At 69.9% G+C, this 186,460-nt stretch carries 175 protein-coding genes, 6 tRNA genes and 6 pseudogenes; 105 read left to right on the forward strand and 82 right to left on the reverse strand.

Annotated features, from left to right (window positions below; all coding sequences use genetic code 11):
- Positions 1 to 138: 138 nt before the first annotated feature.
- From NQU54_RS11810 to NQU54_RS11825, 4 genes are all read left to right on the forward strand, one after another.
- Positions 139 to 858: a TIGR02391 family protein gene (locus NQU54_RS11810; protein WP_210565695.1), complete on the forward strand. Its 720-nt coding sequence runs from the start codon at positions 139 to 141 to the stop codon at positions 856 to 858.
- A gap of 504 nt (positions 859 to 1,362) precedes the next feature.
- A tRNA-Phe gene (locus NQU54_RS11815) sits at positions 1,363 to 1,423 on the forward strand.
- Between the two features lie 285 nt (positions 1,424 to 1,708).
- On the forward strand, positions 1,709 to 2,923 hold the full coding sequence (locus NQU54_RS11820; protein WP_257631014.1) for an MFS transporter: 1,215 nt from the start codon (positions 1,709 to 1,711) through the stop codon (positions 2,921 to 2,923).
- 224 nt (positions 2,924 to 3,147) lie between these two features.
- Positions 3,148 to 4,239 carry a DUF1152 domain-containing protein gene (locus tag NQU54_RS11825; protein WP_257631015.1) on the forward strand — a complete coding sequence of 364 codons (1,092 nt, stop codon included), beginning with the start codon at positions 3,148 to 3,150 and terminating at the stop codon, positions 4,237 to 4,239.
- Positions 4,240 to 4,424: 185 nt separating this feature from the next.
- Here the strand turns inward: NQU54_RS11825 and NQU54_RS11830 are convergent, their stop codons facing one another.
- Positions 4,425 to 5,426 carry an ABC-2 transporter permease gene (locus tag NQU54_RS11830; RefSeq protein ID WP_257631016.1) on the reverse strand — a complete coding sequence of 334 codons (1,002 nt, stop codon included), beginning with the start codon at positions 5,424 to 5,426 and terminating at the stop codon, positions 4,425 to 4,427.
- A gap of 211 nt (positions 5,427 to 5,637) precedes the next feature.
- On the opposite strand from NQU54_RS11830, the gene hrpA reads away from it, so the two are divergent.
- The 3 genes from hrpA to NQU54_RS11845 all read left to right on the forward strand — a co-directional run bounded on the left by hrpA (position 5,638) and on the right by NQU54_RS11845 (position 10,184).
- Positions 5,638 to 9,636, forward strand: a complete 3,999-nt coding sequence (gene hrpA / locus NQU54_RS11835; RefSeq protein WP_257631017.1) for an ATP-dependent RNA helicase HrpA — start codon at positions 5,638 to 5,640, stop codon at positions 9,634 to 9,636.
- Positions 9,637 to 9,774: 138 nt separating this feature from the next.
- Positions 9,775 to 9,849, forward strand: a tRNA-Asp gene (locus tag NQU54_RS11840).
- A 119-nt stretch (positions 9,850 to 9,968) separates the two neighbouring features.
- Positions 9,969 to 10,184, forward strand: coding sequence for a DUF6274 family protein (locus NQU54_RS11845; RefSeq protein WP_257631018.1), 216 nt, complete (start codon positions 9,969 to 9,971; stop codon positions 10,182 to 10,184).
- A gap of 450 nt (positions 10,185 to 10,634) precedes the next feature.
- Here the strand turns inward: NQU54_RS11845 and bldC are convergent, their stop codons facing one another.
- Entirely contained in the window at positions 10,635 to 10,841 is a 207-nt protein-coding gene (gene bldC, locus NQU54_RS11850) for a developmental transcriptional regulator BldC (RefSeq protein WP_020869672.1), read from the reverse strand.
- Positions 10,842 to 11,340: 499 nt separating this feature from the next.
- Positions 11,341 to 12,177 carry a DUF8083 family protein gene (locus NQU54_RS11855; RefSeq protein WP_069872806.1) on the reverse strand — a complete coding sequence of 279 codons (837 nt, stop codon included), beginning with the start codon at positions 12,175 to 12,177 and terminating at the stop codon, positions 11,341 to 11,343.
- Between the two features lie 176 nt (positions 12,178 to 12,353).
- Between NQU54_RS11855 and NQU54_RS11860 the strand changes: the two genes are divergently transcribed.
- Positions 12,354 to 13,508 carry a Leu/Phe/Val dehydrogenase gene (locus tag NQU54_RS11860; RefSeq protein ID WP_069872804.1) on the forward strand — a complete coding sequence of 385 codons (1,155 nt, stop codon included), beginning with the start codon at positions 12,354 to 12,356 and terminating at the stop codon, positions 13,506 to 13,508.
- Positions 13,509 to 13,923: 415 nt separating this feature from the next.
- Positions 13,924 to 14,178, forward strand: coding sequence for a DUF3073 domain-containing protein (locus tag NQU54_RS11865; RefSeq protein ID WP_069872802.1), 255 nt, complete (start codon positions 13,924 to 13,926; stop codon positions 14,176 to 14,178).
- Positions 14,179 to 14,282: 104 nt separating this feature from the next.
- Here NQU54_RS11865 and purM read toward each other — a convergent pair whose 3' ends face one another.
- From purM to NQU54_RS11880, 3 genes are all read right to left on the reverse strand, one after another.
- Positions 14,283 to 15,356 (reverse strand): phosphoribosylformylglycinamidine cyclo-ligase, encoded by a 1,074-nt coding sequence (purM, locus tag NQU54_RS11870; RefSeq protein WP_257631019.1) that lies wholly within the window; start codon positions 15,354 to 15,356, stop codon positions 14,283 to 14,285.
- 41 nt (positions 15,357 to 15,397) lie between these two features.
- On the reverse strand, positions 15,398 to 16,957 hold the full coding sequence (gene purF / locus NQU54_RS11875) for an amidophosphoribosyltransferase (RefSeq protein ID WP_069872799.1): 1,560 nt from the start codon (positions 16,955 to 16,957) through the stop codon (positions 15,398 to 15,400).
- Between the two features lie 190 nt (positions 16,958 to 17,147).
- Positions 17,148 to 17,936, reverse strand: coding sequence for a maleylpyruvate isomerase family mycothiol-dependent enzyme (locus NQU54_RS11880; protein ID WP_257631020.1), 789 nt, complete (start codon positions 17,934 to 17,936; stop codon positions 17,148 to 17,150).
- Between the two features lie 274 nt (positions 17,937 to 18,210).
- Here NQU54_RS11880 and NQU54_RS11885 point away from each other — a divergent pair, with 274 nt between their 5' ends.
- On the forward strand, positions 18,211 to 18,609 hold the full coding sequence (locus NQU54_RS11885; RefSeq protein ID WP_257631021.1) for a nuclear transport factor 2 family protein: 399 nt from the start codon (positions 18,211 to 18,213) through the stop codon (positions 18,607 to 18,609).
- 79 nt (positions 18,610 to 18,688) lie between these two features.
- Here the strand turns inward: NQU54_RS11885 and purL are convergent, their stop codons facing one another.
- From purL to purS, 3 genes are read right to left on the reverse strand one after another with little or no spacing between them, the layout of a single operon-like run.
- Complete coding sequence (gene purL / locus NQU54_RS11890; RefSeq protein WP_257631022.1) at positions 18,689 to 20,938, reverse strand: phosphoribosylformylglycinamidine synthase subunit PurL; 2,250 nt, start codon at positions 20,936 to 20,938, stop codon at positions 18,689 to 18,691.
- Positions 20,935 to 21,615 (reverse strand): phosphoribosylformylglycinamidine synthase subunit PurQ, encoded by a 681-nt coding sequence (gene purQ, locus NQU54_RS11895; protein WP_069872788.1) that lies wholly within the window; start codon positions 21,613 to 21,615, stop codon positions 20,935 to 20,937. The genes purL and purQ overlap by 4 nt, the downstream gene beginning before the upstream one ends.
- Positions 21,612 to 21,896 (reverse strand): phosphoribosylformylglycinamidine synthase subunit PurS, encoded by a 285-nt coding sequence (gene purS, locus NQU54_RS11900; protein ID WP_069872786.1) that lies wholly within the window; start codon positions 21,894 to 21,896, stop codon positions 21,612 to 21,614. Before purS ends, purQ begins: the two co-directional genes overlap by 4 nt.
- 301 nt (positions 21,897 to 22,197) lie before the next feature.
- Here purS and NQU54_RS11905 point away from each other — a divergent pair, with 301 nt between their 5' ends.
- From NQU54_RS11905 to NQU54_RS11925, 5 genes are all read left to right on the forward strand, one after another.
- Positions 22,198 to 22,515, forward strand: coding sequence for a histone-like nucleoid-structuring protein Lsr2 (locus NQU54_RS11905; RefSeq protein WP_069872784.1), 318 nt, complete (start codon positions 22,198 to 22,200; stop codon positions 22,513 to 22,515).
- Positions 22,516 to 22,619: 104 nt separating this feature from the next.
- Positions 22,620 to 22,691 (forward strand) — tRNA-Gly (locus NQU54_RS11910).
- A gap of 81 nt (positions 22,692 to 22,772) precedes the next feature.
- A tRNA-Gly gene (locus tag NQU54_RS11915) sits at positions 22,773 to 22,848 on the forward strand.
- A 244-nt stretch (positions 22,849 to 23,092) separates the two neighbouring features.
- Positions 23,093 to 23,698: a response regulator transcription factor gene (locus NQU54_RS11920; protein WP_069872891.1), complete on the forward strand. Its 606-nt coding sequence runs from the start codon at positions 23,093 to 23,095 to the stop codon at positions 23,696 to 23,698.
- A 105-nt stretch (positions 23,699 to 23,803) separates the two neighbouring features.
- Positions 23,804 to 23,876: transfer RNA gene (locus NQU54_RS11925), tRNA-Gly, on the forward strand.
- Between the two features lie 56 nt (positions 23,877 to 23,932).
- On the opposite strand, the gene NQU54_RS11930 is transcribed toward NQU54_RS11925, so the two are convergent.
- Positions 23,933 to 24,853: a phosphoribosylaminoimidazolesuccinocarboxamide synthase gene (locus NQU54_RS11930; RefSeq protein ID WP_257631023.1), complete on the reverse strand. Its 921-nt coding sequence runs from the start codon at positions 24,851 to 24,853 to the stop codon at positions 23,933 to 23,935.
- A 209-nt stretch (positions 24,854 to 25,062) separates the two neighbouring features.
- Here NQU54_RS11930 and NQU54_RS11935 point away from each other — a divergent pair, with 209 nt between their 5' ends.
- Positions 25,063 to 26,517: a phytoene desaturase family protein gene (locus NQU54_RS11935; protein ID WP_257631024.1), complete on the forward strand. Its 1,455-nt coding sequence runs from the start codon at positions 25,063 to 25,065 to the stop codon at positions 26,515 to 26,517.
- A 31-nt stretch (positions 26,518 to 26,548) separates the two neighbouring features.
- On the opposite strand, the gene NQU54_RS11940 is transcribed toward NQU54_RS11935, so the two are convergent.
- From NQU54_RS11940 to purD, 3 genes are all read right to left on the reverse strand, one after another.
- Positions 26,549 to 28,048: a N,N-dimethylformamidase beta subunit family domain-containing protein gene (locus NQU54_RS11940; protein WP_257631025.1), complete on the reverse strand. Its 1,500-nt coding sequence runs from the start codon at positions 28,046 to 28,048 to the stop codon at positions 26,549 to 26,551.
- 300 nt (positions 28,049 to 28,348) lie between these two features.
- On the reverse strand, positions 28,349 to 30,250 hold the full coding sequence (locus NQU54_RS11945; RefSeq protein ID WP_257631026.1) for a hypothetical protein: 1,902 nt from the start codon (positions 30,248 to 30,250) through the stop codon (positions 28,349 to 28,351).
- A gap of 385 nt (positions 30,251 to 30,635) precedes the next feature.
- Positions 30,636 to 31,901 carry a phosphoribosylamine--glycine ligase gene (purD, locus tag NQU54_RS11950; protein WP_257631027.1) on the reverse strand — a complete coding sequence of 422 codons (1,266 nt, stop codon included), beginning with the start codon at positions 31,899 to 31,901 and terminating at the stop codon, positions 30,636 to 30,638.
- A gap of 1,336 nt (positions 31,902 to 33,237) precedes the next feature.
- Between purD and NQU54_RS11955 the strand changes: the two genes are divergently transcribed.
- Positions 33,238 to 33,972 carry an SLATT domain-containing protein gene (locus tag NQU54_RS11955; RefSeq protein WP_069872770.1) on the forward strand — a complete coding sequence of 245 codons (735 nt, stop codon included), beginning with the start codon at positions 33,238 to 33,240 and terminating at the stop codon, positions 33,970 to 33,972.
- Between the two features lie 193 nt (positions 33,973 to 34,165).
- On the opposite strand, the gene NQU54_RS11960 is transcribed toward NQU54_RS11955, so the two are convergent.
- From NQU54_RS11960 to NQU54_RS11970, 3 genes are all read right to left on the reverse strand, one after another.
- A complete protein-coding gene (locus tag NQU54_RS11960; protein ID WP_257631028.1) occupies positions 34,166 to 34,816 on the reverse strand; it encodes a putative DNA-mimic protein in 651 nt (216 codons plus the stop codon).
- 211 nt (positions 34,817 to 35,027) lie between these two features.
- Positions 35,028 to 35,753, reverse strand: coding sequence for a GntR family transcriptional regulator (locus tag NQU54_RS11965; RefSeq protein ID WP_257631029.1), 726 nt, complete (start codon positions 35,751 to 35,753; stop codon positions 35,028 to 35,030).
- 199 nt (positions 35,754 to 35,952) lie between these two features.
- Positions 35,953 to 37,314, reverse strand: a complete 1,362-nt coding sequence (locus NQU54_RS11970; protein ID WP_257631030.1) for an aspartate aminotransferase family protein — start codon at positions 37,312 to 37,314, stop codon at positions 35,953 to 35,955.
- A 306-nt stretch (positions 37,315 to 37,620) separates the two neighbouring features.
- On the opposite strand from NQU54_RS11970, the pseudogene NQU54_RS50520 reads away from it, so the two are divergent.
- Together NQU54_RS50520 and NQU54_RS11980 are read left to right on the forward strand one after the other, a co-directional pair.
- Positions 37,621 to 38,988 (forward strand): annotated as a pseudogene (locus tag NQU54_RS50520) (serine/threonine-protein kinase); the annotation flags it as partial.
- A gap of 1,944 nt (positions 38,989 to 40,932) precedes the next feature.
- Entirely contained in the window at positions 40,933 to 42,738 is a 1,806-nt protein-coding gene (locus tag NQU54_RS11980; RefSeq protein WP_257631031.1) for a protein kinase domain-containing protein, read from the forward strand.
- Between the two features lie 113 nt (positions 42,739 to 42,851).
- Here NQU54_RS11980 and NQU54_RS11985 read toward each other — a convergent pair whose 3' ends face one another.
- Positions 42,852 to 44,135 carry an adenylosuccinate synthase gene (locus NQU54_RS11985; protein WP_257631032.1) on the reverse strand — a complete coding sequence of 428 codons (1,284 nt, stop codon included), beginning with the start codon at positions 44,133 to 44,135 and terminating at the stop codon, positions 42,852 to 42,854.
- Between the two features lie 214 nt (positions 44,136 to 44,349).
- Between NQU54_RS11985 and NQU54_RS11990 the strand changes: the two genes are divergently transcribed.
- Both NQU54_RS11990 and NQU54_RS11995 read left to right on the forward strand, forming a co-directional pair.
- A complete protein-coding gene (locus tag NQU54_RS11990; protein WP_257631141.1) occupies positions 44,350 to 45,360 on the forward strand; it encodes a hypothetical protein in 1,011 nt (336 codons plus the stop codon).
- A gap of 325 nt (positions 45,361 to 45,685) precedes the next feature.
- Positions 45,686 to 45,805 carry a hypothetical protein gene (locus NQU54_RS11995; protein WP_372505853.1) on the forward strand — a complete coding sequence of 40 codons (120 nt, stop codon included), beginning with the start codon at positions 45,686 to 45,688 and terminating at the stop codon, positions 45,803 to 45,805.
- On the opposite strand, the gene NQU54_RS12000 is transcribed toward NQU54_RS11995, so the two are convergent.
- The gene (locus tag NQU54_RS12000; protein WP_372505854.1) at positions 45,754 to 46,290 is read right to left on the reverse strand and encodes a GbsR/MarR family transcriptional regulator; all 537 of its coding nucleotides are present in this window, start codon (positions 46,288 to 46,290) and stop codon (positions 45,754 to 45,756) included. The genes NQU54_RS11995 and NQU54_RS12000 overlap by 52 nt on opposite strands.
- Positions 46,291 to 46,382: 92 nt before the next feature.
- Here NQU54_RS12000 and NQU54_RS12005 point away from each other — a divergent pair, with 92 nt between their 5' ends.
- A complete protein-coding gene (locus tag NQU54_RS12005; protein WP_079258411.1) occupies positions 46,383 to 47,300 on the forward strand; it encodes an ABC transporter ATP-binding protein in 918 nt (305 codons plus the stop codon).
- Positions 47,297 to 48,949 carry an ABC transporter permease gene (locus NQU54_RS12010; protein WP_257631033.1) on the forward strand — a complete coding sequence of 551 codons (1,653 nt, stop codon included), beginning with the start codon at positions 47,297 to 47,299 and terminating at the stop codon, positions 48,947 to 48,949. Before NQU54_RS12005 ends, NQU54_RS12010 begins: the two co-directional genes overlap by 4 nt.
- A gap of 140 nt (positions 48,950 to 49,089) precedes the next feature.
- Here the strand turns inward: NQU54_RS12010 and NQU54_RS12015 are convergent, their stop codons facing one another.
- The 15 genes from NQU54_RS12015 to NQU54_RS12085 form a co-directional block, all read right to left on the reverse strand.
- On the reverse strand, positions 49,090 to 50,313 hold the full coding sequence (locus NQU54_RS12015) for a cytochrome P450 (RefSeq protein WP_257631034.1): 1,224 nt from the start codon (positions 50,311 to 50,313) through the stop codon (positions 49,090 to 49,092).
- Positions 50,314 to 50,340: 27 nt separating this feature from the next.
- A complete protein-coding gene (locus tag NQU54_RS12020; protein ID WP_257631035.1) occupies positions 50,341 to 51,066 on the reverse strand; it encodes a response regulator in 726 nt (241 codons plus the stop codon).
- Entirely contained in the window at positions 51,063 to 52,550 is a 1,488-nt protein-coding gene (locus tag NQU54_RS12025; RefSeq protein WP_257631036.1) for a sensor histidine kinase, read from the reverse strand. Before NQU54_RS12025 ends, NQU54_RS12020 begins: the two co-directional genes overlap by 4 nt.
- Positions 52,551 to 53,046: 496 nt before the next feature.
- On the reverse strand, positions 53,047 to 54,225 hold the full coding sequence (locus tag NQU54_RS12030) for an alpha/beta hydrolase family protein (RefSeq protein ID WP_257631037.1): 1,179 nt from the start codon (positions 54,223 to 54,225) through the stop codon (positions 53,047 to 53,049).
- 3 nt (positions 54,226 to 54,228) lie between these two features.
- Positions 54,229 to 55,641: a kynureninase gene (gene kynU / locus NQU54_RS12035; protein ID WP_257631038.1), complete on the reverse strand. Its 1,413-nt coding sequence runs from the start codon at positions 55,639 to 55,641 to the stop codon at positions 54,229 to 54,231.
- Positions 55,634 to 56,491, reverse strand: coding sequence for a tryptophan 2,3-dioxygenase family protein (locus tag NQU54_RS12040; RefSeq protein ID WP_257631039.1), 858 nt, complete (start codon positions 56,489 to 56,491; stop codon positions 55,634 to 55,636). The genes kynU and NQU54_RS12040 overlap by 8 nt, the downstream gene beginning before the upstream one ends.
- A gap of 284 nt (positions 56,492 to 56,775) precedes the next feature.
- Positions 56,776 to 57,189 (reverse strand): DUF3151 domain-containing protein, encoded by a 414-nt coding sequence (locus NQU54_RS12045; protein ID WP_069872736.1) that lies wholly within the window; start codon positions 57,187 to 57,189, stop codon positions 56,776 to 56,778.
- A gap of 163 nt (positions 57,190 to 57,352) precedes the next feature.
- Entirely contained in the window at positions 57,353 to 59,014 is a 1,662-nt protein-coding gene (locus tag NQU54_RS12050) for a DHA2 family efflux MFS transporter permease subunit (RefSeq protein WP_257631040.1), read from the reverse strand.
- Positions 59,015 to 59,267: 253 nt separating this feature from the next.
- Positions 59,268 to 60,290 (reverse strand): class II fructose-bisphosphate aldolase, encoded by a 1,023-nt coding sequence (gene fbaA / locus NQU54_RS12055; protein ID WP_167502553.1) that lies wholly within the window; start codon positions 60,288 to 60,290, stop codon positions 59,268 to 59,270.
- 235 nt (positions 60,291 to 60,525) lie between these two features.
- Entirely contained in the window at positions 60,526 to 61,071 is a 546-nt protein-coding gene (gene pyrE / locus NQU54_RS12060; RefSeq protein ID WP_069872729.1) for an orotate phosphoribosyltransferase, read from the reverse strand.
- A 103-nt stretch (positions 61,072 to 61,174) separates the two neighbouring features.
- Entirely contained in the window at positions 61,175 to 61,990 is an 816-nt protein-coding gene (locus NQU54_RS12065; RefSeq protein ID WP_257631041.1) for an aldose epimerase family protein, read from the reverse strand.
- Positions 61,991 to 62,015: 25 nt separating this feature from the next.
- The gene (locus NQU54_RS12070) at positions 62,016 to 62,909 is read right to left on the reverse strand and encodes an SRPBCC domain-containing protein (protein WP_257631042.1); all 894 of its coding nucleotides are present in this window, start codon (positions 62,907 to 62,909) and stop codon (positions 62,016 to 62,018) included.
- Positions 62,910 to 63,370: 461 nt separating this feature from the next.
- The gene (locus tag NQU54_RS12075) at positions 63,371 to 64,945 is read right to left on the reverse strand and encodes a polyamine aminopropyltransferase (protein ID WP_257631144.1); all 1,575 of its coding nucleotides are present in this window, start codon (positions 64,943 to 64,945) and stop codon (positions 63,371 to 63,373) included.
- A gap of 120 nt (positions 64,946 to 65,065) precedes the next feature.
- Entirely contained in the window at positions 65,066 to 65,704 is a 639-nt protein-coding gene (locus tag NQU54_RS12080; RefSeq protein ID WP_257631043.1) for a DUF2617 family protein, read from the reverse strand.
- Between the two features lie 320 nt (positions 65,705 to 66,024).
- Positions 66,025 to 66,318 carry a hypothetical protein gene (locus NQU54_RS12085; protein ID WP_162502112.1) on the reverse strand — a complete coding sequence of 98 codons (294 nt, stop codon included), beginning with the start codon at positions 66,316 to 66,318 and terminating at the stop codon, positions 66,025 to 66,027.
- Positions 66,319 to 66,478: 160 nt separating this feature from the next.
- Here NQU54_RS12085 and NQU54_RS12090 point away from each other — a divergent pair, with 160 nt between their 5' ends.
- A complete protein-coding gene (locus NQU54_RS12090) occupies positions 66,479 to 66,844 on the forward strand; it encodes a VOC family protein (RefSeq protein ID WP_257631044.1) in 366 nt (121 codons plus the stop codon).
- 16 nt (positions 66,845 to 66,860) lie between these two features.
- Here the strand turns inward: NQU54_RS12090 and NQU54_RS12095 are convergent, their stop codons facing one another.
- Positions 66,861 to 67,805, reverse strand: coding sequence for a DUF5996 family protein (locus NQU54_RS12095; RefSeq protein ID WP_257631045.1), 945 nt, complete (start codon positions 67,803 to 67,805; stop codon positions 66,861 to 66,863).
- Between the two features lie 183 nt (positions 67,806 to 67,988).
- Here NQU54_RS12095 and NQU54_RS12100 point away from each other — a divergent pair, with 183 nt between their 5' ends.
- The 4 genes from NQU54_RS12100 (at position 67,989) to NQU54_RS12115 (ending at position 71,289) form a co-directional block, all read left to right on the forward strand.
- Positions 67,989 to 68,237 (forward strand): type II toxin-antitoxin system CcdA family antitoxin, encoded by a 249-nt coding sequence (locus tag NQU54_RS12100; protein ID WP_102935284.1) that lies wholly within the window; start codon positions 67,989 to 67,991, stop codon positions 68,235 to 68,237.
- Positions 68,234 to 68,635, forward strand: coding sequence for a PIN domain-containing protein (locus NQU54_RS12105; RefSeq protein ID WP_257631046.1), 402 nt, complete (start codon positions 68,234 to 68,236; stop codon positions 68,633 to 68,635). The genes NQU54_RS12100 and NQU54_RS12105 overlap by 4 nt, the downstream gene beginning before the upstream one ends.
- Positions 68,636 to 68,756: 121 nt before the next feature.
- Positions 68,757 to 69,929, forward strand: coding sequence for a pyridoxal phosphate-dependent aminotransferase (locus tag NQU54_RS12110; protein ID WP_257631047.1), 1,173 nt, complete (start codon positions 68,757 to 68,759; stop codon positions 69,927 to 69,929).
- 160 nt (positions 69,930 to 70,089) lie between these two features.
- On the forward strand, positions 70,090 to 71,289 hold the full coding sequence (locus tag NQU54_RS12115) for a putative hexosyltransferase (protein WP_257631048.1): 1,200 nt from the start codon (positions 70,090 to 70,092) through the stop codon (positions 71,287 to 71,289).
- A 105-nt stretch (positions 71,290 to 71,394) separates the two neighbouring features.
- Here the strand turns inward: NQU54_RS12115 and NQU54_RS12120 are convergent, their stop codons facing one another.
- On the reverse strand, positions 71,395 to 71,931 hold the full coding sequence (locus NQU54_RS12120; protein WP_069872709.1) for a YbjN domain-containing protein: 537 nt from the start codon (positions 71,929 to 71,931) through the stop codon (positions 71,395 to 71,397).
- Positions 71,932 to 72,072: 141 nt separating this feature from the next.
- A complete protein-coding gene (gene clpB / locus NQU54_RS12125; RefSeq protein WP_257631049.1) occupies positions 72,073 to 74,664 on the reverse strand; it encodes an ATP-dependent chaperone ClpB in 2,592 nt (863 codons plus the stop codon).
- Positions 74,665 to 74,781: 117 nt separating this feature from the next.
- Between clpB and NQU54_RS12130 the strand changes: the two genes are divergently transcribed.
- The gene (locus tag NQU54_RS12130; protein ID WP_093703372.1) at positions 74,782 to 75,186 is read left to right on the forward strand and encodes a pyridoxamine 5'-phosphate oxidase family protein; all 405 of its coding nucleotides are present in this window, start codon (positions 74,782 to 74,784) and stop codon (positions 75,184 to 75,186) included.
- Between the two features lie 68 nt (positions 75,187 to 75,254).
- Here NQU54_RS12130 and proP read toward each other — a convergent pair whose 3' ends face one another.
- From proP to dnaK, 6 genes are all read right to left on the reverse strand, one after another.
- Positions 75,255 to 76,793, reverse strand: a complete 1,539-nt coding sequence (gene proP, locus NQU54_RS12135) for a glycine betaine/L-proline transporter ProP (RefSeq protein WP_257631145.1) — start codon at positions 76,791 to 76,793, stop codon at positions 75,255 to 75,257.
- A 129-nt stretch (positions 76,794 to 76,922) separates the two neighbouring features.
- Positions 76,923 to 77,294 (reverse strand): cupin domain-containing protein, encoded by a 372-nt coding sequence (locus NQU54_RS12140; protein WP_257631050.1) that lies wholly within the window; start codon positions 77,292 to 77,294, stop codon positions 76,923 to 76,925.
- A gap of 190 nt (positions 77,295 to 77,484) precedes the next feature.
- Entirely contained in the window at positions 77,485 to 77,958 is a 474-nt protein-coding gene (locus NQU54_RS12145) for a heat shock protein transcriptional repressor HspR (RefSeq protein ID WP_102935280.1), read from the reverse strand.
- Position 77,959: 1 nt separating this feature from the next.
- Positions 77,960 to 79,150: a molecular chaperone DnaJ gene (dnaJ, locus tag NQU54_RS12150; RefSeq protein WP_167502532.1), complete on the reverse strand. Its 1,191-nt coding sequence runs from the start codon at positions 79,148 to 79,150 to the stop codon at positions 77,960 to 77,962.
- 45 nt (positions 79,151 to 79,195) lie between these two features.
- Entirely contained in the window at positions 79,196 to 79,855 is a 660-nt protein-coding gene (grpE, locus tag NQU54_RS12155; protein WP_257631051.1) for a nucleotide exchange factor GrpE, read from the reverse strand.
- Positions 79,852 to 81,720, reverse strand: a complete 1,869-nt coding sequence (gene dnaK / locus NQU54_RS12160) for a molecular chaperone DnaK (protein WP_167502531.1) — start codon at positions 81,718 to 81,720, stop codon at positions 79,852 to 79,854. Before dnaK ends, grpE begins: the two co-directional genes overlap by 4 nt.
- Before the next feature lie 271 nt (positions 81,721 to 81,991).
- On the opposite strand from dnaK, the gene NQU54_RS12165 reads away from it, so the two are divergent.
- Complete coding sequence (locus tag NQU54_RS12165; protein WP_257631052.1) at positions 81,992 to 84,307, forward strand: (Fe-S)-binding protein; 2,316 nt, start codon at positions 81,992 to 81,994, stop codon at positions 84,305 to 84,307.
- A 172-nt stretch (positions 84,308 to 84,479) separates the two neighbouring features.
- Here NQU54_RS12165 and NQU54_RS12170 read toward each other — a convergent pair whose 3' ends face one another.
- Positions 84,480 to 87,197 carry a SpoIIE family protein phosphatase gene (locus tag NQU54_RS12170; RefSeq protein WP_372505855.1) on the reverse strand — a complete coding sequence of 906 codons (2,718 nt, stop codon included), beginning with the start codon at positions 87,195 to 87,197 and terminating at the stop codon, positions 84,480 to 84,482.
- A gap of 1,263 nt (positions 87,198 to 88,460) precedes the next feature.
- On the opposite strand from NQU54_RS12170, the gene NQU54_RS12175 reads away from it, so the two are divergent.
- From NQU54_RS12175 to NQU54_RS12185, 3 genes are all read left to right on the forward strand, one after another.
- Positions 88,461 to 90,002 carry an FG-GAP repeat domain-containing protein gene (locus NQU54_RS12175; RefSeq protein WP_257631053.1) on the forward strand — a complete coding sequence of 514 codons (1,542 nt, stop codon included), beginning with the start codon at positions 88,461 to 88,463 and terminating at the stop codon, positions 90,000 to 90,002.
- A gap of 164 nt (positions 90,003 to 90,166) precedes the next feature.
- Positions 90,167 to 91,117: a Yip1 family protein gene (locus tag NQU54_RS12180; RefSeq protein ID WP_257631054.1), complete on the forward strand. Its 951-nt coding sequence runs from the start codon at positions 90,167 to 90,169 to the stop codon at positions 91,115 to 91,117.
- A gap of 265 nt (positions 91,118 to 91,382) precedes the next feature.
- Positions 91,383 to 92,816 carry a recombinase family protein gene (locus NQU54_RS12185; RefSeq protein ID WP_257631055.1) on the forward strand — a complete coding sequence of 478 codons (1,434 nt, stop codon included), beginning with the start codon at positions 91,383 to 91,385 and terminating at the stop codon, positions 92,814 to 92,816.
- Positions 92,817 to 93,016: 200 nt separating this feature from the next.
- Here the strand turns inward: NQU54_RS12185 and NQU54_RS12190 are convergent, their stop codons facing one another.
- The 5 genes from NQU54_RS12190 to NQU54_RS12210 form a co-directional block, all read right to left on the reverse strand.
- Positions 93,017 to 94,468, reverse strand: a complete 1,452-nt coding sequence (locus NQU54_RS12190) for a replication initiator (RefSeq protein ID WP_257631056.1) — start codon at positions 94,466 to 94,468, stop codon at positions 93,017 to 93,019.
- Positions 94,469 to 94,601: 133 nt separating this feature from the next.
- Positions 94,602 to 95,294: a DUF2637 domain-containing protein gene (locus NQU54_RS12195; RefSeq protein ID WP_257631057.1), complete on the reverse strand. Its 693-nt coding sequence runs from the start codon at positions 95,292 to 95,294 to the stop codon at positions 94,602 to 94,604.
- A 43-nt stretch (positions 95,295 to 95,337) separates the two neighbouring features.
- Entirely contained in the window at positions 95,338 to 96,735 is a 1,398-nt protein-coding gene (locus NQU54_RS12200; protein ID WP_257631058.1) for an FtsK/SpoIIIE domain-containing protein, read from the reverse strand.
- Positions 96,732 to 96,938, reverse strand: a complete 207-nt coding sequence (locus NQU54_RS12205; protein ID WP_257631059.1) for a hypothetical protein — start codon at positions 96,936 to 96,938, stop codon at positions 96,732 to 96,734. Before NQU54_RS12205 ends, NQU54_RS12200 begins: the two co-directional genes overlap by 4 nt.
- A complete protein-coding gene (locus NQU54_RS12210; protein ID WP_257631060.1) occupies positions 96,935 to 97,267 on the reverse strand; it encodes an SCO3933 family regulatory protein in 333 nt (110 codons plus the stop codon). The genes NQU54_RS12205 and NQU54_RS12210 overlap by 4 nt, the downstream gene beginning before the upstream one ends.
- A 187-nt stretch (positions 97,268 to 97,454) precedes the next feature.
- On the opposite strand from NQU54_RS12210, the gene NQU54_RS12215 reads away from it, so the two are divergent.
- Complete coding sequence (locus NQU54_RS12215; protein WP_257631061.1) at positions 97,455 to 97,865, forward strand: GntR family transcriptional regulator; 411 nt, start codon at positions 97,455 to 97,457, stop codon at positions 97,863 to 97,865.
- A gap of 1,452 nt (positions 97,866 to 99,317) precedes the next feature.
- Here NQU54_RS12215 and NQU54_RS12220 read toward each other — a convergent pair.
- Positions 99,318 to 99,797 carry an ATP-binding protein gene (locus tag NQU54_RS12220; protein WP_257631062.1) on the reverse strand — a complete coding sequence of 160 codons (480 nt, stop codon included), beginning with the start codon at positions 99,795 to 99,797 and terminating at the stop codon, positions 99,318 to 99,320.
- 129 nt (positions 99,798 to 99,926) lie between these two features.
- On the opposite strand from NQU54_RS12220, the gene NQU54_RS12225 reads away from it, so the two are divergent.
- On the forward strand, positions 99,927 to 101,255 hold the full coding sequence (locus NQU54_RS12225) for an NsdA family TPR-like regulatory protein (RefSeq protein ID WP_257631063.1): 1,329 nt from the start codon (positions 99,927 to 99,929) through the stop codon (positions 101,253 to 101,255).
- 3 nt (positions 101,256 to 101,258) lie between these two features.
- Here NQU54_RS12225 and NQU54_RS12230 read toward each other — a convergent pair whose 3' ends face one another.
- On the reverse strand, positions 101,259 to 101,792 hold the full coding sequence (locus NQU54_RS12230) for an NUDIX domain-containing protein (RefSeq protein ID WP_257631064.1): 534 nt from the start codon (positions 101,790 to 101,792) through the stop codon (positions 101,259 to 101,261).
- Between the two features lie 229 nt (positions 101,793 to 102,021).
- Positions 102,022 to 102,300: pseudogene (locus NQU54_RS12235) on the reverse strand (phosphoribosyltransferase); the annotation flags it as partial.
- 33 nt (positions 102,301 to 102,333) lie between these two features.
- Between NQU54_RS12235 and NQU54_RS12240 the strand changes: the two are divergent.
- On the forward strand, positions 102,334 to 104,082 hold the full coding sequence (locus NQU54_RS12240; protein WP_257631147.1) for a recombinase family protein: 1,749 nt from the start codon (positions 102,334 to 102,336) through the stop codon (positions 104,080 to 104,082).
- A gap of 387 nt (positions 104,083 to 104,469) precedes the next feature.
- On the opposite strand, the gene NQU54_RS12245 is transcribed toward NQU54_RS12240, so the two are convergent.
- Positions 104,470 to 104,913 carry a hypothetical protein gene (locus NQU54_RS12245; RefSeq protein ID WP_086883246.1) on the reverse strand — a complete coding sequence of 148 codons (444 nt, stop codon included), beginning with the start codon at positions 104,911 to 104,913 and terminating at the stop codon, positions 104,470 to 104,472.
- 204 nt (positions 104,914 to 105,117) lie between these two features.
- Between NQU54_RS12245 and NQU54_RS12250 the strand changes: the two genes are divergently transcribed.
- The 14 genes from NQU54_RS12250 (at position 105,118) to NQU54_RS12315 (ending at position 116,169) form a co-directional block, all read left to right on the forward strand.
- Complete coding sequence (locus tag NQU54_RS12250) at positions 105,118 to 105,258, forward strand: hypothetical protein (RefSeq protein WP_167442596.1); 141 nt, start codon at positions 105,118 to 105,120, stop codon at positions 105,256 to 105,258.
- Positions 105,259 to 105,274: 16 nt separating this feature from the next.
- Entirely contained in the window at positions 105,275 to 105,553 is a 279-nt protein-coding gene (locus NQU54_RS12255) for a hypothetical protein (RefSeq protein ID WP_086883245.1), read from the forward strand.
- Positions 105,554 to 105,579: 26 nt separating this feature from the next.
- Positions 105,580 to 106,608: a YqaJ viral recombinase family nuclease gene (locus NQU54_RS12260; RefSeq protein ID WP_257631065.1), complete on the forward strand. Its 1,029-nt coding sequence runs from the start codon at positions 105,580 to 105,582 to the stop codon at positions 106,606 to 106,608.
- Complete coding sequence (locus NQU54_RS12265) at positions 106,605 to 107,510, forward strand: recombinase RecT (RefSeq protein WP_257631066.1); 906 nt, start codon at positions 106,605 to 106,607, stop codon at positions 107,508 to 107,510. Before NQU54_RS12260 ends, NQU54_RS12265 begins: the two co-directional genes overlap by 4 nt.
- A gap of 183 nt (positions 107,511 to 107,693) precedes the next feature.
- A complete protein-coding gene (locus NQU54_RS12270) occupies positions 107,694 to 108,500 on the forward strand; it encodes a hypothetical protein (RefSeq protein ID WP_257631067.1) in 807 nt (268 codons plus the stop codon).
- Positions 108,497 to 109,300, forward strand: coding sequence for a zinc finger domain-containing protein (locus NQU54_RS12275; protein WP_257631068.1), 804 nt, complete (start codon positions 108,497 to 108,499; stop codon positions 109,298 to 109,300). Before NQU54_RS12270 ends, NQU54_RS12275 begins: the two co-directional genes overlap by 4 nt.
- Positions 109,297 to 109,545, forward strand: coding sequence for a hypothetical protein (locus NQU54_RS12280; RefSeq protein ID WP_257631069.1), 249 nt, complete (start codon positions 109,297 to 109,299; stop codon positions 109,543 to 109,545). The genes NQU54_RS12275 and NQU54_RS12280 overlap by 4 nt, the downstream gene beginning before the upstream one ends.
- A complete protein-coding gene (locus tag NQU54_RS12285; protein WP_257631070.1) occupies positions 109,542 to 109,973 on the forward strand; it encodes a hypothetical protein in 432 nt (143 codons plus the stop codon). The genes NQU54_RS12280 and NQU54_RS12285 overlap by 4 nt, the downstream gene beginning before the upstream one ends.
- Before the next feature lie 26 nt (positions 109,974 to 109,999).
- Positions 110,000 to 110,791, forward strand: coding sequence for a hypothetical protein (locus tag NQU54_RS12290; RefSeq protein ID WP_257631071.1), 792 nt, complete (start codon positions 110,000 to 110,002; stop codon positions 110,789 to 110,791).
- A gap of 410 nt (positions 110,792 to 111,201) precedes the next feature.
- Positions 111,202 to 111,846 (forward strand): DUF5710 domain-containing protein, encoded by a 645-nt coding sequence (locus tag NQU54_RS12295; RefSeq protein ID WP_257631072.1) that lies wholly within the window; start codon positions 111,202 to 111,204, stop codon positions 111,844 to 111,846.
- A gap of 886 nt (positions 111,847 to 112,732) precedes the next feature.
- Positions 112,733 to 113,365: a hypothetical protein gene (locus NQU54_RS12300; protein WP_257631073.1), complete on the forward strand. Its 633-nt coding sequence runs from the start codon at positions 112,733 to 112,735 to the stop codon at positions 113,363 to 113,365.
- Positions 113,366 to 113,426: 61 nt separating this feature from the next.
- Positions 113,427 to 113,801, forward strand: coding sequence for a serine integrase family protein (locus NQU54_RS12305; protein WP_257631074.1), 375 nt, complete (start codon positions 113,427 to 113,429; stop codon positions 113,799 to 113,801).
- A 668-nt stretch (positions 113,802 to 114,469) separates the two neighbouring features.
- Complete coding sequence (locus NQU54_RS12310) at positions 114,470 to 114,916, forward strand: helix-turn-helix domain-containing protein (protein ID WP_257631075.1); 447 nt, start codon at positions 114,470 to 114,472, stop codon at positions 114,914 to 114,916.
- Between the two features lie 2 nt (positions 114,917 to 114,918).
- Positions 114,919 to 116,169, forward strand: coding sequence for a PBSX family phage terminase large subunit (locus NQU54_RS12315; RefSeq protein ID WP_257631076.1), 1,251 nt, complete (start codon positions 114,919 to 114,921; stop codon positions 116,167 to 116,169).
- On the opposite strand, the gene NQU54_RS12320 is transcribed toward NQU54_RS12315, so the two are convergent.
- The gene (locus NQU54_RS12320; protein WP_257631077.1) at positions 116,147 to 116,632 is read right to left on the reverse strand and encodes a hypothetical protein; all 486 of its coding nucleotides are present in this window, start codon (positions 116,630 to 116,632) and stop codon (positions 116,147 to 116,149) included. The genes NQU54_RS12315 and NQU54_RS12320 overlap by 23 nt on opposite strands.
- A gap of 36 nt (positions 116,633 to 116,668) precedes the next feature.
- Between NQU54_RS12320 and NQU54_RS12325 the strand changes: the two genes are divergently transcribed.
- The 10 genes from NQU54_RS12325 to NQU54_RS12365 all read left to right on the forward strand — a co-directional run bounded on the left by NQU54_RS12325 (position 116,669) and on the right by NQU54_RS12365 (position 124,111).
- Complete coding sequence (locus NQU54_RS12325; RefSeq protein WP_257631078.1) at positions 116,669 to 118,147, forward strand: phage portal protein; 1,479 nt, start codon at positions 116,669 to 116,671, stop codon at positions 118,145 to 118,147.
- A 19-nt stretch (positions 118,148 to 118,166) separates the two neighbouring features.
- Complete coding sequence (locus tag NQU54_RS12330) at positions 118,167 to 120,383, forward strand: phage minor capsid protein (protein ID WP_257631079.1); 2,217 nt, start codon at positions 118,167 to 118,169, stop codon at positions 120,381 to 120,383.
- Positions 120,384 to 120,397: 14 nt separating this feature from the next.
- The gene (locus tag NQU54_RS49220) at positions 120,398 to 120,565 is read left to right on the forward strand and encodes an Rmf/CrpP fold protein (protein ID WP_308408482.1); all 168 of its coding nucleotides are present in this window, start codon (positions 120,398 to 120,400) and stop codon (positions 120,563 to 120,565) included.
- Between the two features lie 130 nt (positions 120,566 to 120,695).
- Positions 120,696 to 121,253: a hypothetical protein gene (locus NQU54_RS12335; RefSeq protein ID WP_257631080.1), complete on the forward strand. Its 558-nt coding sequence runs from the start codon at positions 120,696 to 120,698 to the stop codon at positions 121,251 to 121,253.
- 119 nt (positions 121,254 to 121,372) lie between these two features.
- Complete coding sequence (locus NQU54_RS12340; protein WP_257631081.1) at positions 121,373 to 122,029, forward strand: hypothetical protein; 657 nt, start codon at positions 121,373 to 121,375, stop codon at positions 122,027 to 122,029.
- Between the two features lie 15 nt (positions 122,030 to 122,044).
- Entirely contained in the window at positions 122,045 to 122,902 is an 858-nt protein-coding gene (locus NQU54_RS12345) for a N4-gp56 family major capsid protein (protein ID WP_020870280.1), read from the forward strand.
- Positions 122,899 to 123,048: a hypothetical protein gene (locus tag NQU54_RS12350; RefSeq protein ID WP_257631082.1), complete on the forward strand. Its 150-nt coding sequence runs from the start codon at positions 122,899 to 122,901 to the stop codon at positions 123,046 to 123,048. The genes NQU54_RS12345 and NQU54_RS12350 overlap by 4 nt, the downstream gene beginning before the upstream one ends.
- 3 nt (positions 123,049 to 123,051) lie before the next feature.
- Positions 123,052 to 123,441: a head-tail connector protein gene (locus NQU54_RS12355; RefSeq protein WP_257631083.1), complete on the forward strand. Its 390-nt coding sequence runs from the start codon at positions 123,052 to 123,054 to the stop codon at positions 123,439 to 123,441.
- The gene (locus tag NQU54_RS12360) at positions 123,438 to 123,758 is read left to right on the forward strand and encodes a hypothetical protein (RefSeq protein ID WP_308408483.1); all 321 of its coding nucleotides are present in this window, start codon (positions 123,438 to 123,440) and stop codon (positions 123,756 to 123,758) included. Before NQU54_RS12355 ends, NQU54_RS12360 begins: the two co-directional genes overlap by 4 nt.
- A complete protein-coding gene (locus NQU54_RS12365; protein WP_257631084.1) occupies positions 123,755 to 124,111 on the forward strand; it encodes a hypothetical protein in 357 nt (118 codons plus the stop codon). The genes NQU54_RS12360 and NQU54_RS12365 overlap by 4 nt, the downstream gene beginning before the upstream one ends.
- On the opposite strand, the gene NQU54_RS50025 is transcribed toward NQU54_RS12365, so the two are convergent.
- Positions 124,108 to 124,617 (reverse strand): HNH endonuclease, encoded by a 510-nt coding sequence (locus tag NQU54_RS50025; RefSeq protein WP_372505856.1) that lies wholly within the window; start codon positions 124,615 to 124,617, stop codon positions 124,108 to 124,110. The genes NQU54_RS12365 and NQU54_RS50025 overlap by 4 nt on opposite strands.
- A 33-nt stretch (positions 124,618 to 124,650) precedes the next feature.
- On the opposite strand from NQU54_RS50025, the gene NQU54_RS12370 reads away from it, so the two are divergent.
- The 13 genes from NQU54_RS12370 (at position 124,651) to NQU54_RS12430 (ending at position 135,804) form a co-directional block, all read left to right on the forward strand.
- A complete protein-coding gene (locus NQU54_RS12370; RefSeq protein WP_257631085.1) occupies positions 124,651 to 125,067 on the forward strand; it encodes a minor capsid protein in 417 nt (138 codons plus the stop codon).
- A gap of 12 nt (positions 125,068 to 125,079) precedes the next feature.
- Positions 125,080 to 125,547, forward strand: coding sequence for a phage tail tube protein (locus tag NQU54_RS12375; protein ID WP_257631086.1), 468 nt, complete (start codon positions 125,080 to 125,082; stop codon positions 125,545 to 125,547).
- A complete protein-coding gene (locus NQU54_RS12380; RefSeq protein WP_257631087.1) occupies positions 125,544 to 126,023 on the forward strand; it encodes a hypothetical protein in 480 nt (159 codons plus the stop codon). The genes NQU54_RS12375 and NQU54_RS12380 overlap by 4 nt, the downstream gene beginning before the upstream one ends.
- A 68-nt stretch (positions 126,024 to 126,091) precedes the next feature.
- Entirely contained in the window at positions 126,092 to 126,229 is a 138-nt protein-coding gene (locus tag NQU54_RS12385) for a hypothetical protein (protein WP_257631088.1), read from the forward strand.
- A 25-nt stretch (positions 126,230 to 126,254) separates the two neighbouring features.
- The gene (locus NQU54_RS12390; RefSeq protein WP_257631089.1) at positions 126,255 to 128,666 is read left to right on the forward strand and encodes a phage tail tape measure protein; all 2,412 of its coding nucleotides are present in this window, start codon (positions 126,255 to 126,257) and stop codon (positions 128,664 to 128,666) included.
- 3 nt (positions 128,667 to 128,669) lie between these two features.
- Entirely contained in the window at positions 128,670 to 129,602 is a 933-nt protein-coding gene (locus tag NQU54_RS12395) for a phage distal tail protein (protein ID WP_257631090.1), read from the forward strand.
- Between the two features lie 15 nt (positions 129,603 to 129,617).
- Positions 129,618 to 130,622 (forward strand): hypothetical protein, encoded by a 1,005-nt coding sequence (locus tag NQU54_RS12400; RefSeq protein WP_257631091.1) that lies wholly within the window; start codon positions 129,618 to 129,620, stop codon positions 130,620 to 130,622.
- Positions 130,615 to 131,739 carry a hypothetical protein gene (locus NQU54_RS12405; RefSeq protein ID WP_257631092.1) on the forward strand — a complete coding sequence of 375 codons (1,125 nt, stop codon included), beginning with the start codon at positions 130,615 to 130,617 and terminating at the stop codon, positions 131,737 to 131,739. The genes NQU54_RS12400 and NQU54_RS12405 overlap by 8 nt, the downstream gene beginning before the upstream one ends.
- Positions 131,740 to 132,723, forward strand: a complete 984-nt coding sequence (locus tag NQU54_RS12410) for a hypothetical protein (RefSeq protein ID WP_257631093.1) — start codon at positions 131,740 to 131,742, stop codon at positions 132,721 to 132,723.
- A gap of 13 nt (positions 132,724 to 132,736) precedes the next feature.
- Positions 132,737 to 134,320 (forward strand): collagen-like triple helix repeat-containing protein, encoded by a 1,584-nt coding sequence (locus NQU54_RS12415; protein ID WP_257631094.1) that lies wholly within the window; start codon positions 132,737 to 132,739, stop codon positions 134,318 to 134,320.
- Between the two features lie 66 nt (positions 134,321 to 134,386).
- Complete coding sequence (locus tag NQU54_RS12420; protein WP_257631095.1) at positions 134,387 to 135,217, forward strand: GH25 family lysozyme; 831 nt, start codon at positions 134,387 to 134,389, stop codon at positions 135,215 to 135,217.
- A 27-nt stretch (positions 135,218 to 135,244) separates the two neighbouring features.
- Positions 135,245 to 135,478, forward strand: a complete 234-nt coding sequence (locus tag NQU54_RS12425) for a hypothetical protein (protein ID WP_257631096.1) — start codon at positions 135,245 to 135,247, stop codon at positions 135,476 to 135,478.
- Entirely contained in the window at positions 135,475 to 135,804 is a 330-nt protein-coding gene (locus NQU54_RS12430; protein ID WP_086882431.1) for a hypothetical protein, read from the forward strand. The genes NQU54_RS12425 and NQU54_RS12430 overlap by 4 nt, the downstream gene beginning before the upstream one ends.
- Before the next feature lie 459 nt (positions 135,805 to 136,263).
- Here NQU54_RS12430 and NQU54_RS12435 read toward each other — a convergent pair whose 3' ends face one another.
- The gene (locus tag NQU54_RS12435) at positions 136,264 to 136,455 is read right to left on the reverse strand and encodes a hypothetical protein (protein ID WP_257631097.1); all 192 of its coding nucleotides are present in this window, start codon (positions 136,453 to 136,455) and stop codon (positions 136,264 to 136,266) included.
- Positions 136,452 to 136,895, reverse strand: coding sequence for an ATP-binding protein (locus NQU54_RS12440; protein WP_257631098.1), 444 nt, complete (start codon positions 136,893 to 136,895; stop codon positions 136,452 to 136,454). Before NQU54_RS12440 ends, NQU54_RS12435 begins: the two co-directional genes overlap by 4 nt.
- A 250-nt stretch (positions 136,896 to 137,145) precedes the next feature.
- On the opposite strand from NQU54_RS12440, the gene NQU54_RS12445 reads away from it, so the two are divergent.
- From NQU54_RS12445 to NQU54_RS12475, 7 genes are all read left to right on the forward strand, one after another.
- A complete protein-coding gene (locus NQU54_RS12445; RefSeq protein WP_257631099.1) occupies positions 137,146 to 138,000 on the forward strand; it encodes a helix-turn-helix domain-containing protein in 855 nt (284 codons plus the stop codon).
- Positions 138,001 to 138,010: 10 nt separating this feature from the next.
- Complete coding sequence (locus tag NQU54_RS12450) at positions 138,011 to 138,211, forward strand: DUF397 domain-containing protein (RefSeq protein ID WP_257631100.1); 201 nt, start codon at positions 138,011 to 138,013, stop codon at positions 138,209 to 138,211.
- Between the two features lie 387 nt (positions 138,212 to 138,598).
- Positions 138,599 to 139,420, forward strand: coding sequence for a DNA glycosylase family protein (locus NQU54_RS12455; RefSeq protein WP_257631101.1), 822 nt, complete (start codon positions 138,599 to 138,601; stop codon positions 139,418 to 139,420).
- A complete protein-coding gene (locus tag NQU54_RS12460; RefSeq protein ID WP_257631102.1) occupies positions 139,389 to 140,504 on the forward strand; it encodes a radical SAM protein in 1,116 nt (371 codons plus the stop codon). Before NQU54_RS12455 ends, NQU54_RS12460 begins: the two co-directional genes overlap by 32 nt.
- A 14-nt stretch (positions 140,505 to 140,518) precedes the next feature.
- Positions 140,519 to 140,719 carry a hypothetical protein gene (locus NQU54_RS12465; RefSeq protein ID WP_257631103.1) on the forward strand — a complete coding sequence of 67 codons (201 nt, stop codon included), beginning with the start codon at positions 140,519 to 140,521 and terminating at the stop codon, positions 140,717 to 140,719.
- Positions 140,720 to 140,799: 80 nt separating this feature from the next.
- On the forward strand, positions 140,800 to 141,600 hold the full coding sequence (locus tag NQU54_RS12470) for an aminoglycoside phosphotransferase (RefSeq protein ID WP_257631149.1): 801 nt from the start codon (positions 140,800 to 140,802) through the stop codon (positions 141,598 to 141,600).
- 11 nt (positions 141,601 to 141,611) lie between these two features.
- The gene (locus tag NQU54_RS12475) at positions 141,612 to 142,055 is read left to right on the forward strand and encodes a hypothetical protein (RefSeq protein WP_257631104.1); all 444 of its coding nucleotides are present in this window, start codon (positions 141,612 to 141,614) and stop codon (positions 142,053 to 142,055) included.
- Between the two features lie 62 nt (positions 142,056 to 142,117).
- Here NQU54_RS12475 and NQU54_RS12480 read toward each other — a convergent pair whose 3' ends face one another.
- The 3 genes from NQU54_RS12480 to dcd are packed head-to-tail and all read right to left on the reverse strand — an operon-like array spanning position 142,118 to position 143,628.
- Positions 142,118 to 142,615: a phosphoribosyltransferase gene (locus NQU54_RS12480; protein ID WP_257631105.1), complete on the reverse strand. Its 498-nt coding sequence runs from the start codon at positions 142,613 to 142,615 to the stop codon at positions 142,118 to 142,120.
- Between the two features lie 27 nt (positions 142,616 to 142,642).
- The gene (locus tag NQU54_RS12485) at positions 142,643 to 143,047 is read right to left on the reverse strand and encodes a phosphoribosyltransferase (protein ID WP_257631106.1); all 405 of its coding nucleotides are present in this window, start codon (positions 143,045 to 143,047) and stop codon (positions 142,643 to 142,645) included.
- Between the two features lie 5 nt (positions 143,048 to 143,052).
- Positions 143,053 to 143,628 carry a dCTP deaminase gene (dcd, locus tag NQU54_RS12490; protein WP_020869751.1) on the reverse strand — a complete coding sequence of 192 codons (576 nt, stop codon included), beginning with the start codon at positions 143,626 to 143,628 and terminating at the stop codon, positions 143,053 to 143,055.
- Between the two features lie 579 nt (positions 143,629 to 144,207).
- Between dcd and NQU54_RS12495 the strand changes: the two genes are divergently transcribed.
- The 5 genes from NQU54_RS12495 to NQU54_RS12515 all read left to right on the forward strand — a co-directional run bounded on the left by NQU54_RS12495 (position 144,208) and on the right by NQU54_RS12515 (position 147,031).
- Positions 144,208 to 144,281 (forward strand) — tRNA-Gly (locus NQU54_RS12495).
- A 177-nt stretch (positions 144,282 to 144,458) separates the two neighbouring features.
- Positions 144,459 to 144,788: a hypothetical protein gene (locus tag NQU54_RS12500; protein WP_257631107.1), complete on the forward strand. Its 330-nt coding sequence runs from the start codon at positions 144,459 to 144,461 to the stop codon at positions 144,786 to 144,788.
- Entirely contained in the window at positions 144,788 to 145,429 is a 642-nt protein-coding gene (locus NQU54_RS12505) for a nucleotidyl transferase AbiEii/AbiGii toxin family protein (RefSeq protein ID WP_257631108.1), read from the forward strand. Before NQU54_RS12500 ends, NQU54_RS12505 begins: the two co-directional genes overlap by 1 nt.
- 82 nt (positions 145,430 to 145,511) lie before the next feature.
- The gene (locus NQU54_RS12510) at positions 145,512 to 146,117 is read left to right on the forward strand and encodes a hypothetical protein (protein ID WP_257631109.1); all 606 of its coding nucleotides are present in this window, start codon (positions 145,512 to 145,514) and stop codon (positions 146,115 to 146,117) included.
- 560 nt (positions 146,118 to 146,677) lie between these two features.
- On the forward strand, positions 146,678 to 147,031 hold the full coding sequence (locus NQU54_RS12515) for a DUF6247 family protein (RefSeq protein ID WP_257631110.1): 354 nt from the start codon (positions 146,678 to 146,680) through the stop codon (positions 147,029 to 147,031).
- Positions 147,032 to 147,229: 198 nt separating this feature from the next.
- Here NQU54_RS12515 and NQU54_RS12520 read toward each other — a convergent pair whose 3' ends face one another.
- The 3 genes and pseudogenes from NQU54_RS12520 to NQU54_RS12530 all read right to left on the reverse strand — a co-directional run.
- A complete protein-coding gene (locus tag NQU54_RS12520) occupies positions 147,230 to 147,784 on the reverse strand; it encodes a hypothetical protein (protein ID WP_146055594.1) in 555 nt (184 codons plus the stop codon).
- Entirely contained in the window at positions 147,777 to 149,636 is a 1,860-nt protein-coding gene (locus NQU54_RS12525) for an alpha/beta hydrolase (RefSeq protein ID WP_257631111.1), read from the reverse strand. Before NQU54_RS12525 ends, NQU54_RS12520 begins: the two co-directional genes overlap by 8 nt.
- A gap of 296 nt (positions 149,637 to 149,932) precedes the next feature.
- A pseudogene (locus NQU54_RS12530) lies at positions 149,933 to 150,338 on the reverse strand (tyrosine-type recombinase/integrase); the annotation flags it as partial.
- An 81-nt stretch (positions 150,339 to 150,419) separates the two neighbouring features.
- Between NQU54_RS12530 and NQU54_RS12535 the strand changes: the two are divergent.
- The 4 genes and pseudogenes from NQU54_RS12535 to NQU54_RS12550 all read left to right on the forward strand — a co-directional run.
- Positions 150,420 to 150,590, forward strand: a pseudogene (locus NQU54_RS12535) (D-alanine--D-alanine ligase family protein); the annotation flags it as partial.
- Between the two features lie 91 nt (positions 150,591 to 150,681).
- Positions 150,682 to 151,002, forward strand: coding sequence for a D-alanine--D-alanine ligase family protein (locus tag NQU54_RS12540; RefSeq protein WP_257631112.1), 321 nt, complete (start codon positions 150,682 to 150,684; stop codon positions 151,000 to 151,002).
- A 36-nt stretch (positions 151,003 to 151,038) separates the two neighbouring features.
- Entirely contained in the window at positions 151,039 to 151,566 is a 528-nt protein-coding gene (locus NQU54_RS12545; RefSeq protein ID WP_257631113.1) for a cysteine peptidase family C39 domain-containing protein, read from the forward strand.
- Between the two features lie 843 nt (positions 151,567 to 152,409).
- Positions 152,410 to 152,850: a DUF742 domain-containing protein gene (locus NQU54_RS12550; RefSeq protein WP_257631114.1), complete on the forward strand. Its 441-nt coding sequence runs from the start codon at positions 152,410 to 152,412 to the stop codon at positions 152,848 to 152,850.
- Positions 152,851 to 152,938: 88 nt separating this feature from the next.
- On the opposite strand, the gene NQU54_RS12555 is transcribed toward NQU54_RS12550, so the two are convergent.
- Genes NQU54_RS12555 through NQU54_RS12565 form a run of 3 tightly spaced genes read right to left on the reverse strand, consistent with a single transcriptional unit; the run spans position 152,939 to position 154,550 of the window.
- Positions 152,939 to 153,337, reverse strand: a complete 399-nt coding sequence (locus tag NQU54_RS12555; RefSeq protein WP_257631115.1) for an Asp23/Gls24 family envelope stress response protein — start codon at positions 153,335 to 153,337, stop codon at positions 152,939 to 152,941.
- Positions 153,334 to 153,993, reverse strand: a complete 660-nt coding sequence (locus tag NQU54_RS12560; RefSeq protein ID WP_257631116.1) for an Asp23/Gls24 family envelope stress response protein — start codon at positions 153,991 to 153,993, stop codon at positions 153,334 to 153,336. The genes NQU54_RS12555 and NQU54_RS12560 overlap by 4 nt, the downstream gene beginning before the upstream one ends.
- Positions 153,984 to 154,550: an RNA polymerase sigma factor gene (locus NQU54_RS12565; protein ID WP_093463396.1), complete on the reverse strand. Its 567-nt coding sequence runs from the start codon at positions 154,548 to 154,550 to the stop codon at positions 153,984 to 153,986. The genes NQU54_RS12560 and NQU54_RS12565 overlap by 10 nt, the downstream gene beginning before the upstream one ends.
- Positions 154,551 to 154,854: 304 nt before the next feature.
- Here NQU54_RS12565 and NQU54_RS12570 point away from each other — a divergent pair, with 304 nt between their 5' ends.
- The 5 genes from NQU54_RS12570 (at position 154,855) to NQU54_RS12590 (ending at position 157,462) form a co-directional block, all read left to right on the forward strand.
- Positions 154,855 to 155,340, forward strand: coding sequence for an Asp23/Gls24 family envelope stress response protein (locus NQU54_RS12570; protein ID WP_102935266.1), 486 nt, complete (start codon positions 154,855 to 154,857; stop codon positions 155,338 to 155,340).
- 80 nt (positions 155,341 to 155,420) lie between these two features.
- Positions 155,421 to 155,675, forward strand: a complete 255-nt coding sequence (locus tag NQU54_RS12575) for a hypothetical protein (RefSeq protein WP_102935265.1) — start codon at positions 155,421 to 155,423, stop codon at positions 155,673 to 155,675.
- 113 nt (positions 155,676 to 155,788) lie between these two features.
- On the forward strand, positions 155,789 to 156,091 hold the full coding sequence (locus NQU54_RS12580; RefSeq protein ID WP_180990682.1) for an Asp23/Gls24 family envelope stress response protein: 303 nt from the start codon (positions 155,789 to 155,791) through the stop codon (positions 156,089 to 156,091).
- A gap of 31 nt (positions 156,092 to 156,122) precedes the next feature.
- Positions 156,123 to 156,821, forward strand: coding sequence for a DUF6286 domain-containing protein (locus tag NQU54_RS12585; RefSeq protein WP_257631117.1), 699 nt, complete (start codon positions 156,123 to 156,125; stop codon positions 156,819 to 156,821).
- Positions 156,822 to 156,862: 41 nt separating this feature from the next.
- Complete coding sequence (locus NQU54_RS12590) at positions 156,863 to 157,462, forward strand: alkaline shock response membrane anchor protein AmaP (protein WP_257631118.1); 600 nt, start codon at positions 156,863 to 156,865, stop codon at positions 157,460 to 157,462.
- Positions 157,463 to 157,590: 128 nt separating this feature from the next.
- On the opposite strand, the gene NQU54_RS12595 is transcribed toward NQU54_RS12590, so the two are convergent.
- Complete coding sequence (locus NQU54_RS12595; protein ID WP_257631119.1) at positions 157,591 to 158,124, reverse strand: DUF5994 family protein; 534 nt, start codon at positions 158,122 to 158,124, stop codon at positions 157,591 to 157,593.
- 277 nt (positions 158,125 to 158,401) lie between these two features.
- Between NQU54_RS12595 and NQU54_RS12600 the strand changes: the two are divergent.
- Positions 158,402 to 158,848, forward strand: a pseudogene (locus NQU54_RS12600) (DUF5994 family protein); the annotation flags it as partial.
- Between the two features lie 97 nt (positions 158,849 to 158,945).
- Positions 158,946 to 159,206, forward strand: a complete 261-nt coding sequence (locus NQU54_RS12605; RefSeq protein WP_102935619.1) for a hypothetical protein — start codon at positions 158,946 to 158,948, stop codon at positions 159,204 to 159,206.
- Between the two features lie 29 nt (positions 159,207 to 159,235).
- On the opposite strand, the gene NQU54_RS12610 is transcribed toward NQU54_RS12605, so the two are convergent.
- The gene (locus tag NQU54_RS12610) at positions 159,236 to 160,381 is read right to left on the reverse strand and encodes a fatty acid desaturase family protein (RefSeq protein WP_257631120.1); all 1,146 of its coding nucleotides are present in this window, start codon (positions 160,379 to 160,381) and stop codon (positions 159,236 to 159,238) included.
- Positions 160,382 to 161,107: 726 nt separating this feature from the next.
- On the opposite strand from NQU54_RS12610, the gene NQU54_RS12615 reads away from it, so the two are divergent.
- The 4 genes from NQU54_RS12615 (at position 161,108) to NQU54_RS12630 (ending at position 164,974) form a co-directional block, all read left to right on the forward strand.
- A complete protein-coding gene (locus NQU54_RS12615) occupies positions 161,108 to 161,377 on the forward strand; it encodes a hypothetical protein (RefSeq protein ID WP_102935260.1) in 270 nt (89 codons plus the stop codon).
- A gap of 187 nt (positions 161,378 to 161,564) precedes the next feature.
- Entirely contained in the window at positions 161,565 to 162,803 is a 1,239-nt protein-coding gene (locus tag NQU54_RS12620; protein ID WP_257631121.1) for a PP2C family protein-serine/threonine phosphatase, read from the forward strand.
- A gap of 499 nt (positions 162,804 to 163,302) precedes the next feature.
- Positions 163,303 to 163,566, forward strand: coding sequence for a hypothetical protein (locus NQU54_RS12625; protein ID WP_257631122.1), 264 nt, complete (start codon positions 163,303 to 163,305; stop codon positions 163,564 to 163,566).
- Between the two features lie 400 nt (positions 163,567 to 163,966).
- The gene (locus tag NQU54_RS12630; protein ID WP_257631123.1) at positions 163,967 to 164,974 is read left to right on the forward strand and encodes a LysR family transcriptional regulator; all 1,008 of its coding nucleotides are present in this window, start codon (positions 163,967 to 163,969) and stop codon (positions 164,972 to 164,974) included.
- On the opposite strand, the gene NQU54_RS12635 is transcribed toward NQU54_RS12630, so the two are convergent.
- The 13 genes and pseudogenes from NQU54_RS12635 to NQU54_RS12695 form a co-directional block, all read right to left on the reverse strand.
- Positions 164,961 to 165,893, reverse strand: a complete 933-nt coding sequence (locus NQU54_RS12635) for a fumarylacetoacetate hydrolase family protein (RefSeq protein WP_257631124.1) — start codon at positions 165,891 to 165,893, stop codon at positions 164,961 to 164,963. The two genes, NQU54_RS12630 and NQU54_RS12635, sit on opposite strands and share 14 nt — an antisense overlap.
- A gap of 36 nt (positions 165,894 to 165,929) precedes the next feature.
- The gene (locus NQU54_RS12640) at positions 165,930 to 166,460 is read right to left on the reverse strand and encodes a VOC family protein (protein WP_099014401.1); all 531 of its coding nucleotides are present in this window, start codon (positions 166,458 to 166,460) and stop codon (positions 165,930 to 165,932) included.
- A gap of 63 nt (positions 166,461 to 166,523) precedes the next feature.
- Positions 166,524 to 167,729, reverse strand: a complete 1,206-nt coding sequence (locus NQU54_RS12645) for an NAD(P)/FAD-dependent oxidoreductase (RefSeq protein WP_257631125.1) — start codon at positions 167,727 to 167,729, stop codon at positions 166,524 to 166,526.
- Between the two features lie 3 nt (positions 167,730 to 167,732).
- Positions 167,733 to 168,002: a ferredoxin gene (locus tag NQU54_RS12650; protein WP_257631126.1), complete on the reverse strand. Its 270-nt coding sequence runs from the start codon at positions 168,000 to 168,002 to the stop codon at positions 167,733 to 167,735.
- Positions 168,003 to 168,254: 252 nt separating this feature from the next.
- A complete protein-coding gene (locus NQU54_RS12655; protein ID WP_257631127.1) occupies positions 168,255 to 168,950 on the reverse strand; it encodes a DUF4232 domain-containing protein in 696 nt (231 codons plus the stop codon).
- 494 nt (positions 168,951 to 169,444) lie between these two features.
- On the reverse strand, positions 169,445 to 170,272 hold the full coding sequence (locus NQU54_RS12660) for an alpha/beta fold hydrolase (protein WP_257631128.1): 828 nt from the start codon (positions 170,270 to 170,272) through the stop codon (positions 169,445 to 169,447).
- 126 nt (positions 170,273 to 170,398) lie between these two features.
- Positions 170,399 to 171,262: a cation diffusion facilitator family transporter gene (locus NQU54_RS12665; protein WP_257631129.1), complete on the reverse strand. Its 864-nt coding sequence runs from the start codon at positions 171,260 to 171,262 to the stop codon at positions 170,399 to 170,401.
- A complete protein-coding gene (locus tag NQU54_RS12670) occupies positions 171,262 to 171,597 on the reverse strand; it encodes an ArsR/SmtB family transcription factor (protein WP_257631130.1) in 336 nt (111 codons plus the stop codon). The genes NQU54_RS12665 and NQU54_RS12670 overlap by 1 nt, the downstream gene beginning before the upstream one ends.
- Before the next feature lie 105 nt (positions 171,598 to 171,702).
- Positions 171,703 to 173,016 (reverse strand): MFS transporter, encoded by a 1,314-nt coding sequence (locus tag NQU54_RS12675; RefSeq protein WP_257631131.1) that lies wholly within the window; start codon positions 173,014 to 173,016, stop codon positions 171,703 to 171,705.
- Positions 173,013 to 173,927 (reverse strand): annotated as a pseudogene (locus tag NQU54_RS12680) (PLP-dependent cysteine synthase family protein); the annotation flags it as partial. The pseudogene NQU54_RS12680 and the gene NQU54_RS12675, both read right to left, overlap by 4 nt.
- Before the next feature lie 30 nt (positions 173,928 to 173,957).
- Complete coding sequence (locus tag NQU54_RS12685) at positions 173,958 to 174,959, reverse strand: MerR family transcriptional regulator (protein WP_257631132.1); 1,002 nt, start codon at positions 174,957 to 174,959, stop codon at positions 173,958 to 173,960.
- 135 nt (positions 174,960 to 175,094) lie between these two features.
- A complete protein-coding gene (locus tag NQU54_RS12690) occupies positions 175,095 to 175,562 on the reverse strand; it encodes a GNAT family N-acetyltransferase (protein ID WP_257631133.1) in 468 nt (155 codons plus the stop codon).
- A gap of 117 nt (positions 175,563 to 175,679) precedes the next feature.
- The gene (locus NQU54_RS12695; protein WP_257631134.1) at positions 175,680 to 176,405 is read right to left on the reverse strand and encodes a DUF899 domain-containing protein; all 726 of its coding nucleotides are present in this window, start codon (positions 176,403 to 176,405) and stop codon (positions 175,680 to 175,682) included.
- Positions 176,406 to 176,660: 255 nt separating this feature from the next.
- On the opposite strand from NQU54_RS12695, the gene xynA reads away from it, so the two are divergent.
- From xynA to NQU54_RS12710, 3 genes are all read left to right on the forward strand, one after another.
- On the forward strand, positions 176,661 to 177,254 hold the full coding sequence (gene xynA, locus NQU54_RS12700; RefSeq protein WP_257631135.1) for an endo-1,4-beta-xylanase XynA: 594 nt from the start codon (positions 176,661 to 176,663) through the stop codon (positions 177,252 to 177,254).
- 243 nt (positions 177,255 to 177,497) lie between these two features.
- The gene (locus tag NQU54_RS12705) at positions 177,498 to 178,724 is read left to right on the forward strand and encodes a hypothetical protein (protein WP_257631150.1); all 1,227 of its coding nucleotides are present in this window, start codon (positions 177,498 to 177,500) and stop codon (positions 178,722 to 178,724) included.
- A 95-nt stretch (positions 178,725 to 178,819) separates the two neighbouring features.
- The gene (locus tag NQU54_RS12710) at positions 178,820 to 179,236 is read left to right on the forward strand and encodes a hypothetical protein (protein WP_257631136.1); all 417 of its coding nucleotides are present in this window, start codon (positions 178,820 to 178,822) and stop codon (positions 179,234 to 179,236) included.
- Here NQU54_RS12710 and NQU54_RS12715 read toward each other — a convergent pair.
- A complete protein-coding gene (locus NQU54_RS12715; protein WP_257631137.1) occupies positions 179,211 to 181,334 on the reverse strand; it encodes a tetratricopeptide repeat protein in 2,124 nt (707 codons plus the stop codon). The two genes, NQU54_RS12710 and NQU54_RS12715, sit on opposite strands and share 26 nt — an antisense overlap.
- 192 nt (positions 181,335 to 181,526) lie before the next feature.
- Between NQU54_RS12715 and NQU54_RS12720 the strand changes: the two genes are divergently transcribed.
- Together NQU54_RS12720 and NQU54_RS12725 are read left to right on the forward strand one after the other, a co-directional pair.
- Positions 181,527 to 184,730 carry an AfsR/SARP family transcriptional regulator gene (locus NQU54_RS12720; protein WP_257631138.1) on the forward strand — a complete coding sequence of 1,068 codons (3,204 nt, stop codon included), beginning with the start codon at positions 181,527 to 181,529 and terminating at the stop codon, positions 184,728 to 184,730.
- Between the two features lie 410 nt (positions 184,731 to 185,140).
- Positions 185,141 to 185,695, forward strand: coding sequence for an NUDIX hydrolase (locus NQU54_RS12725; RefSeq protein ID WP_257631139.1), 555 nt, complete (start codon positions 185,141 to 185,143; stop codon positions 185,693 to 185,695).
- Here NQU54_RS12725 and NQU54_RS12730 read toward each other — a convergent pair whose 3' ends face one another.
- Entirely contained in the window at positions 185,696 to 186,133 is a 438-nt protein-coding gene (locus tag NQU54_RS12730) for a nuclear transport factor 2 family protein (protein ID WP_257631140.1), read from the reverse strand.
- Positions 186,134 to 186,460: the final 327 nt, after the last annotated feature.

Here is a 186,460-nt window from a genome sequence, read left to right on the forward strand (position 1 = left end):
ACCCTTAGCGGGTACGCCAAGAGCTGCCCGATCCGCTTGCAAGCTCCAGCCCCAGACCGACCGCGAACCGCCACCTACAGGTTCATACGAAGTAGAAACTCCCTGACACTGCCAGCAACAATAGGTCAGTATGGAGGTATGACCAGGATTGCAGACGCCGAGTGGGCTATCTGTCAGCTCGACCGATTCATTGAACTCACAACCCTTCGAGGAGTGGACAGGTTATTTGGGATTCGAGAAAGGCGGCGCAAGGATGAGATCCTAGAGCTTTACTACATCGTCGAGAAAATCTTCAGTCACGTTGACCCGAGATGGCAAAGCAAACGAAGCATTCATCTCGATCGCCGCTGGGAACCGGACCGAGAGATGGCTATTCAGATTCGCACCCGCATCCTCAAGGAGGAAGACACCAAGGAGAAGCTGGGCGACAATTCCCCCCGCCTTAGCGCTGGATCACTCCATCCTTGGGTTTGGGATGGAGCAAGATCACTCTGGCAGAGTGGACATTTCCGAGAGGCTGTTACCGCGGCAGCGAAGCAAGTAAATGCAGAGGCGCAGAATAAGCTAGGCCGTCGGGATGTATCGGAGACAGCACTATTCAACTCGGCGTTCTCTACTGATGGCCCCAAACCTGGCCAGCCGCGCCTCCGGTTGGCTGCTGATGATGGAAGTGACACCTTTCGCAGTATTCAGAGAGGGGCACGGTCCTTTGCCGAGGGATGCTACGCGGGAATCCGGAACCCTAATAGCCATGAAGTCATGCTTGGCGATATACCCGAACATGAGGCGCTAGAGCACCTTGCTGCTTTCAGCATTCTGGCCCGCTGGATTGACAATTCATCCGTTAAATTTTCCTAAAGCCACCAAAAAGAGTTCTCGGAGGTACTGAACGACCGGTGATTCCACGCTCGGACCCTCGACCAGGTTCAACAGGGACGAGGCGCCTGTTTTCGGTACAGCACCGAATTACCGCCATTGGGACCCTCGCCGTCGCAGTTTCCGTCTCATTCAGCCCCGTTCACGGCCGTTCAGACGAGACCTGGAGCCGTCCCCGATTCGGTCACCAGCCACTCATGACCTCAGATGAACAGATCCGCACAAGCCCCATCACCCCGCCAGCAGACTTGGAACGCGTGCGCACGTGTCGGCTGTACAGCAGCGAAGTACAGCAACCATCGCGACAGCAGCCGACCACCACCAATCCCAGCCGACTGCCCGACCAGCGCAGCAGACCTCACTGACCGCCCATCCCGTAGTTCGGGACGAAGAGATCGTCTGACGCCAGCCGTGACGCCAACGGCCGCGTACGCCGACGCCAGCAGCGGACGTCAGCGGACCGCCGAGCCAGGCGAGACGGGCCCTGGCGGCCACCGCACCCCGCCTGAAAAGCGGAAGGTCGCCGGTTCGACCCCGGCCCCAGCCACCGCAGCCCTGAACTGGGCAAAGCCCCCTCCCGGTCCGTCCGGCAGGGGGCTTCTTCGTTGCCTGTGACGTCCGCTGATCAGATGTAGGCGCGGATGGCGAAGACGCCGATCTCCTTCTTGCCCGGCGGGCAGTGCACCGTGCGGCGCTGGACGTTCGGGACGGGGTCACGTCTCAGTGAGCGGAACGTCGGCATTCCCGCCACGAGAGCCAGCGGCGAACAATCCCCCAACACACCCGAGCCGCGGGTCTTGATCCCGTTCGAGGCGGCCATTGGAGAGCCGACATGGCAGACGTGAATGGCACCCCGCGCGACGTACGCAAGGCAGCTGTCGCAAGTTTGTTCGGTAGTGCATTGGAGTGGTACGACTTCTTCCTCTACGGCACGGCCGCCGCGCTCGTGTTCAACACCCTGTTCTTCCCGACCTTCGATCCGCTGGTGGGGACGATCGCCGCCTTCGGCACCAACGCGGTGGGGTTCCTCGCCCGGCCGTTGGGCGGCATCGTCTTCGGGCACTTCGGTGACCGGGTCGGTCGTAAGTCGATGCTGGTGACGACGCTTGTGATCATGGGCGTCGCGACCTGTCTGATCGGGCTGCTGTCCACCTATGGCGCCATCGAGGCCTGGGCGCCGATGCTGCTGGTGTCGCTGCGGATCGTGCAGGGCATCGCCGTGGGCGGTGAGTGGGGCGGCGGGGTGCTGATCGTCAGTGAACACGCGCCGAGTCACCGCCGCGGCTTCTACTCGGCCTGGAGCCAGACCGGCGTGGGACTCGGATTCGTCCTCTCCGCCTCGGCCTACGCGCTGGCCCAGGCGGTGACCACCAAGGAGTCGTCCCTCGCCTGGGGATGGCGCGTTCCGTTCGTGGTCGGCATCCTGCTCACCGCCGTCGGACTGCTGATCCGGCTCCGGATCATGGAGACGCCCGCGTTCCGGGAGAGGACATCGGAGCAGGAGAGGTCAGGGCCGCCGCTTCTCGATGTCATCCGCACCCACCCGAAGTCGATCCTGATCGCCTTCGGCGCGCGGGTCGCCGAGACCGGTGCGAGCTATCTCTTCCTCACCCTCAGCCTCTCCTACGCGGCCGAGGTCGGGGTGGGCAAGGGGGTGGTACTGACCGCGCTCGTGGTGGGGATGCTGTTCGAGTCGTTCGCGATGCCCCTGTTCGGGGCGCTCTCCGATCGCATCGGACGGCGCCCGGGGTATATCGGGGGCGCGATCGCGGTGATCGTCTGGGCCTATCCGTTCTTCGCGATGTTCGACTCGCGCAATCCGGTGCTGATCTCCGTGGCACTCTTCGTGGCCGTCGTGATCGGCCACGAAGCGATGATCGGCACCCAGCCGGCGTTCTTCACCGAGCTCTTCGCCAGCCGGGTGGCCTACGGCGGGCTCGCCCTGGGGCATGAGCTCGCGTCGATGATCGTCGGCGGGTTCTCGCCCATCGTCGCCACGCGCTGCTCGCCTGGGCGGGCGCGTCCTGGCCGGTCGCGCTGTTCATGATCGGTATGGGCATCGCCACCGTAATCGCCGTGGCGGCCGCTCCCGAGACCAACCCGCGCGTCCGCGAGGAACGCGAGGCTCCGGAGGAAGCCGAGGTGGAATCCCAGGCCGTCTGATGGGGGCCCGTCCCTCCCGGCGAGCCGGTTCCTCGCGGAGGGCTCACCGCGCGCCGACGGCGGCCTCCCGTCCGACGGTATCGGCCGTTCGCGCCGTACGCTGGGCGGATGACGCGGCTGATCGTGGCGGGCGGAGGTGGCGGGGACGCCGTTGCCGCCACGGTGATCGACCGGGCCCTGTACGGGGGCGGGACGGCGGACGACCGGGCGGTGGTCCTGACCTATGCCTGGGACCGGCTGCTCGTCGACCCCGTCCCCGGGCCCCGGCGAGCGGCCGACTTCACCGGGCTGCGGGCGCTGACGCCGAGCGTGTACGCCGTGCCCGAGGACGCGGGACCGGTGGCGCCGGCCGGGTCCACGCTGCCCCGGCTGGCCGCCGAGCTGCCGCACACCTTCGCCCTGCTCGACCCCCACCACGGCGTGGCGGGCATGGTCCGGCAGCTGGAGGAGCTGATCGAGCACCTGGCCCCGGCATCGATCGACCTGCTGGACGTGGGCGGGGACATCCTCGCGCGAGGGGATGAGCCGACGCTGCGAAGTCCGCTCGGGGACGCGCTCTCGCTCGCCGCCTGTGCGCAGGTGAACGCGGAGATTCGGCTGCTGGTCGCCGGTCCTGGGCTGGACGGGGAGATTCCGGTGGCGGTGCTGCGCGAACGGCTGGCGGCGGTGGTCCATACGCTGACCGCCGAGGACGTCGCGCCCATCGGCCCCGTCATGGAGTGGCATCCGTCGGAGGCCACCGGGATGCTCACGGCCACGGCGCGGGGGGTGCGCGGGCTGTGCGAGGTACGGGACGCGGGGCTCACCATTCCCCTGACGGACAACGCACCCGTGGTCCATCAGGCGGATCTCGACGCCGCCTTCCGCCGGAACCGGCTCGCCCAGGCCGTCGCCGACACGACCGGCCTCGCCGAGGCGGAGCGGCACTGCCGCGACATCTGCGGATGCTCGGAGATCGACTACGAGCGGGAGAAGGCCGCGCGGCTCGGGGCGGCGCCCGAGGGGCCGTTCCGGCCCAGGGCCGTACTCGCCGGGGTCGCCCGCTTCGCGGAGGAGGCCCGCGCCCGCGGGGTCAGCCACACCACGTTCCGCCGGCTCACCGAGGCCCTCGGGCTGAACGGTGTCCAACGCGCGGATCTGCGGGCCTTGCTGATCGGGACTCAGCCCGAGCGGTACGACGCCCCGCTGTGGCGGCTGTGATCCTCCGGATGGGCTATAGTTGATCTCGTAACGCCGCCCCGGAGGGCGGGAGTTGATGCGTCGGTCGTCTAAGGAAAGATACTCGTCTCCAAACGAGGGATGTAGGTGCAAGGCCTGCTCGGCGCTCTGTAGGAGAGTCCCTCCCCTGATCATCAGGGGAGGGACTTTTTTCGTATATCTCCCCGTCAGCACCGTGTCGGCGTCGCCCTCGGCGGTCGTCCGCCCGGGTGGCGGTGGCGCCAGGTCCAGAAGACCACCGCGGACACCAGGCACCAGCACACCAGCACCAGGAAGGGAAAGGCGTGCTGGTGGGCGTGGAAGTAGATCGCGGTGTGCTGGGCGTTGACCGAGGCACCCGGCGGGAGCCAGCGGCCGATGGTGCCGAGGAGGGAGGGGAGCAGGGGCCAGGAGACGGCGCCTCCGGAGGATGGGTTGCCCAGCAACACCAGCAGGCCCCAGGTGGGGATGAGCGCCCAGCGCCCGAAGAGGACGTTGAACATGGAGAACACCAGCCCCGAGGTGAACATCGTCAGCGCCAGGATCGCCCAGGACTCCGGGAAGGGGAGCGTCAGCGCGCCCAGCCCCTCGTCGACGATCACCGCGATCGTGAACGCGCCGAGCAGGGCGTACGCGACCATGAAGGCGACCCGCTCGGCCGGGTTGAGCGCGGAGGCGTTCACGCTGAGCTGGATGGCGCCGAGGAAGCCGATGATCGTGGCGGCCAGGGAGATGTAGAAGACCGCGAGGCCGCGCGGATCGCCGGGCTGTAGCGGTTTCACGTCCTTGACCGTGACCGGCACTCCGGTGACCCGGCCGACCTTGGCGGCGGTCTGGCCGAGCAACTGGGCGACGGTTGCCCCGGCCGCGCTCGCGACGTCCATCTGGACGCCGCGGCCGTGCCTCTCCAGGACCGTGAAGACCCGCTGCTCCTCCAGGGACCAGCGGGCCTTCGCATAGTTGGGGTAGGGGTGCACCCGGAGGGAGGCGTTCAGGGCCTGCTCCATCCCGGCGAGGAACCGCTTCATCGGGGCGTCGCCATGCTCGGTGACCACGACGGCGGCGGGGATGTTCCGGGGGGTGGGGTTCGCGAAGGCGTAGGTGTACGAGCCCGCGAAGAGCCCCGCGCCCGCGGAGACGATCAGCACGATGACGGTGGCGGGGAAGTAGGGGGACCGCTTGAAGGACATCCACACGGATGTGACGGACGTCCATGCCGATGTGGGGGACGTCCACACCGATCGCGGTGATCGGCGCTCGGGGTCTGGGCGCTGCGCCCGGTCATCGGCCATGAGGTCACGCTAAGGCGATGAACCCATACATATCGCATATGTCGCTCGACGCGGCGCGGACGGAAATGGTTCGCCAGCCGTTTTCCGGAGGTGAGATCCTGGGATCCGTATGTCCACCACGCCTGCCCCCGCCCTGCCCGCCCTGCTGGAGCGGCTGCCCGAGCTGATGCTGCGCGACCAGCAGCGGCTGGGGCGCCGACTCGACGGTGCGCGCCGGATCCGTAAACCCGAGGCCCGAGCGGCCGCGCTCGGCGAGATCGCCGAGGAGATCACTCGAGCCGAGCTGCGGGTCGCGGACCGCCGCGCCGCCGTACCGGCCGTCACCTATCCGGAAGAGCTGCCGGTCAGCCAGAAGAGGGACGCGATCCTCGAGGCCGTCCGGGATCACCAGGTGGTGATCGTCGCGGGTGAGACCGGCTCCGGGAAGACCACCCAGATTCCGAAGATCTGCATGGAGCTGGGGCGCGGCGTCAAGGGCCTTATCGGCCATACGCAGCCGCGCCGTATCGCGGCCCGCACCGTGGCCGAGCGCATCGCCGAGGAGCTGCGGTCGCCGCTGGGCGAGTCCGTCGGCTGGAGGGTCCGCTTCACCGACCAGGTGAGCCAGGACACCCACGTCAAGCTGATGACCGACGGCATTCTGCTCGCCGAGATCCAGACCGACCGCGAGCTGCGCCAGTACGACACGATCATCATCGACGAGGCCCATGAGCGCAGCCTCAACATCGACTTCCTGCTCGGCTATCTGGCCCAGCTGCTGCCCCGCCGCCCCGACCTCAAGGTCGTGATCACCTCCGCCACCATCGACCCCGAGCGCTTCTCCCGCCATTTCGGCGACGCGCCGATCGTCGAGGTCAGCGGGCGTACGTATCCGGTCGAGGTGCGCTACCGCCCGCTGCTGGAGGAGGGCGGCGAGGACAGCGACCGAGACCAGATCACCGCGATCTGCGACGCGGTCGACGAGCTCCAGGCCGAGGGCCCCGGCGACATCCTGGTCTTCCTCTCCGGCGAGCGGGAGATCCGCGACACCGCCGACGCGCTGAACAAGAAGAAGCTCCCGGTCACCGAGGTGCTTCCGCTGTACGCCCGGCTGTCGCACGCCGAGCAGCACCGGGTCTTCCAGAGACACACCGGCCGCCGGATCGTGCTGGCGACGAACGTCGCCGAGACCTCGCTGACCGTCCCCGGTATCCGCTATGTGATCGACCCGGGCACCGCCCGGATCTCCCGCTACAGCCATCGCACCAAGGTCCAGCGGCTGCCCATCGAGCCGATCTCGCAGGCCAGCGCCAATCAGCGCAAGGGCCGCTGCGGCCGTACCAGCGACGGCATCTGCGTCCGGCTGTACTCCGAGGACGACTTCCTCACCCGCCCGGAGTTCACCGACGCCGAGATCCTGCGGACCAACCTGGCCTCCGTCATCCTCCAGATGACCGCAGCCGGCCTCGGCGACATCGAGAAGTTCCCCTTCATCGACCCGCCGGACCGCCGCAACATCAAGGACGGCATCCAGCTCCTGGAGGAGCTGCACGCCCTGGACGGCAAGCAGAAGGACCCGCGCAAGCGGCTCACCCAGGTCGGCCGGAAGCTGGCCCAGCTGCCGGTGGACCCGCGGCTGGCCCGGATGGTGCTGGAGGCGGACCGCAACGGCTGCGTCCGTGAGGTCATGGTGATCGCGGCGGCGCTGTCCATCCAGGACCCGCGCGAGCGCCCCTCGGACAAGCAGCAGCAGGCGGATCAGCAGCATGCCCGCTTCAAGGACGAGTCCAGCGACTTCCTGGCCTTCCTCAATCTGTGGAAGTACGTCCGGGAGCGGCAGAAGGAGCTGTCGTCCTCGGCCTTCCGCCGGATGTGCCGCCATGAGTATCTCAACTACCTGCGCATACGCGAATGGCAGGACATCTACAGCCAGCTGCGCACGGTCGCCAAGACCATGGACATCCATATGTCCGAGCAGGACGCGGCGCCCGATCGCGTCCATCAGTCGCTGCTGGCCGGGCTGCTGTCGCACATCGGCCTCAGGAGCGCCGGGGTGGAGGGCGGGAAGGACAGTGGGAAGGACGCCGGGAGGAACGCCGGGCGGGAAGGCGGGAAGAACACAGCCAAGAACGAGTACGTGGGCGCCCGGAGCGCCAAGTTCGCGGTCTTCCCCGGCTCGGCGCTGTTCAAGAAGCCGCCGCACTGGGTGATGTCGGCGGAGCTGGTGGAGACCTCCCGGCTGTGGGCGCGGGTCAACGCGAAGATCGAGCCGGAGTGGATCGAGCCGCTCGCCCAGCACCTGGTCAAACGTACCTACAGCGAACCGCACTGGGAGCAGAAGCAGGCCGCGGTGATGGCGTTTGAGCGGGTCACGCTCTACGGGGTGCCGATCGTCGCCCAACGGAAGGTCAACTACGGCCGGATCGACCCCGAGACCAGCCGCGATCTGTTCATCCGCAACGCCCTGGTGGAGGGCGACTGGCGCACCCACCACCAGTTCTTCCTCGACAACCGCAAACTGCTGGGCGAGGTCGAGGAGCTGGAGCACCGGGCCCGGCGCCGCGACATCCTCGTGGACGACGAGACGCTCTTCGACTTCTACGACCAGCGGATCCCCGAGCATGTGGTGTCCGGCGCCCACTTCGACTCCTGGTGGAAGCACAAGCGACGCGAAGAGCCGGAGCTTCTCAACTTCGAGAAGTCGATGCTCATCAACGAGCGGGCGCAGGACGTCACCAAGGACGCCTATCCGGACTCCTGGCGCCAGGGGAAGCTCAAGTTCCGGGTGACCTACCAGTTCGAGCCGGGGGCGGACGCGGACGGTGTGACCGTCCACATCCCGCTCCAGGTGCTGAATCAGGTCACCGCGGACGGATTCGACTGGCAGATTCCGGGGCTGCGCGAGGATCTGGTCACCGAGCTGATCCGCTCGCTGCCCAAACCGGTCCGCCGGCACTACGTCCCGGCGCCCAACTACGCCAAGCGCTTCCTGGAAAGCGCTGTCCCCCTCCAGGGGCCGCTGACGGCGGCGCTCGAGCGCGAGCTCCACCGGATGGTGGGCGTACGGATCGAGCCGGAGGACTGGGACCTGGCGAAGGTCCCCGACCATCTGAAGATCACCTTCCGGGTGGTGGACGAGCGGCGCCGCAAGCTGGCCGAGGACAAGGACCTGGAGGCGCTGAAGCTGCGGCTGCGGCCGAAGACGCGGGCCGCGATCTCCAAGGCGTTCGAGTCCTCCAAGGAGGCCGTGGGGATCGAGCAGCGCGGCGGGCTGACCCGGTGGACGGTCGGGACGCTGCCGCGCACCTTCGAGACGCGCCGCGGCGGCCAGCCGGTCAAGGCGTATCCGGCGCTGGTCGACGAGGGCGCTTCGGTGGCCGTACGGCTCTTCGACACCGAGGCCGAGCAGCGGGAGGCCATGTGGCGCGGGACGCGTCGGCTGATCCTGCTCCAGCTGCCGTCCAACCCCGCCAAGTTCGTCCAGGGCAAGCTCTCCAACCAGGCCAAGCTGGCGCTCTCCAGCAGCCCGCACGGCAGTGTGCAGGCGCTCTTCGACGACTGCGTGTCCGCGGCGGCCGACCGGCTGATCGCGACCCGTGGTGGCCCGTCCTGGGACGAGGAGTCGTTCCGCAAGCTCTTCGACGCCGTGCGCACCGACATCATGGACGCCACGCTGGACACGGTCCGCAAGGTCCAGGAGGTGCTGGCCGCCTGGCAGTCGTGCGAGCGGCGGCTCAAGGCCACCAGCAGCCCGGTGCTGCTGCCGTCCCTCACGGACATCCGGGAGCAGCTCTCGGAGCTCATCACACCGGGTTTCGTGACCGCCCACGGCGTACGGCGGCTGCCGGACCTCATGCGCTATCTGGTGGCCGTGGACCGGCGGCTCCAGCAGCTTCCGGGCAACGCCGACCGGGACCGCGCCCGGATGGCGAAGGTGCGGGAGATGCGGGACGAGTACGCCTGGCTGCTGGAGCAGTTCCGGCCCGGACGCCCGGTGCCCCAGGAGGCGCTGGAGATCCGCTGGATGATCGAGGAGCTGCGGGTCAGCTACTTCGCGCACGCCCTCGGCACGGCCTATCCGGTGTCCGACAAGCGCATCGTCAAGGCCATCGACGCGGCGGCGCCGTAAGGGTGTCCCAGGGGCTCCGGCGGGCCGCCGGAGCCCCGCCGGGCGCGAGTTCGACCGCACCCCCTGACCTGCTGTAGAGTCTGCATCGCAGCGCAACACCGCGCGGCGCCGGGCGGCGAAGCCGCTGGCGTCAGTGTTGGTCCTGTGGAGCAGTTTGGAGTGCTCGCCACCCTGTCAAGGTGGAGGCCGCGGGTTCAAATCCCGTCAGGACCGCTTAACCGGAAGGCCCGGATCCGTTCATGGATCCGGGCCTTTGGCGTCTTGACGGCGCACCACACCCGGAGGTACCCAAACTAAAAGGTGTGCGTGGGGGTGCGCGGGAGGTGCGGCGTATGACGACGTCCGCGAAGCATGAGACCAGGGCGCTGCTGCGCGCCCATCTGGCGGCCGCCACCGGCTACCGCCACTTCACCCGGCACTGTCCGGTCTGCCATCGTCTGCTGCGGCTGGCGATGGAGCCCTCGGCGGCCGATGAGACGAGTGACGGGGCCGGCGACAGGGCAGGTCATGAGGGAGCGACGGCGGCCGCGCCACCGCCAACTCGGTAAACCCTTACCGCAGTTGCCCCTTAGCGCAACAACTGGGCATAAGGCAAGAGTTGGGGAGGGTGACGGGAGTCACCGAATGGGTTTCCGGAGTGAGGGAACTTACACGCCACTCACCATGGGTCAATTTAATATATGCAATTGCACCCTCTGTCCGGGCCTCCCGCGAGGCCCCTGAGAGACCCCCGGGAGCCTCCCCGAAACCCCCTCGGACCACGCCGGAGAGCCCGAACGATTGCCCTTCCAGGGGCACTTGAGAGCCCTGGCGACACACCCCGAAGGGCCGCTGCCAGGGCATAAAAAGATCGCGCCGGACCCGGCGGAGTCCAGCGCGATCAACGACGCACCCATGTCGAGCGGTGGCGGGCCTGTTGGGGCAGGCACCCGTCGTGGTGGAGCTATACGGGCGAAAGCCGGGCTGGGGGGCCCGAAAACGCCCGGTTATGCGGTTGTTCAGCCCTCGCTGCGCTGCTGGGGGATGCCCGCAAGAAGTGCACGGACCTCCGCTTCGCGGTAGCGCCGATGCCCTCCCAGCGTGCGGATCGACGTGAGCTTGCCTGCCTTCGCCCAGCGAGTGACCGTCTTCGGGTCCACGCGGAACATCGTGGCAACCTCAGCCGGGGTCAGCAGCGGCTCGGCATCAGGGGTGCGAGCGGTCATGAGCGGCCTCCTCGGGAGAACCGAACCATCACGGTTCTTTCCTCTAAATTCTGCACCTTGACCCACGTTGCCCGAAATGGCGGACGCGGGCCGAGTCGGTTATAGGACGAACGGCTTGTCCTCGGCACTACAACTACACCATCTGTCCAGCCCCGTCGGCCAAACCGATGGAATTGCCCTCTCAGGTGTCCAACCTCGACGGAAGCCGATGGACCATGCCATAGCGGACAGTCACACAGCCGTGACGATTAGTCACAACAGGATCAGGGGTAACCAGATCCATCAAGGAGTGCAATACCGATGAATCCGCCCATAGTTGGGCGGAAGGAGCCCCTCCCGGGCTCCTTGTCCTATTTTGACACGAGGGTGGGCGATTACCGCAAGGCCCGAAGTCAGTGCTTTAGGTCACGATTGAGGCAATGGCCCGGATCGGGACCTACGTCCCCTCTGTACCGGACAACCGCTCGACCGCCCTCCCGGGCGCCCGGTCCGGCCGGGCTCAGCTCGCGTTCTGCCGCCCGCGGACCACGCTCCAGCGGTCGGTCAGCCGCTCGTACGCGCCCCCCGCCCGCTCCCCGTCGCCGTCGCGCAGGGCCGCGAGGCCCTCCGCCACGTCCGCGGCCGAGTGGTCGTCCTCCAGCTGTCCGGCCGGCAACGTGTGCACCAGACCGCCGTAGTCCAGCTCGACCAGCGACCGGGGGTGGAACTCCTCGAGCCACCGGCCGACGTCCACGAGCCCGTCGATCAGCGGCCCCTCGCCGAGAGCCTCCTTGAGCACCTTAAGGCCACGCGCCACTCGGCGCCTGGCCTGGACCATTGGAGTGCGGTAGCGGAGGATGAGACTCTCGTCACCCTTGGTGAATTCGCGCTCCTCGTCGCCGAAGAGCACGAACCAGCGGACCGGCACATGCCAGGTGGCCGAGCGGATCCACGGCCGGGCGTCGGGGTTGCGCTCCAGCCACCGCTCGAAGTCCGCCACCGCCTGCCGGCGGACCACCGGGGGCAGGGCCGCGTCCAGAAGGGGCCCGGGAAGGCGCTCCGGCAGCTCCTCCAGGGCCAGCCAGCCCCTCAGCCGGGTCCGCCACGGGCAGACGCATGTGACGCCGTCCACGAGCGCCACGAAGGCGTCCGCGCTCTCGTGCACCGGAACCGCCACCGGAGGGACGGGCAGGAGGTCCGCGAGCGAGCGGCGCAGCTCGTCCTGCGCACCCGGCAGGTCGTCGCGCTTGGCATACCGCGCCCAGTGCGATCGCTCCGGCTCCGGAAACGCTGCCAGTGGCTCATAGACCCGGAGATACGCCGCGTACGGGACAATCACCGAAGACGCCAAGGTCACACGCGCTCCCTCAAGGCTGAGACCACCGCCAGGGGCTCCCTTACCCCCACCTGACGGCATCGTCCCATGCCCGGCATCCGGACTCGTCGGGGACATGGCCGATCCCCCAGGGCCCCAGGGCTTACCCTCTTGCCCACGGCCCTCCCCACCAGCAAGGAGGGCGTCTACTCCGACCTATGGGAGTCACCACCGTGACCGACGTACGTCACACCGTCAGTGCCGACGGTCCGACGGAGAGTCGCGTGCCGAACCCTCTCTCACCGCTTTCGACGCTCTTCCGGTCCGATCTCGGCGGGCATGAGCAGGTGCTGCTCTGCCAGGACCGGGAGAGCGGCCTGAAGGCGATCATCGCGATCCACTCGACCGCCCTGGGCCCGGCCCTCGGCGGCACCCGCTTCCATCCCTACGCCTCCGAGGAGCACCCCGAAGAAGCGGCGCTCCTCGACGCCCTCAACCTCGCCCGCGGCATGTCCTACAAGAACGCTCTCGCCGGGCTCGACCACGGTGGCGGCAAGGCCGTGATCCTCGGCGACCCCGAGGAGATCAAGACCGAAAAGCTGCTGCTCGCCTACGGCCGCTTCGTGGCCTCTCTGGGCGGCCGCTACGTCACCGCCTGCGATGTGGGCACCTATGTGTCCGACATGGACGTCGTCGCCCGTGAGTGCCCCTGGACCACCGGCCGCTCGCCCGAGAACGGCGGCGCCGGGGACTCCTCGGTGCTGACCGCGTTCGGCGTCTTCCAGGGGATGCGGGCGAGCGCCCAGGCATCCTGGGGCGCGCCCACGCTGCGCGGCCGCCGGGTCGGCATCGCCGGTGTCGGCAAGGTCGGCCACCATCTGGTCGACCATCTGCTGGAGGACGGCGCCGAGGTCGTGGTCACGGATGTGCGGAGCGAGTCGGTGGACCGTGTGCTGGCCCGCCACCCCCGCGTCCAGGCGGTCCGGGACACCGACGCGCTGGTCCGCGCCGACCTGGACGTCTACGCCCCCTGTGCGCTCGGCGGCGCCCTGGACGACGCCACGGTGCCCGTCCTGACCGCGAAGATCGTGTGCGGCGCGGCCAACAACCAGCTGGCCCACCCGGGCGTCGAGAAGGACCTGGCCGGGCGCGGGATCCTCTACGCCCCGGACTACGTGGTGAACGCCGGTGGCGTCATCCAGGTGGCGGATGAACTGCACGGTTTCGATTTCGATCGGGCCAAGGCGAAGGCGGCCAAGATCTTCGATACGACTTTGGCCATATTCGATCGGGCACGGACCGATGGCATTCCGCCCGCCGCGGCCGCCGACCGGCTGGCCGAGCACCGGATGGCAGAGGGCCACGACGCCTGAGCCATGCCCGTGGCAGGTGCCACCGTCATGGCCCGCCGGCGCCACAGGACCGCCGGAAGCGTCTGAGAGGCGCTGTGAGACCACGCGGACAGGCTGTGCGGGTTCTTGTCCGAGGCCGCCGAACGGGGGACGTGAGAGCCCCTTGGAGGCCATCGGCGAGAGATCCCTCACGGCCTGTCGGCGGGTCGGCGCACAAGACACGTTAAAATCGCAGCTGACCAGCGAGGAACGGGCTCCTCGCGGGTTCTGCCTCGTGGCACGTCGTGTGGGCGACGTACCGTATGGCCACAGAAGCAGGTACCGTTGAAGCCCTACGGACCGCGGTCTCTCTCCTGAGAGCCCGCTCCGATTTATGAACGTGAACGCGTGTCAAGACTCTGGGGCCGTCGAGCCCCGTCGTTGAGGGGGTCGAGCCATGGGGCGCGGCCGGGCCAAGGCCAAGCAGACGAAGGTCGCCCGCCAGCTGAAGTACAACAGCGGTGGGACGGATCTCTCACGCCTGGCCGAGGAGCTGGGCGCATCGCCAACGAACCAGCCGCCGAATGGTGAGCGGTTCGAGGACGATGAGCTGGACGACGACCCGTACGCACAGTACGCGGATCTGTACAACGACGATGAGGACGAGGACGACGACCAGTCCGATCCGTCCCCGCAGCGTCGCCGGGCCTGAACCACCCGTTCCAGCTGCTCGGCTCATCGCCGCACACCTTCACCGGTCCGGGGCACCCGCCTCGGACCGGCTTCTGTGCTGCTCGCACACGCTGTGCGGTCGGCTCAGCCCGCATGGTCACCGGTCAGCGTCACCGCCTCCGTGTCCCCGGCCGTGCGCTCGGTGATCTCACCGCCGACCCAGGCTTCGACGCCCCGGTCGGCGAGCGTGGTGAGCGCCACATCCACGGAGCCGGCCGGGACCACCGCCATCATGCCGACGCCCATGTTGAGGGTCTTCTCCAGCTCCAGGCGCTCGACCGAGCCGGCCTCGCCGACCAGCTGGAAGATCGCGCCGGGGGTCCAGGTCGAGCGGTCCACCACCGCGCGCAGCCCCTCCGGGATGACCCGTGCGAGGTTGTTGGCGAGCCCGCCGCCGGTGATGTGCGAGAAGGCGTGCACCTCGGTGGTGCGGGTGAGGGCCAGGCAGTCCAGCGAGTAGATCCGGGTGGGCTCGAGCAGCTCCTCCCCCAGCGTCCGGCCGAGCTCCGGCACCTCGCGGTCCAGCGCCCAGCCGGCCCGGTCGAAGAGCACATGGCGGACGAGTGAGTACCCGTTCGAGTGAAGTCCGGACGATGCCATGGCGATCACCGCATCACCCGTTCGGATACGATCCGCGCCCAGCACCTGATCGGCCTCGACCACGCCCGTACCGGCCCCGGCGACATCGAAGTCATCGGCGCCCAGCAGCCCCGGGTGCTCGGCGGTCTCGCCACCCACCAGGGCGCAGCCCGCCAGCGTGCAGCCCTCGGCGATGCCCTTGACGATGGCGGCGACGCGCTCGGGGTAGACCTTGCCGACGCAGATGTAGTCGGTCATGAACAGCGGCTCGGCGCCGCACACCACCAGGTCGTCCACGACCATGCCGACCAGGTCGCGGCCGATGGTGTCGTACACGCCCATCCGCCGGGCGATGTCCACCTTGGTGCCGACCCCGTCGGTGGCGGAGGCGAGCAGCGGACGCCGGTAGCGGGCCAGCGCGGAGGCGTCGAAGAGCCCGGCGAAACCGCCGAGGCCACCCACGACCTCGGGCCTGCTCGCCTTCTTGACCCACTCCTTCATCAGCTCGACGGCGCGGTCGCCCGCCTCGATGTCGACGCCCGCGGCGGCGTAGGTGGACCCGGACCCGGACTCGGACATGACGTTGAGATCTTTCGTATCGGGGGATGACAGGCGGGCGCTCAGGGGCGGCGCAGGGCGTCGGCGCCGCCGACACCAGCGGTCAGCGTCGTCACACCGTCGGCGTCAGCGCTGCTCGGGGCCTGTGTTTCGGTCTCCAGGAGATGCTTGCCCAGCAGCTCCGGATCCGGCAGCTCCATCGGGTACTCACCGTCGAAGCAGGCACGGCACAGATTCGGCTTGGCGATCGTGGTCGCCTCGATCATGCCGTCGGTGGAGATGTACGCCAGCGAGTCGGCACCCAGCGACTTGCCGATCTCCTCGACCGAGAGACCGTTGGCGATCAGCTCGGCGCGGGTGGCGAAATCTATGCCGAAGAAGCACGGCCACTTGATCGGCGGGGAGGAGATCCGGATGTGGACCTCGGCGGCCCCTGCCTCGCGGAGCATCCGCACCAGGGCGCGCTGGGTGTTGCCGCGGACGATCGAGTCGTCGACGACCACCAGGCGCTTGCCCCGGATGACCTCCTTGAGGGGGTTCAGCTTGAGCCGGATGCCGAGCTGGCGGATGGTCTGCGAGGGCTGGATGAAGGTCCGGCCCACATAGCTGTTCTTGACCAGCCCGGAGCCGTACGGAATGCCGCTGGCCTCGGCGTAGCCGACGGCGGCGGGGGTGCCGGACTCCGGTGTCGCTATGACCAGGTCGGCATCGGCCGGGGCCTCCTTGGCCAGCCGGCGGCCCATCTCCACCCGCGAGAGGTACACGTTCCGGCCCGCGATGTCGGTGTCGGGGCGGGCGAGGTACACGTACTCGAAGACACAGCCCTTGGGCCGGGCCTCGGCGAAGGTGGTGGCGCGCAGCCCGTTCTCATCGATGGCGACCATCTCGCCGGGCTCGATCTCACGGATGAAGGACGCGCCCACGATGTCCAGGGCGGCGGTCTCGGAGGCCACCACCCAGCCGCGCTCGAGGCGGCCGAGGACCAGCGGGCGGATGCCCTGGGGGTCGCGCGCCGCGTAGAGCGTGTGCTCGTCCATGAAGACGAGGCTGAAAGCGCCCTTGACCTTGGGCAGCACCAGGGGGGCCGCCTGCTCGACGGTCAGCGGCTTGCCGTCCTCGTCCACCTGGCCCGCGAGCAGGGCGGTGACGAGGTCGGTGTCATTGGTCGCCGCGACCTGGGTGGCCCGGCCGCCGTCGCGGGGCAGGGCCGCGACCAGCTCCGCCATTTCGGCGGTGTTGACCAGGTTCCCGTTGTGGCCGAGCGCGATCGAGCCATGGGCGGTGGCCCGGAAGGTCGGCTGCGCGTTCTCCCACACCGAGGCTCCGGTGGTGGAGTAGCGGGCATGACCGACCGCGATATGGCCCGTGAGGGAGCCGAGGGAGGTCTCGTCGAAGACCTGGGAAACCAGGCCCATGTCCTTGAAGACGAGAATCTGGGAGCCGTTGCTCACCGCGATACCCGCGGACTCCTGTCCGCGGTGTTGCAGTGCGTACAGCCCGAAATAGGTGAGTTTGGCGACCTCTTCCCCCGGTGCCCAGACTCCGAAGACGCCGCAAGCGTCCTGGGGGCCCTTCTCACCGGGGAGCAGGTCGTGGCTGAGTCGTCCGTCACCACGTGGCACGTCATCGAGTCTAGGCCAGTTCAGCGGTGCCGCCGAACGAGGGACCCGCCAGGAGGGCGTAAGTCACATTCCCCGCGCGGCTGGGGAACCCCCTGGACCCTTGTCCGACCTGCCCACGGCCGGGGGCACGGATCCATGGCCGAGGCAAGGATCACATCTCGTGGCGGTCAGCCGAGCACCGGCGGAGCGGTCAGCCGAGCACCGGCAGATGGGCGGAGAGATCGGCGCGGTCGCCGCTCGCGGTCAGCCGCGCCGACTCCAGGGCCTCGGCCCAGACCAGACGGCCCGTGGCGAGGCGGATCCAGGTCAGCGGGTCGGTCTCGACCACATTCGGCGGGGTGCCGCGGGTGTGCCGGGGGCCCTCGACACACTGGACCACGGCGAACGGCGGGACGCGGACCTCGACCGAGCCGCCGGGCGCCTTGACCGCGAGGGCGTCGGCCAGCACCCGGGTCGCGGTGGCCAGCGCCTGGCGGTCGTGCCGGACGGGGACACCGGTGGCGGCCGTCAGATCGTCGGCGTGCACCACGAGCTCCACACAGCGGGTGACGAGGTAGTCGTCGAGCCGCATCGCCCCGACGCGGGTGGCCAGCAGCCGGTCGGCGGGCGCCGCGGAGGCCGTCTCCGCGAACCGGGCCTCGGCGCGCTCCAGCAGTTCAGCCGGGTCCGCGCCCGCCGCGAGGGCGCGGGTATCCCCCTCGATCGCCCCGGAGTGCGCGGCCACCGCGGTGACCCAGCCGGTGGTGGTGACCTCCCGCGCGGGCGGCGCCGGCCGCTCCAGCAGGCGGACCACGGACGTCACGGCCATCGCCAGATGCGCGATCAGCTCCCGGACCGTCCACTCGCCGAGCCGGCTGGGGGCGTCCAGGGCGGTCTCGTCCAGCCCCTCGGCCGCCTTCCGCACCTGCCTCAGCTGCGCGATCACGGCGGTCCTGGTCTTGGCGGGGTCATAGCTGCGGGCACGGGCACGGGGCGGCATGGCGGAGAGCTTAGACCGTCCGGCAGTAGGGCCCGCGGCGTCGCGTGCCGATGGCTCTCGCCTGGCCGCACCGCGCTCGTCGCACGCAGGGGGTACCGCCCAGCGGTAGCTGGGGAAGCCGCTGCGCTCTCCTCACGCGGCACACCCAGACTCGGCCCTCGACCCGCTCCTTCACCCGCGCTCCCTACTGCCGGACGGTCTTAGAGGAGGCCGAGGACAGGGGCAGGATGGAAGGAGGAAGGGTTTTCCATCGGCACGGAAGGTGTGAAATGCCATGGGCGAGCACTCCGACAGCGCCCTGGTGCGCCGCGGCTGCACGGCCTTCTCACAGGGCGATCTCGAGACGGTGTCGACGATGATGACGGCGGACGCCGTCCACCATGTGCCGGGTGACAACGCGATGTCCGGCCACCACAAGGGCCGGGACGCCTGCCTGGACCTGTACCGCACGATGTTCGAGGAGACGGCCGGCACGATGCGGGTCGACCTGGAGACGGTGATGTGCGACGGGCGCGGGCATGCGATGACCGTCCACCGGCTGCGCGCGGAGCGCGGCAACCGCGGCATCGACATGAAGACCGGGAATTTCTTCACCATCGTCGGCGGAAAGATCACCGACATCGACGAATGTGTCGAGGACATCGATGCTTTCGACGCCTTCTGGGGCACCTGAGCCCCGCGTACCAGGCCCGAACGGACCGTACGGCCCGCTCCCTGCCGTCAGGGAGCGGGCCGTACGTCATGGAGAAGCCTCAGGCCAGCAGGCCCGGGATCGTCGCCTCGTACGACTTCCTCAGCTCGGCCAGCGGGATGGAGAACTGCCCCTGGACCTCGATCGCGTCACCGTCGACCACGCCGATCCGGGCCGCCGGAAGCCCACGCGCCCCGCACATGTCGTTGAAGCGGACCTCCTCGCTGCGCGGTACGGCGACGACCGCCCGGCCCGCGGACTCGGAGAACAGCAGGACGAACGGGTCCAGACCGTCGGGGACGACGATCCGGGCGCCCTTGCCACCGCGCAGACACGACTCGGCGAGCGCCTGGATCAGACCGCCGTCGGACAGGTCGTGGGCCGCGTCCACCATGCCGTCGCGCGAGGCCGAGATCAGGATCTCGGCGAGCAGCCGCTCCCGCTCCAGGTCCACCTTCGGCGGCAGTCCGCCCAGGTGGCCGTGGATCACCTGGGACCAGGCCGAGCCTCCCAGCTCCGCCGCGGTGTCGCCCAGCAGATAGAGCAGCTGGCCCTCCTCCGCGAAGGCGATCGGGGTGCGGCGGGCCACATCGTCGATCACACCGAGGACGGCCACGACCGGCGTCGGGTGGATGGCCACCTCGCCGGTCTGGTTGTACAGCGACACATTGCCGCCGGTGACCGGGGTGCCCAGGGTCAGACAGCCGTCCGCGAGCCCGCGGGTGGCCTCCGCGAACTGCCACATGACCGCGGGGTCCTCCGGCGAGCCGAAGTTGAGGCAGTTGGAGATGGCCAGCGGCTTGGCGCCGGACGCGGCCACATTGCGGTACGACTCGGCGAGCGCGAGCTGCGCCCCCGCGTACGGGTCCAGCTTGGCGTAGCGGCCGTTGCCATCCGTGGCGACGGCCACGCCCAGGCCGGTCTCCTCGTCCACGCGGACCATGCCGGAGTCCTCGGGCTGGGCGAGGACCGTATTGCCCTGGACGAAGCGGTCGTACTGGTCGGTGATCCAGGACTTGGACGCCTGGTTCGGGGAGGCGATCACCTTCAGGATCTGCTCGCGCAGCTCCTCGGCCGTGGCCGGGCGCGGCAGCTTGCCCGCGTCGTCGGCCTGGAGCGTGTCCTGCCACTCGGGGCGGGCGTAGGGGCGCTCGTAGACCGGGCCCTCGTGGGCGACGGTGCGCGGCGGGACGTCCACGATCTGCTCGCCGTGCCAGTAGATCTCCAGCCGCTCGCCGTCGGTGACCTCACCGATGACGGTGGCGATGACGTCCCACTTCTCGCAGATCTCCAGGAAGCGGTCGACCTTCTCGGGCTTCACGATCGCGCACATGCGCTCCTGCGACTCGCTCATCAGGATCTCCTCGGGGGAGAGCGAGGAGTCGCGCAGCGGCACGGTGTCGAGCTCGACCCGCATACCGCCGGAGCCGGCGCTGGCGAGCTCGCTGGTGGCGCAGGACAGGCCCGCGCCGCCGAGGTCCTGAATGCCCTCGACCAGGTCCTCCTTGAAGACCTCCAGGGTGCACTCGATGAGCAGCTTCTCCTGGAAGGGGTCGCCGACCTGGACGGCGGGGCGCTTGGTGGGCTTCGAATCGTCGAAGGTCTCCGAGGCCAGCACGGAGACGCCGCCGATGCCGTCGCCACCGGTGCGGGCGCCGTAGAGGATCACCTTGTTGCCGGCGCCCGACGCCTTGGCGAGGTGGATGTCCTCATGCTTCATCACACCCACGCACAAGGCGTTGACCAGCGGGTTTCCCTGGTAGCAGGGGTCGAAGACGACCTCGCCGCCGATGTTGGGCAGGCCCAGGCAGTTGCCGTAGCCGCCGATGCCCGCGACCACACCGGGCAGCACCCGCTTGGTGTCGGGGTGGTCGGCGGCGCCGAAGCGCAGCGGGTCCATCACGGCCACCGGGCGGGCGCCCATGGCGAGGATGTCGCGGACGATGCCGCCGACGCCGGTGGCCGCGCCCTGATAGGGCTCGACGTACGAGGGGTGGTTGTGCGACTCGACCTTGAAGGTGACCGCGTAGCCCTGGCCGACGTCGACCACACCCGCGTTCTCGCCGATGCCGACGAGCAGGGCGTCGTTCTCGGGGGCCTTCTCGCCGAACTGCCGCAGATGGACCTTGCTCGACTTGTACGAGCAGTGCTCGGACCACATGACGGAGTACATCGCGAGCTCGGCACCGGTGGGGCGGCGGCCCAGGATGGCGCGGACGCGCTCGTACTCGTCCTGCTTGAGACCGAGCTCGGCCCAGGGCTGCTCGGTGTCCGGGGTCTGCGCCGCGTGCTTCGTGGTGTCCAGGGTCATGCGCTGACCAGCCTCTTGAGGATCGAGGTGAAGAATCCGAGGCCGTCGGTGCGACCGGTGCCGATCAGCGGTTCGACGGCGTGCTCGGGGTGGGGCATGAGGCCGACGACATTGCCTTCCGCATTGCGGATACCGGCGATGTCGCGGAGCGAGCCGTTGGGGTTGAGCTCCCGATAGCGGAAGACGACGCGGCCCTCGGCTTCGAGTTCATCCAGGACGCGCTCGTCGGCGACATAGCGGCCGTCGATGTTCTTCAACGGGATGTTGATCTCCTGGCCCTGCTCGTATGAGCGGGTCCAGGCGGTCTCCACGTTTTCCACTCGCAACTTCTGATCGCGGCAGATGAAGTGCAGGTGGTTGTTGCGCAGCATCGCACCGGGGAGGAGATGGGTCTCGGTGAGCACCTGGAAGCCATTGCAGATGCCAAGCACCGGCATACCGGCCTTCGCCTGGTCGATCACCGACTCCATTACCGGGGAGAACCGGGAGATCGCGCCGGCCCGCAGATAGTCGCCATAGGAGAAGCCGCCCGGCAGGATCACCGCGTCGACCTGCTTGAGGTCCTTGTCGCGGTGCCACAGCGGTACGGCCTCCAGCCCCGCGGTGCGGACCGCGCGCTGGGTGTCGCGGTCGTCGAGCGTGCCGGGGAAGGTGATGACTCCGATGCGTGCGGTCACGACTCCGCCTTCACGGCGGTGGCGCCGGCACCCTCGCCGGCCTCGACCTTCACGGAGAAGTCCTCGATCACGGTGTTCGCCAGAAAGGTCTCGGCGATCTGATGGATACGGGCGAGGGCGGCGTCGTCGACCGGGCCCTCCACCTCGAGTTCAAAGCGCTTGCCCTGACGGACGTCGGTGATGCCCTCGAAACCGAGGCGCGGCAGTGCTCGCTGCACCGCCTGGCCCTGGGGGTCGAGGATCTCCGGCTTGAGCATGACGTCGACTACGACGCGTGCCACTGGCACTCCCGGTGGTGTGGTGCTGGTGCGTAAGGCGGTGCCCAAGCCTACCCCGGCCCAAAATCTACGCGAGTAGATATGCAAGGGTTCGGTCACGTTTAAGCATCGTCGGCGGCAACCGACGGGGAATGGTCATGGAAAAACGCATGGTCCCGATCACGGCGTGACACGCGGATGGAATTACTGGGGTTCACAATGCAATGCCAGTCGCTGTACAAATGAAAAAGCATTGTTCGCACAACTGGACAGCTGACATCTTTGCACGTCAACGCAACGATGCAGCCCGAAAGGACCGATATCCGTGGCGCAGCGCGTAGTAGTCACGATCTCCGACGACCTCGAGGGAGGCGAAGCGGAAGAGACGGTCACGTTCGGACTCGACGGCAAGTTGTACGAGATCGACCTCAACTCTGCCAATGCGTCGAAACTGCGCGACGCTCTCGCACCGTACGTGGACGCCGGCCGCAAGCGGGCCCGCTCGGGCAAGACGTACCGCCACACCGCCGTCGCCCCGGACCCGGCCGCGGTGCGCGCCTGGGCCCGGTCGCACGGCATGGAGGTGCCTCCGCGCGGCCGGATCCCCAAGAAGGTCTACGAAGCCTTCAACGAGTCGGCCTGAGTGACCTGTTCAGCCGAGTTGCACACCACCCCGGGTGTTCCGCTAAAGTCTGGGTCACGCCGACGGGCGAGGCCGAAAGGCCGAAACCCCGAGGAAGACACCATGCGGGTGTAGCTCAGTAGTAGAGCGCCCCCTTTCCAAGGGGGAGGCGCAGTGTGCGATCCCTGTCACCCGCTCTCATCGCCTATCGGGATCCTCTCGAAGAGGATCAGGTAGAGTGATGCACGCGCCGATCGGTGAAAGCCGGTCGGAGGCATGCGGACGTGGCTCAGTTGGTAGAGCATCACCTTGCCAAGGTGAGGGTCGCGAGTTCGAATCTCGTCGTCCGCTCCAGTTCTGAGGCGCCGGTCGAATCGACCGGCGCCTCAGGCGTTTTCGGCTCCGGAATCCCCGGCCCGGCCGTGGGCAGGGGCGAACCGCACTGCCGTCGAGGGAAAGTGACGGCGCGCCGGATTCCGTGGTCCCGGGGAAAGTGGTCCGCTGGGCCCTCGCCGGGAGGGGCCTGCTGGAAGGGCCTTCGCCCGGAGGGGCGCGCCGGGAGAGGTCCCGCTGGGAGGGGCGTGTGAACGACACCGCGGTGATCCGGGTGCTGCTGGCCGACGACGAGCATCTGATCCGCGGCGCCGTGGCCGCCCTGCTGGCGCTCGAGGACGATCTGCTGGTGGTCGCGGAGGCGGCGTCCGGACCCGAGGCGCTGGCGATGGCGCGGGCGCACCGGCCCGATGTGGCGGTGCTGGACCTCCAGATGCCGGAGGCGGACGGGGTGTCGGTGGCCGCCGCGCTCCGGTCGGAGCTGCCCGGCTGCCGGTCGATGATCGTGACCAGCCACGGCCGGCCGGGGCACCTCAAGCGGGCCCTGGAGGCGGGGGTGCGCGGCTTTGTGCCGAAGACCACATCGGCGCGGCGGCTGGCGGAGATCATCCGTACCGTGCACGGCGGGTCCCGCTATGTCGACCCCGGTCTGGCCGCCGACGCGATCAGCGCCGGGGAGTCCCCGCTGACCGCGCGGGAGGCGGAGCTGCTGGAGCTGGCGGCCGACGGCGCCTCCATCGCGGAGATCGCCCGGCGCGCCCGGCTCTCCCAGGGGACGGTCCGGAACTATCTGTCGGCCGCGGCGGCGAAGCTGGGGGCGGAGAACCGGCACGCGGCGGCGCGGATCGCCCGGGAGCACGGCTGGTTCTGAGCGGCTCCACCGCCGCCCTGAGCTGCCTCGACACCGGGGTGGTAGTTCGCCGGTCGAGGGTTTGGTTATAGTAGAGGCGCGTCGAACCGGAATAGTCCGGCGCATGCGGACGTAGCTCAGTTGGTAGAGCGCAACCTTGCCAAGGTTGAGGTCGCGAGTTCGAGCCTCGTCGTCCGCTCGGTGGACACAAGGGCCCCGGCCATTCGGCCGGGGCCCTTGGTCGTTCCCGGCCTGCTACTGCCAGCTGGTGCCGGTCAGCAGCTCGTACGCCTCCGCGTACTTCGCCCGCGTCCGCTCCACGACCTCCGCCGGGAGCGGGGGCGGCGGCTGCTCGCCGGTGCGGTCCCAGCCGGAGGCCGGGGAGGTCAGCCAGTCGCGCACGTACTGCTTGTCGAAGGACGGCTGCGCGCGGCCGGGCCGCCACTGGTCGACGGGCCAGAAGCGGGAGGAGTCCGGGGTCAGCACTTCGTCGGCGAGCACCGGCTCGGCGCCCTCCGCGCCCAGGGTCGCCTCCGCGTAGCCGAACTCGAACTTGGTGTCGGCGAGGATGATGCCCCGGGCGCGGGCGATCTCCCGGGCGCGGTTGTAGATGGCGAGGGTGGCCTGGCGCAGCTGGGCTGCGGGCTCGGCGCCGATGCGGTGGGCCACCTTCTCGTACGCCACGTTCTCGTCGTGCTCGCCGACCTCGGCCTTGGTGGCCGGGGTGAAGATCGGCGTGGGCAGCTCGGAGCCGTCGGTCAGCCCGTCGGGGAGGGCGATTCCGCACACCGTGCTGGTCTCGCGGTACTCGGCCAGGCCGGAGCCGGTCAGATAGCCGCGGGCCACACATTCGACCGGGACCATCCGCAGCGACCGGCACACCAGGGTCCGGCCCTCCCAGCCGGCGGGGGCGCCGGGGGGCAGGTCGGTGGACAGGACGTGGTTGGGGACGAGGTCGGCGAGCAGGTCGAACCACCAGAGGGAGAGCTGGGTGAGGATCTTGCCCTTCTCAGGGATCTCGGTCGGCAGGACCCAGTCGTAGGCGGAGATCCGGTCGCTGGCGACCATGACGAGCTCACCGCGCTCGTTCTGGTAGAGGTCGCGCACCTTGCCGGTGTGCAGGTGCTGAAGGCCCGGAACCTCGACCGGTTCGGGCTTCTCGACGAATCCGGACACGCTTCCTCCTGGTGTTTTTGTCCATTTGTCCCAGCCCTCCTCGATTCTGCCGCACGAAGGGGCGCCGACCTGCGGCGGGGCGTGGGCCGCGGGGTTCGGCGCTCCGGGTTCCGCGGCCCGCGCGGTTCGAACACGTCGTACGAGGAACTCGTGCGGCGGAGCACAACGCACCGGTAGGGTGCCGAGGTCCCGGAGGGGAGGTGTTCTGTATGGCCGACGCGGCGATCGTGGGCAGCGGCCCCAACGGGCTCGCGGCCGCCGTCACCCTGGCCCGCGCCGGGCTGCGGGTGGAGGTGTACGAGGCCGCCGACGCGATCGGCGGTGGGCTGCGCACCCAGCCGCTCTTCGACGCGGACATCGCCCACGACATCTGCTCCGCGGTCCACCCCATGGCGCCCGTCTCCCGATTCTTCCGCGAGTTCGGCCTGGCCGCGCGCGGAGTGGAACTGCTGACGCCCGAGGTCTCCTACGCCCATCCGCTGGACGGCGGCCGTGCCGCGCTCGCCCACCGCGATCTGGCGGCCACCTGCGCCCGGCTCGGCCCGGACGGGGAGCGCTGGCGGCGGCTGATGGCGCCGCTGCTGCGGCACAGCGAGGGCGTGGTCGACTTCGTCCTCTCCGGGCAGCGTGCGCTCCCCCGCGATCCGGTGGCACCGCTGCTGCTGGCCACGCGGACGCTCGTCCACGGCACCCGGCTCGGCGCCGCCCGCTTCACCGGCGAGGCGGCGCCCGCCCTGCTCACCGGGGTCGCCGCGCATTCCGTGGGCGAACTGCCCAGCCTGTCGGGGGGTGCGGTGGCGGCACTCCTCGGCCACCTCGCGCACGGCCCCGGCTGGCCGCTGCCGCGCGGCGGAAGCGCCCGGATCGCCGAGGCCATGGCGGACGACATCACCGCGCACGGCGGCACCTTTCACACCGGGCGCCGGATCGACGACCTCGGCGAGCTGGCAGGCGGCGCCCGTGCGGTGCTGCTCGACACCGGTGTCCCGGGGCTGCTGAACATCGCCGGAAGCGCGCTGCCCGCCCGCTATGTGCGGGCGCTGCGGCGGTTCCGCTACGGCCCGGCCGCCGCCAAGGCCGACTTCCTGGTCAGCGAGCCGATCCCCTGGGCCGACCCCGCCGTGGGCCGCGCCGGAACCGTGCATCTGGGCGGCGGCCATGCCGAGCTGGCCCGGGAGGAGACCCTGACGGCGCGCGGGATCCGCAGCCGGGAGCCGTTCGTCCTGCTGGTCGACCCGGCCGTCACCGACCCCGGGCGGGCCCGGCCCGGCAGACGCCCGGTGTGGGCCTACGCCCATATGCCGAACGGCGACGACACCGACCCGGTGGAGCTGATCCGCTCCCGGATCGAGACCTACGCCCCCGGCTTCCGCGACACGGTGCTCGCGGCGCGCGGCATGTCCGGGCCGGCCCTGGAGGCGTACGACCCCAACGATGTGGGCGGGGACATCGGCTCGGGCGCGATGACGATCTGGCAGAGCCTGGCCCGGCCGGTGCCCCGGCTCGATCCGTACCGCACCCCGCTGCCCGGACTCTTCCTGTGCTCGTCGGCGACGCCGCCGGGACCGGGTGTGCACGGGATGTGCGGATATCTCGCGGCCCTGTCGGCGCTGCGGCATCGGTTCGGCATACGGAAGGCGCCGTCCCTGGCGCCGACGCCGTAGGGATCCGCTTACGGCTCCGCTCCGCCCGGCTTCACCCCCGCTTGCAGATCCGATCCAGCAGATTCGCCGTGGCCCGCTGAATCCGCTCATCCGTATGGCCCGGACGATCCAGCCCGGGCGACCACGCGAACGTTCCCGACGCGAAGACCAGAGCGCCGCTCGGGGCCCGGTAGATCGACGTCTCCTGGTGGCGGATGGCCCCCTCCGTGTCCTGGTACGGGGAGTGGGCCAGCAGGATGCGGCGGATGTGCTCGGGGAGGGCGGTGCGCGGGAAGTAGCGGTCGGCCTCGCCCGCGACCAGGCCGGGCAGCTCATCGCCCTCCTCCGCGCCGGTGGCCTCCCACAGCCAGTGGCCGGCGTTGCGCACGATCAGCGGGCTGGGCTCGGGCACCCGGCCCGCGTACTGGATGCCGATCAGCTGCTGTTCGGGCGCGGTCTCCCGCCAGAGCGCCGAGCGGCCGGGGCCGCGGCGCTTGTGGCAGGTCAGCAGGCGGTCCGGGCCGGAGGGCGCGGGGGCGAGCTCCACCTGCCAGTACATGGTGTTGGCGGAGAGGAAGACCAGTGAGGTGCCGCTGTCGCGGGCGGACTCGACGGTGCGGCGCATCGGCGCCGACCAGTACTCGTCATGGCCGGGGAAGACCAGGCCCCGGTAGCGGGTGGGGTCGACGCTGCCCGCGTGCAGATCGCGCGTCTCGGCGTAGGCCAGGTCGTAGCCGTAGCGCTCGGCCCAGCGGATGAAGTCGTAGGCGTGCCCCACGTGGAGGGGCAGCCCCGCGCCCGCGTACGGCCGGTCGAAGGAGACCGTGGTGGCCGCCTCCGACTCGCCCAGCAGCTTTCCCCGCTCGTTCCAGGCGTGGTAGAGGCTGGCGCCGGTCCGGCCGTCCTCGGGGTAGAGGTTGTACGCCTGCCAGGTGAAGTCCGGGAGGACGAGGAGGAGGTCGGCGGGGCGGGAGTCGCGCACGGTGAACGGGATGTGGCTGCGGTAGCCGTCCACGGTGGTCAGCACCGCGACATACGCGCCCAGCTTCCAGTACGAGGGGATCTGGAGCCGCCAGGACAGCCACCAGTGGTGGCAGGAGACGGTGCGGTCGGCGGTGAGCGGGGGCGGCTGGACGATCCCGGACAGCCGGGGGCTGGTGGTGATCTTCAGCGCGCCTGCGCCGTCGTAATAGCCGATGCGGTAGATGTCCACACTGAACTGCTGGGGCGGGTCCACCGTGATCCGGAAGTCGATGGCCTCGCCGGGGGCCGCCGCCGAGGTGGAGGTGAAGCCCTTGATCTGCCGGTGGACATCGTCGGCGGTGCGGGGGCCGGGGATCCTGGCCTGGCCCTTCGCGCCGGACCGCCCGGCCGCCGGTTCGACGGCCCCGGAGAGATGGACGTCGTCCACGTACCACGGGACCACCCGGCCGGTGTCGTCGAAGTAGTTCTCACTGTCGCGCAGCCAGGGCAGCGGGCCCTGGCCGAAAGGATCCGTCACCCCGTGTGCGAGCGCGCCCGACTCCCAGCGCCGGATCTGGTCCGTCCCCACAACTGCTCCCCTCCCTGCGTACCCGGCGGCGCCTCGCCTCGCTGCCTCGCACACCGCACCGCCGAGATCCGGCCTTGTGGGCCGGGCTGCGGGGTCGGTCTGGCGGTCCGGGCCGGTGGGCCGGAACTCCTGGGCCGGGTAACAGCGACCGGTCCAAGCACATCACATTACGCACCCACTCCGTCACCGATAGTCGCGAATTTGCCGGAACAGACACCGAACGCGCGACAAGACTGGACATAGGATCGGTATCCGGTTGGTGTAGGGGCGCTGTGCGCACGATGCGCGCGCCGAACGCGCCTACACCAGCCGGACGGGCTTCTCCGGACGGACCCCCACCTCGCCGAGCCAGGCGCGCAGCGGCCCGTCGTCGCCGTCCTCCACCAGGCTCAGCACCGGATGGGCCAGATCGGCCCGCCGCCGCCCGCCGACGAGCAGCGCGGGCCCGTCGAGCCAATCGAGCCCCGGGGTCGCGCCCGCGGTGTCCACGGCGGCGCAGCAGACCATGGCGGTGACATGGTCGGCGAGCAGCTCCCGGCCGGTGCGGGGCGGCTGGAGCGGGAACGCGGGCGCGAAGCCGTCGATCCACGGGTCGCCGCCGCAGCCGCCCGCGGGCCCCTCCGCCCCCGCGGCGGGCCCCTGGCCGTGCGCTCGGGTGGCGGCGGCCTCCTCGCGGGCCACCTCCACGCTGAGCCGGGCGGCGAGGCGGGGGGCACCGCCGTCAAGGCCGCCGTCGGAGCCGTCGGCGGGGTCGGCCGGGAAGTCGGCCGCGTCGGCGGTGAGCCGGTCGATGACCCGGGCCAGGGTGGGTGGCACGGGCGCGCTCGCGGAGGACGGTGCGGGGGTGGCGCCCACGCGGTCGTGGGTGTCCTCCCGCTCGTCCAGGAGCCGGTTCAGCCGGGCGGCCTCCTGCCGCCACTTGCGGTCCACGACCTCCTCCGGATACGCGCCCCAGTCGACCGGGGACCAGTCGGGGCCCGGCTCCGGCGGGCCGCCGTGGAAGAGCCGGGCGGCGAGCAGCGAGGTGGCCTCGTCCATCGCTCCGGGCTCCTCCAGGAGGTCGCAGGCCGGGCGCTCGCTCAGCCGGGAGGTGAACCCCTCGGCGAGCCGGTCGCGGCGGGAGAGCTCGGTGAGCGCCGCGACCACGCCCGCGTCCAGCCGGGAGGGCCAGCGGCCCATCCGCCAGGCGGGCAGCGCGACCCGGGTCAGCAGCCGGTCCCAGCCCGCGTAGGCGAGGCCCACCTGCTCCTGGGCGACGATCCGCAGCCCGTAGTCGACCGACTGGGCCCGCTCGGAGGCGGCCGCGGCGACCGCGCGCTCCATCGCGGCCGCGTGGTCCCGGCAGCCGCGCAGCAGCAGCCGGGCGACCCAGCCGACGAAGGCGAACGCGGGGCGGCGCACCGCCGCCACGAGCGCGGGCGCGGGGCCGGACGACGGCTCGCACCCGCGGCCGCGGGCCGCGACGGCCACGGCGGCGTCAAGCCCGCGTACGAAGCGGCGGGCGGCGGCTATGTCGGGGTGGACGGACGGGCCGGTGCCCGCCACCACCGGGGCGAGCAGCGCGCGCAGCTCGGCGACCCGCATCCACCACAGGAACGGCGAGCCGATCACCAGCACCGGCGCCTGCGTGGGACGCCGCTCGGGACGGTCCAGGATCCGGTCCCGGTCCGCGCCGGTGGCGGGGCCGGGCCCTCCTCCGGTGCCCCGTACGGAGCGGGCGGTGCGGGTCTCCTCGACCGCGAGGGCGCCGCGGTCCCGGTGCTCCCGGCGGTGGGCGTGCGCCGGATGCGTACGGTCCTCCAGCCAGCTGTCGCAGTCGGGGGTGAGCGCTATGGCCGATGGCGCGGGCACCTCCAGGCGCTCGGCCAGATCGCGGATCAGCCGGTAGAGGTCGGGCGCCGTCTCCTCGGCGATGGGCACCGTCGGGGTGAGCGCGGGCCTGGCCCGGACGACGACGGCGGCCACGGCCGCCGCCAGCAACAGGACCAGCAGGGCGCCCCCGGTCACCACCCACCGCAGGGCCGTCCAGCCCTGGTCCTGGGAGCCACCGATACTGCCGGTGGCGCTTCCGGCCAGCAGCACGACGGCGGCGGCGGCCGGGAGCAGTGCGACCGCGAGCGCGGTGCTCCGGATGCGCAGTACCGCGAGGGCACGGGCGCGCGCCTCCAGGGCACCTGCTTCGGGACCTGCCACGGTTCTCATCACCCCCTACTGTCCGGCCGGTGTTGTGAAGACCGGTGCTTGAAGAGCGGACGACGGCGGCGTTGTCTTCTCCCCACCCACTGTCGCATCGGGCGCCCACTCCGCAATGCCGGTGGGCCAGTTGCCGCACCTTGCCTGAGCGGCACACTAGTTGGGGGCCGGGCGTGCGTCAGCAGGATGCGGAAGCGCTCACCCAATGGAATGGCCTTGGGTAAAACCGGGAACTTCGCGATGGCGACGCCGGGCCCCGTGTGAACAGGCGGAAGCGGGCTTCGGGGGCGTTCGCGGGCGCGTGTGAGGGCCCGTTCGGGGCGGTTGAGACACTTCTTACAGCGTCTGTCCTCGCCCCTTCGGCCCCTTCGGCCCCCTCTTCACGGATTCCCGCTTACGAGGTGGTTTCCGCCGCCGCCTTCGCGGCGATGTCGGAGCGGTGGTGGGAGCCCTCCAGACCGATCCGGCCCACCGCGCGGTAGGCCCGGTCGCGCGCCTTCTCCAGGTCGGAGCCGGTCGCGGTGACGGAGAGCACCCGGCCGCCCGCGCTCACCACCTCACCGGACGCCTCGTCCCGCTTGGTGCCCGCGTGCAGGACGTACGCCTTGGGGCCGTCCTCCTCGGCCACCTTGTCCAGCCCGGTGATCGGGTCACCGGTACGGGGGGTGCCCGGGTAGTTGTGCGAGGCGACGACCACGGTCACGGCGGCGTCGTCGCTCCAGCGCAGCGGCGGCTCGGCGTCGAGGCGGCCGACGGCGGCGGCGAGCAGCACGGCGGCCAGCGGGGTCTTCAGCCGGGCCAGGACCACCTGGGTCTCCGGGTCGCCGAAGCGGGCGTTGAACTCGATCACGCGCACCCCGCGCGAGGTGATCGCCAGGCCCGCGTACAGCAGCCCGGAGAAGGGCGTGCCACGGCGGCGCAACTCGTCGACGGTGGGCTGGCAGATCGTGGCCACGACCTCGTCCACCAGCGCGGGATCGGCCCAGGGCAGCGGGGAGTACGCGCCCATGCCGCCCGTGTTCGGACCCTCGTCGCCGTCCTGGGCGCGCTTGAAGTCCTGGGCGGGCTGGAGCGGGACGACGGTCTCGCCGTCGGTGATCGCGAAGAGGGAGACCTCGGGGCCGTCCAGGAACTCCTCGATCACCACCCGGCCGCAGGCCAGCGCGTGCGCGCGGGCGGCCTCGAGGTCCTCGGTCACCACGACGCCCTTGCCCGCGGCGAGGCCGTCGTCCTTGACGACGTACGGGGGGCCGAAGGCGTCGAGCGCCTCGTCCACCTCGGCGGGGCTGGTGCACACGTAGGCGCGGGCGGTGGGTACACCGGCCGCCGCCATCACGTCCTTGGCGAACGCCTTGGAGCCCTCGAGCCGCGCCGCCTCGGCGGACGGCCCGAAGGCCGGGATCCCGCGCTCGCGCACGGCGTCGGCCACCCCCGCGACGAGGGGGGCCTCCGGCCCCACGACCACGAGGCCCACCTCCAGGGAGGCGGCGAGGTCGGCGACGGCGGCGCCGTCGAGCGCGTCGACCGCGTGCAATTCGGCCACGTCGGCGATGCCGGCGTTGCCGGGGGCACAGTGCAGGGCGGTGACGTCGGGGTCGAGGGAGAGAGCGCGGCACAGGGCGTGTTCGCGGGCGCCGCTGCCGATGACGAGGACCTTCACGGTGTGCAGCCTATTGCCTTGGGTGGGGGGCGCTGTGCGGTGGGGTTGCCGCTGTGTGCGGTTGCGGTCGCGCGTGCTTACGTGGGGCGGTGGGTGAGGCGGCGCCGTGGGGCGGTGGGTGAGGCGGCGCCGTGGGGCGGTGGGTGAGGCGGCGCCGTGGGGCGGTGGGTGAGGTGTTCGGCTGCGGGTTTCGTCTCGCGCCTTCGGCGCATTTGAGCATGGGGGCGGGGGGTGGAGGGCGCGGGCCACGTCGCCGGGCGCCGGGTCGGTGGGGGTGGGGGGCGTGGCGGCTTCGGTGGTTGGGGGCTGAGGCCGTTGCCGGACCGTCGGGCCCCGGGCGGCCGGGCCCGGAGCCGTCGGGCCTCAGGCGGCCGGGCCTCAGGCGGCAGGCCCCCGGACTGTCGGAGCGCATGGCCGTCGGGACGCAGGGCCGTCGGGGCGCAGGGCCACCGAGGCCGACTGGGTGTTGGGCTGCTAGGGCCACCCGGGCCGCCAGGGTGCCGGGGCGTAGGGCCGCCGGGCCGCCCAGGTGCCGGGCCGCCCAGGTGCCGGGCCGCCGGGTGCCGGGTGCCGGGGCGCCGGGTGCCGGGGCGCCGGGTGCCGGGGCGCCGGAGTCGCCGGGCACCGGGTGCCGGAGTCGCCGGGGTGCCGACCGCAGGGGGGCCGACCGCAAGGGGGGCCGACCGCAGGGGGCCGACCGCAGGGGTTGGGGGGTACCCCTGCGAAAACGTTTGACAAATTAGTTGCTTCAGATCAAGCGTTTTTTGAAGGGGTACCCGGAGAGGCCGCCCGAGACCCAGGAAGCCCGCACCACCCGCACCACCCGCACCGCCCACGCCCACCCGCACTCCCGACTCAACAGAACCCACGCTGCCCGCACTCCGGATCGGACCGCACCCCCACACACCGCTGAGCCGCCACCGGCACCCACCCCCGCCGACCCGGCGCCCGGCGACGGCGCCACGCCCCCACCCCCTGCCCCGCTGCTCAATTGCGCCGAAGGCGCGAGACGAAAGCCGCACCCAACCGAGCCGAACACCCCAACACAGCCACCCACCACCTCCGCACCTGGCACCCGGCACCCGGCACCCGGCACCCGGCACCCCACCGCCTCCGCACCCCCGCCACCTCCGCACACCCCCGCCCTCCGCGCCCCTACACCGCGAGCCAGGGGCACTCTTTTGGGTGAGGAGTGGGTGGTTCTATACCCGATAGGACAGCCCTTACGGACTGAAATCCCGTGATCGGGTCCTCGTGGCCAGCCGTTCGGCGGTAGGAATGGTGGTCGCGCATCAGCCGCGCGCCAGAGAAACGCCGCCGCAGAGGGAGTTGCACGGTGAGTCAGCCGGAGATGCAGCCCGAGGGGCTCCCTCGGCAGGAGGGTGCGAGGAAGCAGGGTGACCTGCTCGGCCGGCCCTTCCCGCACGGCGACTGGGGGGAGCCCGCCGAGCGGCTCGACGAGTTGTACCAGTGGGTCGAGGAGGGCGCGCTGGAGGTCGCCGCCTGGTACCTCGCCGACCGGGTGTGGAAGCGGCGAGCCGCCCGGGTGCTGCGGATGGGCGCCGCCGTGGCGGGCGTCGTGGGGGCCGTACTGCCGCTGCTGGATCTGAACGGCGCGCTGGACGGCGGCGCCGGCTGGGGCGCCCTGGCGCTGCTGCTTGCGGTCGCCTGCCTCGGCGCCGACCGGTTCTTCGGGCTGACGTCCGGCTGGATGCGGGACGTGGCCACCGCACAGGCGGTGCACCGGCGGCTGGAAACGTTGCAGTTCGACTGGGCGTCGGAGAGCGTACGGGAAGTGCTGGGCCCCACCGAGGGCACCGCGAGCGAGGCCGTGGAGCGGTGTCTGGCCGTGCTGCGGCGGTTCTGCGAGGACGTCTCGGACCTGGTCCGGGCAGAGACGGCGGGCTGGATGGTGGACTTCGGGTCCGGTTCGGCGCCGCTGGTCACACAGTCGCTGATGGCCCAGGGCCCCCGCCCGGACAGCGGGAGCCCCGCGAGCCGCTTTCCGCTGCCGCCGAGCCCGGCCCGGCCCAATATGCCGCGGCAGCGTCCGCCGGAGCCGCCTCGCTGACGGCCACGACGCCGGTCGGAAGCGCTCCTCGGAGGCAGCCCCCGGGACCACTCGCCGGGACCACTCGCCGGACGCGGTCACCAGACGCGGTCACCGGAAACGCTCGCCGGAGACGCCGACCGCACGGCCGGACACCTTCGCGGAGCAGACGCGGCCCAGCCGCCAGCCTTACGGAACAGGCCCGGCCCAGCGGTCAGCTGAAGACGATCATCGAGCCCTGCCCCAGACTGCGCGTCGCCGCCGCATGCAGCCCCAGCCACACATGGCGCTCTCTCGCGAAGGGGCTGTCCTCGTACGGGACGGACGCCGCCGGCTCCTCCAGGCTCGTGGGGCGGGCCGGGGGCGCGGGGGCGGCCGGGGGGTTGGACGGGTCGATGCCGAGCGCCGGGGCGACCGCCTCCAGCTCGCGCAGCAGTCCATGGCTGGAGCCCAACGGACCGCCTCCCTCGAGGAGTTCATCGTTGGACAGCGGATTCTGGAAGTCGACGGGGACATACGCGCCCGCGTGGTCGTAGTGCCACACCAGATGCGACTGCTGGGCCGTGGGCTCGAACATCTCCAGCAACTGCTCGTAGTCCCCGCCGAGTTCGTCCACCGGCGTCACCGCGAGTCCGCACAGCTGAAGCAGATAGGCACGGCGGAGAAAGTGCAGCGCGTCGTAGTCGAAACCGGCCACCGGGGCGACATCCCCGGACAGTCCCGGCATATAGCTGAAGACGGGCACGGGCGGCAGACCGGCCTCACTGAGTGCCTTGTCGTACGCGGCGATCTCTTCGGCGAAGGGGTTGTCGGGGCTGTGGCACAGCACATCGACGAGGGGGACCAACCAGAGGTCACATGCCACGCGATCTCACTCTCGTATCCGTACGGTCGATGGTCGGCCCAGCGTAATGCCCCGCGTACGCCGCGCGAAGAGTGCGGGGCGCCAACCCCGGGGGGTCGATTCGCCCGTGGGCGCCCCGGCTTCCCCGGGCTCCGGCTCGCTCGCCGCCCGGGGCAACCGCCCCTGGGTCAGGGGGAGTTCGAAAAAAGTTCAGGAGGAGATCAGAAGGAGCTCAGGGGGAGTTGACCTCCGGCGCCCGGCCCCGCGCGCGCATCTCCTCCCCCGCCACCAACCGCTCGATCAGCGCACGGAAATGCGTGTTGTACGCCCCTATGAGCCGCTCCGAGTCATGCGGATCCCCGCGGGTGACCGCCGCCGTGAGTTCGCAGTGCCCCGTCCACAGGTGACCCCGCAGATCGGGTACGCGGCGCAGATACGGCACCGTGAAGACCCAGGTCTGCACCCGCAGCCGCTGGAGGAAGTCCAGGACGTACGGATTGCCGACCAGCCCGCAGATCTCCCGCCAGAAGCGCAGGTCGTAGCCGATGAGGATGTCCAGGTCACCGGAGCGGGCGGCCCGTTCGGCCTCCTCGGCCCGCCGCCGCACCGAGGCCAGCGCCTGCGGGGTCATGGCCTTCAGCGTCTGCTCGACGTAGTGCCGGAAGACGCCCTCGACCACCATCGTGCGGGCGTCGACCATATGCCGGAAGTCCTCGATGGTGAACTCGTGGACCCTGAAGCCCCGGTGCTCCTCGACATCGAGCAGCCCCTGGGAGCACAGGTCCAGCAGCGCCTCCCGCACGGGGGTCGCGGAGACGCCGTACTGCTGGGCGATCTCCTTGACGGTGAACTGGCGCCCCGCAGGGAGCCGGCCCGCGAGCACCTCGTCGCAGAGCGCGTCGGCGATCTGCTGCCGCAGAGTGTTCCGCTTGACCGGGCTGGCGCCTGGCACGGGCATCGAGGACCGTCTCCTTCCACGGCCGTCGATGTAAGAAAGCGGACGGCCCTCGCATCACGATATGCGAGGGCCGTTGCGCGGAATACGCAGAGTGCGTCGGTGGTCTACACCGGGCAGTGGTCGGGCGGCGGCCGGGGGGGGCAAACGGGCAGCGCCCATGAGACCGGGGCTTCCGCGGCGCCCCGGGTCGCGGAGGCGGCTACACCGTATGCGCGTCGGCCGCGCCCAGCGCCTCGTCCAGGATCGCGAGCCCCTCCTTGGCCTCGGCCTCGGTGACCGTGCACGGCGGCACGACATGGGTGCGGTTCATGTTCACGAAGGGCCACAGACCGCCGCGCTTGCAGGCCGCGGCGAAGTCGGCCATCGGCTGGTTGTCCGCTCCGCTCGCGTTGTACGGGACGAGCGGTTCGCGGGTCTCCTCGTCCCTGACGAGGTCCAGCGCCCAGAAGACGCCGAGGCCGCGCACCTCGCCGACCGAGGGGTGGCGCTCGGCGATCTCCCGCAGCCCCGGGCCGATCACGTTCTCCCCGATCGCGGCGGCGTTCTCCACGATCCTCTCCTCCGCCATCGCGTTGATCGTCGCGACGGCCGAGGCGCAGGCCAGCGGGTGGCCGGAGTAGGTGAGACCGCCCGGGTAGGGGCGCTGGTCGAAGGTCGCGGCGATCTCGGCGGAGATCGCGACGCCGCCGAGCGGCACATAGCCGGAGTTGACGCCCTTGGCGAAGGTCAGCAGGTCCGGGGTGACGCCGAAGTGGTCGGCCGCGAACCAGTGGCCGGTGCGGCCGAACCCCGCCATGACCTCGTCGAGGATGAAGACGATGCCGTAGCGGTCGCAGATCTCCCGGACCCCGGCCAGATAGCCGGGCGGCGGGACCATGATCCCGGCGGTGCCGGGGATGGTCTCCAGGATGATCGCGGCGATGGTCTGCGGGCCCTCGAAGGCGATGGTGTCCTCGAGGTGGCGCAGCGCGCGCTCGCACTCCTGCGCCTCGCTGTCGGAGTGGAAGGGCGAGCGGTAGAGGAACGGCGCCCAGAAGTGCACCACACCCGCCGAGGCGGTGTCGGAGGGCCAGCGGCGGGGGTCGCCGGTGAGGTTGATCGCGGCGGCGGTGGCCCCGTGGTACGAGCGGTAGGCGGAGAGCACCTTGGACCGGCCGGTGTGCAGCCGCGCCATGCGGACCGCGTTCTCCACGGCCTCGGCGCCGCCATTGGTGAAGAAGATCTTGTCCAGGTCGCCGGGGGTGCGCTCGGCGACCAGCCGCGCCGCCTCGGACCGCACGTCCACGGCGAAGCCCGGTGCGATGGTGCACAGCTTCGCGGCCTGCTCCTGGATCGCGGCCACGACCTTGGGGTGCTGATGGCCGATGTTGGTGTTCACCAGCTGGCAGGAGAAGTCGAGGTAGCGCTTGCCGTCGTAGTCCCAGAAGTACGAGCCTTCGGCGCCCGCGACGGCGAGGGGATCGATCAGGCCCTGCGCGGACCAGGAGTGGAAGACATGCGCACGGTCGGCGGCCTTGACGGCGGCGCCGGCCGCGGGGTCGGAGCTGGGCTGCACGGACACGTTCGGTACCTCGGATCGCTCGCGGGTCGGGGCGGAACCAGCGTACGGACAGCGCCCCGGGGCCCGGCACCGACAGGCTGTCAGGGTTTCCGCCGCCCCGCCGACACCCTGCCGGGCATCCGGTGCCCCGTGACCGTGGCCGGTGGCCGAGGCGGGCTGTCCGGATTTCGCTCCCCGGCCCGAGAGTGACACAGGACGGATACGGAACCGATAACGGATCGTCCGCGTCGTCCACTTCGCTCTCAGCCGCCCTTATTCTCTCCGGGGGGCTGATCAGGGGGATTCAGGGGAAGGGACGATCGACGCATGGAAGACCTGGGGGCCGAGGATCCTCGCTGGATCGGTAACTACCGGCTGGTTCGGCGCCTTGGCGCGGGTGGCATGGGCCGGGTGTTCCTGGCCCATTCGTCCCGCGGCCGCACGGTGGCGGTGAAGCTGGTCCAGACCGAGCTGGCCCAGCAGGCCGAATTCCGGCGGCGGTTCAAACAGGAGGTGCGGGCCGCGCAGCGGGTCGGGGGCGCATGGACCGCACCGGTGCTGGACGCCGACACCGAGGCCGCCACCCCATGGGTCGCCACCGGCTATATCGCCGGTCCCTCCCTGCACGCGATCGTCTCCGAGTCGGGCCGGCTGCCCGAGCGGACCGTACGCATCCTGGCCCACGGGCTCACGCAGGCGCTCCGCGACATCCACGGCGCCGAGCTGGTCCACCGCGATCTCAAACCCTCCAACGTCCTGATCACCATCGACGGTCCGCGGGTCATCGACTTCGGGATCGCGCGGGCGCTGGAGACCGTCACCGACGGCATCCTCACGCGCAGCGGCGCCGTCGTCGGGTCGCCCGGCTTCATGTCGCCCGAGCAGGTGCGCGGCGAGCGGGTCACCCCGGCCAGCGATGTCTTCTGCCTCGGCTCGGTGCTCGCCTACGCGGCCACCGGCCGTCAGCCCTTCGGCACGGCCGACAGCGGGGTGCACGCGGTGATGTACCGCATCGCCCAGGAGGAACCGGACCTGGAGGGGCTGCCGGAAGGGCTGCACGAGCTGGTCACCGACTGCCTGAAGAAGGCCCCGGACGACCGGCCCTCGCTGGACGCGCTGCTGGAACGTACGGCCGGCGCCGATGACGACGGCGAGCCGTGGCTGCCGGGCGGGCTCGTCGCCCAGCTCGGACGGCATGCGATGCAGCTGCTCGAGGTGGAGACGCCCGCGGGGCCGGGGGTGCCCGCGCGCCCCGCCGTACCGCCCGCGGCCGGGGCGGCGGGCCCAGCCGTACCGCCCCCGGCGGGCCCCCCCCCACCCCCCCCCCCCGCCCCCCCGCCCTCCCCCCCCCCGTACCCCCGGGCTCCGGCGGAGCCCCCGACGCCCCCGCCACCGACCACCCCGCCGCGCCCCACGGGGGCGCCCCAGGCGGGCGCGCCACTGCCCCCGGCACCGTCCACTCCGCCCGCGGCGGGCCCGGCGGGTGCGGCGGGGGCGGCTGGGGGCGGCGGCCACGCCGCCGGACCGTACGCCGACGCAGGACAGACAGCCGGACCCGCGACGCCCGGCGCCACACCGCAGCCGGGCGGAGACCAGAGCACCCCGGACCCGACCACCGGACCGCAAGCAGGCGCGGGCCAGGGCGCCTCGGGCCAGGCCGGTGGGCCGTCGTCCGGCGGGCCGCAGGCAGCCGCACCGTCGGCCGACCCACGACAGACCGCCGGACCGCCCCCGCAGGCGGCCACGCCCCACAGCGCCGCGCCCGACCCAGGCGCCCCGCAAGTCGGCACGCACCAAGGCGGCCAGGGCCAGGCCCCCTCAGGGCCCAGCGGGTCGGCCCCCGGGCCATGGGCCGGTACGCCTTCGCACGACCCACGACAGGCCGCCGGGCGGCCGGCAGGCGCGGGCCAGGGCGCCTCGGGCCAGGCCGGTGGGCCGCAAACTGCCGGGCCTTCGGCCGCCCCCGCGCACGGAACGCCCGGCGGGCAGGCCGCCGCCTTGCCCGCAGTGCCGGGCCAGTCACAGGCCGGGGCACCCGCCGCGGCCGCCGACCGGCCCGGCCCCGGCAACCCGTACGCCGCCGCACCCGGAACTCCCGGCGGGCCACAGGCCGGACCCGGACAGGGCGCGGCAGGGCAGGCCGCCACACCTCCGGCGGGCGCGGCGCGGGCCGACGCGGTGGGTGAATCCGCCGCGGCGCCCAACGCGCCCGGTGGCGCCGCGCCGGGGCACGGCGGAGCGCACGCGGCCCCACCCGCGGCACCCGCGGCACCCGGCGGACCGCCCGCCGCGCCGGGCCACGGCGCGCCCGGCAACGCCACCCCGCCGCAGGCCGGTGCTGCCGCCGCGGCTCCCAACTCGCCCGGTTCGGCCGGGCCCTACGCCGCCGGGGCGTACGGCTACCCGGCACAAGCCACGCCGCCGCGGGCCACCGGCGCGGACCGCGAGCCGCGGACGCCGCCGAACGCCTTCGGACCGCCCGATGTCACCTCGTTCGGGGCGGGCCCCGCCGCCGGTTCGCCCTCCGCCGGGTTCGGCGGGCCAACCGGTCCGAGCGGACCCGGTGCACCGGGCGGATCCGGCATGCCAGCCGGACCCGGTACGCCGACCGGACCCGGTACGCCGACCGGACCCGGCGGGGCGCCCGTGCCCAAGGGGCGCCGTAAGACGCTCATCGTCGTCTCGGCCGCCGTCGCCACCCTGCTCATCGCGGGGGTCACCGCCCTCGCCGTGATCAACGGGAACGACGACAAGGGCGACCGGGCCAAGACCGACTACGACAAGATGACCCACACCCCGCCCAACGGCCCGAGCACCGCCAACTCCAAGGCGCCCGGGGGTGGTTCGGCCGGGCCCGATCCGTCCGCGACCAAGCTGGAGACGACGGGCGATGTGCCCACCGAGTATCTGGGCGCCTGGGAAGGGGAGATCAAGGAGAGCGGCTCGTCCACCGGCAGGATCCGGCGGGTCGTCCTCTCCCAGGGGCCGGTCGGCGCGTTCGTCGCGGAGACGCTCACCTCCGACTCGGACTCGTTCTGCCAGGACTCGGCCAAGCTCAAGTCGGCGGACAGCCTGCTCCTCATCGAGGACGAGGAGGTCGCCACCAGCATCCCCGAGGACAGTTGCAGCACGGTCGGCGAGCAGACCCTGCGGATAGGCAACGACGGCACCCTCGCCTGGAGCACCACGGACGGCTCCTACGAGGCGACGCTGCGCCCCTCGAAGACCGGCGGCAAGCCCATCCCCTCCCGGTACGTGGGTACTTGGCTGGCCAAGGACGCGTTCGGGAAGCCCGACGCCACGTTGAAGCTCACCATCGAACAGGGCGCGATCGGCACCGTCGTGGCCCAGCAGGTCGCGGACAGCAAGAAGTACCACTGCGAGGGCGACCGGGTGCTGGCCTCGGTGGAGAAGGGGCTCGTGCTCAGCCCCTCGAAGTTCACCGGGGGCACCCCCAAGAATCTCTGTGGACCCGGCACGTCACTGACGTTCACCTCATCCGGACATGACAAGCTGCGTGTCGAATATGACGACCCGGACGATTACAGCGATGAGACGATGACACAGACGTTCACCCGCCTCGACTGATCGGCCGATCGGCAGAGGGACTATCGGCACAGGGACAGGAGCCACACCGCGATGGAGAACCTCGGGGCCCAGGACCCGCGGTGGATCGGCGAGTACCGGCTGCTCGGCAAGCTGGGCGAGGGCGGAATGGGCCGGGTCTACCTCGCCCGCTCCGCCCGCGGCCGCACCGTCGCGGTGAAGCTCGTACAAGCCGAACTCGCACGACAAGCCGACTTCCGCGGCCGCTTCAAGCGGGAGGTGGAGGCGGCGAGACGGGTCGGCGGGCAGTGGACCGCGCCCGTGCTCGACGCCGACACCGACGCCGAGGTGCCGTGGGTGGCCACGGGCTACATCGGCGGTCCGTCCCTGCACAGCGTGGTCGCCGAGGACTTCGGGGCGCTGCCCGAGCGCTCGCTGCGGATCCTGGCGAACGGACTGGCCCTCGCGCTGCGCGACATCCACGGCGCCGGGCTGATCCACCGCGACCTCAAGCCGTCCAACATCCTCGTCACCATCGACGGTCCGCGCGTCATCGACTTCGGCATCGCGCGCGCCCTGGACCCCGTGGGCACCACCACGGGCGGCAATCTGACGATGACCGGCGCGGTGGTCGGCTCGCCCGGTTTCATGTCGCCCGAGCAGGTGCGCGGTGAGCCGGTCACGGCCGCGAGCGATGTCTTCTGCCTCGGCTCGGTGCTCGCCTTCGCCGCCACCGGACGTCAGCCCTTCGGCAACCTGGACAGCGGTATCCACGCCCTGATGTACCGAATAGCCCAGGAGGAGCCCGATCTGGTGGGGCTCCCCGAGGGGGCGCGCGGGCTGGTCACCGCGTGTCTGAACAAGGACCCGGCCAAGCGGCCCTCGGTGGACGACCTGGTCGCCGCCACCCAGCCGGTGGCCGATGACGGCGAGCCCTGGCTGCCGGGCGGGCTGCTCGCCCGGCTGGGGCGGGACGCCCTCCAACTGCTGGAGGTGGAGGCCGAGAACGCGCAGCCGGACGCCATGGCGCCACAGCAGGGCCCGTCGGCGTACGGCCATCCGCAGGCCGCCGCGCACACCCCGCCCGGCCCCTCCGCGTACGGCACGCCGTCGGCGTACGCGACCCCCCATGCGCACGCCGCCGCGGGTCCCGCGTACCAGGTGCCCACCCAGCCCTGGCAGGGCGGCTATCAGGCGCCGTTGGGCTTTCCCGCCCCGGGCACGCGGCTGAGGCCGATCCGGGGTCTGGCCACCGCGCTGATGAGCATGTTCGGCATCTGGCTGGTGCTGACCCTCCTCGACATGGCGCTGAACATCTCGCTGCTCGACACGTACTTCGCCATCGACGCCGGCTACGTCAGCAAGGATGTGCTCTACAGCAAGCGGAGCGATGTCCAGGCGATGGACAGCGGCACCGGTGTCGCCGCGTTCGTGCTCGTCGTGCTGTGGCTGGTCTGGTTCCGGACCGCCTACATCAACTCGACGGTGCTCAACCCCGGTCGGCAGCGGTTCGGCAGCGGCTACGCCGTGGGCGCCTGGTTCATCCCGGTCGCCCAGCTATGGCTCCCCAAGCAGATCGCCAACGACGTCTGGACCTCCAGCACTCCCCCGGGGCCCGGACGGCGCGGACGCGCGGTGCTGCACTGGTGGTGGACGTTCTTCGTGATCATGTTCCTGATGTTCCCGGTGAACGGAGCCAGCGAGATCGTCAGCGACAACATCCGCGAACAGCGGCCCGGCGTCATCGTCAGCATCGTCGACGACTCCATCGGCATCCTGACGGCGCTGCTGGCCATCGCCGTGGTGCGGCGGATCACCAAGATGCAGGAGCAGCGGGCCGCGCGGCCCGTCGGCCAGGCGCAGCAGCCCGCCGGGGTGTTCGGCCCGCCCGCGGCGTAGTGACGCCGGCGCGCGGGCCGCGCTCCCGTGGAGGGCTCGGCCGCCGTGGCGGGGGAAGCCGCCGCAGCGGGATCAGCCGCCGTGGCGCGGGCGGCCGCGCCCCCGTGGAGGGTTCAGAGGAACGAGTTGATCTGGATGGTCTCGTCGCGGCCCGGTCCGACGCCGATCGCCGAGATCGGGGCGCCCGACATCTCCTCCAGCGCCTGGACGTACTTCTGCGCGTTCTTCGGGAGGTCGTCGAAGGTCTTGGCCTGGGTGATGTCCTCCGACCAGCCCGGCAGCGTCTCGTAGATCGGTGTGGCGTGGTGGAAGTCGGTCTGGCTGTACGGCAGCTCCTCGACCCGCTTGCCGTCGATCTCGTAGGCGACGCACACCGGGATCCGCTCCCAGCCGGTGAGCACGTCCAGCTTGGTGAGGAAGAAGTCGGTCAGACCGTTGACCCGGGTCGCATAGCGCGCGATGACCGCGTCGAACCAGCCGCAGCGCCGGTCGCGCCCGGTGGTCACACCGCGCTCGCCGCCGATCGTGCGCAGCTTCTCGCCGTCCTCGTCGAGGAGCTCGGTGGGGAACGGGCCCGCGCCGACGCGGGTGGTGTACGCCTTCAGGATGCCGATCACGCGGCTGATCTTGGTCGGGCCCACTCCGGTGCCGGTGCAGGCGCCGCCCGCGGTCGGGTTGGAGGAGGTGACGAAGGGATACGTGCCGTGGTCGACGTCGAGCAGGGTGCCCTGTCCGCCCTCGAAGAGCACGACCTGGCCCTGGTCGATGGCGTTGTTGAGCACCAGGGTGGTGTCGGCGACATAGCCGCTCAGCTGGTCCGCGTAGCCCAGCAGCTCCTCGACGACCTGGTCGACGGCGATGGCACGGCGGTTGTAGAGCTTGGCCAGCACCTGGTTCTTGAAGTCCAGGGCCGCCTCGGCCTTCTGCCGCAGGATCGACTCGTCGAAGAGGTCCTGGACCCGGATGCCCACGCGATTGATCTTGTCCGCATAGGCCGGGCCGATGCCGCGGCCGGTGGTGCCGATCTTCCGCTTGCCGAGGAATCGTTCCGACACCTTGTCGAGCGTCGTGTGATACGGCGTGATCAGATGGGCGTTACCGCTGATCAGCAACTTGGACGTGTCGACGCCGCGCTCGGCAAGACCGCTCAGCTCGGAGAGCAGGACCGCGGGGTCCACGACGACACCGTTGCCGATGACCGGGGTACACCCGGGCGAGAGGATTCCGGACGGGAGGAGGTGCAGCGCGTACTTCTGGTCGCCGACCACCACGGTGTGGCCCGCGTTGTTACCGCCCTGGTAGCGCACTACATAATCCACGGAACCACCGAGCAGATCGGTGGCCTTTCCCTTGCCCTCGTCACCCCACTGAGCACCGAGCAGCACAAGTGCGGGCACAGGCGTACACCCCTTCCGGGCGGGGCATGTCCAACGTGCATGGTGACGCGCGCCACCACAAGAGCCGTCGAACCGGTGCCCCGGATAGACGAAGCCCCTGGCGCAACAGCGACAGGGGCTCTTGCACCGAGAGATTACCTGAGGAAGGACCGAGGTGTCGGCTCCAGATCCCCGGCCCCCTGCGCCGGACACCGCCCGGGGGCGCCCGCTGCTCATGGTCATCGACCCCAACGCCCGCCGCACGGACGGGGAGTCGGTGCGGATCGCGAAGGATGTGCTCTGCGCGGGCGCACAGACGAAAATCTGCCTGCCGGACACCCCGGAGGAGGTCGAGCGGGCGCTGGCCCGCCGAGGCGCCCGCCGGCCGGTGCTGGTGGGCGACGACCGCGCCCTGCTGCGCATGGTGGAGCTGCTGCACCGGCGGCGGGAGCTCGCGGACGCCACGCTGTCGGTGGTCCCGGTCGGCGGCTCCGCCACGGTCGCCCTGGCCCATTCGCTCGGGGTGCCGACGGACGCGGTCGCCGCGGCCCGTACGGTCCTCGACGGCACCGCGCACCCACGTGACCTGCTGGTGGACGAAAGCGGCGGAGTGGTCCTCGGCGGTCTGCGGATCCCCTCCGGACGCGCTCCCTACGGTGCGCACGGGACGCCGGGCGGCGGATGCGGCGGAGCGCCAGGACCGGATGGGCACGGCCCCGGGCCGCAGGGCGACGGGGCGCGGGGCCGGGACTGCCACTGCGATCCCCGCGCCCACGACCACCGGGCCGAGGACGGCGAGAGCGACGAGGACGGCGGTCCGCCCGGCCACGGTCCACAGGGCGATGACCACCAGCCGTGGTGGACCCCGGCGGCCCGCACCGCCCGCACCGCGCTGACGCTGCTCTCGCTCCCCGTGATCGGGCTGTCCGGCGGCGGCGCCCGGAAACCGCCGCATCCGCCGCCGCAGCGGCTGCGGATCGAGGCGGACGGGGTGCTGCTGACCGATCTGGACCGGCCGGTGGAGCGGGTATCGGTATCGACGGCCGCACCGGGCGGCGGACTGGCCGAGGTCGTGGTCCATCCCCACGCGGCGGACGGCCCACTGCGCACCCGGGCGCGGGCCGTCACCGTCTCCGGCCCGGACTTCCGCTATCACGCGGACGCGCTGATCCGGGGCCCGGTGCGCAGCCGCACCTGGACGGTCCTGGCGGAGGCGTGGAGTCTGATGCTGCCGCACCGCCCTTGAACCCCACTCGCGCGGGCGCCGGGCGGGAGCCGCCACGGCGCCAGGCGGACCGGCGCTGTCGCCGGGCCGGACGGCCCCGCGCGCCACGCCGGACGGGACGCGTATCACCACCGGGACCGGACGCGACAGCCACCGGGCAGGACGCTCACCACTCCGGGCGGACGCGACCGCCGTCGGGCAGGACGCTCACCACCAGCGGGCGGACGCGACAACCGTCGGGCAGGACGCGACAACGCTGGGCCGTCCGGCCCGGCACAGGCGCCGGGCCCGGAGGGCCCGGCACGACCGCGGGTGCCGGATCTCCGGCACCCTCCCGATCGGCTCGGTGAAGACCAACCTCGGCCATCTCGAACCGGCGTCCGGCATGGCCGGGGCGGCACCGGGCCGGTGCCCTCAGCCCGCTTCGGCCTCCCGGGCCTCCGCGGCTCGGTGCTCCGCCTGCTGAGCGCGCCAGCGCTCCAGCATCTTGGGCAGCTCCCGCTGGACGAACTCGAAGAAGTCGGCGGTCTCGGTGATCCGCTGCCCCGCCGGGGTGGCGGGGCCGAGCACCTTCGCACCGTCCCGCATGGTGCTCTCCCAGCGGGCGACGATCTGGTCGCGGCGGGTCAGGGTCTCGTACCAGACCTCGTTGTAGAGCCGGTAGCGATCGCGGCGGGAGCCCGGCTCGCGCTCCCGCACCACCATGTCCACCTGGGACAGATAGCGGATCGCGCCCGATACCGCGGCCGGGCTGATCCGCAGCCGCTCGGCGAGCTCGGCCGAGGTGAGCGCCCCGGCGTCGGAGACGAGAAGCGCCGCGAAGACCCGCGCGGCCATCCGCTGCATCCCAGCCTCGGCCAGATCGGCCGCGAACCGCTCGACGAACCTGGACACCGCCATTTCATCCCGCGCGTGACCGGGCGCGTCCTCTGGTTCGATCGTCTCCCTCACCGCTTCATCATCTCCTCTCCTCGTCACATCATCATAAGTTTATACGGTTCCTTAACTTCACAAATTTGTGAAACTAGCGTAGCTTCGAAATCATGAAAACGGCAATCTCCGTGTCCGGCCTGCACAAGTCCTTCGGCCGGACCCACGCGTTGGACGGCCTCGACCTCGAAGTCGAGGCAGGTGAGGTCCATGGCTTCCTCGGCCCCAACGGCGCCGGGAAGTCCACGACCATCCGGGTCCTCCTCGGTCTGCTCCGTGCCGACTCCGGCGCGGTGCAGATGCTGGGCAAGGACCCCTGGCACGACGCCGTCGACCTCCACCGCCACATCGCGTACGTCCCCGGAGACGTCACCCTGTGGCGCAACCTGAGCGGTGGAGAGGTCATCGATCTGTACGGGCGGCTGCGTGGCGGTCTGGACACCGCACGCCGCGCCGAGCTCCTCGATCGTTTCGAGCTCGACCCCACCAAGAAGGGCCGTACCTACTCCAAGGGCAATCGCCAGAAGGTCGCCCTGGTCGCCGCGTTCGCATCCGAAGTGGAGCTGCTGATCTTCGACGAGCCGACCTCCGGGCTCGATCCGCTCATGGAGGAGGTCTTCCGCGAGTGCGTCGCAGAGGAGCGCGACCGCGGGCGTACGGTGCTGCTCTCCAGCCACATCCTCAGCGAGGTCGAGGCGCTCTGCCGGAGGGTGAGCATCATCCGCAAGGGCAGGAGGGTGGAGTCCGGCACGCTCACCGAGCTGCGCCATCTGACCCGTACGTCGGTGACCGCCGAGCTCGCCGGCGAGCCGAACGGCCTGTCCGGCCTCCCCGGTGTGCACAACGTGGACATCCAGGGCCGCCAGGTCAAGCTCCAGGTCGACTCCGACAAGATGGACGCCGTACTGCGCCAGCTCACCCAGGTGGGCGTGCGCAGCCTCATCTCCACCCCGCCCACCCTGGAAGAGCTCTTCCTCCGCCACTACCAGGACGACATCTCGCGCACGGAAGCCGAGGCGATCGCCCGATGAGCGCCGTAGCCGACGCCCGGGTCTCCCCCCGCTCCCGCGGATCGGCCCACGATCTGGCCGGCACGGGCACGCTGCTGCGGCTCGCCCTGCGGCGCGACCGGATCATGATGCCGGTGTGGGTGCTGTGCCTGGGGCTCACGGCCAGCAGCACCGTCGGCCGTCTGAAGAGCGCGTACGACACTCCCCAACGCCGCGCCGACCTCGTCCACGACATGAACGGGAACGGCTCGACACGCGCCCTGTTCGGCGCCGCCTTCGACGACTCGCTCGGCGCGCTCACCGTCTGGCGCGTGGGCGCCTTCCTGACGGTGTTCGCCGCGATCATGAGCCTGCTCATCGTGGTCCGGCACACCCGTGAGGAGGAGGAGACCGGCCGCCAGGAGGCGCTCTCCTCCGGCATGGTCGGCCGCCGCGCCGGTCTCACCTCGGCCCTGCTCGCCGTGGGCATCGCCAACGGCGCCGTGACCCTGCTCATCGCGGGCAGCCTCGCGGGCCAGGGCGGCACCGGCGCGCTCGCGCTCGGCCTCGCCGTCGGTCTGTCCGGTATGGCCTTCGGCGGTCTGGCCGCCGTCGCCGCCCAGCTCACGGAGAACGCACGGCTGGCCCGGGGCCTGAGCTCCGCGCTGGTCGGCGTCGCCTTCGTGCTGCGCATGGCGGGTGACGCCGCGGGGGACGGCAGCAAGGGCTCCGGCCATGTCCTGGTCTGGCTCTCGCCCCTCGGCTGGGCCGAGTACGCCCGGCCGTACGCGGACGAGCGCTGGTGGCCGCTGCTGCTCATCGCCGTGCTCGCCGCGGCCTCGATCACCCTCGCGTACTCCCTCGTGGGCCGTCGCGACGTGGGCGCCAGCTTCTACGCCAGCCGCCCCGGCCCACCGACCGCCGGCCCGCTCCTGAGCGGGGTCTACGGCCTGGGCTGGCGGCTTCAGCGCGGCGCCCTGCTCGGCTGGGCCGCGGGCTTCGTCTTCGCGGGCGCCATCTTCGGCGGCATCTCCGACGGTGCCAACGACTTCCTCGGCGACAGCGAACAGACCCGCGACATCATCCAGCGGATGGGCGGCGCCCAGGGGCTGAACGACGCGTTCCTGGCCGCCATGGTCGGTGTCCTCGGCACCATCCTCACCGTCTACACCGCCAGCTCCGTGCTGCGGCTGCGCGGCGAGGAGACCGACCAGCGCGCCGAGCCCCTGCTGTCCAACGCGGTGAGCCGGCTGCGCTGGGCCGGGAGCCATCTGGTCATCGCCTATCTCGGCCCGGTGGTCATCCTCGCCATCGGCGGTCTGGCGCTGGGCCTGGGCTACGGCATCGCTGCGGGCGATCTGGCCGAGCAGTTCCCCCGCTGCCTGGGCGCCGCCCTCTCCCAGCTCCCGGCGCTGTGGGTGCTCACCAGCGTGACGCTCTTCCTCGTGGGCGTGGTGCCGAAGTACTCGGCGGCGGCCTGGGCCTTCGTCGGCTGGGTGGTGGCCATCGGCTGGATGGGCCCGGCGATGGAGCTGTCCGACTCCGTCATGGACACCTCGCCCTTCAGCCATCTGCCGAAGCTGCCTGGCGACGAGGTCACGGCCGCGCCGTTCCTGTGGCTACTGCTCCTCTCGGTCGTTCTCGCCGCCGGAGGACTGGTGGGTCTGCGCCGCCGTGACATCGGCGGCTGACCCCCGTCGGCCCGCCACATTCCGGCAACCGCCCCCCGTTGCCCACAGGCTGTGGACAACGGGGGGCTCGTCTGTCCTGGCCGTCCTGACCGTCCTGGCCGTCCCGGCCGCGTCGGCTCTGCCGTCTCCGCCGACTCCGCTCAGATTTCGACCAGCAGCTCCCGCAGCCCGCGGATGACGAAGTTCGTCCCCCGCTCCGGCTCCCTGACCAGCCGCATCCCGGGCGCCTTGCGGAGCAGGGCGCCGAAGGAGGCCATGAGTTCCAGACGGGCCAGCGGGGCGCCCAGGCAGTAGTGGATCCCGGCGCCGAAGCTGACATGGGGATTGTCGGCCCGGGAGAGATCGAGGTCGTCGGGGCGGTCGAACCGGGCCGGATCCCGATTGGCCGAGCCGAAGAGCAGCGCGACTTCACTGCCACGCCGGATGACCGTGCCGCCGACCTCGATGTCCTCCAGCACCCAGCGCTCGAAGAGCTGGAGCGGGGTGTCGAAGCGCAGGAGTTCGTCCACGGCGGTGGGCAGCAGCGCGTCGGGGTCGGCGCGGAGCGCGGCGAGCTGCTCGGGGTGGCGGAAGAGCGCCCACCAGCCGTTTCCGGTGCTATTCACCGTGGCCTCGTGGCCCGCGTTGAGGAGCAGCACACAGGTGGAGATCATCTCCTGCTCGGTGAGCCGGTCGCCCTCGTCGTACGCGGCGATGAGCCCGCTGATCAGATCGTCCCCCGGGGACTTGCGGCGCTCGTCGATCAGCCCGCGCAGATAGGCGGAGAACTCCACGGACGCGCGCACGGCCCGGCGCGCCGTCTCCTCGCTCGGGCTCAGCTCGTACATTCCGCAGATCTCCGCGGACCAGGGCCGCAGCGCGGGGCGGTCGGCCGGCGGAATGCCCAGCATCTCGGCGATGACGGCGACCGGCAGCGGTTCGGCGACCGCCGCGATGAGATCGCCGCCGCCCGAGGCCACGAAGGAGTCGACGAGTTCCCCCGCGAGCCGCTGGATCGTCGGCACCAGCGCCTCGACCGTCCGCGGGGTGAACGCCTTGGAGACGAGGCGGCGCAGCCGGGTGTGGTCCGGCGGTTCGAGATCGAGCATGCCGTGGTCGTTGAGGGTGTGGAACGGCTCGTGCTCGGGCGGCGGCGCGGTGCGGCCGAACTCCTCATGGCTGAAGCGATGGAGATAGGTGCGGCCGAGCCGGCGGTCCCGCAACAGGGCGCTGACATCCGCGTGGCGCGGGATCAGCCACTGGCGGGAGGGCTCGAACCAGTGGGCCCGGCCGCCCTCGCGCAGCTCGGCGTAGGCCGGATACGGGTCCGCGACGAACGACGGCCGCCAGGGGTCGAAGACGGGGGCTTCGGCGCTGCTGCTCATCCCCGGACGGTACCGCGCCCGGCCCGGTCAGCCCCCGGGGGTCACCAGACGCACCTCGTAGGCGAACACCGCCGCCTGGGTGCGGTCGCGCAGCCCCAGTTTCACCAGGATCCGGCTGACATGCGTCTTCACCGTCGACTCGGCCACGATCAGCCGCTCGGCGATCTCGGCGTTGGAGCAGCCCTGGGCGACCAGCACCAGGACCTCGTTCTCCCGCTCGGTCAACTCCGCCAGCCGGCCCTGCGGGGAGGGCAGCGGGACGCCGAACCCGGCCGCCTCGCCGATCCGCGAGAACGTGGTGATCAGACGCTTGGTGACGGTCGGCGCGAGCAGCGCCTCGCCCGCCGCCACAACCCGTACCGCCTCGCCGAGCTGACGGGCGGAGGCGTCCTTGAGCAGAAAGCCGCTCGCTCCGGAGCGCAGCGCCTGGTAGACGTACTCGTCCAGATCGAAGGTGGTCAGGACGAGCACCTTGGCGTCCGCGTCCGCCGCGACGATCTCACGGGTGGCCTCGAGGCCGTTGACCTCCGGCATCCGGATGTCCATCAGGACCACATCGGGGCGCAGGGCGGCGACCTGGGCGATGGCCTGGCGCCCGTCGACCGCCTCGCCGACGACCTCGATATCGGGCTGGGCGTTCAGCAGCACGGAGAAACCCTCGCGGACCATCACCTGATCGTCGGCGATCAGCACGCGGATGGGAGAGGTGGGGAGGGCAGGCGGAGTGGCCGGGGTGGAGGCGTCGGTGGTCATGGCTTGATCGTCTCCCCCGCCGGGGCGGGGCCCTTCCTCGGTCCCGATGCCTCCGGGGCGGGGCCCTTCTTGAGTCCGGGCCCCTGCTTCGGGGTCGATGGCTCGGATGCGGGCCCGCGCTTCGGTGCGGATGCCTCGGAGGCGGGCCCGCGCTTCGGGGTCGATGGCTCCGGTCCGGACGCCTCCGCTTCTTCCGCGGCCGCGGCGACCGGGATGAAGACCGCGACCTCGTAGCCGCCGTCCTCCTCCACCGCTCCCGCCGTCATCTCCCCGTTCAGCATCGCCACGCGCTCCCGCATCCCGAGCAGCCCGTGGCCCATGCCCGGGGAGGGCCGTACGGCCTGGGTGGGCGGGCCGTTGACGATCCGCAGGCCCAGACCGCCGAGGACATAGGCGACCTCGACGCGGGCGGTGCTCCCGGGGGCGTGGCGCAGCGCGTTGGAGAGCGCCTCCTGGGCGATTCGGTAGGCGGACAGCTCCACACCGGAGGGCAGCGGGCGTACGGCGCCGGTGATGATGTGCTCGACGGTCAGCCCCGCCGCCCGGACCCCCGCGAAGAGCGTGTCGAGCGTGGCGAGGGTCGGCTGGGGCGCCTCGGGGTCGGCGTCGGCGTAGGCATCGGGGTCGTCGGCGCGTACGACGCCGAGGACGCGGCGGAGTTCGGTGAGTGCGGCGACCGCGTTCTCGCGGATGGTCGCGAAGCTGGTGGCCAGCTCCTCGGGCGGGTTCGCCACCCGGTAGGGCGCCGCCTCCGCCTGGATGGCGATCACGGACATATGGTGCGCGACGACATCGTGCAGCTCACGGGCGATGGTCGCGCGCTCCTCCAGCAGCGTGCGGCGCGAGCGCTCCTCGTAGGTGGCCGACTGCTGCACGGCCACCTGCTGCTTGGTCTCGCGCAGACTGCGCCGGGAGACGACGGCGCCCACGATGACGCCGGAGGTGACCACCATGGGGAAGGCGTTCGTGTGCCCCCCAACGGCGCTGAAATCGCAGGCGATCCCGAACGCTGCCGTGAGCAGCAGCATCTGCCCGGCCACCCGCGGGCGGTTCTGGCTCGCGACGATCACCATCACCGCGACATGCGAGGCGAAGAGGGTCGCCGGCCAGGGCCACATGCTGCTTCCGACCGGTTCGGGGGCAACCAGGCTCCAGATGACGCTCGCCGCGAAGGACAGCCACCAGGCGCCGATCGGCCGGTAGAGCGCCAGCAGCAGGGGCGCGCCGCTGAGCAGAGCCGTCCCCACGCCCTCGGTTTCGTTCGCCACGGCCATGAGGTAGAAGGCGAAGGCCGCGATCGCGGCCTGTGGCAGCCACGGCGCGTATGGCCGGGCCGACCGGGGCACCTTGCGCACCAGCGGATGCGTGGCGCCGAGCGGCGGCAGCGGGCGGAGCGCGAAGGCGCCGGTGATCAAGTCCTTCCGCAGATCGGACAACGCCCGGCGGATGGTGCGGAGTTCGGTCCGCGGAATCGTCTGGGTCACGCCGACCACGGTAGAGAGCGCGCCCCGCGCCGTCGTCCCCGGGAATGTGGATTGTGCGGGGTCCGCCTCAAGTACTACGTGGGGGGCGGCGGTCCGGGGGTGTGGGTGTGGGTGTGGGTGTGGGTGTGGGTGTGGGTCGATGCTACGGGGCCGGGGGCGGCCTCTGCGCGGCTGGGTGCGCACCCCGCGGCCGGGTGCGGGACCGCGGCCGAGTGCGGGGCGCGGGCTACGGGGCCGGGGCGACCCGGGGCAGGGGCGACCCGGGGCAGGGTGGCCGGGTGGGGCCCGCGCTGCCGAGCCGGGGAGGAAGCCCGGGACCACGCGGCCACGCGTCGCCCGGGGCCCGGGGCTACGGGACCGGGTGGGGTCCGGCGCTACGAGGCAGGGTGAGGCCCGGGGCTATGCGGTGGCCGTCGCCTGGTGCTGCGAGGCCGGGTGGGCCCAGGACCGCGAGGCCGCGCATCGCCCGCCACTACCAGGCCGGGGGCGCCCGGTACTACGAAGCCGGGGGCGGCCCGGCCAGGCGGGCGATTTCGTCGGCGACCGTGTGGGCGACGGGCGTGGTGGGGTCGATCGGCGGGAAGTGTCCGCCCTCGGTCCTGACCAGCCGTACGTCCTGCCCGGCCAGGGCCGCGGCCGCCGCGAAGGCGTCCGCGACCGCCGGTGGCACATCGCTGTCGGTGCCGCCCTGCACGATGGTGGTGGGGATCGCGGTGGGCAGCAGCGCGGCGGGGTCGGCGAAGGCCAGCCGGGCCGTCAGTTCGGCGCCGTCGCCGAGGAGTTCGCCGACGGCACCGGAGCAGACGTCCAGCGCATGGGCCGTGGCGAAGTCCGCGATGGGGGCGAGGGCGACGACACCGCGGAGCGGGGAGGGGGAGGGCAGATGCCAGGGAGTGCCGGACGGCAACCGATGCCGGGCCGCGGCCCACAGCGCGGCGTGGCCGCCCGCGGAGTGCCCGGTGAGCACCACGCGGTCCGGGTCGACCGCCCCTGGGTCCCCGGGACCTCCGAGCCCGAGCTCCCGGGCGAGGCCCGGCACGGTGTCCACGGCGGCCGCGATGTCGTCCAGCGTTTCCGGCCACCGCCCCGCCCGCGCGGGGCGCGACGGCTCCAGGTAGCCATCACCGTCCGCGCCCACCGCACCCCGGCGGTACTCGACCGACGCCACGACCAGGCCCCGCCCCGCCAGGAACGCGGCGAAGGGCGAGACATGGCGGCGGTCGTAGGGGGCGCGCCAGGCGCCGCCGTGGAAGAGGAGGACCAGCGGAGCGGGACGGGGGGCCCACCGCGCCCCGGGCGGGTCGCCGGGCGTTTCCCTGGGCGGGTCGAGGGACGTTCCCTCGGGCGGGTCGCCAGGCATTCCCCTGGGCGGGTCGACGGGCGTTCCCCCGGGCGGGTCGCCAGGCATTCCCCGGGACGGGTCGACGGGCGTTCCCCCGGGCGGTTCGCCAGGCATTCCCCGGGGCAGGTCGACGGGCGTTCCCCCGGGCGGGTCGCCAGGCATTCCCCTGGGCAGGTCGACGGGCGTTCCCCCGGGCGGTTCGCCAGGCATTCCCCGGGGCGGAAAGTAGAAGTCCACCACCTGGTCCGGGTGTTCGCCGTACGCGACGGTCCGGTCCGGGGCCACGGGGGCGAGCCCGAAGACCGACGTCTCCTCGGCCGCCGCCCCGCCCATCGGTCAGCCCTCCTTCAGCACGGCGGCCAGCACCCGCGCCGCCCGCTCCACCTCGGCGAAGCCCGTGTACAGCGGGGTGAAGCCGAAGCGCAGCACATCGGGGCGGCGGAAGTCGCCCACGACACCGCGCCGCACCAGCTCCGCCATCACCTCCCCCGCGTCCGCGCACCGCAGCGCCACCTGGCTGCCGCGCTCGGTGTGTGCGGCGGGGGTGAGGGACCGGATGCGGCCCGCCGGGGCGTAGTCCTCGACGCAGCGGAGGAAGAAGTCCGTCAGGGCCAGGCTCTTGGCCCTGACGTCCTCGATCGTCACGTCGTCCCACACCTCGAGCGCGGCCTCCAGCGCCAGCATCGAGAGGATGTCCGGGGTGCCGACGCGGCCGCGGACCGCTCCGTCGGCCGGGGTGTAGGCGGAGGCCATGCCGAAGGGGTCGGCATGCGAGTTCCAGCCGGGCAGCGGGGAGTCGAAGCCGGGCTGATGCGCACGCGCGACGTACAGATACGCGGGCGCGCCGGGCCCGCCGTTGAGGTACTTGTACGTGCAACCGACCGCGAGGTCCACGCCGTGGGCGTCCAGCCCGACCGGCAGGGCGCCCGCGCTGTGGCACAGGTCCCACACCACGAGCGCGCCCGCCGCGTGTACGGCGGCCGTGGTCCCGGGCAGGTCGTGGAGGCGGCCGGTGCGGTAGTCCACGTGGTTGACGAGCGCGACGGCGGTCCGGGAGCCGACAGCGGAGGGGACGTCGCCCGCGGCCACCGGCCGCAGGGTGCAGCCGGTCATCCGGGCGGCGGACTCGGCGATATACCCGTCGGTGGGGAAGGTGGCCTCGTCGACCAGGATCTGATCGCGGTGGGCACCGCGCTCCTGAGCCATCCGTACGGCCGCGACGACCGCCTTGAAGACATTCACGCTCGTCGAGTCGCCGACGACCACCTGGCCGGGGGCGGCGCCGATGAGCCGGCCGACGCGGTCACCGATCCGCTCGGGCGCGGTCCACCAGCCGCTCTCCTCCCAAGAGCGGATGCGCAGCTGCCCCCATTCGCGGGCGACCACATCGGCCAGCCGGGGCGGGACGGCGCGCGGCAGGGCGCCCAGTGAGTTGCCGTCGAGATAGATGACGTCGTCGAGGGTGAAGGCGTCGCGCTTGGCGCGCAGCCGGTCGGCCGCGTCGAGCCTGGCGGCCTCGTCGGTGAGGGCGGCCGGGGGCAGACCGGTCTCGTCCTCGGTCAGACCGGGCTCGGCCGCACCCGTCCCGGCGGGAGCGGACTCAGCCGGAGCGGGCCGCGTGCCGGTCGGCTCAACACCGGCCGACTCGGCTCCAGCACCGGCCGACTCGGCTTGAGCACCGTCCACCTCGGCTTCGGTACCGGTCGGCTCGGCGTCGGCCGACTCCGTGGGGATCGTCGCGTCAGACATGGCTGCGCGCCGTCCACAGCTCGGGGAAGACGGTCTTGGCCGCGCGCTTCTCCAGCCAGGCGACCCCGGCCGAGCCGCCCGTCCCCGTCTTGGCGCCCATCGCCCGCCGGGTCGCCACCAGGTGGTCGTTGCGCCAGCGCCACACCAGCTCGGCGACCTCGGTGAGCGCCTCGCCGAGCCGGATCAGCTCACCGTCGCGCGGACCGGAGTAGATCTCCTCCCAGAGCCGCTCCACGCCCGGATCCGGTTCGTAGCGCAGGGCGGGATCGCGGTCCAGCGCGGACGCCGGGACGGCGAGGCCGCGGCGGGCGAGATAGCGCAGCACCTCGTCGTAGAGGCTGGGCTCGGTCAGCGCCTTCTCCAGTTCGGCGTGGACCTGCGGCGCGCCCCGGTGCGGGACGAGCATGGACGGGGACTTCTCGCCGAGCAGGAACTCCAGCCGCCGGTACATCGCCGACTGGAAGCCGGAGCCCTCGCCGAGCGCGGAGCGGTACGCGTTGAACTGGCCGGGGGTGAGATGGGCCAGTGGCGTCCAGGAGGCGTTGAGCGACTCCAGCTCGTAGGCCGAGCGCTGGAGCGCGGCCATCGCGGTGGGCAGATCGTCCTCGCGCAGCGCCTGCGCGGCGGTGTGCCACTCATGGACGAGGACGGTGAACCACAGCTCCATGACCTGGGTGGTGACCAGGAACACCATCTCGCCGGGGTCGTCGGAGAGTGGGTGCTGGAGGTGGGTGAGCACGGACGCCTGGACGTAGTCCTCGTACGGGGTGGTGCCGTCGAAATCCAGATGAGGCGCTTCGGCCTCGGCCCCGCTCGGCGCGGCGTGTTCAGGGACAGGTTGCTGCGACATCGCATCTCCTGAGGTACTGCTCGCTACCGGGTAGCGGTCCGCCCCTTCCTCTCGGTCTCGGAGCTCCGGTCCCCTCGGGGCCCACAGCCAAAGGGGCCCCGCACCGCATCATCCGCGCCGCACGGGCGATCGGCAAGTACGGAAGGGGCCCGTGGGGCATACGACACCCCACAGGCCCGGTGCGCCTCGTCACGCCTAAGCGGAGCCGATTCAGCAGAGCCGAATCAACGGAGCCGAGCAGTTCAGAGGCGGCAGATCAGAAGCGGCGGATCACCAGCGGCGGATCAGGAGAGCGTGTCCGCCGCGGTCGGGGAGCTCTCGCGCAGGAAGGTCGAGCAGCGCTCGTACTCCTCCTGCTCGCCGATGGCCTGCGCGGCGCGTGCGAGCGCGTGCAGGGCGCGCAGGAAGCCACGGTTGGGCTCATGCTCGAAGGGCACCGGGCCGTGGCCCTTCCAGCCGCTGCGGCGCAGGGCATCGAGTCCACGGTGGTAGCCCGTGCGGGCGTACGCGTAGGACTCGACCACCCGGCCGGCCTCGAATGCCTCGTCGGCGAGCTGCGCCCAGGCGAGCGAGGAGGCCGGGTACTTCGCGGCGACCTCGGACGGGGCCGCGCCGGAGGCGAGCAGCTCCCGGGGCTCGGGATCGTCGGGCAGATGGGTCGGGGGCGGTCCCCCGAGCAGGTTCTCGTGAATGGCCATGGGTTCCAGTCTGCCTGGTCCGGGGCCCCACCCGACACGCTCAAGCCATGTGGCCGTCGATCCGAGGGGCGCGTCCGGCACGAAGTGGGCGCGCGGGTCAGGTGCGAAGAGGACGCGGGTCAGGTGCGGAGACGGCGCGAGTCACGTGCGAAGACGGCACGGGTCAGGTGCGGGGGCCTTCCTCGCCCGGGTCCAGGGGCGGCGCGCCCACACCGCAGTGATATGTGCACTCGGGGCGGCACGGCGGCCGCTCCGCCCGCCGCGCGGCGACCTCGGCCCCCTCCGGCGCCACGACCGGCTCCACGCGAGGCTCCGCACCCGCTTCCGCCTCCGGCACACCCGCTTCCATCCCCGGCCCCGCGACCGCCTCCGCGCCCGGCTCCGGGCCCGCCTGCTCCAGGGCGCTCGAGCTCACCGTGCGCCACGCGATGACCGCGCCCAGCACCAGCACCCCGGCACAGATCGGCATCGCCCGCCGGAAGGTGTCCGCGAACGCGTCCGCCGATCGGTACGCCTCCGGGCCCATCCCCGCGAGCAGCGGCAGCGCCGCCACCGCGACCAGGCCCGCCGCGCGGGCCGCCGCGTTGTTGACCCCGCTGGCCAGACCCGCGCGGGCGACGTCCACCGAGGCCAGGACGGTCGCGGTGAGCGGGGCGACCACGACCACCATGCCCATGCCCAGCACCACCAGCGCGGGCAGGATGTCCCGCCAGTACACCGCCCCCACCCCGGCCCGGGTCATCAGCAGCATCCCCGCCGCGCACAGCAGCGGGCCGACGGTCAGCGGGATCCGCGGGCCGATGCGCTTGCCCAGCTCGCCCGAACGGGCCGACAGCAGCAGCATCAGCATGGTCGTGGGCAACAGCGCGGTACCGGCGACGAGCGCGGAGTAACCCACGACCACCTGGAGGTCGAGCACCGAGAGGAAGAAGAAGCCGCCGAAGGCCGCGTAGACGCACAGGGTCACCGCGTTGACGGCGGTGAACTGGTGCGAGGAGAAGATGGAGAGCGGCAGCATCGGTTCGCGCAGCCTCCGCTCCACGGCGACGAAGACCGCTCCCAGCGCCAGCCCGGCGACGGCCGGAACCACCACGGCGGGCGAGGCGCCCTTCTGCGGCGCGGCGATCAGCGCATAGGTCACCAGGCCGAGGGCCGCCGCCCCCAGCACCGCGCCGAGCACGTCGAACCGGCCGTGTGCCCGCGGATCGCTGGTCTCCGGTACGTGGCGCAAAGCGACCGGCACACACACCGCCGCCAGTGGCACATTGATGAAGAACACCCAGCGCCAGCCGGGCCCGTCCACCAGCCAGCCGCCGAGGAACGGCCCGATCGCCGCCCCGATCCCGCCGAAGCCGGACCACAGCCCGATCGCCCGCGCCCGGTCATCGGGGTGGATCACCGACTGGATCAGCGCCAGCGACCCGGGGGTGAGCAGCGCCCCGCCGATGCCCTGGAACGCACGCGCGGCGATCAGCACCCCGGCGTTCGGCGCCAGCCCGCACGCCAGCGAGGCCAGCGCGAACCACACCACCCCGGTGACGAACACCCGCCGCCGCCCGAACCGGTCCCCGAGCGACCCGCCGAGCAGGATCAGCCCGGCGAGGGTGAGCATGTAGGCGTTGACGGTCCACTGCAAGACGGCGAGATCGGCGCCCAGGTCGAGCCCGATGCGCGGCAGGGCGACATTGACGACGGTGCTGTCGAGGAGGGCCATGGCGGAGCCCAGCACGGTGGTGAACACAAGCCACCGCCCGGCCGGCACGGACAGTGGTACCGGCCGACCGGTCCCCGGAGCGTGCCCCGCTCCGGGCGTGGAGCCGCCCATACCTGGATCATCCCCTGCGTTGCCCCTGTGAGGCCAGCCCATGGGTGCGGCGCCCGCCGTTCCCTGTCGCGGCCCGGGGGCCGATTGTGCCCACGGTTCCTCCCCCGGCCACCACCGGGGAGGTGCCCCCGCGGCTACCGCTGGGAGGTGGCCCCTCCGCGGAACGGTCGCCCACAACCGGCTTCCGTGACCGCGAACGGGCCCGGCGACTCGCCGTGAAGGCGAGCGCCGGGCCCGGTGGAGCCGGGAAGAACTACTTCAGCTTCGTCCCCGTGGACCGAAGGTGCGAACAAGCCTTGGTGACCCGTTCGGCCATCCCCGTCTCGGCCAGCTTGCCCCAGCTCCGCGGGTCGTAGGTCTTCTTGTTGCCGACCTCGCCGTCGACCTTCAGCACCCCGTCGTAGTTGCGGAACATGTGGTCCGCGACCGGGCGGGTGAAGGCGTACTGGGTGTCCGTGTCGAGGTTCATCTTCACCACGCCGTTCTCCAGCGCGGTGCGGATCTCCTCCTCCGTGGAGCCGGAGCCGCCGTGGAAGACGAAGAAGAACGGGTCCTGCTTGCCGTACTTCGCGGCGACACCGTCCTGGAGCTCACGCAGCAGCTCCGGGCGGAGGACGACATTGCCCGGCTTGTAGACGCCGTGGACGTTGCCGAAGGAGGCGGCCAGCAGGTAGCGGCCCTTGTCGCCCAGGCCGAGGGCCTCGGCGGTGCGCAGGGCGTCGTCGACCGTCGTGTAGAGCTTGTCGTTGATCTCGTGCGTGACGCCGTCCTCCTCGCCACCGGTCGGGGTGATCTCGACCTCGAGGATGATCTTCGCCTTGCCCGCCTCGGCGAGCAGCTCCTGCGCGATGTCGAGGTTGTCGGCGAGCGTCTCGGCGGAGCCGTCCCACATATGGGACTGGAACAGCGGGTTCTGGCCCTTCTCGACACGCTCCCGCGAGATCTTGATCAGCGGACGGACATAGCCGTCCAGCTTGTCCTTGGGGCAGTGGTCGGTGTGCAGGGCGATGTTGACCGGGTACTTCTCGGCGACGACATGCGCGAACTCGGCGAGACCGACGGCACCGCTGACCATGTCCTTCTTGTACTGGCCACCCAGGAACTCGGCACCACCGGTGGAGATCTGGACGATGCCGTCGCTCTCCGCCTCGGCGAAGCCGCGCAGGGCGGCGTGCAGAGTCTGCGTCGAGGTCACGTTGATCGCCGGGTAGGCGAACTTGCCCGCCTTCGCCCGGTCGAGCATCTCGTTGTAGATCTCAGGGGATGCGATGGGCATCTGACCGCTCCTTGTATGTGCGGGTTAGTCGTACTTGGCCCTGACCTAGGGGCGACGTCATCGTCGGGGCCATAATTCCAGACTCCGTCGATTGCTCCACACGGCGCACGCCGAGACCACACGGACGGGGGTGGGGGTTTCACGTGAAACCTCCCGCCTCTCCCACCCTCGCAGGAATCAGCTCAGCAGGAATCCGCTCAGCGGGAATCAGCTCAGCAGGATTCATTCGGCAGATTCAGCCCAGTCCGAGGTCGGCAAGCGAGTACGCCGGGAGATACGCCAGCCCGGCGTCCGCGATCGCCGACGCGGCGCCGCGCTCGACGATCGTCGCGACCGCGACGACCTCCGCTCCCGCCTCCCGCGCCGCCTCCACCGCGGTCAGCGGCGAACCGCCGGTGGTGGAGGTGTCCTCGACCACCAGCACCCGGCGGCCCGCGATATCCGGGCCCTCGATCCGCCGCTGCATCCCGTGCGTCTTCTGGGCCTTGCGGACCACGAAGGCGTCGAGCCGGCGCCCGCGCGCGGCGGCCACATGCAGCATGGACGTGGCCACCGGGTCGGCGCCCAGCGTCAGCCCGCCCACCGCGTCGTACTCCAGATCGGCCGTGGTGTCGAGCATGACCTGGCCGACCAGCGGCGCGGCCTCGGCGTCCAGGGTGATCCGGCGCAGGTCGATGTAGTAGTCGGCCTCACGCCCGGAGGAGAGGGTCACCTTGCCGTGGACCACGGCCTTGTCCTTGATCTGCTGCCGCAGGGCGTCACGCGCATCGCTCATGCGCATGAGCTTATGCGGTGGCCCCGGTAACCCCCCAAGCCACTCCGCCTCCGTCAGCCGGCTCAGCCCCGTCAGACCGCTCCGCCTCCCCCAAGCCGCTCCGCCTCCGTCAGGCCAGTGCGCGCCAGCTCCAGGTCATGGAGATCTCCAGCGGATCGATGGGGGTGACCAGGCGCGGCATGAGGTTGAGCCCGTTCGGCGGGCCGGACTGCGGTTCGACGCACACCGCCTCCGCCTGCTCGTCGTAGATGACCACCCACTCCGTCCGGCTGGTGACCTTCAGCTCGAGCCGGCCGGGCCAGGTGAGCGTCACGTCCACCCCCTGCGGCATGCCGAAGCAGTCGTCCCAGGGGCCGGGCCTGGGCGCGATCCGGCGGCCGGTGGGGAGGTGGTCCTCCCCGCGCTCCTCCTGCCATGCGGCGTCGAAGGCGATCTCGGCATCGGCGCCGCCCTCGCCCAGGTTCCGCAGGAACCACGGGTGCCAGCCCGCCTGCGCCGGGAAGGAATCGCCCTCGGTCTCCACGCTCATGGTGACGGTCAGGCTGTCCGGGGAGAGCTCGAAGGTCTGGGTGACCCGGCCCTCGTACGGCCAGGGGTCGGCGAGGTCGTAGGTGAACGCCGCGCTGGACTGCCCGGTGCCGGCCGGGCTCCATGCGACGTTCCGGCCGGTGCCATGGATCGCGTGCGGCGGGGAGTTGACGGGCAATTGGTGGGTCCGCCCGCCGTTGCGGAACCGGCCCAGCGCGGTACGGCCGCACCACGGCACCATCGGGAACGACCCGAACCGCGGGCCCTGCCGCAGCAGCTCCGTACCGCCGATGCGCAGTGAACCGATACGGCAGCCGTTCTCGGGTGAGACGGTCAGCTCGGCGTCCCCGGCGGTCAGCCGGACGCCCCTGGTCTCCGCTGTCTCTTCGGTCGTCACAACTACCGACCCTATGCGCATACGCTCATCGGCGGCGGCGAAGTACGCGACGGCCCACGACGACGACCGAGGCGAGCACGACGGCCGCGGCGGGCGCGGCCCAGCGCAGTGCGACGCTGGTGGAGACGGTCTCGGGCGCGGGGACCGGGGCGTAGCGGCCGCGCGGCGGGGCGTGGTCGACCTCCTCGGTGGACCGGCCGATCATCGTGCGGCGGGCGTGGGCGGCCTCGGCCGGGGGCTCCTCGTCCAGGTCATCGAGATCGCCGAGGTCGCCGAAGCCGACGGGCTCCTCGACGGCGTCCGCCTCGTCGAGATCCTCGAGATCGCCGACGTCGTCGAGGTCCGTGTCGTCGGCCGACAGCGGAAGCTCGGCCTCGGTCGGCAGCCCGGACTCCTCCGCGGCGGCGGCGCCCGGGGCCGCGCCCGCATCGGTGGCCTCGTCGGTGGGCGCGCCGGGGACCTCGTCCTCGGTGGGCGCGGGGATCGGGGACGCCTCCAGCCCGGCCGCGAGCGCCGAGGCGAACCGGTCCAGCAGGCGGCGGGCCACCGTCGCGGCCGCCTCCTCGTCGAACTCGGCCAGCCGCCCCTCGCTGTGGACCGTCCCGGCGCAGATCAGCTCCGTACCGCCCGCGACGGGCTTCGGCGTCACGGTCAGCGCCAGCTTCACCGAGCCGCTGCCACGCGCCTCTGTGCCCTCGCCCTCGACCTCGAACGCGTCGGCGCGCGGGACGACGCGCAGCGAGCCGCGGTAGGTGATGGTGGACCCGCCGATGCGCAGCCGCAGCCGGCCGGCGAGCGGCCCGGCGGCCTCATCGGCGTCCTGCTGGAGCCCGGGAACGCAACGAGCGACGCGGGCGGGCTCCGCGAGCGCCAGCCGGACGGTGTCGACAGGAAACGGAACGAACACCTCATGCTCCATAGGTCAAGACAGTACCCATCGCACGTTCCCTGAGACCCGTTCCCGGTCAACTTTCCGGCGCGCCGCCACAGGCTGGCCATCGCGACCTTGCCCCCGCGGGGCCCGCGCTGCCCGCGGCGCGCACCCCCATCAGGCATGGGCCGAGGGCGCGCGCCCCCAGCGTGCGGGCGGACACCGGCGCCCGAGCGCCGACCCGCACGCCTGCCCGGGACGCGGGCCCGCGCCCGTGCCCGTGCCCGCGTCCCGGAGGTCCGTGCGGCGCGTGCCCGACAGGGCGTCCTCACCCCCACCGAGCGCCCCGCTCGGAGAGAGGCGGCCCACAAACCGCGGCGAGCCACAGACCGTGACAGACCACAGACCGACCACAGACCATGACCGACCAAAGACCGCGACCGACCACAGACCGCGACGGGCCACAAACCGCGACGGGCCACAAACTCAAGGTGCCCTGCGCGGGCTCCTCACTCCCCGTAGCGCGGATGCATCAACGTCGAAGGGGGCAGCCCCGACTCCCGGCCCCGCTCGGCCGCGCGGCGGGCCGCCCGCAGCCCCTCCTCCGTCAGCGAGCGGGGCCGCGGGCTGTGCGCGGCCAGCCGCAGCCCCACCGGAGAGCGCGCCGCCAGCACAAAGCCCCAGTCGTGCGGGCGGCCACGGCCGGGGCCGGGCGCATCGATCACGTAGGGCGCGGTCCGCAGCCCGACCGATCGCATCGTCGCGTCCACCGTCCAGAACGCCCGCGGATCGGGCTCCAGCGGCCCGGCGTGGACCACCAGCCGGCCGCCGGGGGCCAGCGCCCGCTCGGCCAGACCGTAGAACTCCTGGGAGTAGTACTTGGTGCTCGGGGTGAGCTCGGGAGCGGGCAGATCGCAGACCACCACGTCGTACGCCATGGGCCGGCGCAGCCAGTCGAAGGCGTCCGCCGTCACCGCCCGCACCCGCGGATCGCGGTAGGCGCCGCCATTGAGCGCGGACAGGCCCGGATCCAGCCGGGCCAGCCGCACCACCTCCGCGTCGCGCTCCACGACGGTCACCGACCGGACCCCCGCGTACCGCAGGATCTCGCGCGCCGCGAGCCCGTCGCCCCCGCCCAGCACCAGGACCCGGCCGTGTGGTCCGGCGGCCATCGCCGGGTGGATCAGACCCTCGTGGTAGCGGACCTCGTCACGCCCGCTGACCCGCAGCCGCCCGTTGAGGAAGAGCGACAGCGGCCGTCCGCTCGTCCCCCCGCCCACGAGCACGATCTCCTGCTCACCGGTGCGCAGCGCGACCCGCACCCCCGGTCCGTAGACGGCCTGCCGGGCGGCCCGCTCGAAGGAGGGGGTCAGCAGGGCACCTGCGGCCAGCGCGGCGAGCACCAGCCCATTGGCGACGATCAGCGTCCACCGCGCCCGTACGGTCAGATCGCGGCGGAACAGCCAGAGCACCAGCGCCCCGCCCGCCACCGCGTTGACCGCGCCGGTGACCAGCGCGCCGGTCAGCTGCCCGAACGCGGGCAGCAGCAGAAACGGAAAGGCGAGCCCGCCGACGAGCGCGCCCACATAGTCCGCCGCGAACAGATCGGCCACCGCGCCGCCCGCGTCCTGCCTGCGCACCCGCTGGATGAGCGTCATCAGCAGCGGCACCTCGGCCCCGATGAGCACACCGATGGCGAACGAGAAGCCGACGAGCGCGGGGCGCGAGTGACCGCCCCATGCGAAGCACGCGTACAGCGCCATCGCCGAGCAGCCGCCGACGAGCGCGAGGGCGGCCTCGATCGCGCCGAACCCCACGGCGGCCCGGCAGCGCAGCCGCTTGGCCAGCAGCGAGCCGACGCCCATGGCGAAGACCATCACGGAGAGCACCACGGACGCCTGGGTGACCGAGTCACCCGCCAAATACGAGGCCAGCGCGACGAGTTCGAGCTCATAGACGAGCCCGCAGGCGGCGCAGACGAAGACCGTGCCGAGAACGAGAAAGCGGCCGAGCCCCGCCCGCACGGGCAGCCGAGCCGGAGGGCCGGACTCCGGCGACGACGGCGCATCCGAGACGGCGGACATCGGCGAATCGATCACAAAGGGAACGTTACGTCACATATCGCTTACGTCTCGTCCCCCACACGAGCGCTTCGCCGTTCACACATCCGGTATCGATGGCCTCAGGGGTATTCCCGATCCCCGTCAGACGCACGGCATTTGGGACGACACCCCACCCGACGTCCCGTCCGCCATCCCGCCCGACGGTCCGTTCGGCAGCCCGTTCGGCAGTCCGCCCATGTCGAGCCCGCCCGCACCCGGCGGCCGGAGCGCGGCCGGCACCCGGGCCCCTATACAGGTGCGGGTGGTGACCAACCGCCCCTCCTGGGGGTAGGCATGCCAGGTCCGCCACCCCACCGTGCCCTCGTGCCACTGCGCGAGCAGCGCCGTGAACGCGTTGGGACTGCCGGGGAACGTACCGGCCAGCCCGTGCGGATGGTCGGCCACCAGCGCGAGCAGTTCCTGCGCCCGCCCGGCGAAGGCCCCTTGCGACAGTTCCTCGACGCGCGCCGCGAATTCGTACTCGCGGCCGTCGACAAGCGTGGAAACCCCCAGCGGAAGCGGGGTGCTGTTGCCGGACATACAGGCCACGGTCTCCGAGCAACGGCTGCCCTCCCCTTCGAGGAGGACCTGGTGCGAGGCTCCCAGCAGCCTCAACTGAACGGCGAAATCATGGAGTTGAAGATCGAGCACAGCGAGGGCGGGAAGCGGCTCCCGTCCCAGGCCCCAGGCGAGGTCAGCGGCGCGGGTATCGGTGTAAGCAGTCTTGAGGATCGTGAGCATGGATCGGCTCCGCAAGCACGCAATGGAAAAGAGTTGGGCCAGCTCGCCCCGCGGTGGTCCAAGTGGACCAGGGGCATGCGCTTACGCCGGCTCGTGCCCACGTGGGGCCGTAAGGTCGATGGTGGTATACGGAATCATGAAATGCTGGGCGCCACATCGTTTTTACCCACCTTCGCCGGGTTTCCACCCCCTAGGGCGCCCTTTAGGTCAAGTGTTCAACAAGCCCGCGCCCGGCGCACGTTGGCGCGCCCGGCGCGGGCTCATCGATTAACAGCCGTGAGAACGGCGTGAACCGTAAGGGCCGCGGGAACCGCGGCGGGTCAGGCACCCCCTCCGCAGCCACCGCCACCACCACCGCCGCCGCCACCACAGCCACCCCCACCACCGCAGCCGCTTCCGCCGCCGCAGCCACCGCCGCCGTGGTGACCACCCCCGTGATGGCCACCACCACCGCCGTCGCCACCGGCCCACCAGCCGCCGCCGGCGGCCCCACTGGACCCGGCGCCCCAGGACCGCTTGCGCCGCCCGCTGTACCCCTTCGACCGACCGGCGCCGAGCGCGGCGAGCGCCGCGAACGTGAACGCCAGCACGACCAAGATGACAACAGGACCCATGGTCCTCACTCTCCTTCCAACCCCCGTAGCGAGGTACCGCTTCGTACCTGCCGGGTCCCATGCCCGACCTCACACGGGTCGAAAGCGAAGTTGAGGAAGTCCAGAGGTTCGACTGACCGCCGGCTCATGGGGGTAGTTGCCGTGCATGCACAGGAGCCGTGTGTACGCCGTTCTGATCGACGCGCCCGAAGCCGAGGCCGCCCGGGCGACCGCCTTCTGGTCGGCGGCGCTCGGCGTCACCGCTGAGCCGTTCACGCCACAGCCGCAATTCACCACGCTCCACGAGGCCCTGCCGGGGCTGGTCACCGCCGTCCAAGCGGTCGACGACGCACCCCGTATCCACCTGGACTTCGAGACCGACGACGTCGAGGCGGAAACCGCGCGCCTGCTCGCCCTGGGCGCCGAGCGGATTTCCCAGTGGCAGGAGTGCCAGGTGCTTCGAGTGCCCGGCGGCCATGTGGTGTGCGTACTGCCCGTGGAGACCGACCCCGAGACGTTCCGGGCACAGGCCAACGTCTGGCCCTGACGCGCCCCTTTCCCCGCTAACGGTGCTCCCAATGGTGCGGGTCGGTTTCCAGCACCGAACGGTTCCAATCGCCCAGTTCGGCGGCCGCCACGTAGGTGCTGTGCAGGAATTCGGCCAGCGTCCGGTCCGGGTCGGGTGCGGTGGCGACCGCCTCATAGGGGAGGACGAACTCACCGGCGCCCCGCTGGTACGAGGCCGTCGCGGGGTGGACCGGATGGTCGGCGAAGCCGGGGGGTTCGGGGTAGGCGTACGCGTAGAAGCCGCCCTCCTCGCCCCCGCCGGGCCAGAACCCGCAGCTGGACAGCTCGACGGAATACGCCTCCCGCGTCACGCGGTCCGGCAGGTTGGGCACACCGCCAGGGGGATGCGGCGGCGCGGGACGGCCGGAGAAGCGGGTGACCGCCAGATCCATCGCACCCCAGAAGAAGTGCACGGGGCTGGCCTTACCGGCGAAATGGGAACGGAAATCCCCGAACACCCGGTGCGCGCTCAGCAACTGCCCCCAGAAGAGCCGTACGGCGTACGGGTCATACGCCGCATGCCGATGGTCCTCCGGGAACGGGATCGCCAGTGCCACCTCGTTCGGCCGGGGATACATCCGCGTCTGGATCCCCAGGTCCCCCAGCGCCCCCATGACCTCGGCATAGAACTGCGACACCGATTTCGACTCCAGCACCAGCTCCCGCCGGCTTCCATCGCTGACCCGGATCCCCAGCCGATGGTCAACAAAATCGAACTCGATATCGAACGCTCCGGTCCGATACGGGATCGTGGACGTACTCAGCCCTCGCGGGGTGACATACAAGGTCACCTGCCACCACTGATTGATCGGCGGCGCGTGGTCCAGCCGGATCTTCCCGACGATCTGGGTCCACATATGCAGCGTGTCCCGGGCCTCCGCCCAGTCCGCCAGCCGAAGCCGCGGCCAGGCCCCGGCCGACTGTGTCTTCTGCTTGGCCATCGCGCCTCCCGCGGGGCCTCACCACTCCGACAACGGCGATCGATCACAGCCGATGGATTCCGACCCGGCCGAGTACCCACGTATCCCGCAGCCAAAAACGACCGCAGAAAACCAGCGAGTGTGCCCCGCACCGGTCACGGCATTCGGACATCGATCGGACGCATACTGGAGTATGCTCGACTCATGTCCGCCACGACACGCATCACCGTCACCCTGCCCACCGAGCAGGTCGCCGAGCTGCGCAAGCTCACGGACAACGTGTCCGGCTATGTGGCTGAAGCGGTGGCCCGCCAGATCCGGCACCAACTCCTCGGCGACGATCTACGGCGCCATCAGGAAGAGCAAGGTGCCTTCACGGACGAAGAGCTGGCCGAAGCCCGCGCCAAGATCTTCGGCACCGCCGACCGTGCCGACCATACGGACGCCGCGTGAGCACACATCTCGAGACCGTCGTCCTGGACTCCCAGGGGCTGTCCGCCTGGGTTGCCCAGGACCGGAAGGTCCTCGCGATGTTCCAGGTGTTCCATGAAACGGGAGCTGATCTCGTCGTCAGCGCCAACACCATCGTCGAAGTCAGCCATTCACGAGTGAACCTCCCACGCCTGCACTGGGCCCTCTCACGGGTCAAGGTCGAACCCGTCACCGAACAGGCAGCCAAGGCAGCCGCCGAACTGCTCAAGTCAGCGGGACTGCACGGGCACAAATACGCGATCGACGCCACCGTCGCCGAGGCGGCACTACGCCAGCCGCCAACCGTCGCCGTACTCACCTCCGACACCGACGACATGGCCAAGCTCTGCGATGGCCGCGTGCGACTGATCGGCCTATGAGGTGCGGGAGTGCGATCAGCACGCTGCGATCTATGTCGCGGGGATGAAAACCCCGGACCATTGCGCGCCCGGCCCAGGGGTGGGTTGAGGAAGGCCGGATGTTCGGCGGAGTATGGGCGCCATGGGACGACCGCCGCTCAATCGCCGACTGGCTGCCTTCGGGACCACGATCTTCGCCGAGATGTCCGCCCTCGCCGTGCGCACCGGCGCGATCAATCTGGGGCAGGGCTTTCCGGACACCGACGGCCCCGAGGAGGTGCGTGAGGCGGCCGTGCGGGCGCTGCGGGACGGCCGGGGGAATCAGTATCCGCCCGGCCCCGGCGTGCCCGAGCTGCGCACCGCGGTCGCCGAGCACCAGCGGCGCTGGTACGGACTGGGGTTCGACCCCGACACCGAGGTGCTGATCACCGCGGGCGCCACCGAGGCCATCGCGGCGTCGCTGCTGGCGCTGGTGGAGCCGGGCGACGAGGTGATCGCGCTGGAGCCGTACTACGACTCGTACGCGGCCTGTGTCGCCATGGCCGGCGGCGTGCGCGTCCCCGTCACCCTCCGCCCCGACGGCGACACCTTCCGCCTCGACCTGGACGAGCTGCGCGCCGCCGTCACCGACCGCACCCGGCTCATCCTGCTCAACACCCCGCACAACCCCACCGGCACCGTGCTCACCCACGATGAGCTGGCCGCGGTCGCCGAGCTCGCCGTCGAGCGCGATCTGCTGGTGGTCACCGACGAGGTCTACGAGCACCTCGTCTTCGGCACCGAGCACACCCCGCTCGTCTCCTTCCCCGGGATGCGCGAGCGGACCGTCACCATCAGCAGCGGCGGCAAGACGTTTTCCTTCACCGGGTGGAAGGTCGGATGGGTGACCGGCACTCCCGAGCTGGTCACGGCGGTGCGCTCGGCCAAGCAGTACCTCACCTATGTCTCGGCGGGCCCGTTCCAGTACGCGGTCGCCGAGGCGCTGCGCCTCCCCGACGCCTATTTCCACGGCATCCGCGAGGATCTGCGCGCCAAGCGCGATCTGCTGGCCGACGGGCTGACCGGCGCGGGCTTCCATGTCTTCCGCCCCTCGGGCACCTACTTCATCACCACCGACATCCGGCCCCTCGGCGAAACCGACGGCTTCGCCTTCTGCCGCTCCCTCCCCGAGCGCTGCGGAGTGGTCGCCGTCCCGAACGCGGTCTTCTACGACCACCAGGACCAGGGCTCCCCCTTCGTGCGCTTCGCCTTCTGCAAGCGCGAGGAGGTCCTTACGGACGCCGTGGCCCGTCTGAAGACCCTCGCCGTGGGCTGACGCGGCGCCTCCGGTTCCTCCTCCGTATCCCCCGGTCGGACTTCCCAGGTCGCGGGCGGCCGCGCGCTGACGGATGGTCGGTGTGTCCGCCGAGCCCCCTGGTCCGTCCCCTCCCGGGGGCTCGGCGCATGTCCGTCGTGTGCCCGCACCGGAGGTTTCCGTGTCCGCCGACACCGCCGCGTCCACACGGGCCCCGGAGCCGCCCCGGCGGCCGGGCGCGCGGCGGCGGGTGCTGGGGCGGTTGGGGGCGTCGCTGGGGCGGGCGTGGCTCGCGCTGGCGGTGTACGCGACGGTGCGGGCCGCCGGGGTCGTCTGCGTGGCGGTGGGGGCCTGGCGGATCGGGAAGCATCCGCGGAACCAGCTCGGGCACTACTGGGACGGCCTCTGGTACGTGGGCATCGCCCAGCACGGCTACGGCACCGACCGCCCCTCCGTCACCCACCCCGGCCTGACCTTCAGCGATCTGGCGTTCTTCCCGCTCTACCCGGGGCTGATCCGGGCCGTCACCGGCGTCGTCCCGCTCTCCCCGGTGACGGCCGGGCTGCTGATCGCCTGGACCACGGCGGGGCTCGCGGCCTGGGGCATCCACGCGGTCGGGGAGCGGCTGTACGGGCGGCGGGTGGCCCTGATGCTGGTCGTGCTGTGGGGGTTGCTGCCGCATGCGGTCATCGAGTCCATGGGGTACACGGAGTCGCTGCTGACGGCGCTGGCGGCCTGGTCGCTGCACGCGCTGCTGACCCGGCGCTGGGTGTGGGCCGGGGCGCTCGCGCTGTGCGCGGGGGCCACCCGGCCCAACGGGCTCGCGGTCGCGGCCGCGGTGTGCGTATGCGCGGCCGCCGAGATCTGGCGGCACCGCGGACATACGTCCTGGCGGGTGTGGGCGGGCGCGGCGCTGGCACCGCTCGGCTGGCTCGGCTACGCGGGCTGGGTGGGGGTGCGGCGCGGCACCTGGCGCGGCTATCTGGACGTCCAGGACAACTGGGGCACGTATCTCGACTTCGGGGTGAGCGGTTTCCACACCGCCCGCGCGCTGATCATGGGCAACGGCCCGCTGCCGCACTACATCGCCCTGATCGTCATCAGCGCCTCGCTGATCTCCCTCGGCTGCCTCGCGCTGCGCCCGCCGCCGCTGCCACTGGTCGTCTACACCCTCGCCCTGGTGTTCGTCGCGTTCGCCAGCTCGAACTACTTCGCGTCCAAGCCGCGCTTTCTGCTGCCGGCCTTTCCGCTGCTGATCCCGGCGGCGCTGGCGATGGCGAAAGCCCGGCCGGGCGCCGCCGTCCTGGCGGGCGGCGCCCTGGCCGGGCTCTCCTGTCTCTACGGGGCGTATCTGCTGACCAACGCCCCCAGTCCGGTCTGACGAAGGCCCCTGGCCCGGTCCGACCAGAACCACCCGTCCGACCAGGACCATCCGTCCGGGCAGACCGGGCAGACCGGGCGGACCGGGCGGGTACGACCGTGTGGCTCAGACCTCGCCGTCGTCCGGCTTGTCGTCGCCGTCGGACTCGATGTCGGCCTCCAGACCGAGCTGCTCGACCAGCCACCGGTCGAACTCGATCGAAGCCCGCACCCAGCTGACCGTGCTGGACACGAAATGCTCCAGGCTGACGCCGGTGCCGATCAGCATCTGCGCCTCGCCGATCAACCGGACCGTGCCGTCGTCATTGGTGTGGGTGTAGACCTTCGGCCACAGGGTGCGGCGGTTCCAGTCGTCGATCGCCTCGAGCAGCCGCGGCTTCTCATCGATGCCGTGCGGCCGGTCGTAGAAGGTGCGGACGGAGAAGACCTGCTGCTCCTCCTCCCCGCGGAACATGAAGTAGGTGCGGAACTGCTCCCACGGCGCGGCGAGGTCCCCCTCCTCGTCGACGACGTACTTCAGCTCCATCTGCTCCAGCAGCTGCTTGACCAGGTCCTGGTCGGGCAGCACGGGGCCGCTCGGACCCGTCGGTTCGGGCTCGGGCTGACCCCCGAAATTCGGAATCGAGGACGGGTCGATGCTCACCGTGGATTTCCCTTCGTATGGAATACCGCCATCCTCCCTCACACCCGCCCCCGCCGTGCAACCCCGGCCGTACATTGCCCGATCCGGTCGAACGGGACGGGGTGAGGAGCCGAAACGGGACCGGGTGAGGAGGGGGTGGATCTACTGCGCGGGGCCCACCAGCAGGCCGTCGCCGACCCGGTCCACCCGGACCTTGTCGCCGTCCCGGACCTCCCCGGCCAGGATCTCCTTGGCCAGCCGGTCGCCGATCGCGGTCTGGATCAGCCGGCGCAGCGGGCGCGCCCCGTACGCCGGGTCGTTGCCCTCCTCGGCGAGCCATTCCAGCGCGGCCGGGGTGACGTCGAGGGTCAGCCTGCGGTCGGCGAGGCGGCGGGCCAGCCGGGCGATCTGGAGCTCGGCGATCCGGGCCAGTTCGGGCCCGCTGAGCGCGGAGAAGACCACGAGGTCGTCCAGGCGGTTGAGGAACTCCGGCTTGAAGGAGGCCCGCACGGTCTCCAGGACGCTCTGCTTCTTCTCCTCCTCGCCGAGCAGCGGGTCCATCAGGTACTGGCTGCCCAGGTTGGAGGTGAGCACCAGGATGGTGTTACGGAAGTCCACCGTCCGGCCCTGGCCGTCGGTGAGCCGCCCGTCGTCCAGGACCTGGAGCAGGATGTCGAAGACCTCGGGGTGGGCCTTCTCCACCTCGTCCAGCAGCACCACGCTGTACGGGCGGCGGCGGACCGCCTCGGTCAGCTGGCCGCCCTCCTCGTAGCCGACATAACCGGGCGGGGCGCCGACCAGCCGGGCCACGCTGTGCTTCTCGCCGTACTCGCTCATGTCGATGCGGACCATGGCCCGCTCGTCGTCGAAGAGGAAGTCGGCGAGCGCCTTGGCCAGCTCGGTCTTGCCGACACCGGTGGGGCCGAGGAAGAGGAACGAGCCGGTGGGCCGGTCCGGGTCGGCGATGCCCGCCCGGGTCCTGCGCACGGCGTCCGAGACGGCCCGTACCGCCTCGGTCTGGCCGATCAGCCGCTTGCCCAGCTCGTCCTCCATGCGCAGCAGCTTCTGGGTCTCGCCCTCCAGCAGCCGACCCGCGGGGATGCCGGTCCAGGAGGCGACCACATCGGCCACGTCGTCCGGGCCGACCTCCTCCTTGACCATCGTGGGACGGTCCTGCTGGACCTCGGCCTCGGCCTCCGACGCCTCGGCGAGCTCCCGCTCGACGGCCGGGATCTCCCCGTACAGCAGCTTGGAGGCGGTGTCGAAGTCGCCGTCGCGCTGGGCGCGCTCGGCCTGGCCGCGCAGCTCGTCCAGCTTCTCCTTGAGCTCACCGACGCGGTTGAGGCCCTGCTTCTCCTTCTCCCAGCGGGCGGTCAGCCCGCGCAGCTCCTCCTCCTTGTCGGCGAGGTCACGGCGCAGCTTCTCCAGCCGCTGCTTGCTGGCCACGTCGGTCTCCCGGGCGAGGGCCATCTCCTCCATCCGCATCCGGTCCACCGACCGCTGGAGCTCGTCGATCTCGACGGGCGAGGAGTCGATCTCCATCCGGAGCCGGGAGGCCGCCTCGTCGACCAGGTCGATGGCCTTGTCGGGGAGGAAGCGGGAGGTGATGTACCGGTCGGAGAGTGCGGCGGCGGCCACCAGCGCGCCATCGGCGATCTGCACCTTGTGATGGGCCTCGTAGCGGCCCTTGAGCCCGCGCAGGATGGCGACGGTGTCCTCGACGGTCGGCTCGGCGACCAGCACCTGCTGGAAGCGGCGCTCGAGCGCGGCGTCCTTCTCGATCCGCTCGCGGTACTCGTCGAGGGTGGTGGCGCCGACCATGCGCAGCTCACCGCGGGCCAGCATCGGCTTGAGCATATTGCCCGCGTCCATCGCGGAGTCGCCGCCGGCGCCCGCGCCGACCACGGTGTGCAGCTCGTCGATGAAGGTGATGATCTGGCCGTCGCTGGACTTGATCTCGGCCAGGACGGTCTTCAGCCGCTCCTCGAACTCACCGCGGTACTTCGCGCCCGCGACCATCGCGCCGAGGTCGAGGGCGACCAGCCGCTTGTCGCGCAGGCTCTCGGGCACATCGCCCTTGACGATCCGCTGGGCGAGCCCTTCGACGACGGCGGTCTTGCCGACGCCCGGGTCGCCGATCAGCACCGGGTTGTTCTTCGTACGCCGGGAGAGCACCTGCACCACCCGGCGGATCTCCTGGTCCCGGCCGATGACCGGGTCCAGCTTGCCCTCGCGCGCGGCGGCGGTGAAGTCCGTGCCGAACTTCTCCAGGGCCTTGTACGTGCCTTCCGGATCGGGCGTCGTCACCCGCTGTCCACCCCTGACCTTCTCGAACGCGGCGGCCAGCTTCTTGGCGCTCGCCCCCTGCCGGTCGAGCAGCTCCGCGGCCTGGCCGCCCTTGGCGGCGATGCCGATGAGGAGATGCTCGGTGGAGACATAATCGTCCCCCAGCTCCCTGGCCCGCTGGGTGGCGTCCGCGATGACGGCCAGCAGCTCACGGCTGGCCTGCGGCGGGGCCACGGTGGAGCCCTGGACACTGGGCAGGGCGGCGAGCAGCCGCTCCGCGCCATCGCGCACGAGGGCCGCGTCGGCCTCGACGGCGGCCAGCAGATCCATCACGTTCTCGTTGTCCTGGCCCTCCAGGAGGGCGAGCAGCAGATGCGCGGGCGTCATGTCCGCATGCCCGGAGGACACCGCCCGGTCATTGGCGGCGCTGAGCGCCGCCCGGCTCTTGTTGGTCAGCTCGGCATCCACGTCCCTGTGCTCCTCCTCGCTCCGATCTTCCCATCCTGCCCTACCCAACCTCCGTAAAGTTGAGTCTATTCCACTCAACCTCGCCGACGCCACTCCCTTGGCCTTAGGTTCTGTGCCATGTCCCGCGATCCCCGCAACCCCGATCCCGAGTACCTCGATTTCTGGCGCGAACGCCATGTGTGCACCCTGACCACCCCGCGCCCGGACGGCACCCCGCATGTGGTCCCGGTCGGCGTCACCTACGACCCCGAGGCCGGGCTCGCCCGCGTCATCGCCAACCGCCACAGCCGTAAGGTCGCCCATGTCCGGGCGGCGGGCGAGGCCGGTGCGCGGGTCGCGGTCTGCCAGCTGGCGGGCAGGCGGTGGGCCACGCTGGAGGGGCTCGCGGTGGTGCGCGAGGAGCCCGAGCTGATCGCGGACGCGGTGCGCCGCTACGCCGAGCGCTACGAGCGCACCCCGCGCCCCAACCCCGACCGCGTCCTCATCGAGATCACCCTCACCCGCGCGATGGGCAAGGCTTGAGCCAGGGGCAAGGGCTGAGCCAGGGGGGAAGGCTTGAGGCGTGAACAAGGCTCGAGCCGCGGACCCCGTCACTCCTCGTCCTTCTCCCGGCGGTGCCCCGCGCCCGCCCACGGGTGGCGCAGCCGGATCCACACATCGCGGGCGCGCCGCCCGGCCTCCGTACGGCTCTCGGCCACCGCCGTACGCGCCTCCTCCTCGGTCTCCACCATGGGCCCGGAACCGCGCAGCGGCTTCCCCGCCGTCTCGTGCAGGAACAGCGTGGAGACCAGCCCGATCACACCCGCCACCATCAGGTAGTAGGCGGGCACCAGCGTGTTGTGCGTGGTGGCCACCAGCCAGGAGGCCAGCAGCGGCGTGGTCCCGCCGAACAGCGACACGGAGAGGTTGTACGAGATCGACAGCGCGCCGTAGCGCAGCCGGGTCGGGAACAGCGCCGGAAGCGTGGCGGCGCTCGTCCCCGCGAAGGTGACCAGCATCGCGCCCAGGATCAGACAGCCGATCGCGGGCATCAGCACACCGCCCGCCCGGATCAGCAGCACCGCCGGAACGGCCACCACCACCATGCCGAGGCTGCCGAAGAGGAACAGCGGCCGCCGCCCCCAGCGGTCGGACGTGCGCCCCACCACCGTGATCGCCAGCACCACGAACAGCATGGTGCCCAGCACCAGCACCTGGGCCGTGGTGGCGTTCTTGCCGAGCGTGGAGGTCATGAACGTCGGCAGGTACGACGTCACCATGTAGTTGGTGACGTTGTACATCAGCACCAGACCCATGCAGATCAGCACCGCCTGCCAGTGCCGGGTGAAGATCTCCTTCAGCCGCCCCCGTCCGGACTGGCGGGCCTCCTCGATCGGCACGGTGTCACCGTGGGCCCGCGCCGCCTCGGCCTCCTGGGCCGCCCGCTCGGCCACCTGCTGGAACGCCGGGGTCTCCTCCAGCCGCAGCCGCATATACAGACCGATCAGCCCCAGCGGCCCCGCCACCAGGAACGGCACCCGCCAGCCCCAGTCGACCATCCCGTTCTCGCCGATGGCGGCGGTGAGCACGGTGACCAGGCCGGAGCCCAGCGAATAGCCGATGAAGGTGCCGAAGTCGAGCCAGCTGCCGAGGAAGCCACGGCGCTGATCGGGCGCGAACTCGGCGATGTACGTGGTCGCCCCCGCGTACTCCCCGCCGGTCGAGAAGCCCTGCACCACCCGGCAGGCCAGGAGCAGCAGCGGGGCGGCGAAGCCGATCGAGGAATAGCCGGGCAGCAGACCCACCCCGAAGGTGCCGGTGGCCATCAGGATCATGGTGGTGGACAGCACCCGCCGCCGCCCGATCCGGTCGCCCAGCGGCCCGAACACCAGCCCGCCCAGCGGCCGCACCAGAAAGGCCACGGCGAAGGTCGCGAACGTGGAGACCACCTGGGTGGCGGGGTTGTCGGCGGGGAAGAAGACCCTGCCGAGGGTGACCGCGACATAGGCGTAGACACCGAAGTCGAACCACTCCATGGTGTTGCCGATCGCCGTCGCCGCGACGGCACGGCGCATCCCGGGCTTGTCGACTACGGTGATGTCCTCGATGGCCAGCGGTTCCTTGCGGCGGCGCAGCAGCGTACGGAGCAGCTGGTCGGTACGGGCGCTGCCGTGCGGCCACGCTCCGCGGCGGGGGCCGCGCGGTGGTCTCCGACCGGAAGTCATCTCGTCCCCTGCCGACGGCTGGACCGCTCTATGACGCCGCTCCCGCCCCCCGGCTCAGACCCCGGCCTCGCTCGACTTCGCGTACGTCTTCGCCATCTGCCCGGCCATGTCGTACACCACGACCTGCTCATCGCCGACGACCCATGCGTCATGGCCGGGCGCCACCACGAACACGTCCCCCGGCCCGACCTCGGCCTCCGCGCCATCAGCCGTGCGCAGCCGCATCCGCCCCTGGATCACGATCCCGCTGTGGTGGACCTCGCACAGATCGGTCCCCACGATCGGCCGCACCGACTCGCGCCAGCGCCATCCGGGCTCGAAGGTGCCCACGGCGAAATCCAGCCCGGTCAGATGCAGGACCTCGATATGGCCCCCGGGAAAGTCACGCCGCTCATCCGGCTTCTCGATCGTCTTGACTTCCACCATGGCGATGCCTCCTCCCATACCTCCATGGTGCGCCCGGGGCCGCCCCGACGGCGCGCCCGCTCAAGAGCTCGGGAGTGCCCCGGGAATGCCCCGGGAGTGCCCCGGGCGGGCTCCGCGGGCTCAGGGCATGCGAAAGGCCCGGCGGCCGTAAGACGGTCACCGGGCCCACGAGGAGGGGCGCGCGGGGGCGCTACTCCGGGCGCTTGGGGCGCCAGACCACCAGGGCGCTGCTCTGCTGGATGTCCTGGTAGCGGACCAGATCGCGGCGGTAGGAGGCATGGACCTGGGCCTCGCGCTGCTGCATGGCCGTCGCGGCGCCCTCGACCGCGGCCTGGAGCTCGGCGACACGGGCCTGGAGGGCCGCGACCTGGTTCTCCAGTTCGATGATGCGCTTGATCCCGGCGAGGTTGATGCCCTCGTCCTGGGACAGCTGCTGGACCTGGCGGAGCAGCTGGATATCGCGCGCGGAGTACCGCCGGCCGCGGCCGGCGGTGCGGTCGGGGGAGACCAGGCCGAGGCGGTCGTACTGACGCAGGGTCTGTGGGTGCAGCCCGGAGAGCTGAGCGGCCACCGAGATGACGTACACCGGCGAATCCTCGGTCAGCTCATACGGGTTGCGGGGTCGGCCAGCGCCCCTGCCTCCGATTCCACCGCGGCCGTCCATCTCAAGCTCCCTTCGCGGCCTTGAACAGCTCCGCCCGCGGGTCCTCTCCCACGGTCGCCTCGCGATAAGACTCCAGCGCGTCCCGCGCCGAGTCGCTCAGGTCCTTGGGCACCGTGATCTCGACGGTGACCAGCAGGTCTCCGTGGGTGCCGTCCTTGCGCACCGCGCCCTTGCCACGGGCGCGCATGGTCCGTCCATTGGGCGTGCCGGGCGGCAGCTTCAGGGTGACCGGCGGGCCGCCCAGGGTCGGGACCTTGACCTCGCCGCCGAGCGCCGCCTCGGGAAGGGTGACGGGCACGGTGACGGTCAGGTTGTCGCCCTTGCGGCCGAAGACCGGATGCGCGTCCACATGCACGACCACATACAGATCGCCGGCCGGGCCGCCGGTCTCGCCCGGGGCACCCTTGCCGCGCAGCCGGATCCGCTGGCCGTCGCTGACGCCCGCGGGGATACGGACCTGCATGGTGCGGGCGGAACGGGCCCGTCCGCTGCCCTTGCAGGTCTCGCACGGGTTCTGCGCGATCAGCCCGCGGCCGCGGCACTCCACGCACGGGTCGGTGAGCGAGAAGCCGCCCCCGCCGCCCCGGCTGACCTGGCCGGTGCCGACACAGGTCGGGCAGACCCGCGGGGTGCCGTCCCGGTCGCCGGTGCCCGAGCACGCCTTGCACGGGGCCTGACTGGACATCCGCAGCGGGACCGTGGCCCCCTCGACGGCCTCGGTGAAGCTGAGCGTCACCTCGGACTCGATGTCCTGGCCCCGGCGCGGCTGGGCGCGGGTGGCGCCGCCGCGGCCGCCGAACAGCCCGCCGAAGACATCCCCGAGCCCGCCGCCGAAACCACCGGCGCCACCGCCACCCCCACCGCCGCCCTGCGCGCCGCCGAAGAGGTCGCCCAGGTCGAAGTTGAAGCTGCCGGTGCCGCCCGCGCCGCCCGGCCCGGGGCGGAATCCCCCGTTGCCGAAGAGGGCGCGGGCCTCGTCGTACTCCTTGCGCCGCTTGGGGTCCCCGAGGATGTCATTGGCCTCGGAGATCTCCTTGAACCGCTCCTCCGCCTTGGCGTCACCCTTGTTGGCGTCCGGGTGGTACTCGCGGGCGAGCTTCCGGTACGCCTTCTTGATCTCCGCCTCGGTGGCGTCCTTGGGGACGCCGAGGACCTTGTAGTAGTCCTTCTCCACGAAGTCCTTGGTGCTCATCCCCGACGTCCCTCCTCTCTCACTGCTCTCGCGGTCACCGTCGCGTCAGCCCTCTTCCGGGCCACCGCTCTCCTCGTCCTGGGCGGCGGCCTCGCCTTCGTCACCCTTGGCGGGGGTGGCTCCGGGCTGGGGCTCGGCGACGGCGACCCGCGCCGGGCGGATCGTTCGCTCGCCGATTCGATACCCCGGCTGAAGAATCTGCACGCACGTGGTCTCGGTGACGTCCGGCGCGTACGAGTGCATCAGCGCCTCGTGCACCAGCGGGTCGAAGGGCTCGCCCTCCTTGCCGAACTGCTGGAGGCCCAGCTTGGCCACCACCGTCTCCACCGATTCGGCCACGGACTTGAACCCGCCGACGAGCTCGCCGTGGTCACGGGCGCGCCCGATGTCGTCGAGCACGGGCAGCAGCTCGGACAGGAGGCTCGCCACGGCGATCTCCTTGACCGTCACCCGGTCCCGCTCGACCCGGCGCCGATAGTTCTGGTACTCCGCCTGGAGCCGCTGGAGGTCGGCCGTCCGCTCATTCAGCGCGGTGCGCACCTGGTCCAGCTGTGCCTGAAGGGCTACTTGCTCGATGTCCCCGGCCGGGGCCGCCGGGCCCGCCTTGTCGGCGGACCCGGCGCCCTTCGCCGCGTCGTCGGGGGTCTGCGCGGCTTCGGGGGGGACGTCGGGCTGCTCCTCGAAGCCCGGGGTCTCCTCCGTCACGCCGCACCACCCTGGCCCTTGTCGGCCTTGTCGTCGTCGACGATCTCGGCGTCCACCACATCGTCATCGGCCTTGGCCTGGCCCGCCGCGCCGGCGTCACCGGCGGCGGCACCGGCCGCGCCCGCGCCGTCCGCCGTGTTGGCGTACATGGCCTGGCCCAGCTTCTGGCTGACCGCGGCGACCTTCTCGGTCGCGGTGCGGATCTCGGCGGTGTCCTCGCCCTTGAGCTTGTCCTTCAGCTCGGTGAGGGCCTCCTCGACCTCGGTCTTCACCTCGCCCGGGACCTTGTCCTCGTTGTCCTTGAGGAACTTGTCCGTCTGGTAGACCAGCTGCTCGGCCTGGTTGCGGGTCTCGGCGGCCTCGCGGCGCTTGTGGTCCTCCTCCGCGTACTGCTCGGCCTCGCGCATCATGCGGTCGATGTCGTCCTTCGGCAGCGCGGAGCCGCCGGTGACGGTCATCTTCTGCTCCTTGCCGGTGCCGAGGTCCTTCGCGCCGACGTGCATGATGCCGTTGGCGTCGATGTCGAAGGTGACCTCGATCTGCGGCACACCGCGCGGGGCCGGGGGCAGACCGGTCAGCTCGAACATCCCGAGCTTCTTGTTGTACGCCGCGATCTCGCGCTCGCCCTGGTAGACCTGGATCTGCACGGACGGCTGGTTGTCCTCGGCCGTGGTGAAGATCTCCGAGCGCTTGGTCGGAATGGTCGTGTTGCGCTCGATCAGCTTGGTCATGATGCCGCCCTTGGTCTCGATACCGAGGGACAGCGGGGTGACGTCGAGCAGCAGGACGTCCTTGACCTCACCCTTGAGGACACCGGCCTGGAGCGAGGCGCCGATGGCGACGACCTCGTCCGGGTTGACGCCCTTGTTGGCCTCCTTGCCGCCGGTCAGCTCCTTGACGAGCTCGGCGACGGCGGGCATACGGGTGGAGCCACCGACCAGGACCACGTGGTCGATCTCGGACAGCGAGATGCCCGCGTCCTTGATGACGTTGTGGAACGGGGTCTTGCAGCGCTCCAGCAGGTCGGAGGTGAGCTGCTGGAACTGGGCGCGGGTGAGCTTCTCGTCCAGGTGCAGCGGGCCCTCGGCGGACGCCGTGATGTAGGGCAGGTTGATGGTGGTCTCGGACGAGCTGGAGAGCTCGATCTTCGCCTTCTCAGCGGCCTCGCGGAGGCGCTGAAGGGCCATCTTGTCCTTGGACAGGTCGACGCCGTGGCCGTTGTTGAACTGCTTGACCAGGTAGTCGACGACGCGCTGGTCCCAGTCGTCACCACCGAGGTGGTTGTCACCGTTGGTGGCCTTGACCTCCACCACGCCGTCGCCGATCTCCAGCAGCGAGACGTCGAAGGTGCCGCCGCCGAGGTCGAAGACCAGAATGGTCTGGTCGTCCTTCTCCAGCCCGTAGGCGAGCGCGGCGGCAGTAGGCTCGTTGACGATACGCAGAACGTTGAGGCCCGCGATCTCACCGGCTTCCTTGGTCGCCTGGCGCTCGGCGTCGTTGAAGTACGCCGGGACGGTGATGACCGCGTCCGCGACCTTCTCGCCCAGGTACGACTCGGCGTCGCGCTTCAGCTTCTGGAGGATGAAGGCGCTGATCTGCTGGGGGTTGAAGTCCTTGCCGTCGAGGTTGATCTTCCAGTCGGTGCCCATGTGGCGCTTGACCGACCGGATGGTCCGGTCCACGTTCGTGACCGCCTGGCGCTTGGCGACTTCGCCCACCAGCACCTCGCCGTTCTTGGCGAACGCCACAACGGACGGCGTGGTCCTGGCGCCCTCGGCGTTGGTGATGACGGTGGGCTCACCGCCTTCGAGAACACTGACGACGGAGTTCGTCGTACCCAGGTCGATGCCGACCGCACGTGCCATTTCGGGATCCTCCAGCTACAGCATTGAGTGGAACAGGCTCAAGCGTGCACCAACGGTTAGCCGCTGTCAACAGACCTGAGTCGACGCCGCTCAACTTTTATATGAGACTTATACCCAAGGGGGCGAGGAAGAGGTGGAGGAGAGGCCAAGTGAGCGACACAGATCACCGGCTGGTCGACTACATGGGTGCCCGTCCGGGCGGGTAATCTCGGTCAAGCCACATTAAGTTACTGCTTAGTAATCCAGCTCTCGCAGGTTCGAGGAGCCCCTTATGCAACTCGCCGCGATCATCGTGTCGCTGGTCCTCACCGCGGTCGGCGTTGCCCTGCTCGGCCGGGCCGTCGCACAGTTCGTGCGCTTCTTCAAGCTCGGCGCCCCGGTCCCGGCGGGGGCCAGGACCGACAACCCCTGGCAGCGCAGCGTGACCCTGGTCCGCGAGTTCCTCGCACACACGCGCATGAACAAGTGGGGCGTCATCGGCGTCGCCCACTGGTTCGTGGCGATCGGCTTCCTCACCCTGCCGCCGACCATCATCAACGCCTATGGCCAGCTCTTCCAGGCGGACTGGACGCTGCCGATCCTCGGCGGCTTCCTCCCCTACGAGCTGTACATCGAGTTCATCGGCACGATGACCACGCTCGGCATCCTGACGCTGATGGTGATCCGGCTGCTGAACCTGCCCAGCCGGGCCGGGCGCAAGTCCCGGTTCGCGGGCTCCACCGCCTGGCAGGCGTACTTCGTCGAGTACGTCATCCTCATCATCGGCCTCGCGATCATGGCGCTGCGCGGCACCGAGGGCGCGCTGCACCACGTCGACCATTACGAGCCCGCGTACTTCGCCTCGTATCCGCTGGTCCAGCTCTTCGACGGGCTCAGCGTGGACACGGTGCAGAACCTGACCTACTTCTTCGCGATGATCAAGCTGGGCACGACCATGATCTGGATGATCACGGTCAGCACCAACCTCGACATGAGCATCGCCTGGCACCGGTTCCTCGCCTTCCCCAACATCTGGTTCAAGCGGAACGCGGACGGCGAGGTGGCGCTCGGCGCGCTCCAGCCGATGACCAGCGAGGGCAAGCCGATCGACTTCGAGGACCCGGACGAGGACGCCCAGTTCGGCGTCTCGCAGATCGAGCACTTCTCCTGGAAGGGCATCCTCGACTTCTCCACCTGCACCGAGTGCGGCCGCTGCCAGTCGCAGTGCCCGGCCTGGAACACCGGCAAGCCGCTCTCGCCCAAGCTGCTGATCATGTCGCTGCGCGACCACTCGCACGCCAAGGCCCCGTATCTGCTCGCCGGTGGCGGCAAGACGGTGGAGGGCGAGGAGAAGGCGAGCGAGGAGCAGCTCGCCGAGGTGCCCGCCGCCGCGCTGGCGGAGGCCGAGCGGCCGCTGATCGGCACGCTCGAGGAGAATGGCGTCATCGACCCGGATGTGCTGTGGTCCTGCACCACCTGCGGTGCGTGCGTCGAGCAGTGCCCGGTGGACATCGAGCACGTCGACCACATCGTGGACATGCGCCGCTACCAGGTGATGATCGAGTCCTCGTTCCCGTCCGAGGCGGGCACGATGCTCAAGAACCTGGAGAAGAAGGGCAACCCCTGGGGGCTGGCCAAGAAGCAGCGGCTGGCATGGACCAAGGAGCTCGCAGCGGACACAGGCTTCGAGGTGCCGGTCGTCGGCAAGGACATCGAGGACCTCACCGAGGTCGACTACCTGTACTGGGTCGGCTGCGCGGGCGCCCTGGAGGACCGGGCCAAGAAGACCACCAAGGCGTTCGCCGAGCTGCTGCACATCGCGGGCGTCAAGTTCGCGATCATGGGCGGCGACGAGGCGTGCACCGGTGACTCCGCCCGCCGACTGGGCAATGAGTTCCTCTTCCAGCAGCTCGGCCAGCAGAACGTCGAGATGCTGAACATGGCGTTCGGTGAGTCCGCCGAAGGTGAGGACGGTGCCGAGGGCGTCGTGGTCGAGAAGTCCAGGAAGAAGATCGTCGCCACCTGCCCGCACTGCTTCAACACCATCGCGAATGAATACCCGCAGCTGGGCGGCGACTTCGAGGTCATCCACCACACCCAGCTGCTCCAGCACCTCATCGACGAGGGCAAGCTGGTCCCGGTCACCCCGGTCGAGGGTCTGATCACCTACCACGACCCCTGCTACCTGGGCCGCCACAACAAGGTCTACACCCCGCCGCGCGAGATCATCGCCAAGGTGCCGGGGCTGCGGAACGAGGAGATGCACCGCCACAAGGAGCGCGGCTTCTGCTGCGGCGCGGGCGGCGCCCGGATGTGGATGGAGGAGCGGATCGGCAAGCGCATCAACAACGAGCGCGTGGACGAGGCGCTGTCCCTCAACCCGGACATCATCTCCACCGCCTGCCCGTTCTGCCTGGTGATGCTGACCGACTCCGTCAACGGCAAGAAGGCGTCCAATAGCGGCTCCGCCGCGGGCGACGGCGTGGTGAAGGAAGAGCTCCAGGTCGTGGATGTGGCGCAGCTGCTCCTCGACTCGGTGAAGACCCCGGCCGAACCGGAGGACGGCGGCAAGAACGCGGAGGAGCCGGAGCCGGCCCCGGCCAAATAGCGCCGTAGGCGTCTCGCCGATGCGCTGAAGCCCGCCCACGGGATCCGTGGGCGGGCTTCACGCTTTCCTGGCTTCCTGGCTTCCTGGCTTCCTGGCTTCCTGGCTTCCTGGCTTCCTGGGTGCCTGACGTCCTTACGGCCGCCGTGGCGCCCTTACGGCTCTCATGAGGGCCCTACGCCCGCGGCTTGCCGCTCTTCGACAGCGGCAGCGCCTGCTCGGTCCAGATGACCTTGCCGTCCGAGGTGTAGCGGGTGCCCCAGCGGTCGGCGAACTGCGAGACCAGGAAGAGCCCCCGGCCACCCTCGTCCGTCGTCCCCGCGTACCGCAGATGCGGCGAGGTACTGCTGGTGTCGAAGACCTCGCAGATCAGGCTGCGGTCGCAGAGCAGCCGCACCCGGATCGGACCGGTCGCGTAGCGGATCGCGTTGGTGATCAGCTCGCTGAGGATGAGCTCGGTGGTGAACGCGACATCGCCCAGATCCCACTCCGCCAGCTTCCGGGCCACCGCGGCGCGCACCTCGGCCACGTGCGCCGGATCGGAGGGCACCTCCCAGTCGGCGATAAGACCGGGCTCCAGCACCCTCGTACGGGCCACGATCAGCGCGATGTCATCGCTCGGACGGTCCGGCAGCAGCGCGTCCAGCACCGCCGTACAGGCGTCCTCGGGCGTCCGGCCGGGGTGGGCCAGGGCCGCGCGCAGCATCTCCAGACCCGTGTCGATGTCCCGGTCGCGCTTCTCGATCAGCCCGTCCGTGTAGAGCACCAGATGGCTGCCCTCGGGGAGCTCGAGCTCCGCCGTCTCGAACGGCAGCCCGCCCAGGCCCAGCGGCGGCCCCGCGGGCAGATCGAGGAACTCCACCGAACCGTCCGAACGGACCAGCGCGGGCGGTGGATGACCGGCCCGCGCCATCGTGCAGCGCCGCGTCACCGGGTCGTAGATCGCGTACAGACAGGTGGCCCCCGTGATCCCCTCACTGCCGCCACTGCCGTCGCCGTCCAGCCCGCCAGGGCCCTCGTCCTGGTCGATCCGGGCGATCAGATCGTCGAGATGGGAGAGGATCTCATCGGGCGGAAGGTCGAGCGTGGAGAAGTTGTGCACCGCCGTACGCAAGCGCCCCATCGTCGCCGCCGCGTGCAGACCGTGCCCCACCACATCACCCACCACCAGCGCCACCCGCGCCCCCGGCAGCGGAATGACATCGAACCAGTCGCCGCCCACCCCCGACTCCGCCGGCAGATAGCGGTACGCCACGTCCAGCGCGTTCTGCTCGGGGAGCATCCGGGGCAGCAGGCTGCGCTGGAGGGTCACCGCCATGGTGTGCTCGCGGGTGTAGCGGCGGGCGTTGTCGATGCTGACGGCGGCCCGGGTGACCAGCTCCTCGGCGAGGGAGATGTCGTCCTCCTCGAAGGGCTCCGGCTTCTGCGCGCGCATGAAGCTGGCCACGCCCAGGACGACGCCCCGGGCCCGCAGCGGGATCGTGATCATCGAGTGGATTCCGTAGTCGACGATCCGCCGGGCGAGCTCGGGGTCCTGCTCCTGCCAGCCGCCGAAGTCCGCGAGGAACGGCTCGACCGTGACCGCTCCGGTGCGGAAGCCCCGGGCCTGGGGCGCGCCCGGGCCGAACTCGATCAGCATGCCGAGGGGGTAGAGCGGGCCGTCGTCGCGGATGCCGCTGAGTGCCGTACGGCGCAGGACGGTGCAGGCGCCGTCGGCGGCCGCCACGGCGCCCCACGAGCCCGTGTCCGGGCTGCCGACGCCCGGCACCCCGTCCGGGGGCTCCTCGCCGCGCAGCACCGAGTCCGCGAGGTCCACCGAGACGTAGTCGGCGAACCGGGCCACCGCGTACTCCGCCAGCTCCTGGGCGGTGCGCACCACGTCCAGCGTGGTGCCGATGGAGACGCCCGCGTCGTAGAGCAGCTTGAGCCGGTTGCGCGCGAGGTCGACCTTGCCGGACAGCGCGCGCAGCTCCGTGGTGTCGCGCAGGGTGGCGACGCTGCCGGGCGGGCCGCCGTCGCGGTCGGTGGGGCGGTGGCTGACGGACAGCAGCCGCTCACCGGCCGTATGGACCTCGTCGGTGGCGGGGCGCCCGGACGACAGCAGCGCGGCGGTGTGCGGATCGAAGCCGAGCTCGGACACCAGCCTGCCCTCGGCGTCCGGCGGGAGCTCGAAGAGCCGGCGCGCCTCGTCGTTGGCGAGCACCAGCCGGCCGTCGCCGCCGACGATCAGCACGCCCTCGCGCACCGAGTGCAGCACCGCGTCGTGATGCTCGTACATCCGCGTCATCTCGGCCGGGTCCAGCCCATGGGTCTGGCGCCGCAGCCGCCTGCTCACCAGGGCCGTGCCCGCCGTGGCGAGCGCCATCGCGGCCGCGGCCGCGCCGAACAGCAACGGCAGCTGCTGGTCGGCCGCACCGCTCACCTTCTTGATCGTGATACCGGCCGCGACCAGGCCGACGACCTTCCCGTGGCTGTCCTTGACGGGCACCACGGACCGCACGGACAGGCCGAGCGTGCCGGTGAAGGTCTCCTGGACCGTCCGGCCCTCCGCCGCCGCGCGGATGCTGCCCATGAAGTGCTTGCCGATGCGGGCGGGGTTGGGGTGGGTGTAGCGGATCCCCTGCGGCGTCATGGCCACGACGAAGTCGACGCCGGAGCCCTTACGGGCCCGCTCGGCGAGCGGCTGGAGCACGGCGCTCGGATCGCGGCCGCGCAACGCGCCCACCATGCCCGGCGCGTTCGCGAAGCTCTCGGCGACCGCCATGGAGCGGTTACTGGCCTCCCGCTCGCTGTCGTAGCGGGACTGTAGGACGAGCGCCGCCACGGCCGCGACGACCAGCAGCAGCACGACCCCCACCTGGAGGACGAAGACCTGACCGGCCACGGTCCGCACGCCGCGTACCGGACGGCCCAGGCGGGAGCGCAGCCTATGGCTCCTGCCGTGGGCGGAGCCATTGCCGGAGCCCGGACCGAAGCCGGGACCCGATCCGGGGCCGAAACCGGGGCCTGATCCGCGGCCGAAGCCAGGACCTGGTCCGCGGCCGAAGCCTGGACCTGATGCGTGACCGGAACCGCGGCCGGGGTCGCGGCCGTCACGGCCGTCACGGCCTGAATCATGGCCGCTCCGGCCGCCGGTGCGCTGCGGCGGCCGGAGCGGGCCCCGCTGGGCGTATGTGTCCGGCCGGCCCTGGGCACCCCAGCGGTCATGGGGGCCCGGCGAGCCCTGCGCATCGGGTTGACCGCGCTGATCGGGCTGATCGGGCTGATCGCCTTCATCGCGTTGATCCCGATGATCACGTTCATCGCGCTGATCTCGCTGGTCCTGCTGGTTCCGCTGGTCCTGCGTGTCCTGCGTGTCCTGCGTGTCCTGCGTGTCCTGCGTGTCCTGCTGATCGCGCCGCCCGCGTCGTTCCCACGCCGAGCGGGGCCCCTCACGCCGACCACGCGGGCGCCAGTCGGTCATCGTGCGGGCCAGCGGAACCCGTGGTCGACCGAAAAGTCCGGCCATGTCGCTATTTCTAGCACCCTCGCTCAGCGGCGGGCGAGCGGCATCCCCCGCCGCCGGCCGAGCACTCCCGTCCGACATCGCGCCTACACCCCGCCCGCGCCCTCTTCCACCGGACTCGCCGCTTCACCCATCACTCGCACATCGCGCCTTAAGCACATGGCTTGCCCCCGCTTTTCCGCGTCGAAGTTCCGCGTCGGACGACTACCGATACTGGCCGTGAAGTATCCCTTCTCACAACGACGTTGCGAATTCCCTACAGGATCATGCCCAACGCGGCATTCGTAAATGTCCTGGACAGCCCTTGTGCTCCAAAGGTCATCTTTACAGCCAAGCGGACTGATCCATCCCGCATCATCCGGAACGACCGCCGAGCGGCGAAGGGTGGAAACCAGGCATCACCCTCGTAACGAAGTGCCGTGCCCCATGGCCTGAGCCGCCCTGATGGGTTGAGGTGGGCCGATGACGCCCGCACCTCCCCCCACAGCACCACCCGGCCGCGTCCCGGGCTCCCGGCGCCGCTCCCTTCCCCGCACTCCCACCGGCTCCACCACCGCCGCCCCCGCAGCCCCCGTCACCGCCTCTGTCGCCTCTGCCGCCTCCTCCGCCACATCTGTAGCCACCTCTGTAGCAACCTCCCCCGCCGGCTCCATGGCGACCTCCAGGGCGACCTCAGCGGCCACCTCCATGGCCACCTACGTCGCCGCCGGTACGGCCTGCCTGGCCCTGCTGCTCACCGGCTGCGGCCCCGACGACAACGGCTCACCAGGCGAGCGCGACGGCGCCTCCTCCGCCACCGGATCCGTCATCACCCCCACCGCGACCGCCCCCGTTCCCCACGGCAAGGGCAGCCGGCTGCCGGACGACGTCAACGGCGACGGCTACCCCGATCTGCGCATCCCCGTCCCGTCCCGCAAGGGCGGGCTGCCCAGCCGAATCGCCTTCGTCCACGGCTCGTCCCACGGTCTGAATCCCGCCACCCGCACCGTGCTCCGCCATCGCGACCTCGGCCTGCCGTCCGAGGACGTCACCGTCGCGGGCGCGACCGAGGTGGCCACGGCCGACCTCGACGGCGACGGCTACGCCGACGTCACCACCACGGCGGGCGCGGCGCTCGACGAGAGCGAGACGGAGCGCACCCAGGCCACCGTGCGGACCGTCCCCTACATCTCCTGGGGCGGCCCCGGCGGCCCCGGCCGGACCCGCTCCGCCGCCCGCGTCCAGCTGACCGGCCCGGACGACGGTGTGGACGCCCAGCGCCCGACCGTCGGCGACTTCAACGGCGACGGCCACCACGACCTGGCCCTGATCCGCGAGGACCGCCGCTCGCTGCTGGTGCTGTACGGGCCGTTCAACCGGGCGGGCAAGGCCGCCAGGACCGTTCCGTACACGAGTCCGCTGGACGGCCACGGCGAGATCGGCGATCTCATCGCGGACACCATCGCGGACACCGCGGGCGATGACGACCATGGCGGCGAGGGAGGCGCTGACGGTGCTGATGGCCCCCGCGCCACCGATCTGGTGGTGCACACGGTCAACGACAACGACCAGTCCGGCTCCGTCCTCCTCCCCGCCGGCTCCCACGGCCTCAGCCACGAGGGCCACCCGCTGCGCGAGGGCAACTCGATCGCCTTCGGCGACTTCGACGGCGACGGCCGCCGCGATGTCGCGGTCGGCGACAGCGGCACCCGCAACGACGAACCGGGCGGAGAGACGGAGCGCGCCGACATCGGCAAGACAGTGAGCGTCTACCTCAAGGGGGCGGCACGGACGGCGGGTTCCGCCCCGCGCCCCCTCAAGGTGCCCGGGATGTCGGGCACGCTGGCCGCCGCCGACACCAACGGCGACGGCACCGACGAGCTGGCCGTCTCCCTCGGACGGGGCGGCGTCGAACTGCTCACCCTGCGGCGCGGCTCCCACGCCACCGCGCCCCGCGTCGCCGACCGCCGCCTGCTGACCCGCGCGGCACCCGCCAGCGTGGACGGCAAGGCCGTCCGTAAGGGCGAGCGCGCGGCCCGGCTCTACGGCGTCGCGGACTTCGATCATGACGGTAAGGACGAGGTCGTGCTGGCGTGGGGCCGTGGTCTGGCCTTCTCGCGGTACGGCGAACGTCCCGAGTGGTGGTGGATCACGGACGGTAAGGCGGACAAGACGGCCTTCAGCAGCAAGCCGTTCGCGGCGGACAAGGACTGAAGCACAGGGGCTGAGGGACTACCAACGCGCGAACACCAGCCACCCCCAGCTACCACCGGGGGAAAACCCATAAGGGACCCCCTAGGGGATGTCACAGCTCGGCCGCAATGGCTGGTACGTCACACAGCTCCCACACCCGGCCCGCTACGACCGGGTACGTTCGAATGGTGGCTGGATTCAGGATCGGACGCGGACGGGACTCCCACTCCGCGCAACAGGGGCAGCAGCAGCGGCCGCAGCAGCCGTACGGACAGCACGACCCGTACGGCGGTCAGCAGCAGCCGCAGTGGCAGCAGCCCTCCTCACAGGGAGAGCCGGAGTACTTCGGCGGCCAGGACCCGCACTACGGCCCCGGGCCCGGGCAGGGCCCCGGCCCCGGAGGCTACGGCCAGGGGCAGAGACCGTACGGACAGGGCGGCGGGTACGCGGACAACAACGCGGGCCATACACAGCAGTTCAGCGTCGGCGAGGCGCCCGACGCGTACGACCCGTACGGCCAGGCCCCCGGCTCGTACGACGACGGCTACGCCGGGCACACATACCGTGCCGGCTCCTCCACCGCCCCGCCCGCCGGCCCCCGGCTGCACTGGAAGCAGCTGCTGAGCGGCATCGTGCTGCGCCCGTCGGCCACCTTCTGGCAGATGCGGGACTACGCGGTGTGGGGCACGTCGCTGATCGTGACCTTCGTCTACGGTCTGCTGGCGGTCTTCGGCTTCGATGACGCCCGTAAGGACGTCCTCAACGCCCCGATGTCGAACAGCATCCCCTGGGTGCTCACCGCGGGCGTCGCCATGGTGATCAGCGGACTGATCCTGGGCGCCGTCACCCACACCCTCGCCCGCCAGCTGGGCGGCGACGGCACCTGGGCACCGACCGTCGGCCTGTCGATGCTGATCATGTCGATCACGGACGCGCCGCGGCTGGTGTTCGCGCTGTTCCTGGGCGGTGACAGCTCGCTGGTGAAGGTGGTGGGCTGGGTGACCTGGCTGGCGGCGGGCGCGCTCTTCACCACGATGGTGAGCAAGTCGCACGACCTGCCGTGGCAGAAGGCGCTGGGCGCGTCGGCGCTCCAGCTGATCGCGCTGCTGAGCCTGGTGAAGCTGGGAACGCTGTAAGGACGGCGCCACAGAGCGCGAACCGCAGGCCACATGGCCGAACGACCGCAGCCCGTATGGCCGCATGACCAAGGGGCCCGCACCAGCGGGCCCCTCATCTCACACACACCTCATGGGTGCCGGGCCACCGCCCGTCAGGCGTCCCGCACCTGCCCCTCCCGCCGCACGACGGGCGGTTCGACGCTCCAGGGCAAGTGAACTGAATGATGGTAGTAATCTCTTCCTGCACCATCGAAGCAGGTCAGAGCAGGGGGAGCGTGTATTCGTGGCGCGGAAGGTGGGGATCTACACCCGCATCTCACGGGACGACGAGGGCGATGCGCTCGGCGTGGCTCGCCAGCGTACCGACTGCGAGCGGCTGGCGGATCTCCGCACATGGCAGCCTGTGAAGATCTACGAAGACAACGACGTATCCGCGTTCAAACGCAACGTCGTGCGCGACGAATTCGAACTCATGCTCAAGGATCTTCGCGCCGGACTGATCGATGGCGTCGTGGCGTATGACCTCGACCGGCTAGCGCGCCAGCCCCGAGACCTTGAACGACTGATCGAGATCTTCGACGAGCGCCCGCGACTGGAGTTCGCGACCGTCACCAATGACGTGAACCTCGGCACGGCGGACGGACGGACCATGGCGCGCGTCATGGTGGCTTTCGCCAACAAGTCGTCACACGACACGTCGCGGCGGATCAAGCGCAAGCACCTTCAGCTGGCCCAGCAAGGAAAGGCCAACGGCGGTCCGGCGCCCTACGGGTGGCTGAAGGACGACCGGAACAAGGTCGATCCGGAAGCGGCGAAGCACATCCGCGAGGCGCAGAAGGAAGTTCTCGCCGGGGTCCGTATCGGCACCATCCGAACCCGATGGCAGGAACAGGGCTTAGGGAACCCCCGCCAAGGCACCAAGCGGATGGCCCACCACCACGTGGAGCACATCCTCACCAACCCTCGATTGGTGGGGTACCGCACCTACCACGGTGAGATTTTGCACGGCGACGACGGCCAGCCCGTCATGGGCGAGTGGGACCCGATCAACACCGTCGAGGAGTGGGAGGCGGTCTGCGCAGCCATCGCCGAGCGCAAGCAGACGAAGGCTGGACAGTCGCTCGCCCGTAGGTACCTGCTGTCGGGCATCGCACGCTGTGGCCTGTGCAAGAGCAAGATCCGGGGCCAGGTGAACCACAAGTGGAAGCCCGGCTCCAAGGGAGCGCAGTACAAGTATCAGTGCTCGAAGGTCAACGGCGGGTGCGGCAAGGTCGGCCGCGTCGGCGACCCCGTGGACAAACTGATAGCGCGGCTCGTACTCAAGGAGCAGCGCGAGAAGGCCGCTACCACAGGCGTACCGGTCGAGGCGCGATGGCCCAGGGAACGTGAGCTTGAGGACTTGCTCCAGGACATTGCCCAGCTCATCGAGGCGGAGAAGGCAAAGACCATCACCGTGTCCACCCTCCTCCAGCTGTTGCCTGCCAAGGAGCAGGAGCGGGACGCGCTGAAGTTGGAGCGAGCCCGTTTCTACAAGGAGCAGAAGCAGGTAGAGGCCAAGGGAAATGTCGGCGATCTGACTGAAGAGGAGTTCTTCGCTCTCCCGATCGAGCGCCAGCGCGAGATCGTGTTGCACAGTCTCACTGCTGTGGTCATCCACCCCGCAGGCCGGGGCAAGCGGAAGTTCGATCCCGACTTGATCGATCCAGTTTGGCGCTGAATCAAGAGAGCCCCGGTTTCGGCCGGGGCTCCCTCGTGTTCTCTGTCCCTATGCCCTGCCGTGGAGCAGACGGGCACGCCGTATCCACTCCTCATCACGTTCGGGAGCCCGTGCCAGGTGCTTACGCAGCCATGCCGCCTCACGTTCTGCGTTGTCGTCACAGGCCGTACCCCGCCGCGTCGGGTACTCAGTAGCGATGATCACAGCCAGGGTTCTCCTTCTGCCTTGAGGCGTTCGGCTTGGGCGATGTCGTGGCGTACCTGGGCAGCCAGGAGTTCTTCGCCGGGGCTGTAGCCGGAGGCCACGTATTGCCAGTGGGAGACGACGAGGGTGGTTTCCTCGTCCAGCTCGGGCCGGTCGTCTGCGGTGCGTGCTTGTTCGGTGCGCCAGGTGCGGCGGGTGTCGCGGAGTGCGCCGAGGGTGGTGGAGTAGCGGCGGGATTTGCTGGAGAAGTGGCCTCGGAAGCCGAGCATGTGGGCCCACTTCCAGAGCTTGAGTTCGGCGAACTCGGGCAGGTGGCCGAGGTTCCAGGCGGTGCGGATCATCTGGCGGACGTGGCTGTGCACGGGCAGGTCCGCGATGAGTTCGGACTGGCCGGTGCCCTCACACTCGTCGCACAGGTCCCGGAAGCCGTCAGGACCGCACTGATAGCCCCGCCCGGCGCAGTGGGCACAGCGCAGGGAGCGATCCACCGTGCCGGAGTCTTCGGCGCTCTTGGTGGCGTACTTGGCGACGTAGGCGGCCACCTTCTGATCGGTCAGTTCGCCGTCGCCCAGGGCGACGATCTCGCGGATGTCGAGCTGATCGCCCCAGGTGAGTCGGCGTTCGCCGATGGCGTCGGAGGTGACCGTGAGCACAGCGCGTTCGGCCGCCTCGGTGACCGCGTGGGTGAGGGCGTCGGCGGTGGCCCACCGGGGCGGGGGCTCGTTGCTGCCCTCGGGGCCGTCGAGGCGGACCACGGCATGGAAGTGGACCAGGCCGCGCCTCTGGTACTCGGCGACCTTCGCGAAGGAGACCCGCAGCGCCGCGTTCAACGCCTTCTGCGTCATGCCGAGGTGCGCGGCCAGTTCACGGCGGAGGTAGGTGGTGAAGCGTGCCCACAGGGCTCCGGCGTGGGCGTTCCAGAGCACGGCTCCCGCGTAGTCGTAGGTGGCCGGGGACAGCGGGGTGCCCAAGGCGGGGTCGTCGGCGGGGTGGCGGGTGCCGCAGCGGCAGGCCAGGTTCTCGCCCGCGTCGGTGGTGCGGCGGTTGTGCACCGGCCCGAACGACGGGGCAGTCAGCGTGACGAACAGGCGCGGGTGCGTGCGCACGGTCTCCGGCACGTTCTTGCCGCCGGACAGTCCGGCCTTGATCAGGTGGTAGGTGTCGGCGGCGTAGAGGCGGGAGCAGGCCGGGCAGCGGGAGGCGCGGCGGTTGCCGCAGGCGGTCAGCAGCCGCCCAGTAGGTTCGTCGGCGGTGGTGTAGGTGCGCAGGACCGCGTTCGTGCTGGCGTCGCGGGTTTCGGTGGAGCCGACGAGTTGAACCGGGCGGGTGCAACCGCGGATTCGGTTGATCTGGTCTTGGACGCGGTCGAAGTCGGGGTGGTGGGCGAGGTGGATGAGGTCCCGCAGGGCCAGGCTCGCCACGTGGCGCAGGTCCAAGGGGGCTTTCACGGGTGCTGCGTCCTTTCTGGGAAGAGGGGCCCCGGGCAGCACTCGGCGAGGGGTGCGGGTGCTGCTCGGGGCATGGCGAATCTGGCCCGGTCGGGGCGGGGGTTTTTGGATTGCCGGGACGGCCGGCACGGGGTCAGAGCTGCGCGAGTGCGGCGGTGGCCAGCGGCATGGCGACGCCGAGGCGAGTCCGGAGCTGAGCCGGGGTGATGGGCTCGCCGTGCTCGGCCCGGTAGGTGTCGGCGATGGTGCGGGCTGCGTTGAGCAGCGGCACGGGCACCGTGACCGCCGGGGAAGTCTCCGGCCTCGGTGAGACCGGGGGCGCGACCGGTTCGGGGGCCGGGGCAGGCTCGGGCGCGGTGGCTGGGGCCTTCTCGACCGGAGCGGGCGGCGCGGCCGGGGCCGATGTCGGGGTCGGGGCGCTGTGGGCAACGGTGTGGAAGTGGCGTAGGAGTTGCGGGCCGACGGCTCCCCAGCCCAGGAGGAGGAGCGGGGCGACCGCGTCCACGGCGGCCCGGCCGTAGTGCCCGGCAACGATCGGCTCGGCGACGTTGAGAGCCAGGGTCAGCAGCCCGGACACGTGCATCAGCCGAGTGGCGCCCTTGATCTGCTCGGCCGGGACGCCACGCAGGGACAGATACCGCAGGGCCACCAAGAGGCCGACGACGGACAGGTCCACCATCGGAGCGATCAGCGGCGCGATGGGGTCGGGGACGCCGAGGCGCAACGCGAGGGCCCAGACGTTGCCGAAGGAGAAGACGAAGGCCAGAGCCGCGATGATGCCCATGATCACGGTCACCGTGCGCTGAGTGATCCGATCCTCAGACATAGAGGTTTTCACCTCCTTTCAGGTGTCGAGCGAGCGGGACGGATCAGGCTGCTTCGGCCTCCCCCTTGATCAGCGCGTCGCCCTTCCACATAGCCGAGGACGCCAGTTCCTCCAGCAGCTCGGCGGGGTCGCGAGTCAGGTGCGCGGTGTCGTTGGCGATGCGGGCAGCGTCCGCGTCGGCCACGTACGGAGTGCGGATGCGGGCAAAGCCGGGACGCCCCTGGTGCGCCATGGCGGCTACGCCGACATAGGCCGGATCCTGGAGTGCGGTCGGGCTGGCATCCGGCCAGTTCCGGATGTCCTCCCCCAGCGCGACCACGGCCGCTTCGGCGGTCTTCTGGGCGAAGGACAGGCCCACCGGGCACACGTCCCGGATGAAGGTGGGGATGGCATCCCCGGTCGCCTTCTGCGTCGCGATGATCACCAGGATGCCGACGTTGCGGCCCTTCTTCACCAGGTCCTCCACCAGCCGCGCGTTCTCCGCCGCCAGCGCGGCGAGCTTCTTCGTCCGCGTGTCCGACCCCTTGTAGTCGCGGAAGTACGTATGCGCTTCGTCCACGATGAGCACGGTCAACGGCCAGGCCGCCGAGGGCCCGACGTGCCACATGTTCTTCACGCCCAGCAGGGCCCGGATGGACGCCGACCGGTCCCGCCGCAGCTTGACCAGCCGCGTGAACAGCGCGTTCGCCTCTTCGAGATCGTCACCGACGAACGCGAAGATGCGCTCGGTCAGGTCGGCGTAGTCGCCCTCATGGGACGAGGTCACCTTCCCATCGGCTACCGCGTACTGAACGGCGTCGGACGGCGCCGTATCGCACATGAACCGGTTGACCAGAGACGTCTTGCCGAAGCCCGGCAGCCCCGCCACGGTCACGCCGGGCACATTGGCCAGGCTGACGCTCACTGGCAATGCGTACTCGTCCAGGCCCAGATCCCACACCGCCAGATCCTCCGGCACAGCCCCGGTCGGGATGTGCTCGGTGGGGACGATCAGCGGATCAACCCGGACCCCACGGATCACCAGCGTCCCCGGCTTGTCCGGCAGGACCGAAACCCGCGTGCACCGCCACGCGTCGGCCAGATACGGGGCCGCCCGCTGGAACTCCGCCAAGCCGACCTTGGGCAGGCAGACCGCGTGCACCAGAACCCCGTACCGGTCGGCCATGACCCGGATCTTCGGGATCAGGACGCGAGGCTTGGGCACCTTCCCGTCCGGCGCCACGATCACCGCTGGAGGCATCTTGTCGGTCACCGACAGCCCCACCATCGGAGCGAGCCGACGCCAGCGACGCCGAACGCCGATCACCTGCCGCATACTGGCCCGCGTCATCGTGTCGGCACGCACGTAGCGCACCAGCCACCACAGGGCCCATATGCCGGTCAGGGCCAGGGCCGCCCCGGCAACAGCCGGGGCAGACCCAATGACATCTCCCACAGTCACAGCACGTCCTTGTTCGTGTAGAGGAATCGGTAGAGGGATATCCGCAGTTCCAGCAGGTCACGGCCCGATGAGAGCCTCGGGTAGCCGTGCGACTCGATCACCTTCGCCACGTCGAAGAGCAGACCGTTCGTGAACCGCGAGTCGTCATCCCCGCTCTCCGGCTCAACCGGATAAGCCGGACCCGGTCCGGTCGGGGCGGTCACTTGACCAACTCCAGCGCCGCCGCCCGGTAGGCCACCCCATCCGACAGCTGGCCGTTGAAGAGCCGCGCCCACGGAGTGGCGAACAGCTCCATCGGCCGGACCGGGACGCCCAGGTTCAGCCCGTCCGGCAGACCGGACTTCGGAACTGTGATCTTCATCTGCTCCGCCCGGCCGTCCTCCATGAGGAACACCGTCAGCGTGAACAGGTCCTCACCGGTGTCACGATCCTGAGCGATCTTGCCCGTCTCCTGGTCCGCGATCTTCGGCACCGGCAGCGTGCCGACCATGAACATCGTCGAGGGCAGCAGCCCAACGCGAATACGGGTCATAGCCATGCTTCTTGCTCCTGTTCGATCGGTAGCCGCTCGTTGCGGCACGACCAACAGTGCACCATGCGCGCTAGCGCGTCAAGCACATAGCGCACCTCGCGCGCAGGCCCACTAGCGCGGAAGGGTTCAGAGGGGGGCAACACGCGTTCTAGTGCGATGAGTGGGCTTAGCGGGCTACCCTCGGGCTATGAGCCTGCCGAGGGACACCCACACTCCGCCTTATCGGCTGGTCGCCGACGAACTCCGCCAGCTAATCCGCTCCGGCCGCATCAAGCCGGGCGAACGGGTCCCGTCCTCACGCGACCTCGAAGCCAAGTACGACATCGCGAACATGACCGCCCGGTCCGCGCTGCGCGTCCTGCGTGACGAAGGACTGATCTACTCCACACCGGGCCGGGGCAACTTCGTTGTTGACCCTCTGCCCCCGGAGTCCGGGGAACCCCAGGGGCCAGGCGAGTCTGAAGGGCGGCGGCAGATGCCCAGCGCCGAGTATCTGGAGCTATCCGAACGCCTAGACGCCCTCACAGCCAAGGTTGACGATCTACTGGGGGTCTTCCAGCAACTCGCCAGCTTTACCGAACGCCAGAAGAAGAGCTAGCGGCCAGGCCCTCAGCGATCCGACGGGCCGTCTCCTCCAACTGGGCAATTTTCTCTTCGAGTTCAGCAAGGCGAGCCCGGATTTCCGCCGACTCTTGTTCGTTCATTGCTACCCCGTTCGCGCTACTGATGCCTACCCACCTGCACCAAGTCCGATTTCCGGGCCCATTCAGACATCCGCCCCCTGTGGCGTCAGTCACACTTGGTTACCTCCCTGCTCCGCGCCTCCGCAGCGACGACCGAGCGAGGCATAGAAGCGGCTGTTCAAAGTTTCTTTACTGGATCAAGGCGGCCCGCTTGCGCGGGCCGCGCGCGCTGGCGGCCCGTGGCCGCCGCCCGCTCCTGTCTGCCGCCCCGCTCAGCGGCGCCCCCGAGCCACTCAGCGCGCCACCCCACACCAGCAGCCCACCAACCGCAGTCAGCACCCAGAACAGCTCCCACAGTGCGCCTGCCGACCGCAGCGGATGCGCCGACGCAGCAACACGGCCAGGACTACGGGCCCGGCATACCAACCATCGAGGGGCGGCCACGCAGAGCGGTTTACATGGCCATCCGTCCGCCGACTGCGGCCATCGCCGTTGTGCGCGTAGCAACGGCCAGCGGGGAGGGGAGGGGTGCCCGGCCGGGGGCATGTCGATCGTCGGCCCCGGCTCGATGTGGCCGGCCGCCGTGCTGTCGCCGTCACGGATGCGGACGCGTGAGCAGACCGAACCGCCCGGCTGTGGCGGGCGGGGAGCAGCTGCTGCCGCGCAGTGGCTCAGGCCGTCGTGGTCGCTCCGCGTCGGTTTCCGTATCGCGGTGGCCAACCAGCGTGTCGTAAACGCTCTGGCGACCGCCACCACCGAGCCCACCGCCCCAGTTCTGCCTTGCACTCGTCACCATCCCTACGCCTGGTCTGAACTCACCTGGAAATGGGCGGTGTCGAAGCGAGCACGACAACCACCCCGGTACCATCGGGCACCGGCGTCCTGATCATGGACTCTCCGCCGGACTACCTCTTGGCCTGCCAGGGTTGCGAGGGGTAGTCCGGTTTCGCGTTTGTCGTTGTTCTGCTGGGCGGTCCGGCTCCCTTTCGCGGATCGATTGGTTGGGCGCGAGTGTGGGAGCCGGACCGCTGACGGCGAGCGGTGCAGTGTCCGCCGTCTTCTCCCGAGGCGCAGTGTGTGACGTCAGTGAGGGAGAGCCCACAGGTTGTGTGCTTGCCTCACGGACACTGGGCCGAGGGGAGTTGGAGGGCGAGGGCTGCCGGGTCCTTCCCGGGGAACGGCAGCCCCCGCCCCGTCTCTAAGGCAGCAGCACGCCGCCTCGCCACCAGGGAACGCGTCGTCCGCCTGAGCGCAGCGGTACGCCTCTGCGATGAAGCAGGTCGTAGAGCATCGTGCTCGCTATGCCGAAGCGTCGCTGAATCTCTGTGACCCGCATGCCTTCCTGGTACGCGGTGATGATCTCCGCCTCATGTTCCGTCCATTTGGGCGTTCGCTTCGCCATGCCGCATCCCACCCTTCGTCCCTTGGCCAACACCCGGGTCAGAAGCCGTCAACACGGCCCACACCGACTTGCCGACCGCCGGGCACGGGGTCACACCCCACCGATCCGCGAGCTCTTCCACCAGGACCAGACCTCTCCCATGCGCCACATCGACGCTCGGGTCCCTCAGTTCGGGTCGCTCGTCGGACGCGTCGTGAACCTCGATCCGCACGCCGTCGCCCTCACGCAGATATCGCGTCTCGATCTCCTGACCTGGTGACACTCGTGTGTGACGTATCGCGTTCGTCAGCAGCTCCGACAGCACGATCTGTGCCGTGCCCTCGACTGTGACCAGACCCCAACCGGCCAGCGCCTTGCGCAACTCGGCGCGCGCCTGGCTGACAGAGCGCGGGTGATGGGCCCAATGCCCCACCACCTCACGCCCGTTCGATCCCGTCTGCTGCATGACCAGCAGCCTCGCAGCGCACGACGCCAGAAACGACACCAGCGTGATTACCCACGGTGGGTAACATCGTTGAGACACCGAGAGATCCGGCCAAGCGTTGCCCGTCCGCCCTTCCCCGGAGTGCCGCTAATGCCCAAGTACGAGGAGCCGTCCGGGCTCCCGGCCCCCTTGCTGAGCGACCCCGAGATGATCGGCGCTTGCCGCGAGCGCGATTTCCCAAGGATCTTCAGCTTGGCCAAGAGGCGCGGCGGGTTTCATGCCTCGCTGATCGCACGGCGCTGCGACTTGACCCCGAGCCGGGTCGGGGAAGTCATGAAGAGCGAACGGCAGATCAGGGACATAGGCGTCATCGAACGCGTAGCTGATGGCCTACGAATTCCAGGTCGCATGCTCGGGCTCGCCCGACGTGAGTGGGAGACCCCCGAGGTACTGAGAGCCGATCCTGACCATGTCGGGCAGCGCGGCCCTGTGGCCGCGATAGACCAACGCCCCACCTTCGTCAGCACGCTCCCCAGCGGCGATCTTGAGAGCATCATTGCCGCGGCTTCGGGCCCACGGCTCAGCCCTTCCACGTTGCGCGCGCTCCACTCCTCCATTGAGGACTACTGGCGCCGTGACGACCAGCACGGGGGCGAAGTGCTGCGTCCGGCAGTCGTCGGGCAACTTCGCTACGTCGTGGAAATGATCAAGGAGGCGTCCGGCAGCGATGTGCGCCGTGACTTGTACGGCATCGCTGCCGAGCTGGCGAGGCTCACCGGCTGGACCCACTTCGACGCCCGCCAGTACAGCCAGGCCCGTACGTACTTCGCCGAAGCGCTGCAACTCGCGAAGGCCATCGACGACCGGCAATTCATGGCGAATGTGCTGGCCTGCATGAGCTTGCAGGCCACCTATGAAAACAGGCCAGCCGACGCCGTGGCCCTGTCGACGGCAGCCCAGGACACCGCCCGAGCGCGTGGCGGGACACCACGGGTTATGGCGATGCTCGCGATGCGCGAGGCGTTCGCCCACGCCTCCACGAACAACCCCAGCGCGGCCCATGCCGCCCTCGCCGAGGCGCACCGCCAGTTCGAGCGGACGTCAGACGCCGACCTGGACCCGGCATGGGTGACGTACTTCGATGAGCCCAAGCTGATCGTGGATACCGGCATCGTTCACAGCCGACTCGGCGAGGCGGCCACTGCCGAGCCGTTGATCGCTGACGTGTTGCGGCGCGGACATCGGGGCAATCAGCGAGGCCGGGCGTTTCACGCCTTTTGGCTGGCCACAACCCAGCTCCAGCGGGGCAATCTCGACCAGGCATGCCACACGGCCACAGTCGCCCTGGAGAGTGCCGCCGCCGTTGGCTCGGAGCGTGTCACCGGTCATCTGCGTGAGTTCCAGCAGCGGCTTGCCCCGTTCGGCAAGGAGCCCGCAGCCGTGATGTTCGAAGCGCGGCTGCGGGCCATGCTGAGCTGATCGTCAGCGGATCGCCTCATCCATGAGGACGTACAGCAGGCCGACCAGTGAGCCGCTGCTGACGACTTCTCGGCGGTCGATCATGCCCCGCACCCGGTCCAGCGGAACCCATTCGATGCGGTCCGACTCGTTCTTCTCCGTCGGGGGACCGATGTGGGTAGCGCCGTCCGCCCTGAAAACGTAATGCTGCGAGTCGGTGATCCCGTTCGCGGGCTCGGCGTAGATCAACGGCTTCATGGGGCCAGGCCGCCAGCCCGTCTCTTCCTCCACCTCACGGGCTGCGGCTTCTTCGGGGGTCTCGCCGTCCTCTATCAACCCCATGGGCAGTTCCCAGGCCCACGCGTCCGTGATGAAGCGATGCCGCCACATCATCAGGATCTCCCGTTGATCATTGACCACGGCCGCAACGGCGAGATGGCGCAGGCGTACGACGTGATGTTCCCAACGTCGGCCGTCCGGCTGCTCAACATCGACAAGGCACAGGTTCACCCATGGGTTGGTGTAGATCTGCCGCTCGCCGTGCGTCTTCCACTCCATCGACGCCGCCCCTCTCGCTCGTGGTCTCCAGCATCCCAGACGGCCCGTGCCTCCTGAGCTGCGAGGCTCAGAGAGCGTCAGCGCGGTTCCGAACCTACGGATCAAGAGGTTGCAGGTTGAAGTGCCGTCGATATCATCGCAGCTCAGAGGCCATTCCCGAGCAGCGGATGCGTGCCTCTGACGCTGAACGATCAAGCGGCTATCACAAAGCCTCGCGCTACGGAGTGATCTATGTGCCAGACTTACGACATGGAGGCAAGACAGACCACGGGAAGTTGATCCACCGATCGGTGCGCTGCCAGACGTACTCGCACTCGACCAGCGACTGCGGCTTCTCGTAGATCACCGCGCTGCGCACCTCGGCGACCGTGCCGAGGCAGAAGTCCCGGACCAGCTTCAGCGTCTTGCCGGTGTCCGCCACATCATCGGCGATCAGCACCTTCTTGTCGGAGAAGTCGATCGCGTTGGGCACGGGCGCGAGCATCACGGGCATGTCGAGCGTAGTCCCCCGCAAGACATAGTCTTGACGTTGGAGGGCTACATGACGACGTCTGTTGTTGCAGCTCGGAGCGAGGTTCCTCGCTCCCTTGTCCTTACCGGTGATCGGGGCGAGGGTCCTCGCTCGCTCACTGGTTTGCGCGGCGGCAGGTACGCACGTAAGAGCGCGTACCGCGGGAAGAGCGCACGCCGAGGGTTCTCGGTGCGCGAGCAGCTCGACGCCTCGCAGGCTGACGCCGACCGCCTCGGCGTGGGCATCGTCGAAGACTTCGTCGACGATGACCGCTCGGCTTCTCGCTTCCGCGACCGCGAGCGCGAAGAGTTCGAGCGCATGATCGAGTGGATTAGAGGTGGAAAGCTCGACATCGTCTTCGTGTGGGCGTCAACCCGACTCCAGCGCGAGTTAGACGTCTATGTGCGCCTGCGCAATACCTGTGCGAAGCACGGCGTTCTGTGGTGCTACGGCGGCAAGGTCTACGACCTGTCGAACAAGGACGACCGTTTCCGCACGGGCCTCGACGCTCTGATCGGCGAGCGCGAGGTCGACGAGCTGCGCGACAACGTCAAGCGGACGTTACGCGCGAACGCTGCCTCGGGTAGGCCACACGGCGTCACGCCATACGGCTACCGTCGTGTGTACGACGCGCAGACAGGCGCGTTCATCAGGGTCGAGAAGGACCCCGAGCAGGCGCCCATCGTCAAGGAAATCTGCAAGCGCGTTGCGAACGGCGAGGCTTACAAGACGATCGCTGCCGACCTGAACAAGCGGTGCGTACCGGCACCCGCCCTGCGCTGGACCAAGGGCATGGTCGTGCGTCTGTCGCACAACAAGCCCAGCAAGCCCGAGCACCTGCCGCTGTGGAGTGAAACGGTCGAGCGGCTCGCCCTGGGTGAGGATCAGCTCGCCATCGCACGCGACTACAACGAGCGGTGCGAGCCGTTGATCGCGGCCATCTGGCACGGTGCGACGATCAAGGACTACGCGACCGACGTCCGGTACACCGGCGCCCGCACGCACCACGGCCAGGTGACCAAAGAGGAAGCGTGGCCCGAGATCGTGCCGAAGCGCGTATTCGTCAAGTGTCAGTCGATCATCGCGGCTAAGGGAAGCAAGCCGACCAACTCGCGTCCGGGCATGGCGCGGTACTTCCTGTCGGGGATCATGGGCTGCTCGTCGTGTCGTGTGCCGGTCGTGTCCAACCCGACCGACTACGGCATGAACTACCAGTGCAAGCAGCCTGGGCAGGATGGCGAGAAGGGTTATCACGTCAGCGGCAAGCAGGCGCCGATCGACGAGTACGTGCGCGGCGAGCTGTTCGACTGGATCGCCTCTCCTGCGTTCGTCGAGGCGTACACCAAGGGCGACGAGGAGTTGCAGAAGAAGATCGCCGATGCCGAGGCCGAGGCCGAGCTGCTCAAGGGGCGGTTGAAGGAGTTCCGCGACAAGGCCATCGCGGGCGAGTTGTCCGCGGACAGTCTCGCCGCCATCGAATCGGGCCTCATGCCCAAGATCAACGAGGCCGAGAAGACTGCGAAGGCACTTCGCGCTCCGGACGTCGTCGCGGATCTGGCGGGTGCTGCCTCACGCGAGGAGGTCGAAGGGGCATGGGAGCAGCTCACCATCGCGCAGCAGCGCTTGATCGTTGAGTCGCTGCTAGAGGTGACGCTGCATCCTGTCGGCAAGGGACGACACAGCCGCGCGGGAGTACCGATCTCGTCCTATGTGACGGTGGTTCGCAAGTCGCTGCGGCCAACGGTTACGGAGCAGACGCAGCTCGCCAAGGCGGCGTAAGAGAGCAGGAGCAGGAAGGGCCGCACGGCGTCTGCCGTGCGGCCCTCATCGTTGTTCAGCGTTCGCTGTCGCCCGCTGTGGGGCGCGAGTCCTTGGGATGGTCTTCACGGCCACTGTTGGGGGCAAGGCCGTTCAAGGCTTGTTGCAGGCCGGCCGCACCTGTGGGGGAGATGTGGCGCCGGTCCATGTCGATGGTCAGTCCATCCTCGGTTAAGCGGACGACTGCGATTGCTCCGGTGTCGAGGTGAGTGCGAGTAACGCGGATCAAGAGTTGCCCCCTTGTGGCATGACTGGACCTTGACTCGAACATATGCACGAGCGAAAGGTCCGGACCACCATACTCCGCATAACACCGCAGGTCACGCGCGTTCGACAGTCGGTGATCCTTTATGAAGACGTCTCATTCTCCCCGGAAAGTTCCGGGGGCAACTCGCCAGCGGCATATCGCCTGAGCAACTCCTCGACTCTCGGCATGTCCTTGCGCCCCATGCCGGGGGCATGCACGACGACGACCGACGTCTCGCCGTCACTGGCATTGAACGGGTCGTCGGCGATGAGGCCGCAATACTGCTGCGCCGCAGCCTTGCGCACGTCTCGCTCGTCGACATCGATTGCGGACCTGATCGCGGCTGCGACCGCCCCGACGACGCCCGGGCCGAGCATGATTGGCTCGTCCCGCGCGATCCGGTACAGGGTGGCGTACTTCACCGCTACCCCCGTCGTCGGGTCGACCGCGCTCTCAGCGAGCTTGCGGTACGAGTGGCCCGCATCATTGGCGGCACGCAGGAGATCCCCGAAGGGGGTGCCATAGGGGGTGTCGGTCTCCGACACGCTCTCACTCCTGTTCTTGTTGCAAATCTCGAACAGTCTCATCTAATCGCACATGACCTCGCGGAGCACAGCGTTCTATCGCGTTGACGTGCGCTTTGCCCTCTCGTACGGTTGCCGGTGTTCGATATCTGCAACAGTTCGCCCGGCGCTACATCCCATTTGCGCCCCGACTGTTGCACTCCTGAAACAGGACGGAGGGGAGACGTGACCGCCCACGAGGCATCGACCGAGCAGCGCGAGGACAGCAAGCCGAGCGCCGAGCAGATCGACCTAATCCGCCGCATCCTCGCCCCTCACATCCACCGCGCGCGTGCCGAGCGCGCCGAGCAGCAGTCCATAGGGTGAGGAGAAAGAGCACCACATGAGCAGCACCGTCGAGTTTGTCGGTCCGCCGCCCAAGCAGCGCAACACCAAGCACGCTCGTATCGCCGGGGAGTTACGCGCGCACCCGAAGGTGTGGGGCGTCGTGCGGAAGCCGAAGTCCATAACCCGTGCGGCATCCGCCGCTCAGGCCATCCGTGGCGCCCGCCTGCCCGCGTACGCTCCCGCCGGTTCGTTCGAGGCAGTCGCCCGCACGGTCACCGAGGGTGGCGTCGTTGAGTACCGCGTCTACGCCCGGTACGTCGGGACCGACAAGTGACCACAGCCCCGACACAGCCAGCTACCGTGACACCGACGGCCGTCGTTGCCGCCCCGCCGTCCCTAGACCGCGAGCAGTGGCTCATCACGCGGCGTACGGGAGTCGGCGGTTCCGACGTCGCCGCAGTGCTCGGGATGAGCAAGCACACCTCCGCGCATGAGGTCTACCTCGACAAGCGCGGCGAGCTACCACTCGACCGCCCGCAGAACCCCGAGCTCGCCGAGGCTGCGTTCTGGGGGCTGGCGCACGAGCCGACGATCGCCCGCGTGTTCTCCGAGCGGTCCGGCCTCGCCGTTGTCACGGGTCCGGGCATGCTCGCGCACGTCGAGCGACGTTGGATGCTCGCCAACGTCGACCGGTACGTGCTCGACGAAGACGCGCAGCCGTCCAGCCTGTTGGAGATCAAGACCCGTAGCGCATATCAGCTCGACGACTGGCTGCTCGGCGTGCCAGACGGACCGGCGTTGCAGACGCATTGGTACCTCGCTGTCACCGGTTACCAGCACGCGCACGTCGCTGCCCTGCTCGGCGGTAACCGGCTGTTGATTCACCGCGTCGAGCGCGACGAGGGACTCGTCGAGCATCTTGTCGACCTCGTCGGCGAGTTCTGGCAGGGGGTGCTCGACGGCACCCCGCCCCCGGTCGACGGTTCCGAGGCCACCGAGGAACTGCTCGGCCACCTCTACAAGGTCAAGGCCGACGCCGTGACCATCGCCGACCCTGCCGACGTCCTGCCACTGCTGGAACGCCGACGCGAGCTCAAGGCACGCGAGGCCAGGACCGCCGACGAGCTGCGCAAGGTCGACAACCGCTTGAAGGCTGTCGCCGGCGAAGCTGAGGTCGTCAAGACGCAGGGAGCCGTCGCCTTCACGTGGAAGCAGAACGGCCCGCTCTCGACGAAACGATTTGCCGCCGCGCACCCGGACCTCGCACAGCAGTACATGCACCGCGTCGACGCGCTCGACACGAAGCGCCTCGCCGCCGAGCACCCCGACGAGTACCGGGCCCACCGCGCCCGACGCCTCGTTGTGCCCAAGGAGCCTGCCGCAGCATGAGCACCAACCTCGCCGAGCGCGTCGCCAACAAGCGCGCCGGCCGTACCGCCGCCCCTGCCCACCGTGCCGCCCAGCAGCCCACCCTCGTGCAATTCGTACAGCGGATGCGTCCCGAGATCGAGCGCGCCCTGCCCGCCCACGTCGGGGGTGCCGACCGGATCGCCCGCATCGCGCTTACCGAGCTGCGGCGCGTCGAGCACCTCGCCGAGTGCACGCAAGAGTCGTTCGCCGGCGCACTGATGACCTGCTCGGCCCTCGGCCTCGAACCCGGCGGAGTGTCCGGCGAGGCGTACCTGCTGCCGTTCTGGAACAAGAAGATCCGGGCGTACGAGGTACAGCTCGTCATCGGCTATCAAGGCATGATCAAGCTCTTTTGGCAGCACCCGCTCGCCGCCGGCCTGGACACGCACACCGTGTGCGAGGGTGACGAGTTCGAGTACGAGTACGGCCTCGCCCCCGTGCTCAGGCACAAGCCAGCCCGCGGCAGTGCCAAGGGCGCGCCCACGCACTACTACGCCGTGGCCCGCCTCGCGAACAGCGGGAACACGTTCGTTGTGTTGGACGTCGACGACATCGAGGCGATCCGCAAGCGCAGCAAGGCCAAGGACTTCGGCCCATGGGCAACGGACTACGACGCCATGGCCCGCAAGACCTGCGTACGGCAGTTGTTCAAGCTGCTGCCGAAGTCCGCCGAGCTCGCCCGCGCCGTGGCGCACGACGAGACGGTGCGCCGTGACCCCTCGCCCGAGGGACTCGACACCCCCGGCGACTACATCGAGGGCGAAGTCGTCCGGCAGCCCGCCGAACAGGGCGACGAGCAGACCTCGGTCGAGGACGTACCGGCGGAATTCGCCGGCTGGCCCGAGGCCGCCGAGTCCGACACGGCCGACACCACGCAGTGAGCCACGGGCCCGCCGTCCCGACCCTGTGCGGGCATTGGAACGGCGCCGCCGCCCGCTACTGCCACGCCATTGACGGAGTCCGCCACTACCTCACCGGTCGCCGTTGTCCCCTGCACACCCCAGCCGCCCTTGCAGGCAGGCCCGAGGCCCCCGGATCGCCAACACCAATAAGGAGAAGGACCGTTGAGCCGCGCCGCGACGGATTGGGTGTGGGACCACGCCACCGCCCGAGGTACAGCTCGAACGGTGCTGCTCGCCATCGCTGACAAGGCGAATGCCGATGCTGTCGCCTACGCCGGTACGGCCATGCTCGTACAGCGCACCCGGGCGGCCCGTTCGACCGTGCGGGACGCCGTCGACGCCCTGCTCGCCTCGGGCGAGCTCGCCATCGTCGCGGGCGCCACGGGGCCGCGCGGAGAGACCGTGTACCGCCTTCCGCTCGTCATCGACCACGCCCATGCAGAGGGGGCCGGAACTCGGCCCGGGCCGGATTCCGGCCCCGATCGGGAATCGGCCCCCGGGGGGCCGGAATCCGGTACAGAGGGGGGCCGGAATCCGGCCCGAGGGGGAGCGGAAACCAGCCCCCAGAACAAGAAGAACGAGAGAGAACCAGAAGCACAGCAGCAGCCGCGCGCGAACACGCCCGACCGGTCGCCGCTGATTCCCGAACTGCGCCCGCTCGGCGACGCCCTCGCTGCCGCAGGCGTCCCCGTCCGTTGGATGCTCGGCCTCGGCGAGCAGCGCGACGTCTGGCGCCTCGTCGAGCAGCACGGAGTCGATGCCCTCGTCGAGCTGGCCGCCCGCCGCACCCCACCGGGCACCGAGCCGAAACCGGCCCGCTACTGGCTCAAGGTCTGGGGCGACCTCGATCGCGCACCGTCCGCCCGTCCCAAGGGCGTTCCGGCGCGCGCTCCGGGCCCCGCCGCCTACACCGACAACCTCGCCGCCGGCCTCGCCCTGCTGCACGCCCACAAGGAGGGCACCCCGTGATCGACAACCACATCGCCGCCCTGCTCGCCTACGCCGGCCGTCTCGACTCCCGCGTGCGTCGCTCTCTCGCCGACCCGCAGCAGTCGGCCCGCACCATTACCGATTGGACTGCCGCCCTCGCCGACGTCCCCGCCACCCTGCCGGACACCGGTTGGGACGCCTCGCAGGCCGTACGCCGGTACTACGAGCAGCGCGGCGCGGACCGCTCGGCGCAGTTCCGTCCGGTCGAGCCGCACGACGTGCTCGCCGCTTGGGCGCCGCACCGCGCCGAGCTCATGAACCGGCACACCGACCCGGTACCAGCCACCGACCCCGACGACCCGGCAGCGTGGCGTGAGGAACTGCTCGGCACCCGAGCCGCGGTCGCCACCGGCCACACTCCGCCCGCCCAGTACCGAGCCGAGATCAACCCCGCCGGGCAGAAACGACTCGCCGCCCTCGCCGCGGGAGTCGGTCACGGACCGCGCCGGTACATGCCGGCCGAGGTCGCCGCCCAGCTCGCCGAGTACCGGCCGACCCGCGCCGCCCGCGAGGCCGCCGTCGCCGCCGGGCATCCCGATGCCTACGCGCACAAGTGCAGTTGGTGCAACTCCGAGCCTGACCAGCCATGCCGGACCGGCTACCGCCGCCGCGGCAAGGGCCGCGGTACCCGCTCGACCCCGCACCCCTGCCGCATCGAGGCCGCCCTCGCCGCCGAGCAGGACGAGGACCAGCACGACCGCCTCGCCCGCCTCATGTCCACCCCACCCGCCCCGCGCGAGACCCGCGCCCGCCACACCGCCGGAGGAGTCCGCCCATGACCCCGAACGCCGCCCGAGCCGTGGTCGCCGCACACCTGACCGACGCCCTCGACGTGCCACCGCATCGCGCCACGCTCACCGCGTCAGAGCTGCTCGATCGCCTCGCCATCGAGGGATGGGAGATCACCACCACCCCAGCCGCGCGACCGGTCGCGCCTCGCGCGCGGGAGACCCAGCGCGCTCGGCGCCTCGTCGCTCGCCTGCTTTCCCGCCGCGCACGTCCGAACGGAGAGACCGCAAGATGAGCACCCGTACACGCACCGACTCCCGCCGAGGCCGCAGCCAGGCACGCGAGGCCGAGCGCGACGCCCGCCGCGACCGCTTCCGCCTCGTGCTCGCCCGCGCCGACCGGGGCGTGCTGCTGTCCGAGGACTGCGCGCAACTCCGCGCCGACGTTGAGGCCGAGGTCACCGAGAACGACACCCACCGGCGCAGCGCCGGCGGACAGCAGGCAGCAGCGCTCCGGCTGCACAAGCGAATCGAGGCCGCCGAGGCGTGCATCGCCGAGGCCGAGGCCGACCGCGACGCCCTCGCCGAGCGGCTCGCGACCGCGGCCAAGCTTGCCGGGGGCGACTTCCTGCCGGGCGACGGGTGGCACCTCGCCGACACGATCCGGCGCCTGTGCGAGGGCGAGATCACGCCCGAGCAGGCCCTCGACGACACCACCCGCTGAACACCCCGAGGGAGGCACCACCACAGATGACGTCCGCCGCCATTGCCCGCCGCGAGACCGTCGACGCACTGCGCACCGTTCGAGAGTTGTGGGGCGAGCTGCTGCTCGCCATCGAGACCCCGCCGGCCGACGTGTGGCCACCGAGGCAGCTCGCGCACACCCTGCGCGCCAGCGACGACGAGCCCCTCGTCGCCGAGGACCGCGCGCCCCTGGTGCTGCGTGAGCACCCCGCCCCGCTCAATCTCGGCGCCCTCGACACCGGCCTCGCCATCGAGCGCATGCTGTTCGACCTCGCCGACACGCTCGCTGCCGCCGTCCAGCACGCCGAGCAGGACGACCCCCGTCGTTGGGAGTTCCAGCACCCCGACGCGGCCGACGCCCAACGCGCGGCCGGCTCACGGTCACACGGTCTGCACTTCGCTTCCGTATGGATCGAGGGGCGCGTGCTCGACGAGGACACCGCGCCCGAGCAGCAGCTCGACGGCCCGCTCACCGTGCCGCCGTTCGAGTCCCTGCCCCCGCATCTGCTGCACGAGGCACGGCGTACGGCGCGCATCGCCGAGGGCCGGCTGCTGCGCACCCTCGGCCTCGACGCCCGCTGCACCCCGGTACCGGACCACGCGTGCCCGTGGTGCGCCGGCGACCTCGAACTGCACACCGGACCGGACACAGCACCGAGCGTGACGTGCTCGACCGGGCCAGAGTGCGCCGCGCCCGTGCCGCTCGACGAGCAGGAGCGGCGCGTATGGGGGTGGGTCGACCTCGTCGGCCTGGTCGCCGCACTCGCCGAGGGTGCCGAGCACATGCCCACCGCATAGACACCGCCCACGCTGCGCGCGGCCAGCGAGGTCAGTGCGCGATCCAGTAGACGACAGCCGTCACGAGGGCGCTGCCTGCTGCTGCGGCAGCGCCCCTGACGGCTGCGAAAGCGGCTGCCCGCATCAACTGGCGTGCGCTGCGTCGTCCGCTCTTTCCCATTGCTTCCCTCCGTGGCGTCGTCAAGGCCACCGCTGTTGGGCGGCCTCAACCACTGTCACCGGCACATGCGTTGGGTTGGACGTCGAGCGACAGAGGCCAATGTCGTCGAACGACTGCCGATGGGTTCAAACGGCTGCGATGATTCCTGGACGGTTTCAAACGGTTTCAAACGGTGGGGGCATTGGTGGGGCGAGCTGGTCGTCTTCGCAAGCCTGAGTTGCGCGGCAGTCACAAGGAGCTCAACAGGGCCTTGCACGAGTTGCACAAGGGGGCCGGGCTGCCGTCACTAGCGACGGTGGCCACGGAGCTGAAGGGCGCCGGGATTTCGCGCAGCACGATTTACGACGCGTTCGCCAGTAAGCGTCTTCCGAACTGGCACGTCGTTGACGCCCTGGTGGAAGTCCTCGCTACCCGACATCCCCGAACTACGCCCGAGCAAGAAACGGACGCCTTCCACGCCTTGTGGCTCCTGGCAGTTAGTGAGGAGGAAGACGGCGCGCCCCACGCCCCACACGACACCTCCGAAGGGCCGCGCAATGACGCCGGGGATCACCTGGCCATTCGGTTTACGGGGCACGACCCTAAGCTGACGGACGCGCAGCTCGCCGCCACACTCGCAAGCGAAGCCGCCAGCCCCGTTGTGGAAGCCATAGTGGCTGATGGGTGGAGGCACGCGCGCGAGCGCATCGGCACGCTCTTCAATCGTCGTTACGAGGGGCGGATCTGGCTACAGGTCCCGTTCGATCTCAAGGGCCGAGCGAAGGAGTTCGGTGCGCGCTGGGATGCCGACTACAGGCTCTGGTTCATCGAGGAGCCAGTGCCTGAGCTCATGCAGTACCAGGTGCGAGGCCCTCACCCGCCGCGGCTCGGGCTAGGGGACACCAACGAAGGGTGAGTTCCGAACCCACTTGCACCTTTCGTGATCTGATGTTGGCCGCACCTCCGGCGTGCCCGGAATCCCCCTACACTCGCGCGCCCCGCCACTCCCTCCGTGGCGGGGCGCACTTGCGTCAAATGCGCACCCGGACCGGACCACGAGCCAGCCAGTACGGCGCGAGCACCGTGTACCCCGCCACGAGCACAGAGAGCACACCCGGAGCCATCTGGGGGGCTGCGAGCGCAAGCACGATCACAATCACAAGGACCCCAAGCACAGGCCACCTCTTGCCCCATGCACGCACAGGCGGGGCAATACAACGACTTACAGACCTACCGTCAGACATAGCTGTACCCCATTCAGTACAAGCAGAACTTTTGGGCCGAACCCTGACATTGGGAGCCCTTCGATTGAAAGACATTCCAGCGACGTCACCGGCAAAACACAAACCCGCGACCAGCGAACAGACCCACCCCACCTGTGTCACGGCGCCGATTCGCCTTCGAAAGCAAGTCCGCAACCCGAGCCCGCAAAGTAGGGCCGCAGGGAACCGGCCGTAAATTCCATCGGAGTGAAACGGTCTCAATCTGATAACAAGACGATCTTGCGTGGAGCCGACCCCGGCGAGTCGCGGAGGTGAGCACATGGTCGAACCGATCAACGCCCGAGACCGCGAGGCCGTGCGCCGCCTGCGCCCCGAAGCCAAGAGCCGAAACGAGATCACCCGAACGGCGCCCTGTTCGACCTCGGCGGCGACGTCAAGCAAGGGGCGCTGTTCGAGTAGCCGCCCAACTCGATGAACTAAGTTCACGAGCCTCTTGTGAACCTAGTTCACCGTCGGTAGTGTGTACCTCATTCCGCCGGCCTCCACCCGGCGCCACTCACTACCAAGGGAGCAACCCCCATGGAGTTCATCACCTTCGCCGCCGGCCGCACCTCCACCCCTCACCTCGGCGGGCTCGTCAACGGCGCCCCGCGCACCATCTGCAACACCACCGCGCAGGGCCTCCACGTCGTCGCCGCGGCCGACGGGCGCCTGTGCCAGTCCTGCGAGCGGGGTGCGGCCGTTCTGCGCTCGCACGTGCTGCGCCCCGAGGTGCGGCTGCTGGCCACCGCGCGCAGCACGAAGGCTATGGGGCACTACCTGATTGAGGGCATGACGAGCGCGTACTGCGGCGTGACCGTCGGCGAGGGCACCCCCGCGGGCGACCGCGTGTGCAAGGTGTGCGAGGCACTGCGCGTGAAGGTGGCCGAGTTCGACCTCGCTTGGACGAGCAGCCTTTTCGGGTACGACGTCGAGGCCGACGCCCCGTACGACTGCGGCGCATGCGAGTGGGTCGGGCGGTACGCGCAGGGCACGGCGCCCGCGCGGCAGGAGTGGGCCGCGCACGAGGAGACGTGCCCGGCGCCCGCCGAGGACGTCGAGCAGCCGCTCGTCGTTGAGGATGTCGTCGCCACGTGGCGGGCGGAGTGGCTTACCGAGGGGCAGCAGAGCATCGAGGGACTGCTCGACGAGCAGGGCGCCTTGTTCGTCTGACACCATCGGTCCGCCCCGGTACCCCCGGGGCGGGCCCCGTCACACCGGAGACACAGACACGATGACCACCGACGAGCAGCAGATCACCTCCAACTCACCCCGGGGGCGTCTGCTGGCCGGCGTCGCCGCACTCGTTGACGCGTTCGAGGCCGAGACAGCAGACGAGCGCCAGCAGGAAGCCGCGGAACGCGCCGCCCTGCTGCACGACGTCGCCGCGCAGTACGAGCCGACGCGAACGGCCGCTGATCTCACGCTTGCCGAGGCCGGCCGCATCCGCCGCGCGTACAAGCTCGCCGAGGAAGCGACCCCGCGCCTGATCATCGAGGCCCACGAACGCGACGGCATGAGCGCGACGGAGATCGCGAGCATCCTCGACTGCTCGCCCTCGTACGCTTCGCGCATCCTGCGCGAGCACAAGGCCGCAGCCGAGGAGTGAGCAGACCCTCGCCGCTCCACACGACGAGGGTCCTAACCGCGGACGGGAGCAACCCCCACCCCGGCTGCGCCCACCTTAACGACTCTCGGCATCGTCCCCGTGCTGTGGTTGCTCGTCGCCCTTATCCCGCCCCCGCCATGCATCACGCAGCCGGCGGAGCGCGGCAATCGCCGTGACCGCCTTGTCGGAGATCGGGGGCACTTGATCAAGAACAAACTTGAGAAACCCACCGAGCGCGGCCACTGCTGCGGTGGCCCATCCAACCGTTTCCATCCGGACGGCTTGCCTTCCCTGTCGGGGCGGCCGACACGGAAGCGGGCAGCCTCGGGTCGACCACCAGAACACCGGTGATCAGTCCGAGAGCGCCGCCCGACACACGTTGAATCTCGATATGCCAATTTCGGGTGCGAGAGCGTCAGCTCACTTCGCCCCTCACGAACAGGGGTAGGCCCCCAGACGGGACGGTGTCGGCGTCACCGCATGAGTGCCTCTCCCGACAGAATGCAGCAACGCGGCACCCAGAAGGTTGCGCCGTTACCGTTCCGTGACCTAACGTTGGGGGCGCTTCCGGCGTGCCCGGACAACAGCCGATAGCGTCCCCTCAGAACGCCCCGCCACGTTCCCCCGTGTGGCGGGGCGTTCGCACGCCCGGTCGGAGGTGAGCACCGATGGCCGAGCCGATCACCAACCGTGACCGCGAGCAGGTCCGCCGACTGCACGCCGAGGGCAAGTCCCGAAACGCCATCGCCCGCGCGACCGGGCGCAGCGCGGCGACCGTTTCGAAGATTGCCCGCGAGGAGGGACTGACTTTCTCCGGGGGTGCCCGAGTCGCCGCGGCCACCGAGGCACGCCGAGCCGACGCCGCCGCGCGGCGCGAGTTGCTCGCCGACGAGGCACTCGACGGCGCCCTCGGCCAAGTCGCCCGCGCCGCTGGAGCCGAGACCGCGCGGGATGCGCGCGACCATGCCACCGCCGCCCGCGCGCTCACCGAAGTGCACGCCCGAGTCGCCGAGTTGTCGCGCGACAGCGGCCACAGCAGCACGGGCGGATCGATGCTCGACCGGCTCGCCGACGCCCTGCTCGGACCGGCCGGAGGTGACAGCGGGGAGGGCTGACCGTGTCCTCGCCCGCCCCGCTGTCGACGAAGCAACTCGACTCCATCCGGCAGGCAACCGCCCGCATCAACCTGTGGCACGGTTCCGTACGGTCCGGGAAGACCATTGCGAGCCTGCTCGCGTTCCTGCTCGCCATCCGACGCGCCCCGGCATCCGGTCTGATCCTGATTGCCGGGCGCAGCTTGCAGACGATCGAGCGGAACATCATCGAGCCGTTGCAAGACCCGACACTGTTCGGGACTGCGGCCGACGAGGTCCGACACACCCGCGGCGCCACGACCGCGAACATTCTCGGCCGGACCGTGCACCTGATCGGCGCGAGCGACGCACGGGCCGAGGGCCGGCTGCGCGGCCTCACTGCCTCACTGGCATACGTCGACGAGGTCACGCTGCTGCCCGAAGCGTTCTTCGTGCAGCTCCTCGCCCGGCTGTCCGTACCCGGTGCGCGACTGCTGGGCACCACGAACCCCGACTCGCCGCGGCACTGGCTCAAAGTCGGGTACCTCGACCGGCAGCACGAACTCAATCTCGCATCCTGGCACTTCAAGCTCGCCGACAACCCGAGTCTTTCACCTGCGTACGTCGCGTCACTCGCCGCCGAGTACGTCGGGCTGTGGCGCCGTCGGATGATCGATGGGGCATGGGTCATCGCCGAAGGCGCCGTCTATGACGTCTGGGACGAGCAGCGGCACGTCGTCGCCAGCCTGCCCCCGATGCGCCGGTACTGGGCCGCCGCAGACTACGGCACGACGAACCCATTCGCCGCCCTGGTGCTTGGTCTCGGCGACGACGACCGGCTGTACGTCGTCTCGGAATGGCGCCACGACAGCAAGACCGCGCACCGGCAGATGACCGACGCGCAGTACAGCGAGGCCGTCCGTGCGTGGCTCGCACGGCAGCAGGTAGAGCCCGAGTGGACGTTCATCGATCCGTCAGCCGCGTCGTTCATCACTCAGCTATGGGCCGACGGGCACCCGGGCGTCACCCGGGCCGACAACGACGTGCGAGCCGGCATCCGCAGCGTGTCGTCGGCCCTCGCCGCCGGCCTGTTGTACGTGCACGAGTCGTGCGCCGACCTGCTCGACGAAATCCCCGGTTACTCCTGGGACCCGGCCGCCACCGCCAAGGGCGAAGACCGGCCCATCAAGACCGCCGACCACTCCGTCGACGCGCTGCGCTACGTCGTGCACTCCACCGCGCATGAGTGGCGCCACCTGCTCACCGGAATGGTCAGCTTGGAGGTTCCACCATGACTCGCCGGGCCTTATCGATGAATTCCCCTTGCGCAGCCATGAAAGATTCGAACGCCCGGTCAATCGCGTCCTGGTCTTGAGAGCTGTTTAGAAAGAGCCTGATCATATCCCCCGCCGAGCTCAATAGGCTCCCTGCCGAGTCAGCGATCTCCTTGGGGCCACAGAGCTGGATGCGAGCCAGCAGGGACTCACCACGCGGTGGTATCAGCTCTACCTGAGCCGCCAGGGCCGCGTACTCGCTTGATAATGAAACTGGTTCAGATGGCAAACGGTCTACCGGTTCAAGCAACTCCATGAACGCGAGGTACACCTCTCGTCTTTCGATTCTGAGTTGGCGTGCATGCTCAATTCGCCCCTGTTCAGGAACTTGACGACGAGTCCCTATGTACGTCAGCACGGATGCTCCCACAGTGCCGACGACGCCAATGCCCGCACCGCACAGAGCTGCGACTGCTTGATCCATGCCACCAATTTTGTACCGTCGAGGGGGTGACGCGCCGTGTCCCTGCCCGAAAACGGCGTCATCTGGCCGCCCCGGAGCATTTCCCCGCTGTACGCCGACATCAAGGTCGACGACGCGTGGTACAGCGGCGACCCCAAGAAGCTCGCCGACGTCTACCGGCACGCCCCGCAACACCGTCACGACGGCCGCCGACGACTGTGGGGTCGGCACCGGACGCCGCACAAGCGCGAGCAACGGCTGCACATCCCGCTCGCCGGCGAGATTGCGCAGACGTCCGCCGACCTGTTGTTCGCCGACACACCCGTCGTCACGGTGGCGGACACCGCGACGCAGGACCGCCTCGACGAGCTGCTCGACGCCGGCGGCGTGCCCGAGTTGCTGCTCACCGCGGCCGAGACCGCCGCCGCTCTGTCGGGGGTTTTCCTGCGCGTCACGTGGGACAAGGCCGCCGCCCCCGACCGGCCCCTGCTCACCGCCGTACACCCCGACCAGGCCGTACCCGAGTGGTCGTTCGGCATCATGCAGGCCGTGACGTTCTGGCGGGCCCTGCCCTCGACATCGTCGACGGTATGGCGCCACCTCGAACGGCACGAGCGAGGCCGCATCCTGCACGGCCTGTACGAGGGCACCGACGACCAGCTCGGCCGCCGCGTTCCGCTCACCGAACACCCGGATACAGCCGGCCTCGCCGACTCCCTCAGCGAGCAGGGCGACGCCATCGAAACCGGCGTCGACATGCTCACGGCCGTCTACGTCCCCAACATCGCCCCCAACCGCCGCCACCGCGGCGCCCCGTGGGGCCGCAGTGACCTACAGGGCGTGCACGACCTGTTCGACGCCCTCGACGAAACATGGTCGTCGTGGCTGCGCGACATACGCCTCGCCCGGGCCCGGCTGATCGTGCCCGACGGGTACCTGCGCAGCAACGGCCCCGGCCGGGGCGCCACGTTCGACGACGACCGGGAGGTATGGCAGACGCTCGCCATCCCTCCGACCGAACAGGGCAACGGCATCACGTTGTCGCAGTTCGCCATCCGTGTCGAAGAGCACCGCACGACCGCCGAGGCGATCGTGCGGCAGGCCACGACAGCGGCCGGCTACTCCCCCGCGTCCGTCGGATTGGACGGAGACGGGGCAGCAGTCACCGCAACAGAGATTGCCGCGCGTGACCATCGGTCGATGGTGACCCGAGGCAAGAAGGGTCGGTATTGGCGCCGCGGCGTCGCCGACATCCTGCACGTCCTGCTCGCCGTCGACCGCGTCCAGTTCGGCAGCAGGATCACGCCCGAGCGGCCGACGGTCGACATTGGCGACGGAGTCGCCGAGGACCCCACGAGCACCGCGCAAACGCTCGCCCTGCTCACGCAGGCGCAAGCCGTCAGCACCGATACCAAGGTGCGCGCGTTGCATCCGGACTGGGACGACGCCGCGGTCGCCGAGGAAGTCGAGCGCATCCTCACCGAGACCGGGCAGGCCGCGCCCGACCCCGTCGGAACCTTCCCGCTCGCCGCCTGATCGGGGGTGCACGTTGCCCGTGTCCCCCGATCAGGTCGAGTACCTCGCCGCCACGACGGCCGACCTGTACGCCGAAGTCGAACAGCGCCTGCTCGCCCTGGTCGCGCGGCAGCTCGCCGCCGGCATGGAGGCGCCCGGGTGGGCCGTCGCCAAGCTTGCCGCTATCGCACCGCTCCGCCGCGCCGCCGATGCCCTGCTCGACGTCCTCGCCGGACAGGTCGACGCCGAGGTACGGCACGTCGTCGCCGAGGCGTACGAGTCCGGCCGGCACTCCGCCCTCGCCGAGCTGGGCGTGCTGGCAGACGAGAACCGGCGCACCGTCGCCGAGCACACCCCGCAGGCGCAGGCCGTCGACCGCCTCACCGCCGAGACCATCGAGACCGTCACCGCCACGCACCGCGGCATTCTGCGGGCCGTCGAGGACGGGTACCGGCAAGTCGTCGCCGAGGCCACCGCGGCGCCCCTGCTCGGTACGGAGACGCGCAGACAGGCCACGCAGCAGGCCATGACCCGGTTTGCCGACCGGGGCGTGTCGTCGTTCCGGGACCGTTCCGGCCGTCGTTGGGCCCTGACGTCGTATGCCGAGATGGCCGTGCGCACCAGCGTTGCCCGGGCGGCGACCGAGGCGCACATGACCACGCTCGCCGCCGCCGGCGTCGACCTGGTCGTCGTCTCCAACTCACCGCGCGAGTGTCCGCTGTGCCGACCGTGGGAGCGTGCCGTACTGTCCATCGGCGGCCCGGACGGGCCCCGCACGGTCGACGTCGAGCACGCCGTCGAGGATGGCCGCACGGTCCGGGTGAGCGTCGCCGGATCACTCGACGAAGCGCGCCGCGCAGGGTTGCAGCACCCCAACTGCCGGCACAGCGTGTCGGCGTACGCCCCCGGCATCACCCGCACCGAGGACGCGACACCCGACCCGACCGGCTACGAAGCAGGCCAACGGCAACGCGCCATTGAGCGGAAGATCCGGCGGTACAAGAACCGCGCCGCCGTGGCCACCACCCCGGAGGGCAAGCGCGCGGCCGAGGCCAAGGTGCGCCAGTGGCAAGGCGCCATGCGCGACCACCTCGCCGCACATCCGGACCTGCGCCGCCTACGGGCGCGCGAGCAGCGCGGGGCGTCCAACCTGCCTACCCCGACCACCACCCCGCCAGCCGACGTCATGCAGGCCGCCCGCGTCCGCGCCGGCGACGACGCCACGTTGCGCGAGATGACCGACGAGCAGCTCGGCGCCGCGATCCGTCCCGGGGTACTCGATCGACGCGACCTCGACCGCATCCGCACCGAGACCGAGCGGCGCGACGAGACTGATCTGCTCGCCCGACTGCGCCCCGACGGCCAGCTCGCCGAGCCACTCACGCAGTTCAGCGACGACGAGCTCGCCGCCGCGTTCCCGCACTTGCGCGACGACGAGCTGCTGCGCGTCATGGCCGAACTCGACCGGCGCGACGTCGACGCCGCACTGCCGGCCGCTCGCCGCGACCTGATCGGCCTCTCCGACCGTGACCTCGCCGAACGGGCGCGGCACGTCGACGACGCCGAGCGCGCCGAGATCGCCGCCGAGGCCAACCGGCGCCGACTACTCGCCGAGGTATTCCCCGACGGCCGGCTCGCCGACGACCTCTCGGGCATCGGCGACGACGTCCTCGGGTGGGCAATCCGGTACGCGCGCGCCGAGGACGCCGAGCGGATCGCCGACGAGCTCGACCGCCGATACCCGCCGCCGCCCCTGCCCGAGGCCGCCGGCGCACACACCATCGAGGGGCAGCTCGCCGACCGCGCAGCGATCGACCAGGCCCTCGCACCGGCCGAGGCCCCCGACGAGTGGGGGTCGCTCGCGCTCGACGACGGCCCGTACGCCGGCATGACCGCGACCGAGCGATGGATCGCCGAACGGGAGTACGCGGCCGAGCAGCAGCGCACCGCGTACACCCGCGAGGAGATTCGCGAGATGTACCGAGAACACGTCTACGCGCAGTTGCTCGCCGCGGAGGAAGCCACGAACGGCTATCTCCTCAGTGCCAAGGCACGCGCCGACGGCGTCGACCCGATCACCCTGTTTTCCGGACCGGCACACGTGGCCTACGCGCGCGCGTCGGAGGAGCTGAAACGGTGGTGGCAGGATCACCCGCGCCTTACCCTTGCCGAGTACACAGAGCAGATCACGGGCGTGCAGAACACCGCCGCTGACACCGCGCGCAAGTCCCGGGGTGATCAGCAGAACCGACTCTGAATCAGGTGGTAGCAGTGGCCAGTCGGGGCGACCTCGTCCGCGCCATCAACGCCGGCGCCGAGGCCGGCCGGAATGGCGATCCTGTCACCTCGTGCCCGTTCCCCGCCGGCGACCTACGCCGCTCGGCATGGGTGCGCGGATACGCCAAAGCCCGGCCGCTTCCCGGCGCGGACGACGAGTAACCCTCCCGGCTCGTGCCCTGCGCACAGCACGGGCCGCGATCTGTAGCCGCTTCACGGCGTACCTGGGCACGCCCCATGCATGGACGGCCAACGCCAGCCTGGAGGGTCCGTTGGCGCATAGAATCCGGGGATGTTCGGATTCGCGGCAATCGGCAGGGCCTTGGACGCCGTGGCCAAACGATGGCTCCAGCGCGGCAAAGAGACCGACCGTCAGCGCCGCCTGTCGTATGACAGGCGACACCAAGCCAAGACTGAGAAATACGAGGCACAGAAGGAGCGGGAACGCGAAGAGACGGAACGCGCCAAGCAGATACGGGAGCTGTGCGATACGGCGGTACGCGCGATCTACGCCGCACTACCCGCAGAGAAGGAGTTGAGCGACCGGCTCATACACGAAGGTGCGAAGCTCCACCTGGAGCTGAAGAAACACGGCGAAGAAGTCAACAGCAGGGACATAACGCTGTGGGTGCTGGGAGAGCGGGAAAAGGCGGACAGCCCTGAGTACGACGAGGCCCTGGTGCCCGTACGCGAGGCCCTGTTGACACTGTCGCCGTACCTCTTGATCCAGTGGGGGCGCGAGAAGTACCCGATGGAATCGGACCTGTTGGGCTGGATACAGCGGATCAAGCTGTTCCGTGAGTCCATTCCGGTCCTGGGTGTTGGCAGTTCGCTCCTGGACCAGGGATAGAGGCGTCGAATACGTCGAGGCCCTCGCCCGCGACTGCTGACCACACAGTAACCACCCCCTAGGGCCCGCTATGCGGGCCCTTCTTCATACCTACATAACGCCCGGAGGACCGAGCACTCATGACCGAACCCACCCTGCTCTCTGCCCCGACTACCGGCACCGATCCGGGCACCAGCGCACCGCCAGCCGCAAGCACCACCCCACCGGCGGCGCCCCCGGCATCGGCCGCCCTCGATCCGGTCGTCGAGAAGCAGCGCGCCACCGCCGCGGAGCAGGCCGCGGAGCAGGCCAAGACTGAGCGCGACGAGCTGCTCGCCGGCCTGCGCCGTGTCCTCGACCCGAACGGCGCCGCGGCCGAGCAGGACCCGGCTGCCCTCGCCGCGCAGGCCACCACCGAGCGCGACCAGGCGCAGGCCGAGGTGCTCCGCCTGCGCGTCGAGCTGGCCGCGCACCAGGCCGCGCACGGCGCCGGCGCCGACCCGGCCCGCCTGCTGGACTCCCGCGCCGTCGAGAAGCAGCTCGCCGACCTCGACCCGGACGACGCCAAGTTCGGCGACAAGCTCGCCGCCGTCATCACGGCCGCCGTCGATGCCAGTCCCCACCTGCGTGCCGAGGGCACCCCGGCCGGTCCACCCAAGGGCGGCGCCGACTTCACCCCCGGCAGCACCCCGGCGCCGACGGCCGAGCAGTTCGCGCGCATGAGCTACGGCGAGCGCGTCGAGCTGCACCAGTCCGACCCCGACCTGTACGCGCGGCTGTCCGCCGCATCCGAGTAAGGAGGGCATCACTCCATGCCCGCAGGAAAGACCACCGCGGCACAGATGATCGTGCCCGACGTCTGGGCCGACATGGTGCAGGCGAAGTTCAAGGGGGCGTTGATCCTGGGCACGCTCGCCCTCGACGACAACACCCTCGAAGGCAAGCCCGGCGATACGGTCAACTTCCCCAAGTGGACCGCTCTGGGCGAGGCCGAAGACCTCACCGAGGGCACGCCGATGACCCCCGAGCAGCTCGGCACCGACCCGGGCAACTCGGCCACCATCAAGGAAGCCGGCAAGGCCGTCGAGCTGACGGACAAGAGCCGGCTTGTGGCGTTCGGTGACCCGTACGCGGAGACGCAGCGACAGCTCGGCGTACTGATCGCCCGGAAGATCGACAAGGACCTGACCGCCGCGGCCGAAGCCCCCGGCGTGATCACCGTGGACGCCTCGACCGCCGCCCTGTCCTGGAACGTCATGGTCTCCGGCATCGAGAAGTTCGGGGACGAGTGGGACCCCGACAACATGGCCGGCCTGGTCATCCACAGCGTGCAGCGCGCCGCCCTGCTGCGAGACCCGAACTTCATCTCGGCCGACAAGCTCGGCGCCGGCGCCGTCATCCCGCGCGGCGTGATCGGCCAGGTAGGCGGCGTGAACATCTACGTTTCCGACCGCGTCACCAAGACCGGCACCGGAGCCGACACCACGTACAACGCGCTGCTGCTCCGGCGCGGCGCCCTCGGCCTGCTCTACAAGCGCCGGCCCATCGTCGAGACCGACCGCGACATCCTCGCGCGCACCACAGTCGTCACCACGAACGTGCACTACGCCACGCACCGCCTCGACGACGAGGGCGTCGTCGTACTGAAGACCAAGGGGGCCGCCGCGTGATGCTGCGCCGGTACCACCGGCCGCCGCCGGACGCCGAGCCGTCCGGCCAGGCTGCCGCCGAGCAGCCCGCCAACGCCCCGCAGGCACAGCAGCCCGCGGGGCGTTCTGCTGCCCGCAGCAAGACCGGCAAGACCGAGGGGAGGTGAGCAGTGGGCAGCGTCTACGCCACCCCCGAGCAACTCGCCACATACACCGGCGCCCCGGCCCCCGAGGGCGCCGAGCGGCTACTCGCCCGCGCGTCCGAGGACATCGACGCTGCCCTGCTCACCGCCTACTACGCCACCGACGCCGATGGAGACCCCACCGAGCAGCACGTCGTCGACGCGTTGCGGGATGCCACCTGCGCACAGGTCGAGTACCAGCTCGCCACGGGAGACGACGGCACCGGAGCGGCCGGCGTCTGGGACGCCGTCAGCATCGGCCCCGTATCCCTGTCCGGCCGCAAGGCAGGCCCGCCCGCGGCATCCGGCGTCGACCTCGCCCCCCGAGCCCACCGCGCCCTACTGCGGGCCGGCCTGCTCCCGGGGGTGATCTGGTGAGAGTCCCCGACGCCCTGCTGCGCCACCGCGTGACCGTCGAGCCCTACCTCGGCGACACCGCGTACGGCCCGACCTACGGGCCACCCGTGCCGAACGTGCGCGCCCTGGTCGCCGCCACCGTGCGGCAGGTGCGGCGCGCGAGCGACGGCCGCGAAGTCGTCAGTACCGCTCAGGTGATCACCGCGCCCGGCCTTACCTGTCCGCCCGGCAGTCGCGTGACCCTGCCCGACGGACGGGTGACCACCGCCATTGCCACCGCCGAGCACACCGCGCCCGGCCTGCCCGTCCCGGCCTGTACGGAGGTGAGTTGCGAATGACGCAGCGTGCCCGCCTCACATGGAACGGGGCCGCCGCACTGCGCGGCGCCCGGGCCGGCGCCGCCCGCGGCCTGCGACTGGCCGCCGAGCACGTCCTCGAACGCTCCCGCGCCCGCGTCCCGATCGAAGAGGGCATCCTCGAACGCTCCGGCGTCGCATCGGTCGACGAGCAGTCCCTCACCGGGGCAGTCAGCTTTGACCAGCCGTACGCCGTTCGGCAGCACGAGGACATGACGCTTCGGCACGATGCCGGCCGCACCACGAAGTACCTCGAAGGCCCGCTGAACGAGGAAGCCGGGACCGTCCTCGACATCATCGCCGCGCAGGTGCGCCGCACGCTACGCAATAACTAATTATCCAGGGACTTTGCCTGCACATATCGCTTAACGAAGTCCCGCCCACCCCGCGTTATCGCCAGATAGTAGGCTTTTTCGTTTCGAGCAACCTCAATGCTGAACTCATCCCGCCCCGGACTTATCTCAAATAGGCCATCCCGTAATAGATTCCTGACCGCCCAAGCCATGAAACGAGGGATCATAACGGCACGGTTAATAGGCTTCGCGAATTCCTCTAATACTTGCCGCTCAAGATCGGTGTATCTACTATTCACCACCGTTAGGTTGGCCTTGTATTGCAGCATCGACAGGCGGTCTATTGCACCGTCGTCATACCGGGTGTGACAGGTAGGGCAAAGGGCTATGAGGTTGTCGAACGAATGCTCTCTCACCTTCGCCCAAGGAGTGATGTGCGCCAGTTCAACCGGTACTTGCCGACACGTCGGTATCGCACATCGGTGGCCAGCTTCCACAAGTACGGCTCGTTTCATGGCTGCTGGGATGTCTGGTCGGTCCTGAGGCATGTCCAGTACTAAAGCAGAAAGTTGCCAACCGCTGTGAGCCCTGACCTGCTCGACGGCCTCGCCCGCTACCTCGACGGCCTCGGCCTGCTGGACTACGACCCGACCGGCACCAGCGGCGACACGTTCATCGAGACCATGCCGTCGGCCCCCGACAAAGCTGTGTCCCTCGCCCTGTACGACGGGGCGCCGCCCGAGGCCCGCGACGATGCCGACACCCCCCGCCTGCAAGTCCGCGTCCGCGGCACCGCCGACCCCCGCGTCTCCCGCACCCGCTGTACGGCCCTGTACCGCGCGTTGCACGGCCTCGCCGGCGTCGAGCTGGCCGACGGTACGTGGCTCACCCTCGCCGCCGCCCGCGGCACCCCCGCCCCCTTGGGGCCCGATTCAACCGGCCGGCACGAGCACGTCGTGAATTTCAACCTTGACGTGTCCGGCCCCACCGAACCGTAAGGAGGTACCCCGATGGCAGGCGGAAGGCCGATTGACGCCCGCGGGTGGATTTTCGAAGTGGAGGACGCCGACGCCGGCGCCGAGACGTGGCTGCCGATCTCCGGTATCACCACCTTCACGCACAACCCGGGAGAGAACGAGGAAACCGTCGACACAACGGCGTTTGACTCCGACGGCCTGTACGAGCAGGACGTGATGCAGCGGGGCGCGACGCTGGAAGTCGAGGGGCAGTACCGCATCGACAAGACCACCAAGGCGCAGGACCCCGGGCAGGCGTACATCGACCACGAGTGGGCGCAGCGTCTCGGCATCGACTCCCGAAACCGCGTGCGGTGGCGCCACAACACGCAAACGCAGTGGGTCATCTGGGATGCGACCGTGACCCCTGGTGAGCAGGGCGGAGGCAACAACGACAAGACGTCATGGAGCTGCACCATCACCCGGTGCGGCGCCCCGACGTCCGCGGCGGTGGCCCCGTGACCGACCTCGACCGCGCCGACGTCGACCAGGGCGACGAGCAGCAGCTCGCCGCCGGCGGGCCGGCCGACTTCGACGCGTTTTTCGCCGAGGAGTCCGCCACCCGGCCGCGCGAGCAGCTCACGCTCTACGGCACCACGTACACCCTGCCCGAGTCCCTGCCGCTGATGTTCACGTTGCAGATGGAGCGCGTACAGAACTCCAGCGACCCGGCCGACGTCCGCAAGATGCTTGCCACGCTGTACGGGGCCGACGTCCTCGATACGTGGGCCGAACACGGGATGACCGACCGGCAGCTCGGCGTCGTGCTGATCTACTCCGCCGGCAACATCCGCCGCCCGGGCAGCGTCACCATGCAGCGCGCGGCCGAGCTGTACGCCGAGCAGGAAGCGGGAAAAGCCCCGGCGCCGAACAGGGCGGCACGGCGCGCGACGACGAAGAAGGGGAAGAAGGCGCCGAGTTCTGGCGCGCGATCCTGACGCACTGGGCCGCCATCGAGGGCGACCTCGCCCGCGAGTACGGCACCACCGCGCCGGACCTCGCCCGCATGAGTACGCGCCGCTTCCTGGTCCTGGTCTCCGGCCTCCCGAGCGAGTCCCGTTTCGCCCGCGCATGGGCGCGCACGCCCCGGACCGTCACCGATCCCGCAGAAATCGCAGCGATCACCGGCCTGCCCGCCGCGTGACCCGACCGCCGGGGGGTGAGTGCCTGTGTCCACGCCGCTCACCGTCGGCGAGCTGCTCGCCACCATCACCGTTGACGACGCCCCGGCCGAGGGCGGCATGCAGCGCGCTGAGGCCCGCATGCGCGCCACCGGCGACACCATGGTCGCCGACGCCGACCGGGCCGGACAGCAGGCCGGCGCCGCCCTCGGCGACGGCATGGCCGACGGGAGCGACGACGCGGCACGCGCCGGCGCCGACGGGCTGAAGGCATTCGGATGGGCCGCCCTCGGCGCAGGCATCGGGGCCGCCATGATGACCGGCGTCGGCGAGGCCCTCGAACAGGCCAAGGTGCCCGGCCAGTTGCAGGCGCAGCTCGGCACCACCGGCCCCGTAGCGGCGAAGTACGGCAAGGTCGCCGGCGACCTGTACGCCGGCGCGATCGTCGATTCGGTCGAAGATGGCGCCGAAGTCATCAAGGGCATTGCACAAAACGGCCTGCTGCCACCCGAAGCCACACAGGCGCAGATCCAGACCATGAGTAAGCGCGTCGCGGACACCGCGGCCGTCATGGGCGAGGACGTCGGGGCCGTGAGCCGCGCCGTTGGCGTCATGCTGAAAACGGGCGTCGCCAAGTCCGCGGATGAGGCTATGGACGTTCTCGTACGTGGAACCCAGAAGGGCGCGAATTCCGCCGAGGATCTGCTCGATACGTTTACCGAGTACCCAACGCAGTTCCGCGACTTGGGGCTCGACGCGCAGACCGCAATGGGGCTGATGCAGCAGGGTCTACAGGGTGGCGCGAGGGATGCCGATACGGTCGCGGACGCGTTGAAGGAATTCGCGATCCGCAGTAAGGATATGTCCGCGACCAGCGTGCAGGCGTTCAAGGACATTGGCCTTAATGCCGACACGATGGCGGCGACGTTCACCAAGGGCGGACCGGAGGCCAGTAAGGCACTCGGCGACGTCCTGCAACGTATCAAGGCCATTGAGGACCCGGCCAAGCGGAACGCAACCGCCGTCGCGCTTTTCGGCACCAAGGCCGAGGACCTACAAGGTGCGCTGTTCAAACTCGACCCGTCGACCGCCGTAAAGGCACTCGGCGACGTCAAGGGCGCCACCGACAAGGCCGGCGACGCGATGCGCGACAACGCGGCAACCAAGTTCGAGCAGTTCAAACGCGGACTGACGCAGAAAGTCGTCAGCGTCATCGGCGACTACGTCATCCCCATTCTGACCAAAGGCGCCGACTATGCGGTGAAGTTCGGGCAGGGCATCGCCACCGCCGCCGGTTTCGTCTCCGACCACTCGACCGCCTTTACCGTGGCCGCCGGACTGATCACGGCCTTTTTCCTGCCCGCCCTGGTTGCCCTCGCCACGCAGGCATGGACAACGACAACCGCCGTCGTCACCGGCTGGATCACACAAGGCACCGCGCAGGCCGGCGCACTGGCATCGTTCCTCACCACCAACGCGACGATTCTTGCCGGCTGGATAGCCCAAGGCGCCGGCGCAGCAGCCGCCGCGGTACGCGTGGTTGCCGCGTGGGTCCTGATGGGCGCACAGAGCCTCATACAGGCCGCGCGCATGGCCACAGCGTGGGTGATCGCCATGGGCCCCGTTGCGGCCGTCATTGCCGCTGTTGTCGGTCTGGTTGCGCTGATCGTGGCCAACTGGGACACCATCGTCAACGAGACGAAACACGCGTGGGAATGGGTCTGGAACAAGATCAAGGGCATTGGTCAGTTACTGCTCAATCTGTTCCTGAACTTCACTCTTGTCGGGATCATCATCGCTCATTGGAACTCGATCAAGTCGGGCACCTCACGCGTATGGAATGGCATCGTTTCTTACGTCGGTGCGCTGCCACAGAAGCTCATCAGCCTCTTTACCGGCTGGTCCCTGTCGAGCATGATTACCCGGCATTGGCAGAACGCCAAGGACGGATCAGTACGCAAGGCAACCGATCTCGTCAATTGGGTACGAGGCTTGCCCAACAAGATCACATCGACTCTTGGGAGTCTCGGCGGCCTGCTGTACGACAAGGGGGCCGACCTTGTCCGGGGCCTACTCCGTGGCGTTAGGTCAATGGGCGGTTGGCTGAAATCTCAGCTCGTCTCTTTCGCGAAAAACATGATCCCGGGACCGATCGCTAAGGCGCTCGGAATCCATTCACCGTCAACGGTCATGGCCCGCGAGGTCGGCCGCTGGATTCCCGCCGGCGTCGTCGCCGGTATCCGCTCCGGGCAGGGCGCCCTCGAACGGACCATGTCGCAGCTCGTGACGCCCCCGACCGTTCCCGCCTTCGCCGGCGCCGCCGCCGGTACCGCACCGGCCGGCGCCTTCGGCTACGCCCCGGGCGGCGCGTCCGTGCACATCGAGCATTGGTACGGCGGCGAGCAGACCCCGGAGGAGAACGCTGCGGCCCTCGAATGGCGCATGAAAGCGAGGGGGTGAACCGTGGCAATCGGCGACCAGGTCACCGCGACCGGGCACGTGCAGCTCGGCGAGCTGCTGCTCGGCCGCGGCACTCCCTACCGGTGGCGCTCCCTCACCGGGTGGGAGGACCTCCCCGCGCTCGACAGCGGCAGCACCCCGCGGCCGGCCGCGCATGGCGACATCCTCGGCCGACTGCTGGCGCAGTCCCGCGTCGTCACCCTCGACGACATCGTGATACGCGCCCGGCCGGCCGAACTGGGCGCCGTCATGCAGCAGCTCGGCGACGCAACGGCCGTCCGGGACCACGAGATTCCCCTCGTGGTGCAGCTCGACGACCGCGGCCCGCTGCTGGCGTGGGTCCGGGTAACGGCCCGGTCCGTACCCGTCGGCCGCGGGTACACCGTCGGCACCATCACCGGCGCCGCGGTGCAGTTCACCGCGTCCGACCCGCGCCGGTACGAACTGCTCGAACACACCGCGCGGGCCGGCCTCCCGGCCGACGAGCCCGGACTCGACTGGAACACCGGCGAGGACCTGCTCGACGCCGGCCTCGACTGGGCCACCGCCGCCAACGTCGACGGTGGCCTCGCATTCGGCGTTCCGGGCAGCACGGGCACCCTGACCGCCCGGAACGCCGGCAACGCGCCGGCGCACCCCATCGTCGAGTTCCGCGGCCCCGTGTCTATGCCGAGCCTCACGAACTTAGGGACCGGCGACACCCTCGAATACGACCTCGACCTCGCCGTCGGCGATGTCCTTGTCGTCGACACCGGCGAGGGAACCGCGACGCTCAACAGCACCGCGTCACGGCTCTACACGGCGAGCGTCCGCAGCGTGCCCGAGACCACGTTCACGCTCGTCCCCGGCACGGCTGACATGGCATTCCGGGCCGCCCCTGGATCATCCGACCCCGCCGCATCCGTCGCCGTCCGGTGGCGCTCGGCCTATTGGTAAGGAGGTGGCGCCGCCGTGACCGTGCGCGCCGCATGGCTGCTCACCGGCCCGCCGGCCGGGCAGACCCGCACCGACACCCGACTCGCCCCGCTCGGCACGATGGCGCCTGAGGGCGAGCTGACCACCCGCGACGGAGTGATAGCCGGCGGCGCCCCTCTCATGGCGACCAGCGCCGGCCCCATGCAGGTGCAGCTCGGCATCGGCCGCGCCCTGGTGCAGGGCACCACTGCACAGGGCGCGTACCCCGTCGCCGTGACCGCCCCGGAGACGCTCACCGTCACCGACGGAGACGCTCAAAATCCCCGCGTCGACTCGCTCGTGCTGCGGGTGTACGACGGCCTGTTCGACTCCGAGGGACAGACGGCCGTGACCGCCGAGCTACTCGTCGGCGAACCGGACCCGTCCCCCGTCGAACCGGCCCTGCCCCCGGCGTGCCTGCGTCTGTGGTCCATCTCCGTTCCGGCCGGCGCGTCCGCCGGCACCGGGGGTATCAACTGGGCAACGGCCCTCGCCGACCGGCGCCGCTACACCAGCGCGTACGGCGGCATCGTGCCGCGCGGCTGGGGGTCGAACTGGGCAGGCGCCTACGACGGCCAGTACCGCGACAACGCCGGCATTCTCGAACGCTGGAACGCCACCGCGGCGATGTGGGAGACCTACCGGCCGCCCCTCGCGGTGGAGGCCGTGACCACAGGGTTCAGCATCGCCAGTGGCTACACGCTCAACAGCTACAGCGCGCGCCGCTCGAACGGCCTCGCAACGATCGTCCTCGAAGTCGTCCGCAAGGACGCGCAGCTCGACGTCGGGGCCGCGGGCAACATCAACGACGAGGTAGTCGGCACCGTGCCCTCGGGATGGCGCCCGCCCGCCGACTTCGAGCTGTCCGCCTCGGATGGCTTCGGCGAGGGCACCATGCGCCTGACCACAGCCGGCGCTCTGTCGCTGCGCACGTGGTCGGGCGAGGGAGCCCTGCGCAATGACCGGAACATCCGGACGTCGGCGACGTACCACCATGTCTGACGGGGGGGTGCGCGTGATCTCCCCGGCGTACCGGCTGCTGCTGTGCGACCTACGTACTGATCAGGTCATCGACTCGCTTCCCGTGCAGCAGCTCGCCCTCGACGACTACATAGGCAAGGCCGGCGCCATGTCCGGCACGATCCCGATTCCGAATGCCGCGGTCGCCGCGCGGGCCCGGGCCGCCATCCAGCCCGGCCGCACGGCCGTATGGGTCGAGCGGGGGCACGATCTGTGGTGGGGCGGAATCCTGTGGACCGCGAGCGTTGCCACGTCCGGCCGCGGATTCCTCGGCGTCCAGATACAGGCCGGCACATGGGACACCTACCTCTCGCACCGGCTGCTGTACGACACCCTCGCCACCACCGCGCCAACCGATCAGTACGACATCGTCCGCGGCCTGCTCGACTACGTGCAGAACACTCCCGGCGGCGACCTCGGTATCGAGTACCCGACTGACGTGTCGGGCACCCTGCGCGAGCGACAGTACAGCCGGTACGACCTGCCCGTCGTCCGGGACCTGCTCGACCAGCTCGGCGCCGTCGAGGACGGTTTCGAGTGGCGCATCGCCTCGTACCGGGACGCCGACGGCCGCCGCGTGAAGCAGTTGCAGCTCGGCACGCCCACGATCCGCACCGGGCACGCCGACGTCGTCCTCGACTACCCGGGCCCGATCACTTCGTACTCGTGGCCCGTTGACGCCACGGTCCGGGCGAACGCGTGGCAGAGCAGGGGCGCGACGAACAACACCAACCAGACCGCCGACAGCGTCCCCCTCATGTCCACGCTCCAGCTCGCCGAGCAGGACATCGCTGTCGGATGGCCGCGACTGGACGGCAGCAGCGATTACTCGACCGTCGAGCAGCAGGCCACCCTCGACGCGCACGCCGCCGCGGACCTCGCCGCCGCCCGGGCCGGGACCGTCATCCCCGAGATCACCCTCGACATGACCCGCGCGCCCATCTCCCCCGCGATGCTCGGCTCGACCGTACGCGTCCGCATCCGGGATCTGTGGCACCCCACCCCGCTTGACGCCCGGTATCGCGTCGTCGGCCTCGCCATCACCCCACCCGAACGCGGCCGGCCCGAGTCGGCCCGCCTGTATCTGGAGGCCGCGTAAGTGGCAGCAATCCCGCAGGACATCCTCGACCGCATACGCGCCCTCGAAAGACAGGTGCGCGAACTCTCCGGCCGCGCGCAGATGCGGCCCGCCCTCAACAGGATCACCAACGGCCGCGTGACCATCGCCGAGGGCGGATCACTGGAAGTCCTCGCCCCCGACGGAACCGGCCTGTTCGGTGTCGGCCAGTTCGGTCCGTTCTGGAACCACCCCGACGGCACCCCACAGCAGGGCGTCATCATGCAGCGCGAGGACGGAACAACGGCGTTCACCATCCGAGCGAGCCCGTCCGCGCAGACAGGCGGCGCCGGCACGCAGGCCGTGAGCATCTGGGACCGCACCGGGCACATCGTGCTCGGCGATGACACCACCTCCGGCCGCGGCATCGGATCACCTGCCCTGCCCATGCCGTTTCAGCCGCTCCCCCTCGGGGGCGAGTCCATCACCAGCAGTTCATTTCAAAACTGCTGGTTCGCCTCGGTTCAGGCGCACAACCCGGTCGCGACAGTGCAGCTCGAATTCGCCGCCGCCCCTGGCAGCACGTGCGAGGTCAAGGTGCAGTACCGCCTCGCCAGCGAATCAGGGTGGACGGACATCGACACCGATTCGGTCTCGGCCCCCTCGTCGGCGACGTCCCCTGTCTACAAAACAGCCTGGTACACCTTCTCCCTCGACCGCGCCGAGTTCGAGCAGCTCGTGTTCGTGCGCATCCAGGCCCGGCAGAAGTCCGGTACCGATGGCGTGCTCTGCAACTGCCTCGGCGGATACACCCGCCGCACCTACGCAGCGTCGGACGTGCCCGAGCCACCCACCGCCGCACCCGGGACGTTCGCCGCCCGAGTGGCCGTGGACGACGGCCCCGGACAGGGCGTCGAGGCCCCCGTGCAGCCTCCCCCCTTCCCCGCACCGGTCCCCTTCCCCGAGCCCGAGCCGGCACCGCCGGCACCGGTCGCTGAGCCCGGTCTGCACCCCATCGACGAATAAGGAGCCGCGGCACGTGCTGCCCGAGTCCATCCCCACCGTGAAAGTCACCGGCCGATACCTCCTGCCGGACGGCACCCCCCTTACCGGCAGCGTGACATTCCGCGCGCCGGCCGTTCTGACCTTCCCCGACGCCGACGTGATCCTCGGCGGCCCCGTCGTCGCCCAGCTCGACGCCACGGGCGCAATCTCCGTCGTCCTGCCCGCCACCAACGCCCCCGACATGGACCCCGACGGATGGGCCTACGTCGTGACCGAGCAGCTCGCCGGCGTCACCTCGAACCGCTCGTACGCCATCCTGCTGCCGGCCGAGCACCCTGCGGCCGACCTCGCCGACCTCGCCCCCACCGACCCCGGCAAGCCCAATTACGTGGCAGTCAGGGGCGACTCGGCGTACGAGGTGGCGGTCGAGCAGGGATTCGTCGGCACCGTCGCCGAGTGGCTCGCCTCTCTGGTCGGCCCTGCCGGCGTCAAGGGCGACACCGGCGCCACGGGCGCACCAGGAGCCGACGCGTACGCCGTCGCCGTCGCGGCCGGATTCCCCGGCACCCGCGAGCAGTGGCTCGCCTCCCTGGTCGGCCCGGCCGGCGAGGCCGGCCCCCGCGGCGAGCAGGGCACCCCCGGCCGGGACGGGGCACCCGGTCTCGTCCAGTCCGTCAACGGCCAGTCGCAGGCCGACGTCATCCTCGCCGCCGGCGACGTCGGGGCGATCCCCTCGACCGCGGCCGGCGCCGCCGGCGGCGTGGCGCAGCTCGACGCGTCCGGAAAGGTTCCGGACGCGCAGCTCCCGGCGTCATCCGGCGGCGCCGTCGCATCCGTCAACGGGTACACCGGCATCGTCAACCTCACGGCCGCGGACGTAGGCGCACTCACACAGGCCGCGGCCGACGCCCGGTACCCGCTCACCACCGCCGCCGTTCTGCTCACCGGCGCACAGACCATCAGCGGCGCGAAGACCTTTTCGAACGTCCCGTCGTCCACCGCCGCGCCGACCACCGACAACCACCTCGCCCGAAAGTCATACGTGGACGCCCTCGGCGGCGGCGAGTGGCTACCCTCCGATCACGGCCTCGCAGGATGGGCATTCGACCCCGCCCTCGGCCAGTCGACCGGCCTGTACCCCGGCAGCGGCCCCATACGGGTCACCGCCGTCATCCTGCGCGTGCCCGCGACGCTGACCCGCATCGTGTGGTTCGCCACCGGCTACGCCGGCGGCCTGCTCACCGGATCATGGGCCGCCATCTACAACAGCAGCGGTGCCCGCGTCGCGGCGACCGGCGACATGTCGACCGCCGCCTACGAACCGGCCGAAGTCCACACCGCCGGCGGCGCGACGATCACCTCGCCACTCACCGCCGCCTACTCCGCCCCCGCCGGCGTCTATTACGTCGCGTGGCGGTTGCAGTACAACACCACGACTGGCGACGGCCCACTGCTGCTCGCCGCCGAATCCGGCGCCGGCGCCCCGCCGAACGTCTTCGGATACACAGCTGTCCGCCGCTTCGGCGTCTACTCGACCGGCGCCGCCACAGCCCCCGCATCCATCACCCTCGCATCAATGGAAAACGGCGCCAATCGGTACTGGGCCGCCCTCGCATAACCCGCTCCCACCCGTACGCCCCTCGCCAACCGGCAGGGGCATTTTTCATGTCTGGAGACACCCACCGTGACCGTCAAGGGCATTGACGTCTCGTCCTACCAGTCCGCCACGTTCAGCACGTCCGGCCTCGACTTCGTGTTCGTCAAGGCCACCGAAGGCACCTCGTACGTCAACCCGAAGATGCGCGATCAGGTCGCGCACGCCCGCGCGGCCGGCCTGGTCGTTGGCTTCTATCACTTCCTTCGCCCGGGCAGCATGAAGGCGCAAGCCGCGTATTTCGTCGAGAAGGCAGCGAGCGTCAAGGGCGACCCGCTGTTCGCCGACTGGGAAGACCCGGGCGTGAGCTGCGCGGATAAGGATGCGTTCCTTGCCGAGGTCAAGCGCCTGCGCGGCGCGACACACCGCGTCGGCCTGTACTGCAACCTCGACTACTGGAAGCGGCGCGACACCACCGGCAACGCCGGCGATGCCCTGTGGATCGCCGACTACGTGACCGCCGCCCGTCCGCGCATCACGGCCGCATGGACCTTCCACCAGTACACCGACCGGCCGCTCGACACCAACGTCGGGAAGTTCGCGGATCGGGCCGCCCTACGCCGATGGGCCACCGGCAGCACCACCTCGCCGACCACGCCGTACACCCCGCCGGCGTTCCCGGCCGGCCTCGCCCCGGGGAAGTCGAAGCCCTCGGCCAAGGGGTTGCAGCGCGCTCTCAAGGCATGCGGATTCATGCCCAAGAGCGTCAAGGAGTCGGACCACTACGGACCCGCCACGCAGGCCGCCGTCGTTCGCTTCCACAACGCGCACCCGAGCTACCGCGCCGCCGGCAAGAAGACCGACCCGGCCATCGGCCCCCGCGGCTGGGCCTACCTGCACCGCCTCGCCTACGGCAACTGACCCCCCTCACGAACAGGAGAGCCCCCCATGACCGCCGCCAACAAGCGCACCATACGCACCCTTCTTCAGGGCGCCGTCGCGTTCGCCGTCGCCCTGCCCGCCATCGTCGACGCGTCCGGCATCCCGGCCGCCCTGCCATGGGTGGCCGGTGCACTCGCCGTCGCGGGTGGCCTCGCCCGCGTCATGGCCCTGCCCGCGGTCGAGGCCATCCTCGACCGCGTCGGCCTCGGCCTGGTCGACGAGGAGGCCCCCCGCCCGTGACCACAGGAATCCCCGGCGTCGACCTCGCCGTCGTCTGGTGCGGCGCCATCGCCGCCGTCGGGGGTGCCTCCGGCCTGCTCTACCGAGCAAGCCGCGGCGCGCGACGCCTCGCCGAACGACTCGGCGACCTCGCCGACGACTGGCAGGGCACGCCAGCTCGCCCCGGCGTCCCATCTCGCCCCGGCGTCATGCAACGACTCGACGCCATCGAGCAGCAGCTCGCCGCCGTAGAACACGAGCTGCACCCGAACAGCGGGACAAGCCTGCGGGATGCCGTCGACCGCGTCGACGAGCGCACTCGCCACCTCACCAACGACACCCCCTGACGCGCTGCGCCCCCTCTACCGGCTTCCATGCCGGTAGAGGGGGCGCCTTTGTCGTTGTTGGTGATGCGAGAGGGCCCTCGACGGCCGCAGAGTCGCCGAGGGCCCTCTCAGGGGGATCACCGCGCACGCGTGCTCAGGCAGCCGCGGGCACGGGAACTGCCTCCCCCTTCCGGCCGCCGTCCGCCCTCGCGTTGGGAGACGAATTCGAGCGGATGCGGTGGTACAACGGGGCACGCGCACGCCGCGCGTGCCTACCTCGTGGCAGGGGGTCAGCCAGGATCGTGACGCGTACGCGGTCCTGCCAGCAGTAACAGGAGTAGGTGAACCCATCCCGGTCGAGCGGCGGGGGTGTGAACCCACGGTGCGGGTTCGGCAACATGGCCCACATGATCAGCAAGGCCAGCAGGGGGACGCTGACAGCGATTATCAGGATTCCCCAGAACGTTCGGTCGGCGAGACTCATTCGGCTTCCTCTCCGAGCAGCGCGGGATCGTAGGCGCGTAAGCCGAGGACCTCGGCTAAGTCGAACACCAAGTGCCGCGCCTGTTCGGTGGACAGTTCCTCAAAGCTCTTGAGGCCCTGGAAGTGGAGCCAGATCGGCAGTTCGCCGCCGACGTGCGACACCGAGATTCGTGGACGGCCGCCGCTCACGCCGCAGTCCCCTCTCGGTTCGGCTCGGTGAGCGAGAACCAGACGCGCTTACTCTTCTGGTTCGGGTCATCCGACCAGGCGACGCCCCACGCAGCCGACAATTCCGTGACGAGGCGCAGACCTCGGCCGCGTTCTTCGTGGCTGCTAACAGTGCGTACCACGGGGCACGTATGTGGCTTGTCGTCCCATACGGCCACCGAAACGCGGGCCGGTTTGACTGAGACGTCAATGTGAACGGTGAGCGTGGTGGTGTGCTGATGCACGTTCGTCACCACTTCACTCACCAGGATTCGCGCCGTGTCTGCGACGTTCGAGTGCCCGGTGAGAACGAGCAGATAAGCGACCATATCGCGGGCAATCTTCGGGGCCGACAGGTCATTCGGGACGCTGAGGCGGAATGAGTCTCGAACAGCCGGCCTTTCGACTTCTACTGTGCTCATGTCTTGTGTCTCCCAACGCGGACGTGAGCGCCGCTGCTGCATAGCCGTCCGTGGCTCGGACCACCCTCCGGAGCGCCCAACGGGCGTGCAGATGGCTGCACTTCGGGTCTTCCCGGCGTGCTGCGCGGTGCTGCCAGGACCATAGGGGGCATGTATGCCACGTGGCAAGGTAGGCGCTCAGTTCTGGCTACGCTGGGTGGACCCGTGACACCGTTACGCGCGACACTGGGCGCAGACAGGGGAAGGTGACATGCCGCCGAGGGATAACCCAACGGCCCGCCAAGCTCGACTTGGGGGCGAGCTACGCAAACTGCGCGAGCGTGCGGGCAAGACCGCCCGAGAGGCGGCAGGAATGGTTTCGACCGATCAAGCCAAGATCAGCCACATCGAGGCAGGGCGGATCGGGGTCAGCGCGGACCGCATCCGCCGACTTGCCGTCTTCTACGCCTGCGACGACGAGCCCCTCATCGAGGCTCTGTGCGCCATAGCGCGTGAGCATCGGGGACAGCACTGGTGGGACAGCTACCGGGGCGTCCTCGCCCCCGGATTCCTTGACATCGCCGAGCTTGAGCACCACGCCACTCACCTACGCTGCCTGCAACCCGTCACGTTCCCCGGCATCCTCCAGACTGAGGACTACGCGCACGCTCTGTTCGCGGGTGCCATTCCGCGACTCCCCGACGAAGAGGTACAGGCCCGCGTCGAACACCGCATGAAACGGCGGGCGATCCTGGAGGGCGATTCGCCGCCGCAATTCGAGACGATCGTGCACGAGGCGGCACTACGGATGCGCGTAGGCGGACGAAAAGTTGCCCGCGCGCAGCTCGAATACATCCTGTCCGTTTCCGAGCGCCCCGGCCTGATCCTCCGAGTCATCCCGTTCACGAGCGACGACTTTATCGAGGTAACACAGACAGTGATGTACGCGAGTGGAGTCGTACCGCAGCTCGACACCGTTCATATCGATACGCCGTTCGGCGGCCGTTACCTTGACGCAGCCGCGGACCTCGACCGGTATCGCACCATGCTCGGCTTTGCCGAGCAGGCGGCACTCACGCCGGAAGAATCACGAAGTTTCATTCACCACGTCGCAAGAGAACTGTGAGAGTCAGGTAATGAGCAGCGAAATAAATTGGCAGAAGTCGAGCTTCTCCGGCGGCGGCGGTGAGCAGTGCCTCGAAACAGCCAAGGTTGCCGGTGACATCCTCCTACGGGAGAGCGACGACCCCAGCGTCATCGTCAAGACCACACCCGAAAAGCTCGCCGCCTTCATCCTCGGCGTGAAGAACGGCGAGTTCGACCACCTCGTCAGCTAGCGCTCGCGAGGTACAAGTCGCGCCCCCGTCCAGCCGGACGGGGGCGCTTGCATATGCCACTTTCCATGTATGCCACGGGGCACCCTTGCCACCTCGCCTGACGTGGCGCTAGCGTCACTCTGCGCCGCCACCACAGGCACGATTCCGCAAAAATCGTGGCCTAACGGCGCTGTAACTCTCCCTGCTCGCGAGCCGTCGAGAGGGACCGGAGGTTGCTCCCGCCCTGGCAGGCGGGGCAATCATGACGCTACGGGAGGAGAGCGGTATGCACACTCGCCGATCGGCTACAGCCTCACCAGGGGCGACCTTGTCGACCGGGCTCCCGGCCATTCCGCGAGCGCTCACGTACGTCTGCCCCGCCGAGTGCCCGCGCGAAGGGCAGAGCGCATGAGTACGACGCTCATAACCGAACACCTCGGGTGGCACAAAACCTCGGACGGCGAACCTCTACGCGTCGTCGAACACAACGGCTCTGCGTGGGCGGTTCGTTGGTCCGATGAGTGCCTGATCATGCGCCCAGCGGAAAGCGGCAATACTGACGCCCCGCCAGTCGCTTACACGTCACCGATCCACCTGCCCTACGGCGATGAAGTGCAGCCACTCGTCGACGCGTTGACTCGGCTCGGCACTGTGCAGCGGCTCACCAACCCATCGCTATGGGACGCCATCACAACCGCGCTACTGCAACAGGCCGTGCAGGTTGAACGGGCGCGGAAGACCCATCGGGCCTTCTACGCCGCGTTCGGGCGAACCGTCGAAACCTTCGCCGGCCCGATGGCACTCGTACCAAGCCCCGAGCACGTCCTCGCCCTGTCCGACGAGGGGTTCGCGGCAGTCGGCGCAGCCGCCAGCCGCGACGCCCTGCGCTCGGCTGCCGAGGCGTACGTCGCGCAGGCCGATCGCTGGCAGCAGCTCGCGCCCGAAACCCTCGTGCAGGAACTTGCCGCCGTCCGCAGCATCGGTGCCACAACGGCCGCAGTGGTAGCCGCCGACGTCACGAGCGATCACTCGATCTACCCGCACGGCGACCTCGCCGTACGCGCATGGGCAAGCAGAGTCGCGCCCGCGCTCCCCTTCCCGAGTTCCGACCGCGAGTTCGAGGCCGTGTGGCGCCGGTGGGCGCCCGATCGCCTCACGCTGCATACCTTGACCCTGCTCACGCTGACATGGGGGAACCATGCTCGCGCCCACGCACGATCTGATCGTTAGCCCGTTTCTCGACGAGCACCTCGTTCTGCGCCCGGGAGACTCCCGCGGAGTGAAGGTTAGGGCGCACCACTACTTAGAGTTACGCCAGGTCGCGACAGCGGGCGCACCCGTGCCCGAGTGGCTGCGCAAGGCCGCGCGCCAGCGATGGGGACTCGACCTCGACGGCAGACCGGCAGGCGAGGCCCTGCTGATTCGCGACCCGGCACCGTACGGGCACGGCCGGGCCTCCTACGAGTTGAACAACGGGTGCAACTGGGCGTGCGACCACTGCGTGTACGGCGCCAAACGGCACGAGGGCCTCGCATGGGCGGCCCGTGAGAAGCTGCTGCACATCCTCCGAGACGCAGGCATTGTCTGGGTTGAGCTCGGCGGGGGTGAGTGCACCATTGACCAACACTTTCCGGAGACGTACGCGCTCGCCTATGACCTCGGCATGATGGTCGAGGTACTGACGAACGGGTCCACCCTGTTCCGGCCGCACATGCTGGACCTACTCACTACGCGCCGCCCTTATCGCTTGACGCTCAGCGTCTACGGAGCCACTGAGCGAACGTTCGACGGATTCACCAACCGCCGCGGGGCCTTCAAGAAGTTCATGCGCGGGTTGGCCGCTGCGCGCGAGGCGAAGCTGCCCCTCTCCCTGAGCGTGGTCATCACACGCGAAAACGCCCACGAGGCCCCCGCCATGCGCGACCTGGCCGCGCGTTTCGCCTCGCGTGTCCGCGAGTACAGCCACATGTCGCCGAGCTTCGCCGGTGACTCCGAACCCCTCGCGCAGCAGGCCCCCGAATACCTGCACAACCGGACCCCCTTTACCGGATGCGACGCCGGCCACACGTCATTGAACGTGAGCGCCTTCGACATGGCGAGCGTCTGCAAAGTCTCCCGCGACCATCCGATTCCACTCCTGAAAGAGGGGGTCGCGGGACTGTCCCGGCTCGGGGACATCGCCGACCGAGCGCTACAACGTCACAGCGGGTGCAGTGGCTGCACTCTCCAGAAGACGTGCACCACGTGCATGCCGCTCGTGACCCTGTACCGCAAGGCCGGCTCGTCCCTGGACCGCTACTGCCAACACGCCTGAGAGGAGGTACACCCATGACAGCACTCGCTGTAGAGAGCACCCCGCAGCGCCAGACAGCAGGCGCCGCGGAGATCACCCCGCAGCGCCAGACGACTCGCGCCGTAGAGATCACCCCTCGGCACGTGGTCGACGACGAGATCGAGCTCGTCGACGACCTCGACGAAGTCGCCGGCAACGAGGTGATGCGCGGCTGCGGTAACGACAACCCGTACTAAGCCGCACCCCGCCGAGGCCGCCCGCACCGCGCGGGCGGCCTCGGTCATGCCCGAGCCCCTACACTCCCGCCGTGGTGACCATGAGAATGCATTGGGACGACCTACCCGCCCACACCCGCGACGCCGTCGCCGCCCGTACCGGCCCTATCCACGCAGCGGCGACCGCTGACAAGGGCCTGAATAGCGAAATCGCCGCCACCCTCGACACCCGCACCGGCCGCGTCTTCGTCAAGGGCTTGCGCTGCGATCACCCCCGCGCGTGGACACAGCAGCGCGAGACCGCTATTAACCTACACGTCGCTCCCCTCGCCCCCCGCCTGCTGTGGGTGATCAACGATGGCGAGTGGCACCTGCTCGGATTCGAGCACCTCGACGGCCGCCCCGCCGCCTACAGCCCAGGCAGTGACGACCTGTCTCTCGTCGCCGAGGCGATCATCACGCTTTCCGGAGTGAGCGCCCCCGCCGACGTCGAGCTGAAACAGATCGAACAGCGGCTCGCCGACTATGTCGACAGCCCCGACGACGCCGAGCTGCTGCGCGGCAACACGGTGCTGCACACCGACTGGACTCCGGATAACGTCTTGATCGTCGACAATGTCGCCCGCATCGTCGACTGGGCATGGCCCACCCGCGGCGCCGCATGGATCGACGCGGCCTGTTGGGTGGTATGGCTCGTCTCCGCCGGCCATACACCCGCAGACGCCGAGCTGTGGGCCGCCAAGACCCCCGCATGGTCCACCGCACCGGCCCGCGCACTCGACGTGTTCGCCACCGCGCAGCAACGCCTCTGGAACGGCATCGCCGCAGACTCCCCCGATGTGGCATGGAAACGATCGCTCGCTGACGCCGCGCAGCAGTGGGCCACATACCGCCGAGACTGACGAGGGCACCGATGCCGATCGATCCGACCATTCACCCGTGCGAGACACTCACAACACCCGCCGGCGAGCGCGTCCAGATCGACGAGGCGATGATCCCCACCGTCCGCGATCTCTGGCGCCTCGGATATGCGACGAGCGGATGCTGCCAGGACGTAGGCGAAGCGACCGCCGGCGTACGCGCGAAGCGCGACACCCCGCTCGGATACGGCGGCGACCCGTTCATCGAGTACCACCGCGGATGGGCCCTGCTGAAACTCCCGATCCCGGACGCCATGCGCTTCGTGGCGATGCTCGCCGAGACCTCGACGTTCGGCGACCGCGTCCGCCATCCCTGGCGCCCTGGTTCTTGGCGGATGAATGTCCCGCTCGAACCAGACGGGTTCTCCGACTCCGCCCTGCTGCACTTCCCGAAGCAGCAGATTCCCGAGCTCGCCGAGGTCTTACAGAAGCGGTAAGGCCGCCCTGATACCTGCGCCCGCCGCCCTCCGTCTTGAGGGCTGGCGGGCGCATTCACATCTCAGGCGTCCAGAACTTGCCCCTCGCGACGTACGACAGGCTCGTCGACTGACCACGGGAAGTTAATCCACTTATCCGTGCGCTTCCACACGTACTCGCACTTCACAAGGCTGTCCGGCTTCTCATAGATCACGGCAGACCGCACCTCGGCGACCGTGTCGAGGCAGAAGTCGCGCACGAGCTTGAGCGTCTTGCCCGTGTCGGCGACGTCGTCCGCGATCAATACCTTCTTATTTGAAAAGTCGATCACATTTGGTACCGGAGCCAACATAACAGGCATTTCAAGCGTCTGACCCACGCCTGTGTAAAATTCAACATTCACAAGGTGAATGTTTTTACAGTCGAGGGCATAGGCCAGACCGCCAGCGACGAATACGCCGCCGCGCGCGATGCTCAGGATTATGTCCGGCTCGAAGCCATCGTCGGCGATCGTCTGGGCGAGCTCGCGCACCGCGACGCCGAACTTCTCGTATGTCAGGCTTTCGCGTACGTCGCTCATCAGGCGTCCCTCGCAGGTCTCGGTGAGTCAGATACGGCCGCAGGGGCGCCGACGAGCGTCACCACGGGCGTAGGTCTTCGTGCGGCACTGCGTCCCCGTGCGAGGGATCGCGCGAGACCGGCGGCACGGCGTAGCACACTGTGATTTACTCGACACCACGAACGTCATCCCGAGGGAATCCCGGTGATGGCTACACCGGTTCTTGCGAGGGACAACCAGGGTGGTTCCCACGCCCGTGTAGAACTCCACGTTCACCAGGTGGATGTTCTTGCAGTCGAGCGCGTACGCCAGCCCGCCGGCCACGAAGACCCCGCCGCGGGCTATGGAGAGCACGATGTCGGGCTCGTAGCCATCGTCGGCGACCTGCTGCGCCAGTTCGCGGACCGCGACCCCGAACCGCTCGTACGTGAGGTTCTCCCGCTGCTCACCCATACCGCTCACACCTTCGTCCGGTGGAAGCTCTGGAACGACCGCGAGGGCGTCGGCCCGCGCTGCCCCTGATAGCGGGAGCCGTAACGGGCGGAACCGTAAGGATGCTCGGCGGGCGAGGTCAGCCGGAACATGCACAGCTGCCCGATCTTCATCCCAGGCCACAGCTTGATCGGCAACGTCGCGACGTTCGACAACTCAAGCGTGACATGCCCGGAGAACCCCGGGTCGATGAACCCCGCCGTGGAGTGCGTCAGCAGCCCCAGCCGCCCCAGACTCGACTTCCCCTCGAGCCGCGAGGCGATGTCGTCCGGCAGCGATACGACCTCGTACGTCGAGGCCAGCACGAACTCCCCGGGGTGCAGGATGAACGCGTCCTCACCCTCGGGCTCCACGAGCCGCGTCAGATCGGGCTGCTCCACCGCCGGGTCGATATGCGGATAGCGGTGGTTCTCGAACACCCGGAAGAACCGGTCCAGCCGTACATCGATACTCGACGGCTGCACCATCGCCGGATCGTACGGATCAATCCGCACCCGCCCGGCGTCGATCTCGGCCCGGATGTCCTTGTCTGAGAGAAGCACTCGAAGAGGATACGCACATCGGACCCACCCCCACGGCACAGGCCCGGTCCCACCGGACCGGGCCCGCACCCTGCGACTTCATCGGCTACCGCTCACCGCTTCTCGGCGCCCACCGGCACCGCGTGCCGGAGCCGGGCGCAACGCGGACACCGCAACAATCGGCCGGGGCCGATGCGGTCGACGGTGAGGTGCTGCATCGGGAACGAGGCGGTGCTGAACACGTGCCCTTCAGCACAACGGACGACGGTGCGCTCCATTGAGTCCTTCCCCAAAGAACGTGGACGGCGTGGACGACAAAAGCCACATTAGGGGATCAACCACACACCACTCCACGCGGCACTCCGCACCCCCACCGTACGCCCAACTCCCGCACCCCAACAGCCGCTTCCACCCCACCCACACCCCAAAAATCCACCCCAAATCCCCCGCGAAACCACCCCGATCCGACGCCGTCTTGGCCCCGCCTTGACCTGGATCCCGCCCCGAACAGCACGAAGACCCCACGGCGAATGCGCCGGGGGTCAGCCATGGGGTAAAGTGTCGTCCGACGACGCGGCGGCCGAAGATCAGGCCCCTCTCGCGGGTGTAGTTTAATGGTAGAACATGAGCTTCCCAAGCTCAGAGCGCGGGTTCGATTCCCGTCACCCGCTCCACGCTTAAGGCCCAGGTCAGCGACCTGGGCCTTGTTTGTTGTCTAGACCTCTCTAGGCGTTCTGTGCCCGTTCCGTGCCAGATGGCTGTCGCGCGTGTCCGGCGGCCACGTTCACTTCCCTGTGCGCCGATCCGCGCTGTCGATGCGCTCGGCAGTCCCCATCGGGCATGCTGGATCCATGAGCAGGTATGCAGCGGCGAAGCCGTACGTACTGCCGGAGTCGCTCGCCGAGCTGGGCGGGCCCACGACGGGTGGCGTCACGCTGCCGCGCCACATCGACTGGGGACCGCACTACATCTACGACCTGGCCGACGAGGCAGACTTCCGGCTGCTGTACGAGCGCGTCATCCGGGAGGCCCAGACGCGCGACGACCTCAACGCGTACCTGCACGCGACATCTCTGCGGCAGGTATGGCACGACCTGTTCCTACCCCTCCCGGTCAGGGCTGCATGGGAAGCCCGCTTCCCAGAACTCCGCGAGTCCAGCACGACGACAGCCGCTGCCTAGTGGACGAGCTGCACCGACAACTGATCCGCATCGGGCTGGACGCCCTCGCCAAGGACTACGGATACGCACTCGCGGGCGGCTACGCCATCCAGGCCCACCACATCGTCAATCGAGTCAGTGACGATGTGGACCTCTTCGCGCCCTTCGAGAGGGCTAGCCGCGAGATGGAGCAGGCCGCAGAGCGGATCAGTACCGCCTACGAAGCCGCCGGATACACCGTCGAGCAGGTCCACCTGACTCCCACCTACACCAGGTTGAACGTCACCGACCCAGCTTCAGGCACACAGAGCAAGGTGGAACTCGTCGCTGAATTCCTGCACCACACGCCGGTCGACTCCGACCTCGGCCCAGTACTCCACCGCGACGACGTCGCCGCAGGCAAGACCAGCGCCCTGTTCACCCGAGCCGAGGTCCGCGACGCCATCGACGTCGCAGGGCTGTTGAAGGTCGGCTACACCCGCGAACAGCTCATGGATCTCGCCGCCCAGAACGACGCAGGCTTCGACCGCCGCATGTTCGCCGACTCACTCGCCCGCATCCAGCGGTACACCGACAAGCAGTTCGCCGCCTACGATCTCGACGCCGACCAAGCCGCCACGATCCGCGCCACCTTTGCCGACTGGCAGCACAAATTGCTTTGACCCCGCATGCCTCCCCGTCGCAGGCCGAGGGCTCGTCCACGGGCCTGGAACCGTCCGACGGGCACCGCGCGTCTGGCAGAGCGTGGACGCGGCGATAGCGGCGGTAGTCGCGGCAGCAGTGGGGGCTCTGGCGGCGCTTGTCGGAGCCCGCATCGGAGGACGATCGGCCGTCGAGGCGGCAGCGGTGGCCGGTGCTGAGAGCCACGAGCTATCCCGGGCGGAGGCGCGGTGTGCCGCCTACGCGGATTTGGGGACAGCGGCTTTCCAGTTCTCCCGGACGTTCGTAAACGCACAAACCGTGATCAACGGTCGCCATTTCGGCATCAGCCCCGAATGGCAACAGGTCGACCCTGCCCTCTACAGCACGCTGGACTCCAGGCAGGATGACGTGGCCCACGCAGCGATGATCGTTCAACTGCATGGGCCGATGGAGATCGTCGACCTCGCCTGGGACATCTACGCGCAATGTCAACGCGCGGAGCGCCGACTGGCGGAATATGCGGTGGCCCTTCGACCAGGGGCCGAAGAAGCCCGGCGAAGAGCCGAGGAAGCCTGGAACGCCGTCTCCAGGGCCCGAGGCATCTTCCTTTCCAACGGTCGAGCCCACCTCGAAGGGCAGCCCATTCCGCTGGAGGGAGAGCCGTACCTGCACACCTTGGATCGGTCGAGCCTGGATCGTGAGTCTTGACATCCTCGATTGACATCGACGACAGGGGCGGCGCAACGCGTACCCCACGGCAATGGGCTGGTGCTGCTGGTCTACAGCTGCCAGCCAACGCAGGCAAATCGATCGTAGGGCGAACCGTTCACCGATCAGCTAGATCCGGAAGTAAGGTCGTGCCCGATGCGTGCCCGATCGGGCGGTGAATCACGGTCAACCAGGGTCCAAGGCGCGTCCACACTCGGCACGGCAGAACGTGCGTTTCGGCAGGTCAGAGACGGTTTCAAGCCCTCCAGACCCGGTGATTCCCAAGCTCAGAGCGCGGGTTCGATTCCCGTCACCCGCTCCAACACAAAGCCCCAGGCCAGCGGCCCGGGGCTTCTTCGTTGCCTGGGACCGCTGGCGTCTCCGTCAGCCTGCGACGACGCGCCGAGATCCGACGCAACGCGATCACACTCGGGCCAAAGCGATCGAGACGGGTCGGGTGTTGTGTGAGGGACGAGGCGCGGGCGTAGCCTCAACCCAGCGACCACAACAACGGCCAGGCTCATGATGATCGCGTAAACCGCCGTCCAGGAGAGGCTTCGATGACCGAACAGCCTTCTGCCCCCGACGGACCCCTGATCCCCATGCCGGCGCTCACTCCGGCAGCGCTCCGCGCGGCGGTCGCCCAGATTACCCCCGCCCAGCTGCCGTCTTTCGTCGAGCACCTCGACCGCGCGGTCGAACAAGCCGCTACCCAGAGCACCATCGCTCCACTGCGTACCTTCTTGCAGTGGTGGGGCGAGTTCGTCGCCATCCAGCGCTACCCGGCCCGCGCCGCACGCCTGCGCGAACTGGAAGCCGAAGCGGAACAGGCCACCGACCGCGAGGCCGTGCGCTCCGCACTCGCCGAGATGCGACAGATCACAGAGCTGGCACACCACGAGATCCCCGCGTGAGCGACAACTAGACCTGGGACTACGACCCCGATACCGAGCACGTCGTAGGCAGCCTGCCTCACGAAGTCGTGGCCGAGGTAGAGCGCTTGGCCGAACAACTGAGGGTCCTGGGCCGCGACGCGGTCGACGTCGGGCGCGGAAACGCGCAGGGCGGAGGTCTGCGGACACAGGACATCTTCGGAGGCCGGGGGCCCACCCTCAGCTGGACTCCCGGGACTCATGCGCTGTGTCGCGGAAGCAGTCGGAGACGACCGTCACCTCGATCAATGACGTTTTGTCAGGATGCTTGCGCTGATCGAGTAGTCGGATGTCTGCGGAGAAGTGGTCCCGAGAGAAGTTCGCGACGATCTGCGGCGTCTTCGCGGGACTTCCATCAGGCCCGTCCTTGATGATCTTCCAGTCGTGTTTGGGAAGCTCCGTACGAAGTCGCTCAAAACCACGGGACAAATCATCGAAAGGTACATCATAGACGCTCCAGGGATGGTGCATGCGCTGCACTCCCGCATCATCAGCGTATTTAGAGCACGGTAGCGTCCCCGGACCCGGCTCGGTGACCTTCGCCTTCCTCAAGCCAATGATGTCCAGAATAGTGCTGGACATTTTCTCCGTCTTCTTCTCCATACTGCCGACATCACGGACATCCACTTTATCCGCAGCCTTTTTATCGCCCACCTGGGAACACCCCGCAATAAACGTGAGGATCGGAATCACGAAGAGCGCCGACCAAACTTTCCCAGAAGTCAATTTAATCATATTGAACCCTGTCGTAGCTGCCAGTGATCACCGCAGCCTGATTCCGCAGCGCAATGGTTTCATCGTCCCAGTAGTCACCGTGACCCTCGACACCTGATTTCACTAGATGGGCGCCGAACTCGGGGTCGGTGGGAATGTTCCCGTCACCACCGAGCCCGACCTTCCGCCCCCCTTCCCGGACCCACCAGTCGTCTCCCCCAACACCGCCGGCCTTCATGGCCCAGACGTGTTCGCTCCCGATGCCGAGGTCGGACGCGTGCCCCACCTGCATGCCCGGGCTGCCCGCCGCGAAGATGTCGCCAACGGGCAAGGCACCGCCATGAGGGTCGTAGGAGGTATGGGACTTGGTGGCATCACCGATGACTGTGCTGCCGTAACTGTGACCGATGAGGGTCGTATGGCCATGGTCGCCGGTCGCCGCCTCATGCGCCGCCCGGTTGCCGTCGAGGAACTGACGGAGATGGGGCGCCGCAGCAGCCGCGTATTTGTCGTGCCGTGCGTCCGGAATGGCGTCCGGCGCATCATACCCCAACCAGGTGATTGTGGAGACCTTGGAGTTGGGATCCAGTTTATTGCTCTCCATCCAGAGTCTTTCCCCACGGTCGAGATCGCCACCGATACTGCCGATGTGCGTCTTGGTGCCCGGCACATACACCGCCGTGTGATCGGCGGTGTCCGGGTTTCCGGTGGCCATGATGACGCGGCCGTCGTTCTTCTCCGGGTCGAATCCGAGTAGATACGCCTCCGGTATGTGCTTCTTTCCGCCAGTCTCATCAAAACGTTTCTGGATGGCCTCCATGCCATCCAGAGCAGCGTTCAGATGGTCCCTGCGGTCGTTGTACTTGTAGTACCATTTCGCGTATTCGTCGGTGAAGACCTGGACCGGATAACCTCCGCTGCCGGGAATCGTCTTGTATTTGACCAGAGGTTCCTCGGGGATAGCCTTCAGCTCCTCCTGGTATTTGGCATGCATCACGTCCAGGTGAGTGCGGTTGGCCTCGTCGCGGGCGGCGGCGGGCAACCCGTTCATGCCGCCCACAGCCTTCGAGTGAAGTGCGATATAGGCGTCCTTCTCGTCCTGGGACAGGCTTTTCCACCATTCGGCGTTTTCCTTCGGGCTGCCATCCCCCGGCGGGCGCTTGATGTGATCCAGGTAGTCCTTGGCGCCCGACCTGACCCCGACGGTGTCCTTGTCCGTGTCGATCCAGTCCTTGTCAGAGACGTTCAGATCATCGTCGGCCTTCAACTTACGCAGCTTCGGCGCCCACCGCTCGTCGGCCTCGGTCGCTTCCTGGACAGCCTGGGCGATCCGGTCGGCGTATTCGATCGCCCGGCTGAAGTACGGGTTCGGGTGCTGGTTCCCGGCTTGCCGGTCCAGGGCGTCAGCGATGTCATTGGCGTCGTTGCCCGGGTCTATGGGGGCACCGGACTCGTGTGCCCTGGCGCTGCCGGTGACCTTGCCGCCCTTGGGCGTCTTGCCGTCGACCTTGTCGCCACCAGGCGGATAGCTCACCGAGCCGTCCGCGTTCACCGTCAGCTTTTCCGCCTGGGCGTCCTCGATTGCCGCGTCCAGCTTCTTCTTCGCCGCTCGCAGATCGAAAGCCAGCGCGTTCAGAGCGGTGCTGACCAGGCCGCACTCGACCTCCACGTAGTGGAAGTTCTCCGAGAGGTTCCGTAACTGGTTGCACGCCGCCGTCGCGGCCTCACCCTCCAGGGACTCTCGCATCTGTGCGGCGATCCGGCGCTCCAGCGCCTGCCTTGCCCGGCCAGCCATGTCGCTGATCGTTTGGTAGCCGTCAGCCGCGCCCTCGAACTCGCTGGGCTTGAGGCCCTTCAGCGTCGCGTAGTCCACCGTTCAGGTCACCGGCCCTTGTCCTGGCCGCTGGCCCTGGTGGTTGTTACATTCTCCACGTTGCTCAGCAAGGCGAGCAGTCCGCTCTCGGTGCGCCGCGTCCTCTGGGCCGACTTCACTCCGCCGGATTCACCCGCGCCCCTCGGCTTCCCGATCACACCGCCGAGTTGGCTACCTGTGATGCCAACCATGCCTTCCCCCGTGCACATTCGTATCCACACTGTGCTGACGCCACACTACAAAATGAGGGAAGACACGGGCGCCTTCGTAAGCGTTTGCCTCGTGCCCGATGCGTCGTTCGGTTCCTTCTCCGCGAACCACTTCACATGCCGCTCCCGGTCCTTCCGCATGAAGCCGGGCAGCACGATGAACCGCTTCCCGCCTCGGACTTGGTGTCACCGACCACCCGCCGCCCGGTCGTCAGCTCGGGAGCGGCCCGGCGCACCCACACACCGACCGTTTCGAGGTCCACGTCAGGCCGTCACATCTCTGCCTGCTCTTCGGGGCGGGCGGGTCCGTACGCCGCGATGTAGACCATGAGGCGCCAGCGGGGCCCGATCGCGTCGGCAGGGCGTCCACCTGGTCCACGGTGGCAATCGGGCGCTCACCCGCCGACTCCTTGCCCGACCCGCGAATACGGCAGGGATTCCGGCGGATCAGCTCGTCCTCAACGGCCGTTTCCAGGATGGCTTTCAGCAGCCGCATGTCTGGACCGGTGGCCCGGCGACCTGGAAGGGCCGCCCCGTGATGGTCAAGCCGCCCTTCGGTGGGTCCAGCGTGGGCATGAGCCTCGTACACGACCCCGCTGAGCTGCCCGGCGCCCTGGCAGACGCTGCCGTCGGCGAGGGCGCGGCCGTGCTCGTAGAAGACTACGTGAGCGGCACGCCGCTGACCGTGGGGCTGCTGGAGCTTCCGGGCGGCTCCGTCATCGTCTTCCCGCCGCTGGCCACCGAAGCCAACGAAGCCGAGTTCTACGACGCGGACACGAAGATCGACGTGGACTCCAGGGACACCGTAACCGTGCACCGCCGAGCCGGCGCCCGATGTGCTGGACAGGATCACCAGGGACGTCCGGACCCTGTGGGATGGGATCGGGCTGCGCGGTTCAGCCCGTATCGACTTGATCCTCACCGAGTCGATCCTCACCGAGGACGGCGAGCCGTACGTGCTGGAGGTCAACAGCACGCCGGGCATGTCCCGTGACAGCAACTTCGCGGTGGGGGCGGCGATGGTCGGGCTCACGCACACGAGTGTCGTCTTGGCGATGCTGCACAAGGCCCTGGCCCGCCCGCCATACGATGTGCCCCTGCCCGCTCCCGCGTTCTCCAGCGCCACATTGAGGCGGGAGGCTGCCGTCTCCCCGTAGGAGCCTGCCGCTGTGCCGCGCGTCCACGATGTTCCCATGTGCCGACAGCTCATCGCCCCCGCCGAGTGGGATCTCCACGGGGGCTGGGCGCTGGGAGACAGGACCGAATGGTCCAACCGGGCGTGCGGCCTGGCATCGCTGAGGATGATCCTGCTCGCCTACGGGCACGAGGCGCCCACGGTGACGGAACTCCTGAAGCTCGCGGTCAAGCACGAGGTTCTGACCCCGCACGGAGCACTGCATGCGGGGATCGCGAGCCTGGCGACCGACCTGGGAGTGCCCGCTCTCGCGGAGCCCGTGCCCGTCGAAGAACTGCTCGGCCGCCTGGACGACGCCCCGCTCGTCGTTTCGGTGACCGAGCAGTTCCCCGACGACGGCCGTTCAGGCAGTCATCTCGTCATCCTCCGCGGCTACGAGGACGGCCCCGACCCGACGATCCTCTTCCGAGACCCGTCGGCCTGGGGCCAGACGCACGATCGCATCCCTCTCAGCCGCTTCTCCCCTTCGTACACCGGCCGCGCGATCACCTTCACGCCCCTGAATCACAACGGAGACTCTCGATGACCGAGGCAAGCGGCGAGACGACCGAGGCCGCAAGCGGCCGAAGAATCGCCGTACTCGGCAGACCGCCCAAGCCCTCACCGGGCAGGCCCTCACGAGCCTGTGAGCCGCCTCTGTCGGGGTATAAGACCATCCGCAGAGCGGCGTACAACTGACCTGGCGGACGCCCATGGCTCGCCCTCCGGCCATAGGCCGGAAGCCGACATGGGAGCACGCAGTGGATCGGCTCCACGCGGAGCCCGCCGAAGCTGACGTAAGCACGTCCGCCGAGTGGCGGATGCCGACTGCTGTCCCCCGGTTCCCACCCTCCTGGACGTTTTCGCCGCCTCGTCGCTCTAACAGTTCAACAGCAAGGACACAGGCGGAGGGGCACGGAGTTGAGCGGGATGTGGCTGTCGCCGGCCATCGCATTGGCCAGCGCAACGGGGACCATGACGGCGGCGCTGGCGTACAAGGTCCGCGAGCGGGCTCGTCTTCGGATGATGACGGAGTCGGCACGCGCGCTGGCGCGGGGCGGAACGGTGCGCTACCGATCGGTGGACCAGCGCATGAAGGCGATAGCAGAGTGGGAGTTGACCGTTCCCCGCCCTGAGGCCGCTCCCTCACGCGGTGGGACTGGCAGGGGGAGGGCCATGGTGAGTCCGGCCGGTGACGAATGGGAAACGCTGTACCGCAAGTACGGACGGAAGGTGCTCCACGCCGCGACCCTCGCCGCCGGCGGGTCGGCGCATGACGGCTGGGACGGCGCGCAGCACGCGTTCTCCCAGGCATGGCTCCGCCTCACCGATCCGTCAAAACCACCGGTGGGCAACTGGGCGGGCTGGCTGCGCAAAGCGGCCGTCCGCCATGTGGTCGAAACGGCCAAGGGCGAGGCACGCACCCTTCCCAACGCCGGACACGCAGCACGCCCGGGGGAACCTCGCCCGCTCAGCCGCAGCACCGGAAAGCGCACAGCCGCTGGTCCGGCCCTACGCCATGACCGGGAGCAGCACTCAACCGCGCTACCAACTCGCTATCGAGGCGCTGGTCAGCACTAGCGCGGCCCCAAGCGCCCTCCAGGAGTTGCTCCCGGAGCATCAGCGCATCTGCGCTCTGTGCCGTGAGATCAAGTCAGTGGCCGAAGTCTCCGCACTGTTGCAGATGCCGCTCGGCGTGGCCCGAATCCTGGTGGCCGACCTGGCAGAGGCAGGAATGGTCATCGTCCACGAGCCGAGTGCCAGTCAGCCCGGTGCGCGGCCGGACACGACGCTCCTGGAAAGGGTACTCAGCGGGCTTCGCAAGCTCTGACATGCCGGTCTTCGTACGCGATGGCCGCCTGGGACCGAGCAGGCGGCCGAGGCTCGGTCACTGTTTCGGGCTGCGGGGGGGGGCGGCATCACGGGGCGGTGGTCCCGGGATGGTGTGACGGGCGGTGTCCGGTGGTGCGGGTGACGGTGACGACGACGGTGACGGGTCCCGGTATGCCGTGGCGGGTCGCATACGCGTCGACCGCCGATCCGACGCTTTCGCGAACGTCGCGTGCGGTGTCCAGAGCGCGGCGGTCTTCATCGAGCACACAGCGGACTTCGACGTGCCAGGCGCCCGTTCGGGGAGCGCGTTCGGCGTGGATGCCGGTCTCGGGGGACGGCGCGGCGGAGCCGAGGGTCCGGCGGACCCGAGTAGCGGCTTCGGCCAGGGACTGGCGGAGGCTGGGCTGAAGTTCGGACACCCCGGGGACGGCCAGCGCCGCTCGGGCGGCGGTCCGCTCGACGCTGGCCGTGCGGACGGCGGTCACCGTCCGCTCCCGTCTCTCAGCGTGGGTTCGTCGGAGGCCGTGGGCTTCAGGGGCTCCAGTACGGACGCGATTCTCAGGTCGATGGTGCTGACGGCCAGGCCGAGCTCTTGCTCAGCGGCATGAGCGACGGCCCGGCGCACCTCGGCGGCCCTGCCGGGCAGGGGTCGGTCGAGAGTGACGGCGAGGGTCATGGCGATGGTCACCCTGGTGCTCCCCTCGGCAGGGGTCAGGCGGCAGCTCGCGGCGCGCACTCCGGGGACCCGGTCGGCGGCCCGGCGCAGGACCTTCGCCGCCGCCGTCTCCGCGATCCGCAGTTCTCGTGTGGGATCGTCCAGGGGCAGCATTCGGCCGAGCCGTACCTCGGCGCGTACCGCGCGCATGACCCGGTCGGCGACAGTGCGGGCGCTGGGGCGTTCCGCCCAGAGGGTGCGGGTGGTGCTGTCCAGGGCTGTCAGCCCCTCGACCGCCTGCCGACAGAACGCGCAGCCGTCCATGTGAGGGTCGGGCTGATCGCCGGCAGCGCGGGCCTGCTCCCAGGCGTGGCTCACCAGGCGCCCGCAGGGCAGCCTTTCGTCCCCGATGAGCCGTGCCGCGTCGGCTTCCCGGGCGGCCGGATCGTCGGGCGGGGGCGTGGCACGCGGGTCGTCTAGCGCCATGAGGCCATCTCCTTCATCAGGGTGCGCCGTGCCCGGAACAGCCTGCCGCGTACGGTCTGTTCGCTCTCGCCCACCACGTGCGCGATCTCCTCGTACGACAGCCCGTGCAGCTCCCTGAGGACCCAGCAGGCACGCTGAGCGGGGTGCAGGTCCCGGAGCGCTTGTGTCAGCGCCGCCGCGGCGGCCGCGCTTTCGACTGCTCGGGCGGGTTCGCCACCGGCATCGTGGGCCGCCGGCTCGGAGACGGCGTCCAAGGACACGGAAGGGGCCCGTCCGCGCCGGACATTGAGGCATCGGTTGGTCACGATGCGGTACATCCAGGTGCGGAACGAGGCGTCCCCGCGGAACTCGGGAAGCCGCCGCCACGCGCTGATGAGGGCGTCCTGGACCGCCTCCTCGGCGTCCGAGAGGTTGCCCAGCATGTGGTACGCCAGTGCCAGCAGCGGTCCGCTGTGACGCTGGACCAGTACGGCGAAGGCGTCGTCGTCACCTTCAGCGGCCCGGGCCACCAGCAGTCCGTTGTCCAGATCACGGAGGTCGTCTCCGGTCTCGCCCATCCGCTCGGCCGGGGGCGGATCCGACCCAGTGGGCTGGTACGGAGCCGCGCACCGGAGTGGTGAGAGTCCTCCCTGCTTCGCATCCACTGTTCGCTTCTCACACGATTCGCGTCCTGGACGACGTCACGGCGCCTCCCACCCCTGTTCGCCTGATGACGGCGGTCCAACCAAGCGGTCCGACCAGGCCCCCTCAACCAGGCTACGTGACGCACACCACAGAAAAGTGTGATGATTTCCTACTTTTTGTGTCCATTCTTATGACGGGCGCTGATCCGGTGTCCGTCTCCCCCGCAAGGAGAACGTCATGACGGACACGACGCCCCGCCCGGGCTCTGAAAGGCACTGGTCTGCCGATGAGGCAACGGCACAGCACACCCCGAAGCACAGCCTCGACGCACCGGACAGCCGTGGGCGGACCACGATCGCGGACACCGTCGCGGAGAAGATCGCCGGAATGGCGACCCGTGAGGTTCCGGGCATCCACAACCTCGGCTCCGGCATGGCGCGGACCATCGGGGGCGTCCGTGAGCGGATGCCCGGCGGGCAGCCCAGCATCACCCGCGGTGTGCACGTCGAGGTGGGCGAGCACCAGACGGCTGTGGACCTGGACGTGGTCGTCGACTACGGATTCCCCATCGTCGACGTCGCCGCGGATGTCCGCACCAATGTCATCGCGGCCGTGGAACGCATGACCGGTCTGGAGGTCGTCGAGGTGAACGTGGCCGTCGACGACATCCACCTGCCGGAGGACGAGGACGAAGGCGAAGGCGACGAACACCGGGTGGAGTGATCTCCCCCGCCTCTGCCCCCTGCCGTGCGGCTACACCGCGCACGGGAAGGAGGGGGCCGCATGAGACTGGTGAATGAACGATGAACACAACTGTGGTCGGACTCCTGACCGGCCTGGCACTGGGTTTCGCCGGTTATTTCGGTGGCTTCGGGGCTTTCATCGTGGTCACGGCCCTGGGCTTGGTGGGTCTGATCGTCGGCCACCTCGCACGCGGCGATGTCCATGTCACCGACTACGTACGCACCCGCGAAGGCGATGGACACCGGGCGGAGACCTTCCAGCGCCGTCGGAGCAGCCACGGACCCGGCACCGAGCACAGGGGGCGTGTGCGGTGAACACCCAGCCCCCGTCGCGTCCCCGCCGGGGCGGTCCGGGAAGCGGCGAGAGCACGGGCACATCCCCCCTCCCGTCGCCCGCCCGGCGCGGCGCGACACTGATCCCCGACAAAGTGGTGGCCCGCATCGCGGTCCGCGCGGCACACGAAGCCCTTACTCGGCAAGGAGACGAGCCTCCCCAACGGCTCGGCCTGGGAACACCCCGCACCACGGCCACCCTGCACGACGGCTCGGTCCGCCTCGGTGTCTCCTTGGAGCTGCCCTATCCCGTCGACATCGCCCGCGCCGGCGGTGAGATTCGGCACTACATCGCCGAACGGGTGTCCCATCTGACCGGCCTGCGGATCGACGGCATCACCGTGTCCGTCCAGCGACTCGTCGCCGGTCGGAGCCTGCGACGAGGACGAGTCGAATGACCCGGCGGCACGCGCCCGCGACAGGAGGATCATGACTTCCCGCACCCCGAACACCCCGCCGGACCCCGGCGGCGATCCCCCTCGACCGCGGCCGGACACCACGGCGGCTCCGGCCGGGAACACGCCGCACCACGATCCGCCGCCCGTTGAACCGCCGCCTCGACAGACAGCGCGGGAAGAACGGTCCCCCCGCCCCTGGGGGACGCGCCGGGCCCCCGCCGTCCTGGCCGCCGCACTGATCGCGGTCGGAACGGGCATGCTGGTCTTCGAAGCGGTCTGGATAGGCACCGGACACCCGGCCACTGCCTGGTGGACACGGTTGACCCACGAACTCGCCTCCCGCCCGGTGGACGACGTCTGGGTCCTCACCGGCGCCGCCATCGCCGCTGCCCTCGGCCTGTGGCTGATCGTCCTGGCCCTCACCCCCGGTCTGCGTCCCCAATTGCCGTTGCGGGTCCCCACCGACGGGCGCGGGCGGATGCGTGCCGTGCTCGACCGCAAGGGCGCGGCGCTGATCCTGCGCGACGCCGCCCTGCGTGTCCCCGGGGTCAGCGCGGCGCGAGTCAGGGTGCGCCGCCGCCGGGTCACGGTCCGTGCCGACGTGAGCTTCCGCGACACAGCCGACGTCAAGGACGAACTCACCGACGCCGTCCGGCGCGAGGAACGCGGCCAACTCGCCCTGGCCCGGACCCCGCGCCTGGCGGTCCGCGTACACCGGAGCCCGACCTGATGGTCGTGGCGCCAGGGCCCCGATGCTCACCGGAGAAGACGATGAGGGAACACACCACGACCAACCGTGTGCTTCTGGCCCTGCTCGGACTCGTACTGCTGGGCGGCGGCCTCCTGGTGCTCGCCGGCGGCGCCGACATCTACCGTCGCCTGCGCCTCACGCCGCCCGGCGGCTGGCCGCTCACCACTCCGCACAACGTCCTGATCCCGCGTGCCGACCAGATCCGGTGGACCGTCCAGGACTGGTGGTGGCTGTCCGCCATCGCGGCACTGACCCTGCTCATGCTGCTCGCCCTGTGGTGGCTGCTGTCCCAGCCCCGGCGACGGCACTCCCGCCGACTGTCCGTAGGACACGCCCCCCGGGGAACCGTGACGGTCAACGACCATGCGCTGCGCGACGCCCTCACCACCGACCTCGACACGCTGCCCGGCGTCCGGCGGGCCCGGGCACGCTTCCTCGGGCCTCCCACTCACCCGCGGGCCCGTATCGGCCTCGTCCTCAACCCCGGCAGCACTCCGCGGCACGTACTCGAGGACCTGCGCGACGCCACCGATCGAGCCCGCCAATCGGCTGGTTGGGACCGCCTCCCCACGGATGTCCGCCTGGGCGTCGCCCGCCATGGCCCGCACCGTGCCGAATGACGTCACGTCCGGCTCCGCCCCCTCGCTCAGGTGTCCACGTGGCGGCATACGGGGCAGGCCGTTCCTCCGCCCGACGGGCGGTGTGGCCGGCGTCCGAAAGCGAGGTCCAAGCGCAGACGCATGAGGCATCAGGACGTGCCGCGGCGTCCCTGGCCTTCCCGCCGGCCTTCCGCGCCGATCAGGCGGGCTCGGCCGGTGCCGGTTCCGGTGTCGATGAGGATCTGCTCGGCCGGCGCGATGTTGTCGGCACGGACGGCCCGCGCCATCGCGGCGCGTGCCGCGTCGGGCGTCGCGTGCGGCGGGACCACCAACAGGGAGAAGAGGTCCTGATCGCCTCGAGTGATGAGGATGGTGTCGTCACCCACCGGGAACGAGTCGATGTGCACGACGCGATCGTCGATGATCAGTCGTGTCGGCAGTTCTTCCCAGGCATCGGAGTCCAGGCCGACGCGCACGACGGGCCCGAGGTAGTCGGTCAGCGCGGTGACCAGGGCGGGAAGCTCGGCGCCTATGTCGCGGGAACGCGGCCACCACGCACCGTCGAGATTGCCCTCACGGCTTTGTGTCGTCACCAGTCGCAGCAGGGCTGTTCCGGGTTTCACCGCATGATGGATCGCGTCCGGCAGAAGATTCACTTCACGCGGGGTGTCGGCATCGGACATGGTCTGCTCACCCTCCGCGGGGTTCGGTGGCGGGCGGTGGGCCACCAACTTCACCGTACTCCGAGAGCCCGCGCCCAGGCCCGTCCGCGCCCTGCGGCCCCGGACACCCGGGATTCCCGAGGAAGTGGCTGATCACAGGGGGGGCTCAGCAGGGCCACGCCCGGAGTACAGTGAAAACACCGGGAGCCCCTCGCACACCGGCTTCCACGCGGGTGTCGTTCTCGGCGAGCGACAACACCGGGACGCTGTAAGGCGCCCCCGGGGACAGGTCCGCGCCATGACCGTGACCGTCGACCGTACGCCCTCTGATGAGGGCGTGCCCTCCCCACCGGCCCGCCTGTCACTGACCCCGACGAGCCTGGTTCCGGGTCTCCTGGACGGTGCGTGGTGGCCTCGCTCCCGCGATCTCCTCCGTGAGCTGCCCACCCTTACGGACGTGCTGGACGCACGCTGGGGCCGGATCACGCGCGTCTCCGTGAACCCGACCGACTGGCCCGTGATCCCGCGCAAGGTGCCTGTGACCGGGCACACGGTGCACGTGGGCTGGTTCACTGACGAGCAGGACCCGCACAAGGTGATCCTGCTCTCCTACAACGTCGGCCGCTGGGACCTTCTGGTGATCCCGCCGGAGGCGAGTGCGGCGGCCGCCGCCCGGCTGATGTCCGCCGCGGCGACCACCGGCGCCCTCCTCACCGCCAGCAGCCTCATGGCGAGCGAGACCGCCTCCGCGAATGACGCATGACCTTCTCCTGACCCGGGCCGGTGGGTGCGAAGCAAGGCCCCACACCCACCGCCATGTCCTCCCGATGAACGAGGTCACCATGCAGCCACGGGAAACATCCTCGGCAGGGCGCGCCGAGGTACGTATTGTCGCCGCGTCCCCCGAGGCCGCCCGTCAGGTCGCGGAGGTGCTCCGTCGTTGCTTCGCCGGCACCGAACAGCGGAGCTACCCCGCCGGCGCGGACGGCGGAACCCGGCTCCATCTCACCGTGGACACCACGCACACCGCAGAACCGGCGCGGTCCTGGCTGCTGGCGAGCCGGTCCTCCGGGCAGGACCGCACACAGACCGACGAAGTCTGAAGGGATGCCCTTCAGGGACCGTGCCGGGGTCATGCCCGACGTTCGGCCCGCAGCGGTGCTCCCACCGCATGGAGATGGCGTAGTGCCTGTCGGTACGAGTCCACCAAGCCCGTCTGTGCGTAGGGCAGGTCGAGCTCGGCGCAGTAGGCACGGATCAGGGGCTGGGCCGCCGGCAGAGCGGTTCGGGGCATGCTGGGGAACAGGTGGTGTTCGATCTGGTAGTTCAGGCCGCCGAGCACGAAGTCGATGACACGCCCGCCCCGTACGTTGCGCGAGGTGAGGACCTGGCCGCGCAGGAAGTCCGGTCGGTCATGCTCCCCCGGCATCGCCATCCCCTTGTGATTGGGGGCGAATGAGACTCCCATGTACAGGCCGAAAAGGGCCTGCTGGACCACGACGAACACCAGCGCCTTCAGCGGCGAGAGGACCACGAGCACAACGGTGAGATACGCCGCCACGTGCACGAGCAGGGCCAGTGCCTCGACCGCGAGAGGAGCGGGAGCACTTGTCCGGCCCCTGCGCAGCGCCCGGAATGTGGCCACATGCAGTGCCCAGCCCTCCAGCAGCAGCATGGGGAAGAAGAGGGAAGCCTGGTGACGGGTGATGAAGCCGGTCACCCCCGTGCGCCCACGAGCCTCGTGATCGATGAAGACCACGGCGCCGGTCTCGATGTCGGGGTCGCGGCCGACCTGGTTGGGATGGGCGTGGTGACGGTTGTGCTTGGCCACCCACCATCCGAATCCGAGGCCGATGAAGAGATTGCCGAAGACCAGCCCTGTTGCGTCGTTTGCCCGCTTGCCGTGGAACAGCTGTCGGTGGCCCGCTTCATGTCCGCGGAACCCGCACTGTGTGAAGGCGAAGGCCAACACCGCGGCGACGGTCAGCTGCCACCAGGAGTCGCCGATCAGGAGGAAGGCCGCCCAGCCTCCGGCCAGGAGGAGCAGCGTGACAGCCAGCGCCGTGACGGAGCTCAGTGGCCGGTGCCGCAGCAGTCCCGCGCTTCTGACCTGGCGGGAGAGCAGCGCGTAGGCACTGCCTGGGGATCGATCACGGATCGTCGTAGAGCCACCCGGGGAGTCTTCGGAGGGCTCCGCCCCCCGAGCCGACGGGTTTGGAGAAGTCGAGGAGGTTCCAGCCGACCGCGGGGAGCGTTGAATGAAGTCTGAAGACGCCATGGATCTCGATCCTGATCGGTGTCAGCCGTCAGCCGTCAGCTGTCAGTGGCACGCGGATGCGGGCAGTTCGTGCGGCGACGTCGGAGGGGCAGCCCTCGCAGGCCACCAGGGACAGGCCACCAGGGCCACCAGGGCCACCAGGGAGAGGACAACCATCGTGCGGGTCAGCCGGTCCGCTTGGCCGGTGCTCGGACCACGTCGTCCTCCGCTCGCGCGGCCCATCGGGCCGTGGCGGCCCTGACGCGGACGCCTTGAGCTGTGTATACGCCCTTCCCGAGCCCGTGATCAGGGCCGTGTCGTGAACCGCAGAGGACAGCCGTGGAGGGCAACCGCCATTCCGGATCGCCCTCGGTCCTCTTCACCGTACTCCCCGCGCCGCGGGGAGGCATGTTTCCCCACGGCGCGGAAGTGGCAGACGCACTCCAGCGTCCGGACGGGAGTAGGGTGGCGATACGCCAGACCATCCTGGGTGGCGTCATCGTCGCGGCGTCGGCCTCGGGGAACGCCAGGCCCGGCAACGGCCGCCGGGAAGAGCACCTGCCCACCGGTCGCCACACAGCGCACAGCGAATCGTCAGGCCCGACCGCGGGCCGGCCTCCAGGCCGACAACGGCCGGAGCATCAGCAACGCTCCCTGAGCACCACGGAACCAACCGCACCACTTCTGGCCCTTTCCACGGGTCTCTCCGGCCCGTTGTCGCACCATGAGTAAGAGGAAATGGTTCCCATGTATTCACATGACGCCATCTCAAACCGTCGTCGCAGCCGCTCCGAACCGACCGAGGAGATGGTGGCCGGACTGGTCTGCATCGTCTGCCGCACCGACTACCGGCGCGCACCGGACGCGGTCACGCTGGTGGTCGCGCACCACAGCGGCAGGCAACTGCTCGCTTGCGAGGGTGTGTGCGCGCGGATGGCCGGCGGGGCCGTCCACAGTACCGACGAGCCGCCTCTCCCGCTGGTCGAGCGCGTGCACAGATACGAGGCCGAGCACTGATGCAATGATCACGCACTCCGCCGGGGCGCTCGATCCGGTGGAGATTCGCACCGCCCACCGACCACCTGGCGGCAGATGTCGCAAGCGCCCATGTGCGCGATGCTGAGGTGGAGGGAGCGGGGCCGCAGTGCGGCGAACCGCACAAAGGCTCGCCTGTGCGAGGGCGCTGCCGCGAGACGAGGTCGCCATGACAGACGGTGAAAAGGGCTTTCGTAAAGTCGCAGTGGATCGGTCAGAGGGATTCGGTGAGCGGCTGCTGGGCGCGCTGCTCGACCGGGCTCACGAGATGCCGCCCCAGCTGATCGCCCCGCTGGTCGCCGAGGAAGTGGGCAGGATCGGCGGGCGTGACGTCTCGATCCTCCTTCAGGACTACGACCAACTGGTGCTGGCCCCCCTGCCGGGCATGAGACTCGTGGTCGGGAAGCCTGAGCGGATCGACGATTCTCAGGCCGGCAGGGCCTTTCTGAGCGCGGCGACGGTGGAACAGCCGCAGACCGACGGCGTACGGATGTTCCTGCCGCTGCTGGACGGCAGCGACGTGGTGGGGGTGCTGGCCGTCACCCTGAGCACCGTCGATGACGACGACCGGCGGTTGCTGCGGCGCCTCTCCGGCCTGATCGCCGACATGCTGGTCACCAAGAACAGCTATACCGACCAGTTCTTCCGGGCCCGGCGCCGTGAGCCGATGACCCTGGCCGCGGAGATCCAATGGTCACTGCTGCCCCCGCTGACCATGGTCACACCGCAGGTGGCGGTGGCCGGGATCCTCGAGCCCGCCTACGACGTCGCGGGTGACAGCTTCGACTACGCCCTGAATGACAACATCCTGCACGTGGCCATCATCGATGCCATGGGTCACGGGCTGGACGCCGCCGTGCTGGCCACCGTCGCCATCGGCGCCTACCGGCACGCCAGACGCGCCGACGTCGGCCTCGCCGAGCTGTACATGTTCATGGACACGGCCATCGACAAGCAGTTCGGACCCGACCACTTCGTCACCGCGCAGATGATGCGCCTGGATATCGGAACCGGCCACCTGCAATGGGTCAACGCCGGTCACCCGGCGCCCCTGCTGATCCACGACCACCGTGTCGTCCAAGCACTGGAGAGCCCTGGCACCCTGCCCGTCGGCTTCGGCGGCGCCATCCCTCAGATCAGCGACCAGGCGCTGTCCCCCGGCGACCGGATCCTCTTCTTCACCGACGGTCTCATCGAGGAGCACCGCACCGGCGAAGAGCAGTTCGGCGAGGAGCGACTGCTCGACTTCGTGGACCGAGCGGGATGCGCGGGAGAAGGCGTACAGGAAATGGTGCGCGGCCTGTCCCACACCCTGATGCGAGAACGCGGCGGGGTCACCACCGACGACGCGACGCTCTTCCTGATCGAGTGGTGCGGGGGCACCGCCGACCGTCTCGTCACGCGCTGAGCAGCCCCAGCGGATTCCCCCGGGCTCCTGGGGCATGGCATACCGACGACAGCGCCCCCACCGGACCCGTCGGCGGCGTTGCCCCATGTCACCGCACCCAACCCCGCGCTGCTTCGGCTCCCGGCGTTCGCCTGCGTGCCCCCTGGCCTCGTGCCCTGTCCATGCCCTTCACAGCAGTCGGCGACGGTCACGAACGGGGCGATCAAGCCCCCGCACACAAGCCCCATTGGCTACGTTTTCCCAGGTCAGGCGCACCACATCCCCGGAGGGCGCCGGTGGTTCCCAAGCTCAGAGCGCGGGTTCGATTCCCGTCACCCGCTCCAGCACAGAGCCCCGGGCCGGCGGCCCGGGGCTCGTTTGTTGCCCAGACCACTCAAGGTCACCGTGCCCGTTCCGTGCCCGATAGCTGTCGCGTGTGTCCGGCGGTCATGTTCACGCTCCCGTGCGCCGATCCGCACCGTCGATGCGCTCGGCCGTCCCCGTCAGGCATGGTGGATCCATGAGCAGGTACGCAGCGGTGAAGCCGTACGTACTGCCGGAGTCGCTCGACCATCTGGGCGGGCCGACGGCCGGTGGCATCGCGCTGCCGCGCCACGTCGACTGGGGACCGCGCCACGTCTACGACCTGACCGATGAGGCCAGCTTCCGGCTGATGTACGAGCGAGTCGTCCGCGAGGCCCAGACGCGCGAGGACCTCGACGCATATCTGAACGCGATGCCCCTGCGGAAGATGGGGCGCGACCTGTTCCTCCCCTCCCGGTGAAGACGGCCTGGGAAACCCGGTTCGAGGACAGTGCGCCCCCGCCACCAGGCGCGCCGCCCCGTATCCGCATCACATGAGCCGCACGCGACGGTCCTGGTGGAAGGGGTCCGGCTGGGGACGACGACGTGACGAGAGCAGGTCAACTCGCCCATCACGTACCACATAGGGCCGGTCGCGTCAGGAATTCCGGCCGGCAACTTGGCGCGACGGATGCTCAACGTCGATCGGCATGACATCGAACTGTTCCGATCGCTCGCCCGACGGCGGCTGGAGGATCGGATCGAGGCCAACGTATGTTGGGCGGATGGAGATGTCGGGATATCGCACCGGCATCCCTTGAGAGCAGGTCCGAAGGTGCCTCCCCCGACCGATCAACCCATGGCAATCGAGGAGGCCCCTTGTGAGCCCCGGCCTCAAACCCGAGGATATCGATCTCCGTCTGGTCCGCTATGTGACCGTGCTCGCGGAAGAGCTGCACTTCGGGCATGCCGCGGACCGTCTGCACATCGCCCAGCAGACCCTGTCCGCGCAGATCAGCCGGCTGGAACAGCGGCTGGGCACGGCGCTCTTCGTGCGTGATCGCCGGCATGTGGCGCTGACCGACGCCGGTGCGGTGTTCGTGGCCGGAGGGCGTAGGTTGTTGGACTCCTCCGCGACATTGCTCATGGAGGTGTGTGCGTCGGGCCGTCCCATCCGGCTGGACGTCATCACCGAGGGGCTGACGACCGGCCTGATCGCGCAGCATGTGCGCACCCGTCTCCCGGAGATCACTCTGGAGGTCGTCCAGCGGCAGGGGCTGGTCGGCTCGTTGGAGCATGTGAGCCGGGGGGAGATCGATCTTGCCTTCGGCCGGGTGACCGGGGTGCCTCCCATCTGGAAGGGGACCTTCCGCTGTCTGCTGGTCAGGCTCGAACCGATGGGGGTCGTCCTCCCCGAGCACCATGTCCTCGCCGCGGGGGATGCCGTGCGGCTCGGCCAGTTGCGGGACTTCCCGGTCCTTCTGCACACCGCCGTCGAGGCCAGGGACTGGGAGGGCTGGAACACCGCTCTGGTCGAGCACTTCGGTCTCACCGTGGGGCGGCGCCTGCACGGCCATGGGCGCGCGGCGGCGAATGCGGCGGCGCTCGCTTATGGCATGCCGACGCTCGCGCCCGTGCGTGCCCCGCTGCCCGAGGGTCTCCTCGTACGCGAGCTGCACGATCCGATACCGCTGTGTCCCATGTGGCTGGTGTGGCGGGACACGGACCGTTCGGTCAGGGCGCCGAAGCGTGCCGCTGACATCGACGCGGTCATCGAGGAGGTCGACCGTCTCGCACGGGACCAGGGCTGGCGCGACCTCCCGAGCCAGCCCTGGTGGCTTCCCGAGACGGACCGTGCCGAGCTCGGAGACCTCCTCAGCCGCCGGTGACGCGGGTCTCCAGGCGGCCGACTCCGACGACCTCGACGACGACCTCGTCGCCGGGTTCGAGATAGCGGCCCTGGTGGGCGGCGGCGGTTCCGGCGGGAGTACCGCTCAGTAGCAAGTCTCCCGGGTGGAGCGGGGCGAGCTTGCTCAGCGCCGAGATCTGCTCCGCGAGGGAGAAGATCATCTGGTTGGTGTTGCTGTTCTGCCTCACCTCCCCGTTGACCGAGAGGCGGATGGGGAGGTCGTGGGGCGTCGGCACCAACGACGCCGGGACCACCGCCGGGCCCAAGGGCTTCAGTCCTCGCCAGCCTTTCTGCAAGAGCCAGTTGATCCCGAACGGCGGCGCGCTCAACGCCTCGTCGTCGCGGCAGGACAGGTCGTTGGCGACGGTGTACCCCGCGACGTAATCCAGGGCCTCCTCCACGCTGACCGAATCGGCCCGCCTGCCGATCACAGCGGTCAGCTCCGCCTCCCAGTCCAGGCGCCGCATGCCCGGCGGGCGGGGGCTCTCGCCACGGTGCCCGCTCAGCGCCGCCCCCGGCACCAGGAAGTGGAAGGGGCGAGCGGTTGCCGGGTCGGGCGGGACCGCCCCCATCTCCGCCACATGGTCGCGGTAGTTGGCGCCCGCGCAGTAGACGGTGGGCCGGTGTGCGGTCGGGGGAAGGAACGTCACCTCCGATGCGGCCCGCCATGGGCGGCCCGCATCGTCCGGAGGGGACGTCCGCAGCGCCCGGAGCACGGTGTCGACCCATGCGTCCCACCGGTCCAGCAGGGCGTCGAAGGTGTCCGGGACGGGGGCGGGCCGCTCCTCTTCGGACACCAGATCATGCAGCGGCAGTACGCGGTCGTCGGCCATGACGGAGAGGACAGGGCCATCGCCGCCGTCCTCGTCCAGGACGGTGGCGAAACCGAAGGTGGTCACCGAAAGCCTCCTCGTGAGTCGTTCAGGTCGGCCGGGTCAGCCCTGGAGGATTTCCATCGGGCGCTGGGCGATCTTCAGGATCTCCGCCCGGCTCAGGTCGGTCCGCCCGGTCAGGTCGAGGCGCTCGTCCTTGAACCGGTAGGCGTAGCCGTCCTCCGGCAGGTAGCAGATCTCCCACCAGTTCCGGTCCCGGTCCTGGATGTAGAAGGAGTAGACGCCGTGCTGGTCCACCGGCTCGGTCACATCCAGGATGTTGTACTCCTCCCGGATCTCGAGGATCTCGCGGTGCGCCTCGTCCACTTCCTGCTTGCTGGCCACGTCGATGCCGTTGTGGTGCAGCAGCGGCATCGACGGGCGGTCGGGGTTGCTCTCGAGGCAGACGTAGACATGGTTCCCGCCGAGCCTGATGAAGAGCCCGATCAGCGTCTGCTGGACGACCTCGAGGCCGAGGACTTCCTCGTAGAAGCGGCGTGATTCCTGGATGTTGTCCACTTCGAGGGTGCCGTGGGACAGGAAACGGGACTTGATCAGGGGCTCGCGGGTGGAGCGTTGGGTGATGCCGGGCATGGCGAAGCCTCCGGGTGGTGTCGGATCGGGGGTGTGTGCGGGGTGTGGGGGGGTGGGGCGAGGTCAGGACGCGAGGGAGGACGGAAGGCCCTCGTCGAGGCCCGTGCCGCGGTAGTCGGCCAGCCGGTGCGCCATGTTGAACAGCAGCACTCCGGTCGGGCCGCCGGTGTCGTTCCGGTAGATCCCGACGAACCGCCGGGTCTTTGGATCGCCTTCGACGATCTCCAGGGTGTCGTCCGGGCCGGGGTGACCGACCACCTGGACGCGTGAGTCGTAGAGGTTGGACCAGAACATCGTCGTCGTGTCGTACGCGGGAGCCGATACGCCGTCGAGCAGCGTGCCGGCGGCGGTGTCCGCCTGGCGCACGGCGTTCTCCCAGTGCTCGATGCGGACCGGGCGGCCGAGACGCGGATGGTCCCAGCAGGCGATGTCGCCGGCCGCGGCGATCCCGGGAGCGCCGTACGCGGCGAGATTGCCCCGGCAGCGGACGCCGTTGTCGAGAAGCACCCCGGAGCCGGCGAGCCAGTCGGCCGCGGGCTCGACGCCGATGCCCACCACCACGACGTCGGCCGGGACCAGGCCGCCATCCGACAGCCGCACCCCGGTGACACGGTCGCCTCCCTCCACACCCGTGACGCCGCACCCCATGCGCAACCGGGTGCCGTGGTCGGTGTGCAGGCCGGCCAGGACCTGCCCGGTCCTCAGCCCCAGCGCCCGCGCTCCGGGCACCGGCAGGGGGTCGATAAGGGTGGTGTCCAGGCCGAGACCGCGGGCCGTGGCCGCCACCTCCTGCCCGATGAAGCCACCGCCGATGATCGCGACCCGCGGACCGCCCGTACGGAGGTCGGCGCGGAGCGCGTCGGCGTCGGCGACGGTGCGCAGGGTGTGCACCCCGGCCAGGTCGCCTCCCGGCAGCCGGCGGGCCCTGGTACCGCAGGCGATCAGCAGGCCGTCGTACGGCTGCGGGTACGGGGGGCCGTCGTCCTCCCGCAGCCACACCTGCCGTGCGGCGGTGTCGAGTTGGACGGCGCGGGTGGACAGGCGGAGGTCCGCGTCGAGGTCCTGCCGCGGCAACACCAGGTCGGACGCCTGCCGGTCGCCGGTGAGGTAGCTCTTGGACAACGCGGGGCGCTGGTAAGCCGTGATGGCCTCCTCTCCGACCAGCGTGAGCGCGCCGTCATAGCCGCGTCGGCGCAGGGACTCGGCGGCGCGGAGGCCGGCGATCGAAGCCCCGACGATGGTGATGCGCCGCGGAGTTCGGTGCACCATGGCTCAGTCCTGGATCTTGATCGCTGCCACCGGGCAGAAGCCGACCGCCTGCTCGATCCGGGCACGCAGTTCCTCCGGGGGGTTGGTCTCCCGGAGGGAGACGATCCCTTCCTCGTCGAGCGTGAAGACCTGTGGCGACAACCCGGTGCACATGGCCGCACCGATGCAGACATCGGTGTTGACGGTGATCTTCATGGCAGAACTCTCCAGGGTGCGGGAGGGGGAGCCCTCTCGGGGCGGTTCGTCGACCGCCGAGGACGGTGACCATTCCACGCTCCGCACCTCGTCCCGGTCCAACAGTTCCCACCGGGGGTTTGACAGGCCCGCTCTGTTACGGCGGGGTCTGCGGGGGCCGATGGACGCGGTGGCATGGCAGGCCGTACTGCCGGCGCGCGGGTTCCAGCCCCGTCACCCGCTCCACGCTCAAGGCCCAGGTCAGCGACCTGGGCCTGGTTTGTTGTCCGGCTCTCCCCATGCTCCCGTGCCCGATGGGTTCCGGGCCGCCTTACGGTGTGCCCGTACCCGTCAGAAGTCGTACGGCTTCGTGGTGCTCCAGTTCAGCACGTCGGCCTCGTTCCAGCTGAACTGCGGCTTCTCGCCCTTCATGACGACCGAGTAGTAGGGGCCCTCGTGACCGTCCGCGCCGCGCAGCGCGAGGGCGAGCCCCTCCGCCTTCTGGTTATCCGACCCGTAGTCGAAGAGGTTCACCGCGCTGTATACCTTGCCGCCCGGCTGGAGGGTGATGTGCTTGTCGCCGCCCGGGTTGTCCTTCTTCGAGTGCGGCAGTGCGGCGCCGTCGACGTCACCGAGCTTCACGGCCGGGTAGGAGGTGACCCAGCATGGCTTGGTGCCCTCGTTCGAGGCGGTGACCAGCAGGTGGTCGCCCTGCTGTCCGGCGAACCGGTGCACCGCGGTGACCAGCATCTCGTCGCCGCGGCACTGCTGGGCACCGGCCGTTGTGGCGTTGTTCGCGACCTCGTCCGCCCCGCCCGAGGCGGTCGCCGAGCGCGCGCCCTCCTTGGTGTCACCGCCGCTGTTGGCCTGCTGCGCGCCGCCCTTGCCGTTCCCGTCGGAAGCGGACCGGCTCTGCGCGGAACCGGCGGCATTGTCGCCGCCCGCCGCCTTCGAGCCGCCGTCGGCGCCGCCGCAGGCGGTCAGGCCCAGCGCCAGCGCGGCGGTGACGGCGGCCAGGGCGACGGTACGAATCCGGGAAGTACGCATGCTCGGGTTCCCCCTGCGTTTAGTGCGGGAGTTTTCTTTGGTCGTTCCCGCGGTGTGGACACCACTTTTCCCGGGGCCACTGACGTTCCGAAAACGCCGCGCTAACGTCCTGCGAGCGAACCGCGTGCGAACTGAGGCCGGGCCGTAAGCGGTGGGACTTCAGAGGGGTAGATCGTCCGGCAGGACGCGGAACGCCTTGTGATGGCCCAGATGCCAAGGCCCTGGAAACTCAGCGAGCCCACCCCGCATGCGGAGTGGGCTCGTCTCTTGAGCGCTGGGCAAGCCTTGCACCTGCATCTCCCCGCAGGAAGCGGGGCGTCTTTCCTTGGACCACCAACGCGCGGCCGACTGCCCGGAGTTCGGGCGCTTTCGACAAGATCGAGTGTAGCGCACGGACGCACCAGCCTGACGCAGCAGCCGCCTCTCACGGGGAGGTTCGGGTGGGGCGGTCGTAGGACGCGGGGCGGGACGTCCGTGGGGTGGGCGCCGTGTGGTCACGCTCGGACGAATGCCAGCAGGTCGGCGTTGAACTTGTCGGCGAATGGGGCGACCATCGCGAGGCCGTGGGGGGCGCCCGGGTAGACCTTGTAGTCGACGTCCTTGACGATGGCCGATGACTTGTTGCCCGCGGCCACGATCGGGACGATCTGGTCGTCGTCGCCGTGCACGATCAGAGTGGGTACGTCGAAACCTCGCAGGTCTTCCGTGAGGTCGGTTTCCGAGAATGCCTTGACGCAGTCGTACGCGCCCTTGATTCCCACCTGCATCGACCACATCCAGAATGCGTCGCGAATGCCCTTGGAGACCTGCGATGCGGGGCGGTTGGCGCCGTAGAAGCTGGCGCTGAGGTCCTCGTAGAACTGGGAGCGGTCCGTCAGGATGCCTTTGCGGATGTCGTCGAAAACCTCGATCGGCAGTCCTTCCGGATTCGCGTCCGCCTTCACCATCAGCGGGGCGATGGCGCTGAGGAGAACGGCCTTGGCGACCCGATCGGTGCCGTACCGCCCGATGTAGCGCGCCACCTCGCCACCGCCGGTGGAGTGCCCGACCAGGATGACGTCGCGCAGGTCGAGCGTTTCGATGAGCTGCGCCAGATCGTCCGCGTAGGTGTCCAGGTCGTTGCCCTCCCACGGCTGGCTCGAGCGGCCGCCGCCGCGACGGTCGTGGGCGATCGCGCGGTATCCGTTGTCCGCGACGAGCTGGAGTTGCGGGTCCCAGGCGTCGGCCGTGAGCGGCCAGCCGTGACTGAAGACGACCGGCCGGCCCGAGCCCCAGTCCTTGTAGAAGATCTGGGTACCGTCCTTGGCGATGACGAAAGGCATGATGCGATTCCTTTCGGGCTTGTGCGTGCGCCTTTATGGGGCATCTCACCCGTATACGGCATTCCTCGTGTCCCTTTTTCCACGGGACTGAAACACCTGACCTCGGCGCGGCACCGTTCGACGGCGTCAGTCGCGGCCGGGGTGGCCGGGGTGGCCGGGGTGGCAGCCGCAAGCGTCCCTTTCCTGCCGGTCGGCGGGAATCGCGGTGGCCGGGGCCGCGCAGCAGCCCTTGCCCTGCCAGGCGTCGCGGCCCTCTTTCATGGCGATCGTGGCGATGACCAGGGCGGCCACGGGGTCGGCCCAGGACCAGCCGAGGGTGGCGTTGAGGACCAGCCCGGCCAGGAGCACGGCGGACAGGTAGGTGCACAGGAGCGTCTGCTTGGAGTCGGCGACCGCGGAGGCGGAGCCGAGTTCGCGTCCGGCACGGCGCTGGGCGGCGGACAGGAACGGCATCACCGCGAGGGAGAGGGCGGCGAGGACGATGCCCGGGATGGAACGTTCGGGCTCGCCGGTGCTGGTCAGCGCGCGGATGGCGTCGATGGTGACGTACGCGGCGAGGGCGAAGAAGGACACCGCGATGATCCGCAGGGTGGTCTTCTCCCGGGCCTCGCGTACGGCGTGGTCGGCCGCCGAGAACTGCCAGGCGACCGCGGCGGCCGAGGAGACCTCGATGACCGAGTCCAGGCCGAAGCCGATCAGGGCGGTGGAGGAGGCGAGGGTGCCGGCGGTGAGGGCGACGACCGCCTCGATGACGTTGTACGTGATGGTCGCGGCGACCAGGAGCCGTACCCGGCGGGTGAGCGCGTCCCGCCGGGCCGGGGAGAGCCCGAAGGCTCTGTGAGCTGCGTGACCTCCGTGACCTCCGTGGGCTGCGTGGCTTCCGCGGGTCGTGTGGCCTCCATGGGTCGTGTGGTCTCCGCGGGTTGCGTGGCCGCCATGGGGTGCGTGGCCTCCGCGGGGTGCGTCGGCCATCGGTGTCTCGGCGGCCATCAGCAGCAGCCCTTTTCCTCGGCGTCCGGGCAGGCGCGGTCGGTCTCGACGGCCACCACGGCGGTACGCAGGTCGTCCAGCGCGTGGCCGAGGCGTTCGTCGGCCAGTTCGTAGCGGGTGCGACGGCCGTCGGGGATCGCGACGACGAGGCCGCAGTCGCGCAGACACGCCAGGTGGTTCGACAGCCGGGTGCGGGAGATGCCGAGCGCGTCGGCGAGGTCGGCGGGGTAGGCGGGGGTGTCGCGAAGGGCGAGCAGGATGCGGCAGCGGATCGGGTCGGCGAGCGCGCGGCCGAATCGGGCCAGCACCTCGATGTCGGATGCAACAGTCAGCACGCTCTGAGAGTACATGGATTCCTGAATTCAGGAAGCCCTGAATTGTTGTGGACGTTGCTCTCGGGCCGGGATCCCGGCCCGAGAGCAACAGCAGGCACCGCAGGCTCAGGCCGTAGACGGCTGGGGCGTCTGCCCGGGTGCGGTGAGCCGTCCGGCGCGGGCGAGTACGGCGACGGCCGCGGCGCAGCCGACGCCGGTCGCCGCCAGGGTGAGCCAGACCAGCCAGGCCGCGCCGTGGGCGTGGGCGTAGTCCCACAGCGCCCCGCACGCCAGGTTCCCCAGCGTGATGCCCAGACCGGAGACGGTGTTGTAGAGGCCGTAGTGGGTCGCGATCAGCTTCTGCCCGGACAGGGCGACGACGGTGTCCATCTCGAAGGGGTAGACCACCGCGCCTGCGGCGGCCAGCAGCGCGACCGCGGCGACCAGCGCTCCCAGCACCGCCGGGGCGGACGACGAGGGGGACAGAGCGAGGGGGAGGAAGGCGGCGCCCATCGCGCAGAGCCCGACGACGAGAGCCTGCTGGGAGGTGAAGCGGCGCTTGGCCCAGCCGGTCAGCCGCAGTTGCCCGGCCACCGCGACACCGGCGGAGATGACGAACAGGCCGCTGGTGGCCTTCGTACCGTCCGCGCCCAGCGCCGCGTCGGCGGCGAGGGGCAGGGCGAGGTAGACCTGGAAGGTCAGCACGTACGAGCCGATCATCGCGGCCGAGAACAGCAGGAACGGCCGGTTCGCCGCCACCTGGCGCCACTGCGCCCACACCCCGGCCGCGGCGCGCCCCTCCTTATGGCCTTCGTCGGCGCCCGCATCGTCTTCGGTGGTTTCCGCACGGTCTTCGGCGTCCGCGCCGTACCGCCGGGGCAGGGCGCGGGCCTGCATCACGCTCAGGGCGGCGAAGATCGCCGCCGACACCGTGCACACCAGCCGGAAGTCGGCCGCCAGCAGCGCCAGCCCCACCAGCGGGCCGAGCAGCATCCCGGCCTGGTAGTACACGTTGAACGTCGCGAACGCGTCCACCCGGCGCTCACCGGCCTCGACGGCGAGATAGGCGCGTACGGCCGGGTTGAACAGGGCACCGGCGAACCCGGTCGCCGCGGACGCCACGAGCAGCGCGGGCAGCGAGTCGACCCAGCCCAGCAGGGCGAACCCCAGGGTGCGCAGTACGCACCCGGCCATGATCGGGGCCTTGTAGCCCAGCCGGTCGGCGATCGTGCCACCGATGAGGAACATGCCCTGCTGGGAGAGGTTGCGCACGCCCAGCACCAACCCGACCGTCCATGCGGCCAGGCCCAGCTCTCCCGAAAGGTGGGCGGCCAGGTAGGGCATGAGCATGTAGAAGGCCAGGTTGATGGCGAACTGGTTGACCATCAGCAGCCGTACGGGTGCGGGAAACGACCGGGTCTGCGCGAGCAGGGTCTTCACCGGGCCACCCCCGCCATGCCACGGTTGCCGTCTCCCGGCCCTGTGCGGCGGTTGCCGTCTCCTGACGCTGTGCCACGGCTGCCGTCTGCCGCCGCCGAGCCACAACTGCCGTCCCCCGCCGCCGAGCCGCGGCCATCGTCCTCCGCCGCCATGCCACCGCCGCCACCGCCACCGTCCCCCACCCCCGGCGCGGGACGCTCCACCTTTTCACAGCGCGTCCAGCGCGTGACAACCGTTTCGGTGCAACGGGTGATCTCCTGCGGGTCCTCCGCCGGTACATGTCCCAGCAGCCGGTGCCTTCGGCACCAGTCGTCGTCGAACACGGTCCCGACATAGCGGTGGGGGCCGTCGGGGAAGACGGCCACGATCCGCTGCTCGGCCGGGGACGTCCGCGCGACCCACCGGGCGACGAGGGCGACCGCGCCCACGCTCCACCCGCCGGTGGCGTAGCGGGTGCGCGCCAGGGCGCGCGCGGCCCACACCGCCTCGGGGGCGGCAACCCAGTGGACCTCGTCGAACAGTTCGTAGGCGACGTTGCCCGGGTAGATGCTCGACCCCAGCCCCCGCATCAGGCGGGTGCCGGCCGGCTGTCCGAAGATGATCGATGCGCAGGTGTCCACCCCCACCACCCGCAGGGCCGGGAAGAAGGAGCGCAGCACCCGGCCGATGCCCGCGGAGTGCCCGCCGGTGCCCACCGAGACGACCAGGGTGTCGACGCGGCCCAACTGGGCGACCAACTCGTAGGCCAGCGGCCGGTAGGCGGCCACGTTGTCGGGGTTGTGGTACTGGTCCGGGCACCAGGCGTCCGGATGCGCGGCCAGCAGCTCCGCCACGCGCTCGCGCCGGGCCTGCTGCCAGCCGCCCACCGGATGCGGCGCGGTCACGGTGTGCACCTCGGCTCCGTAGGCCCGCCGGATGGCGGTACAGGCGGTACAGGGCCTCTAGAGAGGGTTCTCCCGCAGCCAGGTCAGAACCTGTTCCGCGTGTTCGCTCGGCGGGAAGATCGGATAGAAGACGTGCTCGATCGCGCCATCGCGGATGATCAACGTCAGCCGTTTGTAAAGCGTCGCCCCGCCCGCCTCGAACGTGGGCAGACCGAGCGCCCGCGCCAGGCTCCGCGTGGGGTCGGAGAGCATCTCGAACGGCAGGCGGAGCCGCTCGACGACTTCGCGCTGATAGTCGGTTTCCTGGCTGGACAGGCCGAACACCCGGACCGCGCCGGCCGCGAGCAGCTCCTGATAGTGGTCACGGAAGCCGCACGCCTCGGGGGTACAGCCGCGCGCCCCGGGGATCGCGTCCCAGCCTTCAGGCAGGTCGGTGCCAGGGCGGCCGGTGAGCGGGTAGATGTAGATCACCGTCCGGCCAGACCTGAGTGCGGCGGGGGCGTCGGGTGCGCCGAGTGCGTCTGGGGCGTCAAGTGCGTCGAGGCGGACCGTCGTATCGCCGGTGCTGTGCAGTTCCAGGGGCGGCGCCGGGGTCCCGGGCAGATGGGCGGCCGCACCGTCGTCCTCGGGCACGGGCAGATCGGCCGGAAGGTTCACGAAATCGGTCATCGGGGCCTCTCCTTCGTCGGTCTCTGGGACACGGCTGTTGCGGTGGGCGGCGTGCCGCAGATGCGTGATCAGTGCCGCCCGGCGCGCGGTGAGTCCCGCGATGCGCTGGGAGAGCTCGTCGATCGCCGCCCGGTACTCGGCCAGTGAGGCCGGGCAGTCATCGGCGTGCTCATGACCGACCGCGAGGCAGTCGAGGAACGGCCGGGTGCGCTCCACGGGGAGCCCGAGCCTGGCCAGCGCCCGGATCTCCCGTACGAGCCGTACGTCGTGCTCGTCGTAGTCCCGGTAGCTGTTGGCCAGCCGCTCGGGCGTCAGCAGCCCCAGCGATTCGTAGTAGCGCACCGCTTTGGTCGTCACGCCCGCCCGGCGGGCCAGCTCACCGATCCGCATGTCTCTCACCTCGGAGAACGCTAAACCTTGCCCTTGAGGGTAAGGTCAAGGCGATGCTCGGCGCCGCAGGCTCGGCGCCGCAGGCTCGGCGCCGCAGGCTCGGCGCCGCAGATCGAGGCACGGGCGCGGGCCCCCTCACCGCTCGTCGTGCGTCGCCTCGGGAATGCGCTTCCGGTAGTGGACGCGGTCGTACTGGCCGTCCCGGCGGCGCTCGGTCACCTCGTAGCCGTACCGCGGGTAGATCTCCTGGTTCTCCCACATCAGGGCGTTGGTGTAGAGCCGGATCTCCGGCAGGCCGAGGGCGCGTGCGTGGGTGTCGGCGAAGGCGAGCAGGCGTTTGCCCATGCCCTGGCGGTGGGCGTCCGGGTGTACGGCGATGCTCTCCAGGACGAGGTGGTCGGGTTCGGGCACCAGGACCAGCACGCCCATGACCGGGTCGCCGGTGACGAAGACGCGGCCCGCCGCGATGTCGGTCGTGTGGTCCGCGTCCATGGGTGCCGGGCGGATACCGATCCGGGCGACGTAGGGGCGGTATGCCGCGTCGGTGACGGCCTCTATGGCGTCGATGTCGGCTGCGGTCGCGGGGCGGATGGGGTGGTCCATGGCTCCACAGTTTGGCGCATACGGGTGTCGACGGCGATCAGCCAGATATGGCGCCGGTCGCCTGGCAGCGCTTGTTTGCGCTGGTCAGCGGCGCGACCAGCGGGTCGGCCGCAGTCGTCAGGCGGGCTGGCCCCGGGGGCCGCGGCGGGTTTGGGCCAGCCACTCCGGGGCCGGCTCGGTGGCGCCGTACGCGTCGTGCCAGTTCCACCATTCGTACGGCGGGGTCTGCGGGTAGCCCTCGGGCGAGTCCTCCCATGTCTCCTGCCGGCCGAGCGCGGTCATGTCGAGGTAGCTCCAAGTGCTGCCCAGCGCCTCGTCGCCGCGAGCGTTGATGAAGTAGGTGCGGAACACGCGGTCGCCTTCGCGGATGAACGCGTTTGTGCCGTGCCACTCGTCCACACCGAAGTCGGCGTCGAAGTCGTCGGTGATCGTGTACCAGGGCATCGCCCAACCCATCCGCGCCTTCACCCGCTCGATCTCCGGCTGCGGCGCGCGGGAGGCGAAGACGAGGGTGGTGTCGCGGACGTTGAGATGCGCGAGGTCGCCCACGTGGTCGGCGACCATGGAGCAGCCGCGGCAGGCGTGGTCGGGCCAGCCGTAGACGACGGGCTCGAAGAAGGCGCGGTAGACGATCAGCTGACGACGCCCTTCGAAGAGGTCGAGCAGACTCACCCTCCCCTCGGGCCCCTCGAACCCGTACTCCTTCTCCACCGCGAGCCACGGCATCCGCCTGCGCTTGGCGGCCAGTGCGTCACGGGCGCGGGTCAGCCGCTTCTCCTCCTCGAGCAGCTGCTGGCGCGCGGCCTCCCACTCCTGCGGCGAAACGATCGGAGGTGTCTTCATCGTGACGTTCACCTTCCAGTCCGGGCCACGTTCACCTCCCCCACCATCCAGGGTCGGCCGTCACCGGCGGGGGCGCACGCCGGTACGCCAGGAATCGAATGCGCGATCCCGGCGGAGCCGGAGCCGTCGATGGCCGGTCGCGGCTCGCACTGATCCGGAAGAGATCCGAAAACTTCCGAAGGCGGCGCCCCGAAAAGGATCTCCAACCCCGGGAACCCATCGATCAATTTCGCATTCGATCAACAAGAAGAGCCCATGAACTGCAACTATGCACCCCCGACCATCACCACGAATCAAACCGGCACCGATAACGGCTTCTACTATTCGTTCTGGACCGACGGCGGTGGGTCGGTCTCCATGACCCTGGCCTCAGGCGGCAGTTACCGGACGTCGTGGACCAACTGCGGGAATTTCGTCTGCGGTAAGGGCTGGAGCAACGGCGGCCGCAGGAACGTGCAATACTCCGGCAGCTTCAATCCGTCCGGCAACGGATATCTCTGTCTCTACGGGTGGACCTCGAACCCGCTCGTCGAGTACTACGTCGTCGACAACTGGGGTACATACCGCCCCACGGGCACGTACAAGGGCACGGTCACCAGCGACGGCGGCACGTACGACATCTACCAGACCACGCGGTACAACGCCCCCTCGGTCGAAGGCACCCGGACGTTCAACCAGTACTGGAGCGTCCGGCAGTCGAAGAAAACGGGCGGAACCATCACCACGGGCAATCACTTCGACGCATGGGGCCGTTCGGGAATGGGCCTGGGCACCTTCAAGTACTACATGATCCTCGCGACCGAGGGATATCAGAGCAGCGGGAACTCGAATCTCACCGTGAGCGGATGAGCCATTCGCTCACCCCGTCCGTCGCGTCCCACCCCTATCACCACCACAGAGCCCCAGGCCGACCGCCTGGGGCTTCTCTCTTGCCCGACCCCCACGCCTCCCGCGCCCGTCGCCGCGCGCGCCCCGCATGTTTTCCGCAAGGGGTCGGCAAGCCTTCTGTCCGCCGGGCCGGGCAGAGGACCGACGCGAGACCCACGAGGGTCCACGTCCGAAATCCGCATGAGAGATCAACGGGGGGACGCCATGTCGGCGTTGAGCACGACCGCAGAGTCTTCGTCGGACGAGCACCGCCAGTGGCTCACACTGGTGGAACGCAAGAAGGTACTGGCCATTGTCCACACCACCGCCTACGCCAAACGACTGCTCGATGTCCTGTCGCTCCTGGAGGCGGACTTCCGGCTCCAGGTGGTGTTCACCACGCCGCCCCACGTCTTCGGGGACGAAGTACCGCGATTCCTCCAGCAGTTGGGAAGCCCCATACTGTCCTGGGCAGAGGCCACCCGTATGACGTTCGACCTCGCCGTGGCGGCGGGGCCGCGTGGGGTGGAGCAGGTGCAAGCGCCCCTGATCACGTTGCCGCACGGCGCCAACTACCTCAAACGGCTGCCCGGAGCGTCGGACCCGGGTGTGGCCGGGCTGCGCAGGCGGGACCTCTTACCCGGCGGCAAGCCGCCGGCCGCCGTGGTCGTACCGCACCACGCCGATCTGCAGGAGCTGGCCCGTCATTGCCCTGAGGCGCTTCAGCTGGCGCATGTGGTCGGGGACCCCGCGCACGACCGGATCACCGCGAGCCTGCCGCGGCGCGCCGCGTACCGCCGTGCCCTGGGGCTCGCGGAGGGGGAGCGTCTGGTTCTCGCCGTCTCCACGTGGGGTCCTCACTCGTTCTTCGGCCGTTTCGAGATGTTGCTGCCGCGTATGGTCGGGGAGCTGCCCTCCGGGCGGTACCGTACGGCCGTCCTCGTCCACCCCAACGTTTGGTCGGGCCATGGCCCGTGGCAGGTCAAGGCGTGGCTGGCGTGGTGCGGCCGGCTGGGGGTCAGTGTGGTGCCGCCGGAGGCGGACTGGCGCAGCGTCCTGGTCGCCGCCGACTACATCGTCGGCGACCATGGCTCGGTCACCCTCTACGGCACGCTCACCGGAGTGCCGATCCTCTTGACCGGGTCCCCGGAGCCGGAAATCAATCCGAGCTCTCCGGCCGCCACGCTCGCCGTCACCGCGCCGGCGCTGTCCCCGGCCCATCCCCTCCCCGAGCAACTCGACTACGCCGCCGCCGAATACCGCCCGGAGGAGTACGCCGCGATCGCCGCGCGCATCACCTCCGAGCCCGGCCGCTTCCACCGCAATATGCGGCGGCTGATGTACCGGCTGATGGGGTTGGGCCAGCCCGCCCACGAGCCGCGGGCGCTACCACTGCCCGAACCGCCGACGCTGCGCACGTGGTTGTCCGATCGTGGGGAGGCATCGGCATGAGGGCCCCGGCCGGATGCTTCGTCACCGTGGAGTGGTGGGAGGGGGCTCCGCCGGAGCCGGTGCCGTCCCCGTCCCTGTGCCTCTGGACGGGCCGCGTGGCAGGTGGAGGCGTGCTGCTGGCCCGTACCGGTCTCGCGGGCACCCGCCGGGCGCCCGTCGTCCTCGATGAGCACCTGACGGTGGACGCCGACGTCTGCGCCGACGCGCGCGGGCTGGACTGCGCCGACGTCCTGCGCGGAAGCCGCCCGCGGCCGGCCGCCGAGGCGGTGCGGTGGCTGGCGGAGATCGGCCCCGCCGGGCCGGGGTGCCGCTTGGCCGCCGTACCGCTGATCGGTGGCGGCTGGGTGGCGCGCGACGGTACGGACCCGGGCGTGGTGGCCCTGCCGTGCCGGGTGCCACCGGAGCAATGGCTCTTCGTGTCCTGCTTGCACGCATGGCTGGTGGCCGGGCTCCCGCTGAGCGGAATGCTGGAGGCACACCCGCGGATCACGTACCGCCCGGCGCTTCCCTGAGCCGACGCGCGTCGGAGGGGCTGGTGACCTCGAACAGCGCGAGCGCCCGGGCGCGGAAGGTCCGTGCCGCCTCTTCTTCGCCGCGTTCCCGGGCACTGTCTCCGAGCATTTCGAGGGCACGGGCCTGCCAGTGGGCGGCCCCGGACGAGGTGAACACCGAGAGCGCCTCGTCCATCGCCGCCACCCCCACCTGGTGCTCACCGGCACGCGCACGGGCACGCCCCAGGAAGACCAGGGCCCGCGCCGCGTCATGGGGGTCGTTGACGGCCAGCAGACCGGCGCGCGCCCGCGTGAAGTACTCGACGGCCCGGCCGGTGTCGTCCTCGGCGAGTGCGATCTCACCGAGGACGATCCTGGCCAGGGCCACACCGCGTGGGTAGCCGCAGGCTTCCCATAAGGCGATGGCCTGGTGGAGGTAGTCCACGGCACGCGCCGTCCGCCCGGCCTCGCGGTGGCAGCCGCCGAGGCCCAGCAGCGCCTGCCCCTCGTCCCGTACATCGCCCGCCTCGCGCGCCGCCCGGCGGGACTGTTCGTACCACTCGGCCGCGTCATCGACGCGGCCGGCGGCGCTCAGGCCGATGGCACCGGAGTTGAGCATCTGGCGCTCGGCCTCGGCGTTGCCGTCTCTTCGGGCCGCCGCCAGGCCGATCTCGTGGGCCTCGATCCACAGGTCGTAGTAGCGCAGCCGAAGGAAGAGCGGCCACATGGCGTCCACGAGCTGCCAGGTCATGGCATGCCATTCGGATGCCGCGGCGGCCCGGATCACCGCCATGAGGTTCATCCGGTGGGCGTCGAGCCAGGCGAGCGCGCCCGGGTCGTCGGTGAAGGGGGTGGGTGGCCCGGCGGGGTGGACCACGTCCCTGTCGAGGGTGAACTGCGCGGGTGTGATCAGCTTCTCCGCCTCGGTGGCCGTCTCCAGATACCAGTCGCAGACCCGCCGCAGTGCCTCCGCACGGGCCGTGGCGCTCTCCTCCTCGGTCGCTCGGCCGTGGGCGTGGACCCGCACCAGGTCGTGGAAGCGGCAGGTGCCCGGACCGATGTCCTCCATCAGATTGGCCTCGACGAGCTCGTCCAGCCGGGATTCCGCCCACTCCAGGGAGGCGGCGCAGGCCGCGGCGGCGCTTCGCGCGTCGAAGGTCCGCATGGGCAGTGGGCCGAGCCTGCGGTACAGGAGGGCGGCCTCCTCGGTCAGTACGGCATAGGAGGCGTCCAGCGCGTTGCTCACCGTGGTTTCCCCTTCCACATGCAGCGCGGCCAGACGCTCCGTGTCCCGGGTCAGGGCGTCGGCCAGAGTCTTCAGGGACTGTCGTGGTCTCGATGCCAGGCGCGCGGAGGCGAGGCAGACGGCAAGGGGCAATCCGGCGCACAGCGCGACGACCTGGCGAGCCGCCTGCGGCTCGTTCGCAACGCGGTCGTCGCCGATCGCACGGCTGAGCAGCTCGGCTCCGGCGGCCGGTTCCAGCGCCTCCAACTGGTGCATCGCCGCTCCGTCCATGCGGAGACCGGTCAGCCTGCGGCGGCTGGTGACCACGGTGAGGCCGCCGGGACCCGCGTGCAGCAGCGGGCGCACCTGGGCGGCGGTGAACGCGTTGTCCAGCACCACCGCGATCCGGGCATCAGCGGTCCAAGACCGCCACAGCGACGCCTTTTCGGCCATATCGGCGGGCACCGAGCCGGCGCCCAGCGCCCGCAGGAACTGGCTCAGAATCTCGCCGGGGCTCGCGGGGCCCTCGGCCGAGTGCCCCCGCAGGTCGGCGTAAAGCTGTCCGTCGGGGAACTCGGGGGCGAGCGGCTGAAGCCAGCTGCACACCAATGTCGTCTTGCCGATTCCGGCCGGACCGCTGACCACGATCAGCGAGCGTGACGTGGTGTCCCGCCCACCGCCGGTCAACAGGCCGTCCAGCGCCGCCAGATCTGCGCCACGGCCGGTGAAGTGGGCGGGGACCGGCAGGAGCTGCCGGGGTGGCGGCACCGCGGTGGGCGCCCCGGTGTGCACATGGATGCCGCCGTGCACATCGCGCGCCTGTACCGCGGGACCGTGAATCCGGGCCCGGCCACCGATCAGGTTCTCATGGGCGTCCCCGGGTGCCTGGCCCATCCGTCCGCCCCCCGGTCAGTCGGTCACCGTTTGTGTTGATCAGTCCGGTCCTACCCCCAACGGGGCTTCGGCGATGCGTGCGGGAACGCCCGATGACGTGAATCGGCCAGTGCCCGGCGAACGACGTATGGCGGCCTCACCCACCCCGTGCCATGCTCGCTGAAAAACGGACAGACCAGCGGGAGGACGCTGGTGGACATCCACTTACTCGGGCCGGTGGAGCTTCGGCTGGAGGGTCGGCGACTGAAGCTCGGTTCGGACAAGGAACGAACCCTGCTGGCCGCTCTGGCACTGGAAGTGGGCCGCCCCGTCTCCATGAACGCGCTCATGGACCGGCTCTGGGACGGCAAGGCTCTACCGCGCGCCCGCGAGAACGCGCACACATACATCTCTCGGGTACGTAAGCATCTACGCCTCGCGGGTACGGGGCCGAGCGCCCCGCGCATCACCAGCCGGGCCCACACCTATGTGCTGGAGACCGACCCCGACTCGGTCGACCTGAATCGCTTCCAGCGCCTCACCGATCTGGCCGGAGCGGCGGCGACCAGCGGGGACGACGAACGCGTCGTGGACCTCCTCGCCCGCGCCGAAGACCTCTGGCAGGGCGAGGCCCTCGCCGGGCTCCCCGGTACCTGGGCCGAAACCGTACGCGCGACGCTCGCCGAACGCCGTCTCCACGCGACCATTTCCCGTATCGCGGCTCTCCACCGGCTCGGCCGTTTCGCGGACTCGATCGGGGAGCTGTCGGCCATGGTGCGCCAGCGCCCGGAGGACGAGACGGTGGCAGGCCAGTTGATGCTGGCGTACTACGGCAGCGGCCGGTACACGGACGCCTTACGGGTGCATCAGCAGGCCCGTCAGCTGCTGATGTCGGAATTCGGCTCGCGCCCGGGGGCCGAACTGGACCGCATCCACCGGGGTGTTCTCGACCGGAAACCAGTGGACGGGCTCGTCCGGACCGCCGCGGCCGGGGCGTCCTCCGAACCTTCCCCCGGAGGGAGTTCCACTGACCGGCCTCCGCCCCGGAACCTCCCGTACCAGCCTCCGCTCATCGGCAGGCGCTCCGAACTCGACGCCCTGATGGCCTCCATCGGCGCGGAGCCGGGGGGAGGGGCGGTGCTGACGGTGGAAACGGTGAGTGGGATGGCCGGGGTCGGGAAGACCGCGGTCGCGGTGGACACGGCTCGGACACTGGCTCCTCGCTTCCCTGCCGGCCAGGTCTTCCTGGACCTGCACGGCCACTCGCCCTCCCAGGAACCGCTGAGCGCGGACGCGGCCCTCGCCACGTTGCTGCGGCTGTTCGGAGCGCCCGCCGATACGATCCCCGTCCGGCTGGACGAGTTGATCGCCCTGTGGCGGACCACCATCGCCGACCGCCGAGCCGTCATCGTGCTGGACGACGCGGCGGGCCCCGACCAGGTGGCGCCCCTCCTGCCCGGCAATTCGCCGACCCTGACCATCGTCACCAGCCGTCGGCATCTGACCGGGCTTCCGCATGCGGTGCCGCTTGCCCTGGACGTGCTGCCGACCGATGACGCGATCACGCTTTTCCGGAGTTTCGCGGGTGCGGCAAGGACCCAGGACATCACGGAGACCACCCGCATTGTGCGCCTATGCGGCCATCTGCCGCTCGCCATCGAATTGGTGGCCAACCGATTCCGTTCCCGGCCCTCCTGGACCCTGACCACCCTGGGCGAACGCCTGGCCCGCAGCCCCGGGCCCCTCGGCGAGATCCGCAACGCCGACCAGGAGATTTTGCGCGCTTTCTCCCTTTCCTACCGGGCCCTCGACACGGCACAGCGCACCACGTTCCGGCGCTTGGGACTGCATCCGGGGCCTGACTTCACGACCGAATCGGCCGCCGTACTACTCGATCTTCCGGCCGAGGAAGCGGAACGGCTGATTGAATCCCTGCTGGAGTGTCATCTCCTCCGGGAACCGGTCCCGGACCGGTATCGATATCACGACCTCCTGGGCGATTACGCCCGCATGCTCGCCTTTTCGGAAGACGAGGAGCGGGAGCGCGAAGAGGCTCTGGCCCGGCTGATCACCTTCTCTCTGCGGGCCGCGGAACACGCCGACCGTGTGGCGTACCCACGGCGGATCCGGCTCGCCACGGACGGTACGGATCAGCTTCCGGCCCTCCCCCGCATACGGAACGCCGATGAGGCACGCGCCTGGTTCACCGCCGAACGCGGCAACCTCCTGGCCGCCGAGCGCCACGCCCGCACCCACGGCTCACCGGAGTCCGCGGCCCGGCTCGCCCATGCCCTGGCCGGTTTCCTGGAGGCCGAATGCCATTGGCCGGAGGCCGCCGGCATCCTCCGGCACGCCGCCGACCACTGGTCCCGCACCGCCGACCAACCGGCCCTGTGCCACGCCCTGCTCTGCCTCAGCTCCAACCACGCCAACACGGGCCGCTACGCGCAGGCCGTGGAGGCGGGCGAGCGGGCACTGGAGATCGCACGGGCGACGGGGGACCGGGAGGCGGAATGGGAGGCGTACCGGAGCCTTGGGATTATTCATTGGCATCGGGGTGGGTACGAGGCATCGGTCACGCTGCACCAGAAGGCACTCGCGATCGGGGTGATGACAGGAAATGTCTGGAATGAAGCCCGATCTCGCAACAACATTGCGATCTCCCTGCTCGATCTCGGCGAACCAGAACGCGCGCTCGATCACTTCCGCACGGCGCTATTCGGCTTTCGGTCCGCAGGTGACCAGTCGGGTGTCATTAGAACATTGAATAACTTAGGCGACCTGTACTCGCGCAGAGGCGACCACATACAAGCCCGGAAGGCTTTCGAGGAATTACTCCCCCTGACGGAGTCCGCGGGAAATCCCTACACACAGGCAACGGTGCGTACCAACCTGGCCGCGAGCCTTGCCAAAACCGGAGAAGCCGGCCGCGCACTCGCCCTGCATCAGCAGGCATTGACAGAATTTCGCCTATTGGGCGATAGGAAGAGTCAGGCGACAGCGCACAACGGACTGGGGGAAGCGCACCTCGAGGAGGGCTCCGCCGACGCGTCCGCCGACCACCATCAGAAGGCCCTGGACATCGCCCTCGATATCGGAGCAACTCCGGAGATCACGCGCGCACTACGTGGCCTGGGACGGATCGAACTCAACGGTGGCCGACTGGACTCCGCGACGCGGCACTTGGAGGCATCCATAGCCACCGCGCACAAGGCCAACGCGCGCGATGACGAGGCCCGGGCCCAGGCGCTCCTCGCCGAGGTCCGGCTGGCGACGGGCAATGTGGCGCAAGCACGAGAGCTGCTACAGAGAGCGCTCTCTGTACTGCGCCCGTTGGACGCACCTGAAGCGGAGCGAATTAGCAGTCGCTTGGCTGGGGTCGGCGGCGGGACGGCGAACTTGACTACCGAAGGATAGTTCGTTTTCATGACCTCCTAATCGAACCCCTGCCTGGCACACCTAGTTTCGACACGTCACGCATTAATCGCATAACCTGACCGCCGGAACAGCAAGATCGAACGGCGAATGAGGTTGGCGTTGTCACGCATCCAGGGCGCTTTTCTGGCCGCAACCGCTGTGGCGGCTATCACTGTAGGAGTAACGTTTCTGGGAGCAGCGTCGGCATCTGCCGTGTCCATGCCCACGAAGGCAAGCGATGAGGCCGTGTGCATGCCCACGAAAGTAAGCGATAGGCAAGGCAGCTCTGCACAGTAAGCGGATGCCAAGCCCCAGGCCGCACCACCGGCCCGGGGGCTTGTCCGTGTGTGACCGCCCCCGGCCCCCGAAAATCTCGCGCCCTCGGCACCTCGCGTCGTTAGGATCCGCGCATGGCCACAGCCGAGCACGCAGTCCTTCATGTCCTTACGGGCTACCGGCCGAAGACCACCATGGAACACTCCGACCTTGAGCGGGTCCGTGGTGCCGTTGAGGCGGGGGCTCCTTGGGAGCGGGAGAGTTCGCTTCATATCACCGGATCTGCCCTGATTGTGCACCCCGACAGTGGGCGGGTGCTGCTTCGATGGCACCAGCGTCTTCAGTCGTGGTTGCTCGTGGGCGGGCATGCCGATCCGGGGGAGTATGACCCGCTTGCCATCGCCTTGCGGGAGGGGCGGGAGGAGACGGGGTTGCCGGATCTGGCTCCGTGGCCGGATGCGGAGGTGCGGCATCTGGTGATCGTTCCGGTTCCCGAGAACAGCCGGGAGCCGGCGCATGAGCATGCGGATGTGCGCTTTGTGCTGGCCACCAATGTCCCCGAGGCCGTGCGGCCGGAGAATCCGGACGCGCCGCTGCGCTGGCTGACACCGGACGAGGCGCGGATGGCCATTACCGAGGCGAACGTCCTGGACACTCTGTCCCGGGTTGAGCCCCTGCTCGTGCGCTGATCAGTCCTTACTGAACGCCTGGGCCACGGCGAGGCTGTCCTCGTAGACGTGGTGCCGGGTGACCAGGCCGCCTTCGAGCGTGAGGTGCAGGGCGAACCGTGCGCGATAGGCGCGTCCTGTGGCCCGGGCGGTCTGGCGGATCTCGCCCAGGACGACCGCGTCGTCGCCGTCGACGAGGATGCGCTCGATCTCGGTGGCCGCCTGCTCGGGCACATGGTGGTGCGCCAGGTCGCGGAAGTGGGCGGCTACGTCCTCGCGGGTGGCCCGGTGGCGAATCCAAGGGGTGGCCTGGCGGCCGTGCTCGGCCTCCGGCCAGTCCAGTTTCCAGTCGCTGCGCTCGGCGTACAGCTCGGCGATGCGCTCGGGGTCGCCCTCGCCGATGCGGCGCAGCAGTTCTTCCACCAGCGCGCGGGTGGTCAGGGGTGCGGCCAAGGACATGGTGATCCCTTCGATCGGAAACCTTGCGGGGAGCGATCACCATGCTGCCGGGGGCGGCGGTCCGGGGCGATTACGTCCCGGGTAATGCCGGCCGTCCCGGGTAATGCCGTCGCGGGTGGCCTGGTTGTGGGGGCCGGTTGTGGGGGCCGGTTGTGGGGCCCGGTTGTGCGGCCGCGCTTGTGCGGGGAGGTCAAGCGTGGGTGGGGCGGTTCGACCTGGGTGGACGTGGCGGGCGGGGGTGGGGGGGGCGAGCGTGGGTGGGAGGGGGCGTAGCAGCGGCACGAGTGCGGAGGGAGGATCGGCGATGGCCGGTTCCACAGCGTTCGA

It is taken from the genome of Streptomyces malaysiensis subsp. samsunensis, assembly GCF_024519315.1.
GTDB classification, from domain to species: domain Bacteria; phylum Actinomycetota; class Actinomycetes; order Streptomycetales; family Streptomycetaceae; genus Streptomyces; species Streptomyces malaysiensis.

Bases quoted from the DNA above. Each gene is read 5' to 3' on its own strand.
- NQU54_RS12640 (WP_099014401.1), bottom strand. From the start codon at position 166,460: ATGCCCGGCATCACCCAACGCTCCACCCGCGAGCCCCTGATCAAGTCC.
- NQU54_RS12465 (WP_257631103.1), top strand. From the start codon at position 140,519: ATGACAGCACTCGCTGTAGAGAGCACCCCGCAGCGCCAGACAGCAGGC.
- purL (WP_257631022.1), bottom strand. From the start codon at position 20,938: ATGACCCTGGACACCACGAAGCACGCGGCGCAGACCCCGGACACCGAG.
- NQU54_RS12520 (WP_146055594.1), bottom strand. From the start codon at position 147,784: ATGATTAAATTGACTTCTGGGAAAGTTTGGTCGGCGCTCTTCGTGATT.
- NQU54_RS12045 (WP_069872736.1), bottom strand. From the start codon at position 57,189: ATGGCCATTCACGAGAACCTGCTCGGGGGACCGCCCCCGACCCATCTG.
- NQU54_RS12595 (WP_257631119.1), bottom strand. From the start codon at position 158,124: ATGTCCGATGCCGACACCCCGCGTGAAGTGAATCTTCTGCCGGACGCG.
- NQU54_RS12085 (WP_162502112.1), bottom strand. From the start codon at position 66,318: ATGGGTCCTGTTGTCATCTTGGTCGTGCTGGCGTTCACGTTCGCGGCG.
- NQU54_RS12100 (WP_102935284.1), top strand. From the start codon at position 67,989: ATGTCCGCCACGACACGCATCACCGTCACCCTGCCCACCGAGCAGGTC.
- NQU54_RS12620 (WP_257631121.1), top strand. From the start codon at position 161,565: ATGACAGACGGTGAAAAGGGCTTTCGTAAAGTCGCAGTGGATCGGTCA.
- NQU54_RS11880 (WP_257631020.1), bottom strand. From the start codon at position 17,936: ATGCCGCCCCGTGCCCGTGCCCGCAGCTATGACCCCGCCAAGACCAGG.
- xynA (WP_257631135.1), top strand. From the start codon at position 176,661: ATGAACTGCAACTATGCACCCCCGACCATCACCACGAATCAAACCGGC.
- NQU54_RS12300 (WP_257631073.1), top strand. From the start codon at position 112,733: ATGGAGTTCATCACCTTCGCCGCCGGCCGCACCTCCACCCCTCACCTC.
- NQU54_RS12725 (WP_257631139.1), top strand. From the start codon at position 185,141: ATGGCCACAGCCGAGCACGCAGTCCTTCATGTCCTTACGGGCTACCGG.
- NQU54_RS11810 (WP_210565695.1), top strand. From the start codon at position 139: ATGACCAGGATTGCAGACGCCGAGTGGGCTATCTGTCAGCTCGACCGA.
- NQU54_RS11865 (WP_069872802.1), top strand. From the start codon at position 13,924: ATGGGGCGCGGCCGGGCCAAGGCCAAGCAGACGAAGGTCGCCCGCCAG.
- NQU54_RS12660 (WP_257631128.1), bottom strand. From the start codon at position 170,272: ATGCCTTTCGTCATCGCCAAGGACGGTACCCAGATCTTCTACAAGGAC.
- dnaJ (WP_167502532.1), bottom strand. From the start codon at position 79,150: ATGAGCACCAAGGACTTCGTGGAGAAGGACTACTACAAGGTCCTCGGC.
- NQU54_RS12215 (WP_257631061.1), top strand. From the start codon at position 97,455: ATGAGCCTGCCGAGGGACACCCACACTCCGCCTTATCGGCTGGTCGCC.
- NQU54_RS12145 (WP_102935280.1), bottom strand. From the start codon at position 77,958: ATGGACGGCCGCGGTGGAATCGGAGGCAGGGGCGCTGGCCGACCCCGC.
- NQU54_RS11860 (WP_069872804.1), top strand. From the start codon at position 12,354: ATGGGAGTCACCACCGTGACCGACGTACGTCACACCGTCAGTGCCGAC.
- hrpA (WP_257631017.1), top strand. From the start codon at position 5,638: ATGTCCACCACGCCTGCCCCCGCCCTGCCCGCCCTGCTGGAGCGGCTG.
- NQU54_RS11885 (WP_257631021.1), top strand. From the start codon at position 18,211: ATGGGCGAGCACTCCGACAGCGCCCTGGTGCGCCGCGGCTGCACGGCC.
- NQU54_RS12225 (WP_257631063.1), top strand. From the start codon at position 99,927: ATGCCCAAGTACGAGGAGCCGTCCGGGCTCCCGGCCCCCTTGCTGAGC.
- NQU54_RS12095 (WP_257631045.1), bottom strand. From the start codon at position 67,805: ATGGCCAAGCAGAAGACACAGTCGGCCGGGGCCTGGCCGCGGCTTCGG.
- NQU54_RS11820 (WP_257631014.1), top strand. From the start codon at position 1,709: ATGGCAGACGTGAATGGCACCCCGCGCGACGTACGCAAGGCAGCTGTC.
- NQU54_RS11945 (WP_257631026.1), bottom strand. From the start codon at position 30,250: ATGAGAACCGTGGCAGGTCCCGAAGCAGGTGCCCTGGAGGCGCGCGCC.
- NQU54_RS12345 (WP_020870280.1), top strand. From the start codon at position 122,045: ATGCCCGCAGGAAAGACCACCGCGGCACAGATGATCGTGCCCGACGTC.
- kynU (WP_257631038.1), bottom strand. From the start codon at position 55,641: ATGTCTGACGCGACGATCCCCACGGAGTCGGCCGACGCCGAGCCGACC.
- NQU54_RS11990 (WP_257631141.1), top strand. From the start codon at position 44,350: ATGGTCATCGACCCCAACGCCCGCCGCACGGACGGGGAGTCGGTGCGG.
- NQU54_RS12385 (WP_257631088.1), top strand. From the start codon at position 126,092: ATGAGTACGCGCCGCTTCCTGGTCCTGGTCTCCGGCCTCCCGAGCGAG.
- NQU54_RS12375 (WP_257631086.1), top strand. From the start codon at position 125,080: ATGGCAGGCGGAAGGCCGATTGACGCCCGCGGGTGGATTTTCGAAGTG.
- NQU54_RS50025 (WP_372505856.1), bottom strand. From the start codon at position 124,617: ATGCCTCAGGACCGACCAGACATCCCAGCAGCCATGAAACGAGCCGTA.
- NQU54_RS12165 (WP_257631052.1), top strand. From the start codon at position 81,992: ATGCAACTCGCCGCGATCATCGTGTCGCTGGTCCTCACCGCGGTCGGC.
- NQU54_RS12655 (WP_257631127.1), bottom strand. From the start codon at position 168,950: ATGCGTACTTCCCGGATTCGTACCGTCGCCCTGGCCGCCGTCACCGCC.
- bldC (WP_020869672.1), bottom strand. From the start codon at position 10,841: ATGACCGCTCGCACCCCTGATGCCGAGCCGCTGCTGACCCCGGCTGAG.
- NQU54_RS12240 (WP_257631147.1), top strand. From the start codon at position 102,334: ATGACGACGTCTGTTGTTGCAGCTCGGAGCGAGGTTCCTCGCTCCCTT.
- NQU54_RS12515 (WP_257631110.1), top strand. From the start codon at position 146,678: ATGACCGAACAGCCTTCTGCCCCCGACGGACCCCTGATCCCCATGCCG.
- dnaK (WP_167502531.1), bottom strand. From the start codon at position 81,720: ATGGCACGTGCGGTCGGCATCGACCTGGGTACGACGAACTCCGTCGTC.
- NQU54_RS12615 (WP_102935260.1), top strand. From the start codon at position 161,108: ATGTATTCACATGACGCCATCTCAAACCGTCGTCGCAGCCGCTCCGAA.
- NQU54_RS12110 (WP_257631047.1), top strand. From the start codon at position 68,757: ATGGGACGACCGCCGCTCAATCGCCGACTGGCTGCCTTCGGGACCACG.
- NQU54_RS12560 (WP_257631116.1), bottom strand. From the start codon at position 153,993: ATGGCGCTAGACGACCCGCGTGCCACGCCCCCGCCCGACGATCCGGCC.
- NQU54_RS11830 (WP_257631016.1), bottom strand. From the start codon at position 5,426: ATGTCCTTCAAGCGGTCCCCCTACTTCCCCGCCACCGTCATCGTGCTG.
- NQU54_RS12015 (WP_257631034.1), bottom strand. From the start codon at position 50,313: ATGAGCAGCAGCGCCGAAGCCCCCGTCTTCGACCCCTGGCGGCCGTCG.
- NQU54_RS12470 (WP_257631149.1), top strand. From the start codon at position 140,800: ATGAGAATGCATTGGGACGACCTACCCGCCCACACCCGCGACGCCGTC.
- NQU54_RS12210 (WP_257631060.1), bottom strand. From the start codon at position 97,267: ATGACCCGTATTCGCGTTGGGCTGCTGCCCTCGACGATGTTCATGGTC.
- NQU54_RS12445 (WP_257631099.1), top strand. From the start codon at position 137,146: ATGCCGCCGAGGGATAACCCAACGGCCCGCCAAGCTCGACTTGGGGGC.
- NQU54_RS12255 (WP_086883245.1), top strand. From the start codon at position 105,275: ATGAGCAGCACCGTCGAGTTTGTCGGTCCGCCGCCCAAGCAGCGCAAC.
- NQU54_RS12575 (WP_102935265.1), top strand. From the start codon at position 155,421: ATGAACACAACTGTGGTCGGACTCCTGACCGGCCTGGCACTGGGTTTC.
- NQU54_RS12365 (WP_257631084.1), top strand. From the start codon at position 123,755: ATGACGCAGCGTGCCCGCCTCACATGGAACGGGGCCGCCGCACTGCGC.
- NQU54_RS12645 (WP_257631125.1), bottom strand. From the start codon at position 167,729: ATGGTGCACCGAACTCCGCGGCGCATCACCATCGTCGGGGCTTCGATC.
- NQU54_RS12290 (WP_257631071.1), top strand. From the start codon at position 110,000: ATGACGTCCGCCGCCATTGCCCGCCGCGAGACCGTCGACGCACTGCGC.
- NQU54_RS12565 (WP_093463396.1), bottom strand. From the start codon at position 154,550: ATGGGCGAGACCGGAGACGACCTCCGTGATCTGGACAACGGACTGCTG.
- NQU54_RS12285 (WP_257631070.1), top strand. From the start codon at position 109,542: ATGAGCACCCGTACACGCACCGACTCCCGCCGAGGCCGCAGCCAGGCA.
- NQU54_RS12020 (WP_257631035.1), bottom strand. From the start codon at position 51,066: ATGACCACCGACGCCTCCACCCCGGCCACTCCGCCTGCCCTCCCCACC.
- NQU54_RS12715 (WP_257631137.1), bottom strand. From the start codon at position 181,334: ATGGGCCAGGCACCCGGGGACGCCCATGAGAACCTGATCGGTGGCCGG.
- NQU54_RS12140 (WP_257631050.1), bottom strand. From the start codon at position 77,294: ATGGTGGAAGTCAAGACGATCGAGAAGCCGGATGAGCGGCGTGACTTT.
- NQU54_RS12335 (WP_257631080.1), top strand. From the start codon at position 120,696: ATGTTCGGATTCGCGGCAATCGGCAGGGCCTTGGACGCCGTGGCCAAA.
- NQU54_RS12220 (WP_257631062.1), bottom strand. From the start codon at position 99,797: ATGCAGCAGACGGGATCGAACGGGCGTGAGGTGGTGGGGCATTGGGCC.
- pyrE (WP_069872729.1), bottom strand. From the start codon at position 61,071: ATGCGCATGAGCGATGCGCGTGACGCCCTGCGGCAGCAGATCAAGGAC.
- purM (WP_257631019.1), bottom strand. From the start codon at position 15,356: ATGTCCGAGTCCGGGTCCGGGTCCACCTACGCCGCCGCGGGCGTCGAC.
- NQU54_RS12175 (WP_257631053.1), top strand. From the start codon at position 88,461: ATGGCGACCTCCAGGGCGACCTCAGCGGCCACCTCCATGGCCACCTAC.
- NQU54_RS12585 (WP_257631117.1), top strand. From the start codon at position 156,123: ATGACTTCCCGCACCCCGAACACCCCGCCGGACCCCGGCGGCGATCCC.
- NQU54_RS12130 (WP_093703372.1), top strand. From the start codon at position 74,782: ATGTCCCGCGATCCCCGCAACCCCGATCCCGAGTACCTCGATTTCTGG.
- NQU54_RS12665 (WP_257631129.1), bottom strand. From the start codon at position 171,262: ATGGCCGCCGAGACACCGATGGCCGACGCACCCCGCGGAGGCCACGCA.
- NQU54_RS12590 (WP_257631118.1), top strand. From the start codon at position 156,863: ATGAGGGAACACACCACGACCAACCGTGTGCTTCTGGCCCTGCTCGGA.
- NQU54_RS12730 (WP_257631140.1), bottom strand. From the start codon at position 186,133: ATGTCCTTGGCCGCACCCCTGACCACCCGCGCGCTGGTGGAAGAACTG.
- NQU54_RS11935 (WP_257631024.1), top strand. From the start codon at position 25,063: ATGGCCGACGCGGCGATCGTGGGCAGCGGCCCCAACGGGCTCGCGGCC.
- NQU54_RS12195 (WP_257631057.1), bottom strand. From the start codon at position 95,294: ATGTCTGAGGATCGGATCACTCAGCGCACGGTGACCGTGATCATGGGC.
- NQU54_RS12610 (WP_257631120.1), bottom strand. From the start codon at position 160,381: ATGGCGTCTTCAGACTTCATTCAACGCTCCCCGCGGTCGGCTGGAACC.
- NQU54_RS11825 (WP_257631015.1), top strand. From the start codon at position 3,148: ATGACGCGGCTGATCGTGGCGGGCGGAGGTGGCGGGGACGCCGTTGCC.
- NQU54_RS12070 (WP_257631042.1), bottom strand. From the start codon at position 62,909: ATGGAGCATGAGGTGTTCGTTCCGTTTCCTGTCGACACCGTCCGGCTG.
- NQU54_RS12545 (WP_257631113.1), top strand. From the start codon at position 151,039: ATGTGCCGACAGCTCATCGCCCCCGCCGAGTGGGATCTCCACGGGGGC.
- NQU54_RS12450 (WP_257631100.1), top strand. From the start codon at position 138,011: ATGAGCAGCGAAATAAATTGGCAGAAGTCGAGCTTCTCCGGCGGCGGC.
- NQU54_RS12475 (WP_257631104.1), top strand. From the start codon at position 141,612: ATGCCGATCGATCCGACCATTCACCCGTGCGAGACACTCACAACACCC.
- NQU54_RS12440 (WP_257631098.1), bottom strand. From the start codon at position 136,895: ATGAGCACAGTAGAAGTCGAAAGGCCGGCTGTTCGAGACTCATTCCGC.
- NQU54_RS12280 (WP_257631069.1), top strand. From the start codon at position 109,297: ATGACCCCGAACGCCGCCCGAGCCGTGGTCGCCGCACACCTGACCGAC.
- NQU54_RS12455 (WP_257631101.1), top strand. From the start codon at position 138,599: ATGAGTACGACGCTCATAACCGAACACCTCGGGTGGCACAAAACCTCG.
- NQU54_RS12705 (WP_257631150.1), top strand. From the start codon at position 177,498: ATGTCGGCGTTGAGCACGACCGCAGAGTCTTCGTCGGACGAGCACCGC.
- NQU54_RS12340 (WP_257631081.1), top strand. From the start codon at position 121,373: ATGACCGAACCCACCCTGCTCTCTGCCCCGACTACCGGCACCGATCCG.
- NQU54_RS12695 (WP_257631134.1), bottom strand. From the start codon at position 176,405: ATGAAGACACCTCCGATCGTTTCGCCGCAGGAGTGGGAGGCCGCGCGC.
- NQU54_RS12075 (WP_257631144.1), bottom strand. From the start codon at position 64,945: ATGTCCGCCGTCTCGGATGCGCCGTCGTCGCCGGAGTCCGGCCCTCCG.
- NQU54_RS12405 (WP_257631092.1), top strand. From the start codon at position 130,615: ATGTCTGACGGGGGGGTGCGCGTGATCTCCCCGGCGTACCGGCTGCTG.
- NQU54_RS12570 (WP_102935266.1), top strand. From the start codon at position 154,855: ATGACGGACACGACGCCCCGCCCGGGCTCTGAAAGGCACTGGTCTGCC.
- NQU54_RS12010 (WP_257631033.1), top strand. From the start codon at position 47,297: ATGAGCGCCGTAGCCGACGCCCGGGTCTCCCCCCGCTCCCGCGGATCG.
- NQU54_RS12180 (WP_257631054.1), top strand. From the start codon at position 90,167: ATGGTGGCTGGATTCAGGATCGGACGCGGACGGGACTCCCACTCCGCG.
- NQU54_RS12690 (WP_257631133.1), bottom strand. From the start codon at position 175,562: ATGGACCACCCCATCCGCCCCGCGACCGCAGCCGACATCGACGCCATA.
- NQU54_RS12040 (WP_257631039.1), bottom strand. From the start codon at position 56,491: ATGTCGCAGCAACCTGTCCCTGAACACGCCGCGCCGAGCGGGGCCGAG.
- NQU54_RS12500 (WP_257631107.1), top strand. From the start codon at position 144,459: ATGAGCAGGTATGCAGCGGCGAAGCCGTACGTACTGCCGGAGTCGCTC.
- NQU54_RS12460 (WP_257631102.1), top strand. From the start codon at position 139,389: ATGCTCGCGCCCACGCACGATCTGATCGTTAGCCCGTTTCTCGACGAG.
- NQU54_RS12425 (WP_257631096.1), top strand. From the start codon at position 135,245: ATGACCGCCGCCAACAAGCGCACCATACGCACCCTTCTTCAGGGCGCC.
- NQU54_RS12230 (WP_257631064.1), bottom strand. From the start codon at position 101,792: ATGGAGTGGAAGACGCACGGCGAGCGGCAGATCTACACCAACCCATGG.
- NQU54_RS12625 (WP_257631122.1), top strand. From the start codon at position 163,303: ATGAGCAGGTACGCAGCGGTGAAGCCGTACGTACTGCCGGAGTCGCTC.
- NQU54_RS12320 (WP_257631077.1), bottom strand. From the start codon at position 116,632: ATGGATCAAGCAGTCGCAGCTCTGTGCGGTGCGGGCATTGGCGTCGTC.
- NQU54_RS12685 (WP_257631132.1), bottom strand. From the start codon at position 174,959: ATGCGGATCGGTGAGCTGGCCCGCCGGGCGGGCGTGACGACCAAAGCG.
- NQU54_RS12030 (WP_257631037.1), bottom strand. From the start codon at position 54,225: ATGGGCGGGGCGGCGGCCGAGGAGACGTCGGTCTTCGGGCTCGCCCCC.
- NQU54_RS12005 (WP_079258411.1), top strand. From the start codon at position 46,383: ATGAAAACGGCAATCTCCGTGTCCGGCCTGCACAAGTCCTTCGGCCGG.
- NQU54_RS11845 (WP_257631018.1), top strand. From the start codon at position 9,969: ATGACGACGTCCGCGAAGCATGAGACCAGGGCGCTGCTGCGCGCCCAT.
- NQU54_RS12265 (WP_257631066.1), top strand. From the start codon at position 106,605: ATGAGCACCAACCTCGCCGAGCGCGTCGCCAACAAGCGCGCCGGCCGT.
- NQU54_RS11965 (WP_257631029.1), bottom strand. From the start codon at position 35,753: ATGCCCGTGCCAGGCGCCAGCCCGGTCAAGCGGAACACTCTGCGGCAG.
- NQU54_RS12485 (WP_257631106.1), bottom strand. From the start codon at position 143,047: ATGGGTGAGCAGCGGGAGAACCTCACGTACGAGCGGTTCGGGGTCGCG.
- fbaA (WP_167502553.1), bottom strand. From the start codon at position 60,290: ATGCCCATCGCATCCCCTGAGATCTACAACGAGATGCTCGACCGGGCG.
- NQU54_RS12550 (WP_257631114.1), top strand. From the start codon at position 152,410: ATGTGGTCGAAACGGCCAAGGGCGAGGCACGCACCCTTCCCAACGCCG.
- NQU54_RS12050 (WP_257631040.1), bottom strand. From the start codon at position 59,014: ATGGGCGGCTCCACGCCCGGAGCGGGGCACGCTCCGGGGACCGGTCGG.
- NQU54_RS12305 (WP_257631074.1), top strand. From the start codon at position 113,427: ATGACCACCGACGAGCAGCAGATCACCTCCAACTCACCCCGGGGGCGT.
- NQU54_RS11980 (WP_257631031.1), top strand. From the start codon at position 40,933: ATGGAGAACCTCGGGGCCCAGGACCCGCGGTGGATCGGCGAGTACCGG.
- NQU54_RS12080 (WP_257631043.1), bottom strand. From the start codon at position 65,704: ATGCTCACGATCCTCAAGACTGCTTACACCGATACCCGCGCCGCTGAC.
- NQU54_RS12310 (WP_257631075.1), top strand. From the start codon at position 114,470: ATGGCCGAGCCGATCACCAACCGTGACCGCGAGCAGGTCCGCCGACTG.
- NQU54_RS12480 (WP_257631105.1), bottom strand. From the start codon at position 142,615: ATGAGCGACGTACGCGAAAGCCTGACATACGAGAAGTTCGGCGTCGCG.
- NQU54_RS12605 (WP_102935619.1), top strand. From the start codon at position 158,946: ATGCAGCCACGGGAAACATCCTCGGCAGGGCGCGCCGAGGTACGTATT.